Source organism: Neorhizobium sp. LjRoot104 (assembly GCF_964253725.1).
GTDB lineage: Bacteria > Pseudomonadota > Alphaproteobacteria > Rhizobiales > Rhizobiaceae > Neorhizobium.
The window spans coordinates 226,151-453,397 of sequence record NZ_CAXURS020000001.1 but is presented as its reverse complement, the minus strand read 5'-3'; the positions used below and the strand labels follow the sequence as shown (position 1 = coordinate 453,397).

At 62.3% G+C, this 227,247-nt stretch carries 205 protein-coding genes, 2 tRNA genes, 4 pseudogenes and 1 riboswitch (1 of these 212 running past the window's edge); of the genes and pseudogenes, 99 read left to right on the top strand and 112 right to left on the bottom strand.

The window, feature by feature from the left end:
* Positions 1–325: the beginning of an acyl-CoA dehydrogenase gene (locus ACSQ8R_RS02165; protein ID WP_436251870.1), read on the bottom strand. 1,469 nt of this gene lie to the left of the window's left edge; 325 of the gene's 1,794 nt are visible here — the first part of the coding sequence; the start codon lies at positions 323–325; its stop codon lies beyond the left edge, outside the window.
* 410 nt (positions 326–735) lie between these two features.
* Here ACSQ8R_RS02165 and ACSQ8R_RS02160 point away from each other — a divergent pair, with 410 nt between their 5' ends.
* On the top strand, positions 736–1,731 hold the full coding sequence (locus tag ACSQ8R_RS02160) for a transporter (protein WP_436251869.1): 996 nt from the start codon (positions 736–738) through the stop codon (positions 1,729–1,731).
* Positions 1,732–1,800: 69 nt separating this feature from the next.
* Here the strand turns inward: ACSQ8R_RS02160 and ACSQ8R_RS02155 are convergent, their stop codons facing one another.
* The 3 genes from ACSQ8R_RS02155 to ACSQ8R_RS02145 form a co-directional block, all read right to left on the bottom strand.
* Positions 1,801–2,253: a BA14K family protein gene (locus ACSQ8R_RS02155; RefSeq protein ID WP_436251868.1), complete on the bottom strand. Its 453-nt coding sequence runs from the start codon at positions 2,251–2,253 to the stop codon at positions 1,801–1,803.
* Between the two features lie 190 nt (positions 2,254–2,443).
* The gene (locus tag ACSQ8R_RS02150) at positions 2,444–2,866 is read right to left on the bottom strand and encodes a BA14K family protein (RefSeq protein ID WP_436251867.1); all 423 of its coding nucleotides are present in this window, start codon (positions 2,864–2,866) and stop codon (positions 2,444–2,446) included.
* A gap of 107 nt (positions 2,867–2,973) precedes the next feature.
* Positions 2,974–4,218: an aromatic ring-hydroxylating oxygenase subunit alpha gene (locus ACSQ8R_RS02145; protein ID WP_436251866.1), complete on the bottom strand. Its 1,245-nt coding sequence runs from the start codon at positions 4,216–4,218 to the stop codon at positions 2,974–2,976.
* Positions 4,219–4,319: 101 nt separating this feature from the next.
* A riboswitch (cobalamin riboswitch) is annotated at positions 4,320–4,550 on the bottom strand.
* A gap of 165 nt (positions 4,551–4,715) precedes the next feature.
* Here ACSQ8R_RS02145 and ACSQ8R_RS02140 point away from each other — a divergent pair.
* Genes ACSQ8R_RS02140 through ACSQ8R_RS02125 form a run of 4 tightly spaced genes read left to right on the top strand, consistent with a single transcriptional unit; the run spans position 4,716 to position 8,190 of the window.
* Complete coding sequence (locus ACSQ8R_RS02140) at positions 4,716–5,330, top strand: DUF6656 family protein (protein WP_436251865.1); 615 nt, start codon at positions 4,716–4,718, stop codon at positions 5,328–5,330.
* Positions 5,331–5,363: 33 nt separating this feature from the next.
* Positions 5,364–6,341: an L-threonylcarbamoyladenylate synthase gene (locus ACSQ8R_RS02135; protein ID WP_436251864.1), complete on the top strand. Its 978-nt coding sequence runs from the start codon at positions 5,364–5,366 to the stop codon at positions 6,339–6,341.
* A gap of 26 nt (positions 6,342–6,367) precedes the next feature.
* Positions 6,368–7,813, top strand: a complete 1,446-nt coding sequence (locus ACSQ8R_RS02130; protein WP_436251863.1) for an FAD-binding oxidoreductase — start codon at positions 6,368–6,370, stop codon at positions 7,811–7,813.
* A complete protein-coding gene (locus tag ACSQ8R_RS02125; RefSeq protein ID WP_436251862.1) occupies positions 7,810–8,190 on the top strand; it encodes a winged helix-turn-helix domain-containing protein in 381 nt (126 codons plus the stop codon). The genes ACSQ8R_RS02130 and ACSQ8R_RS02125 overlap by 4 nt, the downstream gene beginning before the upstream one ends.
* Positions 8,191–8,202: 12 nt before the next feature.
* On the opposite strand, the gene ACSQ8R_RS02120 is transcribed toward ACSQ8R_RS02125, so the two are convergent.
* Entirely contained in the window at positions 8,203–10,788 is a 2,586-nt protein-coding gene (locus ACSQ8R_RS02120) for a DUF1217 domain-containing protein (RefSeq protein WP_436251861.1), read from the bottom strand.
* Between the two features lie 304 nt (positions 10,789–11,092).
* On the opposite strand from ACSQ8R_RS02120, the gene ACSQ8R_RS02115 reads away from it, so the two are divergent.
* A complete protein-coding gene (locus ACSQ8R_RS02115; RefSeq protein WP_436251860.1) occupies positions 11,093–11,659 on the top strand; it encodes a DUF6101 family protein in 567 nt (188 codons plus the stop codon).
* Positions 11,660–11,739: 80 nt separating this feature from the next.
* On the opposite strand, the gene ubiA is transcribed toward ACSQ8R_RS02115, so the two are convergent.
* The 4 genes from ubiA to ACSQ8R_RS02095 all read right to left on the bottom strand — a co-directional run bounded on the left by ubiA (position 11,740) and on the right by ACSQ8R_RS02095 (position 17,457).
* Positions 11,740–12,690, bottom strand: coding sequence for a 4-hydroxybenzoate octaprenyltransferase (ubiA, locus tag ACSQ8R_RS02110; RefSeq protein ID WP_436251859.1), 951 nt, complete (start codon positions 12,688–12,690; stop codon positions 11,740–11,742).
* Between the two features lie 119 nt (positions 12,691–12,809).
* Positions 12,810–13,619, bottom strand: coding sequence for a MipA/OmpV family protein (locus tag ACSQ8R_RS02105; RefSeq protein WP_436251858.1), 810 nt, complete (start codon positions 13,617–13,619; stop codon positions 12,810–12,812).
* A 99-nt stretch (positions 13,620–13,718) separates the two neighbouring features.
* Positions 13,719–14,975: a class I SAM-dependent methyltransferase gene (locus ACSQ8R_RS02100; RefSeq protein ID WP_436251857.1), complete on the bottom strand. Its 1,257-nt coding sequence runs from the start codon at positions 14,973–14,975 to the stop codon at positions 13,719–13,721.
* Positions 14,976–15,144: 169 nt separating this feature from the next.
* A complete protein-coding gene (locus ACSQ8R_RS02095; protein ID WP_436251856.1) occupies positions 15,145–17,457 on the bottom strand; it encodes a Tex family protein in 2,313 nt (770 codons plus the stop codon).
* 226 nt (positions 17,458–17,683) lie between these two features.
* On the opposite strand from ACSQ8R_RS02095, the gene ACSQ8R_RS02090 reads away from it, so the two are divergent.
* The 5 genes from ACSQ8R_RS02090 (at position 17,684) to ACSQ8R_RS02070 (ending at position 24,267) form a co-directional block, all read left to right on the top strand.
* Positions 17,684–17,893, top strand: a complete 210-nt coding sequence (locus ACSQ8R_RS02090; RefSeq protein WP_436251855.1) for a hypothetical protein — start codon at positions 17,684–17,686, stop codon at positions 17,891–17,893.
* 145 nt (positions 17,894–18,038) lie between these two features.
* A complete protein-coding gene (purD, locus tag ACSQ8R_RS02085) occupies positions 18,039–19,310 on the top strand; it encodes a phosphoribosylamine--glycine ligase (protein ID WP_436251854.1) in 1,272 nt (423 codons plus the stop codon).
* Positions 19,311–19,410: 100 nt separating this feature from the next.
* The gene (locus ACSQ8R_RS02080; RefSeq protein WP_436251853.1) at positions 19,411–19,929 is read left to right on the top strand and encodes a plant virulence effector HPE1-like domain-containing protein; all 519 of its coding nucleotides are present in this window, start codon (positions 19,411–19,413) and stop codon (positions 19,927–19,929) included.
* A 278-nt stretch (positions 19,930–20,207) separates the two neighbouring features.
* On the top strand, positions 20,208–22,049 hold the full coding sequence (locus tag ACSQ8R_RS02075) for a methyl-accepting chemotaxis protein (RefSeq protein ID WP_436251852.1): 1,842 nt from the start codon (positions 20,208–20,210) through the stop codon (positions 22,047–22,049).
* Between the two features lie 379 nt (positions 22,050–22,428).
* Complete coding sequence (locus ACSQ8R_RS02070) at positions 22,429–24,267, top strand: methyl-accepting chemotaxis protein (protein WP_436251851.1); 1,839 nt, start codon at positions 22,429–22,431, stop codon at positions 24,265–24,267.
* A 70-nt stretch (positions 24,268–24,337) separates the two neighbouring features.
* Here the strand turns inward: ACSQ8R_RS02070 and ACSQ8R_RS02065 are convergent, their stop codons facing one another.
* The 6 genes from ACSQ8R_RS02065 to ACSQ8R_RS02040 all read right to left on the bottom strand — a co-directional run bounded on the left by ACSQ8R_RS02065 (position 24,338) and on the right by ACSQ8R_RS02040 (position 31,213).
* Positions 24,338–24,652, bottom strand: a complete 315-nt coding sequence (locus ACSQ8R_RS02065) for a DNA-binding protein (RefSeq protein ID WP_436251850.1) — start codon at positions 24,650–24,652, stop codon at positions 24,338–24,340.
* Between the two features lie 95 nt (positions 24,653–24,747).
* The gene (locus tag ACSQ8R_RS02060) at positions 24,748–24,972 is read right to left on the bottom strand and encodes a type II toxin-antitoxin system RelE/ParE family toxin (RefSeq protein WP_436251849.1); all 225 of its coding nucleotides are present in this window, start codon (positions 24,970–24,972) and stop codon (positions 24,748–24,750) included.
* A 50-nt stretch (positions 24,973–25,022) separates the two neighbouring features.
* Positions 25,023–27,236, bottom strand: coding sequence for a glycine--tRNA ligase subunit beta (gene glyS, locus ACSQ8R_RS02055; RefSeq protein WP_436251848.1), 2,214 nt, complete (start codon positions 27,234–27,236; stop codon positions 25,023–25,025).
* An 88-nt stretch (positions 27,237–27,324) separates the two neighbouring features.
* Entirely contained in the window at positions 27,325–29,253 is a 1,929-nt protein-coding gene (locus ACSQ8R_RS02050; protein ID WP_436255349.1) for a DUF2207 family protein, read from the bottom strand.
* Positions 29,254–29,298: 45 nt separating this feature from the next.
* Entirely contained in the window at positions 29,299–30,573 is a 1,275-nt protein-coding gene (locus ACSQ8R_RS02045) for a 3-phosphoshikimate 1-carboxyvinyltransferase (RefSeq protein WP_436255348.1), read from the bottom strand.
* Positions 30,574–30,661: 88 nt separating this feature from the next.
* Positions 30,662–31,213, bottom strand: coding sequence for a LemA family protein (locus tag ACSQ8R_RS02040; protein WP_436251847.1), 552 nt, complete (start codon positions 31,211–31,213; stop codon positions 30,662–30,664).
* 58 nt (positions 31,214–31,271) lie between these two features.
* Here ACSQ8R_RS02040 and ACSQ8R_RS02035 point away from each other — a divergent pair, with 58 nt between their 5' ends.
* A complete protein-coding gene (locus tag ACSQ8R_RS02035) occupies positions 31,272–31,610 on the top strand; it encodes a hypothetical protein (RefSeq protein ID WP_436251846.1) in 339 nt (112 codons plus the stop codon).
* 30 nt (positions 31,611–31,640) lie between these two features.
* Here ACSQ8R_RS02035 and ACSQ8R_RS02030 read toward each other — a convergent pair whose 3' ends face one another.
* Positions 31,641–32,594, bottom strand: coding sequence for a glycine--tRNA ligase subunit alpha (locus tag ACSQ8R_RS02030; RefSeq protein WP_436251845.1), 954 nt, complete (start codon positions 32,592–32,594; stop codon positions 31,641–31,643).
* A gap of 146 nt (positions 32,595–32,740) precedes the next feature.
* Between ACSQ8R_RS02030 and ACSQ8R_RS02025 the strand changes: the two genes are divergently transcribed.
* Together ACSQ8R_RS02025 and ACSQ8R_RS02020 are read left to right on the top strand one after the other, a co-directional pair.
* Positions 32,741–33,031, top strand: coding sequence for a hypothetical protein (locus ACSQ8R_RS02025; RefSeq protein ID WP_436251844.1), 291 nt, complete (start codon positions 32,741–32,743; stop codon positions 33,029–33,031).
* Positions 33,028–33,342 (top strand): type II toxin-antitoxin system RelE/ParE family toxin, encoded by a 315-nt coding sequence (locus tag ACSQ8R_RS02020; protein WP_436251843.1) that lies wholly within the window; start codon positions 33,028–33,030, stop codon positions 33,340–33,342. Before ACSQ8R_RS02025 ends, ACSQ8R_RS02020 begins: the two co-directional genes overlap by 4 nt.
* Before the next feature lie 6 nt (positions 33,343–33,348).
* Here ACSQ8R_RS02020 and ACSQ8R_RS02015 read toward each other — a convergent pair whose 3' ends face one another.
* Both ACSQ8R_RS02015 and ACSQ8R_RS02010 read right to left on the bottom strand, forming a co-directional pair.
* On the bottom strand, positions 33,349–33,540 hold the full coding sequence (locus ACSQ8R_RS02015) for a hypothetical protein (RefSeq protein ID WP_113130751.1): 192 nt from the start codon (positions 33,538–33,540) through the stop codon (positions 33,349–33,351).
* Between the two features lie 25 nt (positions 33,541–33,565).
* Positions 33,566–34,432 (bottom strand): S49 family peptidase, encoded by an 867-nt coding sequence (locus ACSQ8R_RS02010; protein ID WP_436251842.1) that lies wholly within the window; start codon positions 34,430–34,432, stop codon positions 33,566–33,568.
* Between the two features lie 166 nt (positions 34,433–34,598).
* Here ACSQ8R_RS02010 and ACSQ8R_RS02005 point away from each other — a divergent pair, with 166 nt between their 5' ends.
* Entirely contained in the window at positions 34,599–35,939 is a 1,341-nt protein-coding gene (locus ACSQ8R_RS02005; protein ID WP_436255347.1) for an Nramp family divalent metal transporter, read from the top strand.
* Positions 35,940–35,969: 30 nt separating this feature from the next.
* Here the strand turns inward: ACSQ8R_RS02005 and ACSQ8R_RS02000 are convergent, their stop codons facing one another.
* Together ACSQ8R_RS02000 and ACSQ8R_RS01995 are read right to left on the bottom strand one after the other, a co-directional pair.
* On the bottom strand, positions 35,970–36,785 hold the full coding sequence (locus tag ACSQ8R_RS02000; protein WP_436251841.1) for a tRNA1(Val) (adenine(37)-N6)-methyltransferase: 816 nt from the start codon (positions 36,783–36,785) through the stop codon (positions 35,970–35,972).
* Positions 36,786–37,183: 398 nt separating this feature from the next.
* A complete protein-coding gene (locus ACSQ8R_RS01995) occupies positions 37,184–37,405 on the bottom strand; it encodes a DUF2007 domain-containing protein (RefSeq protein WP_436251839.1) in 222 nt (73 codons plus the stop codon).
* A gap of 107 nt (positions 37,406–37,512) precedes the next feature.
* Between ACSQ8R_RS01995 and ACSQ8R_RS01990 the strand changes: the two genes are divergently transcribed.
* The 4 genes from ACSQ8R_RS01990 to moaB all read left to right on the top strand — a co-directional run bounded on the left by ACSQ8R_RS01990 (position 37,513) and on the right by moaB (position 42,009).
* Positions 37,513–38,529 carry a polyprenyl synthetase family protein gene (locus ACSQ8R_RS01990; RefSeq protein ID WP_436251838.1) on the top strand — a complete coding sequence of 339 codons (1,017 nt, stop codon included), beginning with the start codon at positions 37,513–37,515 and terminating at the stop codon, positions 38,527–38,529.
* A 164-nt stretch (positions 38,530–38,693) separates the two neighbouring features.
* Positions 38,694–40,529 carry a tetratricopeptide repeat protein gene (locus ACSQ8R_RS01985; RefSeq protein ID WP_436251837.1) on the top strand — a complete coding sequence of 612 codons (1,836 nt, stop codon included), beginning with the start codon at positions 38,694–38,696 and terminating at the stop codon, positions 40,527–40,529.
* A gap of 5 nt (positions 40,530–40,534) precedes the next feature.
* On the top strand, positions 40,535–41,464 hold the full coding sequence (locus ACSQ8R_RS01980; protein ID WP_436251836.1) for a 4-(cytidine 5'-diphospho)-2-C-methyl-D-erythritol kinase: 930 nt from the start codon (positions 40,535–40,537) through the stop codon (positions 41,462–41,464).
* A complete protein-coding gene (moaB, locus tag ACSQ8R_RS01975) occupies positions 41,461–42,009 on the top strand; it encodes a molybdenum cofactor biosynthesis protein B (protein WP_436251835.1) in 549 nt (182 codons plus the stop codon). Before ACSQ8R_RS01980 ends, moaB begins: the two co-directional genes overlap by 4 nt.
* Positions 42,010–42,013: 4 nt before the next feature.
* Here the strand turns inward: moaB and ACSQ8R_RS01970 are convergent, their stop codons facing one another.
* Positions 42,014–42,532 carry a glycosyl transferase gene (locus ACSQ8R_RS01970; RefSeq protein WP_436255346.1) on the bottom strand — a complete coding sequence of 173 codons (519 nt, stop codon included), beginning with the start codon at positions 42,530–42,532 and terminating at the stop codon, positions 42,014–42,016.
* Between the two features lie 133 nt (positions 42,533–42,665).
* Here ACSQ8R_RS01970 and ACSQ8R_RS01965 point away from each other — a divergent pair, with 133 nt between their 5' ends.
* Both ACSQ8R_RS01965 and ACSQ8R_RS01960 read left to right on the top strand, forming a co-directional pair.
* Complete coding sequence (locus ACSQ8R_RS01965; RefSeq protein ID WP_436251834.1) at positions 42,666–43,823, top strand: PA0069 family radical SAM protein; 1,158 nt, start codon at positions 42,666–42,668, stop codon at positions 43,821–43,823.
* A gap of 164 nt (positions 43,824–43,987) precedes the next feature.
* The gene (locus ACSQ8R_RS01960; RefSeq protein WP_436251833.1) at positions 43,988–44,656 is read left to right on the top strand and encodes a ribonuclease HII; all 669 of its coding nucleotides are present in this window, start codon (positions 43,988–43,990) and stop codon (positions 44,654–44,656) included.
* 16 nt (positions 44,657–44,672) lie between these two features.
* Here ACSQ8R_RS01960 and ACSQ8R_RS01955 read toward each other — a convergent pair whose 3' ends face one another.
* The 11 genes from ACSQ8R_RS01955 to ACSQ8R_RS01905 all read right to left on the bottom strand — a co-directional run bounded on the left by ACSQ8R_RS01955 (position 44,673) and on the right by ACSQ8R_RS01905 (position 55,222).
* Positions 44,673–45,422: a nucleotidyltransferase domain-containing protein gene (locus tag ACSQ8R_RS01955; RefSeq protein ID WP_436251832.1), complete on the bottom strand. Its 750-nt coding sequence runs from the start codon at positions 45,420–45,422 to the stop codon at positions 44,673–44,675.
* A gap of 72 nt (positions 45,423–45,494) precedes the next feature.
* Positions 45,495–45,980 (bottom strand): F0F1 ATP synthase subunit B, encoded by a 486-nt coding sequence (locus tag ACSQ8R_RS01950; protein WP_436251831.1) that lies wholly within the window; start codon positions 45,978–45,980, stop codon positions 45,495–45,497.
* A gap of 4 nt (positions 45,981–45,984) precedes the next feature.
* Entirely contained in the window at positions 45,985–46,593 is a 609-nt protein-coding gene (locus ACSQ8R_RS01945) for a F0F1 ATP synthase subunit B (protein WP_436255345.1), read from the bottom strand.
* An 81-nt stretch (positions 46,594–46,674) separates the two neighbouring features.
* Positions 46,675–46,902: a F0F1 ATP synthase subunit C gene (locus ACSQ8R_RS01940; RefSeq protein WP_037087706.1), complete on the bottom strand. Its 228-nt coding sequence runs from the start codon at positions 46,900–46,902 to the stop codon at positions 46,675–46,677.
* Positions 46,903–46,968: 66 nt separating this feature from the next.
* Complete coding sequence (locus ACSQ8R_RS01935) at positions 46,969–47,721, bottom strand: F0F1 ATP synthase subunit A (RefSeq protein WP_436251830.1); 753 nt, start codon at positions 47,719–47,721, stop codon at positions 46,969–46,971.
* Positions 47,722–47,783: 62 nt separating this feature from the next.
* On the bottom strand, positions 47,784–48,146 hold the full coding sequence (locus ACSQ8R_RS01930; protein ID WP_436251829.1) for an AtpZ/AtpI family protein: 363 nt from the start codon (positions 48,144–48,146) through the stop codon (positions 47,784–47,786).
* A gap of 267 nt (positions 48,147–48,413) precedes the next feature.
* Positions 48,414–49,568, bottom strand: a complete 1,155-nt coding sequence (locus tag ACSQ8R_RS01925) for a cell wall hydrolase (protein WP_436251828.1) — start codon at positions 49,566–49,568, stop codon at positions 48,414–48,416.
* A 167-nt stretch (positions 49,569–49,735) separates the two neighbouring features.
* On the bottom strand, positions 49,736–51,637 hold the full coding sequence (locus tag ACSQ8R_RS01920) for a potassium transporter Kup (RefSeq protein ID WP_436251827.1): 1,902 nt from the start codon (positions 51,635–51,637) through the stop codon (positions 49,736–49,738).
* A gap of 15 nt (positions 51,638–51,652) precedes the next feature.
* The gene (locus ACSQ8R_RS01915; RefSeq protein WP_436251826.1) at positions 51,653–52,624 is read right to left on the bottom strand and encodes a magnesium transporter CorA family protein; all 972 of its coding nucleotides are present in this window, start codon (positions 52,622–52,624) and stop codon (positions 51,653–51,655) included.
* 308 nt (positions 52,625–52,932) lie between these two features.
* Positions 52,933–54,114: an iron-sulfur cluster carrier protein ApbC gene (gene apbC / locus ACSQ8R_RS01910; protein WP_436251825.1), complete on the bottom strand. Its 1,182-nt coding sequence runs from the start codon at positions 54,112–54,114 to the stop codon at positions 52,933–52,935.
* Positions 54,115–54,490: 376 nt separating this feature from the next.
* Positions 54,491–55,222: a LuxR family transcriptional regulator gene (locus tag ACSQ8R_RS01905; RefSeq protein ID WP_436255344.1), complete on the bottom strand. Its 732-nt coding sequence runs from the start codon at positions 55,220–55,222 to the stop codon at positions 54,491–54,493.
* A 407-nt stretch (positions 55,223–55,629) separates the two neighbouring features.
* Between ACSQ8R_RS01905 and ACSQ8R_RS01900 the strand changes: the two genes are divergently transcribed.
* The 3 genes from ACSQ8R_RS01900 to ACSQ8R_RS01890 all read left to right on the top strand — a co-directional run bounded on the left by ACSQ8R_RS01900 (position 55,630) and on the right by ACSQ8R_RS01890 (position 58,486).
* The gene (locus ACSQ8R_RS01900) at positions 55,630–56,511 is read left to right on the top strand and encodes an SMP-30/gluconolactonase/LRE family protein (RefSeq protein ID WP_436251824.1); all 882 of its coding nucleotides are present in this window, start codon (positions 55,630–55,632) and stop codon (positions 56,509–56,511) included.
* 193 nt (positions 56,512–56,704) lie between these two features.
* Positions 56,705–57,322 (top strand): PRC-barrel domain-containing protein, encoded by a 618-nt coding sequence (locus ACSQ8R_RS01895; RefSeq protein ID WP_436251823.1) that lies wholly within the window; start codon positions 56,705–56,707, stop codon positions 57,320–57,322.
* A gap of 267 nt (positions 57,323–57,589) precedes the next feature.
* Positions 57,590–58,486: a thermonuclease family protein gene (locus ACSQ8R_RS01890; RefSeq protein ID WP_436251822.1), complete on the top strand. Its 897-nt coding sequence runs from the start codon at positions 57,590–57,592 to the stop codon at positions 58,484–58,486.
* Positions 58,487–58,498: 12 nt separating this feature from the next.
* Here the strand turns inward: ACSQ8R_RS01890 and ACSQ8R_RS01885 are convergent, their stop codons facing one another.
* Positions 58,499–59,854 carry a putative bifunctional diguanylate cyclase/phosphodiesterase gene (locus tag ACSQ8R_RS01885; RefSeq protein WP_436251821.1) on the bottom strand — a complete coding sequence of 452 codons (1,356 nt, stop codon included), beginning with the start codon at positions 59,852–59,854 and terminating at the stop codon, positions 58,499–58,501.
* 100 nt (positions 59,855–59,954) lie between these two features.
* Positions 59,955–61,628 carry a response regulator gene (locus tag ACSQ8R_RS01880; protein WP_436251820.1) on the bottom strand — a complete coding sequence of 558 codons (1,674 nt, stop codon included), beginning with the start codon at positions 61,626–61,628 and terminating at the stop codon, positions 59,955–59,957.
* Between the two features lie 359 nt (positions 61,629–61,987).
* Here ACSQ8R_RS01880 and mutL point away from each other — a divergent pair, with 359 nt between their 5' ends.
* Together mutL and ACSQ8R_RS01870 are read left to right on the top strand one after the other, a co-directional pair.
* The gene (gene mutL, locus ACSQ8R_RS01875; RefSeq protein ID WP_436251819.1) at positions 61,988–63,802 is read left to right on the top strand and encodes a DNA mismatch repair endonuclease MutL; all 1,815 of its coding nucleotides are present in this window, start codon (positions 61,988–61,990) and stop codon (positions 63,800–63,802) included.
* A gap of 66 nt (positions 63,803–63,868) precedes the next feature.
* Complete coding sequence (locus ACSQ8R_RS01870; RefSeq protein ID WP_038540327.1) at positions 63,869–64,102, top strand: DUF2093 domain-containing protein; 234 nt, start codon at positions 63,869–63,871, stop codon at positions 64,100–64,102.
* Here ACSQ8R_RS01870 and lpxK read toward each other — a convergent pair.
* The 6 genes from lpxK to ACSQ8R_RS01840 form a co-directional block, all read right to left on the bottom strand.
* Positions 64,099–65,145, bottom strand: coding sequence for a tetraacyldisaccharide 4'-kinase (gene lpxK / locus ACSQ8R_RS01865; protein ID WP_436251818.1), 1,047 nt, complete (start codon positions 65,143–65,145; stop codon positions 64,099–64,101). The genes ACSQ8R_RS01870 and lpxK overlap by 4 nt on opposite strands.
* A 93-nt stretch (positions 65,146–65,238) precedes the next feature.
* Entirely contained in the window at positions 65,239–65,967 is a 729-nt protein-coding gene (locus ACSQ8R_RS01860; protein ID WP_436251817.1) for an HAD family hydrolase, read from the bottom strand.
* Positions 65,964–67,283, bottom strand: a complete 1,320-nt coding sequence (gene waaA, locus ACSQ8R_RS01855; RefSeq protein ID WP_436251816.1) for a lipid IV(A) 3-deoxy-D-manno-octulosonic acid transferase — start codon at positions 67,281–67,283, stop codon at positions 65,964–65,966. Before waaA ends, ACSQ8R_RS01860 begins: the two co-directional genes overlap by 4 nt.
* Before the next feature lie 168 nt (positions 67,284–67,451).
* Complete coding sequence (locus ACSQ8R_RS01850; protein WP_436251815.1) at positions 67,452–67,694, bottom strand: DUF4170 domain-containing protein; 243 nt, start codon at positions 67,692–67,694, stop codon at positions 67,452–67,454.
* Positions 67,695–67,753: 59 nt separating this feature from the next.
* A complete protein-coding gene (locus ACSQ8R_RS01845) occupies positions 67,754–68,557 on the bottom strand; it encodes a 3'(2'),5'-bisphosphate nucleotidase CysQ (RefSeq protein ID WP_436251814.1) in 804 nt (267 codons plus the stop codon).
* A gap of 5 nt (positions 68,558–68,562) precedes the next feature.
* Positions 68,563–69,909, bottom strand: coding sequence for a TldD/PmbA family protein (locus ACSQ8R_RS01840; protein WP_436251813.1), 1,347 nt, complete (start codon positions 69,907–69,909; stop codon positions 68,563–68,565).
* Between the two features lie 104 nt (positions 69,910–70,013).
* Here ACSQ8R_RS01840 and ACSQ8R_RS01835 point away from each other — a divergent pair, with 104 nt between their 5' ends.
* The gene (locus ACSQ8R_RS01835) at positions 70,014–71,825 is read left to right on the top strand and encodes a monovalent cation:proton antiporter-2 (CPA2) family protein (RefSeq protein ID WP_436251812.1); all 1,812 of its coding nucleotides are present in this window, start codon (positions 70,014–70,016) and stop codon (positions 71,823–71,825) included.
* Here the strand turns inward: ACSQ8R_RS01835 and ACSQ8R_RS01830 are convergent.
* Genes ACSQ8R_RS01830 through ACSQ8R_RS01820 form a run of 3 tightly spaced genes read right to left on the bottom strand, consistent with a single transcriptional unit; the run spans position 71,822 to position 75,488 of the window.
* Positions 71,822–72,706 (bottom strand): patatin-like phospholipase family protein, encoded by an 885-nt coding sequence (locus tag ACSQ8R_RS01830; RefSeq protein WP_436251811.1) that lies wholly within the window; start codon positions 72,704–72,706, stop codon positions 71,822–71,824. The two genes, ACSQ8R_RS01835 and ACSQ8R_RS01830, sit on opposite strands and share 4 nt — an antisense overlap.
* A 10-nt stretch (positions 72,707–72,716) precedes the next feature.
* Positions 72,717–73,277 carry a 16S rRNA (guanine(966)-N(2))-methyltransferase RsmD gene (gene rsmD / locus ACSQ8R_RS01825; RefSeq protein WP_113129828.1) on the bottom strand — a complete coding sequence of 187 codons (561 nt, stop codon included), beginning with the start codon at positions 73,275–73,277 and terminating at the stop codon, positions 72,717–72,719.
* A 6-nt stretch (positions 73,278–73,283) separates the two neighbouring features.
* The gene (locus tag ACSQ8R_RS01820; RefSeq protein WP_436251810.1) at positions 73,284–75,488 is read right to left on the bottom strand and encodes a pseudouridine synthase; all 2,205 of its coding nucleotides are present in this window, start codon (positions 75,486–75,488) and stop codon (positions 73,284–73,286) included.
* Positions 75,489–75,635: 147 nt separating this feature from the next.
* Between ACSQ8R_RS01820 and ACSQ8R_RS01815 the strand changes: the two genes are divergently transcribed.
* Positions 75,636–76,091 carry a nucleoside deaminase gene (locus ACSQ8R_RS01815; protein WP_436251809.1) on the top strand — a complete coding sequence of 152 codons (456 nt, stop codon included), beginning with the start codon at positions 75,636–75,638 and terminating at the stop codon, positions 76,089–76,091.
* Between the two features lie 6 nt (positions 76,092–76,097).
* Here ACSQ8R_RS01815 and ACSQ8R_RS01810 read toward each other — a convergent pair whose 3' ends face one another.
* Positions 76,098–76,727: a hypothetical protein gene (locus tag ACSQ8R_RS01810; RefSeq protein ID WP_436251808.1), complete on the bottom strand. Its 630-nt coding sequence runs from the start codon at positions 76,725–76,727 to the stop codon at positions 76,098–76,100.
* Positions 76,728–76,861: 134 nt separating this feature from the next.
* The gene (ileS, locus tag ACSQ8R_RS01805; RefSeq protein ID WP_436251807.1) at positions 76,862–79,846 is read right to left on the bottom strand and encodes an isoleucine--tRNA ligase; all 2,985 of its coding nucleotides are present in this window, start codon (positions 79,844–79,846) and stop codon (positions 76,862–76,864) included.
* A 285-nt stretch (positions 79,847–80,131) separates the two neighbouring features.
* On the opposite strand from ileS, the gene ACSQ8R_RS01800 reads away from it, so the two are divergent.
* Positions 80,132–80,404, top strand: coding sequence for a type II toxin-antitoxin system Phd/YefM family antitoxin (locus ACSQ8R_RS01800; RefSeq protein ID WP_436251806.1), 273 nt, complete (start codon positions 80,132–80,134; stop codon positions 80,402–80,404).
* Positions 80,401–80,859 carry a type II toxin-antitoxin system VapC family toxin gene (locus ACSQ8R_RS01795; RefSeq protein WP_436251805.1) on the top strand — a complete coding sequence of 153 codons (459 nt, stop codon included), beginning with the start codon at positions 80,401–80,403 and terminating at the stop codon, positions 80,857–80,859. The genes ACSQ8R_RS01800 and ACSQ8R_RS01795 overlap by 4 nt, the downstream gene beginning before the upstream one ends.
* A 4-nt stretch (positions 80,860–80,863) precedes the next feature.
* Here the strand turns inward: ACSQ8R_RS01795 and ACSQ8R_RS01790 are convergent, their stop codons facing one another.
* Both ACSQ8R_RS01790 and ACSQ8R_RS01785 read right to left on the bottom strand, forming a co-directional pair.
* Complete coding sequence (locus ACSQ8R_RS01790; RefSeq protein ID WP_436251804.1) at positions 80,864–81,844, bottom strand: bifunctional riboflavin kinase/FAD synthetase; 981 nt, start codon at positions 81,842–81,844, stop codon at positions 80,864–80,866.
* A gap of 50 nt (positions 81,845–81,894) precedes the next feature.
* The gene (locus tag ACSQ8R_RS01785; protein ID WP_436251803.1) at positions 81,895–82,743 is read right to left on the bottom strand and encodes a TIGR01459 family HAD-type hydrolase; all 849 of its coding nucleotides are present in this window, start codon (positions 82,741–82,743) and stop codon (positions 81,895–81,897) included.
* Between the two features lie 575 nt (positions 82,744–83,318).
* Between ACSQ8R_RS01785 and groES the strand changes: the two genes are divergently transcribed.
* The 5 genes from groES to ACSQ8R_RS01760 all read left to right on the top strand — a co-directional run bounded on the left by groES (position 83,319) and on the right by ACSQ8R_RS01760 (position 89,084).
* The gene (gene groES, locus ACSQ8R_RS01780) at positions 83,319–83,615 is read left to right on the top strand and encodes a co-chaperone GroES (protein WP_007752582.1); all 297 of its coding nucleotides are present in this window, start codon (positions 83,319–83,321) and stop codon (positions 83,613–83,615) included.
* A 59-nt stretch (positions 83,616–83,674) separates the two neighbouring features.
* On the top strand, positions 83,675–85,318 hold the full coding sequence (groL, locus tag ACSQ8R_RS01775; RefSeq protein ID WP_436251802.1) for a chaperonin GroEL: 1,644 nt from the start codon (positions 83,675–83,677) through the stop codon (positions 85,316–85,318).
* A gap of 128 nt (positions 85,319–85,446) precedes the next feature.
* A complete protein-coding gene (locus ACSQ8R_RS01770) occupies positions 85,447–86,988 on the top strand; it encodes a cation:proton antiporter (RefSeq protein ID WP_436251801.1) in 1,542 nt (513 codons plus the stop codon).
* Positions 86,989–87,140: 152 nt separating this feature from the next.
* Positions 87,141–88,502, top strand: a complete 1,362-nt coding sequence (locus ACSQ8R_RS01765) for an HD-GYP domain-containing protein (RefSeq protein WP_436251800.1) — start codon at positions 87,141–87,143, stop codon at positions 88,500–88,502.
* A 132-nt stretch (positions 88,503–88,634) separates the two neighbouring features.
* Entirely contained in the window at positions 88,635–89,084 is a 450-nt protein-coding gene (locus ACSQ8R_RS01760) for a DoxX family protein (protein WP_436251799.1), read from the top strand.
* A gap of 65 nt (positions 89,085–89,149) precedes the next feature.
* On the opposite strand, the gene ACSQ8R_RS01755 is transcribed toward ACSQ8R_RS01760, so the two are convergent.
* The 4 genes from ACSQ8R_RS01755 to hisS all read right to left on the bottom strand — a co-directional run bounded on the left by ACSQ8R_RS01755 (position 89,150) and on the right by hisS (position 93,112).
* Positions 89,150–89,554, bottom strand: coding sequence for a GFA family protein (locus tag ACSQ8R_RS01755; RefSeq protein WP_436251798.1), 405 nt, complete (start codon positions 89,552–89,554; stop codon positions 89,150–89,152).
* A 22-nt stretch (positions 89,555–89,576) separates the two neighbouring features.
* Positions 89,577–90,275, bottom strand: a complete 699-nt coding sequence (gene hisG, locus ACSQ8R_RS01750; RefSeq protein ID WP_436251797.1) for an ATP phosphoribosyltransferase — start codon at positions 90,273–90,275, stop codon at positions 89,577–89,579.
* Positions 90,272–91,393 carry an ATP phosphoribosyltransferase regulatory subunit gene (locus ACSQ8R_RS01745; protein WP_436251796.1) on the bottom strand — a complete coding sequence of 374 codons (1,122 nt, stop codon included), beginning with the start codon at positions 91,391–91,393 and terminating at the stop codon, positions 90,272–90,274. Before ACSQ8R_RS01745 ends, hisG begins: the two co-directional genes overlap by 4 nt.
* 180 nt (positions 91,394–91,573) lie before the next feature.
* Positions 91,574–93,112 (bottom strand): histidine--tRNA ligase, encoded by a 1,539-nt coding sequence (gene hisS, locus ACSQ8R_RS01740; protein ID WP_436251795.1) that lies wholly within the window; start codon positions 93,110–93,112, stop codon positions 91,574–91,576.
* A gap of 143 nt (positions 93,113–93,255) precedes the next feature.
* On the opposite strand from hisS, the gene relB reads away from it, so the two are divergent.
* From relB to ACSQ8R_RS01725, 3 genes are all read left to right on the top strand, one after another.
* Positions 93,256–93,486 (top strand): type II toxin-antitoxin system RelB family antitoxin, encoded by a 231-nt coding sequence (gene relB, locus ACSQ8R_RS01735; RefSeq protein ID WP_052754031.1) that lies wholly within the window; start codon positions 93,256–93,258, stop codon positions 93,484–93,486.
* A gap of 104 nt (positions 93,487–93,590) precedes the next feature.
* Positions 93,591–94,343, top strand: a complete 753-nt coding sequence (locus tag ACSQ8R_RS01730; RefSeq protein WP_436251794.1) for a hypothetical protein — start codon at positions 93,591–93,593, stop codon at positions 94,341–94,343.
* A 165-nt stretch (positions 94,344–94,508) separates the two neighbouring features.
* Complete coding sequence (locus tag ACSQ8R_RS01725; RefSeq protein WP_436251793.1) at positions 94,509–95,207, top strand: HAD family hydrolase; 699 nt, start codon at positions 94,509–94,511, stop codon at positions 95,205–95,207.
* Between the two features lie 7 nt (positions 95,208–95,214).
* Here ACSQ8R_RS01725 and ACSQ8R_RS01720 read toward each other — a convergent pair whose 3' ends face one another.
* Entirely contained in the window at positions 95,215–97,071 is a 1,857-nt protein-coding gene (locus ACSQ8R_RS01720; RefSeq protein ID WP_436251792.1) for an FIST N-terminal domain-containing protein, read from the bottom strand.
* A 417-nt stretch (positions 97,072–97,488) separates the two neighbouring features.
* On the bottom strand, positions 97,489–98,118 hold the full coding sequence (locus ACSQ8R_RS01715; protein WP_436251791.1) for a DNA-3-methyladenine glycosylase I: 630 nt from the start codon (positions 98,116–98,118) through the stop codon (positions 97,489–97,491).
* Positions 98,119–98,366: 248 nt separating this feature from the next.
* On the opposite strand from ACSQ8R_RS01715, the gene ACSQ8R_RS01710 reads away from it, so the two are divergent.
* The 3 genes from ACSQ8R_RS01710 (at position 98,367) to ACSQ8R_RS01700 (ending at position 100,913) form a co-directional block, all read left to right on the top strand.
* Positions 98,367–99,155, top strand: coding sequence for a L,D-transpeptidase (locus tag ACSQ8R_RS01710; protein ID WP_436255343.1), 789 nt, complete (start codon positions 98,367–98,369; stop codon positions 99,153–99,155).
* A gap of 147 nt (positions 99,156–99,302) precedes the next feature.
* Positions 99,303–100,010, top strand: coding sequence for a L,D-transpeptidase (locus tag ACSQ8R_RS01705; RefSeq protein ID WP_436251790.1), 708 nt, complete (start codon positions 99,303–99,305; stop codon positions 100,008–100,010).
* Positions 100,011–100,277: 267 nt separating this feature from the next.
* Complete coding sequence (locus ACSQ8R_RS01700; protein WP_436251789.1) at positions 100,278–100,913, top strand: outer membrane protein; 636 nt, start codon at positions 100,278–100,280, stop codon at positions 100,911–100,913.
* A gap of 66 nt (positions 100,914–100,979) precedes the next feature.
* On the opposite strand, the gene glcF is transcribed toward ACSQ8R_RS01700, so the two are convergent.
* From glcF to ACSQ8R_RS01685, 3 genes are read right to left on the bottom strand one after another with little or no spacing between them, the layout of a single operon-like run.
* Positions 100,980–102,284, bottom strand: coding sequence for a glycolate oxidase subunit GlcF (gene glcF, locus ACSQ8R_RS01695; protein WP_436251788.1), 1,305 nt, complete (start codon positions 102,282–102,284; stop codon positions 100,980–100,982).
* 20 nt (positions 102,285–102,304) lie between these two features.
* Complete coding sequence (locus tag ACSQ8R_RS01690; RefSeq protein WP_436251787.1) at positions 102,305–103,501, bottom strand: FAD-binding protein; 1,197 nt, start codon at positions 103,499–103,501, stop codon at positions 102,305–102,307.
* A complete protein-coding gene (locus ACSQ8R_RS01685; protein ID WP_436251786.1) occupies positions 103,498–104,937 on the bottom strand; it encodes an FAD-linked oxidase C-terminal domain-containing protein in 1,440 nt (479 codons plus the stop codon). Before ACSQ8R_RS01685 ends, ACSQ8R_RS01690 begins: the two co-directional genes overlap by 4 nt.
* A 100-nt stretch (positions 104,938–105,037) precedes the next feature.
* On the opposite strand from ACSQ8R_RS01685, the gene ACSQ8R_RS01680 reads away from it, so the two are divergent.
* The 6 genes from ACSQ8R_RS01680 (at position 105,038) to ACSQ8R_RS01655 (ending at position 111,421) form a co-directional block, all read left to right on the top strand.
* Positions 105,038–105,811 (top strand): FadR/GntR family transcriptional regulator, encoded by a 774-nt coding sequence (locus tag ACSQ8R_RS01680; protein ID WP_436251785.1) that lies wholly within the window; start codon positions 105,038–105,040, stop codon positions 105,809–105,811.
* A gap of 213 nt (positions 105,812–106,024) precedes the next feature.
* Entirely contained in the window at positions 106,025–106,531 is a 507-nt protein-coding gene (locus ACSQ8R_RS01675; protein WP_436251784.1) for an NUDIX hydrolase, read from the top strand.
* Positions 106,532–106,672: 141 nt separating this feature from the next.
* Complete coding sequence (locus ACSQ8R_RS01670) at positions 106,673–108,178, top strand: inorganic phosphate transporter (protein WP_436251783.1); 1,506 nt, start codon at positions 106,673–106,675, stop codon at positions 108,176–108,178.
* Positions 108,179–108,191: 13 nt separating this feature from the next.
* On the top strand, positions 108,192–108,929 hold the full coding sequence (locus ACSQ8R_RS01665; RefSeq protein WP_436251782.1) for a 16S rRNA (uracil(1498)-N(3))-methyltransferase: 738 nt from the start codon (positions 108,192–108,194) through the stop codon (positions 108,927–108,929).
* A gap of 127 nt (positions 108,930–109,056) precedes the next feature.
* Positions 109,057–110,430, top strand: coding sequence for a glutamate--cysteine ligase (locus ACSQ8R_RS01660; protein ID WP_436251781.1), 1,374 nt, complete (start codon positions 109,057–109,059; stop codon positions 110,428–110,430).
* 88 nt (positions 110,431–110,518) lie between these two features.
* A complete protein-coding gene (locus ACSQ8R_RS01655; protein ID WP_436251780.1) occupies positions 110,519–111,421 on the top strand; it encodes a DUF937 domain-containing protein in 903 nt (300 codons plus the stop codon).
* 81 nt (positions 111,422–111,502) lie between these two features.
* Here the strand turns inward: ACSQ8R_RS01655 and ACSQ8R_RS01650 are convergent, their stop codons facing one another.
* On the bottom strand, positions 111,503–111,802 hold the full coding sequence (locus ACSQ8R_RS01650) for a DUF1127 domain-containing protein (protein WP_436251779.1): 300 nt from the start codon (positions 111,800–111,802) through the stop codon (positions 111,503–111,505).
* 195 nt (positions 111,803–111,997) lie between these two features.
* Between ACSQ8R_RS01650 and ACSQ8R_RS01645 the strand changes: the two genes are divergently transcribed.
* The 3 genes from ACSQ8R_RS01645 (at position 111,998) to ACSQ8R_RS01635 (ending at position 113,608) form a co-directional block, all read left to right on the top strand.
* A complete protein-coding gene (locus tag ACSQ8R_RS01645) occupies positions 111,998–112,948 on the top strand; it encodes a LysR substrate-binding domain-containing protein (RefSeq protein WP_436251778.1) in 951 nt (316 codons plus the stop codon).
* Positions 112,949–113,015: 67 nt separating this feature from the next.
* Positions 113,016–113,294, top strand: a complete 279-nt coding sequence (locus ACSQ8R_RS01640) for a CopG family ribbon-helix-helix protein (protein ID WP_436251777.1) — start codon at positions 113,016–113,018, stop codon at positions 113,292–113,294.
* A complete protein-coding gene (locus tag ACSQ8R_RS01635; RefSeq protein ID WP_436251776.1) occupies positions 113,294–113,608 on the top strand; it encodes a type II toxin-antitoxin system RelE/ParE family toxin in 315 nt (104 codons plus the stop codon). Before ACSQ8R_RS01640 ends, ACSQ8R_RS01635 begins: the two co-directional genes overlap by 1 nt.
* A 90-nt stretch (positions 113,609–113,698) precedes the next feature.
* Here ACSQ8R_RS01635 and ACSQ8R_RS01630 read toward each other — a convergent pair whose 3' ends face one another.
* From ACSQ8R_RS01630 to ACSQ8R_RS01615, 4 genes are all read right to left on the bottom strand, one after another.
* A complete protein-coding gene (locus tag ACSQ8R_RS01630) occupies positions 113,699–114,583 on the bottom strand; it encodes a dienelactone hydrolase family protein (protein ID WP_436251775.1) in 885 nt (294 codons plus the stop codon).
* Positions 114,584–114,756: 173 nt separating this feature from the next.
* Positions 114,757–115,176 (bottom strand): MAPEG family protein, encoded by a 420-nt coding sequence (locus ACSQ8R_RS01625; protein WP_436251774.1) that lies wholly within the window; start codon positions 115,174–115,176, stop codon positions 114,757–114,759.
* 227 nt (positions 115,177–115,403) lie between these two features.
* Positions 115,404–116,906: an IMP dehydrogenase gene (gene guaB, locus ACSQ8R_RS01620; protein WP_436251773.1), complete on the bottom strand. Its 1,503-nt coding sequence runs from the start codon at positions 116,904–116,906 to the stop codon at positions 115,404–115,406.
* 181 nt (positions 116,907–117,087) lie between these two features.
* Positions 117,088–118,077 (bottom strand): MBL fold metallo-hydrolase, encoded by a 990-nt coding sequence (locus ACSQ8R_RS01615; protein WP_436251772.1) that lies wholly within the window; start codon positions 118,075–118,077, stop codon positions 117,088–117,090.
* Positions 118,078–118,274: 197 nt separating this feature from the next.
* Here ACSQ8R_RS01615 and ACSQ8R_RS01610 point away from each other — a divergent pair, with 197 nt between their 5' ends.
* Positions 118,275–119,678: an MDR family MFS transporter gene (locus tag ACSQ8R_RS01610; protein ID WP_436251771.1), complete on the top strand. Its 1,404-nt coding sequence runs from the start codon at positions 118,275–118,277 to the stop codon at positions 119,676–119,678.
* On the opposite strand, the gene ACSQ8R_RS01605 is transcribed toward ACSQ8R_RS01610, so the two are convergent.
* A complete protein-coding gene (locus ACSQ8R_RS01605; RefSeq protein ID WP_436251770.1) occupies positions 119,679–120,440 on the bottom strand; it encodes an RlmE family RNA methyltransferase in 762 nt (253 codons plus the stop codon).
* Positions 120,437–122,029: a Ppx/GppA phosphatase family protein gene (locus tag ACSQ8R_RS01600; RefSeq protein WP_436251769.1), complete on the bottom strand. Its 1,593-nt coding sequence runs from the start codon at positions 122,027–122,029 to the stop codon at positions 120,437–120,439. Before ACSQ8R_RS01600 ends, ACSQ8R_RS01605 begins: the two co-directional genes overlap by 4 nt.
* Before the next feature lie 278 nt (positions 122,030–122,307).
* Between ACSQ8R_RS01600 and ACSQ8R_RS01595 the strand changes: the two genes are divergently transcribed.
* Both ACSQ8R_RS01595 and ACSQ8R_RS01590 read left to right on the top strand, forming a co-directional pair.
* A tRNA-Gln gene (locus tag ACSQ8R_RS01595) sits at positions 122,308–122,381 on the top strand.
* 171 nt (positions 122,382–122,552) lie between these two features.
* A pseudogene (locus ACSQ8R_RS01590) lies at positions 122,553–122,816 on the top strand (transposase); the annotation flags it as partial.
* 238 nt (positions 122,817–123,054) lie between these two features.
* Here the strand turns inward: ACSQ8R_RS01590 and ACSQ8R_RS01585 are convergent.
* Complete coding sequence (locus ACSQ8R_RS01585; RefSeq protein ID WP_436251768.1) at positions 123,055–124,107, bottom strand: IS110 family transposase; 1,053 nt, start codon at positions 124,105–124,107, stop codon at positions 123,055–123,057.
* A gap of 64 nt (positions 124,108–124,171) precedes the next feature.
* On the opposite strand from ACSQ8R_RS01585, the pseudogene ACSQ8R_RS01580 reads away from it, so the two are divergent.
* The 3 genes and pseudogenes from ACSQ8R_RS01580 to ACSQ8R_RS01570 form a co-directional block, all read left to right on the top strand.
* Positions 124,172–125,101, top strand: a pseudogene (locus ACSQ8R_RS01580) (IS3 family transposase); the annotation flags it as partial.
* 157 nt (positions 125,102–125,258) lie between these two features.
* Entirely contained in the window at positions 125,259–127,934 is a 2,676-nt protein-coding gene (locus ACSQ8R_RS01575) for a cation-translocating P-type ATPase (protein ID WP_436251767.1), read from the top strand.
* Positions 127,935–128,038: 104 nt separating this feature from the next.
* Positions 128,039–128,701 (top strand): CBS domain-containing protein, encoded by a 663-nt coding sequence (locus ACSQ8R_RS01570; RefSeq protein WP_436251766.1) that lies wholly within the window; start codon positions 128,039–128,041, stop codon positions 128,699–128,701.
* 171 nt (positions 128,702–128,872) lie between these two features.
* Here ACSQ8R_RS01570 and ACSQ8R_RS01565 read toward each other — a convergent pair whose 3' ends face one another.
* Positions 128,873–129,703, bottom strand: coding sequence for a universal stress protein (locus ACSQ8R_RS01565; RefSeq protein ID WP_436251765.1), 831 nt, complete (start codon positions 129,701–129,703; stop codon positions 128,873–128,875).
* A 174-nt stretch (positions 129,704–129,877) separates the two neighbouring features.
* On the opposite strand from ACSQ8R_RS01565, the gene ACSQ8R_RS01560 reads away from it, so the two are divergent.
* The 17 genes from ACSQ8R_RS01560 (at position 129,878) to ACSQ8R_RS01480 (ending at position 142,535) form a co-directional block, all read left to right on the top strand.
* On the top strand, positions 129,878–130,339 hold the full coding sequence (locus ACSQ8R_RS01560) for an NUDIX domain-containing protein (RefSeq protein WP_436251764.1): 462 nt from the start codon (positions 129,878–129,880) through the stop codon (positions 130,337–130,339).
* Between the two features lie 140 nt (positions 130,340–130,479).
* Positions 130,480–131,550 (top strand): HlyD family secretion protein, encoded by a 1,071-nt coding sequence (locus tag ACSQ8R_RS01555; protein WP_436251763.1) that lies wholly within the window; start codon positions 130,480–130,482, stop codon positions 131,548–131,550.
* 17 nt (positions 131,551–131,567) lie between these two features.
* Positions 131,568–134,312: a ribosome-associated ATPase/putative transporter RbbA gene (gene rbbA / locus ACSQ8R_RS01550; protein WP_436251762.1), complete on the top strand. Its 2,745-nt coding sequence runs from the start codon at positions 131,568–131,570 to the stop codon at positions 134,310–134,312.
* Between the two features lie 3 nt (positions 134,313–134,315).
* Positions 134,316–135,422 (top strand): ABC transporter permease, encoded by a 1,107-nt coding sequence (locus ACSQ8R_RS01545; RefSeq protein WP_436251761.1) that lies wholly within the window; start codon positions 134,316–134,318, stop codon positions 135,420–135,422.
* Between the two features lie 90 nt (positions 135,423–135,512).
* Positions 135,513–135,686: a hypothetical protein gene (locus tag ACSQ8R_RS01540; protein WP_436251760.1), complete on the top strand. Its 174-nt coding sequence runs from the start codon at positions 135,513–135,515 to the stop codon at positions 135,684–135,686.
* A 222-nt stretch (positions 135,687–135,908) separates the two neighbouring features.
* Entirely contained in the window at positions 135,909–136,163 is a 255-nt protein-coding gene (locus tag ACSQ8R_RS01535; protein WP_436251759.1) for a hypothetical protein, read from the top strand.
* 108 nt (positions 136,164–136,271) lie between these two features.
* Positions 136,272–136,412: a hypothetical protein gene (locus tag ACSQ8R_RS01530; protein WP_172716950.1), complete on the top strand. Its 141-nt coding sequence runs from the start codon at positions 136,272–136,274 to the stop codon at positions 136,410–136,412.
* 358 nt (positions 136,413–136,770) lie between these two features.
* Positions 136,771–136,953 carry a hypothetical protein gene (locus ACSQ8R_RS01525; RefSeq protein ID WP_046628384.1) on the top strand — a complete coding sequence of 61 codons (183 nt, stop codon included), beginning with the start codon at positions 136,771–136,773 and terminating at the stop codon, positions 136,951–136,953.
* Positions 136,954–137,040: 87 nt separating this feature from the next.
* Positions 137,041–137,286 (top strand): hypothetical protein, encoded by a 246-nt coding sequence (locus ACSQ8R_RS01520; RefSeq protein WP_436251758.1) that lies wholly within the window; start codon positions 137,041–137,043, stop codon positions 137,284–137,286.
* A gap of 165 nt (positions 137,287–137,451) precedes the next feature.
* Entirely contained in the window at positions 137,452–138,348 is an 897-nt protein-coding gene (locus tag ACSQ8R_RS01515; RefSeq protein WP_436251757.1) for a transglutaminase family protein, read from the top strand.
* Between the two features lie 75 nt (positions 138,349–138,423).
* A complete protein-coding gene (locus ACSQ8R_RS01510; RefSeq protein ID WP_436251756.1) occupies positions 138,424–139,239 on the top strand; it encodes a transglutaminase-like domain-containing protein in 816 nt (271 codons plus the stop codon).
* Positions 139,240–139,525: 286 nt separating this feature from the next.
* Positions 139,526–139,735: a cold-shock protein gene (locus ACSQ8R_RS01505; protein WP_436251755.1), complete on the top strand. Its 210-nt coding sequence runs from the start codon at positions 139,526–139,528 to the stop codon at positions 139,733–139,735.
* A 180-nt stretch (positions 139,736–139,915) separates the two neighbouring features.
* Positions 139,916–140,296, top strand: coding sequence for a DUF6481 family protein (locus tag ACSQ8R_RS01500; protein ID WP_436251754.1), 381 nt, complete (start codon positions 139,916–139,918; stop codon positions 140,294–140,296).
* A gap of 86 nt (positions 140,297–140,382) precedes the next feature.
* Positions 140,383–141,423: a fatty acid desaturase gene (locus tag ACSQ8R_RS01495; protein WP_436251753.1), complete on the top strand. Its 1,041-nt coding sequence runs from the start codon at positions 140,383–140,385 to the stop codon at positions 141,421–141,423.
* Between the two features lie 139 nt (positions 141,424–141,562).
* The gene (locus tag ACSQ8R_RS01490) at positions 141,563–141,853 is read left to right on the top strand and encodes a hypothetical protein (RefSeq protein WP_046603538.1); all 291 of its coding nucleotides are present in this window, start codon (positions 141,563–141,565) and stop codon (positions 141,851–141,853) included.
* Between the two features lie 198 nt (positions 141,854–142,051).
* Positions 142,052–142,195, top strand: a complete 144-nt coding sequence (locus ACSQ8R_RS01485; protein ID WP_436251752.1) for a hypothetical protein — start codon at positions 142,052–142,054, stop codon at positions 142,193–142,195.
* A gap of 76 nt (positions 142,196–142,271) precedes the next feature.
* Entirely contained in the window at positions 142,272–142,535 is a 264-nt protein-coding gene (locus ACSQ8R_RS01480; RefSeq protein WP_436251751.1) for a DUF1488 domain-containing protein, read from the top strand.
* Between the two features lie 124 nt (positions 142,536–142,659).
* Here the strand turns inward: ACSQ8R_RS01480 and ACSQ8R_RS01475 are convergent, their stop codons facing one another.
* Positions 142,660–143,184: a hypothetical protein gene (locus tag ACSQ8R_RS01475; protein ID WP_436251750.1), complete on the bottom strand. Its 525-nt coding sequence runs from the start codon at positions 143,182–143,184 to the stop codon at positions 142,660–142,662.
* 122 nt (positions 143,185–143,306) lie between these two features.
* Here ACSQ8R_RS01475 and adhP point away from each other — a divergent pair, with 122 nt between their 5' ends.
* Positions 143,307–144,335, top strand: coding sequence for an alcohol dehydrogenase AdhP (gene adhP / locus ACSQ8R_RS01470; RefSeq protein WP_436251749.1), 1,029 nt, complete (start codon positions 143,307–143,309; stop codon positions 144,333–144,335).
* 49 nt (positions 144,336–144,384) lie between these two features.
* On the opposite strand, the gene ACSQ8R_RS01465 is transcribed toward adhP, so the two are convergent.
* Both ACSQ8R_RS01465 and ACSQ8R_RS01460 read right to left on the bottom strand, forming a co-directional pair.
* The gene (locus ACSQ8R_RS01465) at positions 144,385–145,899 is read right to left on the bottom strand and encodes an AAA family ATPase (RefSeq protein WP_436251748.1); all 1,515 of its coding nucleotides are present in this window, start codon (positions 145,897–145,899) and stop codon (positions 144,385–144,387) included.
* Positions 145,900–145,970: 71 nt separating this feature from the next.
* The gene (locus ACSQ8R_RS01460) at positions 145,971–147,515 is read right to left on the bottom strand and encodes a pyruvate kinase (RefSeq protein WP_436251747.1); all 1,545 of its coding nucleotides are present in this window, start codon (positions 147,513–147,515) and stop codon (positions 145,971–145,973) included.
* A 138-nt stretch (positions 147,516–147,653) separates the two neighbouring features.
* Between ACSQ8R_RS01460 and ACSQ8R_RS01455 the strand changes: the two are divergent.
* The 5 genes and pseudogenes from ACSQ8R_RS01455 to msrA all read left to right on the top strand — a co-directional run.
* Positions 147,654–148,610 (top strand): annotated as a pseudogene (locus ACSQ8R_RS01455) (bifunctional enoyl-CoA hydratase/phosphate acetyltransferase); the annotation flags it as partial.
* On the top strand, positions 148,607–149,791 hold the full coding sequence (locus ACSQ8R_RS01450; RefSeq protein WP_436251746.1) for an acetate/propionate family kinase: 1,185 nt from the start codon (positions 148,607–148,609) through the stop codon (positions 149,789–149,791). The pseudogene ACSQ8R_RS01455 and the gene ACSQ8R_RS01450, both read left to right, overlap by 4 nt.
* Positions 149,792–149,855: 64 nt before the next feature.
* Complete coding sequence (locus ACSQ8R_RS01445) at positions 149,856–152,249, top strand: phosphoketolase family protein (protein WP_436251745.1); 2,394 nt, start codon at positions 149,856–149,858, stop codon at positions 152,247–152,249.
* Between the two features lie 162 nt (positions 152,250–152,411).
* Positions 152,412–152,906 carry a peptide-methionine (R)-S-oxide reductase MsrB gene (gene msrB / locus ACSQ8R_RS01440; RefSeq protein WP_436251744.1) on the top strand — a complete coding sequence of 165 codons (495 nt, stop codon included), beginning with the start codon at positions 152,412–152,414 and terminating at the stop codon, positions 152,904–152,906.
* Between the two features lie 38 nt (positions 152,907–152,944).
* Positions 152,945–153,673 carry a peptide-methionine (S)-S-oxide reductase MsrA gene (gene msrA / locus ACSQ8R_RS01435; protein ID WP_436251743.1) on the top strand — a complete coding sequence of 243 codons (729 nt, stop codon included), beginning with the start codon at positions 152,945–152,947 and terminating at the stop codon, positions 153,671–153,673.
* Positions 153,674–153,761: 88 nt separating this feature from the next.
* On the opposite strand, the gene ACSQ8R_RS01430 is transcribed toward msrA, so the two are convergent.
* The 13 genes from ACSQ8R_RS01430 to ACSQ8R_RS01370 all read right to left on the bottom strand — a co-directional run bounded on the left by ACSQ8R_RS01430 (position 153,762) and on the right by ACSQ8R_RS01370 (position 167,215).
* Entirely contained in the window at positions 153,762–155,222 is a 1,461-nt protein-coding gene (locus ACSQ8R_RS01430) for an MDR family MFS transporter (RefSeq protein ID WP_436251742.1), read from the bottom strand.
* A gap of 166 nt (positions 155,223–155,388) precedes the next feature.
* Positions 155,389–157,296, bottom strand: coding sequence for a sensor domain-containing diguanylate cyclase (locus ACSQ8R_RS01425; RefSeq protein WP_436251741.1), 1,908 nt, complete (start codon positions 157,294–157,296; stop codon positions 155,389–155,391).
* Between the two features lie 113 nt (positions 157,297–157,409).
* Complete coding sequence (locus tag ACSQ8R_RS01420) at positions 157,410–157,859, bottom strand: PTS sugar transporter subunit IIA (protein ID WP_436251740.1); 450 nt, start codon at positions 157,857–157,859, stop codon at positions 157,410–157,412.
* Positions 157,860–157,889: 30 nt separating this feature from the next.
* Positions 157,890–158,582 (bottom strand): response regulator transcription factor, encoded by a 693-nt coding sequence (locus ACSQ8R_RS01415; RefSeq protein WP_436251739.1) that lies wholly within the window; start codon positions 158,580–158,582, stop codon positions 157,890–157,892.
* On the bottom strand, positions 158,579–161,284 hold the full coding sequence (locus tag ACSQ8R_RS01410; RefSeq protein WP_436251738.1) for a DUF4118 domain-containing protein: 2,706 nt from the start codon (positions 161,282–161,284) through the stop codon (positions 158,579–158,581). The genes ACSQ8R_RS01415 and ACSQ8R_RS01410 overlap by 4 nt, the downstream gene beginning before the upstream one ends.
* A 64-nt stretch (positions 161,285–161,348) precedes the next feature.
* The gene (gene kdpC / locus ACSQ8R_RS01405) at positions 161,349–161,915 is read right to left on the bottom strand and encodes a potassium-transporting ATPase subunit KdpC (protein WP_436251737.1); all 567 of its coding nucleotides are present in this window, start codon (positions 161,913–161,915) and stop codon (positions 161,349–161,351) included.
* A 12-nt stretch (positions 161,916–161,927) separates the two neighbouring features.
* Positions 161,928–164,015, bottom strand: coding sequence for a potassium-transporting ATPase subunit KdpB (gene kdpB / locus ACSQ8R_RS01400; protein WP_436251736.1), 2,088 nt, complete (start codon positions 164,013–164,015; stop codon positions 161,928–161,930).
* A 56-nt stretch (positions 164,016–164,071) separates the two neighbouring features.
* Positions 164,072–164,224, bottom strand: a complete 153-nt coding sequence (locus tag ACSQ8R_RS01395; protein WP_007760770.1) for a hypothetical protein — start codon at positions 164,222–164,224, stop codon at positions 164,072–164,074.
* A 20-nt stretch (positions 164,225–164,244) separates the two neighbouring features.
* Positions 164,245–165,948, bottom strand: a complete 1,704-nt coding sequence (gene kdpA, locus ACSQ8R_RS01390) for a potassium-transporting ATPase subunit KdpA (protein ID WP_436251735.1) — start codon at positions 165,946–165,948, stop codon at positions 164,245–164,247.
* Positions 165,949–165,999: 51 nt separating this feature from the next.
* Complete coding sequence (locus ACSQ8R_RS01385) at positions 166,000–166,089, bottom strand: K(+)-transporting ATPase subunit F (RefSeq protein WP_111561755.1); 90 nt, start codon at positions 166,087–166,089, stop codon at positions 166,000–166,002.
* Positions 166,090–166,393: 304 nt separating this feature from the next.
* Complete coding sequence (locus tag ACSQ8R_RS01380; RefSeq protein WP_436251734.1) at positions 166,394–166,564, bottom strand: hypothetical protein; 171 nt, start codon at positions 166,562–166,564, stop codon at positions 166,394–166,396.
* A 10-nt stretch (positions 166,565–166,574) separates the two neighbouring features.
* Positions 166,575–166,865 carry a hypothetical protein gene (locus ACSQ8R_RS01375; RefSeq protein WP_436251733.1) on the bottom strand — a complete coding sequence of 97 codons (291 nt, stop codon included), beginning with the start codon at positions 166,863–166,865 and terminating at the stop codon, positions 166,575–166,577.
* An 11-nt stretch (positions 166,866–166,876) separates the two neighbouring features.
* Positions 166,877–167,215 carry a hypothetical protein gene (locus ACSQ8R_RS01370; RefSeq protein ID WP_436251732.1) on the bottom strand — a complete coding sequence of 113 codons (339 nt, stop codon included), beginning with the start codon at positions 167,213–167,215 and terminating at the stop codon, positions 166,877–166,879.
* A 74-nt stretch (positions 167,216–167,289) separates the two neighbouring features.
* Here ACSQ8R_RS01370 and ACSQ8R_RS01365 point away from each other — a divergent pair, with 74 nt between their 5' ends.
* Both ACSQ8R_RS01365 and ACSQ8R_RS01360 read left to right on the top strand, forming a co-directional pair.
* The gene (locus tag ACSQ8R_RS01365) at positions 167,290–168,537 is read left to right on the top strand and encodes an NAD(P)/FAD-dependent oxidoreductase (RefSeq protein ID WP_436251731.1); all 1,248 of its coding nucleotides are present in this window, start codon (positions 167,290–167,292) and stop codon (positions 168,535–168,537) included.
* 102 nt (positions 168,538–168,639) lie between these two features.
* Positions 168,640–169,938: an NAD(P)/FAD-dependent oxidoreductase gene (locus ACSQ8R_RS01360; RefSeq protein WP_436251730.1), complete on the top strand. Its 1,299-nt coding sequence runs from the start codon at positions 168,640–168,642 to the stop codon at positions 169,936–169,938.
* A 7-nt stretch (positions 169,939–169,945) separates the two neighbouring features.
* On the opposite strand, the gene ACSQ8R_RS01355 is transcribed toward ACSQ8R_RS01360, so the two are convergent.
* Positions 169,946–170,602: a TetR/AcrR family transcriptional regulator gene (locus ACSQ8R_RS01355; protein WP_436251729.1), complete on the bottom strand. Its 657-nt coding sequence runs from the start codon at positions 170,600–170,602 to the stop codon at positions 169,946–169,948.
* A 218-nt stretch (positions 170,603–170,820) separates the two neighbouring features.
* The gene (locus ACSQ8R_RS01350; RefSeq protein ID WP_436251728.1) at positions 170,821–171,351 is read right to left on the bottom strand and encodes a gluconokinase; all 531 of its coding nucleotides are present in this window, start codon (positions 171,349–171,351) and stop codon (positions 170,821–170,823) included.
* A 166-nt stretch (positions 171,352–171,517) separates the two neighbouring features.
* On the opposite strand from ACSQ8R_RS01350, the gene ACSQ8R_RS01345 reads away from it, so the two are divergent.
* Positions 171,518–172,756 (top strand): TadE/TadG family type IV pilus assembly protein, encoded by a 1,239-nt coding sequence (locus ACSQ8R_RS01345; RefSeq protein ID WP_436251727.1) that lies wholly within the window; start codon positions 171,518–171,520, stop codon positions 172,754–172,756.
* A 3-nt stretch (positions 172,757–172,759) separates the two neighbouring features.
* Here the strand turns inward: ACSQ8R_RS01345 and ACSQ8R_RS01340 are convergent, their stop codons facing one another.
* From ACSQ8R_RS01340 to ACSQ8R_RS01315, 6 genes are all read right to left on the bottom strand, one after another.
* Entirely contained in the window at positions 172,760–173,791 is a 1,032-nt protein-coding gene (locus ACSQ8R_RS01340) for an AbrB family transcriptional regulator (protein ID WP_436251726.1), read from the bottom strand.
* A gap of 170 nt (positions 173,792–173,961) precedes the next feature.
* Complete coding sequence (rirA, locus tag ACSQ8R_RS01335; RefSeq protein ID WP_436251725.1) at positions 173,962–174,447, bottom strand: iron-responsive transcriptional regulator RirA; 486 nt, start codon at positions 174,445–174,447, stop codon at positions 173,962–173,964.
* 413 nt (positions 174,448–174,860) lie between these two features.
* Positions 174,861–174,992: a hypothetical protein gene (locus ACSQ8R_RS01330; protein WP_436251724.1), complete on the bottom strand. Its 132-nt coding sequence runs from the start codon at positions 174,990–174,992 to the stop codon at positions 174,861–174,863.
* 73 nt (positions 174,993–175,065) lie between these two features.
* Complete coding sequence (locus tag ACSQ8R_RS01325) at positions 175,066–176,127, bottom strand: M48 family metallopeptidase (protein WP_436251723.1); 1,062 nt, start codon at positions 176,125–176,127, stop codon at positions 175,066–175,068.
* On the bottom strand, positions 176,117–177,211 hold the full coding sequence (locus ACSQ8R_RS01320; RefSeq protein WP_436251722.1) for a YjgN family protein: 1,095 nt from the start codon (positions 177,209–177,211) through the stop codon (positions 176,117–176,119). Before ACSQ8R_RS01320 ends, ACSQ8R_RS01325 begins: the two co-directional genes overlap by 11 nt.
* Positions 177,212–177,382: 171 nt before the next feature.
* Positions 177,383–178,879 (bottom strand): CoA-acylating methylmalonate-semialdehyde dehydrogenase, encoded by a 1,497-nt coding sequence (locus ACSQ8R_RS01315; protein WP_436251721.1) that lies wholly within the window; start codon positions 178,877–178,879, stop codon positions 177,383–177,385.
* A 112-nt stretch (positions 178,880–178,991) separates the two neighbouring features.
* On the opposite strand from ACSQ8R_RS01315, the gene ACSQ8R_RS01310 reads away from it, so the two are divergent.
* Together ACSQ8R_RS01310 and ACSQ8R_RS01305 are read left to right on the top strand one after the other, a co-directional pair.
* The gene (locus ACSQ8R_RS01310) at positions 178,992–179,345 is read left to right on the top strand and encodes a putative quinol monooxygenase (protein WP_436251720.1); all 354 of its coding nucleotides are present in this window, start codon (positions 178,992–178,994) and stop codon (positions 179,343–179,345) included.
* Positions 179,332–180,213, top strand: a complete 882-nt coding sequence (locus tag ACSQ8R_RS01305; RefSeq protein WP_436251719.1) for a LysR family transcriptional regulator — start codon at positions 179,332–179,334, stop codon at positions 180,211–180,213. The genes ACSQ8R_RS01310 and ACSQ8R_RS01305 overlap by 14 nt, the downstream gene beginning before the upstream one ends.
* An 80-nt stretch (positions 180,214–180,293) precedes the next feature.
* Here ACSQ8R_RS01305 and ACSQ8R_RS01300 read toward each other — a convergent pair whose 3' ends face one another.
* The 4 genes and pseudogenes from ACSQ8R_RS01300 to ACSQ8R_RS01285 form a co-directional block, all read right to left on the bottom strand.
* A complete protein-coding gene (locus ACSQ8R_RS01300) occupies positions 180,294–180,539 on the bottom strand; it encodes a helix-turn-helix domain-containing protein (RefSeq protein WP_436251718.1) in 246 nt (81 codons plus the stop codon).
* 312 nt (positions 180,540–180,851) lie between these two features.
* Positions 180,852–181,850, bottom strand: coding sequence for a TRAP transporter substrate-binding protein (locus ACSQ8R_RS01295; RefSeq protein WP_436251717.1), 999 nt, complete (start codon positions 181,848–181,850; stop codon positions 180,852–180,854).
* A gap of 31 nt (positions 181,851–181,881) precedes the next feature.
* Positions 181,882–183,648: a TRAP transporter large permease gene (locus ACSQ8R_RS01290; RefSeq protein WP_436255342.1), complete on the bottom strand. Its 1,767-nt coding sequence runs from the start codon at positions 183,646–183,648 to the stop codon at positions 181,882–181,884.
* An 89-nt stretch (positions 183,649–183,737) separates the two neighbouring features.
* Positions 183,738–183,896, bottom strand: a pseudogene (locus ACSQ8R_RS01285) (alkanesulfonate monooxygenase); the annotation flags it as partial.
* A 323-nt stretch (positions 183,897–184,219) separates the two neighbouring features.
* Between ACSQ8R_RS01285 and ACSQ8R_RS01280 the strand changes: the two are divergent.
* Both ACSQ8R_RS01280 and ACSQ8R_RS01275 read left to right on the top strand, forming a co-directional pair.
* Positions 184,220–186,370 (top strand): putative bifunctional diguanylate cyclase/phosphodiesterase, encoded by a 2,151-nt coding sequence (locus ACSQ8R_RS01280; protein WP_436251716.1) that lies wholly within the window; start codon positions 184,220–184,222, stop codon positions 186,368–186,370.
* A gap of 6 nt (positions 186,371–186,376) precedes the next feature.
* A complete protein-coding gene (locus tag ACSQ8R_RS01275; protein ID WP_436251715.1) occupies positions 186,377–188,287 on the top strand; it encodes a sensor histidine kinase in 1,911 nt (636 codons plus the stop codon).
* 6 nt (positions 188,288–188,293) lie between these two features.
* Here ACSQ8R_RS01275 and ACSQ8R_RS01270 read toward each other — a convergent pair whose 3' ends face one another.
* The 3 genes from ACSQ8R_RS01270 to ACSQ8R_RS01260 form a co-directional block, all read right to left on the bottom strand.
* Positions 188,294–189,070: a molybdopterin-binding protein gene (locus ACSQ8R_RS01270; protein WP_436251714.1), complete on the bottom strand. Its 777-nt coding sequence runs from the start codon at positions 189,068–189,070 to the stop codon at positions 188,294–188,296.
* Entirely contained in the window at positions 189,067–189,909 is an 843-nt protein-coding gene (locus ACSQ8R_RS01265) for a cytochrome b/b6 domain-containing protein (protein WP_436251713.1), read from the bottom strand. The genes ACSQ8R_RS01270 and ACSQ8R_RS01265 overlap by 4 nt, the downstream gene beginning before the upstream one ends.
* A gap of 95 nt (positions 189,910–190,004) precedes the next feature.
* Entirely contained in the window at positions 190,005–190,268 is a 264-nt protein-coding gene (locus tag ACSQ8R_RS01260; RefSeq protein WP_436251712.1) for a pentapeptide MXKDX repeat protein, read from the bottom strand.
* A 184-nt stretch (positions 190,269–190,452) separates the two neighbouring features.
* Between ACSQ8R_RS01260 and ACSQ8R_RS01255 the strand changes: the two genes are divergently transcribed.
* Together ACSQ8R_RS01255 and ACSQ8R_RS01250 are read left to right on the top strand one after the other, a co-directional pair.
* Entirely contained in the window at positions 190,453–191,001 is a 549-nt protein-coding gene (locus tag ACSQ8R_RS01255) for a sigma-70 family RNA polymerase sigma factor (RefSeq protein ID WP_436251711.1), read from the top strand.
* Positions 190,998–191,642: an NrsF family protein gene (locus ACSQ8R_RS01250; protein WP_436251710.1), complete on the top strand. Its 645-nt coding sequence runs from the start codon at positions 190,998–191,000 to the stop codon at positions 191,640–191,642. Before ACSQ8R_RS01255 ends, ACSQ8R_RS01250 begins: the two co-directional genes overlap by 4 nt.
* A gap of 1,101 nt (positions 191,643–192,743) precedes the next feature.
* On the opposite strand, the gene ACSQ8R_RS01245 is transcribed toward ACSQ8R_RS01250, so the two are convergent.
* Positions 192,744–192,820: transfer RNA gene (locus tag ACSQ8R_RS01245), tRNA-His, on the bottom strand.
* Between the two features lie 125 nt (positions 192,821–192,945).
* Positions 192,946–193,392 (bottom strand): phasin, encoded by a 447-nt coding sequence (locus tag ACSQ8R_RS01240; RefSeq protein ID WP_436251709.1) that lies wholly within the window; start codon positions 193,390–193,392, stop codon positions 192,946–192,948.
* 237 nt (positions 193,393–193,629) lie between these two features.
* On the opposite strand from ACSQ8R_RS01240, the gene ACSQ8R_RS01235 reads away from it, so the two are divergent.
* Positions 193,630–197,643, top strand: coding sequence for an ATP-binding protein (locus ACSQ8R_RS01235; RefSeq protein ID WP_436251708.1), 4,014 nt, complete (start codon positions 193,630–193,632; stop codon positions 197,641–197,643).
* A gap of 347 nt (positions 197,644–197,990) precedes the next feature.
* Here ACSQ8R_RS01235 and ACSQ8R_RS01230 read toward each other — a convergent pair whose 3' ends face one another.
* Entirely contained in the window at positions 197,991–199,943 is a 1,953-nt protein-coding gene (locus ACSQ8R_RS01230; protein WP_436251707.1) for an acetoacetate--CoA ligase, read from the bottom strand.
* A 193-nt stretch (positions 199,944–200,136) separates the two neighbouring features.
* On the opposite strand from ACSQ8R_RS01230, the gene ACSQ8R_RS01225 reads away from it, so the two are divergent.
* Entirely contained in the window at positions 200,137–201,996 is a 1,860-nt protein-coding gene (locus ACSQ8R_RS01225; protein ID WP_436251706.1) for an AsmA family protein, read from the top strand.
* 28 nt (positions 201,997–202,024) lie between these two features.
* Positions 202,025–202,273, top strand: a complete 249-nt coding sequence (locus tag ACSQ8R_RS01220) for a DUF6460 domain-containing protein (protein ID WP_436251705.1) — start codon at positions 202,025–202,027, stop codon at positions 202,271–202,273.
* 3 nt (positions 202,274–202,276) lie between these two features.
* Here the strand turns inward: ACSQ8R_RS01220 and ACSQ8R_RS01215 are convergent, their stop codons facing one another.
* From ACSQ8R_RS01215 to ACSQ8R_RS01195, 5 genes are all read right to left on the bottom strand, one after another.
* On the bottom strand, positions 202,277–203,095 hold the full coding sequence (locus ACSQ8R_RS01215) for an ABC transporter permease (RefSeq protein ID WP_436251704.1): 819 nt from the start codon (positions 203,093–203,095) through the stop codon (positions 202,277–202,279).
* A gap of 1 nt (position 203,096) precedes the next feature.
* Positions 203,097–204,014 (bottom strand): ABC transporter permease subunit, encoded by a 918-nt coding sequence (locus ACSQ8R_RS01210; RefSeq protein ID WP_436251703.1) that lies wholly within the window; start codon positions 204,012–204,014, stop codon positions 203,097–203,099.
* Between the two features lie 13 nt (positions 204,015–204,027).
* Positions 204,028–205,185 (bottom strand): ABC transporter ATP-binding protein, encoded by a 1,158-nt coding sequence (locus ACSQ8R_RS01205; RefSeq protein ID WP_436251702.1) that lies wholly within the window; start codon positions 205,183–205,185, stop codon positions 204,028–204,030.
* Between the two features lie 74 nt (positions 205,186–205,259).
* On the bottom strand, positions 205,260–206,357 hold the full coding sequence (locus tag ACSQ8R_RS01200) for a polyamine ABC transporter substrate-binding protein (RefSeq protein WP_436251701.1): 1,098 nt from the start codon (positions 206,355–206,357) through the stop codon (positions 205,260–205,262).
* Positions 206,358–206,479: 122 nt separating this feature from the next.
* Positions 206,480–207,898, bottom strand: coding sequence for a helix-turn-helix domain-containing protein (locus ACSQ8R_RS01195; RefSeq protein WP_436251700.1), 1,419 nt, complete (start codon positions 207,896–207,898; stop codon positions 206,480–206,482).
* 206 nt (positions 207,899–208,104) lie between these two features.
* Between ACSQ8R_RS01195 and aceA the strand changes: the two genes are divergently transcribed.
* On the top strand, positions 208,105–209,394 hold the full coding sequence (gene aceA, locus ACSQ8R_RS01190; protein WP_436251699.1) for an isocitrate lyase: 1,290 nt from the start codon (positions 208,105–208,107) through the stop codon (positions 209,392–209,394).
* 33 nt (positions 209,395–209,427) lie between these two features.
* A complete protein-coding gene (locus tag ACSQ8R_RS01185) occupies positions 209,428–209,667 on the top strand; it encodes an SMc00767 family acetate metabolism repressor (protein ID WP_038583760.1) in 240 nt (79 codons plus the stop codon).
* A 13-nt stretch (positions 209,668–209,680) separates the two neighbouring features.
* Here the strand turns inward: ACSQ8R_RS01185 and ACSQ8R_RS01180 are convergent, their stop codons facing one another.
* Entirely contained in the window at positions 209,681–210,544 is an 864-nt protein-coding gene (locus tag ACSQ8R_RS01180) for a LysR family transcriptional regulator (RefSeq protein ID WP_436251698.1), read from the bottom strand.
* Between the two features lie 90 nt (positions 210,545–210,634).
* Here ACSQ8R_RS01180 and ACSQ8R_RS01175 point away from each other — a divergent pair, with 90 nt between their 5' ends.
* The gene (locus ACSQ8R_RS01175) at positions 210,635–210,958 is read left to right on the top strand and encodes a hypothetical protein (protein ID WP_436251697.1); all 324 of its coding nucleotides are present in this window, start codon (positions 210,635–210,637) and stop codon (positions 210,956–210,958) included.
* Between the two features lie 12 nt (positions 210,959–210,970).
* On the opposite strand, the gene ACSQ8R_RS01170 is transcribed toward ACSQ8R_RS01175, so the two are convergent.
* Both ACSQ8R_RS01170 and ACSQ8R_RS01165 read right to left on the bottom strand, forming a co-directional pair.
* Positions 210,971–212,806, bottom strand: a complete 1,836-nt coding sequence (locus ACSQ8R_RS01170; protein ID WP_436251696.1) for a methyl-accepting chemotaxis protein — start codon at positions 212,804–212,806, stop codon at positions 210,971–210,973.
* A gap of 499 nt (positions 212,807–213,305) precedes the next feature.
* Positions 213,306–214,487, bottom strand: a complete 1,182-nt coding sequence (locus ACSQ8R_RS01165) for an NAD(P)/FAD-dependent oxidoreductase (RefSeq protein ID WP_436251695.1) — start codon at positions 214,485–214,487, stop codon at positions 213,306–213,308.
* Positions 214,488–214,613: 126 nt separating this feature from the next.
* Here ACSQ8R_RS01165 and ACSQ8R_RS01160 point away from each other — a divergent pair, with 126 nt between their 5' ends.
* From ACSQ8R_RS01160 to edd, 5 genes are all read left to right on the top strand, one after another.
* Complete coding sequence (locus tag ACSQ8R_RS01160) at positions 214,614–216,053, top strand: glutamine synthetase family protein (protein ID WP_436251694.1); 1,440 nt, start codon at positions 214,614–214,616, stop codon at positions 216,051–216,053.
* Positions 216,054–216,064: 11 nt separating this feature from the next.
* Positions 216,065–217,366, top strand: coding sequence for an NAD(P)/FAD-dependent oxidoreductase (locus tag ACSQ8R_RS01155; protein WP_436251693.1), 1,302 nt, complete (start codon positions 216,065–216,067; stop codon positions 217,364–217,366).
* 102 nt (positions 217,367–217,468) lie between these two features.
* Complete coding sequence (gene zwf / locus ACSQ8R_RS01150; RefSeq protein ID WP_436251692.1) at positions 217,469–218,941, top strand: glucose-6-phosphate dehydrogenase; 1,473 nt, start codon at positions 217,469–217,471, stop codon at positions 218,939–218,941.
* A 5-nt stretch (positions 218,942–218,946) separates the two neighbouring features.
* The gene (pgl, locus tag ACSQ8R_RS01145) at positions 218,947–219,645 is read left to right on the top strand and encodes a 6-phosphogluconolactonase (RefSeq protein ID WP_436251691.1); all 699 of its coding nucleotides are present in this window, start codon (positions 218,947–218,949) and stop codon (positions 219,643–219,645) included.
* Between the two features lie 97 nt (positions 219,646–219,742).
* A complete protein-coding gene (edd, locus tag ACSQ8R_RS01140) occupies positions 219,743–221,560 on the top strand; it encodes a phosphogluconate dehydratase (RefSeq protein ID WP_436251690.1) in 1,818 nt (605 codons plus the stop codon).
* A 73-nt stretch (positions 221,561–221,633) separates the two neighbouring features.
* On the opposite strand, the gene ACSQ8R_RS01135 is transcribed toward edd, so the two are convergent.
* The 5 genes from ACSQ8R_RS01135 to ACSQ8R_RS01115 form a co-directional block, all read right to left on the bottom strand.
* A complete protein-coding gene (locus ACSQ8R_RS01135; protein ID WP_046603271.1) occupies positions 221,634–221,990 on the bottom strand; it encodes a hypothetical protein in 357 nt (118 codons plus the stop codon).
* A gap of 178 nt (positions 221,991–222,168) precedes the next feature.
* Positions 222,169–223,257: an ABC transporter ATP-binding protein gene (locus ACSQ8R_RS01130; RefSeq protein ID WP_436251689.1), complete on the bottom strand. Its 1,089-nt coding sequence runs from the start codon at positions 223,255–223,257 to the stop codon at positions 222,169–222,171.
* 20 nt (positions 223,258–223,277) lie between these two features.
* Positions 223,278–224,933 (bottom strand): beta-galactosidase BglA, encoded by a 1,656-nt coding sequence (gene bglA, locus ACSQ8R_RS01125; protein WP_436251688.1) that lies wholly within the window; start codon positions 224,931–224,933, stop codon positions 223,278–223,280.
* A gap of 28 nt (positions 224,934–224,961) precedes the next feature.
* A complete protein-coding gene (locus ACSQ8R_RS01120) occupies positions 224,962–226,122 on the bottom strand; it encodes a carbohydrate ABC transporter permease (RefSeq protein ID WP_436251687.1) in 1,161 nt (386 codons plus the stop codon).
* A 1-nt stretch (position 226,123) separates the two neighbouring features.
* A complete protein-coding gene (locus tag ACSQ8R_RS01115; RefSeq protein ID WP_436251686.1) occupies positions 226,124–227,137 on the bottom strand; it encodes a carbohydrate ABC transporter permease in 1,014 nt (337 codons plus the stop codon).
* Between the last annotated feature and the right edge of the window lie 110 nt (positions 227,138–227,247).

Genomic DNA, 227,247 nt, shown 5'->3' with positions numbered 1-227,247 from the left:
CGACGTTCAGCATATGCGGCAGGTTCTGGCCGCCGAACGCTTCCGGCGCGGTCAGTCCGTTCCAGCCGCCTTCCCGCCAGTGCCGGTAGAGTTCAGGCCAGCCGTCAGGCGTCTTCACCTTGCCGTCCGTGAGACGGGCGCCCTGGGTGTCGCCGATCTCGCCGAGCGGCGCCATCTCGTTGCCGGCGAAACGTCCCGCCTCCTCGAGGATCGCCTCGACCAGATCGGCGCTCAGATCCCCGAACCTGCCGATCTCCAGGGCGTCCGCAAGACCGGCCACGTGGTTCAGGGTGAAGGCGATCTCCTCGACCGGTGCCTTGTACATGATGCTCCTCCTCCTCACGGGTTGCAGCCGCGACCGCGCTAGTCTAGCCGATTCTGTGCGGCCGGCATTCCTCCTATGCTTTTTACGTAAACGTAAACGGGATTGTCAACGTTCGTCGGTAGAGGGCGAACGGACGATACCTTCCGTCTCCGGCATTCGGCTAACCGGCAAGCACCGCATCCAGCCATGCCAAAGGGGCCGGATCGTTTCGGTCGGCGGCGGCGGCGACTTCGGATTGCTTGCGGTATTCGTCTTCTGGCAGCATATGAATTTCCAGCCGAGTTGAGCCACTGTCTGGCGCTGCAAGATGACGAGCCTAAGCTACTTTTTCTGCTTTGGAGAATCTTGTTGAAACGAGCGTTACAGAAGGGGTCTATGGAGTGATGCCTATGCTTCCGGATTCCTCGCCCATGTCGCTCATGAACCCCGCTGTCCCAGGCCTCGTCTGGGCCTATCGCTTTCATCCGGGATCGGCGCCCTGCACCCGGTTGCCCCTCGATGCGGCACGCAGCGATCTTGAGCCCGGAGACGGGTTCCTGTGGCTGCATCTCAATCTCGCCGACAGCCGGGTCAACGCCTTCCTGGAAAATTTCCCGGGCCTCACTCCACCGGCGATCGCAGCACTCATCACCCACGACACCCACGCTGCCGTGACGCTGGACGAGCAGCTCGTCTACGGCACGCTTGTCGATTTCCAGCGGGAATTCGACAGCGAGACACGCAATATCGGCTGGCTGCATTTCTTCGTCTCGGACAGGCTGATCATCACCACCCGGCTGCAGCCTCTGCGTTCGGTCGACCGGGTGCGGGCTGCGATCGAAAAGAACGCCTCGCGTTACAAGAAGCCGATCGACGTGTTCGAGACGCTGGTCGCCGAATTCCAGCGCACGCTGATCGCCCTGGTGATGGAACTGACCGAAGAGATGAACATCATCGAGGATTTCGTCTACGACAACACCCCACGCGACGAACGGCGCCGTCTCGCGCCGATCAGACGGACGGTGGTCAGGCTGCACCGGCATCTGAGAACCGTGCTGACGCTGCTCAGGCGCGCCGCGGCGACCGACGACGACGAGATGCCGCCCGGTTTCGACGACGCCGCCGCGCGGCTGATCGGAAGGCTGGAGGCGGCGGACCACGACGTCTACGCGCTACAGGAACGCGCCCGGCTGCTGCACGAGGAAATCGACTCGAAGCTCTCCTCCGAAACCAACCGGCACCTCTACATCCTGTCGCTAATGACCGCCTTCCTGCTGCCGCCGACCTTGGTCACCGGCTTTTTCGGGATGAACACCTCGTCGCTGCCTTTCGAAGGGGGTTCCGGCGGGACGGCCTATGCCTTCGGCCTGATCGGCGTTTCGGTGCTGGCCGCCTGGTGGCTGTTGAAGCGCACCGGAATTCTCTGACCGCTGAACAAATGAAAACCCGCCCGGCTATGATACCGGACGGGTTGGATAGTGCCTGTCAGGGCGCTCTTAGAAATAAGGCGAATAGCAGGTCTGGCGTGGGCCGTAATTCGGCTGGAACGAGTTCGAATAGGCGTCGTAGGACCGGTAGCGGTCAGCGCACCATTCGTAATGGCGCGGATTGATGTCGTCCCCTCCGCCATAGACCGGCGCCGGCTCGACATAACGCGGCTGGGCAGCGATGGCGCCGCCGATCAGGGCGCCGGCACCGAATGCCGCCAGCGGAAACCAGTAACCGTTGTGGCGGCGATAGCCCGGACGGTAGTCGCGATAACCGCGATGCCCACGATACCAGCCGCCGCCATGACGACGGTACTGCACGAGGGTGACCTCCGCATTGGCGTTCGTTTCGATCCCGGCGGCCGGAGCGGCCGGCAGCGGCATCGCCTGAGCCGGCATCAGAGAGCCGGCGAGAACGGCAACGGAGATGCCCGCAACCGCGATGTTCTTCAAAAGAGTCATGTTCAGTCCCCAGATCCCTTGTCCATGTTTCAATTTTCGACAGCCACTTGTTTTAATATGCAGCGGATTTGAAATTTGCCGAGACCTTAGGAAGTTCATCCTGAATGCGCAATTAACGGGCCCCGCGACGAAGCAAGCCCGGTTGCGGCTTGTCCGCGACCGGGCTTGGCTTCAGATGAACGATGCGTGCTTATCTGTAAGGCGAGATGCAGCGTGCCCGCACGCCGGCGCGCGGCACATAGGTGTCGTCCCAGGCGCGGTAGGTGCGATAACGGCTTTCACACCAGGCGACGTGCCGGTTCGAATACTGCGCGCGGGGGGCTTGAATAGCACCACCGATGATCGCGCCGGCACCGAAGGCCGCCAGCGGGAACCAGAAACCGTTGTGATAGCGATAGCCGGCGCGACGGTCACGGTAACCGCGATGACCCCTGTACCAGCCGTAGCGGTCACGCCGGAAGTCGCGACGGTACTGGACATTGGTGACATCGCCCGCGGCCGAAATGCCGGAGGGAGGAGCCGGCATCTGAATGGCCTGCGCTGGCACAAGCCCGGCAAACGTGGTCGCGACGGCAACTGCCACCGCTGTCAGGCGTAGACGAAATGCGTTCATGCGGGGTGTTTCCTCATCTGATTTTTAATCAGAAAACAACGCCGGACGAAGCAATCGGTTCCTGGAGGCAGGCCAGGCGCCGATCAACGCCGATCACGAGCTGGCGATCATGCGACGATCGAAAGCTTCGCCTGGTCGCCCTGCAGCCGGTTCACCATGAAGTTCGAATACCATTCGACGAACTGCATGACGCCACCCTCGTGGAGCACGGAATAGGGACCCGGCTCATAGGCGGGCGAGCGGATGCCGAAGGCGTTTTCCTCGACGATCTGGCGGTCCTGGTCGTTGGTCATGTTCCAGACATGCGTCAGCTCTTCGAGATTGTAGTCGACGCCCTCGACCGCATCCTTGTGAACAAGCCATTTGGTGGTGACCGCCGTTTCCTCCGGCCCGAGCGGGGTGACGCGGAACGAGATCGCGTGGTCGCCGAGAATGTGGTTCCAGCTGCTCGGATAGTGGAAGAGCAGCATGGTGCCGATCGAATTGATCGTCACGTCGTCCGAGAGCTTGCGCTGCACGGCGTTGCGGCCGCTCATCGTGTAGCTCTCGGCATCCTCGATCAGCGGCATGCGCGCGACGCGGAACTGGCCGGTTTCGTCCATGCGGAATTCGCTCGGCAACCCCGCCTCCTCGCAGCGCTGCCAATGGGCGGCGATGACAGGATCGTCCTTGGCACCCTGGACGCCGGTCGCGGTCGGCGATTCCGGATAGGTGCGGCAGAGTTCCGGATGGTTCGCGGCGCAGTGGTAGCACTCGCGGTTGTTTTCCCAGACGAGCTTCCAGTTGCCCTTCTCGATGATCGTCGACTGGTGCGCGACCTTGGCTTCCGACAGGCGATGCGGGGCCAGATAGGGTTCGATCGCGGCGCGGACCGGCGCGAAATCAGGCGCTTCGTTGGCAAGGCAGATGAAGATGTAGCCGGCGACGCTCTCGCAATGGACCTTCTTCATGCTGAACTGGGTCTTGTCGAAATCCTGGCCCATCTGGCGGCCGACCAGAAGCGAGCCGTCCAGCTCGTAGGTCCATTGATGGTAGGGACATACGAGCCGGACCGCCGAGCCATGCTCCTTGGTGCAGACGCGGCTGCCGCGATGGCGGCAGGTATTGTGCAGCGCGCGGATCTGGTTGTCGCGACCGCGCACGACGACCACCGGATAATCGCCGATCTGCAGGGTGAAATAGGCTCCGGCCTTCGGCAGCTCGCAATCATGTCCGACGAACAGCCAGTCGCGATACCAGATCATTTCCAGATCGAGCTTGAAATAGGCGGGATCGGTATAGAAGGGCTGCTCGAGGCTGAAGCCTTCACGACGGTTCTTGAGCTGCCGCAGGGCCTGATTGCGAATTTCCATATTACCTTCCTCGTCAATGTGGACAGCGGAAGGACATGGAAATGCCGGCCGGCCTGAAAGCCCGCGCAACACCCTGTCCCGAACGCCCGCCGCGTCCGGTCGTCATCTTTTGTCCCGAGGCTGGTTTCCGGGCTCAGGAGCTTGTCCCTGGGAGGGACCGGCTCGGCGCCTTCCCGGGCGGCCTTTGCGGCTCTTTCCCAGTGGCTCATGCCGTGCCTTGTTGCTCCACCACCGTTGCGGGGGCAGCGCCGGATCGGATTTTGAAAACCCCTGCCGGCTTCCCAATTCTCCGCCTTCCCTAGTCAGGCGGCACCTCAAGATCGAGGCGGATATAACCATCGAGCGAGCGTGTCGCATAGGCAACATTGCGACATCGGCAACCGCGTTGGCGACAGCGGCGAAACGGCCCAGAATGCAACACTCCAGCTCCGCGAAAGCGAAACCTGTCATTAAGGGATAAGCCATAAAATCCCGGCGTGAATGGGAGCGACGCCACCGTGCAGGCCAAGGGAAAGATCCGTTATTACAAAGCTCCTCCACCAACGCCTCCAGCGCCGGTGGTGGCAAAGACCGCGTCCCATTCCGAATTCCTCCGGACAGGGCGCATCGCCCGCTACAATCCGATCTGGCTGCCGGAAGAGCGTCGCTACCTCACCCACACCGAAGTCGCAGAGCGCACGGGCAAAAGGCTCGAGGCCGCCGGTGAAACGAGCCACAACCGGATCAACTCCTTCCACCGCTCGATCCAGTTCCCGAAGATCATCTTTCACCACACGCTCGATGAGCGGCCGCATCTCGGCTATTGCCACGTCACTGCGGCGAGAACGCTTCTTCCGCGCGGCGTCCCGGTGAGCTGGTCGTTCTATATCGCCAACTTCTTCTCCAAGATCGGCGAGGAGGAAACCTTCTTCGAGCATATCAGCCCGGCCTATTCACGTATGTACTTTGCCGTCGCGGTCGAACGCGAGGCAGGTCAGCCGCTGCAGATCAACCGCACGATCCGCAAGAACGGCCTGCTGTTCCAGACCAACGATCCGATGGAAGCCATCAAGAACGTCCTGATGCTCGGCACTTCCAACGAAATGCTTCGCGAGATCATCAAAAGGCTTTGAAGACGCCACGGGCCGCGTTATTGACGGGCGGACATGACGGCTCAAATCATCGACATCACCCGGGATCATGACGGCGCGCTCGCCCAAGCCTGCGCCGTGCTTGGCGACGGGCTTCCCGTCGCGATCCCGACCGAGACGGTCTACGGGCTTGCGGCGGATGCCACCAATCCCGCCGCCATCACGCGCATTTACGAGACCAAGGGCCGGCCGCGCTTCAATCCGCTGATCTGCCACATGTCGGATCTCGACATGGCCGAGCGTTACGCCGTCTTCGACCCGATCTCGCGCAGGCTTGCCGGAGCTTTCTGGCCAGGGCCTCTTACCCTGATCCTTCGCCTGAAGCCCGAAAGCGGCATCCACGCGCTGGCGACGGCCGGGCTCGATACGGTCGGCATCCGGCTCCCCAAGGGTTTCGCCTCCGAACTGATCCGCGCCTTCGGCAAGCCGCTCGCGGCTCCCAGCGCCAATACGTCCGGCAAGGTGAGCCCGACCAGCGCAGCCCACGTCGCCGACGATCTGGGCGACAAGCTGGCGTTGATCATCGACGGCGGCGCGGCCCCGGTCGGTGTGGAATCGACCATCGTTCGGGTCGAGAACGGAGTGATCCGGCTGCTGCGGCCAGGCGGGGTAGCCGCGGAAGAGATCGAGAAGGCGACCGGGCTTGCGGTGATCCGGCCGGAGGGACCGACGGCAATCATCGAGGCTCCCGGCATGCTGGCCTCTCATTATGCGCCGGGTGCAGCGGTCAGGCTCAACGCCGACCATGTCGAGGCGGGCGAGGCATTGATCCGGCTCGGTTCGGCCCCGGTCAGGGGAATGAAACTCGCCGCAGCGGTTTTTGACCTGAGCCCGTCCGGCGACCTTGCGCAGGCGGCGGCAAACCTGTTCGATTACCTGAAGCGCGCCGACGCCACCGGCGCCGTCAGTATCGCCGTCACGCCCATTCCCGACCATGGGCTCGGCGAGGCCATCAACGACCGGCTGGCAAGGGCGGCCGCCCCCCGGGAATAAGCCGGGGCTAATAGGAGGAGACGCTTATGGACATTTCAGGGCCGAAACCAGAGCTTCTCGACCGCTTCGCGGCGATCGTCGGCGAGAACCACGTCCTGCGCGATGCCCGCGATCTTGCGCCTCATCTCATCGAGGGCCGCGGGCTCTACAAAGGTTCGTCGCCCATGCTCCTGAAGCCGGGTTCGGTCGAGGAAGTGTCAGCGATCCTGAAGCTTGCAAGCGAAACCGGCACGCCGATAGTGCCGCAGACCGGCAATACCGGCCTCGTCGGGGGGCAGACCCCGCGCACCGCTGGCCACGACCTGATCGTCTCGCTCGAACGCATGAACCGCATCCGGGACGTCGATCCGGTCGCAAACGTGCTGGTCGCCGATGCCGGGGCGATCCTTGCGGACGTGCAGAAGGCGGCGGAAGCCGTCGACCGGCTGTTTCCGCTGTCGCTTGGCTCCGAAGGGTCCTGCCGCATCGGCGGCAACCTTTCCACCAATGCCGGCGGCACAGCCGTACTCGCCTACGGCAATACCCGCCAGCTCTGCCTCGGGCTCGAAGTGGTGCTGCCGACCGGCGAAATCTGGGACGGACTGCGCCGGCTCAAGAAGGACAATACCGGCTACGACCTGCGCGACCTGTTCATCGGCGCGGAAGGCACGCTCGGCATCATTACCGGCGCCGTGCTGAAACTCTTTCCGCAGCCGGTCGGGCACCAGGTGGCACTCGCGGGCCTCGCCTCGCCGGCGGATGCGCTGAAACTCTTCGAGCGGGCCTCGAACCTCTGCGGCACGGCGCTGACCGGTTTCGAGATGATGCCGCGCATCGGCATCGAATTCGTGACCCGGCATATCGAGGGCGTGCGCGATCCGCTCTCCGAGCCGCATCCGTGGTACGCGCTGATCGACATCTCGACCTCGGATTCCGCCGAGACGGCCGAGTCCATGGTGCAATCGCTGCTCGAACAGGGCTTTGAGGCCGGCCTCATCCGTGACGCCGTGATCGCCTCCTCCGTCGCCCAGCAGAAGGCGCTCTGGCACATGCGCGAAAGCATGTCGGACGCCCAGAAGCCGGAAGGCGGTTCGATCAAGCATGACGTCTCGGTGCCTGTGTCGAAAATCCCGAGCTTCATGGCAGAAGCCGAGCAGGCGGTGCTGGCAGCCATGCCGGGGGCCCGGGTATGCGCCTTCGGCCATCTCGGGGACGGCAACATCCATTACAACATCTCGCAGCCCATCAGTGCCGACATGGCCGCGGACAAGGCGGCCTTCATCGGCCGCTGGCGGGAAATCAACGCGATCGTCCACGGCATCGTTCTAGCCGCCGGCGGGTCGATTTCGGCCGAACATGGCATCGGCCAACTGAAGCGCGACGAGCTTGCCCATATCCGCTCGCCGATCGAGATGGACCTGATGCGGCGCATCAAGCAGGCTTTCGATCCGGCCGGCATCATGAACCCCGGCAAGGTGGTCGCTATTCCATGACCCGCTCGTCGAGGACCACGATCAGGATCGACCTCGACAACGGCGTGCGGCTCGGTCCAGGCAAGGCTCAACTCCTGGAACTGATCGCCGAACACGGCTCGATCCGGGCGGCGGGCGCCTCGATCGGCATGTCCTACCGGCGGGCATGGCTGCTCGGCGACGAAATCAACCGTATGTTCAAGGAGCCGTCGATCTTTACCCGCCACGGCGGGAAAAGCGGCGGGGGTGCGGGCCTGACCGAATTCGGGCAGGAACTGCTGTCGCGCTACCGGCGGATGGAAAAGGCAAGCCGCGACGCGATGCGCGCAGACCTCGACTGGCTGGAATCGAACGCCGATCCGCGCTTCGAGACGGTGGACAAAGACGACAACGCCTGACGGCGCCTGCCCCTAGCTCAGCCTGATCTGGGACAATGCCCACAGGGTATCCGAGCTGATGCCTGCCGAGCCGCCACCACTCAGAATGCTCGCCGGCGATGCCGTAACGGGGCTGTTTTCCAGATCGTACATGATCGTGAAGCGCTGCACCAATTTCCTCACCTTTTCCGGATCGGCGAGGTCTTCGAGGTTCAGCTTCTTCTCCACTATCTTGGCCTGCTGGTCGACATCCATGTTGCCGATTTCGGCGGGCAGGCTGAAGGTGACGCGGAAGAACTCCATCAGCGCCTCGTCGCCGAGGATCACGTAAGGGTCGGTGATGCTGTCGGACATGCGCTCGAAATACAGCGCCAACCGGACACCAGGATTTTCCTCGCCCTGCTGGGTTTCGAGCATCTGGCGGACGTAAAGATCCTGGGTCGCGACGACTTCGCCGCCGTTCTGGGCCTCGCCTGCCGAGCTGCGGTCGATCTCGCCCTTGGAATCGAAATTGAAGGTACCGACGATCTGCGCAAACCGCTTGTCCGTCTGGGTATTGACGAAGCTCTTGGGATCGGCGGGATCCGAGTTGAAAGCCTGCTTCAGGAAATCGTTGGTGACCGTGGAGGGGTCTATCCCCTTGGAGATCAGCAGGATGTCGAGCGTCTTGCGGTCGGCGAGCAGTTCGTCGCGGCTGCCGATCCGCTGCATCGCGTCGGTGTAGTACTTGGCCTCGGTCTGGGCTTTCGTCCTGGCAGCCTTGAGCTCATCGCCTTCCATGAACCGGCTTTTGCGCAGGATATAGTCCTTGGCAACGTTGGTGATCGCGGCGTTGGACTGAAGCAGCACCTGCCGAGTGACGGCCCCTTTGGTGTCGAAGTTGAAAAACTTGGCGAGCGAGAGGAAGCGTTCGTCCTTCAGCTTGTAAATATAGCTGTTCGGATCAGAAAGGTCGCTTTTCAGGGCATTCTTGATCGTCAGTTTCGAAACGGTCGCCGGGTCTAGCCCGACCGCTTCCAGCGCGAAAACCAAGGAGTCTTCGGCGTCCGAGCTCAGGAAATCGTCGAGCGTCTTCACGGCTGTGAGGTCGAGTTTGTAGAACTTGATGGTTTTGGCGAGATCGTCTTCCTGCTTGTCGTCCCAGCGGCTCATGTAATTGCTGCGGGTGGAGCTGGTCTGCAATTCATCCTGGGCCTGGCCGGCGGCGACGGTGCCGTCGGTATTGAAGTTGAAGGCCTTCGCCAGCTCCAGATATTCCGGATTGGTCGTCCCGAAGCGGTTCGCATAGCTGTCCGGGTCGGAGAGGTCGCTCGTCAGGATCTGCTCGATCGTCGATTTAACGACCGTGGCCTTGTCGAGATTGAAGGCGACCCGGATATATTTGAGAAGTCGCGGGTCGTCGATGAAGTCGCTGACATTGTCCGCCGTCTTGAGCTCCTGCTCGAAGAGCTCCTGGTTGAACATCGCCTCGGCATGGGTGACACGGGTCTGCTTGTTGAAGAAGCCGCCGACGATCTCCAGCAGCTTTTCCGGAGTGACCGCGCCGCCCGCCGGCACCGAGCCGTCCGCATTGAAGTTGAAATCCTCGGCAAGCGATTTCATCAGGCCGAGATAGGGCGCATCGGACGCCCCGGCGGCGATGAGCGTTGCAAGTTCGGCGCGCCGCTCGGCCGTCTGGGCGATCGGCACCAGCCGGCCATCCAGCTCGGTATAGCGTGTCTGTGACGTGGCAAGAGTGTCCTGGTCCGTCTGGATCGCCTCCACCGTCTTGGTCAGCTCCACCTGCATGGCGTCGATCTCGTCCTGGAGGGTCGGCGGACCGCCATTGTTCAACTCATCCTGCTTGGCGGCGATCTGGGTTTCGAGATCGGTCTTCTTCTGCTGGCCAAGCGTGATCGAGTCCTGCAGAGCGGGAATGCCGGTGCTGAGGCTCAGCCGCTCGGCAAGCTCGCTGTCCTCGGTTTTTGCCGCATTATACTGGTCGAGAGTGTTGCCGTAGGCGGTGTTGTAGAAGCTGGTCGGGTCGGCAGGGTCGCTGACCAGCACGCCACGGATGGCATTGTAGTTGTAGTATTTCGTATCGATGCCATAGGCGGTGAACATGTAGTCGCGAAGCCTCGGATTGGCCAGCAGCTGATCGACATTGGTGATATTGCCGGTCTCGCCCAGCATCACCTTGAAATAACGGGTGTCGGCCTCGAGTGTATCGTTCTGGGCGGCGATCGTCTGGTCATAGGTATCGAAGAGCTCTTCCATCTGCCCGTTGGACTGGGCAGCGGCGCCTTCTCCGTTGGAGACGCCGAAATTGAACGCTGCGGCGATATTCTGGTAGCGATCGTCGGTCAGGCGGTTCGCAAAGCTGTTGTCGTCGCTGAGATCGCTTTCCAGCACCTGCTTCATGAACGCCTTGGCGTAGATCATGTCGTCAAGTCCGTGCGCCTGCATCGCGTAGCTGTAGAGGCGATAGTTGTCGAGGAACTCGTCGACCGTTTTTATCTTGCCGATATTCTCCTGGTAGTACTTCGTATCGTTGACGACCATCGTCTGCCCGGCGATGGTTTTCAGGCTTTTCTGCATGTCGCGATTGACAAGATCGAAGGTGAGATAGGTCGATACCACGGAAAGGCCCCACGAGTCGGAATGATGCTGCCGCAATGATCGCAACCTAGCCTTGCCCGGGGCTTTTCTGGGCGTTCCGGCGTCACGCCGGGATTGTCCCAGGCCTGCACAGCAAGGCCGTGATTCACCTTCCGGAAACCCAAAAGCGTGCCCTTTCGCTAACCATTCAGGCAGGCAAGGCTTCTTTAACCGCTATTTTTAAGCAGTCTCGAACATGGCCCGCCCTATGCTTTGGCTATCAGAGGACAAAAGTCCCGTCGAGAAACCGGCAACGGCTCTCAGGTAAAACAAGGGTAGCATATCGATGACCAACACTGTTCTGAAGCCCGTCTGGGCAGGATCGACATTCAGGCTCGATCCGTCTCGTTTCCCGCAGCAGGTTACCTATGCGCTGCGCGAGACATCAGGAGATGTCTCCATCACCATCGACGAACGCGGCGCAGTGCTGCGTAAGATCCTCCCCGCAAGCGGCCTCCCGCTCTCCTTCGCCCTGCCCGCCCGCGCCTTCAAGGGTGTCGCGGCCCGCGCCATAGACCACGGCGACGGCGAAGTGACGGTCACGCTCGAACTGTATCACGACGACCCGGATCTGTGCATTCCGCTGCTCGTCGCCCACGACCTCTGCGACATCGCCGCCGACTGGCGGAGCTGGTCGGACGCCTACCGCATTCCGATGCTGATGGTGGAGGCCGACGGCATCGCCCGGCCGCTGGAAAACCATATCGGCGACGTGCGCACCAGCGGCGTCAGGCAGCGCCGCCGCCATTCCTATTTCGCGGCCCGCCGGCCGCGCTTCCTGGTCCGCCGTGCCACCGGCAGTCTCGGCGTGACGATGAAGATCGAAGGCAAGGAGATTATTGCGCGTCGGTAGGGCTTTGCTTGTCCCTTTGTCCACCACCCGCGCGATAAGGTGGGAGAGAGCCCGATCGTCAACCGGTCGGGCTTTTTCCATTAGAGGGCGAGCGACAGGAGGAGGCCCGCAAACAGGATCGCGCCGACGCGGTTGTTGGATTTGAAAAGTCTCAGGCACTGGTCGGCATTGTCGATATCGAGGACCAGAACCTGCCAGCCGAACATCAGCGCTGCGGCGAGAAGGCCGAGATAGGCAAGGAAACCGGCGCCGGCCGATGCGAAGGCGAGCAGCAGGAAAATGAGCGACAGGCCATAGAGGCCGATCAGCCAGGGCTTGGTATTGTCGCCGAACAGACGCGCGGTCGAGCGCACCCCGATCAACTCGTCATCCTCCTTGTCCTGGTGGGCGTAGATCGTGTCGTATCCGATCGTCCAGGCGATGGCCGCCAGGTAGAGCCAGAGTGCGGCAGGCGAGAGGCTGCCGAAGGTAGCGGCCCAGCCCATCAGCGCACCCCAGGAAAAGGCAAGCCCGAGGAAAAATTGCGGCCAGTCGGTGAACCGCTTGGCGAAGGGATAGATCGCCACCACCGCCAGCGACAGGATGCCGAGCACGATCGTAAAGGCGTTGAACTGGATGAGAACGAGCAGGCCGACCAGCGCCTGCACGGCGATAAAGACCTTCGCCTCGAAGCGGGATACGCGCCCGGACGGCAGCGGCCGCGAACGGGTGCGCGCCACTTCCATGTCGATATCGTGGTCGATCAGATCGTTATAGGTGCAGCCGGCGCCGCGCATGGCGACCGAGCCTAAGAAAAACAGCAGGAGATGGAAAAGCAGGAGGCCAAGGGAAAACACCCCCTCCCCCTTCGCCGCATTGGCCGCCAGCGCCGCCGACCAGAAGCAGGGCCACATCAGCAGCTGCCAGCCGATCGGCCGGTCCCACCGGGCGAGCTGCGCATAGGGCCAGGCCGGCCGCGGCAGGACGCGGTAGACCCAATTGTCGGAGGGAGCGTCGGCCACGCGGCCGCTGAAATCGTCGGCGTTCGTCATGGCCGGTTCTAGCGCCGGCCGAACGTTGCGGTCAAGCCGGCGCTTTGTCGCCTCCGGCGTGGAAGACCACGCCTTCCGTCGTGAGCACGCTCGCGCTTTAAGGCGTGGAAGACCACGCCTTAGGGTAGCGAGAAGCCGAATTTGTAGCTTGCCGAAACGCCGAACATCAGCTGGTTTTTCGAACCGCGCTCGCGCACCAGGCTGCTGTCTGCGACATCGCCGGTCAGCCGCTTGTATTCGGCGAACGAGGAGAGTTCGAGCTGTTCGGTCGCCTTCCAGGTCAGCGCCGCGCCGACGCCGACCGAATGCAGCCCGCCGCCGGGGTCGTAGGCGGAGAGGCCAGACGCCGCCGACTGGTCCGGCGTGACCTTGTAATAGGCGTCGTTGTATCCGTTGCTGGCCCAGGTCGCGCGCGGGCCGCCTGACAATCTCAGGTCCGGCTGGAGATCGGTGAAGGCATCCACCGAGACGTCGGCGACGACGCCGTCGTGGCTGCGGATGCCCTGGCGGATTTCGGCGCGGGCGCGGATCCAGTCGGTCGGATAGATATCGATGAAGCCGCCGAGTTCGCCGCCGAGCTTCACCTTCTTCAGGCCCTCGAGGTCATTGGAGGTATCGCCGTCGCGCGGCATGATCAGCTTGGCCGCCACGCCGGCGCGGATCGAGCCCTGGTCGATCAGCGCGAAGGAGATGCTGTCGTTGCGGGAGGAAAAGCGTGCCTGCTTGCTGTTCTGGCGGCCGAGCGAGATGATCGGCGAAAACTGCAGGCTGCGGCCGTTGTCGCCCTCGAATTTCGGCGCGACGAAACCGGCGCCGCCGAGCGTCAGGTACCAGTCGCCGGACCAGAAACCTTCCTGGGCGTTGGCGCTGCCGGAGGAAACAATCGAAAATGCGGAAATGAAAAGAGCAGCCCGGAGAGGCAAGAACATGACAACGGATCCCAAAACGCAAAACAGAACAGAGATCCCACAGGGGATTTCTGTTCTATTATCGCATTTCCGTTGCCAGCTTGTTAACCACGCGAAAGTTCACACCGCGACCTTGTCGAGCGGGATGCGGCTCTGTTCGAAGGCCCTCAGTTCCGCCTCGCGCTCGTAGATGTAGTCGCGGTTATCGGGCACGGCGGTGCGCTTCTTGACAATCTGCATCTGGAAGATGAAGAAGCTCTCGTGAGTGAAGGCCATTTCCGAGCCGGCCAGGTAGAATTCCCACATCCGCACGAACCGCTCGTCGTAAAGCGCTATCGCCTTGTCCTTGTTGGCGATGAAACGCTCGCGCCAATGGCGCAGCGTGTGGGCATAGTGCATGGGCAGGATCTCGATGTCGGAAACGAGGAGGCCCGCCTTCTCGATCGAGGGCATCACTTCCGAGATTGCCGGGATATAGCCGCCGGGGAAGATGTATTTCTCGATCCAGGGATTGTTGATGAGGGCCGGATAGGGCTGGCCGATCGAATGCAGCACCATGACGCCGTCATCGGCGAGCACGTCGTTGACCTTGTTAAAGAACTTCGGATAGTTCAGCCGGCCGACATGCTCGAACATGCCGACGGAGACGATGCGGTCGTAACGCTTGTCTGGCGGTAGATAATAGTAATCCTGCAGTTCGAAGCGGACACTGTTGGCAAGACCACGCTTGGCGGCGCGTTGGTTCGAAATCTTGAGCTGCGCGGTCGAGAGCGTGATGCCGGTTACGTCGACGCCGGAGGATTCCGACAGATACATGGCCATGCCGCCCCAGCCGGAGCCGATTTCCAGCGCCTTCTGGCCGGGTTCAGCCAGCAGCTTGGCGACGATATGGCGCTTCTTGGCGATCTGCGCCTCGTCGAGCGAAATGCCCGGCGGGTTGAAATAGGCGCAGGAATATTGCCAGTCCTCGTCGAGGAAGAGCGAGAACAGCTTTTCGTCGAGATCGTAGTGATGGGCGACGTTGCGCCGATTGTGGTTGATCGGAACCCGGTTGCGGAACTGGGATACCAGCACGCGGGCGATACCGCGCCAGATCATGCCGAAGGTAAGGCCTTCGCTGAGGGTATTGTCCTTGATCAGGGCTAGAAACTCGTAGATGTCACCGTCATCGATGACGAGACGGCCGTCCATGTAAAGCTCGCCGAGCTTCAAAGGAGGATCCGCCACCAGTTCGCGTTCGGCGGCCTCGTCGATAAACCGTATCGAAACGGATCGCCCACCACCGCCACCGTAACGTTGCTCGCCTCGTGAGCCGCGTACGATCAAAGTTCCTGTCTTGATGATTTTGCTGAGAAGATTGTGAAGGGACGAGGCCACGGACCCACCTCCAATAATACTAAGGATGCCTTACTAATCCAAAATCTAATCGTTTCCCTGCGACTTTCAAGCACATTGCAGCCATGAAAATGACATAAAAAAACGGGCCGTCAAACCCTTGGCTGACGACCCGCACGCTGTGATTGAGATTTTTCGGAAGATCGCGAATTTACTTGCGCTTTAAAGCTTCTGCGAGTGCTGCACCGAAAGCGCCCTGCGATACATTTTTTTCGGTTTTCATCATTTTTGGATTAACCGGCCGTGCGTCGCGATCAGCGCCGCGTGGAGCGGGTGCGGCCTCGCCGCCGTCCTTGCGCATGGTCAGCGCTATCCTCTTGCGCTTCACATCGACCTCGACAACACGGACCTTGACCACGTCGCCGGCCTTCACCACCTCATGCGGATCCTTGACGAAGCGGTCGGCGAGCTGGGAAACGTGGACTAGCCCGTCCTGGTGGACGCCGATATCGACGAAAGCGCCGAAGGCGGCGACGTTGGTGACGGTGCCTTCCAGCAGCATGCCCGGCTTCAGGTCGGTGATCTCGTCGATGCCTTCGGCGAAGGTGGCGGTCTTGAAGCTCGGGCGCGGGTCGCGGCCGGGCTTTTCCAGCTCGGCGATGATGTCCTTGACCGTCGGCAGGCCGAAGGTCTCGTCGATGAACCGCTTCGGATCGAGCGCCTTCAAGGCCGCGCTGTCACCCATCAGCGAGCGCAGGTCGCGGCCGCAGGCGGCGACGATCTTCTTGGCGACGCCATAGGCTTCCGGATGGACGGCGGAGGCATCGAGCGGCTCCTTGCCGTTCGGGATGCGCAGGAAGCCGGCCGCCTGTTCGAACGTGCGGTTGCCGAGGCGGGCGACCTTCAGCAGGTCCCGGCGGCTCGAGAACGCGCCGTTCTGGTCGCGATGGGCGACGATCGCTTCGGCGATCGAGCGGCTGAGACCGGAGACGCGGGAGAGCAGCGGCGCGGACGCCATGTTCAAATCGACGCCGACGGCGTTCACCGCGTCTTCGACCACCGCATCCAGCGAGCGGGAGAGTTTTCCCTGGTCGACATCGTGCTGGTACTGGCCGACGCCGATCGACTTCGGCTCGATCTTGACCAATTCCGCCAGCGGATCCTGCAGGCGGCGGGCGATCGAGACGGCGCCGCGCAGCGACACGTCGAGGCCGGGGAACTCCAAGGCTGCAGTCTCGGAAGCGGAATAGACCGAAGCGCCGGCTTCCGAGACGATGACCTTGGTGGGCTTGGCTCCCGAGGGGGACGCGGGAAGGTTCGCCAGCATGTCGGCCACCAGCTTTTCGGTCTCGCGGCTGCCGGTGCCGTTGCCGATGGCGATCAGTTCGATATTGTGTTTGCGGATCAGCGAGGCGAGCTCGGCCTGGGTTCCGCGGATGTCGTTCTTCGGCGGGAAAGGATAGACGGTCGTGGTTTCCAGCAGCTTGCCAGTGGCATCGACGATCGCGACCTTGACGCCGGTGCGGATGCCCGGATCGAGGCCCATCGTGGTGCGCGAGCCCGCTGGTGCGGCGAGCAGCAGATCCTTGAGGTTGCGGGCGAAGACATGGATCGCCTCCTCCTCGGCACGCTCGCGCAGTTCCCGCATCAGGTCGAGCGACAGCGATACAGAGAGTTTCACGCGCCAGGTCCAGCCGGCGGCTTCCATCAGCCAGCGGTCGGCCGCACCCCGGTCCCGGATATCGAAGGCAAGCGCGATGATCCGCTGGGCCGGCTTGACCGGCGAGGGATCGTCCTGGTCGACTTCGATCGTCAGCGTCAGGAATTCCTCGTTCCAGCCGCGCAGCATGGCGAGCGCGCGATGTCCGGGAGCCGTCGCCCAGCGTTCGGAGTGATCGAAATAGTCTGAGAATTTCGCGCCGGCCTCCTGCTTGCCGTCGACCACCCTGGCCTTCAGCGTTGCGCCATTGCGCATGTGCTGGCGCAGCCTGCCGAGCAGGTCGGCGTTTTCGGAGAACGCCTCGGCGACGATATCGCGGGCACCTTCGAGCGCTGACTTCACGTCGGCGACTTCGTCCCTGATATAAGCTTCGGCCAGTTTCGCCGGATCGGCGCTGCGGTCGGCCCAGATCGCTTCAGCCAAGGGCCCGAGGCCGCGCTCGCGGGCGATCTCGGCGCGGGTGCGGCGCTTCGGCTTGTAGGGAAGATAAAGATCTTCGAGCTCGGCCTTGGTCGTCGCCCTGCCGATCTTTGCGGCAAGCTCGTCGGTCATCTTGCCCTGCGAATTGATCGAATCGACGATGGTCGAGCGGCGCGCTTCGAGCTCGCGCAGATAGACCAGGCGTTCCGACAGGTTGCGCAGCTGCGTGTCGTCGAGGCCGCCGGTCACTTCCTTGCGGTAGCGGGCGATGAACGGCACGGTGGCGCCTTCGTCGATCAGCCCGATCGCGGCGGCGGCCTGTTCGGGACGGGCATTGATTTCCGCAGCAATCGCGGCGGCAAGGAAACGGAGATCGGCGGCCATGGGCGTCCTCGTTCAAATGGGAGGCGCGACCATAGTCGAAGTTTGTGGCAAGGCAACGTGGCGAATGCCGGTTCCACAATTTGCTTGGGGCCGACTGAACCGAAACGAGACACGGGGTGACGGGTCGCTAACCAAAGCCCTGTGGAAAAGAAAAGGCACTCTCTCACCTCCGTCGAGAGGGAATTAAAAGCACCGCGCCGCATGACGCGGCCGAACGGAGGGAATCATGCCCAAGAAAGCTGCCAGAACCCTGGCATTTGACACGGCGGTTGCCAGCGAAGAGCTTGAGGCCGCCATTTCCTATCTGGAGCAGAAACTGGACAGCGCGTCCTTGCGGAACGAACCGGTGCCATTCCTGGCGTACCGAAACAGGATGATCTTTCGCACCACGCTGGACATCCGGCACGGGACGAAAAACCGGCACGGCGAGTCCTGACCTCTTTCGAACGCCTTGCCTCCCATCGAAACGCCATGAAGGCGGCAAGATGGGAGGCCACCTGAGCCTTGGCCCTTGACCTTTGCCTCCCCTCCCCTTAACCGCCGCGCAAGGCCATGGTTTTCAGCACAGGCGAGGGCAGGACATGAAGGTTCTCTTGATCGGTTCGGGTGGACGCGAGCATGCGCTCGCCTGGAAACTCGCCCAGTCCCCGAAACTCAGCAAGCTTTATGCCGCACCCGGCAATCCCGGGATTGCCGATCATGCCGAACTCCTGCCACTCGATATCGACGACCATGCCGCCGTCGCGGCCTTCTGCCTCGAAAAGGCGATCGATCTCGTCGTCGTCGGGCCGGAAGCGCCGCTTGTCGCCGGTCTTGCGGACCGTCTCCGGGCCGAGAACATTGCAACCTTCGGCCCTTCGGCCGCCGCAGCCCAGCTCGAAGGCTCGAAGGGTTTCACCAAGGATCTTTGCGCCCGCTACGATATCCCGACCGGCGCCTATCGCCGCTTCACCGATGCGGCCGAGGCCAAGGCCTATGTGCGCGAACAGGGCGCACCGATCGTCGTGAAGGCGGACGGGCTTGCCGCCGGCAAGGGCGTCACCGTCGCCATGCAGCTCGACGAGGCGCTTGCCGCGATCGACGACTGTTTCGACGGCGCCTTCGGGTCGGCCGGCGCGGAAGTCGTGGTGGAGGCCTATCTGGACGGCGAGGAAGCGAGCTTCTTCTGTTTGTCCGACGGCAAGACGGCACTGGCGCTCGCGACCGCCCAGGACCACAAGCGGGTCGGCGACGGCGATACCGGCCCGAATACCGGCGGCATGGGCGCCTATTCGCCCGCTCCGGTGATGACGCCGGACATGGTCGCGCGCACCATGAAGGAGATCATCGAGCCGACGATCCGCGGCATGGCCGAAAGCGGGCATCCCTTTGCCGGCGTGTTCTTCGCGGGCCTGATGATCACCGCCAAGGGTCCGGAACTGATCGAATACAATGTCCGTTTCGGCGATCCCGAATGCCAGGTGCTGATGATGCGGCTGAAGAGCGACCTGCTCGACCTGCTCCATGCGGCAGCGACCGGGACGCTCGACCAGGTTTCCGCCAAGTGGAGCGACGAGGTGGCGCTGACCGTGGTCATGGCTTCCAAGGGTTATCCGGGGGCTTATGACAAGAACACGCCGATCGCCCATCTGCCGGAGAGCGCTCCCGGCGAAAAGATCTTCCACGCCGGAACCGCGCTCAAGGACGGCACGCTTGTCGCAACCGGCGGCCGCGTGCTGAACGTTACGGCGACCGCCGCAACCGTTGCGGATGCGCAGGCTCGCGCCTACGAGCTCGTGGACCAGGTGAAATGGGAAAACGGCTTCTGCCGCCGCGATATCGGCTGGCAGGCGGTGGCGCGAGAAAGGAACTGAGTGCCGGAAATGCCGGTTCATTCAAAATTTACCGATTATCCAGACGGGATGGAAACGAAGCGACGGTAATCATACGGGACCTCAAGAAGGATTCCCGGTCATGCGTCTCGTTCTGGCTACAGTTCTGGTATTTGCAAGCGGTTCCGCTTTCGCGTCGTCGATCACGGTGATCAACGGCACGCATCAGCCGGGCGTCAGTATCGTCACCAAGAACTGCGCAAGCTGCTCGGTCGCCGCGGCACCGAGTTCGAACGAGGCGGCCTACAAGGTTCCCGATCTGCCGGCAGGCACCCAGAAGACGGAAATCATCGAAATCAACGGTGAGAAGAAGCTGGCGCGTACCGAAGCCTGGCTCGGCGGCTCGCCGGTGATCCATGTCAGCAAGCTCCCCAAATGGATGGCCGAGGAAAAGGCCATAGCCGATCTTCACCCGACCTCCAACGGTTCGACCCAGACGCAGATCGCCACCGTGGAAGCATCGGGCGACGGCATCGACACCGAAGCCATGACCAGCGCGGTGAAAACGATCGGCGAGGCGCCGGTCGAAATGACGGAAGCTTCCCTCGCTCCGAAGCCGCTGGCACTTGATACGTTCGAGCTGCGCACCAGCCGGTTCTAGAATTAGAACATCATTATATTTACATAGCAAAAAGTGCTTGGATACCATCCTTTCACGGCATGCGCGTAAATTGCGCATCGTCAAACTAGGCCTGCCCAAAATATTCGCATTTACGGCTGTCAAGGCCGGGATAATTAAATTTTTATTCAAATATTCGAGATCACTCTCCCGTCATAGTGCGATGTAGCACGTGACCGGCGCAGGAAGCGCTCCCCCAAAAACCTCGTCCCGCTCCGGCTCCTCCGGGAGAATTCGGCTGCCTGAAAGTGAGTCGAAACATGAAGAATCTCAAGATCTCCCACCAGCTATTGGCCATGGTGGCAGTGCTCATGGTGGCCTTCGCCGCCGTCACCTACTATCAGGTCCGCGCTTCGATCGCCTCCATCTATGCCGAGCGGTACGAGATGCTGCGCACCCAGGTCGAATCCGGCATCTCCATCCTGCAGTCCTATTACGACCGGGAAAAATCGGGAGAGCTGAAGCACGAGGACGCGCAGAAACTTGCTTACGCGGCCGTGGCCGGGATCAAGTACGAGCCGGCCGGTTACATATTCGGCCTGAACTACGACACCGTGACGCAATTCCACTATAATCCCAAGCTGGTCGGCGTGAGCCAGAAGGGCCAGCCGGACAAGATGGGTAACCTGTTCCGCGAGGCACTGGTCGCAAACGGCCGCGCCGGCGGCGGCGTCACCACCTATTACTGGGAAAAGCCCGGCATGCCTGCCGACCAGGTTTTCCAGAAGGCTGCCTATTCCCGCGCCTTCGAACCCTGGCAGATCATCGTCGCGACGGGCGTCTACACCGACGACCTCGACGTCAAGATCAACAAGACGATCATGGAAGTGGTCGGCATCGGCTTCATCGCCTTCCTGCTTGCACTCGGTGTTGCCCTCATCGTCATCCGCAACATTACCAGGCCGCTCGCTGCCGTACACACCGCCTTGCAGGCCGTGGCTGACGAAGACGTCAAAACCCAGATCCCGCATACGGACATGTCGAACGAAGTGGGCTTGATGGCGAAGGCCACCCAGGCGCTGCAGGAGAAGATCCGCGAACGCCACGCGATGGCCGAACGCGAGGAAAAGCAGAAGACCGAGCTTGACCGCGAACGCCAGCAGAACGTCGATATGCAGCAGCAGGAAGCGGCGCTGCAGACCCGCGTGGTCTCCACCATCGGCGAAGCGCTCGAGGCGCTTGCCCAGGGCGACCTCACCGTCCGCTGCAGCGATCTCGGCGCTCGCTACGAGACGCTCCGCCACAACTTCAACGAGGCGCTCGCCCATCTCGAAGCGGCGATGAGCAAGGTCAACGCCAAGGGCATCGACATCGGCGGCTCCAAGGAAGAAATCCGCCGCGCCTCGAACGAACTGTCGCAGCGCACCGAACGCCAGGCCGCCAACCTCGAAGAGACGTCCGCAGCTCTCGACGAACTCACCGTCGCCGTTCGCCAGACGGCGGAAGGTGCCCATGAAGCGGCGCAGCGCGTCACCTCCGTCAGCGCCGAGGCCAACCGCTCCGACCAGATCGTCGCCCAGGCGATCGATGCGATGGGCGGTATCGAGCATTCCTCGGAAGAGATCTCCAAGATCATCGGCGTCATCGACGACATCGCCTTCCAGACCAACCTTCTCGCCCTCAACGCCGGCGTCGAAGCCGCCCGCGCCGGCGAATCCGGCAAGGGTTTTGCGGTCGTCGCCCAGGAAGTCCGCGAACTCGCCCAGCGCTCCGCCGCGGCCGCGAAAGAGATCAAGGACCAGATCTCGCGGTCTTCCGGACAGGTGCAGAACGGCGTGCGTCTCGTCGGCGAAGCAGGCGAAGCGCTGAAGCGGATTTCCGACCAGGTGAAGGCGGCGAGCGACATCGTCGGCAAGATCGCCCATTCGGCTTCCGAACAGGATACGACGCTGCGCTCGATCTCGTCTTCGCTCAACCAGCTCGATGCGGCCACCCAGCACAATGCGGCGATGGCGGAAGAGACCACCGCCTCGGCCGAGGCGCTGGCCGCCGACACGGACGAATTGCTGAACCTGATCAGCAGCTTCCGCATCAGCGCAGGCCACAATACCGGCTCGAGCAGCCTCAACCGTGTCGCACAAAAGATGCGCCGCGCCAGCTGACCAAATTAATCATGGGACGGCAAGCTGCCGGGTCGAAAGATCCGGCAGCTTGCTTATGGAATGGAGTACAATTTTCAATACCTGCGCCAACAACCACTTATACGCGAATATGACAATATTATTTCACACTATTTCAACTTGAATGCCAAACCTGCTTTATTTTAACCGAACCCCCGCAACACGGCGGGAAATCAGCCATAGAACTTTCATGCCACGGGATGTTCTGCTCAAAACTTTCTTTTGTTAATTTTTATTCAAATATTGCCGAATATCCTCCCTAGTGTGCAATGCAGCACATCTTCCTGCGCAATGTGCGCCTCCCTACCCAGAATCATTCCTCCCAGTCGCCCGAGACGGCTCAATCACTTATGGAACGAACATGAAAAACCTGAGGATTTCAAACCAGCTCGTGCTGCTGGTTCTGGCCCTGATCGCCGGCTTCGCCGTCGTGACCTATTTCGAACTGCAGGCCTCGACGCGGGCTATCTATGCCGAGCGGTATGGCATGCTGCGGACCCAGGTGGAGTCCGGCATCGGCATCCTCAAGAAGTTCCAGCAGCGTGAGGCGACCGGTGAGCTGACGCGCGCAGAGGCCCAGAAACAGGCCTTCGCAGCGGTCTCCGCCATGAGCTTCCAGCCCGATGGCTATCTTTTCGCCTATGACTACGACGTGAAGATGCTGATGCATCCCGACCAGAAGAAGATCGGCGAGAACGGCAGGGGCAAACCCGATTCAGCCGGCAAATTGTTCCGCGACGAGATGGTCTCGGTTGGCAGATCCGGCGGCGGAATTGTCGATTACATGAGCACGTCGAAGCCGGGGCTGCCTGATGGCGACTTCTCAAAGAGCTCCTATGCGAAGGCGTTCGAACCCTGGCAGATGGTCCTTGCGACAGGCGTCTACACCGATGACCTGCAGGCGCAGGTCCGCGGAATGATCCTGGACGCACTCGCGATCGGCGCCCTGGCGCTGATCATCGCCCTTGCCGCCGCCTATGTGGTGATCCGCGGCATCACCAAGCCTCTGACCGCCGTGCACGGCGCGCTGGAAGCCGTCGCCGACGAAAATGTCGCGATCACCATCCCGCATACGGACATGGCGAACGAAGTTGGCATGATGGCGAAGGCCACCCAGTCGCTGCAGGAAAAGATCCGCGAACGCCATGCGATGGCCGCGCGCCAGGAAGACCAGCGCCAGGAGCTCGACCGCGAGCGCCAGCAGAATGCCGACATGCAGCAGCACGAAGCCGCAAGCCAGACCCGCGTCGTTTCGACCATCGGCGAAGCACTGGAATCACTCGCCCAGGGCGACCTGACGATCCGCTGCGGCGATCTCGGCCCGCGTTACGAAACCCTGCGTCACAACTTCAACGATGCGCTGACGCATCTCGAAGCGGCGATGGCCAAGGTCAATGCCAAGGGCATCGATATCGGCGGCTCCAAGGAAGAAATCCGCCGCGCCTCGAACGAACTGTCGCAGCGCACCGAACGCCAGGCCGCCAATCTCGAAGAGACGTCGGCCGCCATCGACGAACTTGCCGTCACCGTCCGCCAGACGGCAGAAGGCGCCCATGATGCAGCCCAGCGCGTAAGCTCCGTCAGCAATGAAGCAAGCCGTTCCGACAAGATCGTCGCCCAGGCGATCGACGCGATGGGCGGTATCGAACACTCGTCGGAAGAGATCTCCAAGATCATCGGCGTGATCGACGACATCGCCTTCCAGACCAACCTGCTGGCGCTCAACGCCGGCGTCGAAGCCGCCCGCGCCGGCGAATCCGGCAAGGGTTTTGCGGTCGTCGCCCAGGAAGTTCGCGAACTCGCCCAGCGCTCCGCCGCGGCCGCCAAGGAGATCAAGGATCAGATCTCGCGGTCTTCCGGACAGGTGCAGAACGGCGTGCGCCTCGTCGGCGAGGCCGGCGAAGCGCTGAAGCGGATTTCCGACCAGGTGAAGGCGGCGAGCGACATCGTCGGCAAGATCGCCCATTCGGCTTCCGAACAGGATACGACGCTGCGCTCGATCTCGTCTTCGCTGAACCAGCTCGACGCGGCCACCCAGCACAATGCGGCGATGGCCGAGGAAACCACCGCCTCGGCCGAGGCACTTGCCGCCGACACGGACGAATTGCTGAACCTGATCAGCAGCTTCCGCATCAGCAACATGGGCAACGAGAGCCGCAATCTCAACCGCATGGCGCAGAAGATGCGCCGCGCCAGCTGACCAAAGTTAGTCGGGGGACGGGGAACCGCCGGGTCGAAAGATCCGGCGGTTTTTTTATTTCGGGTTTGGATCAGGCTGCGGCCACCGCCAGGTGAATGCCCGAGCTTTCCTGCAATTGCCGGATGACGTTGAACAGGTTATCGGCGCGAGGATTGCCCTTGGGGCCGAACATTCGCATCAGGCTCTTGGCCGGCATACCGACCTTCTCGGCCAAGGCCTCGAAACCGATCGTCGCGTTGATGAAATCACGCAGCACGCTCTTGCCGGTATCGAGATCGCCTTCCAGGAGAAGTTCGACGGCATCCGAAAGCAAAGCGGCGCGAAACGCCGGATCCTGATCCAGCCGGGCCTTGACCGTTTCCTTGAATTCGCGTGTCAGGGCCATCTAGCCTCCCTTCCTGGATCTGTAGTCCCGCCAATAGGCGTGCGCGGTCTCGATATCATTCTGCTGGCGCTGCTTGGTCCCGCCGGCCAGCAGGATCACCAATTGCTCGCCATCCCTACCGAATAGATCCGGTAGCCCGGCCCATAGTCGATCCGATATTCCAGCACTCCGGCGCCGACCGATTTCACGTTCGAGAGATTGCCTTGCCCGATGCGCGCCAGTGCAATCGTCACCTTCGAGGCCGCACGGGACTCGATTTTCGAAAACCACCGCCCGAAAGGGCTCGATCCATTCAGGTCAAGGTATTCGGTGATCTTCATTGGATGATGGTAACATATGTGCCACCATCATCCAATGGCGTCAGGGACGTTCAGCCCGAGATCTTCGAGAAATCCGCAACGGTTGCGGTCGCTTCGCGGATGGCCTTCAGGAGGGCCAGGCGGTTGGCGCGGATCGCGGTGTCCTCGTCATTGACCAGCACGTCCTCGAAGAATTTGTCGACGGGGACACGGAGTTTCGACAGGGCTTCCATGGCCGAGCGGAAGTCTTCCCTGGCGACCGCCTCGGACGCTTCCTTCGAGGCAACGACGACGGCCGCCCAGAGCGCCTTTTCGGCGTCAAGCTTCAGAAGCTGTTGCGACACGCCGTCGGCGACGACCGTACCCTTCTTTTCCTCGGCGGCGAGGAGCTGAACGGCACGCTTGGTGCCGGCGAGCAGGTTCTTGCCGTCTTCCGAGGTGATGAATGCCGTCAAAGCCTCGACGCGGCGGGCGACCAGCAGGAGGTCGTCGGCTCCAAACGTCAGCACGGCATCGATGATGTCGTGTCGCGCGCCCATATCGCGCAGGTAGACCTTCAGGCGGTCATGGAAGAAGGACAGGAGATCCGTGACGCAGACATCCTTTGACACGTCAGTAACAAATGGCTTGATGTCTTCGACTGGCAGCATCGCTACGCGCAAGACCGAATTCAGCGGGAGCCGCACCTTCCGCTCCAGCAAAATCCGCACGACACCCAGGGCCGCGCGGCGCAGCGCATACGGATCCTTCGAACCCGTCGGCTTCTCGTCGATCGCCCAGAAGCCGACGAGCGTATCGAGCTTGTCGGCAAGCGCGACCGTCAAGCCGACCTTGTCCTCGGGCAGACGATCCGACGGGCCGTTCGGCTTCCAGTGATCCTCGATGGCAGCGGCAACGGAGGCATCCTCGCCCTGCAGCGTCGCGTATTTGCGACCCATCAGGCCCTGCAGTTCCGGGAATTCGCCGACGGCTTCGGTGCGCAGGTCGGCCTTAGCCAATACCGCGGCACGATCGACGAGGGCCGGATCGGCACCAGTGACTTTTGCCAGTTCCTGAGCCAGCGCCCGAATACGCGCCACGCGCTCGCCCTGCGTGCCAAGCTTCGCATGGAACGTCACGTTCAGCGCATCGAGCTTGGCCATGCGCTGGTCGAGCGGCTTCTTGAGGTCGAGATCGAACTTCGCAGCGGAGTCCTTCAGCGTATCCAGATCCGGCATGTTACCCTGGTCGCGGGTCCAAAAGTGCTTGGCGTCGGAGAGGCGGGCGCGCACCACCTTGCCGTTGCCGTGCATGATCTCCTTGCCGCCATCCTTCGCCTCGATGTTCGAGATCAGGATGAAACGATTGGAGAGGCCCTCTCCACTCTGCGGCTTCGTGACGAAACACTTCTGGTTCGTCTTGATGGTCAGCCGGATGATTTCGGACGGGATTTCGAGATAGTCCTGCTCGAACTCACCCATCAGCACATGCGGCCATTCGACGAGGCCGGAGACTTCCTCCAGCAGGCCCTCGTCCTCGACCAGTTCGAGGCCGTTGGCGAAGGCGAGGTCGCGGGCGTCGTGCAGGATGACGTCCTTGCGGCGGTCGGCATCGAGCATGACCTTCGCCTTTTCGAGGCTGGTCACATAGTCGTCGAAGCGGCGCACAGTGATGGCGTCGGGTGCGTGAAAACGGTGGCCGTAGGTCACGTTGCCCGCCACCAGCCCGTCGATCTCGAACGGGATGACCTGGGTTTCTTCATGCTCGGGGCCGAAGACGCAGACGATCGACTGCAGCGGGCGCACCCAGCGCAGGCTTTCCGGGCCCTTGCCGTCGATACCGGCGAAACGGGCGCCCTTCGGCATCGAGGCGGCGCCCCAGCGCATCGATTTCGGCCAGGGGAAATTGCGGATGATGCCAGGCATGACATCGGCGATGATCTCTTCCGCCGGGCGGCCGGGCTTGGAAATCACGGCAACGTAGAAATCGCCCTTCTTCGGGTCGTTGACGACCTGCGCTTCCGAAATCGACGAAAGACCAGCACCGCGCAAAAAGCCGGCGATGGCGCCTTCGGGCGCGTCGGTGCGCGGACCCTTGCGCTCCTCGCGCTGGTCCGCCGAACGCGCCGTCAGGCCGCGGATATCGAGCACCAGGCGGCGCGGCGTCCAGTATTCGCGCGCACCCTCGTAGGTCAGGCCCGCTTCCACCAGCGCGTCGGTGACGAGCTTTTTCAGGTCTCCCGCCGCCTTGCGCTGCATGCGGGCGGGAATTTCCTCCGAGCGGAGTTCGAGAAGCAGATCGGGCATCGATAATCAACTTTTTGATGATTGTTCAACAGGGCGTGGCCTTAGCAAGCCCGCCGCCAAAAGTCACCAGCCGGATTGGCGAAAGTGTCTACCAGCCGCCTCCGCCACCGCCGCCTCCCCCGCCGCCGGACGAGCCGCCGGAAAAGCCGGAGGAGGATGAGGAGGATTTCGGGGCGGGGATGGTCGAGGCGATGGTGGAGGCCATCGAGGAGGAGAAGCCGCCGATGCGACCGCCGACGTTCGAGCCGTAATTGCCGCTGTACCAGCCGGGCGCATAGGCGCCGGCGGCAGCGCCTGCCGCAGCACTCGCGAGCCAGATCTCGAACGTATTGCTCCACGGCTTTTCGACGCCGAGCGCCACCGCATAGGGCAGCAGCTTTTCGAAATGCTGCGGCGACATGGTCGGAGCGCCAGCCGTGTTCATGCGGTCCTTTTCGGCAAGCGTCAGGTAGATACGCAGACCCTCGATGCCGTCCATCAGCTTGCGGCCGAGCGGCGTGGGCGCCCCCATCAGGAAAAAGAAGATGACGTTGGCGAGCACGATGCCACCGACCGAGACCATGATCGGCCAATGCTCGTCGCCGGTCATTTCCGACATGATCGCCACCAGCACCGCCGAGCCGATCGACAGGGCCACCAGGCCGACAAAGCCAAGAAGAACGACCGAGACGATCTTCGAAAACAGCGACGAGCCACGGCGCAAGCCCTTGCCGAAGGCGGCTGCAAGCACGCCGAAGACCACTGCGAAGAAAGCGGGAATGATCAGCATGGCGATCATGTCCGGCTCGAGATTGCCGAAGACCACCAGAGCCAGGATGGAGAGGACGCTCAAGACGACGCCGCCGATCACATAACCCTTGTTGCCATTGTAATATTTGCCGCGATGTTCCTTCTCGATCGCCTGGCGGAAGCTTGCGCCGATCGACTGGACGGAGGTGCCATGCGCCTCGTCGATCACCAGTGCCTGCCCCTTGGCACCGATGGAACCGAGGATCGAGGCCTGGCCGATCGGCACGTCCCGCGGCACCGCCTTTTCGGTGCGCCGGATGACGATTTTTTCTGCAAGGTCCTCCAGCGTGACGTAACCTTTGACCGCCAGATCGAGCGCGCTTGCGGCGAAAGCCGTCCAGCCGCCGCCGGAAAAGCCCTTGTTGTCGATGTAATTGACGAGAGCCGGCGACAGGCCGTCAGGCGCATCCCAGCGCGGCACGACGACGCCGCGGTCGGGATCGCGGCCGACGCGGGTCCAGAAAAGCGCGTAATAACCGACGACGAGGACGAGGCCGACGATCGAGATGATCGTCCCGATATTGTCGCGCCACCACCAGGCGCTTTCCTGATCTTTCGAAGGGGGAGCGACGACCCCTTTGGGGAAGCCGGCGACGATCGTCAGGCCCTCCCGCAGACCGAGCGGCCGAGTGGTCGTAAATACCGCCTGATTGCCGTTCGCCTGCATGCGGGCATTGCGGGCGGTGGAGCCGAGCGGACCGGTATAGGCGGCCGTCTGGGTGATCCGCGCGCCGCCCGGCAGGGTCACCCGCGCCGAGGCCTGGGCGATCCGAAACTCCCAGCCGTTGCCGGTGACGTTCCAGTAAAGCTCGTCGTGGTCGTCGAAATAGCGGAGCTGGCGGTCCGTCCTGTAGGTGAAGACGAATGTGTGCTCGCCATCCTGCAGGAACACGTCCTTGTCGCCGGAATAGATGCGGATGCCGCCGGTGACGCTTTCCGTGTGGAAGGGCTCAGGCTGGCCGTCGCGGGTGACGGAAACGACTTCGAAGCCGACGCGCACCGTGCGGCCGCCCGCATCCTGCATGGTGAGCGGAAAATCGCGAAACAGGCCGCGCTTGATCCTGTCGCCTTCCGCATTGGCGATGATCGTTTCGGTCACCGTCAGGTCGCCGTTTTCGGCGACCTGGATATCGGAATGATAGGAGCGGATATATTCCTCCGCCGCCGAGGGCAGCACCGAGGCCAGGCAGAAGAACAGCACCAGGCCGAAGCCGGAGAACCACCGCATCACGACATTTCTCCTCTTCGGCGCCGGCCGATCCAGGTTTTCCGTTTAAACTATGTCCGTGTATTCGACCCCGAGCGAGGCCAGCACGTCCCAGTAGCTGGGGAAGGTCTTGGCGACGCAATCCGGGTCGAGAATGGTGATGCCGCCGATCTTCAGCCCCGCCAGTGCAAAGCTCATGGCGATGCGGTGGTCGGCAAAGGTGTTGATCTCGGCGGATAAGGTCTGGCCGGCGAGCGAGGGATCGGAGGCGACGATCAGGTCGTCGCCCTCTTCCGTCGCAAGGCCTTCGCGGATGGCATTGAGGCCGAGCGAAAGCGCCCTCACCCGGTCGCATTCCTTGACGCGCAGGTTGGCGATGCCGGTGAAGCGCACCGGCGTTTCGTTGAAGGCGGCGAGCACGGCAATCGTCGGGATCGCGTCCTGCATCTGCGAACCGTCGATTTCAGCCGGCAGATGCGGGAATTTCGAGATGACATCGAAAGCCTTGGCATCCGGCTGGGTGAAGGCTTCGTTCGGCACGCCAAGATCGATGGCGCCGCCGGTCAGCACTTCGGCAGCCCAGAGATAGGTGGCGGCGGAGGCATCCGGCTCGATCACGAAATCCGCGGCCTTGTAGCCGGTCGGCTCGACCTTCCACGTCGCAGCGTCGATCTGCTCGACCCTGGCGCCGAAGGCCTGCATGGCGGCGAGCGTCAGATCGACATAACCGCGGGCGCCGATTTCGGCACCGGCGAGCGCCACCGTCAAGGGCGCGTTGGCGACCTGCTTGACGAGCGGCCCGGCCATCAGCAGCGCCGAAACATACTGGCTCGACAGGCCGGCATCGATCTCGACGCGGCCGGAGGCGAAATGGCCGTTGCCGCGCACGGTCACCGGCGGGCAGCCGGTCGGCGCCTCGGCATCGATGCCAAGCGATTTCAGGGCGGCGACAAGCGGGCCGATCGGCCGCTTGCGCATGTGCTCGTCGCCATCGACGACGACGGTGCCATCGACCGATGCAACGGCCGCGGTCAGAAAGCGGGTCGCGGTGCCAGCATTGCCGAGGAAGAGCGGTGCGGACGGGGGCAGAAGCTTGCCGCTGCCGGTGACAACGAAGGTCGTTTCGTCAGGCTGTTCGACCGTAACGCCCATGGCCCGCAGCGCTTCCGCCATATAGCGCGTGTCGTCGCTTCTCAGCGCGCCGGTCAGACGGCTGGTGCCCTCGGCAAGGCCCGCCAGAAGCAGGGCGCGGTTGGTGATCGATTTCGAGCCCGGCGGCACGGCGCGTCCGGAAAGCGGCTTGCCCGGCGGCAGGATGGTGAGTTTGGCTCTACCCATGATATTCGTCTCTTAACGCCAATGGAATGCCGCAACGAGGCGGCCGACCGCGCTCTTAAACCGTTGCGGCGTCAACGTCCAATGTCGGATTTCAGAACTTGACGGTCGGGACCGCCCGGTCGGCCGCGTTCTCGATCTCGAAATACTCGCGCTTCGAGAAGCCGAACTGGCCGGCGACAAGGTTGTTCGGGAAGCTCTCGACCTTGACGTTCAGGTCGCGGGCAGCACCGTTGTAATAGCGCCGCGACATCTGGATCTCGCCTTCGATGGTTTCGAGCGAGGCCTGCAGTTCGGAGAAGTTCTGGTTGGCCTTGAGGTCCGGATAGGCTTCGGCAAGCGCGATGATCTTGCCGAGCGCCTGGCCCAGCAGGCCTTCCGCCTGGGCGCGGCCGGCGACATCGCCCGCCGGCACCGCCTGCGCCTGGTTGCGCAGCTTGACGACTTCCTCGAACGTGCCCTTTTCGTGGGCGGCGTATCCCTTCACCGTCTCGATGAGGTTCGGGATCAGATCGGCGCGGCGCTTCAGCTGAACGTCGATGCCGGACCAGGCCTCCTCCGCCATCTGCCGGGCTTTGACGAGCCCGTTATAGATCATCACGACGTATAGTGCGACGAGAACGATTATGCCGATCAAAATGTACATCTGAGTCTCCCGACTTGGCCTTGCGATGCGACAGTAGAGGCTTGCACTAAAAAAGTGGTTGAAGTCATCGATTATTTTTCGCGGTGAATTTTTTGACTTACAGCAAAGTTCAGGCCGCGTGGATGTCCTAGATTCTCTTACAGAAAACGGGCGATTCCGACGATTCGGCCCACCTCAAAACAATCTGGATGGAATTGCCATGGCGTGCTTGGTGCGAACCGCCAATGTGCTGGCGTTTGCCGTGCTGTTTTTTCAGTACGCAGTGATGATGAAGCCCCCGGAGCCAGCCGGCACGCGCCGGTTTCTGCAGATCTATGCAGGGCAGCTTCCGACCGGGGCCTATCCGACCCTCAAACCCGTCTGGCAATTGGGCACGGAGTGGACGGGAGCCGTTTGAACGGCTCGCCGCACGCGATCGGACCTGGAATCAAGCGGCCCGACCGAAATTCACGCCACCGGCATCGGTCATCAGGAAGGCCTCGCCACAGGCTTTGGCGAGCGTGCGGACGCGCAGGATATAGCTCTGGCGTTCGGTGACCGAGATCACGCCACGCGCATCCAGCAGGTTGAAGATGTGGGACGCCTTGATGCACTGGTCATAGGCCGGGAAAACGCATTTGTGCAGCATCTGGTTGGCATTGGCGCCCGGAGCACCGGCAGCGAGCAGCGCCTGGCACTCCTTCTCGGCATCGATGAAATGCCGGTGCAGCATGGCGGTGTCGGCGAATTCGAAGTTATGGCGGGAATATTCCTGCTCGGCCTGCAGGAAGACGTCGCCATAGGAGATCTTTTCCTCGCCCTCGCGGCCGTTGAAATTGAGTTCGTAGATGCTGTCGACGCCCTGCAGATAGGTGGCGAGGCGTTCGAGGCCGTAGGTGAGCTCGCCTGCGACCGGCGAACATTCGATGCCGCAGACCTGCTGGAAGTAGGTGAACTGCGAGACTTCCATGCCGTCACACCAGCATTCCCAGCCGAGGCCCCAGGCGCCGAGCGTCGGGCTTTCCCAGTCGTCCTCGACGAAACGCACGTCGTGCAGAAGCGGATCGAGGCCGATCGCCTTCAAGGAACCCAGATAGAGCTCCTGCAGGTTCGGCGGGTTCGGCTTCAGGATGACCTGGAACTGATAATAGTGCTGCAGGCGGTTGGGGTTCTCGCCGTAACGGCCGTCGGACGGGCGGCGCGACGGCTGGACATAGGCGGCCTTCCACGGCTTCGGACCGAGCGCACGCAGGGTTGTGGCCGGATGAAAGGTGCCGGCACCGACTTCCATGTCGTAGGGCTGCAGGATGGCGCAGCCCTTGTCGGCCCAGTAATTCTGGAGCGCGAGGATCAGCCCCTGGAAGGAGCGGGTCGGAGACATGTGGTCGGGCAGCTCGGTCATGGCCATATCTGTATCGGTTCGAGGATGCGGACGAGTGCCACGCATCAGGGGCACGGGTCAAGGATTTATGCGTCTGCGGCGGTTGCAGGGTATGCGTGCCGGGCGCGATCCATGTTAGGGTGCTGCGGTTCTTCCGGAGAAAGACCATGAACGTCAAGAACAGCTTCACCTTGTCCGAACGCTATCTGCGCTATGCGGAACGTATGGTCGAAGACGGCCAGTTCCCTTCCATCGAGAAGGTCATCGAGGCCGGCATAGACAGCCTGATGCAGGCCGATCCGGCGCCAACCGGCGAGAGCGATCCGCTGCTTGCCATGAAGGACGAAATCCGCCGCCGGATGGAAACGCCGCGGGAGGAGTTTCTTCCGTGGGACGGCGAGGCCATGGCCGAAAGGATCAAGGCGAAGCTCGACGAGAAATACAAGAACCGCGGATGAGTTATAGGATTGTCAAACATCCGCTCGTCGAAAGCGATCTACTCGACATCACCGATTTCATTTCCTCCTATGCCGGCCTGGAGATCGGGAAATCCAAGGTCGACGAGATTACCGGCTTCATCTCCAAACTCACGGACTTTCCGAAAATCGGCTCGATCAGGGAAGATCTTGCTGACGGCCTTAGAGCTATTCCGGCAATGGAGAAGGCCGTCGTCTGTTTTACAGTCGATGACGAAACGCTGACGGTCACCATTCTCTGCGTGAGTTATGCCGGTTCGGACTGGAGCTCGCGGATCAAGGAACGAATTTAGCGGCGCTCATTCCTCATCCCGCTTCACCCGGTATTCCCCCGTCACTGGGTCCCGTTCCAGGGTGCCGATCGCACCCGTTTGGCGTTCCTTTTCCTCCCGGCGGCTGCGCGACGACAGTCTTTCGGCGTCCTTGATGAACTTCTTGTAGAGCATCCAGCCGCCGCCGATGACGATGATCAGAAATAAAAGCTGCGCCATTTCCCCTCGCGCTATCCTGACGGCCTCAAAGGCCGTAGCGGCTCCACATTGCCTTTTCTTCCAGGCTCGCCGCAAGTCCCGTGACCGCGCCTGCGGCGATTTCTCCGGCCCTGCCTTCACCGAATACCACGCCGGGTACGCGGCGACCGAAGAGCGTGCGGGCGCTGCCGATCAGTTCCAGCCTCGTATCCTTGCCGTAACGGCGCTTGAGGACCTCGCGCATGTCGCCGAGACTGTCGATCAGGCCGAGGTCGAGGCCACGCAACCCGCTCCAGAACAGGCCGGAAAAGATCGTCGCGTCATCAGCCAGCCGCTCGCCGCGGCGCATCTTGACCATGTCGATGAAGACCTTGTGGATCTCGAGCTGCAGGGCCTTCAGGTATTCGATATCGCCTTCCTTCTCCGGCTGGAAGGGATCGAGGATCACCTTGTTCTCGCCGGCGGTATAGACGCGGCGCTCGACGCCGATCTTGCGCAGCAGTTCCGGGAAACCGAAGCCGCCGGAAACGACGCCGATCGAGCCGACGATCGAGGTGGGGTCGGCAAAGATCTCGTCGCCAGCGAGCGCGATCATGTAGCCGCCCGAGGCCGCGACATCCTCGACGAAAACGAGCACTTTCTTGTTCTTTTCTTCCGCCAGCGACCGGATGCGCTGGAAGATCAGGCGCGACTGGACCGGCGAACCGCCCGGCGAATTGATCGAGATGGCGACGACCGGCGCGTCTTTTTTCGAGAAGGCCTTGTCAAGCATCGGCGCCACACCCGCCAGGTTGAGGCTCTGCTTGAACTGGCTGCCGCCAGCCATGATCGCTCCATGAAGCCGGACGACGGGGATGGTGAGGCCCTTCTTACGGAACCTTTTCGGCATCAACCTGTTCAAAAACCCGGCCATTTCTTTTCCTTCTGTCGCATTCAGCTCTGCCAAAGCATGTATGTGACGGATTTTCAAACGCAATGGCTGCGCCCCTTAAAGCAGGATTTTGATTTTCCAGTTGCGAATGACTTGCATTATCATTCCAATGAGGCATTATCCGCTCGCGAACGGAGATGGAATGAAGATGGACGTTTTGAGTTCAAAGCAGGACAGCGGCTGGCGGAACAAACGGGGGGAGGCATCGCTTTCCGACGTCCATCGAAGCATCAACATCTCGCGCTCCGGATCGCGGTGGCGACGGCTGGCGGCCTTTGCAGGCCCGGGTTACCTGGTCGCGGTCGGCTACATGGACCCCGGCAACTGGGCGACCTCGCTCGCCGGCGGCTCGAAATTCGGTTATGCCCTGCTTGCGGTGGCGCTCTTGTCCAACCTGATGGCGATCGTGCTGCAGTCGCTCTGCGCGCGTCTTGCGATCGCATCGGGCCGGGACCTGGCGCAGGCCTGTCGCGACGCGTTTCCGAAATGGGTCTCCATTCCGCTCTGGGCGCTTGCCGAAATCGCCATCATCGCCACCGATATCGCCGAGGTGATCGGCACCGCGATCGGCCTCAACCTGATCTTCGGCATTCCGCTCGAACTCGGCGTGCTGATCACCGCGCTCGACGTCTTCATCATTCTCTATCTGCAGAAGATGGGTTTCCGCTGGGTCGAAGCCTTCATCATCACCCTGCTCGGCGTCATCGCCTTGTGTTTCGCGATCCAGATCTTCCTCGCCGATCCGCAATGGGGCGGCGTCATCCGCGGTTTCTTCCCGACCACCGAGATCGTCACCAATCCGGAGATGCTCTATCTGGCGCTCGGCATTCTCGGCGCGACCGTCATGCCGCATAACCTCTACCTGCATTCCGGCATCGTGCAGACCCGCAACTACGGCCACACCCTGCCGGAGAAGAAGGAAGCGCTGACCTTTGCGACGATCGACTCCACCGTCGCGCTCTGCTTCGCGCTGTTGATCAACGCCTCGATCCTGATCCTCGCGGCAGCGGCCTTCAACAGCACCGGGCGAACCGAAGTCGCCGAGCTCGGGGAAGCCCATTCGCTGCTCGCGCCGCTTCTCGGGCTCGCCATTGCGCCGACCCTGTTCGGGATAGCACTTCTCTGCTGCGGCCTGAATTCGACGGTGACGGCGACGCTCGCGGGTCAGATCGTCATGGAAGGCTTCCTCAAGATGAAGCTGCAGCCATGGATCCGCCGGCTGATCACCCGGGCGATCGCCATCATACCGGCGGCGTTCGTGACCATCTGGTACGGCGACGCGGGGACGGCGGAACTGCTGATCCTCACGCAGGTCGTGCTCAGCCTGCAGCTTTCCTTCGCAGTCTTCCCGCTGGTCATGTTCACCGCCAGCAAGGCCAAGATGGGCGAGCTCGTAGCACCGATCTGGCTCTCGGCCATCGCCTGGCTGATCGCCGTCGTCATTGCCGGCCTGAACGTCAAGCTGCTCGTCGACTTCGTCGCCGGCTAGCTTTCTGACGCAATTCCGGACGGAAAACCGCTACGCACTTTTCCTGGAATTGCTTGGCGGATTTCGTTTCGGGCTGAGGCGGGAATAGGCGGCCCGGCCATTGTTGAGGTCGTCCACGAAGGGCGAGAACGCATGGCCGTCCGTGCCATGCACGAAAAGCGGCGCCCGGAATGTCAGCCGGGCGCGCGATCCCTTGACGGCGGTGACGAGAATGCGCGTGGCGCTTTCGTCCGGCCGGGGATGGAGGGCGGTGATTTCCAGCCCGCCGAAACGCTGGCCGCAGGCCCCGATGATCTCGGCGATCGATTGCGGCCGGGCGATCAGCGACAATTGCCCGCCGGGCCTCATGATCGCGCCGGCCGTGCGGATCCAGGCTTCGAACAGGTCGTCCGTCATCGCATGCGCCTCGGCCTTCAGGGCATCGGGCGTCTTGCGATCCGCCGCGTGGTTGAAGGGCGGGTTCATGATCACATGGTCGTGGATCTCGTCCACGAGGCCGGCGGCAACACGGGGTTTGCCGGTGAGCGTTACGTCGGCTTCGAGCACTTCGACGCGATTGGCGAGGAAGGCGTTTTCCGGAAGTGCCAGGGTCCTGCGGGCATAGTGGGCCATCAGCGGCGATTTTTCGATCAGCAGGACTTTTGCCTGTTGCAGGCGTGCGGCGACCGCAAGGCCAGCCGCACCGGCGCCCGAGCCAAGGTCAGCAACGCTAACCGGCCTGTCGGCGGCGACCAATGAGGCGAGCAGCATCGCATCGACGCCCGAACGATGCCCGCCGCCCTTCGGCTGCATGACGTGGAACCGGCCGCGATGGAACGCGTCGATGGTGTGGGTCGGGGTGGTCATGGCGCGAGGTATTTCTCGATGCTGGGGATAGGCCGAACACGTTGAGCGTCGGCGGTCGTCAGCCCCCCTCTGCCCTGCCGGGCATCTCCCCCTCGGGTGGGGAGATCACAAGTGGCGCGACCGGCGCTTTCCCCGAAACGACGTTCCGGAAGAGAGGTAGGATTGCGACATGCGGGGGCAACCGTCGCAATAAAATGCACAGGGGAAAACGGTAGATTGGGAGCGAGGAGCATGCCTCTGGCCGATCTCCCCACCTGAGGGGGAGATGCCCGGCAGGGCAGAGGGGGGCGATCCGCAAAGAGGCTCAAGGTTAGAACTCCAAAAACATTCAGCGCCGAGGCCCTTGAGCCACCCAAGGCCATGGCCTCAGAAAAACTCAGATCTGACCTCCCCAAGCATCAAGGCCGCAGCTCCGCTTCCAGCCCCGCGTCCTTCAAAATCCGCCGCGCCTCATCCGCCCGCTCGCTATCCACCATCAGCCGGCGCTGCAGCAGCCCGAGCGAACCCTCGAGCACGCTCATCGACTGGTCGGCTACCATGCAGTGGATGCCCGCATCCTTCATCAGGCTCTCAGCCAGCGACAGGGTCACGATGTCGTTGGTGCGGATGATCTCCAGCATGGCTTGTTTGTTACCCCATTATATCCGGCGGGATGCGATTTGCGCTTGCCGCACTATCAGCCTCTTTCTATTGTCGTTTGAAAGATTTCGATAGGGAGGCCTGATCATTGGGCGTCGTCATACCGCTTGAAGAAGGCAAAAACAAACTGGCATCCGTCAAACCGCTGGTGGATCTGACCAAGGCGGACATGGATCGGGTCAACCAGCTGATTCTGTCCAAGGCCGGCTCCGACGTGCAGATGATCCCGGAAGTCGCCAACCACCTGATCTCGTCCGGCGGCAAACGCCTGCGACCGATGCTGACGCTCGCCTCCGCGGCCCTGTTCGGCTACCAGGGCGAGGCCCATGTGAAGCTCGCGACCAGCGTCGAGTTCATGCACACGGCGACGCTTCTTCACGACGACGTGGTGGACGAAAGCGACCTGCGCCGCGGGCGGTCCACCGCCCGGATGATCTGGGGCAACCAGGCCAGTGTTCTGGTCGGCGATTTCCTGCTCGGCCAGGCTTTTCGCATGATGGTCGATGTCGGCTCGCTCGAAGCGCTCGACGTGCTGTCGGCCGCCGCCTCGGTGATCGCCGAAGGCGAGGTGCTGCAGGTTTCCGTCGCCAAGAACATGGAGACGACCGAGGACGACTATCTGTCGGTCATCCGCGCCAAGACGGCGGCGCTGTTTGCGGCCGCCGCCGAAGTCGGCCCGATCATCGCCAATGCCGACAAGGCCGGGCGCGGCGCGCTGAAATCCTACGGCATGAACCTCGGCCTTGCCTTCCAGCTCGTCGATGACGCGCTCGATTACGGCGGCAAGGCTGCCGATCTCGGCAAGAATGTCGGCGACGACTTTCGCGAGGGCAAGATCACGCTGCCCGTCATCCTCTCCTATCGCCGCGGCACCGAGGCCGAGCGCGCCTTCTGGCGCCAGGCGATCGAGAAGGGCGAAAGCAGCGACGAGAACCTCGAAAAGGCGCTCGGGCTGATCAACAAATACGGCGCCTTGAACGACACGATCGGCCGCGCGCTGCATTACGGCACGATTGCCCGCGATGCGCTGGCGCCGCTTCCAGCCTCGCCGCTCAAGGCCGCTCTTCTCGAAGTCATCGACTTCTCGATCCAGCGCGTCAACTGACGGCAAGCCGTCCGTTGACGAAGGTGTGACCGGCGCCGCCCTCGCGCGGCGCTGGGGATTTCCTTGCGGACGTGCTTCAAAAAAGCCATTCTATCGTGAATCAATAGGGCGGAATCGGCGGCGGTATTTCACCGGCCTGCCATGCTCTTACGAAAGGCATGTCTATGCGGCAGAAATCCAGCCTTCTTCTGCTCTCCAGCGCAGCACTTGCAACCGTCCTCCTGTTCGGAACGGTGGCCAGCGCGGCAACGGCGGAAGCGAAGCCAGCGGTGAAAGACACGGTGACGTTCGGTCCCGGCAACGTGAAGACGTTTTCCGGCGCCTTCCTGGCAGCGCGGACAGCCGACGTCGATCATGACTATGACACTGCGATCGCGCTCTACCGAAAGGCGCTGGCTTTCGATCCCGCCAACCTGGAAATCCGCGAACGGCTGATGATCTCGCTGCTGCTCAACGGCGATTTCGACCAGGGCCTCGCTGAAGCCAACGCGCTCAAAGACGATAACGCCGTCGAGCGGATCACCAAGATCGTCCGCGGCCTCGATGCCATGCGCGACAAGAAGTTCGATACCGCCAAGAAGGTTCTTGCCTATGAAGGCCCGAACGATCTCGACCGGCTGACCCACCAGCTTCTCTCCGCCTGGGCTGATGTCGGCGCCGGCAAGGGCAAGCAGGCGATGGCCAGCATCAACAACCTCAAGGGGCCGGCCTGGTACAAGGTGTTCACCGATTACCATCTCGGCGCCATGGCGCTGGTGACCGGCGATATCGGCACGGCACGGCAGCATCTCAACACCGCCGTCACCAACAAGGAAGCCGTCGCCACCGCGCCGGACACCTTTATGCGCGCGGTGATGGCGCTGGCACGTCTTGAGGCGGCTGCCGGCAACAAGCAGAAGGCGCTGGATGCGATCTCCGTCGGTGACGGCATGGTTTCCAACTATGCGCCGCTGAAGGCCCTGCGCCAGAGCATCGAGAAAGGCCAGAAGCCCGAACAGCAGGTGAGCAATGCCGCAGAAGGCGCTGCCGGCGTCCTGTTTTCGATCGGTGGCGCGCTGAACCGCCAGGGCGCCGAGGACATGGTCTCGCTTTACCTGCAGATTTCCCACGCGCTCGATCCCAAGAGCGCCGATACGCTGATCCTGCTCGGCGGCATCGCCGAAAAGCTCAAGCAGCCGGAGCGCGCCATCAAGTTCTATGCCAGCGTTCCGGCCGATTCGCCGATGCGCCGCATTTCCGAACTGCAGCTCGGCGTGACGCTTTCCGACACGGGCAAGGTGGACGAAGCCAAGCAGCACCTGAAGTCGCTGATCGATTCCGACCCGTCCGACATTCGCAGCTACATCGCCTATGGCAGCGTGCTTTCCGACGCCAAGGACTACAAGGCCATGGCGGAAACCTACGACAAGGCCGCCGAGGTCATCGGGCCGGTGCCGAAGCCCGGCGACTGGACCATCTTCTTCCAGCGCGGCATCGCCTATGAGCGGCTTAAGAACTGGGCGAAGGCCGAGCCGAACTTCCGCAAGGCGCTGGAGCTCAACCCGGAGCAGCCGCAGGTCTTGAACTATCTCGGCTATTCGTTAGTCGACATGAACAAGAACCTCGACGAAGGCCTCGACATGATCAAGCGGGCCGTCGATGCGCGGCCGGACGACGGTTATATCGTCGATTCGCTCGGCTGGGCCTATTACCGGATGGGCAAGTTCGATGACGCGGTGACCGAACTCGAACGTGCGGTGCAGCTACGCGCCGGCGATTCGACGATCAACGACCATCTCGGCGATTCCTACTGGCGCGTCGGGCGCAAGCTCGAGGCCGTCTACCAGTGGAATCGGGCGCTGATCTCGGAAGGCGAGGATATCAACCGCGAGCAGATCAAAGAAAAGATCGAGAAAGGCCTCGCGCCGCTCGATCCGAACGCGACGACCGCCGACCGCAGCCCGTCGGAACCCGTGGCACCTGCCCCGCCGGCGCCGGCCAATCCCGACAAGAAATCCTGACGCGCATGCTTCTGGACAATCCGTCATCCGACAACTGGCTCGCCGACAAGGCGGGCCTCTTCGAACTGGCGCCCGCCAAGATCAATCTCGCCCTGCACGTGACCGGCCAGCGGGGGGACGGCTATCATCGGCTCGAGAGCATCGTGACTTTTGCGGATATCGGCGACCGGCTGTGCTTCAGCGAGGCCGACGCCGACGATTTTTCCGTTTCCGGCCGGTTCGCTTCGCTGCTGCCGACCTCTGCCGAGGGCAAGCATGGTAATCTCGTGCTGAAAGCCCGCGACCTCCTGCGCCAGGCGCTGGAAGGAAGAGGCGTTTCAGTGCCGCCGGTTGCCATCCATCTCGAAAAGAACCTGCCGGTCGCAGCCGGTATCGGCGGCGGTTCGGCCGATGCTGCAGCAGCCCTGCGCGGCCTGATGCGCTTCTGGAATGCCAGCCTGCCGGACGGGGACCTGGCAACGCTCGGGCTTTCGCTCGGCGCCGATGTGCCGATGTGCCTCAAGGGCGAGGCGCTGATGGCCAAGGGGATAGGAGAGGAACTGACCACGCTTCCCGACCTGCCCTCGCTGTCGCTGGTGCTCGGAAATCCGCTGGTCGGGGTCTCTACGCCGGATATCTTCCTCCGTCTGACGCAGAAGGAAAACGCGGCGATCGGCCCGTTCGACGGCGACTGGATCGGCTTCCTGAAAACTCTCCGGAACGATCTTGAACCGCCGGCGCGCTCGCTGGTGCGAGAGATCGACCAGATCTCCAGCCTGATCGGCGCGGAGGGCACCATGCTGACGCGGATGTCCGGTTCAGGCGCCACCTGCTTCGGGATATTTCCTTCCTTCGAAGCGGCGGAAAAGGCGGTGGAAAACCTTAACGGCCAGAAGCCGGAATGGTATTTTCAGGCGGTGAGAACCGTTGGCCCCGCGACCGAGAAAACAAGATGAACCGGATCGACGACACCCGCTCCTTCATCCCCGTCGGCATCGCCGTGCTGACCGTCTCCGACACGCGCACGCTTGCCGACGACAAGTCCGGCGACACGCTGGTGGCGCGAATTGCCGAAGCCGGGCATGAACTGAAGGCGCGCGCGATCGTGCCCGACGACAAGGACCGCATTGCCGGCCAGGTGCGGGAATGGACGCTCGATCCGGATATCGACGTGGTGATCACCACGGGTGGCACCGGCTTTACCGGCCGGGACGTGACGCCTGAAGCGCTGGAACCGCTGTTCGAAAAGCGCATGGACGGCTTTTCGGAAGTGTTTCACCGGATTTCCTACGACAAGATCGGCACCTCGACGATCCAGTCGCGGGCGACCGGCGGGGTGGCGAACGCCACCTTCATCTTCGTGCTGCCGGGTTCGCCCGGCGCCTGCAAGGACGCCTGGGACGGCATCCTGAAAGCGCAGCTCGACTACCGCCACATGCCCTGCAATTTCATCGAGATCATGCCGCGGCTCGACGAGCACCTGAAGCGCGGCGGCAAATAGGCGTTTACCGGACGGCCGCCGCCACCCAGGCCGGGATCATCTCACTCGCCAGCTTCGACACCTTCTGGCCCCGCGCCAGCGCTTCGAGATCCATCCCCGACTTTGCAAGCGCGATCGCCTGCCGCTTCGGCAGCAACATGCCATATTCCAGCGGCGGCACGGTGCGGCCGATCCGTTTGAAGAACGGCCGCCGGTAATTGCGCGCGGGCGCGAACCGGGCCGGCAGCTTGTTGAGCGCGATGTATTCCATCACCTCGTCTATCCAGCCGGCCTGCAGCCGCGCACCGGGTTCGACCAGCAACAGCCATTCGCCGCGGGCGCTGCGCAGAATATCCTTGATGTCCCAGTGGCCATGAAAACGGCAGCCGGCCACATCCGCGACGCGGGAGGAACCGTCCCGCGAACCGTGATCGAGTACCACGACATCGCTTACAAGCCCCTCCACCGCGGCGGAAACGAGCACCGAGAGCGTCTGCGCCAGCTCGGATTCCTGGTCGCGGCATTCCATGATGACAGTCAGCATTCCTGACATGTAACGCATTGCCACAAGGAACGCCACAAATGCCCGCTCCAAATTTTGTTCTTGCAATGTTCTTATTTTAAGGCTAGGAATTTAATCATCAGGAACGGGGAATTTCCCCTTCAGGAGCTAACCCATGAACGAGCTGCATCAATTGCGGCAGGACGCTTTTGCGCCTGCCCATACGGCAGATATTGCCGATGCGTTGGTCAAGTCCTCCGGTCTTCGGGTGGAGGTCGACCGGCGTCGCGGACGCGGCGCAGGTCTCAATCCGAGCGGCCGTTTCGAGGAAGAGCGCCGCGAGGCGTTCGACGATGGCTGGCAGACGCTGGAGGAACTCGAACCGTTCAGGACCGAGGTGCAGGTGGAAAAGCCGCGCACCGCAATCACCCGCAACGAATCGCCCGACCTGTCCTTCGACCGCTCGATCAATCCCTATCGCGGCTGCGAACACGGCTGCATCTACTGCTTCGCCCGGCCGACCCACAGCTTCATGGGGCTTTCTCCGGGCCTTGATTTCGAATCAAAACTGTTCGCCAAGCCGGACGTGCCGAAACTGCTCGAACGGGAGCTGAGCCGCCCGGATTACAAGGTGCGGGCGATCGCGATCGGCACCAATACCGATCCCTATCAGCCGATCGAGCGGGAATGGCGGATCATGCGGCAGATCCTGGAAGTGTTGCAGAAGGCCAACCATCCGGTCGCGATCGTCACCAAGTCGGCGCTGATCACCCGCGACATCGACATTCTCGCCGACATGGCTTCGAAAGGGCTCGCAAAGGTCGGGATTTCCGTGACCACCCTCGACCGCAAGCTTGCCCGCACCATGGAGCCGCGCGCCTCGACCCCTCCCAAGCGCCTGACCGCCATCAAGGCGTTGACCGATGCCGGCATTCCGGTAGCGGTCATGGTGGCACCCGTCATTCCGGCGCTCAATGACCATGAGATCGAGCGTATTCTGGAAGCCGGCCATGCGGCGGGGGCGACGGAAGCGAGCTACGTGCTGCTGCGCCTGCCGCTGGAAGTGAGCCCCCTGTTCCGCGACTGGCTGCTGCAGCACTATCCGGACCGCTATCGGCATGTGATGTCGCTGGTGCGCTCGATGCGCGGCGGCAAGGACTACGACGCCGAGTTTGGCAAGCGGATGAAGGGCGCCGGGCCCTATGCCTGGCAGATCGGCCGCCGTTTCGAGATGGCGACCAAGCGGCTCGGCATGGTCCGGCGCGGACTGCCGCTGCGCGACGATATCTTCCTGCGCCCCGACGGCGGCGGCATCCAGCTCTCGCTGCTCTGACCGGTCCGCTCAGGCCCAATCAGGAATTCCAATTTCCGACGCGACCCGCCCTGTCCCCGCGTCGGGAAATACCCCGGTTCCACCGCCGCCCCTCGGTGGATAGCGACGCCGCAATCGCCCGCCGGGGGTTGCAGGAGGTCGGGACGACGTGCGAGGTTGCCGCCATGTTACCTCGCACGTCGCCCGATTCTCCGATGCTTTTCGAAGACGTACCGCTGGTTCCGGATTTCAGTCTGGAGCTTGTGGCGCGGCAGGCCGGCCACTGGCCGGTCGCGGGTACCGACGAAGCCGGACGCGGGCCGCTGGCAGGCCCGGTTGTCGCGGCGGCCGTCATTCTCGACCCGGATAACATCCCCGACGGCCTCAACGATTCCAAGCAGCTTACCCTTAATCAGCGGGAAGTTCTGTTCGAGGCGATCATGGCGACTGCGGAAGTATCGATCGCCGCGTCCGGTCCGCGCCATATCGACGAACGCAACATCCTGCGCGCCAGCCTCGATGCCATGCGCCGCGCGGTGGCCGGACTTGCGGTCACGCCGGCCTATGTGCTTGCCGACGGCCGCGACGTGCCGCAGGGTCTGTGCTGCCCCGGCAAGTCGGTCATCAAGGGCGACGCCCGCTCGGTCTCGATCGCCGCCGCCTCTATCATCGCCAAGGTTACCCGCGACCGGATGATGACCCGCGCCCATCTGGTCTTCCCGGCTTACGGCTTCGCCAACCACGTGGGATATGGGACAGCGCAACACCGCGCCGGCATCGAGGCGAACGGCCCCTGCTCGCTGCACCGGATGAGCTTTCGGCCGCTGCGCAAGGATGAACTGCCGGAGAGCTGAGCGGCACTCCTGCTTTTTACCTGCGCCATTCGGCGGGCGCTTCGGCACGATACCCATCGAACAGCAATCCGCCATGCGGGGCGAAGACTTGCTCCGCGCAATCCAGCAACGGTCTTGCCTCTCCTTCGCGAAACAGCACGTCGAAGGCGACAATGAATGCATCCCCCAGCCCCGGATCGAATGCAGTTACCTGCCGCGGCAGCCATTTGCCGGCACCGGACCATTGCCCGTTGCTGCGCAAGATGAAATCGCCGAGCGCCTGGTAAAGCGCCGCGCCGATCGCTATCCGCTCGAAAGCAGGCCGTTCGTCGGCAAGATCTGTCAGCATGCCCGATATGACATAACGCATGCGGTCGAGCGCCTCCCGATCCAGTCGCGGCGGGCCCTTAACGAAGAGAGCCTCGGCCTCGCGGCGAAGCGCATCCGCCCGCTGCGGGCGCGGGCCGATAGCAATTCCTTCCATTACCATGCGGATCAGCACGGGACGGCCCGCTTTTACATCCGTATCGAGGAACCAGCGCAAGGTCCCCTCGTCCTGGACCAGGGTTTCGAACGGCACGCCTTCGAAGATTTCCGATTCGCGATGGGCATGCGGCAAGGCCGAATGCAGAACAACGAGGTCGATATCGGAGGACGGGGTTCCGGTGCCCCGCATGATCGAGCCGGCCACGAAGGCAAAGTCCGCATCGGCAAAGCGCTCGGTCAGAAACTGCCCCGCCAAGGAAAGCGCCTGTTCCCTCGACAGATTCCCCGCAATCAAAGCCATTGGCGATCCTCCATCCCAAAACGAAAAAGGCCGGGGTTTCGCCCGGCCTTCGGAAGTCCTATGTGATTGAAATCAGTTCAATCGCGACTGCACCTTGCCGACGGCGTCCTTGAAGAGCGTGTCCTGGGTGGAGGCATCGGCCTTACGGGCGATGACGCTCTGGGCGGCGGCGATGGCGAGATCGACTGCGGCAGCGCGCACGGCACCGATCGCTTCGGCTTCAGCCTGTTTGATCTTCTGCTCGGAGAGCGCGTTGCGGCGAGCGACGAACTCCTCGGTCTTCTGGCGAGCTTCCTCGGTCAGGCTTGCTGCCTCACGTTCGGCGACAGCCACGATCTGCGCGGCCTCGGCTTCCGCTTCCTTGCGCTTGCGCTGGTATTCGGCGAGCAGTCCCTGCGCTTCCTCGCGCAGACGCTTGGCTTCGTCGAGTTCCTTGCTGATGTTTGCGGCGCGCTCGTCGAGCGACTTCGCCATCATGCCCGGCACTTTCAGGTAAACGATCAGGGCCAGGAAGATGACGAGTGCGACGAGTGCGAAAAATGTTGCATCCAATGTCATTGGATCAGGCCTCCGTCTTCGCGGCTGCAACTGCAGCCTTGATGTCGTCACCGCTTGCCTTGGCGCCGATCAGCTGATCGACGATGGCGGTGGCGGTCTCTTCGGCGATCTGGCCGACTTCTGCGAAGGCTTTTGCCTTGATTTCGCCGATGCGGATCTCGGCAGCGGCCAGCTTCTCGGTAAGTTCGGCCTCGATCGCGGTGCGATCGGCGGCAGCTTTGGTCTTGGCGGCCTCGCGAGCGGTTTCGGCGATCTTGTGGCCCTTGGAACGGGCAGCTGCCAGTTCCCTTTCATAGGTCTCGACGGCAGCGTCCGCTTCCGCCTTCAGGCGAGCGGCTTCGTCGAGGTCCTGGGCGATCCGGTCGTGGCGGTGTTCGAGAATGCCACCGACGCGCGGAACGATGACCTTCTTCATCAGCAGATAGAAGAGGCCGAAGCTGATGACCAGCCACAGAAGCTGCGAAGCGAAATGGGTGGAATCCAGGGGCGGGAACGCACCCTTGTGTTCGCCGCCGTGGGCAACGCCGGTTTCGGTATGCACCTCGCCAGCGGGCGCGGCAGGCGTATTTGGAGCGGCCGGCGCGGTCTGCGCATATGCCGAGGTCACGAACATCATCACCTCCAGGTGAATTCCAAATGCGAAAGACCACGGCCGCCCTGTTCAGGCGGCCGCGATCGAATTCCTGGTCTGATATCAGACCACGAACAGGAGAAGGAGAGCGACGAGCAGCGAGAAGATGCCCAGAGCTTCCGTAACGGCGAAGCCGAATACCAGACGGCCGAACTGGCTGTCAGCGGCAGACGGGTTGCGCAGTGCGCCCGACAAGTAGCTGCCGAAGATGTTGCCGAGGCCAAGAGCCGTACCGGCCATACCAAAGCAAGCCAGGCCTGCACCGATGAACTTTGCTGCTTCCGCTTCCATGAGAAACTCCTTCGAAATGGTTGTTGCGGCTGTAGACTGACGCCTATGACGCCAATGTCTTTATCCTTAGTGCCCGCCGGGATGGACCGCGTCGTTGAGGTACATGCAAGTCAGCACCGCAAAGACGTAGGCCTGGAGGAAGGCGACGAGGAATTCGAGACCGGTCAGGGCGACGGTCATGATGAGGGGCAGGATGGCACCACCGATGCCGAGTGCGCCAAGCGCTCCGAGCGAGCCGACGAAGCCCGCGAACACTTTCAGGGTGATATGGCCGGCCAGCATGTTGGCGAACAGACGAACGGAAAGCGAGATCGGACGCGAGAGGAACGAAATCACTTCGATCGCCACCACCAGCGGCAGAAGTGCCCCCGGGACGCCGCTCGGCACGAAGAGCTTGAGGAAATGCAGGCCGTGCTTGTAGAAACCGTAGAAGATCACCGTGCCGACCACGAGGATCGCCAGCGCAAATGTGACGATGATCTGGCTGGTGACGGTGAAGAAATAGGGGAACATGCCGAGCAGGTTTGCGGTCAGCACGAACATGAAGAGCGAAAAGACCAGCGGGAAGAACTTCATGCCATGGCTGCCGGCGCCTTCGCGCAGCATGTTGGCAATGAATTCATAGGACATTTCCGCAACCGACTGCGCGCGGCCCGGGACGACCGAGCGCTGCGAGGTCGAGAAATAGAGGAAACCTGCGGCGGAAGCCACGGTCGCAACCATGAACAGGGATGCATTGGTAAAGGAGAAGTCGATGCCGCCGATCTCGATCGGAACGATCTTGTTGATCTGGAACTGATGGATCGGATCGTTTGCCACCGTCTACCTCTTTCATTCGCCGCCTTGAGCGGCTCCCTTCAACTTCGCCGGAAGCGACCTTCTTAAAGGCCGCCTTCCTTTCCGTCCCCGTCGCTTCGCTTCTGCAGGACAGGCGGCTGAGCCACCTTTCCCACCGAGCGAAGCACGTTCAAGACACCGGCACAGAAGCCGAGGAGGAGAAGAACGATCATCCCCCACGGCGACGTGCCGACATAATAATCGAGCGCATAGCCCAGAATCGCACCCACTGCGATCGCGGAGATGAACTCGGAGGAAATCTTGAAGCCGAGGGCCATGCCCTTTCGGCTTTCTTCAGATTGCGCGTCCCGCCTCGCCTCTGCGTCGTCGTCAGCCTTCTTTTCCGCAAGTTTTGCGGAAAGACGCCGCCGGCGCTCTTCCAGACCATCGTCGCGGTGATCCGTCATGTGCGTCCTCCCCTATTTCTGCTCCCGGCACAACCGGTTTTATGCTTTCCAACCGCAGAAAACTGCAGTTAGCGGGGGATTTCGCGCCGTCCGGCCCGTTTTCAAGTCGCGCGCAACATAGTTTTGCCCGCCCCCATAGTCAAGGCGTCCAAGGTTCTTCAATTCAGGTAAATTAACCAAGGAAATTCAATTGGTTATGCGCAGCACAACCGGATCCGGGTAAAACTGTCGCGGGAATCGCCACCTGTTTCGGCGGCAAGGACCGGCTCAGCTCCAGCCGCCGCCATAGGTGCGGTAGAAGACGTGCAGGCCGATACGGCCGACCTTCTTCATCGTGCGCGCCCAGTCGGGACGAACATAGACGGCATGATAATGCGTGGAGGAACCGACTTCCGGGAGCCAGATCTTGCCGGCGGTCACCGCCATCGCCACTTCGCGGGCCATCTGCCAATGGTATTCGGAGCGGATGCGGTCCTTGATATTGTCGCAGGCAAACGAGAACTGGCAGCGATTGCGCCAATCCTCGTTCTGGTAGACGACGTCGCAGATCGTCTTCGGGTAGGCCGGATTGCGCACCCGGTTGAGGATGACCTGAGCGACGGCTGCCTGGCCACGGGCGGATTCGCCGCGCGACTCGAAATAGATGCCGGATGAGAGGCATTGCTGCTGCTTGGCCGAGAAGGAATCGGGCGGCAGCGGGGTCGCGGCCCAGGCATGGTCGTCGGCACTGATCGGCGGGATGAACCGACCGGGCTTCTTCTTTTCAGTCAGAATGGCGTCGAACGGCGACTGCTTGGCGAAATCGGGTTCCGGGGGCGCATAGGCCGCGGCCAGCACATCGGCATTCGGATTGTTGATGAGGCTGGCGATCATCGGCATGAGTTCTTCCTCCGCCCGCCTCGGCTCGTCCTTGCGGAAATAGAACGACGCCAGTTCTACCGGGGCGTCATTCTTGCCGGCCTTCAAGAAGGCCGTCATCGCATCCTTCTCCTCGATGGGCGAGGTGAGCGCGCTCGAACGCTGCAGCACGGAACCGGCTGAAAACGCCTTCGGCGGCAGCATGGGCTCGACCGTGACGATGCGGCCCTTCTTGGCGGCGCGGTTGACGCGGTCTTCATCGGGGCGCGGATCGGAGGATTTCTTCTCGTCGACAAGTGCGATCTTGCGGCCGTCGGGAAGTTCGAGACCGGCATTGCCGGAAACCGCGCTCTTGACGCCGGGAAATGCGAGCGAGGCCTGGTGGATCGAGCCGGCCGGCGAATCGGTCAGCACCATCCGCCATTGGTCGGTGCCGTCGAAGCCGGCCAGCAGATCGGCGAGATCGCCATGGGCGGGAGCGGAGGGGAAGACCAGCCAGCAGGCAAGGCCGAAGACGGCCGGGGAAGTCCATGCATTCAGTCCGGACGAAGACTTGCGACGCAAAACACTCTTCGAACGCAAAACCTTAAACTCCACAGGGCAACAGGAACCCGATGAAGATCAATCATTAACCTTGATGAGCGGTTAACGTCGGCTGCCGAAACGCCCGGCAGCCGGCCTGAATTAGCACATTCACATCAATGTCAGCGAGGGCGCACCATTAGCACGCCTCAGATGATGACATGCGAGCCGAGTTCGACGACACGATTGGCCGGCAGGTGGAAGTAGTCGGACGGGTCGGTCGCGGCGTTTGCCATCGCGATGAACAGCCGGTCCTGCCACATGGGCATGCCGGAGGCGGCATCCGGGACCAGCTTGCGGCGGCCGAGATAGAAAGAGGTCGACATGATGTCGAACTTGAAGCCGGTCTTGCGCAGATAGGCGAGCGCCTGCGAGACATTGTGCGACTGCATGAAGCCGAAGCGCAGTTCGATCAGCGTGAAACGCTCCGAGACCTTCTCGATCTTGAACCGTTCCTCGAGCGACACGCGCGGCTTGTTGACCGTGATGATGGTCAGCACGACGTTCTTTTCGTGCAGGACATGGTTATGCTTGATGTTGTGCAGCAGCGCGGCAGGCGCGGTTTCCGGATCGCTGGTCAGGAAGATCGCGACGCCCGGCACGGAGACCGGCGCATGATCGCTCTTCTTCTCGACCATCGGAATGAAGGTCTCGAGCGGCACGTCGATGCGGCGGGTCTTTTCGAACAGGATCGCGGTGCCGCGCTTCCAGGTCCACATGACGATGGTGAAGATGATCGCCATCGTGACCGGAACCCAGCCGCCGTCGTGGACCTTCAAGAGGTTGGCGCCGAGGAAGACCAGCTCCAGGGCAAGCAGGGGTGCGAGAACGGCAATTGCGAAGGCCTGCGGCCACTTCCATTTCACCCGCACGAATTCGAACGCCATCAACGTGGTGACGACCATGGCGCCGGTCACCGAGATACCATAGGCGGTGGCGAGCGAATCCGAGCTTTCAAAACCCAGGACCAGAGCGATGACGCCGACCAGAAGCAGGGTGTTGACCGACGGCAGGAAGATCTGCCCCGTATTGGTCTCCGAGGTGAACTGGATCTGCATGCGCGGCAGGTAACCGAGATGGATGCCCTGGCGGACCAGCGAGAAAGCGCCGGTGATCACCGCCTGGCTGGCGATGATGGTGGCGGCGGTCGCGAGGATAACCACCGGCAGCAGCGCCCATTGCGGGAACATCAGGTAGAACGGATCGGACATCGCTTCCGGATGCTTCAGCACCAGAGCGCCCTGCCCCAGATAGTTCAGCGTCAGCGCCGGGAAGACGAGCGTGAACCAGGCCCACTGGATCGGTCGGCGGCCGAAATGGCCAAGGTCCGCATAAAGCGCTTCGGCACCAGTGACCGTCAGGAAAACGGCGCCGAGCACCACGATGCCGACGAAGCTCTCGTTCAACATGAATTCGACAGCATAGAACGGATTGAAGGCCGCCAGAATGCTGTAATCGTCCGAGATATGGGCGATGCCGCCGGCACCAATGACGAGGAACCAGACGGCGGTGATCGGCCCGAAGAAGCGCGATACCAGGCCCGTTCCCTTCGACTGGATGGCGAAAAGGCCAATCAGGATGCCGACCGAGATCGGTAATACAGCACTGCTCAACGACGGCGCGACCAGCTTCAGGCCTTCGACCGCGGACAGGACCGAGAGCGCCGGGGTGATCATCGCATCGCCGAGGAAAAGTGCGGCGCCGATGAGGCCGAGCAGCATCAGCATTGCCCGGTGACCGTTGGCGGACTTGGTCAGAAGCGCAAGGAGCGAGAGCGTGCCGCCTTCGCCGTCGTTGTCGGCGCGCAGCAGGAAAAGCACGTATTTGAACGTAACGATGATCGTCAGCGTCCAGATCATCAGCGAAATGAGACCGATGATCTCCAGTTCCGTGACGCCGTCGTGGGCGATCGGCTTCAGAGCCTCGCGGAAAGCATAGAGCGGGCTCGTGCCGATGTCGCCGTAGACGACGCCGACGGAGCCGAGTGCAAGCGCAAAAAGGCCCTGGACCTTCGTTTTCTCGGCGTCGTGATGTTCAGCGGGGTGACCCATTGGGGGATGTCCGGCTTAAAGCCAGCCTTTCCAGCGAAAGAAGAAAAAGGGGATGATGGCGGACAGCAGCATCGCGAGGATCGCGAGAGGATATCCGATATGCCACTCGAGTTCCGGCATGAACTGAAAGTTCATGCCATAGATCGAGGCAACGAGTGTCGGAGGCAGGAACACGACCGACGCGATGGAGAATATCTTGATGATCGAATTCTGCTCGACATTGATCAGTCCGAGCGAGGCATCCAGCAGAAAGGCGATATTGCCGGCAATGTAAGAGGCATGTTCCGAAAGCGATTCGACATCCCGCGCAACGGTGCGGCAGAGGTTGTCGTCGCTCTTGTCCTGGCTGATCTGTGGCACGTTCATCAGAAAGGTTAACAGCCGGGCGAGCGAACCCAGGCTATCGCGCACCTTGCTGATCAGCCGGTGGTATTCGGCGATATCGGCCAGCTTGCGTTCCAGGAACTGCGGCGGGCGGCGCTTGCCGCGGTCGCGGAAGATTTCGGTCGACAGCGCATCGACGTGATCGACCGTCTGCTCAAGAATTTCGGCTGTGCGATCGGCGATGGTTTCCAGAAGTCTTGCCAGCAAAGTGGCGCCATCTCGCCCCGGCTCCGGCAGACGGTGCAAGCTGGCGATGAACAGCTGGAAGCTCTTCGGCTCGGCGTAGCGCACGGTGATCAGCCGGCTGCCGGACAGGATGAAGGCGACGTCGGTGAGTTGGGGATCCTTGCCATCGGCGCGCCAGACGAGCGACGCGGTCATGAACACTGAGTCCTTCTCCACGTAGAGACGGCTGGAAGGTTCGATGTCCTTCAGATCGTCGCGGGTCGGAACCTGAATTCCGACGAGACCCTCGACATAGGCATCCTCCTGCGGAGTCGGCTCGATCAGATCGATCCAGACGATGTCGTCCGGAAGCTGACGCAGCGCCTCGGCCGGCGCAAGCGTCTTCATTGAGCCAGTGGCGCTATAGGCATTGATCAATCGTGGTCTCCGGCCGAAGTTCGTCGGCCTTGAACGAGATGCGGGTTTGCCGATCCTGGCTCCGGGGCCGCCAGCCGGCCCCCGGCGGGACGGGCCTATAGAGACAGCCATAGTCAAAATCAAGAGGCGTATAAATCTCGCAGTGGGCGCCGCAACATGACTCCGGCGCCGAATATGTTCAAGGGGCCTTCGGCAACAAGACGATTCGCTACCCGCATCAAAGCCTTGGCGGGAGACGGCGGCGAAAGTGCCTCCTTATCCGCGGCAGGGAGGTATTCCAAAACGCCGGGGCATATTTATTCGAATTTTTATTCGAAAACGATTGCCGGCGCCTGTCGCGGGGTAAGGCCGCCGAGTTCGGCCCAGACCCTGGCGGCGATCTCCCGGTAGATCTTCGCCGAGGCTCCTTCCGGGTCGGAGGCGACGACCGGGGTGCCGGCATCGGAGCGTTCGCGGATGTCGATCGTCAGCGGAACCTCGCCGAGGAACGGCACGCCGATCCGATCCGCCTCGCTTCTGGCGCCGCCGTGGCCGAAGATGTCGTAACGCTTGCCGGTATCGGGGGCGAGGAAATAGCTCATGTTCTCGACGATGCCGAGCAATGGGACTTCGACCTTGCGGAACATAGCGATCCCCTTGCGGGCATCGAGAAGCGCCAGATCCTGCGGCGTCGAAACGATGACCGCGCCGGCAAGCGGCACCTGCTGCGCCATGGTGAGCTGCACGTCGCCGGTGCCCGGCGGCATATCGACGACGAGCACGTCGAGGTCACCCCAGGCGACTTCCCGCAGCATCTGCAGCAGCGCCGACTGGACCATCGGCCCGCGCCAGATCATCGCCGTCTCCTCATCGACGAGGAAGCCCATCGACATGGCCTTCAGGCCGTAATTCTCCATCGGCTTGATGATGCGGTTTTCGATCTGCTGCGGGCGGCCGCTGATCTTCAGGAGGCGAGGCACGGAAGGACCGTAGATGTCGGCATCGAGGATGCCGACCCGCAGGCCGTTCGCCTGAAGCCCGAGGGCGAGATTGACCGCCGTCGTCGACTTGCCGACGCCGCCCTTGCCGGATGCCACCGCGATGATGGCGCCGACACCCGGGACACCGGGCTTCTCCCGCTGCTGCGGCTGGGCCGGGTGCTGGCCCTGGGGCGGATGGCTATGGGGCGGATGGTTATGGGCGTGCCCGTGCGAATGCGAATGGGCAGCCGGAGCGGCGGGCGGCGGAGCGGAGCCAGCCTTGCGGTCCGCCGTCAGCGTCACCAGCGCACCCTTGACGCCTGGCATTGCCTTGACCGTGCGTTCCGCAGCCACCCGCAGGGGCTCCAATTCGTTCGCCCGCGCGGCCGGGACCGTAATCGAGAAATAGACCTTGTTGTCGGAGATGAAGACGTCCGAGACCATGCCGCGCGAGACGATATCGCCTTCGAGGTCCGGCCCGCGCACCTTCGCCAGAACCGCCAGAACTTCCTCTTTGGTCACGTCGGCCATGATTTCAAAACTCCCAAATGCCTGATGCGATACCGATCCCTCGAGACGGGAGGCCGCGTTCGCAGATATATAGGAGTTCGGCATTGCCGGGGGCAAGCGAGATAAACCGCCGTTCGATCGGCAGCCATGTGGCGCACTGATCGAACGGCAGCTTTTCTTGTTACGCCTCTTGGGGCGCTTGCAGTCCCCTCTGGACCTGCCCCTAGAGAAGCACGAAACATGCCAGACGGGAAGATACTTCCTATTGATGAGCCTTTTCAATTACTTCCGGCCGAAGGCCCTGCTGCGGCGCAGCATCGCCTGACAGAAGGCATATTTTGCGCCGGCCAATGCTTGAGCAGCGATGAAATTTTGTGCAGCGCAGCACTCGATTCAGTTACTTGATCAAACCTATCCTGAGCGCCTTGGCGACCGCCTGCGTGCGGTTGACGGTATCCAGCTTCTTGGCGGCACGATTCAGGTAATGGTTGACCGTATGTTCGGAGAGGCCGAGGATTTCCGCGATCTCCGCGCTGGTCTTGCCGGCGGCCGTCCAGTTGAGACAGTCGATTTCGCGCTCGGTCAACATGTCTGTGGTGCGCACATCAAGGTTGCGGATTTCCGCCAGGCGATCGAAGACGTGGATGGAGATGTACATCAACTCCATCATCTGCTGGTGGCTGAACAGCGGACCATCGCCTCCGAAAGAAACGGCACCGCGGCTGCCGGACATGTCATGAACCGGAAAATAAGCGCCACGGACGAGACCGAACTTTCCGAACATGCCCCGCACCGCCGGTCCTTGCCGCTCGGGCGGCACGGTGTCGAGATCGAAGGTGAACGGGATCGTCGAGACGCGCAGCCGTCGAAGTACGGGGCTGGTCTGCATCATGCCCTCGCGGTCGAAAAGAGACATCAATTCCGCAGGCCAGTTGGTGATTACCGTGTTGCCCGACAATTCGAGCGACGTGGCGTGAGGCAGGTTGAGGACCATGAAGGCGCGGCAGCCGTAGTGTTCCGCTATCCGCTTCATGAGCCGGAACACGTCGAACTGGGTCTTGAGATCGGCAATTTCTGCGACACTGCCGCCAAAGACACGAGGTTCTTCTGCTTTCTCGGTATTGGCCATCATCTGCTTCTCTGCCCGCCCGGTCGCGTCGAGCGATTCCTGGTATTTCCCATATATCCGCCCAATCCGGTCCTTTATATTCGCGTCGCCCTCCCACGCATGGAACGGAAAAAATCTCCGGATCTCCCGGATAATTCCCGCCGAACGCGCCTGCGTGGTGGAGGCTGCTATTTCAGATTTCAATTAGATGCTAAATTTATGACTATTATCAATTCCGAGTAAATGATGACGCCAATTATCAACTTCGCACAATGATGACATTCACTCGGATTTGCAAACCTTTGCATGCCTCCAGCCGTTTGTCAGGAGATAATTGTTGGGGATCAAATCACCTATGCCGGAGTTTGCCGACTCTCTCCCGTCGATGATACTAATCGATCACCTCGGTATGCAATTGGAGATTTCAAGTGGCGACCACACACGCTTTCGAAGGCCGTATCCTTTCTTCCTCCCTCTGCGAACTCGGAGAAGGCCCCTCCTTCGAACAGGAGACGGAAACGCTCTGGTGGTTCGACATTCTCGGCAAAGGATTGCACGAATTGCATCTGCCGACCGGGCGGGAGATCGTTCATGCCTTGCCGGTGATGGGCAGTGCGCTTGCCTCGATCGATGCCGCCCGACAGCTAATCGCGAGCGACAAGGGTATCTTCATCCGGGACCGCGCGACCGGCGCGCTATCCCCTTATCGCGAACTGGAGCCGGAAAAGCCGGGCAACCGTTCGAACGACGGAAGGGTACATCCGTCCGGCAGCCTCTGGATCGGAACGATGGGGCGGAAGGCCGAGGACGGCGCCGGCGCCATCTATCACGTCCGAGAGGGCGAGGTGACGAAGCTGTTCGACCGCATCAGCATTCCCAATTCGATCTGCTTCTCGCCCGACGGTGCGATCGGCTACTATACTGACACCCGCATCAACCGGCTGATGCGCATATCCCTCGACCCGGCGACAGGCTTGCCGAACGGAGAGGCGGAGATCCTGGTCGACGAGAACGGCAGGCCGGGCGGCATCGACGGGTCGATCTGCGCCAGCGACGGAACGATCTGGAACGCCCGCTGGGGCGAGAGTGCCATCGACCATTATTCGGCTGACGGTCAGCATCTGTCGCGCCACCTGCTGCCTGCGAAACGCACCACCTGCCCCGCCTTCATCGGCAAGGACCGGCTGGCCGTGACTTCGGCCCGGGAGGGGCTGGACGAAGCCGGTCGCACTGCCGATCCGCTCGCCGGTTCGCTGTTCGAAATCGCCGTTTCCATCCAATGCGACCCGGAGCCAGCCTATCGCCTATGAAAAACGCAAAAGGCGCACCAAACTAACAAAACACAAAAAAGTTCCGGCTAAAACGCCTAAAATTTCAGCAATCGAACCCGGAACCAATTGGTCCTCATAACATTTCCCTCTCGAACCAGCGCGGTCGGAGATCCCAATTACAGGGCGGCCGCGTGTTCACAGATAACGTTGAGCAGAGGAAGGTAGGTTCGTTATGAAGAAGACCCTTAGCACGATGGCAGCCGTTGTTCTTTTGGCGTCCACCGCCATTGCGCCGGCAATGGCCCAGACCCAGCCGGCGGCGCCGGCCTCCCCGGCTCCGGCAGCCCCCGCCGCTCCGATGGCTCCGGCTGCGAAACCGGCTGACAGCGCCGCGACGCCGGCTCCGAAGACCGGTTCCGACATGGCCGCCGCTTCCGGCAGCTATCTGACGGAGCAGGCCGAAAACCAGATCAGCGCCAACGACTATATCGGCAAGTCGGTCTACAACGCGGAAGACAAGAGCATCGGCGACGTCAACGACCTCATTCTTGAAGAGGACGGCGGCATCGTCGCAGCCGTGATCGGTGTCGGCGGCTTCCTCGGCATCGGCGAAAAAGAAGTCGCCCTTCCGATGGACAAGATCACCATGACGCGTGATGCGGAAAACAACAACGAAGTCCGTCTGACCACCACGGAAACGGCAGAAGCCCTTCAGGCCGCTCCGGAATTCAAGACGCTGGCAGACAAGCAGGCGGAAACCGACCGGACGACCACGTCCTCCACCGGCACTTCCATGCCTGCAGGCGGCGCCACTACCCCGTCGACGACACCGGCTGCCCCGAGCAAATAAGAGCGCTCGGTCAGTCAAGGGTCCGGAACGGGCGACACGTCGCCACCACACAATGGGGCGGTACCGCGGGTGCCGCCCTTTTTTTGCGACTATAACCAATACATCCCAATTGCAGAATGGCCAGCGCTCCATCCCGAAGGCGCTGCTTCGGATATTGACGGCATCGCGCTTCCGCGCTGTCGCAATGGGCGATCGAACGTCGCGAGGTATTTACATCCGGTTGCATCGCAATTAATAATCCACGCCTGCGCGAGCGAGGGGTTCGACATGCCATTCTTCGTGATTGCCGGTAAATTTCATTGCGTGAACTATTCTCCCGACGGGGACACAGTTCGATTTGCGCCGAATGACCTTTCGGACTTGGCGCTTCTCCAGGGCGTGCCGGCCAAGGTAAACGCTCGCGGGCATACGAGCGTGCGCGTCGAGGGGATCGATGCTCTGGAAACCCATTATGGCGGCCGCCACCAGCCTTTAGCGCTGGCGAATGAGGCCCGCAACACCCTGCTTGCCTTTCTCGGCATCAGCGACGTCGTCTGGGACACCCATCAATCAAGCGTGCTCTCGGCCACGGATGGGGTCGAGGGCCATATCCTTGCCCGCGCCACCGACAAGTTCGGACGCATCATCGCGTTTCTCTTCCCCGGCGCGCCCTCCAGCCCCAGCGGCTCCGACATATTCCTTCGGCCCGCCATGCTCGACGCAAGCCTGAACCGATTCATGCTGTCGCAAGGACTGGCTTTCCCAACCTATTACCAAACGCTTTTTGGCGAGTTGCGCACGGCGCTGACCCAGACAGTCCAGGAGGCCCGCACGGCAAACCGAGGGATATACGCCGTCGATCGCACCAACACCCTATCCACCATCGAGAACATCGGATCCCTGACGGAAACGCTGGTGTTGATGCCGAAGCTCTTTCGCCGCGCGTCGGACTACGTTGCCGAAGCGGGAACGATCCGAGGCTTCAAGGCGGCATTGGAGCTCAACGAGGAACCCGTTCTCGACCTCGTGGAGCTCAACTACTCGCATTTCGATACATTCGTCGAGGAGGTCGGCGACCAGATACGTTTGACGCGCAAGCCCGAGGACCTGGTATTCGATCCGATGCCGGAACGGCCGGGCGGGGAATTCAGGGCGATGGTCAACGAGATCGAGCCCGCCCTCTAGGAGAGGATCGCTTCAAGTCCGCTCAATGGTCATGAAGTCGCGGTAGTGTTCCTGGAGATAACGCATGGTGACAGCGCTGTCAGCCGGTTTGCCGTAATAATAGCCCTGCCCCATCGCGCAGCCGAGTTCTTCGAGCTTGTCCGCGTCGGCCTTTTCCTCGATGCCTTCCGCCACCACGGCCAGATTGAGGCCGTCGCACATGGCGATGATCGCTTTGACAATGTGTTCCGACGCCCGGTCCGTGGTGATGCGCGAGACGAAGGCACGGTCGATCTTCACCTTGTCGAAGGTGAAGTCGCGCAGGCGCCCCAGGCTAGACTGGCCCGTGCCGAAATCGTCGAGCGAGATGCGCACGCCCTGCTGACGGAGATCGGTAATGATGCGCTGCGCCGTGTCGGCCGAGGTCATCACCGCCGTTTCGGTAATTTCCAGCTCCAGCCGATGGGGATCGAGACCGACGCGTGCCAGGGTCGCGAGGATGGTCTCGGTCGTGCCCGGGTCCATCAGCTGCGCCGAGGAGAGGTTAAAGGAGAGGAAAAGCTCGCGCGGCCAGGAGAGTGCGGCCTCCGCAGCCTTGTGCAGTAACGTTTCAGAAAGCGCGTCAATAAAACCGCGCTCCTCGGCAAGGGGCACAAAAACCGCGGGCGAGACGAAGCCGAGATCGGCGTCGATCCAGCGCGCGAGCGCCTCGAAACCGACCACTCCGCCATCGCTGATGCGCACGATCGGCTGAAAGTGGACATCCACGGCATCGGCGATGATGGCGTTGCGAAGCGCCTGTTCCAGCTGTGTCGCCCGCTTCATCTCCTGGGCGATCTCGCGGGAATAGACGGTGATCTGTCCGCGGCCGCGGCGTTTCGAGCGGTAGAGCGCGGTTTCGGCGCTTTTCAGCAATTCCTCGAAATCCTCGCCGGCGAAAGGATAGATCGCGAAGCCGAAGGAGGCCGAAAGGCGAACGTTGCGGTCGCCGAGATCGTAGGGGGCGGACAGGACGTCCTTGATCATCTGGCCGATACGTTCGGCGCCGATGCGCTCGAAGACCAGGGGCAGGACGAAGGCAAATTCGTCGCCGTCATGGCGGGTGACCGTCGCGCCGTCCGGAATGCAGGCTTTCAGGCGATGGGCGACCTGGCAGAGGATTTCGTCGCCTGCCTCGGCGCCGAACAGATCGTTGATCGGCTTGAAACCGTCGAGATTGGCAATGCAGATGGTAAAGGGTGCAGGATCCTGGGCTCGCTCGGCGGCCAGCAGGCGCACCTTGTCACGCAGGCGGTATCGATTTCCAAGACCCGTCAGAGCGTCACTGTAGGCCATCGCCTGCAGTTCATTCTGGCTGACCTGCGGCAATGGGTTTCCCGCCGACTTCATGAATAATCCCGTTGCGCTTCACAGACCGGCGCAGGATGCGGGAAAAAGATTAAAAAATCATGGCCCTAGCTTAACTTACATGAACAATTTGATTAAACGGTTAAGCATAAGACTGCTTTGCGGAAATGCCGAGAAACGTCTGAAAGACGGATTCCAGCGCCTCGGGACTTATCGGCTTGAGGATCACCTCGTTCATGCCGGAGGCGAAACATTGGTCGCGGTCGTGGTCGAAGGCCTGGGGAAGCACGCCGATGATCGGAATGGAGTTTTCAATCGTCTCAAGGTTCCGGATGCGGACGCTTGCCTCGAAACCACTCAGTTTCGGCAGGGTGATGTCCATCAGGATCAGCCGCGGCGACCGCTCCTGCCAGAGACGGACCGCTTCTTCGCCATCGGCGGCGATGGCATAACGATAACCCAGCCCCTCGAGGATCTGCGAAAAAACGATCTGGTTCACGCTGTTGTCTTCGGCGACCAGGATGTCGATGGCCGCGTGTTCGCCGGCTTGCGAGCCAGGGTGCCAATCCTCTCTTGACCCGACTTCAGTCGTCACGGGCTGGCTGAACTGACGCGTGACCCCGGCGGCGAGCTCCCGCTTCACCCGGAAGCCATCGATCGCCAATGCAGCAATGCCCTGCCGCTGGACGATTTCGAGGCAATGCTTGTCGGCCAGCGTATCGACGACGACGAGATCGATTGTGATACCGGCTTCTTCCGCGAGCTGCAGGAAGAGCTCCAGTTCCTCGCCGTCTGAAACGGAGGAGGCGTCAAATCCCAGATCGACGAGAATTTCCAGTGCCTCGGCGCCCGTCCGCGGATCCGAGGAGGCGACAAGAACCTTGCGGCTGGGAAGATTGATGCTATCGGGCGCAATCGCTGCCTTCCCCGGTACGTCGCGCTCCTGCCGGGCCAGCGAAGTGGTGACCAAACCGCCCCGGCTCATGCGCGGCCTGACCTCATCGCCGTCTTCATCGGTTGCGACCAGGCCGGTAATGTCCTCCATGGCGGTGACCAGATAATAGCGGCCCGGTTTTCCGATGCGATATTTGTTGGCGATGATGACGACCTGCGAGCCGTCCGGCCGCGTCACCAGTTCGGACATCTGCTGTGGCTCGCCAAGATCGAGGACCCCGCGGTTGATGCGGTCGAGGCGCTGTTCCACCTGCGGCGGATGAACATCGGAACCCTTGTGACCGAGAATCGCTTCGGGCGGCAGATCGAGGAAGCGCGCGGCCATCTTGTTGACGGCGACGAAGGTCAGGCTGCTGTCCCTGACGGTAATCGGGAACGGCAGGTTGTCGAGCACCTCTTCGGTGATCTGCACCCGCTCCATGTCAGCCCGCCACTGCTCCTCGCGTTTCTTGTGATCCGAGATATCCCTGATGACGCAGACGCCGTAACCGGACGACAGGCGGCGCTTGGTGAAGCTCAGCCAGCGGTCGGTGCCGCGGCGTTCCTGCGACTCGGCCCGCTCCTTCCAGAGAGTGGCGATCTGTTCGGCAACCCAATCCTCACGGCTCAGCATCCGACGCGGTCCGGAGGCGTCGGTCAAGAACCGTCCGCCGCCATCGTAGACTGCCCCGAGGAAGTCCCGAAGGCGTGTACCGGGGGTCAGAAAGGTCTTGGGGACCGGCAGGAGGGTCAGCAATTGCTGGCTCGCAAAGACGATCAGGTCATTCTTGTCGTAGACAAATACACCGCCCGAAATGCCCTCGGAAATCACTTCGAGCATGACAGCTTGAATGTTTGCGTCCGCCGACGCCAAATCATTCATAGGATGGGACTCCCCGTATGCTTTTTCGGACCGGATAAAGGCCGGACCGTAATGCCGATATTCGCCTCTCGGCGTTATTCCTTCTAGTTTTCGTCTTGTCGGCGCGGGAACATGCTGGCTCCAAGTCCTCAACGGGTAATCAGGCTCGCATGACGGTGCCCAGCTGGCCGCCATCCCGATCACTCGCGGGAAGCTGGCGCTCCCCCGGGTTCATCCAAGTTTAATAGGGAGCAAATTATCGCCTTTATCTTAAAGCCGGATTAATGAACGGGCGTGCATCAACCCTGGGTCTTTTATCGATTTAGGACCAGGTGCCGATCCGGGCTTTCCTTCCAGCCGCGAATCCGGGAAAATGGCGCATGTCCGTCAAACAGTTGCCCGAGACCCTGATCAACCAGATCGCTGCCGGCGAGGTCATTGAAAGGCCCGCCAGCGCAGCGAAGGAACTGATCGAAAACGCCATCGATGCCGGCGCGACCCGCATCGAGATCGCCACCGCCGGCGGTGGCAAGAGCCTGATCCGCATTACCGACAACGGTTCCGGCATGGATGCGGCCGATCTCGATCTTGCGGTGCGGCGGCATTGCACGTCGAAGATCTCCGAGACGCTGGACGACATCCGCACGCTCGGCTTCCGCGGCGAGGCCCTCCCCTCGATCGGTTCGGTGGCGAAACTCACCATCACCAGCCGCCGCAACGGTCATCCGGAAGGATCGCAGGTGGCGGTAACCGGCGGCAAGATGTCCGGGGTGAAGCCGGCGCCTGCCAATACCGGCACCGTCGTCGAGGTGCGCGACATCTTCTTCGCGACGCCGGCGCGGCTGAAGTTTCTGAAGACCGAAAAGGCCGAGGCCGGGGCGATCACTGAAGTGGTCAAGCGCATGGCAATCGCCTTCCCGCATATCCGCTTCGTGCTGTCGGGCTCCGACCGCACGACGCTGGAATTCCCGGCGACCGGCGACGATCACCTTGCCCGCATGGCACAGATCCTCGGTGCCGATTTCCGCGACAATGCGATCGAGATCGACGCGATGCGGGAGGATGTCGGGCTTTCCGGCTTTGTCGGCGTGCCGACCTTCCATCGCGGCAACTCGGCGCATCAATATGCCTTCGTTAACGGCCGGCCGGTGCAGGACAAGCTGATCCTGTCGGCCCTGCGCGGCGCCTATGCGGAAAGCGTGCCCTCCGGCCGCTATCCGGTGGCGGTCCTGTCGATCAAGATCGATCCGGCGCTGGTGGACGTCAACGTGCATCCGGCCAAGTCCGACGTGCGCTTCCGTGATCCCGGCCTGGTGCGCGGCCTGATCGTCGGGGCGATCCGCGAGGCGCTGCACCGCGAGGGGGACCGTGCGGCGACGACCGGAACCTCGGGCATGATGCGCGCCTTCCGCCCCGGCTTCCAGCCGGCTCATGCCGCCCCGCGCACCCCTTGGGCAGCCGCCGCCTCGCCCTTCCGGCCGCTCTATCCGCAGCCCGCCAACGACTTTTCCGAACAGGTGCAATCCGGCTTCGACGTGCTGACCATGCCGGCGGCGCGTGCCGATACGGCAATCGCGGAGCCCGCGCCAAGGACAGCCGGTGAAGACGCACCGCGTTATCGCCTGGGTGCAGCACGCGCGCAGGTTCACGAGAACTATATCGTGGCGCAGACCGAGGACGGGCTGGTCATCGTCGACCAGCACGCCGCCCATGAACGGCTGGTGTTCGAGGCGATGCGCAAGGCGCTCGACAACAAGCGGCTGGCAAGCCAGGTCCTCTTGATCCCCGAGATCATCGACCTGCCGGAAGAGGATTGCGACCGGCTGATGGCGAACGCGGAGGAACTCGACCGGCTGGGGCTTTCGATCGAACGGTTCGGCCCCGGCGCTGTCGCCGTGCGCGAGACGCCTGCCATGCTCGGCGAAGTCGATGCCACCTCGATGGTGCGCGACCTGGCCGACGAGATCGCCGAATGGAATACCGCCGGCGGCCTGCGAGGCAAGCTGGAATATGTCGCCGCCACCATGGCCTGCCATGGCTCGGTGCGTTCCGGCCGACGGCTTAGACCGGAGGAGATGAACGCGCTTCTGCGGGAAATGGAGGCCACGCCCGGCTCCGGCACCTGCAACCACGGCCGGCCGACCTATATCGAACTCAAGCTTTCCGACATCGAGCGGCTCTTCGGCCGAAGCTGAAAAAGCTGGCAATCAAGGCATAATCGGGTTAGAGCAAGCGCCATGTTTTTCCGCAGGAGACGACAGATGAACCGGTTCGAGGGAAGCGGGTTCCGCGAAGCGAAGATCCGGTATCTCGACGGCGATTACCAGATCCTGACGGCCGGCTCCTATGTCATATGCGCCATGACGGGCGCGCAGATTCCGATCGACGAGTTGCGTTACTGGAGCGTCGCCCGGCAGGAGCCCTATGTCGATTGCGCCTCCTCATTGGAAGCCGACAAGCGCGCCGGCATGTTGCCGAACCAGAGCCGTGGCTAGACCTTCGCGGCGTTTCCTTCCCTGATACGCCGCTCCCGGAAATTGGCGATCGCCGTGTCGATGATCTTGCCCGGCGCCTGCGGATCGTCGAACGCCATATCGACCTCGACCACATTCACCTTTTTCGCCAGCTCCTCCATGCGCCCGTGATGTCCCTGCAGCCGCACCGCATCCTTGGCGGTGGTGACGAGCATCAGATTGTCCCTGGCGGCATCGTCGAGCAGATCCGATATCTCGTCCTCGGTGAAATAATGATGGTCGGGAAAGTCGCGCTTTTCCATGATCAACCCGCCGACCTCCCTGACGGTGCGATAGAATTTTTCCGGATCGGCAATGCCAGCGAAGGCGAACAGCGTCTTGCCGGCGATTTCGCGATTTTCGCGCGGCCTCAGCGCCGCAACATAGATCTGCTTGCCGGCGCGCGCGGCCTGCCGAACCAGCCGGTCGGCCGCCTCGCCGTTGCCGACCTTCAAGATCGCCGAGAGCTGGCGCATCTGTTCCGGGATCGGCGCCCTCACCGGCCCGCCGGGCACGAGATGGCCGTTGCCGATACCGCGCACGGTGTCGATGACGACCAGCGCGAAATCGAGCGCCAGTCGGGCGCTCTGGAAACCGTCGTCCATGATGATCAGGTCGGCGCCTTCCGCGACCAGTTTATGGGCGCCGTCGACGCGGGTGCGGGAAATCACGGTCAGCGTCTCGCGGCAGAGCAGCAGCGCCTCGTCGCCCACCGCCTCGGCCCGGTGGTGTTCGGGATCGACCACGGTCGTGACATCGAGCGAGCCGCCGTAACCGCGGCTCAGGAAACCCGGCTTCAGGCCCTTCGCCTTGGCGGCGCGGGCGAGTGTTATGGCGGTCGGCGTCTTGCCGGCCCCGCCGACGGTGAAATTGCCGATGCAGATCACCGGCACAGGAACGCTGGCTCGCCTGGCCTTCGCCATGCGGCGGCCGGCGATCCGGCCGTAGAGAAACGAAACGGGGGCAAGGCCCCAGGCACGCCAATCCGCTTTGGTCCACCAGAATGGCGGTGCTTCCGATACCATGCTCTACAGTCTCCGGCCGATCCGTTCTGAAACAGCCCGCGAAGAAAAGGGGAGTTTGCTGAAAAAGGCAAGTCTTTGAAGCTTTTGAGCGGCTTAGGCTCTGCGCTTTTCCGGCAGAAGGTCGATCAGTGCCGTAATGTCGTCGAGGCAGATATCCGCCGAGGCAGACAGCGTTTCGCGCGAACCGGTGCCGGTCAGGACCGCGACCTTCAGGCCGACGCCGGCGCTGGCGCCCATATGCATGTCGTGATTGTTGTCGCCGACCATGGCGACCTCGGCCGGATCAAGCCCGGTGGCGCGGCAGAAGCCGAGCACCATGCCAGGCTGCGGTTTGGCCCCATGACCGCTGTCGTAGCCGGCGATGAAATCCACGTGATCGATGATGCCGAAGCGGATGGCGGTCTGGCGGATTGCCTGTTCGTTGTCGCTCGAGGCGATGCCGAGCTTGAAGCCTCTCGCCTTGAGCGCGCCGAACAGCGCGGCAAGGTCGGTGACCGGCACGGAAAACTCCGCCGATCGAATGAAAAGTTCATCGAGCAGACGGGTGAGCTCGGCCACGCCAATCGGCGATCCGGCGGAGACGAAACCGGCGGCGATCTCCGCGGCATTGCCGGCGGCCAGCAGGCTGTCGGCGCGCGTGTGGCCGGAGACGGTATCCATGCCGGCGGAAAACAGGAGCTGCGGCTCGAGGTCGGCATCCCCGGCCGCTGCGATACGGGCCGCCTCGCGGTTTACCGGTCCCCAGCTTTCGTCATAGAGCAACAGCGTGCCGTCCTTGTCGAACAGGATGCCGGCGATGTTTGCGAGCTTTTCGGGGATCATCGTACGGCGGCGGCTTTCGGCTGCAGCCTTGCGCTCACCGTCAATGGATTGACATAGGGCTCCAGCGCCTTGATCGTCTTCGACAGCGCACCACGCATCTCGTCCATCGCGTCATGGCCGGAATCGATCATCTTCACCCGGGCGAGATCGTTGATCATCAGGTAGTGGACGGCCTTCGCCAGCATCTCGACATCCTTGACGATGCGGGCACCGCCCTTGCGCACCAGATGCTGGTAGGCGTCGCGGAAATTCTGGACATGCGGGCCGGAAAGCACCGCGCAGCCGAGCATGGCCGGTTCGAGCGGGTTCTGCCCGCCCTCGTTCGTCAGCGACCTGCCGACGAATGCGATCTCGGTCAAACGCAGGTAAAGTCCCATTTCGCCGATGGAGTCACCGAGGAAGACGTCGGTCTCCGGTGTCACCACATCATTGCGCGAGCGGCGGGCCACGGTGAGACCTGCTTCCTTCAGCATCTCCTCGACCGCGTCGGCGCGATCCGGATGGCGCGGCACGAGAATGGTCAGCTGGCCGTTCTTCGGTTTCAGTGCCTTGTGCACGGTCGCCGCCGCCTTTTCCTCGCCATCGAAGGTCGAGATTGCCGCCCAGGTCTGGCGGCTGCCGATTTGCCTGCGATAACCTGCAAGCACCGCCTCGTCGCAGGGCGGCGGATCGGTATCGCTCTTCAGGTTTCCGGATGCGATGACAGGCCAGGCGCCGAGATCGCGAAAGCGCTCGGCATCCAGATCCGACTGCGCGACCACCAGAGCCATCTTGCCGAAGATGGCTTCGGCGATCGAACTGCGGTTGCGCCAGCGATCGAAGGAACGGTCGGAAATGCGGGCATTGACGCGGATCTGCGGAATGCGGCGGCGGGCGAGTTCGGCGATCGTGGTCGGCCAGATCTCGGATTCCGCGGTGATACAGGCATCCGGCTTCCAGTAGGCGATGAAGCGCTTGATCGGGAATTTCAGGTCGAGCGGCACGTATTGGTGGATCACCTCGTCAGCCAGCCGCGAGCGGACGAGATTGGCGGAGGTGACAGTGCCCGTCGTCAGAAGGATGTGGATCTCGCGGCGCCGCAACTCGCGGATCATCGGCATGATGGCGATGGTTTCGCCGACGCTTGCCGCATGCACCCAGATCAGCGGGCCACGGGGCCGGGCAAGGCTTGCATAACCGAGCCGTTCCAGCTTGCGGGTCCGGTCTTCCTTGCCCTTCATGGCGCGATAGGCAAGGTAAGGCCCGACCAGCGGATAAAGGGAAACACCGGCCACCCGGTAACCAGCAAGAGCCAGGCGCGCAGAAATCTTGCTCACCGCGTCTGCCCCCGATGCGTGATGGCCGCCATCAATACGATAGACCCTCCGATTGCTCATCCGTAACCCAGTTTTTTGTGTTTTACAAATGCGTCAAAAAAGGGTCCCCGGGATCGATACCAGGCGAGGGACCAGCTTGCGAGTACATTATAAAACGCGAGGCTTATCTCAAGCCGACTTAGTATCAGGATCCAGCAGACGGTGCATATGGACGATGAAATACCGCATATGAGCGTTGTCGACCGTCTGCTGCGCCTTGCCCCGCCAGGCGGTCAGCGCGGTCGCATAGTCCGGATAGATGCCGACGATATCAAGCGCCGAAAGGTCCTTGAACTGAAGGCCTTCCAGGCTCTGCAGTTCGCCACCGAAGACCAGGTGCAGAAGTTGTTTCTTTTCGCCCGTTTCCGTCATGTCCGATATCCGTCCGTTCCAGCTCCCCCGGCTCTTCCTGCTGTATTCCCAATGAAAGGTCAACCCGGAGTGAGCCTCGCGAGCTGGGGCAAAAGGCTGCGGAGCGCATGTTCGGCGCCCGCGGCCAGCATTTCGTGGCTGACGCTCTCGCGGTTGTAGACTAGCCGGTTGCCGGCAAGATCGGTGAGGCGACCGCCTGCCCGCTCGAGGATGAGGTCGGCAGCGGCCAGATCCCAATCGTGGGAGGCGCGCTTGACGACCGTTCCGTCAATGCTGCCGTCGGCGATCATGGCAAGCCGGTAGGCAAGCGACGGCACATGCCGCACCCGGCGGACTTCGTCGCGGAAACCCGGCTCGAACTTCTTGACGAGGTTCTCGTCGGCCGCGATGACCAGTTCGCCGTTGCTGCGGCCGGCGGTGACCGAAATCGGCCGGCCGTTCTTCAGGGCCTGCCCATCCCTCACCGCGAAAAACTCCTCGTCGAGCGCCGGTGCGACCAGGACACCGGCAACCGGCTGGCCGCGATGCACGACGGCGACCGACACGCACCAGGTCTTCTCGCCGTTGATGAAGGCCCGGGTGCCATCGATCGGATCGACGACGAAGAGCGTTTCGCGGCCCAGCCGGGCGACATCGTCGTCGGTTTCCTCGGAGAGCCAGCCGTAATCCGGCCGGGCCGTCAGGAGCAGCGTCTGCAGCCGGTCGTTGGCGGCGAAATCCGCGGCGCTGACCGGCGACCTGCCCTCGTTCTTCCACCAGACCTCCGGCGAGCGACCGAAAAAGCCGTGGGCGATCTCGCCGGCCTGGCGCGCCGCGTCGAGAATGAGTTCGAGGTCCTGTCCCCAGTCTTCCGCAACCGTCATCGGGATCAGCGTCCCGCCAGCGTCATGCCCTCGATGGCGATGGTCGGAGAGGCGACGCCGAACTTGCGGTCGATCTCGTTGGCCGGCGTCAGGCGCATGAACATGTCCTTGAGATTGGAGGCGATCGTCACCTCCGAAACGGGATAGGCGAGTTCGCCGTTCTCGATCCAGAAGCCGGTCGCGCCGCGCGAATATTCGCCGGTGATCATGTTGACGCCCTGACCGATCAGTTCGGTGATGTAGAAACCGTTGCCGATCGACCTGATCAGGTCCTCGGGCGAAATGTCGCCGGGCTCCAGCGCCAGGTTGGTGGAGGCGGGCGATACCGCCGTGCCGCCGCGCACGCCGCGGCCGTTGGTGACGAGCCCGAGTTCGCGCGCCGTCGAGGTCGACAGGAACCAATGATTGAGGACGCCGTCCTCGATCATCACCATGCGTTCGCCGGACACGCCCTCGCCGTCGAACGGACGCGAGGAGGAGCCGCGCACGATCAGCGGATCGTCGGTGATGTTGAGGCCGGACTTCAGCACCTGCTGGCCCATCTTGTCGCGCAGGAAGCTGGTCTTGCGGGCGACGGACGCTCCATTGATGGCACCGGCAATGTGACCGACGAAACCGCGGGCGATGCGCGGATCGAAGACGACGGTGACGTTGCTGCCGGTATCGACCTGGCGCGGGTTGATGCGCTTGACGGCGCGCTCGCCGGCGCGGCGGCCGATCAGCTTCGGATCGTCGAGATCGGCGGCATAGAGGCGGCTGTCGAAATCGTAGTCGCGCTCCATCTTCGTGCCCTCGCCGGCGATGACGCTGACCGAGCGGCCGAAACGGCTGGCCATGTAGCTGCCGGAAAAACCGTGGGAGGTGACGAGCACGAGGCCACCCATGCCCGACGATGCGCCGGCGCCGGAGGAGTTGGTGACGCCCTGGACATCGAGCGCCGCCTGTTCCATTTCGAGCGACGCTTCGCGCAGCGCGTCGGTCGGTACATCGGTCGGGTCATAAAGTTCGAGGTCGGGATAGGATTTCGCCAGATCAGCCTCGTCCGCAAGGCAGGCGAACGGATCTTCGGGAGAGACCCTGGCCATGGCGACGGCGCGCTCGGCAAGCACCTTCATGTCGAAGCCCGGATTGGCCGAGACGCTGGCGACCTGCTTGCCGACAAAGACGCGAAGCGAGAAATCGTCGCTCTCGGAAGCTTCCGTGCCCTCGACCTTGCCGAGACGGACGCTGACGGAGCGGGAACGGGAACGAACCACGACCGCATCCGCCTGATCCGCTCCCGCGGCCTTGGCGAGATCAATCAATTGGCTGGCACGGGAAAGCAGTTCGGCGGAATCGATTTCAGAGGTCATGATTGCAAGCCTTTCATTCTCGTCCCATTTATTGTGCACTGTCAGAAGCATCAAGGGCGGCTCGCCGATTCTTGATGTCCCACCTTAGACTGAAAGTATCCCGCATGACCGCTTCCGGCTCGCTATTTTCGCAAATGCTCCTCCTGCTTGCCGGCGCGGTGATCGCCGCCCCGGTGTTCAGGAAGCTGGGGCTCGGCACGGTCCTCGGTTATCTCGCCGCAGGCGTGGTCATCGGGCCGATCATGCAGCAGATCGTCGAGACAGAGGAAGTGCTGCATTTCGCGGAGTTCGGCATCGTTTTCCTGCTGTTCATCATCGGGCTCGAACTGAAGCCTTCCCGTCTCTGGCAGATGCGCGGCGACGTGTTCGGCCTCGGCCCGGCGCAGGTGGTGATTTCGGGACTGGCGTTGAGCGGACTGGCAAATCTGACCAACATGGCAGACTGGCGCGGCAGCCTGATCGTCGGTTTCGGTCTTGCATTGTCCTCGACGGCGTTTGCGCTGCAGATCCTCAATGACGACGGCGACATGAACAGCCATTACGGCCAACGCTCGTTCTCAGTGCTGCTGTTCCAGGATCTCGCCATCGTGCCGCTGCTGGCGCTGATCACCATCCTGGCACCTGGGACGACGGAGACGGAAGCCTCGCCGCTTCTCGATTTTGCAATCGCGGTCGGAGCGGTCGGCGCGATGGTGATTGCCGGCCGCTATCTTCTGACGCCGATGTTCCAGATCATCGCCCGCACCGGTGCGCGGGAAGTGATGATCGCCGCAGCCCTGCTGGTGGTGCTGGGATCGGCGGCGGCGATGCAGGCGGTGGGACTGTCGATGGCGATGGGCGCCTTCCTGTCCGGCGTGATGCTGGCCGAATCCTCCTACCGGCACGAGCTGGAGGCGGATATCGAACCGTTCCGCGGCCTGCTTCTGGCGCTGTTCTTCATGGCGGTCGGCCTGTCGCTGGAAGTCCATGTCATCCTCGACAACCTCCTCTTCATCCTGCCCGCCGTGCCGATCTTCATGGCGCTCAAGGCGCTGATCGTCTACGGGCTCTCCCGGCTCTGGGGCTCGCCGCACAACGACGCGGTGCGCATCGCGTTCCTGCTACCGCAGGGCGGCGAATTCGGCTTCGTGCTGTTCACCACGGCGACCGCCAGCGGACTGTTCTCGTCGGCCACCGCCTCGCTGCTGATCGCCGGCGTGACGCTTTCGATGGCGCTCACCCCCTTGGGCGCGGCCCTTTCCAAGCGGCTCCTCAGCGGTGAGAGGCGCGAGGAACTGGAGGAAGATTTCGACGGTGCCGGCGCCGACGTGCTGATGATCGGGTTCTCGCGTTTTGGCCAGATCGCCGCGCAGATCCTGCTTGCCGGCGGCCGCGAAGTGACCGTCATCGACGATTCTGCCGATCGCATCCGTCAGGCGGCCTCCTTCGGGTTCCGCATCTATTTCGGCGATGGGACGCGGCGGGACGTGCTGATCGCGTCGGGCATCGAAAAGGCGAAGATCGTCGCCGTTACCACCCAGAAGCGCGAAACCACCGACCAGATCGTCGATCTCATCCGCTCGCAATTCCCGGACGTGCGCCTCTATGTACGCTCCTACGACCGCATTCATTCGCTGTCGCTGCGGGATCGGAACGTCGAATACGAGCTGCGCGAAACCCTGGAATCCGGCCTGCTGTTCGGCAGGAAGTCACTGGAAGCGCTGGGGATGAGCGAAAACGAGGCCGAGGAGATCGGCGACGACATCCGCCGGCGCGACGAGGAAAGGCTGCAGATCCAGGCCGTCCAGGGGCTCGGCGCCGGGCGCGAGATGCTGTTCAACAGCCCGGTCCGACCGGAGCCGCTGATCAAGCCGAAGCGGCCGATGGTCGTCGATGACGAGCTGAGCTCCGAGCCGGCGACGGCCGAGAATGGTTAGGAATTCGCTTCTGCCGCAGCATGCAGCGCGTCGATGGCGCGCTTCAGCTCGTCCTTGACATGTTCGGATTCGTCGAGGATTTCGCGGGCCTTCAGGAAGTCCAGCACCCGGAAACGGTTGACCGACGGCCGGAGAAAGATCTGCGGCGGATTGAGCTTCAGCTTCAGCGCGATGCTCGCCTGCATGGTGAGCTGGCTTGCGCCGAAAAGGCTGTCGATGCGATTGGGCGCATGGGTGCCGTCACCTTCGGGCGCGCCGACCACGTCGACGCCGATCACCACGTCGGCAACGTCCATCAGCTGCTCGTAAGGGACCGGATTGAAGACGCCGCCGTCGATCATCACCCGGCCATTGACCCGGACGGGCATGAACAGGCCGGGAATGGCGGCTGAGGCGGCTATCGCGGTGCGCAGCTCGCCCTGTTCGAGGATCACTTCCGCCTGGCCGTAATAATCGGTGGCGGAGATCTTCATGGGGATTTCGAGATCGTCGAAATCCTCCGGCACCTGCGGCGGCAGGAAGGCATCGAGGATGAGCTCGAGATTGAACTGGCCAAAGCGGAAGCCCCCGAGCTTGTCGCGCATGGTGGCCGGGCCGAGACCCCAGAGCTTGTTCAAGAGGGTGCCGCGGTGGCCGACCGTTTCCAGCGCGTATTGGCGGATCTCGCGGCCCGTCATGCCCGACGCCATGCCGGCGCCGATGATCGCGCCGATCGACGAGCCGGAAATCGCCACCGGCCGAATGCCGAGATCGTCGAGCGCCTCGATGACCTGGATATGCGAGAGGCCGCGCGCGCCACCGCCGCCGAGAGCCACAGCAAATGTCAGGCCGCCCTTGGCGCTGACGGCTTCGAGATCGGGAATTGCAAGCCTCGTATTCATTCCTCTGACCTCAGGCCGGCTGGTAGCGGAAAAAATCCATGCGGGTATCGCCGAACGTCCGGCTCTCCAAAAGTTTGAAGACAGCGTCGACGGCTGGATTTATGTCGGCCCGCTCCTCCAGAATGGCAAGGGCTCCGGGTGCCAGCCAGCCGCCCGCATGGGCCGAAAGCATGGCTCCCTCGCCGAGCCCCTGGCCATAGGGCGGATCGGCGAACAGGAAATGAAAAGGCTCGATGTTGTTGGCCGTGCCGAGCTTGGTCGCGTCGCGGCGGAGAATCCGCGCCCGGCCGTGCAGGCCGAGGCTGTCGATATTCTCCCACAGCAGTCCCCTGCCCTCGACGCCGTTCTCGACGAAGAGCGCGCTCTTGCAGCCGCGCGACAATGCCTCAAGCCCGACCGCGCCGGTGCCGGCGAAAAGGTCGATCACCCGGCCGCCGTCCAGCGCCTGCGGATAGACGTGGCCGATAATGTTGAACAGGCTTTCGCGCGTCCGGTCGATGGTCGGCCGGATGTCGTTCGTTTTGGGCGTGGCCAGAGACCGGCCGCGAAATTCACCACCGACAATCCGCACTGCGCGTCACCCTCTCGGCGTGCGCGGCTTGCCGCCGGCCGGGCGTCCGCCCGAAGCGGGCCGGCCACCAGGCTTGCCACCGCCACCGGCCGGTTTTCCGCGGCCGCCGGAAGGCTTTCCGCTAAAGCTCTTGCCACCGCCCGGCTTTCCACCGAAAGGCTTGCCGCCGGGTTTTCCACCACGGGGCTTGTCGCCAAAGGGCCGGTCGCCTGCAGGACGATCACCACGCGGCGGCCGATCCGAGAACGGCCGGTCGCTGCGCGGACGTTCCGAACGGTCCTCGCCGGCGGAGAACGACCGGGCGGGCCGCTCGCCATCTTCGCGCGGCTTGCGGTCACTGAACGAACGGTCGCCTCTGGGCTTGTCACCGAAAGGACGCTCGCCTCTCGGCTTATCGCCAAACGGACGGTCGCCACGCGGCGGACGATCTCCAAAGGCGCGCTCTCCGCGCGGACGCTCCGGGCGGCCTTCACCGGAGAAGGAGCGTGCGGGACGTTCACCATTCTCACGCGGCTTGCGGTCGCCGAATGGGCGATCACCTCTGGGCTTGTCACCGAAAGGACGATCGCCGCGGGGCGGACGATCTCCGAAGGAACGCTCGCCACGCGGTCGTTCCGAACGAGCGTCGCCCGAGAAGGATTTGGTGCGGGGCCGATCGCCGTCCTCGCGCGGCTTACGGTCGCCGCGAGGTTTATCACTGAACGAACGTTCGCCTCTGGGTTTGTCGCCGAAAGAACGCTCACCACGATCCGGGCGATCGCCAAAGGATTTCTTGCGGCCGAAATCGCCTTTTTCCTGCTTGTCGGGCCCGTCGGCGCGGATCCAGTCGCTGTCCTCTTCGGCGCGGTTGACGACGACCGGCCGGTCGTTCTGCGGTGCCGGCTTCTTGAAAAGCTGTTCGGCCTCGGCGCGGGCGGAAGACTTGCGTGTCTTGTTTTCGGTGGTCGGACGGGCGCCCGGCGCCATCCAGACATTGGCGGTGCGGCTGGTGCCCATCGGCGGGCGCTTCTTCGGCCGGTCGTCTTCTTCCTGGTCCCGGTTGCCGAACGGTTTTGCGCCGCGCGGCTTGTCGGCGAACTTGCGGTCGTCGCGCTTGGTATCGAGACGGCCGAGCGCCTTTTCACGACGGTCCTCCGGCTTGCCGGCGCGCGGGCGTTCTGTCCTCTCGGGCCTTGCCGCCCATTCCGCACGCTCGGCGCGGGCGGGCTTCTCATCCTCTTCGGAAGCCGCCTCGGTATAGATCGGCGCATCGAAATTCGCTTTCGATTCCTCGATCAGGCGCGGTCCAAGCTGGTCGCGCAGCATGCGGCCGCGCACCTCCACCACCTCGCCTTCCGGGAGGTCTCCGAGCTGGAAGGGGCCGTAGGAAATACGGATCAGGCGGTTGACCTCGAGGCCGAGCGCGCCGAGCACGTTCTTGATTTCGCGGTTCTTGCCTTCGCGAAGGCCCATGGTGATCCAGGAATTGTGGCCCTGGGTGCGGTCGAGCGTCGCGTCGATCGAACCATAGAGCACGCCTTCGACGGCGATACCGTCCTTCAGCTTGTCGAGATCCTCCTGCTTGACCTCCCCATGGGCGCGGACGCGGTAGCGACGCAGCCAGCCAGTGGTCGGCAGTTCGAGGACGCGCGACAGGCCGCCGTCGTTGGTGAGCAGCAGCAGGCCTTCGGTATTGATATCGAGGCGGCCGACGGACAGAACGCGCGGCAGGCCTTCGGGCAGGTTGTCGAAGACGGTCGCGCGGCCTTCCGGATCGGAATTGGTGGTCACCAGGCCGGCAGGCTTGTGATAGAGCCACAGGCGGGTGCGCTCGATACCGCGGATCGGCATGCCGTCCACTTCGATCTTGTCAGCGAGCGTCACGTTGACGACGGGCGTATCGAGAACCTTGCCGTTCAGGCTGACCCGGCCTTCCATGATCATCCGCTCGATATCGCGGCGCGAGGCGACGCCGACGCGGGCGAGGATCTTGGAGATACGCTCGGGCTTGCCCTCGGCCTCCATGGTTTCCGGTGCCGGCGGCAGCTTGCGGACGGGCTTCGCCGCCTTTTCAGCACCGCTCTTGGCCGCGGAATTTTTCCGGGGTGCAAGGCCTTCCTTGGCGGAAAAACCCGCCTTGCCGCCGGCGCCGGCCTTCGGAGCGGCTCTCGGTTTGGTTTCGCGAACGAAAGTCTTGCCTTCGCCGCGCTTCGGCTTGTCTTTGGAATTCATTTGTTGTTTGCCTGAAGCGTGATGTCTACGGAGCGATCCGGACATTCTTGTTCGTGTTGACTGAGATGGATTCGTGCCCGCAGCCGGGCGTCCAGTTGGATGCTTCCTACCAGTTCGCGCGATCCGGGTTAAGAGGAAATCGCCGAAATGCCTAATACCGATGGGTTCATGGACGCAGCGCTTGCGGAAGCCAAAGACGCGGCCGCCCGCGGCGAGGTTCCGATCGGCGCCGTCCTGGTCATCGACGGAGTTATCGTCGCCCGCTCCGGAAACCGGACCCGCGCCGAAAACGACGTTACCGCCCATGCCGAAATCGCCGTCATCCGGGATGCCTCGGCCGCCATCGCACAGGAGCGGCTGTCGGGTGCCGACCTTTACGTGACGCTCGAACCCTGCACCATGTGCGCGGCGGCGATCTCGTTTGCGCGCATCCGGCGGCTCTATTACGGCGCGGAGGACCCGAAAGGCGGCGCGGTCGATAACGGCGTGCGCTTCTTTGCCCAGCCGACCTGCCATCACGCGCCGGAAGTCTATTCCGGCCTCGGCGAAAGCGAGGCCGCGAGCCTGCTCACAGGCTTTTTCAGATCGAAAAGAGAGAGCTGAGCGGGCTTAGAAAAGCTTCCACCAGTCGCTGCCCTTCTTGGCTTCCGCGGCTTGCGCCTTCCGGCGCTTTTCCTTCTGGCTTTCGGGTTCGCCGACATCCGACAGGGCAGCCGCATCCGCCGAACGGAACTCCGCCGGCGGCTCGGCAAGCGAGCGGCGACGTCCGGTGACGCTGACTGTTTCAGCATCTGCCTTGGCCTTGCGGAAGGCTTCCCATTTCTCGGTCTCGGTCATCTGACCGGCCTGGCCGCTGCCAGCCAGCAGCGGTGAGCGATAGTTGGGGTCGTTCTCGTGGGCCGCCGCTTCGTCACGCAGGCGCTTGCGGGTTTCTTCCGGAGATTCAACCCAGTTGGGGTTGCTCTCTCGGTTCGCCAGCGATTGCTGGGGCGCCGGCAGCGTCTGGTCCTGGCCCTTGGCGACAACCAGCGAAGGACGCGGGTTGTATTTCAGGCCCGCCTTCGCTTCGGCGCTCTTGCCGCCCAGCGAGACGGACTGGCCGAGGTCGTCGGTCAGCTGCTCCATGGCCGTCTTGTCAGTGCCGTAGGTCGGACCACCGATGCAGCCCGAAAGGGTCAATGTCGAGGCGAGGATGCCGGCCACACCCATGCCGACACGAAACGCATATGTCGCTTTCATCAAAACCCTTCCAGCGGCGCCCGTCCTGACGCCTCAGACACACTCAAACGCCTGATGGCCGGAAAATCCGGCCAATTTCAGGCGGTTTTACCGGATGATTGCCCAAAGCGCAATCATCCGGTGGTTTTCAACGGTCAAAGCCGGCCGAGAGCGGCCAGCTCGCGCAATGCGGCAGCGTCGCGCGCCGATACATCCGGATAGGCCGGATCGGAGCCGACATCGGTCGTCACCCGCCACGAGCGGGCGCATTTGGTGCCTTCCGCGAGCTTCGGATCGACGGCAACGCCCTGCACTTCGGCCAAGCGGAAGGCAGTCTCCGGCCCTTCGCCCGAAACGATGGCGATACCCGAGGTGATGCAGGTCTCTTCGAAATCCTGGCCTTCCAGCGCCTTCATCAGCTCCGGGTCGTTGACATAAACGACAGGTGCCGCTTCCAGCGAAGAGCCGATCCGCTTGTCCTTGCGCTCGATCTCAAGTGCGCCTGTGACAACCGAGCGCACCTTGCGGATCTGCGCCCACTTCTCGGCCACGGCCTCGTTTTTCCACTCGGCGGGAACCGTCGGGAACTGTTCGAGATGTACCGAAACCGCGTTGGGGTTGCGCGACAGCCACGATTCTTCGGTGGTGAAGGGCAGCATCGGCGCAAGCCAGGTCACCGTGCATTCGAAGATCCTGCGGATGACGGCAAGAGCCGCGCGACGGCGCAGCGACGACGGCGCGTCGCAATAAAGCGCGTCCTTGCGGATGTCGAAATAGAAGGCCGACAGCTCGATATTGGAGAAATCGATCAGCGCCCGGGCGATCTTCTTGAACTCGAAGGCATCATAACCCTCGCGCACGAGCTTATCGAGCTCGGACAAGCGATGCAGCATCAGCTTTTCGAGTTCCGGCAGATCGGCATAGGCAATCTCCTCGCCCTCGTCATGGGCGAGCGTGCCGAGCATCCAGCGGATCGTGTTGCGCAGCTTGCGGTACGCATCGACATTGGTCTGGATGATTGTCTTGCCGAGGCGCTGGTCTTCCCAATAGTCGGTGGTCATGACCCAGAGGCGCAGGATGTCTGCGCCGGCATCCTTCATGACGTCCTGCGGCGCCACCACATTGCCGAGCGACTTCGACATCTTCTGGCCCTTCTCATCCATGGTGAAGCCATGGGTGACGACCGTGTCGTAGGGCGCCCGGCCGCGGGTGGCGGCGGATTCCAGAAGCGAGGAATGGAACCAGCCGCGATGCTGGTCCGAGCCTTCCAGATAGACATCCGCCGGCCATTTCAGGTCCGGGCGGTCTTCCAGCGTGAAGGTGTGCGTCGAGCCACTGTCGAACCAGACATCGAGGATGTCCATCACCTGGGTCCAGCCCTCATTGGCGCGGGAGCCGAGGAAGCGATCGCGCGCACCTTCGGCAAACCAGGCGTCGGCGCCTTCCAGATCGAAGGCTTCGAGGATGCGCTTGTTGACCGCTTCGTCCTGGAGGATCTCGCCCTCATCGTCGACGAAGACGCAGATCGGCACGCCCCAGGCACGCTGGCGCGAAAGCACCCAGTCCGGGCGCTGCTCGATCATGGCGCGCAGGCGGTTCTGGCCGGCCGATGGCACGAAACGTGTGTCGTCGATGGCATTCAGCGCCCGCGAGCGCAACGTCGTGCCGTCGGCGAGCGTCTTGTCCATATAGACGAACCACTGCGGCGTGTTGCGGAAGATGATCGGCTTCTTCGAACGCCAGGAATGCGGATACTGATGCTTGAGGCGGCCACGCGCAAACAGCGCGTTGCGTTCGATCAGCGCCTTGATGACGCGGTCGTTGGCATCGCCCTTCTTGCCGTTGTCGTCCATGACGCGGGCGCCCTCGAAACCGGGCGCGTCGGCCGTGTAGGCGCCGGCATCGTCGACCGGGAACGGGATCTTGGTGTCGATGCCGCGGGCTTCCAGATCACGGGCATGATGCGTCCAGGCCTCGAAGTCCTCGCGGCCGTGGCTGGGCGCGGTGTGAACGAAGCCGGTGCCGGCATCATCGGTGACGTGGTCGCCGGCGAGGAGCGGGACGGCGAAGTCATAGCCGCCGCCGAGGCCCGCGAGGGGATGGGCGCAGGTGATGGCGGCCATTTCGTCAACCGACAGGTCGCGCAGACGCTTGTACTGGAGCTTGGCCTTGGCAAAGCTTTCTTCAGCCAGCTTATCAGCGAAGATCAGCTTTTCACCGGGACGCGGGCCAAAGTCGTTAGCGGCCTCGGTCACTTCGTAAAGACCATACGAGATCTTCGGGGAATAGGAGATCGCGCGGTTGCCGGGGATCGTCCAGGGCGTCGTCGTCCAGATGACGACGAAAGCGTCCTGCAATTCCAAGGAGCGTTTTGTTACATCAGCGCTTTCATCGGCTCTTAGCGAAAGAGGTTGCCCACCCTCATTTGCGTCAAATGAAACCCAAGTCGGCGCCGATGCCGCCTTGACAGGGAACTTCACCCAGATCGTGTCGCTCTCATAGTCGTGGTACTCGACCTCAGCCTCAGCCAGCGCGGTGCGCTCGACCACCGACCACATGATCGGCTTGGAGCCGCGATAAAGCTGTCCGCTCGATGCGATCTTCAGGAGTTCGCCGGCGATGCGGCTTTCGGCGTGAAAATTCATCGTCAGGTACGGGTTGTCGAAATCGCCTACGATGCCGAGGCGCTTGAATTCTTCGGCCTGGATCTTGATCCAGCCGGCGGCGAACTCGCGGCATTCCTGGCGGAACTCGTTGACCGGGACCTCGTCCTTGTTCTTGCCCTTCTCGCGGTATTTTTCCTCGATCTTCCATTCGATCGGCAGGCCGTGGCAATCCCAGCCCGGAACATAGTTCGAGTCATAACCGCGCATCTGGAACGAGCGGGTGATGACGTCCTTCAGGATCTTGTTCAGCGCGTGGCCGATATGGATGTTGCCGTTGGCATAGGGCGGGCCGTCATGCAGCACGAATTTTTCACGGCCGGCGGCGGAGGCGCGGAGCTGTTTGTAAAGGTCCATCTGCTGCCAGCGGGCAACCAGTTCCGGCTCCTTCTGCGGCAGGCCGGCGCGCATCGGGAAATCGGTTTCGGGCAGATAGAGGGTCTTCGAATAGTCGAGCTTTTCGGCGGTATCGGTCATGGATTGAGCAATCGTCCTGGCGCCGCGACGGGGCGCATCTCGATGAAAATTGGCTGGCGGAAGGCGCTTGGAAAAACGCCGAAAACCCGGACCTTCCCGCTCGCTCTCAAGCCGCGCGGAAGGCCGGGCCGATAATTCGAATGATCGGAGCCAGCCGGAATTCCTTCATAACGCGGTTCTTTAAGGGTTTTTGCGGCGGAAAGGAAGGGGCAAAACCAAGATGTTGTTCTGGACTTTCGAACGCTCGAGGGCTATATCTGACTAGCTGACCAGTCGGAGATTTTCATGCCGGGCAAGCCTACCGTCCAGGATAATAGCTGGAAGCTGGAAGACGCCAAGGCTCGCTTCAGCGAGGTCGTGAGGCGCGCACATACCGACGGCCCCCAGCACGTGACGGTGCGGGGGCGCGACAGCGTCGTCGTGATCAGCACGGAAGAGCTGGAAAGGCTGACCAGAGCCAACCCTAAGAAACCTTTCGTGGAATTCATGGAAGGCCTAGGGCTGGACACGTTGGAGCTGGAACGGGAAGCGGATCGCGGCCGGGACATCGACCTGTGATCGGCTGGCTGCTGGATACCAATGTCATCGCCGCCCTGATCAATCCGAACGGCGCGCCTTCGGTCAAACGCTGGGCGGCCGGACAAGCTGAAGACCGTTTCTTCATCAGCATCCTGACCTTGGCCGAATATGACAAAGGTATCGAAAACCTGCCGCCGGAAGACGAAAACCGATACCGATATGCTGCAGCCCGTGATGCACTCGAAGACAGGTTCGGCGGACGAATTCTTTCCGTCAGCGATCCGATCGTCAGGCGGTGGGGCGCTATATCCGGAAGGGTGAAGCAGGTGACCAGCCATGCGCCGCCGGTGATCGATGCGCTCTTTGCCGCGACTGCGATCGAGCACAATCTTTATCTCGCCACCCGCAACGTGAAGGATACCCGCGCGTCAGGCGCGGCGATCTTCGATCCCTGGCAGGACGATCCCGAGCGCTTTCCGCTGAGCCGCCGCTAACCCCTCAAAACGCGATCTTGGCGTCCAGTTCTCCAAGCGGCCTGACACCGGACAGCAGCCCCCGCGCCTCCTCCTCGTCGCGTTTGATCTGCGCGACCAGCGGATCCAGCCCGTCGAATTTCAGTTCGTCGCGCAGGTGGCCGAAGAAGGAGACGGAACAGGTTTCGCCGTAAAGGCTGCCGGAGAAATCGAAGAGGTAGGTTTCCAGCAGGGCCAAGCCGTTCTCGGTCACCGTCGGGCGGCGGCCGTAGCTGGCGACGCCGTCGAAAAGCGTGCCGTCGGGGCGGCGGAAGCGGACGGCGTAGATGCCAGCCTTCAATTCGGCCTCCGGCGGCAGCTGCATGTTGGCGGTCGGAAAACCGAGTTGGCGCCCCAACTTTTCACCGCCGATCACCTCCGCCTCGACCGTGTAGCGATAACCGAGCAGGCCGGCCGCGGCGGAAACATCGCCTTCCGCCAGCAGGTCGCGGATGCGGCTGGACGAGATCACGTCGGCATTTTCGTCGCGGAAGGCATCGACCAGCTGCACGTTGAAACCGTGCTTGGCGCCCGATGCCATCAGGAAAGCGGGACCGCCTTCCCTGCCCTTGCCGAAATGAAAGTCGAAGCCGGTGACGACGGCGCTGGCGCAGAGCCAATCCACGAGGATGGACTGGATGAATTCTTCCGCCGAGCGGGTCGCAAAGTCCGGCGTGAAGGGGTATTCGATCACCGAGCGGAAACCCATGGCTTCGAGCAGCCGGGCCTTGAGCGGTGCCGGCGTCAGCCGGAACACCGGTTCTTCCGGGCGGAAAACAGTGCGCGGATGCGGCTCGAAGGTCAGCACCAGGGCCGGCACGCCGCGCTGTTCGGCAAGTGCCAGCGCCCGTTCCAGCACGCTGCGATGGCCGCGATGCACGCCGTCGAAATTGCCGATGGCGATGACGCCGCCCTTCAGTTCCTCGGGCAGCGGTTCCTTCTTCTCGTTGCGGTGGAAGACAGTCATGCAGCGGGTTCCGGTTCAGGCCAATTCAGGCCAATTCAGGCCCAGGGGGGCTATGCGAGGCGCGGCATCCAGTATTTCGGCGCGGCATTTTCCCGCTTCAGCCAGGCGTTGAGGATCGCCTCGTCGGTCTGGCCGTTGACGGTGTATTCCGCGACATGGATGCCCGCGCTGATATAAAGCAGGTCGAGGCCGTATGCGAGCGCGCCGCGCACATCGGTCGGCATGCCGTCGCCGATCGCCAGAACCCGGTTCATCGGGAAATCGCCGCGCACTTCGCGGGCGGCTTCGATCGCCGCCTCATAGATCGGCCGATGCGGCTTGCCGGCAACGCGGGTCTTGCCGCCGAACTCTTCGTAATAGGCCGCGACCGCGCCGGCGCAGGGGATGATCTTGTGGCCGCGCTCGACGACGAGATCCGGGTTGGCGCAGATGAAGGGCAGATCGCGCTTGGCAAACGCCATCAGCATGTCAGTATAATCTTCCGGTACTTCCTTCTCGTCGTCGAAAAAGCCGGTGCAGACGATGCATTCTGCCTCATCGGCGGAGACCACCTCGACGCCGAGCCCGTCGAACAGGTTGAGGTCGCGTTCGGGGCCGATCAGGAAGACCTTTTTCGGGCCGTCCACGATCAGGTGCTGGGTGACGTCGCCGGATGTGACGATCCGGTCATAGGTGCCGTCGGGCACGCCGAGCATGCGCATCTGCTCGATGACGCCGGGCGCCGTGCGCGGCGAATTGGTGATCAGCACGACGGTTGCGCCGGCTTCGCGGGCCGCGGCGAGAGCCTTGCAGGAGTGCTGAAAAGCCTCGACGCCGTTGTGAACGACACCCCAGACATCCGAAAGGACCACGTCGTAGTCACCGATCACTTCGCTCAGATTGCCGATGCGCTTTGCCATGTAACCTTCCCATCTCGCAAGTTCCGGGTCACATGACAAACCCGGGTAAGGATTACAAGAGATATTCGGGAGAAAAGCCGCGACCGTAGCGGCGACATCCGCAGGGGTCGCTTGTCCCACGCCCGCAGGCCGAACCGGGTGGCGGGGTCGAGGATGACAACCGCGGCCGTGACTGCCGACGGCGCTACACTTACTTCGGCAGGGTGCCTCGTCGAGGCATTGGCAGGCCTCTGCCGCCGTTAAACGCGCCAGCGCCTTTCTTCTACGCCTGCGCCTTTCTTCTAACAAAGTCCGGTGCAACATGCCGACCTGCCCGGAGAGGTGGCCGGACCCGAAGACCCTGATGTGCCTATGGCGACCGTCAGTCCGCCAGACGCAGGCGTTGCCCAGCATTCGTATCGTTAAGCGTATTTCCTATGAGGTTCCGAGCCGGCTTGAAAATTTTGCGGCCGTTCTTGACTCATCCGCCGGCCACCCTTATCTCCGCGTTGGCTGGCACTCTCCAACGGGGAGTGCTAACAGCACCGAGATACGGGTTACCACCCGTCCATGTCATTTGATCGAGGGATTAGACAATGGCAAGCACCAATTTCCGCCCCCTTCACGACCGCGTCGTTGTTCGTCGCGTCGAATCCGAAGCCAAGACCAAGGGCGGGATCATCATTCCTGACACCGCCAAGGAAAAGCCGCAGGAAGGCGAAATCGTCGCCGTCGGCACCGGCACCCGCGACGACAAGGGCAACATCACTGCTCTCGACGTCAAGGCCGGCGACCGCGTCCTGTTCGGCAAGTGGTCGGGCACCGAAGTCAAGCTCGATGGCGAAGACCTTCTGATCATGAAGGAATCCGACATCATGGGCATCATCGGCTGATTTCCGGCCGGTTGCTCTTCATTCGAAATCGCTGACACCCCTTTTCAGGAGTTATCAAAATGGCAGCCAAAGAAATCAAGTTCGGCCGCACCGCGCGCGAAAAGATGCTGCGCGGCGTCGACATTCTCGCTGACGCAGTCAAGGTAACGCTCGGTCCGAAGGGCCGCAACGTCATCATCGACAAGTCCTTCGGCGCTCCGCGCATCACCAAGGACGGCGTATCGGTCGCCAAGGAAATCGAACTGGACGACAAGTTCGAGAACATGGGCGCCCAGATGGTCCGCGAAGTTGCTTCGAAGACCAACGACATCGCCGGCGACGGCACCACGACTGCTACCGTTCTTGCCCAGGCGATCGTTCGCGAAGGCAACAAGGCAGTTGCAGCCGGCATGAACCCGATGGACCTGAAGCGCGGCATCGATCTCGCCGTTGCCGACGTCGTCAAGGATCTCCAGGCCAAGGCCAAGAAGATCTCGACTTCGGAAGAAGTAGCCCAGGTCGGCACGATCTCCGCAAACGGCGACAAGCAGGTCGGTCTCGACATTGCCGAAGCCATGCAGAAGGTCGGCAACGAAGGCGTCATCACGGTTGAAGAAGCCAAGACCGCCGAAACCGAACTCGAAGTCGTCGAAGGCATGCAGTTCGACCGCGGCTACCTGTCGCCCTACTTCGTCACCAACCCGGAAAAGATGGTCGCCGACCTCGACGACGCTTTCATTCTCCTCCACGAGAAGAAGCTCTCGAACCTGCAGGCGATGCTTCCTGTTCTCGAAGCCGTCGTCCAGACCGGCAAGCCGCTCCTGATCATCGCTGAAGACGTCGAAGGCGAAGCTCTTGCAACGCTCGTCGTCAACAAGCTGCGTGGCGGCCTCAAGATCGCTGCCGTCAAGGCTCCGGGCTTCGGCGACCGCCGCAAGGCCATGCTCGAAGACATCGCCATCCTGACGGGCGGCACTGTCATCTCCGAAGACCTCGGCATCAAGCTCGAAAATGTCACGCTCGACATGCTCGGCCGCACCAAGAAGGTCTCGATCTCCAAGGAAAACACCACGATCGTCGACGGCGCCGGCTCCAAGGCCGACATCGAAGGCCGCGTTGGTCAGATCAAGGCTCAGATCGAAGAAACCACCTCCGACTACGACCGCGAAAAGCTGCAGGAACGTCTTGCCAAGCTCGCTGGCGGCGTTGCCGTGATCCGCGTCGGCGGCTCGACGGAAGTCGAAGTCAAGGAAAAGAAGGACCGCATCGACGACGCCCTCAACGCGACGCGCGCTGCCGTTCAGGAAGGCATCGTACCGGGCGGTGGCGTGGCTCTGCTGCGTTCGTCCACCAAGATCGCTGCCAAGGGCGCCAACGACGACCAGGAAGCCGGCATCAACATCGTTCGCCGCGCTCTTCAGTCGCTGGTTCGCCAGATCGCTGAAAACGCAGGCGACGAAGCCTCGATCGTGGTCGGCAAGATCCTCGAAAAGAACGAAGACAACTACGGCTACAACGCCCAGACGTCTGAATATGGCGACATGATCACCATGGGCATCGTCGACCCGCTCAAGGTCGTTCGTACCGCCCTGCAGAACGCAGCTTCGGTTGCTTCGCTGCTGATCACCACCGAAGCCATGATCGCCGAACTTCCGAAGAAGGAATCGGCCGGCGGCGGCATGCCGGGCGGCATGGGCGGAATGGGCGGAATGGACATGATGTAAGACCTTGCGGTCTCACATCTGAGCCAACCGGTTCAGTTCAGGAAGGGCGGCCCTCGGGTCGCCCTTTTTGTTTGTCTGCCGGACGAGGCACGGCTGACAAAGATCCAGACCACAACTACAGTCTCGCCATGAGTTTCTTCGAAAGCCTGCTTGTCCTGCTGCTTGTCGCGATTGTGCTTCTGCAGATCTCGCGCCGGCTTTCCGTGCCCTATCCCTCCATGCTGGCGCTGGCGGGTGCCGCGGTCGCGCTGGTGCCGGGCATGCCCTATATCTCGCTCGACCCGCATACCGCCCTGGCGCTGTTCATCGCGCCGGCGCTGCTCGATGCCGCCTTTGATTTTCCGATCGGGATCGCCCGCCGGTTCTGGGTGCCGTTGCTCGTCTTCGCGATCGGCGGCGTCCTCGCGACCGCGGCTGCCGTCGCCTTTGCGGGGTGGGCGTTTGCCGGACTGCCGATCGCCGCCGCGCTGGTGCTCGGTGCGATCGTCGCTCCACCCGATGCGGCGGCTGCGACTGCCGTGCTGTCGTCGATGTCGATCCCGCGCACCACCGATACCGTCCTTCGCGGTGAAAGCCTGTTCAACGATGCGGCAGCGCTGCTGATCTTCGACGCCGCGCTTTCGGTGCAATCGGCCGGCAGTCTCGATACCGGCGTGGCGCTGCATCTCTCCGTTGCGGTCCCGGGCGGCATCCTGCTCGGCATCCTCGCCGCCGGGGCGGTCCGGCACCTGATGCGGTTTGTTGCAGGCACGCTCGGCGGAATCCTCCTGCAGTTCGTACAGACCTTCCTTCTCTGGATCGTCGCGGAGCGCCTCGGCCTGTCGGCCGTGCTCGCCATCGTCGCCTTCGCGATGACGCTTGCGAGAAGCAGCGAAGCGCGCTCCTCGGCGCGCATGCGGGTGCAGTCCTATGCGGTCTGGACCGCAGTCGTCTTCGTGCTCAACGTCATGGCCTTCCTGCTGATGGGCATGCAGGCTCGCGATATCGTCGGCGGAATGCCGGCGGACCATCTTTGGGACGCCGCGCAGTTTTCGCTGCTCACCATCGTGATTGTCGTCGTGGTCCGTTTCATCGTCTGTGTCGGCTACAATCGCCTCACCGCCTGGCACGAGCGCAGCCGCGGCAGGCCGGAACCCGCGACCACGACCCAGGCGCTGCTGGCCAGCTGGTGCGGCATGCGCGGCCTGGTGACGCTTGCTACCGCCTTTGCCCTGCCGTCGGACTTTCCGCAGCGCGACGTGGTGGTGCTGACCGCCTTTTCTGTGGTTCTTGCGACCCTCGTCGTCCAGGGACTGACGCTCACCCCGATCATCCGGTGGCTCGGCCTCGACCGGCGTGCCGAGGGGCACGGCGAACTCGCCGCCCTGCGCGGCAAGATCGCCCTCGCCGGCCTTTCGAGGCTCGACGGCGCGGGCGAGACGGAGGCGGAACTGCTGCGCTCCAAGTTCCGCATCGAGCAGATGGCCGCTTCCCGTATCGAGGACGCCGCCTCGCTCGAGACCTACCGGCGGCTCGCGTTGACGGCGATTGCCGCGCAACGGGAAGAGCTGGAAAGGCTTCGATCGGTGCACAAGGTCAATGTCGACGAATACAATCTGCTGCTTGAGGAGATCGACTGGCGCGAACTTTCGGTCCTGCCGGAAGATGCGCGCCGGATCGAAGAGAGTTGATCCCAAATTCCAACAAGCTGGCTTCCGACCTTCTGCATCCACGATCTTCACAATTGCGAGATTGCCGCGATTGACTAGAAATCCGCGGAAACCGAGAGGGAATTCCTTAGAAAGTTTCTGCGATTTTACGCGTGCCCAAGTCGAGGACAGTCATGTCAGCAGCAGCGACATCGCAACGCATCACGCGATCAGAACTCCTGAATGCGCTGAGCTATGCGCTCGACCTGACCGAGGGCCAGCCGGCGGGCCACGGCATACGCTGCGCCTGGATCGGCATGCATATCGGCCGCGAGATCGGCATACCGGCGGATGAACTGACCGATCTCTATTACACCCTGCTTCTCAAGGACATCGGCTGCAGCAGCAATGCTGCCCGCATCTGCAACCTGTTCCTCACCGACGACATCGAATTCAAGCGGGGTATCAAGACCGTCGACGAGAGCCTGCCGCAGGTGCTGCGCTTCGTGCTCTCCCACACGGGCATGAAGGCCGGGCTTGCCGAACGGTTCCGCGCCCTGATCACCACATTCAAGGAATCCGGGACGATCGCCCGCGAGCTCGTCGAGATCCGCTGCCAGCGCGGCGCCGATATCGTGCGGCGCATGCGCTTTTCAGAGGCGGTCGCAACCGGCATTCTCGACCTCGACGAACACTGGAACGGCAAGGGCCAGCCGGAGGGCCTGAGAGGCGAGGCCATTTCGCTTTACGCCCGCATCGCGCTGATCACCCAGGTGGCGGATGTCTTCCATACCAGTGCGGGAGCCGAAAGCGCCCGGCGCGAAGTCATCCGGCGAGCCGGGACATGGTTCGATCCGGTACTGGTCGATGCATTCAAGACGGTCTCCGCTGCATCCGGTTTCTGGACAGCGCTTACAGCGCCCGATCTTGCCGAACGACTGGCGGCGAATTTCGGTGACGATGGCGCATATCTGGTCGACGACGATTACCTCGACGACGTCGCGGCAGCCTTTGCCGATGTGGTCGACTCCAAGAGCCCGTTTACCGCCGGCCATAGCCGCCGCGTCGCGCTGTTCACCGACATGATCGCCGAGGAGCTGGGCATGCCGGAAGAGGAACGCCGGTACCTGAGGCGCGCCGCACTGCTGCACGATATCGGCAAGCTCGGTGTTTCCAACCAGATCCTCGACAAACCGGGCAAGCTGGACGAGGCGGAATTTGCCGTGATTCGCAGCCATCCCGGCCTTGGCGAGGATATTCTCTCAAAAATCTCCGCGTTCCGGGAGCTCGCGAGGCTTGCGGGTGCGCACCACGAAAGGCTCGACGGACGCGGATATCCGCGCGGCCTCACGGGTGAGGCAATCTGCCCGCTGACCCGCATCCTGACCGCCGCCGACATTTTCGACGCGCTGACCGCGGACCGACCCTACCGGGCCGCGATGCCGGTTTCCAAAGCGCTTGACATCATGGCGCAGGATATCGGCATGGCGATCGACCCCGTTTGCCATGCAGCACTATGCCGGGCTCTCGTTAAGGTCGAACAGGCGGCCGCGTAAACGATCGTCTCCTTTTATCGAACAAACCGTCAATCATCGTTCATCTTCCGAAGACAGATGAAATGAGGCACATAGGGTCCCAGAGAATTCAACCGTGTGTCCAATCAAGGGCACTGATCCGGAGACCAAATAATGTCCACCACCACGACCAATTCCCTGCTTCTCGTCGGCCGTATCCTTCTGGCCGGCATGTTCGTCATGTCCGGCTTCCAGAAGCTGGTCGATCCCTCCGGCACCGCCGGCATGATCACCGGTGCCGGCCTGCCCGCCGCCACGCTGCTCGCCTATGTCGCAGGCCTCTTCGAACTGATCACCGGCCTTGCCGTGCTGACCGGCTTCCAGACGCGTATCGCAGCGCTGCTGCTGGCTGCCTTCTCGGCTTTCACCGCATTCGTCTTCCATTCGGGCGCCATCAACGTCCCGGGCTTCCCTGAAGCCGCCAATGGCCTGCTGACGCTCTTTAACAGCCTGATGATGATGAAGAACCTGACGATTGCCGGTGGCTTCCTGACCCTGGCCGCAGTCGGCGCCGGTGCATTTTCCGTCGATGCCCGCCGCGGTTCTGTCGCAATCGCTGCCTAAGCTTTCGAAATTCCCTGCCCAAGACTGCCCGCCGGATGAGAAGTCCGGCGGGTTTTTTTATGATCTCAATCGGTCTGCACTGCCGGCAGTTCGGTCATTTCCGGCAGCCAGGAAACGGCTGAACGGCACCACATCTGGCGCTGCGGCTTCAACTCCGCCCGCTGATCTATGCTGCCCCAGCGGATGCCGCAGATCCTGGCCGCCTCACCTTCGCCGTTGACGAAAAGCGGCGAGCCGCATTCGGGGCAGAAATACTGCTGGCGGACACGGCCGCTCTCGGCCACCTTGCGGTAGAGCTTCGGCTGATGCCCGGTGAGCTTCAGATTGCTTTCCGGCACGACGGCGGTAACGCGAAAGGGCGAACCGCTGAGCGCCTGGCAATCGGTGCAATGGCAGATGCTGATCCGCTTCGGGTCGAGTTCGGCCTCATAGGTCACATGGCCGCAATGGCATCGACCGGTTACATGCATCGTCCTTCCTCCTCCTTAGAACTCAGAGCGCGGCGCGGACTGCCTCGACGATCCTGGCAACCCGAGGGTCTTCCTCGTGACCCGGTTTGCGCGCCCGCACGAGGCAGGCCTCCGACTTGAGGATCACCCCATCCGAAAGGATCTTCAGGTGGTTGGCCCTGAGCGTCGATCCTGTCGAGGTGATATCGACGATGATATCCGCCTGGCCGGCGGCCGGCGCGCCTTCCGTGGCGCCGAGGCTTTCGACGATACGGTAAAGCTGGATGCCGTGCTGGCTCGAAAAGAACTGCTGGGTGAGCCGCCAGTACTTTGTGGCGATGGCGAGCCGACGGCCATGGCGGGCGCGGAAATCCGCCGCCACGTCGCCGAGGTCGGCCATGGTTTCGACGTCGAGCCAGATTTCCGGCACGGCGACGACCACATCCGCCTGGCCGAAGCCGAGGCGGGCGCAGAATTCCACGCGCCCGTCGGCGCCGGCCATGCCTTCGCGCACCAGATCCTCGCCGGTGACGCCGAAATCGACGGCGCCGCTGGCAAGCTCGCGGGCGATCTCGGAGGCTGAGAGATAGGCGATCTCGACGCCTTCCATGCCTTCGATGCGACCGCGATAGGAACGGTCGTTGCCGACGGCGGAGATCGCAAGCCCGGCACGCTCGAAGACTGTTGCGGTATCTTCCTTGATACGGCCCTTGGAGGGCAGAGCAATGGTGATCGTGCTCATCTGGATGCCCTCGCGGTTTCGATCCGGTCGAGCCAGAGCGAGAAACCGACCGCCGGAATATGCTCCCTGGCGCCGAGCAGCGTCAGCAGCCGGTCGAAACGGCCGCCGCCGGCAAGCACCGCTGAGGACCCCGCCTCCGTCACCTCGAAGACGAGGCCGGTATAATAATCGAGCGGACGTCCGAAGGCGGCGCGATAGGTCATGGCGGACAGATCGGCACCTGCATTGGCGAGCGCCGCCAGCCGGGCATCGAAGCGGGAAACCGCTGCCCCCAGCTTCAGGCCGGCGGCATCGGCAAAGCCGGCCAATGCGGCAGGCGCTTCGCCGAGCGGCAGTTGCAGCGTCAGGAACTCGCGCAGCAGGAGCAGAGCGGTGCCATCGAGCCGGGTTTCGGCCAGTTCCAGCTTTTCCTTGAGCCTTCTCGCGATCTCGACCGGCGAACGGCTGGCATTGGTGGAATAACCTGTCTCCTGCATGGTGCGGTCGATACGGGCGACGAGATCCGCCTCGTTGTCGGAGGCGATCAGTCCGGCGATCCCGGGATCGAGGCCGGTGACGGGTTGCGGCCTTGCGAGCCGCTCCAGCAGGGCTTCGAGGTGTTCCATATCGCCGAACGCGTGGATCAGCCGCCGCTGCCAGCCGAACGGCAGGCCGAGCGCCTTGACGACCGCCTCGAACACCGCCTGGTCGCCGAGTGTCAGGCTGAGTTTTTTGCCGGGCAGCAGTGCCTTCAGTATGCCGGTCGCATCGCCGATGGCGCGGGCGTCGGAACTGGCGATGTCCTTGTCGCCGAGATCCTCGATGCCGGCCTGGTAGAATTCGTGGGAACCCTCACGGCGCTGGCGAAAAACCTCGCCGAGGTAGGAATAGCGCTTGGGCGTGCCGGTGGCCGTTTCGATATGGCGCAGGCAGACCGGAATGGTGAATTCCGGGCGCAGGCAGAGATTGGCGCCGGTCTCGCTCTCGGTCAGAAAGATGCGTCGGCGCAGATCCTCGCCGGCCATGTCGAGGAAGGGTTCGGCCGGCTGGATGACCGGCGTGTTGACCCGCTCGGTGCGGCGGGCGGCGAATTCGGCGAGCAGGTCGGCAGAGAAGTCGGGCATGTCGATCAGGGGCATGGGATCGCTCCAGAGACAAGTCCCCTCCCCAACCCCTCCCCACAAGGGGGAGGGACTAACCCGCGGCCCTCGTTGAGAACGATCAGAAACGTCGCCGAATATGTTGAGGATGCGTCGGGCAGTACGGTGCCGCCGAAAGCCCCTCCCCCTTGTGGGGAGGGGTTGGGGAGGGGTCTAAGCTTACGCATTGCCCGCCCTTTTCCGATCCTCCGCCTGGGCTGCCAGGATCACCTTCACCTTGGCGACCAGATCCGCCTCGGGAACGGTATCCTGCGCCACGCGCGCCTCACGCCAGCTGGCATTGTCCTCGATCTCGCCGGACAGCCGCTTGCCCTCGATCAGGTCCTTCAACTGAACGACGCCCTCTGCCCGCTCGTCGCCGCCCTGGATGATGGCGATCGGGCAGCCGCGGCGGTCGGCATATTTCAGCTGGTTGCCGAACTTCTTCCAGTTGCCCTGGTACATCTCGGCACGGATGCCCTCGTTGCGCAGTGCCTGGGTGAAGCGCTGGTAACGGCCCATGCTCTCGACATCGCCATCCATGACGGTGATCAGAACAGGAGCGATCACCTCGTCCTGACCGAGCTTGCCGAGGTTCTTCAGCGCCGCCATCAGGCGTGAGACGCCGATCGAGAAACCGGTCGCCGGGACCGGCTGGCCCATGAAGCGCGACACGAGGCCATCATAACGCCCGCCGCCGCCGACCGAGCCGAACACGACCTTTTCGCCCTTTTCGTTGGTGACGTCGAAGGTAAGTTCGGCTTCGAAGACCGGGCCGGTGTAATATTCGAGACCGCGGACGCACGACGGGTCAATTTTGATCCGGCCGTCGTTATAGCCGGCCTCGGTGATAAGTGATTCTATCAGCTTGAGTTCAGCAAAGCCTTCTGTGGCAGCAGAACTTGCATCTAGTCGAACAGTTATTTCGTCAATTTTGGGCTTTGAACCTAGCCCTAGTACAAAGGGCTGGTTGGTAACGACCGCGATCACAAACTCAATAGTTTCATCATCCAGCCCGACACCCTTGGTAAAGTCGCCGGACTCATCCTTACGGCCTGCGCCGAGCAGGAGGCGCACGCCCTCGGGGCCAAACTTGTCGAGCTTGTCGATGGCACGCAGCACATTCAACCGCTGGCCGGCCTTGTCCTCGCCACCAAGCCCGATCGCCTCCATGACGCCATCCAAAACCTTGCGGTTGTTCACCCGGATCACGTAGTCGCCGCGCTTGATGCCAAGCGCTTCCATCGTGTCGGCCATCATCATGCACATTTCGGCATCCGCCTGGACGCCCGGCGCGCCGACGGTATCGGCGTCGAACTGCATGAACTGGCGGAAACGGCCCGGGCCCGGCTTTTCGTTGCGGAAGACGTAGCCGGCGCGATAGGTGCGGAAGGGCAGCTGGATCTCGTTGAAATTCTCCGCGACATGGCGGGCGAGCGGCGCGGTGAGGTCGTAACGTAGGCTCATCCACTGGTCGTCGTCGTCCTGCAGCGAGAACACGCCCTCGTTGGGGCGGTCGCTGTCGGGCAGGAACTTGCCGAGCGCATCGGTATATTCGAACAGCGGCGTCTCGACCGGGTCGAAACCGTAGCGCTCATAGACCTCGCGGATCTTTGCAATCATTTCGTTGGTGGCATGGATATCGGCACTGGTGCGATCGACGAAGCCGCGCGGCAGGCGGGCCTTGAGTTTCTGGGGCTTTTTGCTCTTGTCGTTCATGATCGAAATTCCATTGCCGACGGCCGGAAGAGGCCGGATTTGTGTGCGGTTTCTTAGAGGATAGAGGCCTGGGCGGCAAGGGCGGCGGCTGGTGAACACGCAGGCGCGATGCTATATATTGCGACGATGAAAGGGCAACGGCCATGAACAAGCGCGTCACGATCGAAATGCCGGAAGAGATGCACAGGCTGATTGCCGAATATGCAGCGCAGGCCGGTGCGGAGCCGGACGCCTATGTGAAGGAAGTCCTGGAACAGCATCTGGAAGACCTGCACGACATCGCGCTCGCCGAAGCCGCCATGGAACGGATTCGCAACGGCGAACGGGTCTATACTTGGGAGGAGATGGAGCGCGAGCTTGGTCTGGAAGATTGAATTTCAGGCCGGCGCGATCAAGCAGCTCAAGAAGATGGGGCATAGCGAGGCCGCTCGTATCCGCGATCGAAATCGGCCATCGCAGTAAGGTCTATCGTTAATCCATGCTCACCGAAGCCATCCAATATGCCGCGACCGCATTGGTCACGCCAAAACAATTCCGTCCCTTCATTCGCTCCTCCGTCAGCCTGTGGTCGCGGGCCGGGCGGTGCGCGAAGGACTGGGCGGCCCATGAGGAAAGCTGCAAGGCGTTCATCCGCGAGACGATCGCCGGGATGAAGCAGCGGCGGACCGCAGTGGTGCTCGGCTCGGGCCTGCTGCGCGATGTGCCTATCGAGGATCTCTCGGCTAAATTCGATACGGTCGTGCTGGTCGACCTCGTGCATCTGGCGGGCGTGCGGATGCGGCTGAAGGCAAAGCGTTTCAGGAATGTCCGGTTGATCTCCCGCGATATCTCAGGTTTTGACGATGCGGTCGCCGGCAGGGTTGCGGAACCGCTCTCCTTCCTGCGGCAGGTGCCGTATCTCGATCTCGTGGTTTCGGCCAACGTCCTCTCGCAGATCGGGGTCGGATCGAAACGCCGGCTGGAGGCCGAAGGCAATCCTGCACGCAACGACATCCTGGAAAGGCTGGTCCGGGCGCATCTCGACGGCTTGGCGGCGCTGCCCTGCAAGACGGCGCTGATCACCGACACCGCCTACCGGGTGGCCGACCGAAGCGGCCATATGCTGGAAGAGGCCGACCTGCTCTGCGGCGTGCCGGCGCCAGCGGCAAGGCGGGCCTGGACTTGGCCGGTGGCGCCCTATGGCGAACTCAACAAGAATTATCAGGCTGTCCACGACGTCATCGCCCTGTGAGGTGACGCGCTCGATTCTGCACCAGGCCGCGGGGGACACACGCCGAGGTTACGGGCGTGGCCGGGGCGCTCGGCAAGTGACGCAGCTTGGCGATAGCGGTCGGAGCAGCCTTTCATCTTGCCCGGCACCTTCTTTTTCGCCATATCAGCGTATGGAGGCAGATCCATGCGCCCGATTACCGCCATCGGCTTCGATGCCGACGATACGCTCTGGCAGAACGAACAGTATTACCGGCTGACGGAGGAACACTTCGCCAAGCTGCTCGGCGGGTTCGCCGAAGGCACGCATATTGCCGAGCGGCTGTTGGAAGCTGAAAAGCGCAACCTGTCCCATTACGGTTTCGGCATCAAAGGGTTCACCCTGTCGATGATCGAGACGGCGATCGAGATCACCGACGGCAAGGTGCCGACCAGGATCATCGGCGAAATCCTCGATATCGGCCGCGACCTGCTGCGCCATCCGGTTGAAACCCTGCCGCATGTAGAAGAGACGCTGGAGGCCTTGAACGGCGAATATCTGCTGGTGCTAATCACCAAGGGCGACCTGTTCGACCAGGAGCGCAAGCTGGCGCAATCCGGCCTCGGCGATTTCTTCGATGCGGTCGAGATCGTCAGCGAGAAGAACGCCACCACCTATCGCCGAATCTTCTCGAAGGTCGCGGACGGCCCGGAACGGGCGATGATGGTCGGCAATTCGCTGAAATCCGACATCGTCCCGGCGATCGCGGCCGGAAGCTACGGCGTGTTCGTGCCGCATGCGCTGACCTGGGTCCTGGAAAATGTCGAAAAGCCGGCATCGGTCCCGCGTTTCCACGAGATCCCCCATCTGGGAGAACTGCCCGAACTACTGAGCCGATTACGCTAAGTTTCGGTCATGCATCGATACGCCGCAGCCGTTCCATGTCCGTCTCGACCTGCCCCATCATCGACTTCTGGCTCTGCGACATCCGCTCAACCTCCACCATGACCTCATTGATCTTGGAGAAGGAGGAAAAGAGCGCACTGAGCTGGCCGAATATTTCGCCGTAGCCTACCTCCGCGTGACCCAGCTTGTCTTCGGAAACGGCGATATGGTGGCCGAGAAGCTTCATCGACTCCTCCACCTGGGACAGCGATTCCCGGCTGGTGTCCAGGGTCTGCTTCGTGCTGGTAGCGAGGTTGCGGACCTCGTTGGCGACGATCGCGAAGGCCCTCCCGGCTTCGCCGGCACGCGCCGCCTCGATGGTGGCATTGAGCGAGAGCAGGTTGGTCTGCATCGTGATCTTGTCGATGACACTGACGATATCGTTCAGCCGTTGCATCATGACCGCGACCTTCCGGAATTCCTCCTCCAAAACCCCTTGCTGATCGACACGCGAAACGTCGCGGATACGCTGTTCCATGTCGCCCTGCATCGTTTCGACGTTGCGGCGCATGTCGTCGGTGCGGCCGACCACCTGGTCCAGCTGACCGGTCAGCATGGCCGAACGTTCGATGAAGTCGGTCAGCCTGCCGATCACCTTCTTGCGGATCTGGTTGATCAATTGCTGCCGATTCAGCCGGGTTTCGGTGAAATAGCGGCAGAAGCGCGCGTAGTGGATGGCGAACTGATCGACATAGGGATCATGGAACGACTGCCCCTCCTCGACCCTGAAGAAAACAACCGCCGTAAGCGTCTGATTGACGTTGATGCCGAGGAGTTCGCCGAAGGTGGAAAAACCCGCAACCGGAATGTCCCAGGCGCCGGCAAGCTGGTGCAACTCCCTGGTATTGCCGAGCCGACGCAGAATGCAGTCATTGAGGATGCCCGCCACCGGCCGGGGTTTGCCCCGAAAGAATGCCTCCATGTCACGGCGCGTCTGGCTGGCGAAATCGGTGGCCTTGACCAGATGCAGTTCATCACCGGGATTGACGTCGCAGTAGAAGTTCACGACACCCTTTTCGAGGTCGATCCCGGCTACGGAGCGCACGAAGAGTTCGCCATTCATGCGAACTGCAAAAGTATAACCTTCGAGTTTCTTGGACAATTCATGCCGCTTGCAGTTTATCAGTTTGCACAACGCATCGACGATCGGCACAATCTCGACGGTTGCTATATCGACCGCAGCCTTGACCTGCCGGGTCTCCGCCGACGCCTCGATGATGACCAGAGAACGTCCTGTGGGTTCGAAATTCTGACTCTTGAAGATACCGAACCGCGTGCCCCTGGCTATCTTGGCGAAGACGACGACGGCATGATTCTCAAGCGTGCGATTGTTGTCATAGATGAAGGTATTCTTGAAATCGAGCTTGCCGCCAGCCGATCCGCCGATGAAGAGGCAGGGGAAACGATCGCTTCGGTAGACGGCTTCCATGAAATAATTCTCGGAAGCCGACAGGCCGTCTATCAACGTCAATGCCAATGTGTCCTGCGACGAGACTTCGAACGGTACGCTGACCCGGGAAAGATTTCTGACGATCTCGCCTATTCGCGCGTCGTGCGACTTAGACGGCCGGCCGGCGCGGATATCCTCATTGGCAAGACCGACGGCATGAACGGATACAGTCTCCAACAAATCCGGGCTGAAGATCTGCACCACCAGATTGTTCCAGTTCCCCTCGGCCCCGCAATAGAGGGGCTCGCCACTCAACGCGGCCTGGCCACAAAGCTCACCCGAGGTGGTTGTGGCGATCAGAGGAATATCACCGCATCTGCTGCGAATGCCGGCAACGACCGTATTAAAATCCACATGGGGCGAGACATAGGCCATGACTAACCTTGCTTTTCGACCCGAAAAGAGAAAATCGCGCTCGCTGAGATTTCCCAGTCCGGCATCGCATCGAACGACCCGCATCGCCTCATAAGCGGGGGTAATTGTCTCACCGATTGGCTCAGGAGCCGTGTTCTCAATAACCGGCCCTGCAACCTCCGTGATCATCCCTTCAACAACGCCGTCGGAGTAAACCGGAATTTTTTTCTTGAATAATGCAATCATGACTCAGCTCAACCAAAACCGTTTCGCAGATTCTGGATATAACAAATTATAAATCGGTAAACGTCATCTTAAATTCGGGAAAACACCTTTATACTAAAGCTAAATCTATGATAAATGTCAAATTTAAACATCAATAGTAAATAAATCTCAGATTAATAATTAACTTTTGTCAATCTTATTCTGAAAAGATACCTATGGACGCCGGAATTCCTTCCTAAGGGACTCCACCTCTCGCCGGCAGAAACAGCCGTCGAGATGGTCGTTGACCATGCCCATGGCCTGCATGAAGGCGTAGACGGTGGTCGGTCCGACGAAGGTCCAGCCGCGTTTTTTCAAGATTTTCGACAACGCAACCGACACCGGCGTGGTGGGATTGGCCCGGAGTGTCGCAAGATCCATCACCGCCGGGCGCTCGTGCGGAGCCGGCTCGAAACTCCAGAAGAATTTGGCGAGCGAGCCGAACTCGCGCTTGAGTTCGATGGCACGTGCGGCATTGTTGATGGTCGAGACGATCTTGCCGCGATGGCGGATGATACCCGCGTCGGCGAGGCAGCGGGCAATATCCTCCTCGCCGAACCGAGCGACTTCAACGAAATCGAAACCGGCAAAGGCGGCGCGGAAATTCTCGCGCTTCCTCAGGATCGTCAGCCAGGACAGGCCGGACTGGAAACCTTCGAGGCAGATCTTTTCGAACAGGCGGATGTCGTCCGTCACCGGCCGGCCCCACTCCTCGTCATGATAGTGCCGGTAGTCTTCCAGGCCGCCATGCCAGGCACAACGCGCCTTGCCGTCCTCGCCGACGATGGTTCCCGCCTGGTCCATTCCCTCTCCCTTTGTCCTTGGGCTAAACCCGCTGGTTAACGGCCCTTGCGCCGGGTTTATCACTGGTCAACCATGTTTCAAAACCGGGCGGTAACCCTGCCAAAAGGTTTATAGGCCGGCCGGCTTTGAATGTTCCACCCGTTTACCATTCGCTTTCACCTCGCGGTCACCATGTTCGTCAACACCGACGCCAAATTATCCAAGTGTTTGATGGGCGTCCGGTCGGTGATTTGTAACGTGTGGATCCGATCATGAAGAAAACCCTTTTCCTGGCCTTCGGCCTTGCGACTGCCCTGTCGAATATCGCCCTTCCCGGCCCCGCCCTTGCCCAGGACCGCTATCGCGAACGTCCGCCTGTGGTCGTCAGCCCCGATCTTGCCGCCCCGTGGGTGATGCAGCTTGCCGGCCCGAACGGCCGCCCGGTCGTCTATCCGCGCCAGGCTGCCCAGCCGCGCCCGATCTACCAGCAGCGTGAAGCCTACCAAGAGCGCGAGCAGCAGCCGGTGGTTCGCCGCGGCATCTTCGATCGCTCCACCGTGCAGCCGGTGGCGATGCGGCCGCAGCCGATCCGCGGCCAGATCGAACCGCAGTTCCTACCCCAGACGGTCGCCTACGACACCAAGGAAAAGACCGGCACGATCGTCATCGACACCAACAATCGCTTCCTCTATCTGGTCACCGGCAACGGTCAGGCGCGGCGTTATGGCGTCGGCGTCGGCAAGCCTGGCTTCGAATGGGCCGGGGAACACCGTGTAACGCGCAAGGCCGAGTGGCCGGACTGGACGCCGCCTTCCGAAATGATCCAGCGCGAAGCCGCCAAGGGGCACTACCTGCCGGCGCGCATGGACGGCGGGCCGGAAAACCCGCTCGGCGCCCGCGCCATGTATCTCGGCTCGACCCTCTATCGCATCCACGGCACCAACGCCCCCTGGTCTATCGGCAGCGCCGTCTCTTCCGGCTGTATCCGCATGCGCAACGAAGATGTTACCGATCTCTACGAGCGGGTGAACATCGGCACCAAAGTCGTTGTCATGTAACGCCGGCAAATGCCAAAGGTGAGGCGGCGGAGACACAGTACCGCCGCCTTTTTGCCATCACATCTTCTTTATTGCATCTATCCCGGCTTGCTTTGATGTCCGAGTCGGTTAGCCTCCGCCGTTCAACAGAGCGGAGAGGATTTGGGAATGAGGACAGGGGGAATAAGGGCAGGCAAGACGCTCGCGATGGCCATGGGAATGGCTGGCGCGATCTTCCTTACCACCGGACAAGCAAGCGCCATCAGCCCGGCGGCAGCGTCTATCGAGCGCCCTGCAGACGACGTGACGCTTGTCGCGATGCCGCGGGAAGTGCCTGAACAATTCAAGCGCCGCATGGTACGCTTCTCGTCGACCGAGAAACCCGGCACGATCATCGTCGATACCAACAACAAGTTCCTCTACTATATCGAAGGCCCCAACCGGGCGACCCGCTACGGCATCGGCGTCGGGCGCGAAGGGTTCGGCTGGTCGGGCGTGGTCAATGTCGGCCGCAAGGCCGAGTGGCCCTCCTGGACGCCGCCGGCCGAGATGCGCGTTCGCGAACGTCGCGCCGGCCGCATCCTGCCGGCCGTGCAGGAAGGCGGCATCGACAATCCGCTCGGCGCCCGCGCCATGTATCTCTACAAGGGCGGCCGCGACACGATCTTCCGCATCCACGGCACCAACCAGCCCTGGACGATCGGCCTCAACATGTCGTCCGGCTGCATCCGCATGATGAACAAGGACGTCGAGCATCTTTATTCGCGCGCCGACATCGGCACCAAGGTGATCGTCATCGGCCCCGGCAACCGTCAGGGGAACGTCGATTTCAAGGATCGCGGCATCGATATTTTCGGCACAATTTTCGGCGGCTGAGATATCCCGCAAAGGTTCAAAAAGGGCGGTAAATGCTGCCCTTTTCAGGGGTTTAGACTTCGTTAACCATAAATGGCCTAGCTTCGTCGGCGACTGATGCACAAAAAGCACAGACCGCCGATGCATCCGCCGCTAAACATTGAGTCATCAAAAAAGCCAACGTTCCTCCCTGCAGGCTGATTCATGCGCAAAATTCTTTCCTTCGCTTTCGCTTCCACGCTTCTCACCGCTGGTCTTGCTTATATTGCCCCGGCCCAAGCGGCCGACATGACACCAGCAACCCCCGCCTATGTGGCTCCGGTTCATACCGGCGGATTTGAAATCTCCGGTTACGGCGGTTACCAGTTCGCGCCGCATTCCGATGTCGACGTCTCGGACGGACCTGATTTCGCAGCCGGCTGGGATACCAAGCCCTTCGCGATGCCGCCCTACTGGGGCGTCCGCGGCACCTACTGGTTCGATGGCGGCGCCCTGACGAACTGGGGTGTTTCGCTCGATTACACCCACGCCAAGGTCTATGCAGACGACGAAACCATGGTCAAGGCCGGTGGCTGGAGCGTCTTCGAATTCACCGACGGCCTGAACCTGCTGACGCTCAACGCGCTCTACAAGTTCCCGATCGAAGGCAGCAAGTGGACGCCTTACGTCGGCGCCGGTGTTGGTATCAACGTGCCGCATGTCGAAGTGACCCGCGCTTCCGGCCGTACCTTCGAATATCAGTTCGGTGGCGCGACGATCCAGGCCCAGGCCGGCGTGAAGTATCAGCTGACCGAAAAGTGGTCGATGTTCGCCGAATACAAGGGCAACTACTCGTTCGTGGATGTGGATATCGACAGCGGCGCCTCGCTGAAGACCAACATCCTGACGCACGCCCTCAACCTCGGCGTCTCCTACAAGTTCTAAGACCGGGTTCCAAAGCTCGATATCTTCGAAAAGCCGGCCTTCGCGCCGGCTTTTTTGCTGGGCATTTTATCTTGCCGGGACCTTTTCCGGCTTCGGGCCGCCATAGGCCCAGTCCAGAAGCTCCACCGTATGCAGGATCGGGATTGCGGTGCCGGAGGCGATCTGGGTGATGCAGCCGATATTGCCGGTGGCGATCACATCGGCCTTGGTGGCTTCGATATTCTTCACCTTGCGGGCTTTGAGCTGCGCCGAGATTTCCGGTTGCAGGATGTTGTAGGTGCCGGCCGAACCGCAGCAGAGATGCCCCTCGCCCGGATCGCGAACAGTAAAACCTGCAGCTTTCAGCAGGTTCTTCGGCGCCATGGTGATCTTCTGGCCGTGCTGCATCGAACAGGCGGAATGATAGGCGACATTGAGCCGCTTCGGCTCCAGCCGCGGCAAATCCAGGGTCGACAGATATTCGGTGATATCCTTGGCCAGGCTCGATACCCGCGCCGCCTTTTCAGCGTAGGCCGGATCGAGGCGGAGCATGTGGCCGTAGTCCTTGATCGTCGTGCCGCAGCCGGATGCGGTGATGATGATCGCATCGAGCCCGCCATTGTCGATCTCGCGCGTCCAGACGTCGACATTGCGGCGGGCGAAATCAAGCGCCTGCTCCTCGCGGCCCATGTGATGCACGAGCGCGCCGCAGCAGCCCTCACCCTCGGGCACCACGACTTCGATACCGAAGCGGGCGAGAAGCCGGAGCGTAGCGTCGTTGATGCCCGGGTCCAGTACCGGCTGGGCGCAACCCGACAGGATCGCGACACGGCCGCGCTTCTCGATCTCCGGAGCATGGGTGCCGGGCGCCGCCGAATGCGACGCCCCGGCGGCGGATTTCGGAGCAAGCTCCAGCATGGCGGCGAGCGGTTTCAACGCCGCGACGCGCTTGAAGAGCGGCGCGAAGGGGCGGCCCAATCTTGCGAAACCAAGCGCGGCGCGGAAACGGGCGGGATAGGGCAGCACGGCTGCGAGCAGGTTGCGGATCAGCCGGTCGATCAGCGGGCGGCGGTAGGTATTCTCGATATGGATGCGGGCATGGTCGACCAGGTGCATGTAGTCGACGCCGGAGGGACAGGTGGTGACGCAGGCAAGGCAGGAGAGACAGCGGTCGATATGGGTGACTACTTCCTCATCCGCCGGGCGGTCGTTTTCCAGCATGTCCTTGATGAGATAGATGCGGCCGCGCGGGCTGTCGAGCTCGTTACCGAGGGTGACGTAGGTGGGACAGGTGGCGGTGCAGAAACCGCAATGCACACAACGGCGGAGAATCTGCTCGGATTCTGCCACATGCGGATCGGCGAGCTGAGCGAGGGTGAAGTTGGTTTGCATTTATTGGGTATCCATCGCTTTCACCCCATCTTCCCCGGCCCAAAAATGCCGGCCGGGTCGAGTTTCTGTTTGACGCGCGCCGAGAGTGCCGCGAGCGCATCCGGCTGCGGCTCGAAGGCCTGCGTCCCCGCGCGCACGGCATCCGATGCCCGCAGCAGTGTCGCATGGCCACCGCCGAGAGCGCGAATATAGCGGCGGAGCAAATCCGCCTCCGGGTCAGCTTCCATCCGCATCCAGACCAATCCGCCCTGCCAGTCGTAGAAGGCATCGACGCCGGTTTCGAGCCGGAGGGCGGCGACGAGCTGGTGGCCCGCAGATGGGGCAACGGAGACCCGCCAGACCGGTTTCAACGTCCCGTCAGAATAGGGATAGACATCGCGGATCTGCCGCCAAAGCGTTTGGCTCTCCTCCAGACCCACCCGCGAGACAGGGCCGAATGCCTCCATCACGGCGGCCAGTTTTTCGGCCCGCACGGCAACCGAGGCGGCAAGGCCTTCGAGGCGCAGGACGGTCGCCTCCCCGCTCGGCAAAGCACCGCCGAGGAAACGGAACCGGACGGTCTGCGGCAGGTGGGCCGCGCCCGAAACTTCGACCGGCAGCGCCATCGCAGCCGCCATCGCCTTTGCGGCGGCGGCATCGTCGAGACCGGAGATGACGATGGTTTCCACCGCCTGCGGCACCGGCAGCACCCGGAAGGTCACTTCGGTCAGGAAGCCGAGCGTGCCGTGCGAGCCGGCCAGAAGCTTGACCAGATCGAGGCCGGTAACGTTCTTCATCACCCGTCCACCGGCGCGGATGACCTCGCCCCGGCCGTTGATGAACCGGATACCGAGCAGGCTGTCGCGGGCGGCCCCCGAAACGAAACGGCGGGGGCCGGAGACATTGGCGCCGAACACGCCGCCGATCGTCGGTTCGCCGAGCGTGCCCATGACGCCGCGGTGATCCATCGGCTCAAAGGCCATCATCTGGCGGTTGGCGGCAAGCGCCGCCTCGATCTCGGCGACCGGCGTGCCGGCTTTCACCGTCATCACCATTTCCGCCGGCTCGTAATCGACGATGCCGGAAAGGCCGGTCGAGCTCACCATCTCGGCCGGCTCGACGGAATTGCCGAAACCGGCGCGGGTGTTGCCGCCGCACAGCGCGAGCTTCTTTCCATCGCCAGCGGCATTGCGGATGATGTAGGCGGCGTCCGTTTCGGAATTCGGTATCAGCGTCATGCGGCAGGCCGTCCATCCAGCGGAAAGACCTTGGACGGGTTGAGTATCCAGCCTTCATCGAAGGCGTAGCGCACCGCCATCTGCTGGTTGAGGTCAGCCTCCGAATACTGGTGGCGCATCAGGTCGCGTTTCTCGATGCCGACGCCGTGCTCGCCGGTCAGGCAACCGCCGGCATCGACGCACAGCTTCAGGATCTCGTTGCCGGCCTCTTCGGCCTTGGCCGCATCCTCCGGATCGTTGGCGTTGAACAGGATCAGCGGATGCATGTTGCCGTCGCCGGCATGAAAGACGTTGGCGACCCGAAGCCCGAAACGATCGACGATTTCGGATGTCTTGTTGAGCACGTAAGAAAGCTTGCCGAGCGGCACCGTGCCGTCCATGCAGATGTAATCGGCGATGCGGCCGGTGGCGCCGAAGGCGGATTTGCGGCCCTTCCAGATCAGCGCCGCCTCCGTTGCCGACTGGCTTTCGCGCACCGTCTTGACGCCATGGCGTCCGGCGATCTCGACGATCGCCTTCAGCATCGCCTCCATCTCGGCCTCGGAACCCTCGACTTCGACGATCAGCAGCGCTTCCACATCCAGCGGATACCCCGCATGGGCAAATGCCTCGCAGATTTCGATCGCCGGCTTGTCCATGAACTCGATGGCGACCGGAATGATGCCGGAGCCGATGATATCGGCAACGCAGGCGCCTGCATGCTCGGACGTATCGAAGCCGAACAGGACCGGGCGGGCGCCTTCCGGCTTGGCGATCAGCCGAACCACGGCCTCGGTGACGATGCCGAGCTGGCCTTCCGAGCCGCAGACGAGGCCAAGCAGATCGTACCCCGCCGCATCCAGATGTTTGCCGCCGAGCTCGATCACCGTGCCATCGACCAGCACCATCTTCACGCCGAGAAGATTATTGGTGGTGACGCCGTATTTCAGGCAGTGGGCACCGCCGGAATTCATGCCGATATTGCCGCCGATCGTGCAGGCGAGCTGCGAGCTCGGGTCGGGCGCGTAGAAAAAGCCATCGATTCCGACCGCTTCCGAAATGTTGAGATTGGTGACCCCGGCCTGCACGGTGGCGGTGCGGTTGGCGTAGTCGACCTCCAGGATGCGCGACATCTTGGACAAGCCGAGCACGACCGCATCCTCCTGCGGGATGGCCCCGCCGGAGAGCGAGGTGCCGGCCCCGCGCGGCACGACGGGAATGCCGTAGCGATGGCAGTATTTCATCACCGCGGCCACCTGCGCGGTGGTCTTCGGCAGGGCGACCGCCAGCGGCAGGCGGCGGTAGGAGACGAACGCATCCGTCTCAAACGGCACAAGCTCGCGCGCCTCATGCACCAGGCATTCGGGCGGCAGCAGCTCGGTCAGGTCGGCAATGATCGCCGCCCGGCGCGACAGCACCGCATCCCGGGGCTTCAGAAAACTGATCGTATCGGCCACTGGCTCCTCCTAAAAGACAATCAACTGGTATACTTATTTTACCAGTGATACAAGAAGCCTGAACGCCCGACTGGCATCACCTGATTTGGAGACGGCAAAGTTGACGCATGAGCTTTTCGCGCCGGTGCCGCATGGTCGAACTGCGGACGAGGTCATCCTGCAGATCGAGGGCCTGATCCTCAACGGCGTGCTGCGCGACGGCGACCGCCTGCCCGGCGAACGCGAGCTGGCGCAGCGGTTCGACGTTTCCCGTCCGATCCTGAGAGAGGCGCTGAAAGAGCTGGAGGCACGCGGGCTGCTCACCAGCCAGCACGGCGGCGGCACTTATGTGGCCGATATCGTCGGCCAGATCTTCTCGCCGCCGCTGGTCGCGCTGATCCGCCGGCATCAGCGTGCGGTTCACGACTATCTTGAATACCGACGCCAGCTCGAAGGCATGACCGCGGAGCTGGCCGCCAGACGAGCGACCGCGACCGACCGGCAACTCATCGAACGGATCCTGGAGACGATGCGCCACGCTCATCGGGACGGGCGTTTCGAGGACGAGCTGACATCCGACGTCGAATTTCACAATGCCGTCGGCGATGCAGCGCATAATATCGTTCTGATGCACACGCTCAGAGCCTGCTACCGGCTGCTCAGCGACGGGATCTTCTATAACCGTCGTGTCATCTTCAATGTCGGCGGCGCCCATGATGCCGTGATGACGCAACACGAGTCGATCGGGCGGGCGATCCTGGACGGCGACCCCTCCGGGGCCAGGCGGGCTGCGGAAGATCATATCGACTTCATTTCCAAGGTCACCGACGAGGCCGAACGCACCGGCGAATGGAGCCGGATCGCACAACTCAGGATGATTCAGACCGGGCTTTGAGGCCGCACCTGCGGATGGCCGGACGTCATGCACAATTACAATTGAACACCTGTGCAAATTTCTATTGACGTGAGACTTAGTGGCCTCACAATGGTTATCGCTTCAGGGGTGGTTATCCACCGTGATTCTTCCCAAAAAAGTCGCAGGGGGTCGTTAATCCTCGCGCAAGCATTATATTAGTAAATTACCATTTGCTGGAGGACTAAACAGAAATTGGGTTTGATGGATCGGGTTACGAGCAATCTTCGGTTGATGCTGCAGCGGCCGCCGCGGCAGCAGTATGCTGCACTTTGCTACCGGATAAAAAAGAAGCCGGGACAACTTGAGGTTCTCGTTGCGACCAGCCGCGATACCGGCCGCTGGGTCGTGCCGAAGGGCTGGCCGATGACCGACAAGAAAGCTCACCAGGTCGCAGAGCGCGAAGCGTTCGAAGAGGTTGGCGTCAAGGGCAAGGTGGAAAAGGAACCACTCGGTTTCTACCACTACCGCAAGACCCTCGATAACGGCCTGAAGATCCCTGTGCGGGTCCAGGTCCACGCGCTCGAAGTGGACGAATGCCTGAAGAGCTATCCGGAAAAGGGCTCTCGGACACTGGACTGGGTTTCCTGTGAAGAGGCGGCGATGCGCGTCAACGAACCGGAACTGAAGATCCTCTTCCTGCAGTTCGCAGAAAGAATGCAGCCCCGCGTTCCACAGCTATCGATCAAGGCTGCAAGTTAGCGCTGCGAAGCACCTTCACACTTTCGCGATATTGCCTTCGCCTGCGCACGCTATTAAGCGGTAGGCCTTGATTTCTTCCGAGAGGCGGAGACGGCAGGCAGTTCCGTTCTCGCGCCTTACTTTTCACCCAAGGACGGAGATATGGGCCAAAGACGGCCGCGCCTGGCGAAGCCGACGCTCGACAAGGATCTGGAGAAATTCTCCTCTGTGGAGGAAGCCGCCCGACAGATGTCGCGCAGGCTTGCCGCGCCGGGCACGGCGCTGCTGTTCATTATCCTCGTCGCCATCTTTGCCGCATCCTATGTGACTGGAAGGCCCGGTGCCGTCGTCGTCATCGCGGCGTCCGGCCTTGCCGCCTACATGGCGATGAACATCGGCGCCAATGACGTCACCAACAATATCGGCGCTGCAGTCGGCGCCCGCGCCATGACCATGACCTTCGGTCTCGGGCTCGCGGCCATCTTCGAAGTGGCGGGGGCGGTGCTCGCCGGTCGGGGCGTCGCCAATACGGTCGCCAACGGCATCATGCAGGGCGGGATGATCACCAGCCCCGACATGCTGATATGGACGATGATGGCGGCACTCCTTTCGGCCGCGGTGCTGATCAATGTCGCGACCTGGCTCGGCGCACCGATTTCCACCACCCATTCGATCGTCGGCGGCGTCATGGGGGCCGGGATCGCGGCCGCCGGGCTCTCGGCCGTCAACTGGGGGACGATCGCCAGCATTACCGCAAGCTGGGTCTTTTCGCCGATTCTCGGCGCCGTCATCGCGGCCGCCTTCCTGTTGTTCGTCAAGGAAACCATCATCTACCGCGAGGACAAGATCGCCGCGGCCAAGAAATGGGTGCCGGTGCTGATCGGCCTGATGACCGGCGCCTTTGCAGGCTATCTTGCGCTGCTCGGGCTGGGGGAGCTGGTGGACGTCTCGGCACCGGTTGCGACGCTGATCGCTCTCCTGACCGGCCTCGCTGCCTGGCGCCTGCTGGTCCCGGTAATCGCCGGGCAGGCCGAGGGGCTCGAGAACCGAAATCAGTCGCTTCGCACGCTCTTCCGTATTCCGCTCATCCTTTCTGCGGCGCTGCTCTCGTTCGCACATGGCGCCAATGACGTTTCGAACGCCATCGGTCCGCTTGCGGCGATCGTTTCGGCGGCGCAACGGGGCATCTCGGCAGGCGTGCGCATCCCGCTCTGGGAACTGATCATCGGCGGCCTCGGCATTTCGCTCGGCTTGCTGCTCTATGGCCCGAAGCTGGTCCGGCTGGTCGGCGCCGAGATCACCAAGCTCAATCCGATGCGCGCCTATTGCGTCTCGCTATCGACGGCACTGACCGTGATCGTTGCCTCGTGGATCGGCCTGCCGGTCTCCTCGACCCATATTGCCGTCGGCGCGGTGTTCGGCGTCGGCTTCTTCCGCGAATGGTACACCCGCCATTCCCGCCGCCGTTTCGAATACATGCGGGTGCGTGCCGGCAAAGACCTCGATACGACGGAACCTTTCGAACGCAATGACGACGAGCTGAAACGGCGCTACCTGGTGCGGCGCTCGCATTTTCTCAGCATCATCGCGGCCTGGATGATCACTCTTCCGGCGGCCGCAGCCCTTGCGGCGCTGATCGCCACCGTTATGTTCGCGCTGTTCCTGTAGCTTCGAGGTTTCCATGCGCGCCAATTTCCGGATGCAGAGGCTGTTTATCGACGCGCCGCTCGGCGCCGGTGCCCGCCATGAGGTGTCCTCGGAGCAGTTCAACTACCTCGCCAACGTGCTGCGGATGGAGGAAGGCTCGGCAGTCCTGCTCTTCAACGGCCGGGACGGCGAATGGAAAGCCCGGATTACCTTCCCGACCCGCAAGAAGATCGTGCTGGAAGCGGTCGAGGAGACCCGGCCGCAGCCGCCGGCATCCGACCTGCATTATCTCTTCGCGCCGCTGAAGGTCGGCCGCCTCGACTACCTGGTGCAGAAGGCGGTCGAGATGGGTGCCGGGTTCATCCAGCCGGTCATGACCCAGCATGTGCAGGGCAAGATCACCAGCATGGACCGGCTGCAGGCGAACGTGGTGGAGGCCGCCGAACAGTGCGGCATTTTGTCGGTGCCGGAGGTCGCGCCGCCGAAGAAGCTCGGCGACCTGCTCGACACCTGGCCCCACGACCGGCGCATCATCTTCTGCGACGAAGGCGACGAGGGCCAGAATCCGCTACCGATCCTCTCGGCGATCAAAGAGAGCAAGCTGGCGCTGCTGGTCGGTCCGGAGGGCGGATTTTCGGAAGAGGAACGGGAAAGGTTGCGCTCGCTCTCCTTCGTCACCGCAATTCCGCTCGGACCCAGGATTCTCAGGGCGGACACGGCCGCGGTCGCGGCACTTGCGATCATCCAGGCAGCGGTCGGCGACTGGCGGTGACCCGCTTGACACAATCGCGTTGAAATTCTGATCCTATCTTGAAAGAAATTCACTTGCAGCGCACATCAATCCGGTCCAATCACCGGCAAGTTCGTCCAGTTCAGGCATTCCGAGCAAGGTAATTTTCATGGCCCGCGATACGACCGACCAGACACCGCTGACCTCGGTGTCCGAGCTTTCCGCCTACCTGGCGAAGGGACCGCGGCCGAAGCAAGATTTCCGCATCGGCACCGAGCATGAAAAATTCGCCTTTTTCCGGGCGGACAACAGCCCGGTTCCCTATTTCGGCGATGCCAGCATCTCCGCGCTGCTGAAAGGCATGGAAGCCAAGCTCGGCTGGGAGCCGATCATGGACGGGGAGAACATCATCGGGCTTGCCGAACATTCCGGCATGGGCGCGATCTCCATCGAGCCCGGCGGCCAGTTCGAGCTTTCCGGTGCGCCGGTCGAGACCATTCACCAGACCTGTCGGGAATCGAACCAGCATCTCGCCGTCCTGCGGGAGATTGCGGAGCCGATGGGCATCCGTTTCCTCGGCATCGGCGGCAGCCCGAAGTGGACGCTCGCGGAAACCCCGCGCATGCCGAAATCCCGCTACGACATCATGACGCGCTACATGCCGAAGGTCGGTTCCAAGGGCCTCGACATGATGTACCGCACCTGCACGATCCAGGTGAATCTCGACTTTTCCTCGGAAGCGGACATGGCCGCCAAGATGCGGGTGTCGATGAAGCTGCAGTCGATCGCAACCGCGCTGTTCGCCTCCTCGCCGTTCACCGAAGGCAGGCCGAACGGGCTCGTCTCCTGGCGCGGCGACATCTGGCGCGACACCGACAACCAGCGCTCCGGCGTGCTGCCCTTCGTCTTCAACGACGATTTCGGGTTCGCGGACTATGTGGAATGGGCGCTCGACGTACCGATGTATTTCATCGTCCGCGACGGTAAATATCACGACTGCACACACGTCACCTTCCGCCAGTTCATGAGCGGGGCGCTGAAGGGCGAGGTCAAGGACTGGGAGCCGACGATGGGCGACTGGACCAATCATCTTTCCACCCTCTTCCCCGACGTGCGCCTGAAGCGTTTCCTCGAAATGCGTGGCGCCGACGGCGGCCCGTGGCGGCGGATTTGCGCGCTGCCGGCTTTCTGGGTCGGCCTGCTCTATGACGACACGGCACTCGCCGATGCCGAAACGCTGACGGCCGACTGGACGGTCGAGGACGTCGTTGCGATGCGCGACGCGGTGCCGGCAAAGGGTCTGAATGCCGAGATCAAGGGCAAGCCCGTGCTCGACATCGCCCGCGAGGCGGTGGCGATCTCCAAGGCGGGTTTGAAGGCCCGCGCGCGGCTCAACGGCGAAGGCCAGGACGAAAGCATCTTCCTGCAACCGCTCGACGAAGTGCTGGCCAAGAAGACCACCATGGCCGACGACATGCTGTCTCTCTACCACGGCCGCTGGAACGGTTCGGTCGAACCGGTGTTCGAGGAATACCAATACTGAGCGAAAACGAGATCGGTTCTAAAAACCGGTTTCCGTTCAGCACTTTCCGGATATAGTGGTGCATCACCCGAACCGGAAAGGATTCTCCATGCTGCCACTGTTCGACATGATGCTCAGAGCTCAGAACGGCGCAGGCATGGAGGCGATCGCCAAGCAGTTCAACCTGGCTCAGGAACAGGCCACCCAGGCCATGGCGGCGCTGATGCCCGCCTTCTCCTCCGGCTTGAAGCGCACCAGCGCCAATCCTTATGACCTCACCTCGCTGATGAGCAGCATGGTGTCCGGCGCCTATGGCAAGTATTTCGAGGACCTGACCAAGGCTTTCACGCCGCAGGGCACGATGGACGGCAACGCGGTACTGGAAAAGCTGTTCGGCTCCAAGGAGGTTTCCCGCGCGATCGCCGCGCAGGCGGAGCAACTGACCGGGATCGGCCAGGAAGTCTTCAAGAAGATGATGCCGGCGATGGCCGATACGCTGATGGGCGGGCTTTTCAAGCAGATGAGCGGGCAGATGACCGGCGCCAACGAAGCCTTCGCCGCCTCGCCGATGGGCCAGATGCAGCAGCAGTGGCTTGAAAGCATGGGCCTGCAGCCGAAAGCGAAACCGCAGACCGCCGCCAACCCCTTCGACAACCCCTTCGCCCAGGCAATGCGTTCCATGTGGGGGCTCGAAAAGCCGGAGCAGCCGCAGCCTTCGAGCGGCAATCTGTTTGCCGACAATCCCTTCGCCAAGGCATTCCAGGACATGATGGGCGGCGCCTTCACGAGCCCCAGCCCGACAGCTCCCGCCTCCGAAAAACCCAAGGAAGTGCCGGGAGCCGAACCCAATCCCTATCGCGACGTGCTGAACAACATGTTCGACAGCGGCCTTGAAGTGCAGAAGAGCTACCAGAAGAACATGGAGGCGATCTTCGACACCTATCTGCGCAATGGCGCAGGCGGCAACGCCGAAGCGGAGGTTACGCCCCCCGCTCCAAAGCCTTCCAAATAAAAAAAGCCCGGCACGGATCGACCGGCCGGGCAAGCAGCAGGGCTATTGGCTATCACCCTGCGGGGAAAATGTCAGGCAAGATCAGCGATTGGCCGGCCTTGCAAAGCGATGCCGCGCACGCTCGCGAGCGGCGCGCGACAGAAGCAGCGACGGATCGTCCAGCACGCCGGACCGATCGAGCGCCATCACCACATCATGCCGTGTGATGCCGATATCGTTGAGCTGGCGGTCGTCGAGATCATGGAGGCGATTGCTCGCCAGACGGTTGCGAAAGGCACGCCACACGGATTTCGTTCGCAGCATCACGACAGCCAGACGGCCTTGCGTGCCGCGCTCCTCATGAACCAGATCGAGTTCAGTTCCGCAGTCGGTCGTGCGCATTGGTCTATCCTTTCGCAGGCACGAGAAAGGCCATCCCCTCCGCGGAGGTCCGACGGAAGGGCTGCCTGGATTGGGCGCTCAGGGAAGAAGCACCCTTCGATTTTGATTTGCGATCCCCTTATCGCGGAAAACCTATTGATCAGTCCAACGAATGTTTCTAATGATTAGCATCAACCTCACTGATGGATCATTCCCATGTCCGCACCGCTCGATATCGATCAGTTGCATACTTTCATTTCCATCGTGGACACCGGCAGCTTCACCAAGGCGGCCGACCGCGTGTTCAAGACCCAATCCGCCGTGTCGATGCAGATGCGTCGCCTCGAGGAACGGATCGGCAAGCAGCTCTTCGCCAAGGACGGCCGCGGCAACCGGCTGACGGCGGAGGGCGAGAAGCTGCTCAACTATGCGCGGCGCATCATCCGCCTCAACAATGAGGCGATCGCCGCCTTTGACGACAACCGTCTCGAGGGCACGCTGCGCATTGGCACGCCGGACGATTATGCCGACCGCTACATGCCGGAGATCATCGGCCGTTTTGCCAAGACCCATCCGAATGTCGAACTCTATATCGTCTGCGAACCGTCGGTCAGCCTTGCGGAGAAGATGGCGCGCGGCGAGCTGGATATCGCACTCGTCACCCATAACCCGCGCCAGCGGATTTCCGACGTGGTGCGCACGGAGCCGCTGTGCTGGGTCGGCTCGGCCAACCATCCGCTGAAGGACGACGCGCCGGTGCCGCTCGCCGTCGGCCGCCGCGACTGCCTGTGGCGGCAGCTCGCCTGCTCGGCGCTCGATGCGGACGGACGCGAATACCAGGTCCTGTTCACCAGCTGGTCCTCGACCGTCGTCGCCGCTGCGGTGCTTGCCGGCATGGCCGTCTCGGTGCTGCCGGAATCGGCGCTGCGCACCGGCATGAAGGTGCTGTCGTCCGCCGACGGTTTCCCACCGCTACCGCCGGTGCAGATCGGCCTGATGAAGCGGCCGGGACTTTCGCCGTCGCTGATGAACGCCATCACCGACCACATCACCGCCTGCCTCGACAACATCTCGCCGGCCGTGATGCCGGACGATCTCGACGGCGAGGTCAAAGCATTCCAGCGGATGCCGCGGGCCCGGGCGGCACAGGTGATGCCGGGTTGGTGACTGCCTCTCATGATCGGCTATCGACCGCATGGGTTGCACTGTGATACGGTGTCTTACAGGAGTTCACATGCTGACGCAGGACAAGTCGCAGATATCACTTCGTCTTCCCACCGATCTCGTCAACGAGTTCGACCGTATCGCGGCAACTCTCGATCGCGATCGAACGTGGGTCATGCTTCGCGCCCTTACCCAGTATCTTGAACGGGAAGGCGCCGAACTGCTTCAGGACGCAGAAGGATTTGCCGAACTGGACGACGGCAAGGGCGTCGATCTCGATGATCTGCTGAACAAAGCCTCATCGATTGTCGATGCCGCCGAGGCCAAGCGCTCCAAACGAGCCGGTTAATGCCACGGGCTGTGGTTCGGCTTTCGCCGGTTGCCGAGCGGTGGTTTCTTATTTACATAGCCGCGCTTGCCGAAGAGAACCCGGGCGCTGCACGCAAAATGCTCGCTCGGCTGGCGGAACTGAAAGAGAATCTCGCCCGATTTCCAGAAATGACAGAACGGGGCTTGATCCCGGGCTCTCGTCGGATCGTCATGCGACCGCTCATCCTGACAGCGCGCGTCCGCAAGGGTGTGGTGGAGATTGCAGCCATCCGACACGAACGACAGAAAGATGCACAGGCGCCTTCCGGCCTCGATAACGGCGACGAAAGCTAGTCATCCAAGAAGCCGGGGCAAAATCCCGGCTTCTTCGTTTCCATGGCCTTGAGCGACTACACCGCCGGCCGGCACCCTCGTGCCGATCGGTCAGGCTAGGTTCTTCTTGAAGAACGCCACCGAGCGGCTCCAGGCGAGATCGGCGGCGGCCTTGTCGTAACGGGCCGACGAGGTATCGTTGTTGAAGGCATGGTTGGCGCCGTCGTAGACGAAGATCTCGAAGGTCTTGCCGCCTTTCTCCAGCGCCGCCCTGAAGGCCGGGATGCCGGCATTGATGCGCTCGTCGAGACCGCCGTAGTGCAGCATCAGCGGCGCCTTGATGGCGGGCACGTCCTCGGGCTTCGGCTGGGCGCCGTAATAGGCGACGCCTGCGTTGAGGCTGGGTGACTTCACAGCAAGATTGTTGACCGCGCCGCCGCCCCAGCAGAAGCCGATCGCACCGACCTTGCCGTTCGCGCCGCTGGTACCGGCGAGATAGGCGCGGCTTGCTTCGCCATTGGCCGAAACATCATCGGGCTTCAGCGAAGAGAACATCTGCCGTGCCTGCTCTTCATCCGCCGGCGTACCTCCCTGGGGCGCCAGGAAATCGACGGCGAGCGCGTTGAAGCCTTCGAGCGCCATACGGCGGGCGACGTCCTTGATATGGGCGTTGAGCCCACGGTTCTCGTGGATGACGAGGACGCCGCCGCGCGTGCCGGAGGCGTTCTTGGGTTTTACGAGGTAGCCCTTCATCGTCACGCCGGCCGCACCCGGATAGGTGACGTCCTCCGTGGTCAGCCGATCGTCATTGGCGGGTATGATGTCCGCCATGGCGGAACTCGCGCCGATCAGCGGCGCGATTGCAGCTGCAGCGGCACCGGAGCCGGCAAGCTGGGTCAACTTTTCCATGAAGCGGCGACGGTCCAGCGTCAGGTGGGTGTATTCGTCGTAGGCGTCGATCATCGCCTGGGTGATCTTCGGGGTTTCGTTGTCCATGGCTATTCCTCCCTAGAATATGACGGAGAAATCTATACCGAGGAACTGCCACTTGCAGATGAAACACTGAGTGATCCAAGTGCCGGATATTACACTTGTTCGTGAGGTCCGCCCGATCGGCGAGCCCGCCAGGATTGTGGGCGAGGCTCCCGAAGGCATCGCCGCTGGCCAGGCTAATTCAGAACCAGCCAGATCGCGAGCCAGGCCCACATTGCCATCAATGCAAAGAAGCCGAGAATGAAGATCGGGCGGCGGTAGCGGAGCCGGTTGCTGGTCAGGTGCACGTAGGAATGCGCATAGCGGGAGAGCACGAATATCCAGGCGAGCGCAACAGAGCCCCAATTGTCAGCGGTCGATACATAGAGCGCGAGGCAAACGGCATGGAAGAGGACCGGTAGCTCAAACTGGTTCTTGAGGTTGTTGTGGACAATAAGGCTTTCGCGCGGCTCCTCTCGGTTTTCACGGAACTGGCCGGCCTCGGCCCTGCCGGACTTCACAGCCATGTACCGTTTCTTCGACAGGAACCAGTAGAGAAAGAAGACCAGCGCGGCATGCGCTATCATCGGCCAGAGCGTCGCGTTACTGGAAAGCATCGGTTCTCCTCACTCGTCAGAGAACCCCCATAACACGGGTTCTCCGATGCGCAATGGCGGAGCCCCTGCCGAAAGGCACCTCTTCCGAAGTTGCGGCGCCCTCCGAGCGGCGCCACGCAATTTCATCCCTGCCCGCAGCCCGGCGACCTCGCGATGAGGCCAGGTCGCAGGGCATCCGCCGACTATTCCGAGACTTGAGGAGACGAAGCCCCCTCCCGCCGCGACTATTAGAGGCCGCCACCGGGATAGTTCGGGCTCTCGCGGGTGATTGTCACATCATGCGCATGGCTTTCGCGCAGGCCGGCGCCGGAGATGCGAACGAAGGTGGCGCGCTCCTGGAATTCCTTGAGATTGGCGCCGCCGACATAACCCATGGCCGCCTTCAGGCCGCCGCCGAGCTGGTGCAGCACACCGGAGACCGGACCCTTGTAAGGGACCTGGCCCTCGATGCCTTCGGGAACCAGCTTCAGCGTATCGCGCACTTCCGCCTGGAAATAGCGGTCGGCCGAGCCGCGGGCCATGGCGCCCACCGAGCCCATGCCACGATAGGCTTTGAAAGAGCGGCCCTGGTAGAGATAGACTTCGCCCGGGCTTTCATCCGTGCCGGCCAGCAGCGAGCCGATCATCACGGCGGATGCGCCGGCGGCGATCGCCTTGGCCAGATCGCCCGAGAACTTGATGCCGCCATCGGCGATGACGGGAATGTTCTGCGCCCGTGCCGCTTCGACGGCCGACATGATCGCTGCAAGCTGCGGCACGCCGACGCCGGCAACGATGCGGGTGGTGCAGATCGAGCCCGGGCCGATACCGACCTTGACCGCATCCGCACCGGCATCGATCAGCGCTCTGGTGCCGTCGGAGGTCGCGACATTGCCGGCCATGACGCGCACGTGGTTGGAAATGCGCTTGACGCGGGTAACGGCATCAAGCACGCGCTGCGAATGGCCGTGAGCAGTATCGACAACGAGAAGATCGACGCCGGCCTCGATCAGGCGTTCGGCGCGCTCGAAACCGTCGTCGCCGACGCTGATCGCGGCGGCGGCACGCAGGCGCCCCTGGGCATCCTTCGAAGCGTTGGGATTGAGCTGCGACTTCTCGATATCCTTGACGGTGATCAGGCCGACGCAGCGACCTTCGCCATCCACCACCAGCAGCTTCTCGATGCGGTGTTTGTGCAGAAGGCGCTTGGCTTCCGTCTGATCGACGCTGCTTTCCTTGACCGTGATCAGGTTCTCGCGGGTCATCAGTTCGTAGATCTTCTGACCCGGGTCGGAAGCAAAACGGACATCGCGGTTGGTGAGAATGCCGACAAGGCGGCCCGGAACGTGACCGCCGCCGTTCTCGACCACCGGAATGCCGGAAATGCTGTAGGATTTCATCAGCGACAGAGCCTCGGCCAGCGTCGCATCCGGACCGATCGTTACCGGGTTGACCACCATGCCGCTTTCGAACTTCTTGACCTGACGGACCTGCTCGGCCTGTTCGACCGGCGTCAGGTTGCGGTGGATGACGCCGATGCCGCCTGCCTGCGCCATGGCGATGGCAAGCCGGCTTTCCGTCACCGTGTCCATGGCCGAGGAGATGATCGGCAGGTTGAGTTCAATATCCTGGGCGATAGTCGTGGCGATATTCGTCTGGCCCGGCATCACTTCGGAATGGCCGGGCTGCAGGAGCACGTCGTCGAAGGTCAGCGCATCTGCGCCGGTTGCGGTTTCAATGATGCGTGCCATGGCCAAATTCCTTCGATCTAGAAAATGCGGGATACGCTCAGGAACGACTTTGATAGCGTCCCGACGCTCCGGCAACAATTGCTTGGAAGTTGGCGAGGGCTGGTAACACGTTCATGACAAGAAGGGAATAGCAAAAACCCGGGAGGCGCTTATCCCGGGTTTTCATCGCTTTTCGGCACAATCAGATGTCGAACTGGTAACTCTTCGGCACGAAACGGTAGCCGGTGCCCTGCTTTTCGACGAAACCGACCGCCGGGAAGGGCATGTGATAACCGAGGAAGGCGACCTTGTCGGTGGCGATCATATCGAAGACCTTCTTGCGGGTCGCCGCTCCCTGGGCCTTGTCCATGTCGAAACGCACTTCCCAATCCGGCTGCTGCAGCGACAGGACATAGTGATTGGCCGTATCGGCGGTCAAAACCAGACGCTTGCCCTGCGACTCGATGTTGAAGATCAGCATTCCGGGCGTATGGCCTGGCGCGAGCATTGCTGTGATGCCGGAAACGACTTCGCCGCCCTCCTTGAGGAAGGCCATCCTGTCGGCAAGCGGCTTCACATTGGCAAGCACGGCTTTCTGGTTGCCTTCGGCAGGCGTGCCTGCCCGGGCGGCATCGGTCCAGAAGTCGTATTCCACCTGGCCCGTGACATAACGCGCCTTCGGGAAGGTCGGCTTGCCGTCCTCCATGATGCCGCCGATATGGTCGCCATGCATGTGGGTGATGACGACGATCGAGATATCCTCCGGCATATAGCCTGCAGCCGCGAGCCCTTCGACAAGGCGTCCGCCGCCCTGGGCGCGCGCGGCCTTGCCGAGACCGGTATCGAAAAGGATGACGTCGCTGCCGGTATCGACCAGCGTCGGCGCGAAGCTGTTGACGAACTGGTCGGTCGGCAGAAAATTCTGGTCGAGCAGCGTCGCAAGCTTTTCGGGCGCTTGGTTGAGTCCGAAGGTTTCGCCGGGAGCGCCGGAAGGGCGGGCCCCGTCCTTCACCACCAGGACCTGAAAACCGCCAAGCCTGAACTTATGAATATCCGGCGAGACGACTCTATCGATTGCCAACGCCTTCTTCTCCTGGGCAAAAGCCTGAGCATTGATGATTGCCGGAGCGGCGAGAACGCCCAAACCGGCCGTGCCGATGAGGGTGCGCCGTCCGATACCTGATTTCGTCATGATTGAACTGCCTCCTGAAATTACCGCGGGACCCGTGAGCAGGCGTCCGGTACGCAGGGAACATAACGACGGCTCGGGATGAGAAAATCCGTTCTCACGCAGACGTGACCCAAAATCTGAAATGGTGAGATTCAGCAATTGGCAGACGGAGCCAAGAGGTCTATGGACGGGCCAATTCCCGCCATTGCAGGCCCCCCATGAACCGCATCGTTCCCCTCATTCTCGCCGTTGCCCTCTTCATGGAGCAGATGGACTCAACCGTCATTGCGACAGCCCTTCCGGCGATCGCCGCGGACCTGAATGTAGGGCCGATCACGCTCAAACTGGCGCTGACCTCCTATATGGTGGCGCTCGCCATGTTCATCCCGATCAGCGGCTGGATGGCGGACCGTTTCGGCGCCAAGAAGATCTTTCGCGTTGCGATCTTCGTCTTCGTCGTCGGCTCGATCTGCTGCGCGTTCTCCTCGGATCTCCTCCAGTTCGTGCTGTCACGCTTCCTGCAGGGCATGGGCGGGGCGATGATGACGCCGGTCGCGCGCCTGGTTCTCCTGCGCACCACGAAGCGCAGCGAACTCGTCTCGGCCATGGCGCTGCTCACCATTCCGGCGCTGGTCGGGCCCCTCACCGGCCCGCCGATCGGCGGTTTCATCACCACCTATTTCACCTGGCACTGGATCTTCCTGATCAACGTGCCGGTCGGCCTGCTCGGCATCTATCTCGCGACCATCTTCCTGCCGGAAATCGAGACAACCAACCCGCCTTCGATCGACTGGTGGGGCTTCTTCCTGACCTCGGTCACCGCGGCCGGAACAGTCTTCGGGCTTTCGGTCGTCGGCCTTCCGGCGCTGCCGCCGGTCATCGGCATCGCGGCGACGGCATTGGGCCTCGCCGCCGGCGTCGCCTACGTCGTCCACGCCCGCAGCCATCCCGCGCCAATCCTCAACCTCACGCTCTTCAAGGACGACGCGTTCCGGGCGGCGAGCAGCAGCGGTACGCTGTTCCGCATCTCGACCGGCGCCATTCCATTCCTGATGCCGCTGATGCTGCAGCTCGGTTTCGGCCTCAACCCTTTCCAGTCCGGCCTCATCACGTTCGCGGGCGCACTCGGCGCGCTGATCGTGAAGTTCGCCGCTCGCCGAGTCTTCGCGATGACCGGCTTCAAGATGACGCTGATCGTCTCGGGCGTGCTCGGTGCGGCGACCACCGCGGCAAACGGCTTTTTCACGCCGGAAACCTCCCACGCGCTGATCGTCGCCTTCCTGCTGATGTCGGGCGTCTGCCGTTCCTTCCTATTCACCGGCACGAACGCGCTCAGCTATTCCGAGATCAGCGACGAACAGGCGAGCCAGGCGACCTCGATCGCCTCGGTCTTGCAGCAGATCAGCATGGCGCTCGGCGTCGCCTTTGCCGCCTTCATCCTCGAAGCCTCTGCGGCGGTCACCGGCACGCACCTGCAGCTCTTTGACTTCCACCTGGCTTTCTTCCTGGTGGCCGCCCTTTCGCTTCTGGCGGTCATACCCCTGCTGAGGCTGGATCCGATGACGGGTGCTGCCGTTTCCGGCCACCGGGGCGGCAAGATCCAGCCGGAAGCCGGCGAGTAGTCAGCCCCTGTCTTCCGAGACCGCCTCGGCAGTTTCCGCCGGTTCAGCCGCCTCGGGCGCGCGGCCCTTAAAATGCTTGGCGAGCAGGAACATCTCGACCGATTCCTGGCGCGATGCGCCCGGCTTCACGTGGATGACCTGCTTGAAATTCTGCTTCAGCATGTTGAGCAGGTCGCGTTCCGTGCCGCCCTGGAAGGTCTTGGCCAGGAAATGGCCGCCCTCGCCCAGCACTTCGACGGCGAAATGCGCCGCCACTTCGCACAGATGCATGGTGCGCAGGTGGTCGGTCTTCTGATGGCCGGTGGTCGGAGCCGCCATGTCCGAGATGACCAGGTCCGGCGTGCCGCCGATCGCTTCCATCAACAGGCGCGGCGCCTCGGGATCGAGGAAGTCGAGCTGCAGGATCCTGACGCCGGCGAGCGGCGCCATTTCCAGGAAATCGATTGCCGCGACGCGGATATCATCGTCGGTCGAACCGGTGACATTCGCGGCGATCTGCGACCAGCTTCCCGGCGCGGCGCCCAGATCGATGATCCGGCGGGCGCCTTTCAGGATCTGATGTTTCTCGTCGATCTCCAGAAGCTTGAAGGCGGCTCGGGCGCGATATCCTTCCAGCTTGGCGCGCTGGACATAGGGATCGTTGATATGGCGCTCGAGCCAGCGCCGCGACGACGCCTTGAGCTTGCCCTTCTTGACCTTCTGGCCGAGCTTGCGGCCGGTGCGATTGCCGCTGCCGGGAGATTTGGAGGGTGGTTTCGTCATCGTCTTGCTCCCGCCTCATCCTGCCCGCCGGCACCCTGACTGCCGGCCTGATTGCCGCCTGGGCGGCGCGGCCGCACCCGGCGCCACACGCCGTCGTCGGCCATCATGTCCGTCAACAGGCCCTCGCGCAGGCCCCGGTCGGCAACCCGCATGCGCTGGCTCGGCCAGCGGCGGCGGATCGCTTCCAGAATGGCGCAGCCGGCGAGCACCAGATCGGCCCGGTCGGGACCGATGCAGGGGTTGGCGGCACGGCCGGCAAAATCCCAGGAAAGCAGTTTTGCCTGCATGGCGGAGACTTCCGCATCCGACAGCCACAGGCCGTCGACCTTGCGGCGATCGTAGCGCGGCAGGTCGAGATGCACGCCGGCAAGCGTGGTCACCGTTCCCGACGTCCCGATCAGATGAAAATCCTCGGCGCCCTGACGGCGGAAGGCGGCAAGCGGCGGACAATCGAAACCGGCCAGCATGCCCTCGACTTCCGTCACCATGGCGCTGAAGACATCCGGCGTCACGTCGCGCCCGCCATGCCGTTCCGACAGCGTCACGACGCCGACCGGAAGCGAGGTCCAATGGGTGATATGGTTGGCAAGCCGGCTCGAGCGGCTGTCATCGATACGGATGACGGCGATTTCCGACGAACCGCCGCCGATATCGAAGAGAACGACGGAGCGGGCCTCGCGGCCGACCAGCGACGAGCAGCCCGAAACCGCAAGCCGTGCCTCGGTCTCGCGGTCGATGATTTCCAGTTCCAGCCCGGTCTCTGCGATCACCCGAGCCAGAAACTCCTCGCCGTTATCGGCCGCCCGGCAGGCTTCGGTTGCGATCAGCCGCATACGGCGGATCGGCCGGTTGGCAAGCTTGGCGGCGCAAACGCGCAAGGCTTCGACGGCGCGGTCCATGGCATCCTGCGACAGCCGGCGGCTGGTGCCGAGCCCCTCGCCGAGACGGACGATCCGCGAAAACGCATCGACGACCCGGAACTGGCCCGGCCTTGTCGGCTGCGCGATCAGCAGGCGGCAGTTGTTGGTGCCGAGGTCGAGCGCGGCATAGAGATCGTTGACGTAGGAGAATTTTTCGCCGCGCTGCTCCGCAGCCTGGCTTTCAGCGCCGGCCCGGCCGCGGATATCCTTGGAAGGAACCGGGCCCGAACCGGCAGGCGCTGGCGCCTTCGCCACGCCGGGCGCCGCCTTGGCAGCCGTCAGCGGCCGGCCCTGAAGGCCGCGACCGCCCCTGTTCTTCTTGCGCCGATTGCGCGACGACGGTTTGGCCGAATGCGGCGGCTGCCCGCCCTCGGGGCGCGCCGGAACCTGCTGTGCCGCGGGTGCGACGTTCGAGCCCTGTGCCGGCTGCTGGGCGCCTGCGGATTTCGCACGACGCCGCTTGCGCTTGCGCGCCGACGGGTTGGGTTCCTGATTATGGGGACGTCCGGCAGGGGCGGCCGAATCGACCGCTTCCGAATTGGTTACAGGCGCCGCGTCACGACGTTTGCCGTTCCGCTTCGCCTTCCGACGCCTCGAGGATTTACCCTCTCCGCGCGGTACCGCCGACGCCCCGCCTTCCGGCGGCTTTGCGCCGCTATCGGGGTCCATCACTGTTAAATCCATCTCGCCGCGCAAGGCCTCTTGAAGGTATGCCGCTGGCGTCTGATTGTTTCGTTGGCGCGAAGATAACAGGCGGTGGCGATTTCGCCAACGGCTTTTTGCCGACCACGTCATCCCCCTGTCATCAGCCGACTTTCGAGCTTTTCCGGGCCCATGACGAGAAAGCCTACGAAGCGTCGATTTTTTTCGAAATCGGTATTTGCAATCCGCCAGCTTTTGTTTATAAGCGCCGCACACCGGCCGGACCATTTCCCGGCGGCCCCTGCTGGGGAATAGTTCAACGGTAGAACGACGGACTCTGACTCCGTTAATCTTGGTTCGAATCCAGGTTCCCCAGCCAATTCTCTCTAAATCCCCTTAATTCCTTGATTTTCCAGTCGTGCCGGATAGTGTTTTGGCATCATTGGCGACCTGATGCCCAGAACTGGTGCCCAAAGGTGATGCCCAGTGACCTGCCACGGGTAATTTCCTCCAGAATGGATTAGAGTCCGGCCCATAAAAGGACGGACGAATGAAGAAGCAGCGATTTACGGAAGAGCAGATTATTGCGGTGTTGAAGGAGCAGGAGGCAGGAGCGAAAGCGGCCGATCTCTGCCGCAAGCACGGAATTTCAGAAGCGACGTTTTATAATTGGAAAGCCAAATACGGCGGCATGGAGGTCTCCGAGGCGAAGCGGCTGAAGGCGCTTGAGGACGAGAACGCGAGGCTGAAGAAGCTGCTGGCCGAACAGATGCTGGATGCAGCCGCACTGCGCGAGCTTCTTGCAAAAAATGTATGGTCCGCCTCGTCCGTGCAAGAGTTCGCGACATCGCAAATGACGATTCCAGTTGCATAAATGTATCCGGCCTCTCGCGAGTGGACTGCGGTTGCAGCCAGGCCATGATGAGATCCGCACACGCCGTTCCCAATAAATGGTCCAGGCACGAAGCCCGCTTTTTTGCACAGGGCTTACGGCATGTTGATCCACTGTTTCGTCATCACTATTCCCGAGCCTTGCAATCGAGCTTGGATCCTCAGGTGAAGGCAGGGTCTCTGCGTTCGTAGAGCGCTCCAGGCCTGGTCAGGACGACCCAGACGATCCGGGCCATTTTAGCGGCAAGTGCGACGACAGCTTTGTTGGGGTGCATCCGAGCCTGAAGGCCATCCAGCCAGTTCCCCAATCGATCTCGTGTTCGGTCGAGGTGCCGAAAGCAGGATCGTGCTCCATGTACGAGGAGCTTGCGCACATAGCGGTTCCCCCGCTTGCTGATGCCGAGAAGCTTCTGCTTTCCTCCGGTCGAGTATTCCCGTGGCACAAGGCCAAGCCACGCTGCCAGATCGCGAGCTTTCTGGAATTGCCGGCCGTTTCCAATGGCAGCCAGGAGCGCAGTTGCCCCCAACGCTCCGATCCCAGGGATCGTCATGAGCCGTCTTGCGGCATCCTCTCGACTGGCTACAGCTTCGATCTCGCGTGTGACGTCGCCGATGCGTCGTTCCAACTGGCCTAGATCGGTGAACAAATCTGCAAGCAGCTTACGCATCGCCGACGAAAGGTCGTTTGACCGGTCCTCGATAACTTGCGGCAGGTCGAGCTTGAACAGGCCCGCGCCTTGCCGCAGGGCGATCCCGTATTCGAGGCAGAATGCTCGCATTTGATTGATCAGGCGTGTCCTTGTGCCGATCATCTGATCCCGCACCCGGTGCAAAGCCTGAAGATCGGCTTGTTCTTCGCTTTTGAGTGCTGCAAACCGCATCGTTGGTCGGGTCGCCGCCTCAGCGATCGCCTCCGCATCGATGATATCGGACTTGTTCGATTTGACGTAGGGCTTCACAAACTGTGCGGGGATCAAGCGTACCCTATGCCCGAGAGCCTGTATCTTCCTGGCGATCCACTGAGATCCCGCGCACGATTCCATCCCCACGATCGCCGGCGCCGCTCGTTCGAAGAACTGCAGCAGTGTGTCGCGTCGGAACCGAACCTTCTGGACGGGCACGCCATCGCTTCTGAGACCGACGACGTGGAATATGTTCTTGCCGATATCAATTCCGTAGACAGCCGCTGGGCGCGGCACATTGCGCTGTGGCATTGCAACCTCCTTCAGTTTGAAAGCCTCATGATGCGGCAGGAGGACGAGGCGGACCATCCCATTAATGGTAGGGCCTGCCGCCAAGCGTGACGCCGTCACGCATCTGAAGGCCGTGATGGGTCTTTCGGAACGGCGGGCCTGCCAGATCATATCTGCTGACCGCAAGATGATCCGCTACCGGTCGTGCCGACCGCCGGAGGTGGCGCTGCGAGCAAAGCTGCGCGACTTGGCCAATGAACGACGGCGCTTCGGTTATAGAAGGTTGTTCATCCTGCTCCGGCGGGACGGAGAGCGGTCTGGCGTCAATCGCATCTACCGGCTCTATCGCGAGGGAGGTCTTTCCGTCCGCAAGCGGAAAGCCAGGCGGCGTGCCGTCGGCACGCGTGCGCCGATCCTGGTCGAGGCGAAGGCCAATGCCCGCTGGTCGCTGGACTTCGTGCATGACCAGTTTGCCTGCGGCAGACGCTTTCGCGTGCTCAACATTGTCGATGATGTGACGCGCGAATGCCTGGCAGCGATCCCGGACACGTCTATCTCTGGTCGGCGGGTCGCCCGAGAACTGACGACGCTGATCGAACGACGCGGCAAGCCAGGAATGATTGTCTCCGACAACGGCACCGAACTCACGTCGAATGCCATCCTCGCCTGGTCGAAAGATCACAAGGTCGAATGGCACTACATCGCGCCAGGAAAGCCGATGCAGAATGGCTATGTCGAGAGTTTCAACGGGCGCATGCGCGACGAGCTGCTCAACGAAAGCCTGTTCTTCGGCCTCGATCATGCCCGCAGCGCCATTGCTGAATGGGCGGACGACTACAACCATTTCCGGCCGCACTCCTCGCTCGGATACCAAACCCCGGCAGATTTTGCCGGGACCATCGCCGCAACCGGCTCCAACGCTACGCAAGATGAAGGCTACGCGTTTCCGCCGGTTGCTCACACCGCGCCACTTGGCGTATTCAAAACCGCCGGGGCTCTAGTCGCCGCTGGATGAAAGTTCCATGGCAGGTCAGCGATCATCCGCGTAGCGACCAGCACACGTTCTCCCGTTGACGGATATCAATTACCGGCAAACCCTGGCGGTTATCCTCCTCGATCGAGCGCCTCTCCGTCTTGCCGATGAGGGCGGTGCAGTTTGATCTGGAGCGCCGATGCCTGCAAACTCAGTCTTGGTCCAATCCGAACCCGAGCACAACGATACGTTCCCTTACGGGCTAAGCGCCGCCGAAGCGGCGGAGCGTCTGGCGCGATTCGGGCCGAACCGCCTTCCCGAGCCCAGGACCCCCTCCCTGCTCCTGGTCTTCCTCGCGCAATTCCGCAGCCCGCTCATCTATATCCTGCTGATCGCGGCTGCGGTCTCGCTTCTCTTCAGCGAGGCCGAGGATGCCGTGTTCATCGGCATCGTGCTGGTGCTGAACGGCGTGATCGGCGGCATCCAGGAATATTCCGCCGGCCGTGCCGCGGCAGCCTTGCGCAGCCTTGAACAGCCGGTTGCGACCGTCGTCCGCGATGGGACGGCGCAGGAGATCGAGGCGTGCCTGCTGGTTCCGGGCGATCTCGTCCGGATCGAGGCCGGCGGCCGCATCCCGGCCGATATCGAGCTTTTCGAAGCCAATGACCTGCTCTGCGACGAGTCACTTCTGACGGGCGAGTCCGCGCCGGCGCGCAAGACCGTCACCGCCATAGGGGCGCCGAACGAAAAAAGGAAATCCGGCCTTGCGTTTGCAGGCAGCCTCGTCACGCGCGGCCGCGGCACCGGCCTGGTTGTTGCGACCGGCCTTTCGACCGAAATCGGCAGGATCGCCGCCGAGATCGACAGGGTCTCGATCAGCCCGCCGCCGCTGATGATCCGGTTGAAGCATTTTTCGAACATGATCGCCTGGAGCGTCGGAATCGCCTCCGCCTTGCTCATCGCCATCGGCCTGTTTCGCGGGCTTGCCTGGAGCGACCTGTTCATGATGTCGGTCGGGCTTGCGGTCAGCGCCATTCCGGAAGGCCTGCCGATCGCCATCTCGATCGCGCTGGCGATCAGCATGCGCCGCATGGCCCGGCGCAATGTCATCGTTCGCCGCATGCCGGCCGTCGAGTCCCTCGGATCCTGCACGATGATCGCCACCGACAAGACGGGGACGCTCACCCTCAACGAGCTGACGGTCACCGATATCCGCCTGCCCGACGGCAGCGAACTTGTGCTCGATGCCGGCATGGATCTCGATACCTGCGAGATCCGCGGGTCGAACCTCAGCCCGGCGGAGGCGCGTGACCGTGCCGAGAGACTGCTGAAGGCGGCCGTCCTGCCCAATGAGGGCGCACTCACCCGCCATGCGGACGGCTGGAAAGGCGTCGGCGATACGGTTGACATCGCTCTCCTGGCTGCGGCCCGCAAGGGCGGCCTCGAGCAGGAGGCGATGAAGGACAACTACCCGCTGCTCGCGCGCATCCCCTATGAGCCGGACCTCAAATATGCCGCCTCGTTCCACCGCCGGGGCGAGCGGGTACGCATCTTCGTCAAGGGATCGGCGGAAACCCTGATCGACATGGCGGACCGGATGGATGGCGGCAACGGCATCGTGCCGATCGATCGCGAGATGCTTCTCCGGCAAAAGCAGGAGATGGCCGAGCGCGGGCTCAGGGTGCTCGCGTTTGCGGAAGGGGAAATCCGCGGCGGTTCGGACGAGACCTTCGGTTATCATCACCTGGTCGATCTGATGTTTCTCGGCCTTGCCGGCATGCAGGATCCGATCCGCCCGGAAGTTCCGCAGGCGATCCGGGATTGCTACGCCGCCGGTGTAACGGTGGTGATGGTAACCGGCGACGATCCGAAGACAGCCGCCGCCATCGCCGCGGAGGCCGGGCTGCGGTTCACGCCCGATCAGATCACCACCGGCGCCGAGGTCGGAAAGGCGCAGGAGGCCGGGCAGGAAACACTCGACGCACTGACCGGGCGGGCGCGCATCTATGCCCGGGTCGCCCCGGCGCAGAAGCTCGCGATCGTGCTGTCGCTCGCCCGCAACGGTCATTTCGTGGCCGTCACCGGCGACGGCATCAACGACGCTCCCGCCCTGAAACACGCCCATGTGGGCGTGGCAATGGGCTGCAAGGGAACTGAGGTCGCCAAGGAAAGCGCCGATATCGTCGTCACCGACGACAATTTCGCGTCGATCGTCAGCGGCATCCGCGAAGGCCGCACCGCCTATTCGAATATCCGCAAGGTGATCCTGATGCTCGCCGCGACCGGTGCGGCCGAAATGCTGCTCTTCCTGCTGGCAATTCCGCTCGGGCTGCCCATGCCGCTGCTTCCGGTGCAGTTGCTCTGGCTCAATCTCGTCACCAACGGCATCCAGGACGTCGCGCTTGCCGGCGAGAAGCCGGAGGGGGACGAACTGGCGCGGCCGCCGCGCCGTCCGAAGGAGCCGATCTTCGACCGGCTGATGATACGACGGATCGTCCAGTCGATGCTGGTCATCGGCGGGGGCGGTTTCGCGATCTTCTCCTATCTGCTGTATCAGGGCTACGAGATTTCGCAGGCGCGCAACATGCTGCTGCTGCTTTTCGTGCTCTTCGAGAACATCCAGACCTTCACCAGCCGCTCGGAGCGCCGATCGATCTTCTCGTTGAACTTCTTCGGCAACCCGCTGCTGATCCTCACCGTCATCGCCGCCCAGGCCATCCATATTTCGGCGATGTATATCCCCTGGTTTCGCGAAACCCTCGATCTCGCCCCGATCTCGTTCGCCGAATGGGCTTTGATGCTGCTTGCAGCCTCCTCGATCCTGGTGGTCACCGAACTGGACAAATGGCGCGTCCGCAGAACGGGCCCGGCCTGATCGCCCTTCGCACCCTTCGCGATTGCGCCAGGTCAAGGCCCGAGTGGATACGATGGGAGAAGCTCGAAGGCAGAGAAGGATGATCGCCACCAGAGGAGCACAGGATGCTTGCCAGAGATTTGATGACCACCCGGCTGGTTCACGTCAGCCCCGGAACCAGCCTCCGGCACGCGATCCGGATGATGATCGACAACGACATCAGCGGCCTGCCGGTGATCGACGATCATTGGACATTGTGCGGGATGCTCACCGAAGGAGACATTCTGAAGCGCCACGAATTCAACCTCTCGCCGAAGGCTGCTCCGGACAACAGCGACCCGGCATTCTTCGAAAACTACGTCAAGACGCACGGGTTGAAGGCAGAGGACTGCATGAGCCGCAAGGTCGTCAGCGTGGCGCCTGGCGCCAGTGTTGCCGAGATCGTCGCGCTGATGCGCCTCCATGCCATCAAGCGCGTTCCGGTCCTCGACAACGGCAGGCTCGTCGGGATCGTCAGCCGCCGCGATGTCCTCAAGATCGCCATCGCCACCCCTGACGTGATCGCCCGCGGCGACGATGCGCTGCAGCTCGCCGTCGCGACGCGGCTCCTGGCGGAACTGGGTCTTGGCAAGGACAAGGTCGAGGTCAGGGTGCGCGACTCGGTCGTGGAGGTCATCGGCGAGTTTGCCTCCGATGCGGAGCAAGAAGCGATACGTATCCTGGCCGCCAGCATAGCCGACGTCGGGGGCGTCGTTATCCGCACGCCGACGGCGCAACCGGCGCGATAAGCGGCAGGCAATGCCAAGTGATCCGCCCTTCGGGTTCACCCCCGCGGGGCGGATCTTTGCGTCCGGGGGGGGCAGGTATCCCCCTTCCCTGTCGCTGCTTATCTATAGACGCAAAACCTGCCTCCCGCCGACTGCGTGAGACAGGCAAGATTTGCCGGATGTTTCCATGCTTTACCGGGCGATCAGGACGGGGAACCTGCTTTCTCGCACCATCGAGGCCGTCACCCCGCCAAAGATCCGCTCTCGCAGCCGCGAATGTCCGTAGGCGCCCATCACGATGAGGTCGGCGTCGATCTCCAGCGCATGCCTTTCGAGCACGTCTTCCACCGGCCGGCCGCCGCTTGCCAGCTGTTCGACGACGACCTTTACGCCGTGGCGGGCGAGATAGGCGGCAACGTCGGCTCCGGGTTCGCCGCCGCTGACCCAGTAGGAGCTGTCGGGATCCACGAGCACGACATGCACCTCTTCGGCCCAGGTCATCATCTCAAGAGCCTCGCGTGCGGCCTGAGCGGCCTCGGCACGGGAATTCCAGGCGAGCAGCATCCGCCTCGGCTTCAGCGTCGTCTTGCGGTCCTTCGGCACCAGCAGGAGAGGACGCCGCGCTTCGAACACGCCGCCATCGATGATCTTGCTGGCAAGGGCGGGGTCACTGCGTATGCCGTCTCCGATCACAAGCACATCGGCATAAAGCGCGCGACGGTGAATTTCCTCGCTGATGAAAACGCCTTCCGCATAGATGACGTCGACATCGAACGAGAGGCCGTTCGTCCCGCAGGCGCCGGCTGCCTGTTTCTCGATGCCGTTGAGCAGTCTCAGATCTTCGTCTCGCTGGTCGAGCCATATCGTGCCGGCCGGAAAATCTCCCATGTTTGCCGGAACGGCGAGGCCGATGACCACCACGGAAAGATGCGCTTCGAGTTCGGCCGCGATCTCCATGGCACGGGCGAGATCAGCGGTAGGTTCCGTATTGCCGATCATTGCGAGCACTGTCTTGAACGACATTGTCTTTCTCCTCTGCATAAGGCCTTGATCGGCCCTGTGGAGGAAAGCCTAGAACCGGCACCCGCCCGAGCCATGATCTTCGTCAATCGGACCGGATAATTTGAAACGGGTGCGCGCCGCCCGTCGATTGGCTAGGATCGAAAGCGGCGCCCGCCGCCATGAGGAAAGCTCGTCATGCCGAAACGCAGCGCAGGTCTATTGATATTCCGGCGAACGGCCGGATATCGGCAAGTGTTTCTGGTTCATCCCGGCGGGCCGTTCTGGGCAGCCAAGGACGAGGGGGCGTGGTCGATTCCCAAGGGCCTTGTCGATGAAGGCGAGGACGAACTGGCGGCTGCGAAACGGGAGGTTTTCGAGGAGGTGGGAGCGCGAATAGATGGCCCCTTCGAATGGCTCGGGGAATATCGCCAGCCCGGCGGCAAGCGCGTCCTCGCCTGGTCGGTAGAAGCCGATATCAACACGGCAATCGTTGTCAGCAACATGTTCCAGATCGAGTGGCCGCCGAAATCGGGACTGATGAAGGAGTTCCCGGAAGTCGACCGGGCCGGATGGTTCGGCCTCGACGAGGCGGAACGCAAGATATTGAAGGGTCAGCAGCCCATTCTCGTCGATTTCGCGGCCCGCGGGCGGCCATAGCGAGAAGCGCGCAAATCCGGCTTTTGCCTCGCCGATGTGCCGAGCCGCTGGTAAAAACCTTCCGCGCTTGACTTAGATCACCACAACGCCCGTGATGGGCGGATACGAAACTGCCGACATCAGCGTTCATGGAGCCTCCTTTGAACCGTATCGCAAAAGCCGCCATCATTGTCGCAGTCGTAGGTGCCGCCGGTTATTTCGGCTGGCGGTATCAGCAGGACCTTCGGGCCGCGCAAGCCATGCAGGGAATTGCCAGCGGCAACGGCCGCATCGAAGCCGTCGAGATCGACATCGCGGCGAGGACCGCGGGGCGACTTTCCGACATTCTGGTGAAGGAAGGCGACTTCGTCAAAGCCGGCGCGGTCGTCGCCCGCATGGATATCGAACAGCTCGCCGCCCAGAAGCGGGAAGCGGAAGCCCAGCTTGCCAGGGCGAGGATCGCCATCGAAACCGCGAAAAGCCTGGTCGTCCAGCGCCGGGCGGAAAAGGAAGCCGCGGCCGCAACCGTTTCCCAGAACGAGGTCCAGCTGCAATCGGCGCGCAAGCGGCTTGCGCGCAGCGAGCAGATGAGCCGCAGCGGGTCGGTTTCCGACCAATTGCTGGACGACGACCGGGCCCGGGTCGAGGGAAGCGTGGCAACCGTCTCCGCCGCCAAGGCCAACCTTGCGGCGACGGATGCGGCAATCGGCGCGGCGCAGTCTCAGGTCATCGACGCCGAGGCCTCGGTCGAGGCGATGCAGGCGACCGTCGCTCGCATCGACGCCGATCTGCGCGATTCCGAGCTCAAGGCTCCGCGTGACGGACGGGTGCAATATCTCGTGGCGCAGCCCGGTGAAGTGGTCGCCGCCGGCGGCCGCGTGCTCAACATCCTCGATGTCGGCGACGTCTACATGACCTTCTTCCTGGCCACGGAAGAGGCCGGGCGCACCCCGATCGGCGGCGAGGCCCGCATCGTCCTCGATGCCGCCCCTCAATATGTCGTTCCGGCCCGGATTTCGTTCGTCTCCGATGTGGCACAATTTACGCCGAAGACGGTGGAGACCGAGGAGGAACGCCAGAAGCTGATGTTCCGCCTGCGGGCACGGGTCTCTCCTGAGCTGCTTCAGAAATATATCGCCCAGGTCAAGACCGGCTTGCCGGGCCGGACCTATGTGAAGCTCGATCCCGCCGCCGAGTGGCCCGCGGCCCTGTCACAGCCGCTCACGCCATGAGCCCGGAACAGCAGGCGATGGCTATCCCGGCGGAACCGGCCTATGTGGCGAGGCTGAAGGACGTCAGCCATTCCTACGGCGGCACGCGTGCCATCGACGGCATAAGTCTCGACGTGCCGGCAGGCCGGATGATCGGCCTGATAGGCCCCGACGGAGTGGGAAAGTCCTCGCTGCTTTCGCTGATCGCCGGCGCCCGGCAGATCCAGACCGGAGAGATCGAGGTGCTTGGCGGCGATATGCGCGACGCCCGTCACCGGGACCGCACCTACCCGGCCATCGCCTACATGCCGCAGGGGCTCGGCAAGAACCTCTATCCGACGCTGTCGGTGTTCGAGAATGCCGACTTCTTCGCCCGCCTGTTCGGCCAGGGCCGCGAGGAACGGGAATACCGCATCGCCAACCTTCTGAAGCGCACCGGCCTGTCGGGCTTCGAGGACCGGCCGGCGGGCAAGCTTTCGGGCGGCATGAAACAGAAGCTCGGCCTCTGCTGCGCGCTCATCCACGATCCCGACCTTCTTATCCTCGACGAGCCGACCACCGGCGTCGATCCGCTGTCGCGGCGGCAGTTCTGGAGCCTTGTCGAGGATATCCGGAGGGAGCGGCCGCAGATGAGCGTGATCGTGGCGACCGCCTACATGGAGGAAGCGGCCCGCTTCGAGTGGCTGGCGGCCATGGATGCCGGCAGGGTGCTGGCGACCGGCACGCCGCGGCAGATCCTAACCCGTACCGGCGCGCACACTCTCGACGAAGCCTTCATCCAGCTCATGCCCGAAGAGAAACGCGCCGCCCACCACGCGGTCGCGATCCAGCCTGCGGACTTCACGGAGGCTGACTTCGCCATCGAGGCCGAAGGCCTGACCATGCGCTTCGGGGACTTCACGGCGGTGGACAATGTCAGCTTCCGCATCCGCCGTGGCGAGATCTTCGGCTTTCTCGGCTCGAACGGCTGCGGCAAATCGACGACGATGAAGATGCTGACCGGCCTTCTGCCCGCAAGCGAGGGGACGGCGAAACTTTTCGGCAAGCCGGTCGATCCGAAGGACATGGATGTTCGGCGGCGTGTCGGCTACATGAGCCAGGCCTTCTCGCTCTATGGCGAGCTGACGGTCCGTCAGAACCTCGACCTGCATGCGCGCCTGTTCCAGCTGCCGGCTGACACGATCCCGGCGCGGATCGGGGAAATGGGGCGGCGTTTCGAGCTTGCCGAGGTGATGGACACGCTGCCCGATGCCCTGCCGCTCGGCGTCCGCCAGCGGCTTTCGCTGGCGGTGGCGCTGATCCATTCGCCGGAGGTGCTGATCCTCGACGAGCCGACCTCGGGCGTCGATCCCATCGCCCGCGACCAGCTCTGGGCGGCATTGATCGAACTCTCGCGGAAGGACCGCGTCACCATATTCATCTCCACCCATTTCATGAACGAGGCGGAACGCTGCGACCGCATCTCGCTGATGCATGCCGGCAAGGTGCTGGTGAGCGATACGCCCGATGCGATCCGCAAAAACCGATATGCCACGACGCTGGAAGAGGCCTTCATCGCCTATCTCGAAGATGCGATCGGGGACCCGGTTGCTTCCTCCGCGCCGGCGTTGCCGACGGCCGAAGGCGAGCGCAAATTCACCGGCCCGCACCGGCATCGCGCCTTCGACCTGCGCCGCGTCTGGAGCTACAGCCTTCGCGAAACCCTGGAGATCCGCCGCGACCCCATCCGCGCCACGCTCGCGCTGATCGGCAGCGTCATCCTGATGTTCGTGATCGGTTACGGTATCAACATGGACGTCAAGGACCTCACCTTTGCGGTCCTCGACCGGGACGACACGGTCGCCAGCCGCGACTATATCGCGGACATCGCCGGTTCCCGCTACTTCATCGAGCAGCCACCGCTTGCAGACTATGCCGATCTCGACCGCCGCATGCGTGACGGCTCCCTGAAACTGGCGATCGAGATCCCGGCCGGTTTCGCCGAACATGTCGCCCGCGGCCATGACGTGGAAATCGGCGCGTGGATCGACGGCGCGATGCCGCAACGGGCGGAAACGACGCGCGGTTATGTGCAGGGCATGCATGCCCACTGGCTGGCCCAGAAGGCGCGCGAGTTCTACGGCGATGCAGCCAGGGGACAATTCTCCATCGAGACCCGCTTCCGATACAATCCCGGCATCGAAAGCCTGGTGGCCATGGTGCCGGCGGTCATTCCGCTGCTGCTTCTCCTGATCCCCGCCATGCTGGCCGCGCTCTCGGTGGTGCGGGAGAAGGAACTCGGCTCGATCGTCAACTTCTACGTGACGCCGGTGACGAGGCTCGAATTCCTGCTCGGCAAGCAGTTTCCCTACCTGGTGCTCGGCATGATGAACGCCGTGCTCCTGTGGCTGTTTGCGATCCTGGTTTTCCAGGTGCCATTCACCGGCAGTCTGCTCGCCTTCGCCACCGCGGCACTTCTCTATGTCGGGTTCGCGACCGCCTTCGGCCTGCTCGTCTCGACTTTCATGTCGAGCCAGATCGCCGCGATCTTCGGGACGACGCTGATGACGATCATACCGGCGGTGCAGTTCGCCGGCATGATCGACCCGGTCTCGTCGCTGCAGGGCGCAGGGGCCGTGATTGGCCGGATCTATCCAACCACCTATTTCAACATCATCTCCCGCGGAACCTTTTCGAAGGGCCTCGGCTTCGACAGCCTGCTTGAAGCCTTCCTGCCGCTCATCGTCGCCGCGCCGTTGCTGATCGCGGCAAGCACCTTCTTTCTCAAGAAACAGGCAAGGTGACGGATGCGGTTCGCTAACGTCTTCCATCTCGGCATCAAGGAACTGCGCGGGCTGATGCGCGACCCGATATTGCTCGGACTGATCGTCTATTCCTTTACGATCGCCGTCTATACGGAGGCAAAGGCTGTTCCCGAGACATTGAACAATGCGCCGATCGCAATCGTAGACGAGGACAGTTCACCGCTCTCGCGCCGGATCGCCGACTCTTTCCTGAAGCCCTATTTCAAGCAGCCGGCGATGATCACCGCGGGTGAGATGGACGCTCGCATGGATTCCGGCACCGACACGTTCGCGCTCGATATTCCGCCGAACTTCCAGAGCGACCTGATCGCGGGCAAGACACCGGTGGTCCAGCTCAACGTCGATGCGACCCGCATGACACAGGCGTTTTCCGGATCCGGGTACGTGCAGAACATCGTCTCGACCGAGGTCTCGGAGTTCTCCGCCCAGGACAACCAGGCGCCGACGGTGGATCTGGCACTGCGCGCCCGGTTCAATCCCGAACTCAACCAGATGTGGTTCGCATCGGTGATGAACGTCATCAACAACGTCACCATGCTGGCGATCATCCTGACCGGTACCGCCCTCATCCGCGAACGCGAGCACGGTACGGTGGAACATCTTCTGGTCATGCCGCTGACGCCGTTCGAGATCATGGCCGCAAAAGTGTGGTCGATGGGGCTGGTAGTGTTCGTCGCCACACTGCTTTCGCTGGTCTTCGTGGTGCAGGGATTGCTGGAGGTGCCGATCGAGGGCTCGGTCGTGCTGTTCATGGCGGGTGCGGCGCTCCATCTTCTGGCGGCAACCGCCATGGGGATCGCGCTTGCGACGTTTGCCGGCTCGATGCCGCAGTTCGGCCTGCTGTTGATGCTGGTGCTTTTGCCGCTGCAGATCCTCTCGGGCGCGACCACGCCCCGCGAAAGCATGCCGGAGGTGATCCAGACGATCATGCTCGCCGCGCCGAACACGCATTTTATCCTGCTCGCCCAGGCGATCCTCTATCGCGGCGCCGGTTTTTCGGTCGTGTGGCCGCAATTCGCCTGGCTTTGCATCATCGCCACGGTGTTCTTTGCGCTCTCGCTGCGCGGCTTCCGCAGGTCACTGAGATAAAGGCGCCTCCCTCCCGAAGGCCATCATGTCTTCTGCCGTCGAAGAAACGGGAGTAGGATCGTCCGGTTCGACCAACCAGGGAGATCGACAATGGAAACGAGAAAAGAGACGCCGTCACCCGGAACGTCCGCCAAAGATGCCGCCAAGGAGCAGGACGATTACCTGGAAGAGTCGCTCGAAGAGACTTTTCCGGCAAGCGATCCCATCGCCCCGGGCCATCCCCAGAAACCGGAGAAAGGGCCGGTCGCTCCCAAGCGCAAGTAACCCGATTTCCGCGCCGACGGCGCGATCGAGGGGCCCAGATATGGACGGACACGTCCGTCGGCAATCCCCGCCGGTCAACTATGTCTTGAGCAAGGCATTTCTCACAACCCCGCACATTGCGTTTGGCGCAAGTCCGGCGCATGATGCTTACTTCAGCAGCTATATAAAGGGCGCTGCTGCTTCAGGATTTTCACGCCCTGGCCCCAATGAAAGGAGGACGTTATGTCTTCCGAATTCTCTCAGTCCACCTCCCGCAACCTGGTCCGCGTCAGCGGCCCCGGATACCGGGAAAATATCGAACTCCATCAATTCGGCGAGCGTCTGCACACACGCGGCATGCTCGTCACGGGCCGGGTCGGCGCAACGGGGGCAGCCATCATGCTTGCCCGTTTTGGCGATCACCCCGAGAAGAGCTTTGGGGCCGCGATATCGGCTTCGTTGAGCAAACACAGAGATACCGTACTACCGCAGCTTTGATGCGTCGGCCGGCAAAGGCAGTGTTTCGCAAATCCGTCATTTCACGCTTTGCATGCCTGTCGGCAGAACATCACTCTCCACCATCCATCGCCGCCCCAGGAGGACAAAATGGCTAAAGGCCAGGTACGAAGTAATCGCGAAACGCGCAAACCGAAAAAAGACAAGGCCGCCGCAGCCACGGCCGCGCCTGCAGGCGCGCAGGTCAAGCTCGCCGGCAGCGGCCTCACCTTGGGCAAGAAGCCGAAATAATAGCCCAGGCCGGAGGCGCCGCGTCACGACGCCTCCGGCCTGATCCTGATCCTTGCGGAGATCGTATTGCCTGGCGTCCGTCACAAGGCATGCGGGGATCGTGAAGACATCGCGCGCCTCTTTTTGTCGGGGCCAGGGCTCGCGTCGGCTCCCTCGGGCGGCAAGTCTTGAAAGTGACGCATTGTATCGCCATATATGATTCACGTTTTCAGCCTTTTCGGCTACCTGATCCTCCCGGTCCTGCCGGTTGCTTGGCGACACCCTTGATTTTGCGAACGTCGAACTCCGCCCTGTCGGCAGGAGAACTCTTGCGTTGGCCGTTGTTACGTCCCGCAGTCTACCCTTTAAGGTTACATCAATGATCGATACCGTCCGCAATGCAGCCCAGAATCTGTTTCGCAAACCCGATGCAGAAGAAGGCTCGAATGCTGCCAAGCTGCAGGAATTCCGCCAGAGACAGGCGCTGAGAAGCCGCGAGATCAAGCTCGCCCAGAAGCAGGAACGCCTCCAGCGGCGCGCGTCGCAATTGCAGCCGGCCTGAACCCGGCCTGACAAGGGGAGCCGTTCCGGCGAGGATGCTCGTTCGGACCATTCCCACGCACATCTCCTCCACCACAAGGACACCATCATGGCCGCCTTCAACTACAACGCCGGCGCGGGGCTCTACCCGTGCAAGAACTGGAAGCGAACGAGCAGGCTTGGCTACAAGAGGTTCGAAACCGTGGCCGAGGCTCTGCGTTTCGCAATCGAGGTGATGCCTGCATCCCTGTTGCGCGGATCCATTCTCGAGGTCGAGGAAGCCCGTTTCGACAGCACCCAGATACAGAGGCTCTACGACGCCGGCGATTATCCGCTGCAGCGGCTCAATCAGTGAGACAGCGGCGGTCCGATGCCGTGTTCGGGTTACCGTATTTTACCCGCCGCGGCCGGTTTTTCCTGTCGCCTTGGCATGGCGCCTGCTATAGCGGTGATCCATGCAGGGTGCGATAAGGCGCTCCGCGCCAGCGCATGCCGCCCCTAATGCTTTTGCGGTGATTGGATGACGATATTTTCCGTCCGGCATGTCACCTCCTATCGGTATACGAGACCGGTGGAGTTCGGCGAACACAGGCTGATGTTCAGGCCGCGGGACAGTTTTGACCAGACTTTGCTGAGTACCCAGCTGAACGTTTTTCCCAAACCGGACTATGTCCGGTGGATTCACGATGTCTTCGGCAACTGCGTGGCGCTCGTCGGGATATCCAAAGCCTCATCCGAGCTGAGGTTCGAAACGATCATCCGCCTCGACCATACGCCTCAGGTGGCGATGGATTTCCAGATCGACGATGAAGCCCTCACCTACCCCTTCGCGTACGATCCCGAAGAAGCCTTTGATCTGGAGCGGACGATCCAGCGCCACTATCCCGATCCCGAGGACCGGGTCGGCAAATGGGCGCGGCAATTCATCAAGGTCGGCCACCCCACCGAGACCGGCCACCTGCTGATGACCATGTGTTTTGCGCTCCACGAAGGTTTCATCTACGCCCGGCGCTCGGAACACGGGACGCAACCACCGCTCGAAACCCTGCAGCTGCGTCGCGGCACCTGCCGTGATTTCGCGCTGCTGATGATGGAGGCGGTGCGGTCGCTCGGATTAGCGGCACGTTTCGTCACCGGCTACATCTACGTGCCCGACCGCGACGGCTCGACGACGCTCGGCGGCGGATCTACCCATGCCTGGTGCCAGGTCTATCTGCCCGGCGCCGGCTGGGTGGAATTTGATCCCACCAATGGCATCGTCGGCAACCGCGACCTGATCCGCGTCGGTGTCGCTCGCGACCCGCGGCAGGCAGTCCCGCTTTCGGGAAGTTACGATGGCGACGAGACCGATTTCGACGGCATGTCCGTGCAGGTCAACGTCACGACCGATGACCACAGCGTGAAACTGCATGGGTGACAGGAACAGCCCGGTTGTTCGAGCGTTGCAGCTGAAGCGCCATTCCGGCGAGAGTTTTTCCATAGGGAACCGATCATGAAGATACGCGCGGGGTTTCGCCTTGGCTATGAATGCCAGCACGATACGGCCATGCTGCTAGTCCTCAACATACATCCCTCGCGTCGCGCGGACCTGCTGAGTGACCAGGTCCTGAGTTTCGATCGGCCGATCGAGGCCTGGAGTTACCTCGACAGCTTCGGAAACTCATGCAGCCGGATCGTCGCGCCGCCGGGGCTGACGACGATCTCGACGGAATTCGAGATCTATGACGACGGCACGCCCGACCCCGTGCCGGAAAACGCCTTCCAGCACGACATCAAGGATCTGCCGGACGATGTGCTGGTCTTCCTGCTCGGCAGCCGCTACTGCGACACCGACCGCCTGGCGGATTTCGCCTGGAAGACATTTTCCGCAACACCTCTCGGCTGGCCGCGGGTACAGGCGATCCTCGATTTTACCCATAACCACATCACCTTCAACTACCAGAACGCGGATCCGCTGCGGACAGCTTTCGGAGGATTTACCGACCGTACGGGCGTGTGCCGCGACTTCGCGCATCTCGCCATCACGCTTTGCCGCTGCATGAACATCCCCGCCCGGTACTGCACCGGCTATCTCGGCGATATCGGCGTCCCGGTCGATGTCAACCCGATGGATTTCAGCGCCTGGTTCCAGGTCTATCTCGGCGGTCGCTGGAATACGGTCGATGCCCGCCACAACACACCCCGCATCGGGCGCATCCTGATGGCCACCGGGCGGGATGCGACGGACGTGGCGCTTTCGACCGCCTTCGGCCCCGCGATCCTATCCTCTTTCGAAGTGACGACCGAAGAAATGCCGGCATCGGCCTAGATTTTCAAATCGCCGGCGCGCTCAACCTGCGAGACCTTGATGCAGATACCGCTGATATTCTTTCGCCATATAGAAAGCCTATCCTCGGTTGTGTAATTCGCGATTTTCAAAACAAAAAGTTGACACTTCGGTCCCCGTACGGTAGGGAGAAAACCTCGATACTTTGTTTGCCGATATTTGTTTTTGCTGCGCATCGCGCTTCTTGACGAACTTTCCCTCTCAAAAGTCGAAACACCCGCCGTGCGTCGCCCGGTGGATTATCAATGTTGCTATGAAAGGGTTCGTTATGGCCACCGGCACAGTTAAATGGTTCAACGCCACCAAGGGCTTCGGCTTCATCCAGCCTGACGACGGCAGCGCCGACGTCTTCGTTCACATCTCTGCCGTCGAACGCGCTGGCATGGGCTCGATCGTTGAAGGCCAGAAGCTTGGCTTTGAACTCGAGCGTGACCGCAAGTCGGGCAAGATGTCCGCAGGCCAGCTCCAGGCTGCCTAAAACTTTAGCCTCCCATGACCACGGACGTACTGGCATGGCGGCAAGAGATATGTGAAGGCCAGGCGTATGTCTGGCCTTTTTCCGTTGAGGAATCTGGCTGACGCGAATATCTGCATAACCTCCCGGTAGGCGCGATATTCGTTTCGACCGCAACATTTCAGATCTGACAAGGAAGATACATTGAGACACCCGAGCGACAACAGCTTTGCCGAGCGCCGCAAAACCGCAGCGGATGCTAAACGCGAGCTTTTGGCAAAGTTTGCGACCGCCCCCAAACCGACAGATCCCGCAATGCAGGAACGCCGCGCCGAGCGCGAGGCTATCGCGGCCGCGAGGGAAGCCCGCCGCGCCGAGCGCGAGGCCCAGAAGGCTGCCGAGAACGAGCGCCTGCTCCAGGAAGCGGCCGCACGGGCCGCCGCTGCGGAAGCCCATGAAAAGGCCGAGGCCGAAGCCCGGCAAGCGGAAACCAACGACCGGATTGCCCGGGTGATCGCCGATGAAGCCGCCCGCAAGGCGGAGCGCGATCGTCGTTACGCTGCACGCAAGGCCCGCCAGGGCTGATATTTGAGGCATGTGCCTGAGGACGTGCAGGCACATCCCGCTTCGGGCGAGCCGCATGCCGAGGCCAAAAAGGTGGATCGATTTCCATGAACGCCACAGCCCATGCGATTGCGCCCGCTGCCGAAGACGATATCGGCGCCTGGCTCAAGATTCTTTCGAAATACCGGCAGCCGCGTTTTGGACGCAGCGCCTTCGAGCTGCTTGTCACAGTACTGCCGTTCGCCGCCTTCTGGGCCGGCGCCTATGTTTCCGTTTTCCTGGGCTACCCGATCGGTCTGATCCTCGTCCTTCCGGCCGCGGCCTTTCTGTTGCGGCTGTTCATGATCCAGCACGATTGCGGCCACGGCTCGTTCTTCGCCCGCCGGCGTCTCGACAATTGGACCGGGCGAGTGCTCGGAGTGCTGACCCTGACGCCCTATGATTACTGGCGCCGGGCGCATGCCGCCCATCACGCCTCGGCCGGCAACCTGGACGAGCGCGGCATCGGGGACATCACCACGCTGACGATCAACGAATATCGGGGCCTGCCCTGGTCGCGCCGGCTTGCCTACCGGCTTTATCGCCACCCGCTGGTGATGTTCGGCATCGGACCCGCCTGGCTTTTCCTCTTCAAGCAGCGCCTGCCGTTCGGAATGATGAAATCGGGCTCCATGCCCTGGATTTCGACGATGGCGACCAATCTTGCGGTCGCCATTCTGGCGGCCCTGATGATATGGGCGATCGGGCTCGTGCCCTTCCTGCTGGTCCATCTGCCGATCGTGCTGATCGCGGGGGCCGCCGGTGTGTGGCTCTTCTACGTCCAGCATCAGTTCGAGGAAACCCATTGGTCGAAGACCGAGGAATGGCAGTTTCCGGAGGCCGCTCTTCACGGCGCATCCCATTACGACCTGCCGCTGGCGCTGCGTTGGCTGACCGGCAATATCGGCATCCACCACGTCCATCACCTGTCGAGCCGTATCCCCTATTACCGGCTACCCGAAGTGCTGCGCGATCACCCCGAGCTTGCCGGCATCGGCCGCATAACGCTTTGGCAGAGCATCCAATGCGTCAAACTCGTGCTGTGGGACGAAAAGAGCCGAAAGCTCCTGTCGTTCCGCGATGCCGCCAGGGCAGCAAAGATTTCTTAACCGATGCAATCTGCGAGGCTGATACCAGCGCCTGCGCAGCCAATGCACTAAGACTACCTCCGTACCGATCAAGGACCGAACATTGAACACGACCGAGAACACCAAGACGACCGCCACCCCGACGCCTGCGGCGCATGCGTTGACCGTCGAGCTGACGCCGACCCAGATCAGGGGCCTGAAGCTCGCCAAGGATGGTGACCTGTTTCCGCAGGAAGCCAAGAAGTGGACACATCTGAATGCGGTCGTGACCTATGCGCGGAACGACCGGTTCAAGGAACGGCCGCAGAAGATCAAGTTCCTGACGACCACGACCTTGAATGAGCTGCGGGAATACGGCCTTCTGCGTATCCTCAACGAGGACGTCCCGGCGGAAGAATCCGCGCATGGGATCACCATGGCCGGCAAAATGTGGCTTCTGAAGAACAAATAGCCGACAGCGCCACACCGCCCCAATAGGCAGGCAGCCGGATCACATGAAATACGGCTGCGCCGGATCTCTCAACTCTTGGAGAGCGGAGAGACCTCCCCTTGTATTTGTCCGCGCTCGCCCCATATTGGGGCAGGTAGCAGATTCAGAACGGGCGCTGCGATCAAGGGCGCGAGCCCTGGCCCCAACGAGGAGGACGACATGTCTTCCATCAGGCGAATCCAACCTTTTTCCCAGACAGGCCCGCAATTGCATCGGGCAGGCTACGGTGGTCTGTTCCGCATGGTCGTGCCTGGGATATCCATGGCATTCATTCTCTACATCCTGCTTCGCGATCTGTTCTGACACGGCAACACGCATCATCAGAAACCCGGAATGCCGTTTCCAAGAGAAATGCCTTCCATCTCGAACTGAAAACATCATGACCCTGATATTCCCGAACAGAAGCCGCAGTTTCGACGAAGCGCGCAAGGTCGTTCGTTTCCTGGGTTATGACGGCATGTTCGAGGTCAGGTTTTTCGTGGAAGCCAAAGCACTCGCCAATAACGCTGCGACAGGCATGTCGGAGGACGATTACCTCCGGGCTTTCGATGCGGCCAGATCCAGCATTCAGGATGCAGCAATGAAGGCGTATCGTCCCAATCGGGGCACCACCTATACGCTGACGGCGGCCGACCTCGTTTGATCCGGGTTGGCCCGAATGCGGCTGATGCGAGACCGATATCGCTTCCGGATGCAGAGACGGACGTGCAGTAGCGTGCCGAAATCATTTCCGAGCGGAACCCTGGCGTCCTTCGCCGCAAACGCTGTCAGTGAACGGTGCTCAGATCATAGACCAATCCATCGTCCCAGGGACCTGCGTCCCGGAGTGTATCAAGGCTATGGCCGCCCTGAGACGCTGAGGACCAGAAATGGACCTTTTCGCACCCATCCAGTTTTGCGCGCAGCTTGGCGTATTCGAAAAGACGTTTCGCAACGCCCTGGTCATCGACGAGGCCAATGGATGCAAAAACCGGTATTTCGAGCTGGCGCCCGTAAACCGGATGTTCGCGGGCAAAGACATGGCAAAGGCCGCGGACATATCCTTGCGCATCCGTAACGGCCAGCCAATCGCGACGCAATGAGGCCGAGGCCGTCAGCCGTTTCCACGTCTGGAGGTCCAGGCCCGACAGGACCAGCTGGACAACCGCAAAAGCGCGATAGACATCCGCCGCGTTCAGGACTCCCACGTCGTAATTCATCTCCATATCCTCCCTCCGCCAGAAGGCCCGTGAAGTCACGCAGGGCCGGCCACCTAAGCTCTCGAGTTTTAGCGTCGTCAGCGCCGCCGACATTGACGCGCATCAACGGGCGCGCGCCACGGCCATCTGCTTCCGCTTGCGCTGGGTCAATGAACCGACCCCGGGGGCCGGATAACTCTTCGCGCACTTGTGCTTTCCACAACAAGGAGACGAAGATGACCCGAACGATGAAAGCCGCCGTCGTGCGCCAATTCGGCAAGCCGCTCGCGATCGAATGCGTCCCGGTGCCCATTCCAGGACCCGGCGAAATCCTTGTCAGGGTCATGGCCTGCGGCGTGTGCCACACCGACCTTCACGCCGCCGACGGCGACTGGCCCGTCAAGCCGAGCCCACCGTTCATTCCCGGGCATGAAGCCGCCGGCATCGTTGCCGAGCTTGGACCTGGGGTGACGGGATTGAAGGAAGGCGATGCCGTCGGCGTCGCGTGGCTGCACGATGCCTGCCTTCGCTGCGAATATTGCGAAACCGGGTGGGAGACGCTTTGCGAGCACCAGCACAATACGGGCTACAGCTGCAATGGCGGCTTTGCGGAATATGTCATCGCCTCCGCTGCCTTTGCCGCAAGGCTGCCCCAGGACGTCGATTTCGCGGCGATCTCGCCGATCCTCTGCGCCGGCGTGACCACCTACAAGGGGCTCAAGGAGACCGAGGCGAAGCCCGGCGAATGGGTGGCGATTTCCGGGATCGGCGGGCTCGGCCATGTGGCGATCCAATATGCCAAGGCGATGGGGCTGCATGTGGTGGCACTGGACGTCAGCCCGGAGAAGCTGGCGCTTGCCCGAAATCTCGGCGCCGATCTCGCCGTGGACGCCCGCTCGCTGACTGCGGTGGAGGAGACGCTGAAAGCAACCGGCGGAGGCGCGCATGGGGTGCTGGTCACCGCCGTCTCGCCTCCAGCTTTCTCGCAGGCGCTCCGGATGGTCCGGCGCAAGGGAACCGTCAGCCTGGTCGGCCTGCCGCCCGGCGAATTCCCGACGCCGATTTTCGACGTGGTGTTGAAACGCATCACCGTGCGCGGTTCGATCGTCGGGACAAGGCGTGATCTCGACGAAGCCATCGCCTTCGCCACGGAAGGCAAGGTCAAGGCGGAAATCCACAAGGCTCCGCTCGAAGACATCAACGATATCTTTGCGCAGCTGAAGGACGGCAAGGTCGACGGGCGCATGGTGCTGGATTTCTCGTAGGCTTCCCGATCTCCCTTCCGCGTCGGGCGACATACGTCCGACGCGGCAGTCAATTCCGCAGGATCGCGGCGGTGATCGCTTCAGGCGTTTTTGATGCGTCGACAAGCCGCCAGGCTATACCGGTGGGTTTGCGGGCCAGTTGGCCCGACAGCACGTCCGTCGTCGCGTCTGAAGGGCCTACCGCCCGCTCCCGAACCCGCTGCCAGAGCACTTCCGGGTCTGCCTCGAGCCAGATGCCCTGAAAGCCTGCCCCGGCCTTCGCAGCGGCACCCTCCATGAGGAGCCGGTTGGCCGGATCGTCGAAAACCGCGTCAGCAACCACGGATCCGCCCTCGGCAAGGATCAACTCCGCATGCCTCGCCATCTCGCGATAGACCTTTTTCGATACTTCGGGTTGATAGGCGGAAACCGGGAGCCTCGTCTCGGCCGAGACACCATGCAGGGCTTTGCGGATTCGGTCGCTTTCGACGATCCTGGCACCCGGAGGCGCGCCGACCTTGGCGGCCAGGCGATCCGCGACCGTCGTCTTGCCGGAACCGCTGAGGCCGCCGATCGCGATGAGGCGCGGCGGCGTTTCCGCCAGCAGAGCCTGGGCGAGATTGAAATAGGACCTCGCCTCATCCGCCAGCCCGGCGGCATCCTGCCCCGGCTCTTCAGCCTGCGTCGCCGTCACATGCGCGCGAACCGCCGCCCTGATCGCCATCAGGAACGGCAGGAGGCAGAACCCGTCCTCGTCATCGGTTTCATCCAAATAACGGTTCATCACCAGATTGGCGAGGTCGGGAAAACCGCGGTGCCACAGATCCATCAGCAGGAAAGCGAGATCGTAAAGGACATCGACGGTGGCGATCCCGAGATTGAATTCGATGCAGTCGAACAGGCATGGCTCGCCGCCCAGCAGGCAGATATTGCGCAGATGAAGATCGCCGTGGCAGCGGCGGACCTTGCCCGCCAGCGCCCGCCGATCGAGAAGCTCACCATGCCGCATCAGCCGGGACCGAAAGCTCCCGCCAAGCCTGGCCAGTTCCGCCGGGCCGAAGACATGGCTGGTGGCAAATCCGGCATCGTTGATATCGAGAACGGCTTCGATATTGGCCGCCCCACCTCCCTTTGAGACGACCGGTGCCCGGCGATGATAATATGCGATCATCCGGGCGGTCTGCGTCATCAATTCCGGCGTCAGCCGGCCCGCAACCGCGATGCGGTCGAAGAGCTGGTTCTGCCCGAACCGGCTCATCTCGACGACGGCATCGACGAGCGGTCCTTCGCCGTCGAACTCCAGTGTCCCGGCGTCGGAGCGGGTGATACGCCGCACGCCGATATAGAGGCCGGGCGCGGTCTCGCTGTTCAGCGCAACCTCCTTGCGGCAGGCATGCTCGCGGATCGTGGCCGTCGAGAAATCGAGATAGGGCAGCTTCAGCGCCTTCTTCAGCTTGTAGACCCGGTCGCCGACGAGGAAAATCATGGAGATATGCGTCTCCATCCGCTCGACGGGGCCTGTGAGCCCGTAGGATGCCGGGTCGGCCAAAAAGGCAATGATGCCGCCTTGATCGTCATATGCCATATCCGGCCTCCTGCTCCGCCGCCTCTATCGACCAAGAGGCCATTCAACGGCCTCCTGGACCTTGATATCGGTCAACGGGCTGGCACGACACCGGTTGCGTCTTGCGCGGCGCCCGGCCAGGACTTCAGCGCCCGGAGCGTGGGCGTCTTCTTGAGGATATGGCCGTCCATCCGCGCGAGCAGGCTGTCAAGCAGGGTCACGGCCTCGCCGACGGCCGGCCCCTTGTTCAGCATGACGCATTCCGCCCGAGCCGCCATGGCCGCATCGGTCATCTCGCCGCGCGACGGCAGGCCGTCCTTGACCAGGTCTTCGAGAACCTGCGTCGCCCAGACTGTCGGCACTGCCGCCGCTTCGCAGATCCACAGCAGCTCCTCCTGCATTTCCGCGACCCGTTCGAAACCGATCTCGGCAGCCAGATCGCCGCGGGCGATCATCACGCCGAACGGCCGGTTGCGGCAGCGCGCCCGCGCGATCAGCGCCGGCAGGTTGGTGACGGCCTGCGGCTGTTCGATCTTGGCGATCAGGCCGAGCGGGTGTTCGCGCGGCGGGAAGGTGGCAAGCGCCTCTTCGAGAAGATCGATATCGTCCGGCCGGCTGACGAAGGAATAACCGAGAATGTCCGCATTGGCGATGATCGTGGCGAGATCGGAATGGTCCTTCGCCGTCAGCGGGGAAAGGCCAAGCGTGGTATCGGGAAGGTTCAGGCCCTTCTCCGGTTTCAGCTTGGCGCCGCCGGTCTTGGTGTGGGTGACGCGGACGACCGCTTCACCTTCGGACACGCTTTCGATCACGCCTTCCAGCTTGCCGTCGTCGTAGCGAATGCGATCGCCGACGGAGACGCGGGTGACTATTTCAGGCAGTGAAACAGCGGAACAGAAGGGCACGCCGTCGGTCAGATAGGGTTCGCCCGAGGCAACGAGGCGCAGGTGATCGCCGGCCTGCAATTTCGCCTTCTTGTCGCCGGCGGTCTTCTCGGTGCGGATCTTCGGCCCGGCTATGTCCATCAGCACCGTCAGCCGCCGGCCAAGCGTTTCGCCGGCTGCCCGCACATGCCCCGCCATCGCCGCCCAGGCCTTGTCGTCGTCGTGGGCGCAGTTGATGCGGGCGATGTCCATGCCGCGTCTTGCAAGATCGAGAATGAAGTCCGGCTGGTCCGCTGCCTCGCCCGGCAAGGTCACCATGATGCGGCCGCGACGATGGGCCGCCGGTGATCCGAACAATTCGTCGGTCGCTTTCGTGAGCCGACCCTCGCCCCGGAAGAATTGCTCCTCCGACGGCGGCTCGAAGGGCGGAACGCTTCCCTGGACGCCCGCAAGCGAGGCGAGAACCGCGTCGATCGTCGGCAGGACGCGGCTTTCGAGCCGCCCGAGCGAGGACAGCCCACGCCACATCAGCCGGCGCTGCAGCGGCCTCAGGTCGTGGCGCCTCAACGAAAGATAGTGGCAGAGGTTGGCAAGCGCCGCCCGATGCTCGTCGGCCAGCACGCCGCCGCCGGTCAGGACGCGAAGGCCTGGCTCCGCCTGCGCGGCGATATCCCGCCGCAGGGCCAGTAACTCCTGGAAAAGATCGCTCGGTTCGTTTTCGTTCGGTGTGGGCTGTCCGGCTGTCTGCGCCATCGCTCGTTCTCCATGGGGCCGTTTCCATCAGCCTGTCTCGCGAAGACGAATCCTTGATGACGGTTTGCGAGGCATTGCGCTGGGTCAAGGCGGTGCCGACCGCCGCGGTTCAAAAGCGAAGCCACCCGGCACGACGAGGAAAGGCATTTCGTGGAGATGACGCTCAGACATCACGGCCGCTACGAGGCCATCATCCGCCAGGCGATCTCGCTGCCGCCGATGCGAACGGCAGTGGTCCATCCGTGCTCGACGGAAACCCTGCGGTCCGCCGTCGAACTGAAGGAACAAGGCCTTCTCGATCCGGTCCTGGTCGGCCCGGAACACAAGATCAGGGCGATAGCGGATGCCGCCGAACTGTCGCTTGCCGGCATCGACGTCGAGCCCGTCGAGCATAGCCATGCTGCGGCCGACCGCGGGGTCGAACTCGCCTCCACCGGCAAGGTCGCTGCCCTGATGAAAGGCAGCCTGCACAGCGACGAGCTGCTTTCGGCGGTCGTCGCGCCGGCGTCGAAACTGAAGACCGGGCGGCGCATGAGCCATGCCTACGTCATGGACATTCCCGCCTACGACAAGTTGCTGATCGTCACCGATGCCGCGATCAACATCCAGCCGGACCTCGATCAGAAGCGCGACATCTGCCAGAACGCCGTCGATCTCATGCATCTTCTCGGCGTCGCAAAGCCGCTCGTGGCCGTGCTTGCCGCCGTCGAGACGGTCAACAGCCGGATGCCTTCGACGCTGGATGCGGCGGCCCTGACCGTCATGGCGGCGCGCGGACAGATCGAAGGCGCGATCGTCGACGGGCCGCTCGCCTTCGACAATGCGATCAGCATCGAGGCCGCGCAAGCGAAGTGCATCGCCTCTCCGGTTGCCGGCCGGGCGGATATCCTGCTGGTTCCCGATCTCGAAGCCGGCAACATGCTCGCCAAGCAGCTCATTTATTTCGCCGGCGCGGACGCCGCGGGACTGGTCCTCGGCGCCCGGGTTCCTATCATACTGACAAGCCGCGCAGACCCGGCCAAGGTTCGAACGGCATCCGCCGCTCTTGCGAGGCTGACTGCCGCGAAACGACTTGAAGCAGGGATGCCTCTATGACGGACAACCTTCTCCTGACGTTCAATGCCGGGTCGTCCACCGTGAAGATCGGCATATTCACGGTGGACGGCGGCAGACCGGAGCGGATCGGCAAGGCCGTCGTCGATTTCGGAACCTATCCGCTGACGCTGCATCTGAAGGAAGGCCCGGAACAGTTCGAGCTGCCGTTGAAGGGCGAGGCCGGCGACGATCTCGCCGAATTGATGGACGAAGTGTTCCGGGAACTGGGCACGCATTTCGATCTCGATGCCGTCACTTCCGCCGGCCACCGGATCGTCCATGGCGGCGACGTCTTCGACGGCCCGGTGGAACTGACGGCCGAGACGCTCGCCAAGGTCCAGGCCTTGACCGACCTGGCGCCGCTGCATCAACCGCAGGCTCTACGAATGATCAGGGCCGTCAAGCACCTGCGTCCGGCGCTTTTCCAGACCGGCTCCTTCGACACCACCTTCCATGCCACACAGTCCGATCTCGTGCGGCGTCTCGCCATTCCCCGCGCCTACCATAACCAGGGCATCAAACGGTACGGTTTCCACGGGCTTTCCTACCGGTACGTGGCCGGGGCACTTGCCGGGAAGGCGCCTGATATCGCCGACGGTAAAATCGTCATCGCCCATCTCGGCAGCGGCGCCAGCCTCTGCGCCGTCGAGAACGGAAGGAGCCGCGATTCCAGCATGGGTTTTTCGACGCTCGACGGCATTCCGATGGCGACGAGGCCGGGCTGGCTCGACCCAGGCGTGCTGCTGCATCTCCTTGGCCCGCTCGGGAAGTCGGTGGGCGAACTGGAGGACATGCTCTATCACAAGTGCGGCCTCCTCGGTGTCTCGGGCGTCAGCGGCGATACCCGCGAACTCATTGAGAACGACGGCGGGCACGCGCGGGAGGCGATCGACCTCTTCACGCTTAGGATCGCCGGCGAGGTCGGGAGGCTTGCATCGACGCTGGGCGGCCTCGATGCGCTGGTCTTCACCGCCGGCATCGGAGAGAACCAGCCGCTGATACGAGAGCGCATCGCGGAACGCCTGCTCTGGCTCGGCGTCGAACTGGACGCGGCCGCCAACGACAGCAACGCGCTGAAGATCAGCACGCCCGCAAGCCGCGTCGCGGTTTATGTCATTCCGACCGACGAGGAGCGGATGATCGCGGAGGAATGCCTCGCCGTACTCAATGCGCAGCCTTGATCCATGTCATGAGCCCGGGTGGAAGCCCGCGGTAGATGTGGCCGACCCATCGAAGGAGAATGAGATGCAGCTCAACACCATCGCGCCGGAAAACCATGAGACGACGACGGCGGAACTGGCGCTCATCGACCGCTACTGGCGGGCGGCGAACTATCTGTCCGTCGGGCAGATCTATCTTCTCGACAATCCGCTCTTGAAGGAGCCGCTGAAGCCGGAACACATCAAGCCGCGGCTGCTCGGCCACTGGGGCACGACGCCCGGCCTCAACTTCATCTACGCGCATCTCAACCGGATCATCCGCAACCGCGATCTCAGCATGATCTATGTCTGCGGTCCCGGCCATGGCGGGCCGGGCATGGTCGCCAGCACCTATCTCGAGGGCACCTACAGCGAGATCTATCCGGAGATCGGCGAGGACACGGCCGGCATGCGGAAACTGTTTCGGCAGTTCTCGTTCCCGGGCGGCATTCCCAGCCACGCGGCGCCGGAAACGCCCGGCTCCGTCCATGAAGGCGGCGAACTCGGCTATGCACTGGTGCATGCCTATGGTGCGGCCTTCGACAATCCGGACCTGGTCGTCGCCTGCGTCGTCGGCGACGGAGAGGCCGAGACCGGACCGCTTGCCGCGAGCTGGCATTCGAACAAGTTCCTGAACCCTGCCCGCGACGGCGCCGTGCTGCCGATCCTGCATCTCAACGGCTACAAGATCGCCAACCCGACGCTGCTCGGCCGCATGGCGGACGAGGATATCGACCATCTTTTCCGCGGTTACGGCTATGAGCCTTTCTTCGTCGAGGGCCACGAGCCGGAGAAGATGCACCGGCAGATGGCCGCCACGCTCGACGAGGTCTTCGATCGCATCCGCGCGATCCAGAGCGAAGCGCGCCAAGGAAAGACCGCCGATACCTGCCCGCGCTGGCCGATGATCGTGCTGCGCAGCCCGAAAGGCTGGACCGGACCAAAAGAGGTCGATGGCAAGAAGGTGGAGGATTTCTGGCGCGCCCATCAGGTTCCGGTCTCCGGCTGCCGCGAGAACGAGGGCCACCGGAAGATCCTTGAGGACTGGATGCGGAGCTACGATCCGGAAGACCTCTTCGACGGCAATGGCCGGCTGAAGGAGGAGTTGCGGGCGCTCTCGCCCGGCGGCGAGCGCCGCATGGGTGCCAATCCACATGCCAATGGCGGGCTCATTCGCAAGGAGCTGATCGTGCCCAGCATCCGCGACTACGCGGTGCCCGTCGGGACGCGGGGCGCCGACATGGTGCAGACGACGGAGATACTCGGCAGATATCTGCGCGACGTGCTGAAGCTGAACGACATCAATTCCAACTTCAGGATCTTCGGGCCGGACGAGACCGAGTCGAACAGGCTCGGCAATGTCTTCGAGGTCACCGACCGGGTCTGGATGGAAAAGATCGAGCCTTATGACGTGCATCTGTCGCGCGACGGGCGGGTGATGGAAGTGCTTTCCGAACATCTCTGCCAGGGCTGGCTGGAGGGTTATCTGCTCACCGGCCGGCACGGTTTCTTCTCTTGCTACGAAGCCTTCATCCACATCGTCGATTCGATGTTCAACCAGCATGCCAAGTGGTTGAAGGTCTCCCGCGAACTGCCGTGGCGCAAGCCGGTCTCCTCGCTCAACTACCTGCTGACCTCGCATGTCTGGCGGCAGGACCATAATGGCTTTTCCCACCAGGATCCCGGCTTCGTCGATCTCGTCGCCAACAAGAAGGCGGATATCGTGCGCATCTACCTGCCGCCGGATGCCAATACGCTCTTATGGATCGGCGACCACTGCCTGAAGACCTGGGACCGCGTCAACGTCATCGTCGCCGGCAAGCAGCCCGAGCCGCAATGGCTGACGATGGACGAGGCGATCCGGCACTGCGAAGCCGGCATCGGCATCTGGGACTGGGCGGGCAACGAGAGCGGTCCGGTCGAGCCCGACGTGGTGATGGCCTGCGCGGGCGACGTGCCGACGCTCGAGACGCTCGCGGCCGTCTCCCTGCTGCGCGAGGCGATCCCCGATTTGAGGATCCGTGTCGTCAACGTCATCGATCTGCTTGCCCTGCAGTCTCAGGACCAGCATCCGCACGGCCTGCCCGACGAGGAATTCGACCGGCTGTTCACCACCGACCGGCCGGTGATCTTCGCCTATCACGGCTATCCCTACCTCATCCACCGGCTGACCTACAAACGCACCAACCACCGGAACATCCATGTGCGTGGCTTCATCGAGGAAGGCACGACGACGACACCCTTCGACATGACGGTGCTGAACGGACTCGACCGCTTCCATCTCGCCATAGAGGCGATCGAGCGCGTGCCGGGACTGAAGGAGAAGGCGGCCGGCGTGATCGACATGCTGAAGGGCAAACTTGGCGAACACACCCGTTATGTCCGCGAACATGGCGAGGACATGCCGGAAATCCGCAACTGGAAATGGCCGGTGCGCTGACGCCGCAATCATGAAGGCCCTGCCTCCGGGTTCAGGGCCTTCATGGCATTCAGACTTGAAGCCGGGATCACGTTTCGGTGTTTCGCAGCGATGTGTGTAACCCATCGCCCGCCTCTTCCGTAATCATGCAGGAAAGCAGATTATGGACCGGGAGGCCCCATCATGATCAACAGACGCATATTCCTGGCAGGCAGCACCCTGGCGCTCGCCGCAATCCCTTTCGCAACAAGCATCCGGCCGGCGCTTGCGGCCGCCGGAAAAACTTTCCCCGTGACCCATACCGCGGATGAGTGGCGCAAGCTTCTGACGCCGGAACAGTACAATATCCTGCGCGAGGAAGGCACCGAATATCCCGGCAGCAGCCCGCTTCTCAACGAGCACCGCAAGGGCACGTTCGCCTGCGTCGGCTGTGACCAGCCGCTTTTCTCCTCGGAGACGAAATTCGAAAGCGGCACCGGCTGGCCGAGCTTCTGGGCGCCGCTCGACAAAGCGGTCGGTACGGTGCGCGACACGACGCTCGGCATGGTCCGCGTCGCCGTCAACTGCGCCCGCTGCGGCGGCCATCTCGGCCATGTCTTCGACGACGGACCGAAGCCGACCGGCCTGCGCTACTGCATGAACGGCGCCGTCATGAAATTCAGTCCGGCATCGGCCTGATCCCCTACCCTTCATTCACTTCGGTTGAGGAGACCGCCATGGAAAACAGAACGAAGACACCCTACACCCTCACCGCCTTTGCCGGCGCAGCGCTGGTTTTTGCGGGCCTGACGGTCGGCGCGACCACCACCGCCACGGCCGAGGAGGGTATCGCCATCCCTCCGCCCGCCATCGACCAGGCGGCGAGCACGACTGCTACCGAAACCGCCATCTTCGCCGGCGGCTGTTTCTGGGGCGTCCAGGGCGTGTTCCAGCATGTCGAAGGCGTCAAGAACGCCGTTTCCGGTTATGCCGGCGGCGCCAAGGAAACCGCCGTTTACGAGACGGTCGGTTACGGCAAGACCGGCCACGCGGAAGCGGTTCGCGTCACCTTCGATCCGAAGAAGATCACCTACGGGCATCTGCTGCAGATCTATTTCTCCGTCGCCCACGATCCGACCCAGCTCAACCGCCAGGGTCCGGACACAGGCCCGCAGTACCGCTCGACCGTCTTCCCGACCAGCGAGGAACAGGCCCGCGTCGCCAAGGCCTATATCGACCAGCTCAACAAGGCCAAGGTCTACCACAAGGCGATCGCCACCACGATAGAGCCGGGCAAGGCCTTCTATCCGGCGGAAGCCTACCATCAGGACTTCCTGACGCAGAATCCGACCTATCCCTATATCGTCTATAACGACCTGCCGAAGATCGAGAACCTGAAGAAGCTGTTCCCGAGCGACTACCGCGACAAACCGGTCCTGGTCGCGCAGGCCGGCATCGGCAACTGAAACTCAAGCTGCAAATTCGGCAGCCGGGACATACGTCACCGCCAAACGATATCGCCGCCGACCGGCGATATCGGCCGTTTTGAAAGCCTCAGCTTTCCTGCACCGCCTCGGTGCGCTTCGTCCCGCCCGGCACGCAGAGGCAGGCGACGATGATCAGGGCGGTGATCAGGAACATCGCGATGAAGGTCATGTGCAGCGCATGCTGGAGCGCAGAGCGGATAGGCGAGTCGGCGGCAAGTCCGCCGCCGACACCCTGCAGCAGATCGCGCAACTGATCGGATGTGATCGGCCCCGTGACGGAATTGGCAAGCCCGTAGGTCAAGACGGCGCCGAGGAGTGCCGCACCGAGCGTGCTGCCGAGATTGCGGGAAAAGACGTTGGAAGCCGTCGCGCTGCCGCGTTCGGACCAGCCGACATTGTCCTGGATGATCACCAGGCCGGAAATATTGAGCAGGCCCATGCCGAAGCCCATCAGCAGCGAGCCGGTGCCTGCCTGGACGGGCGAGCTTTCGGGCGTCAGCAGCACCAGGAGAAACGCCCCCACCGGAACGAAGAGGCTGCCGGCGATCATCAGCGGCCGCAGCCCGAAGCGCGGGAACATACGCGAAGCGAACGTCCCGCCGCTCGGCCAGCCGACCAGCAGCATGGTCAGCGTGAAACCGGCCACCAGCGGAGACCGGTTGAGCACCGTCTGCACGTACATGGGCAGGAAGGTCGTCAGCCCCATGATCGCCATGCTGGACAGAAAGACCGCCGTATTGGCGAACGCGATCGGCCTCTTCAGCCACAGTTCGAGGGAAACCATAGGTGCCTCGGCGCGCCGTTCCTGCCAGATGAACAGCACGAAGCTGACGAGGAAGATCGCCAGCGAAACGAACATGTAGTCCGTGGTGCCTTCGGTTTCGGTTAGCGCGATCATCAGCGCGGAGATGGCCACCGCAAAGAGGCCCGCACCGAGGAAATCGATGGATGCCGTGCGGCTCTGCTTTTCTTCGTGCAGATAGACGATGAAGCCGACCGCCGACATGATACCGATCGGCACGTTGATCCAGAACACCCAGGCCCAGGGCAGGCTGTGGACGATGACGCTGCCGAGTAAGGGCCCGACGACGGCCGAAAGCGCCCAGACGCTGGCGAGATACCCTTGCACCTTGCCACGCTCCGCCCCGGGATACAGATCGCCGACGACCGTCATGATGACCGGCTGGATCGCACCGGCACCGATGCCCTGCAACAGCCGGAAGGCGATCATCGACGGCATCGACCAGGCAAAACCTGCGAGAACGGTGGCGATCAGGAAGACCGCCGTACCGAACAGGATGATCGGTTTGCGGCCGTAGATATCGGAAAGCTTGCCGAACACCACGGTCATCGCCGTCTGGGCGAGCAGGAAGGACGAGAAGACCCAGCTATAGAGGTTCAGCTGCCCGAGCTGGGCGGCGATCTGCGGCATGGCCGTCGAAACGATCGTCGCCTCGATTGCGATCATCGCCATGCTTGCCATGACGGCCGCGATGACGAGCGCCCGGTTGGAGCTTGGATTGGTCATGGGTTCACCTGGGAACGCCGCAGGGCGAACACGATAGGGATGGATGGTCGGCGGTCAAACGGCCGTCGGTGGGGGATGTTTCTTAGTATCCCCCTGCCGGCGGGCGTCAAGCGCGAAATCTGGCATTTATCAAAAGGTAACGAGCCCGTGACCGTGGCGACGCAGTTCAGACCGACTTGATACCCGGTCGGCCGGTTGTCATGGCCGCCTCTTGCTCGGCGGCCGCCACCCGATTGCGGCCGCTGTCCTTCGCCCGGTAGAGCGCATGGTCGGCGCGCTCGAACAGCTCCGCGGTGGTCACCCTGTCGCCCCTTGCGGGATGGAAGGTGGCCGTGCCGATGCTGATCGTCGCATATCCCCAGGGAAGGTTCTTCTCATGCGGCAATCGAAGATCGGCGACGCGCTGGCGGATGTTTTCCGCCGCCTTCAATGCGCCGGCACCGTTCGTATCCGGCAGGAGGACGGCGAATTCCTCGCCGCCATAACGGGCCGGAAGATCCTTCGAGCGGCGGATCGAGCCGCGCACTACATTGGCAACCGCACGCAGACAGTCATCGCCGGCGGCGTGGCCATACGTATCGTTGAAGAACTTGAAGCGGTCGGCATCGATCATCAGAATGGAGAGCGGCGTGAGCTGCTGGGCGGCCTGCAGCATCATGTCCTCGAAATGGATGTTGAAGGAACGGCGGTTGGCGAGCTGGGTAAGTTCGTCGGTATTGGCAAGCGCATCCAGCTCTTCCTGGAGGTTCTTCTGGCGCGTGACGTCGCGTGTGACGGCAACGATGCGGATATCGGTGCCGTCGGTGCCGCCCGGCAGCCTGTTCAGCGTGGTTTCGAGCCAGATCTGCCTGCCGTCCGCCCGCTTGCGGCGCACGATCATGTTTTCCCTGGTCGATCCTTCCCGCAGTCGGTCCATGACCTGGCTGACGACGTCGATATCGTCCTCATGCAGGTTCTCGAGAATATGTGTGCCCAGCATCGCCTCGGCATCGACGCCCAGGATTTCCCGGACGGATGGCGAGAGATATTCCCTGATCCCATGACCGTTGAACCGCTGGATCAGGTCGCCGGAGCCTTCCGCAAGCAGCCGGAATTCGGCTTCGCGCGCCACCAGCAACGCTTCGCTCGCCCGCCGCAGCATGATCTGGCGCCGCCAGCGCCAAACCAGGGAACCGGTAATCGCCACCAGGACGAAGCAGGACATCCAGCGGATCCGCGCCCCCTTCATCCAGGTCGCCAGAGCTTCGGACTGAGACACGGCGGCAAGCCCGACCATTCCGCTGTGCTCGCTCTGATAAAAGCCGCCGATGCGTTTCGTATCGTCTATCGACGAAACGAAGTGATAGGAGCCGGAATGTCGTTGGCGAAGGTGGGTCGTGAAGAGATCGTCGGAGGATATGCTCGACCCGAGCGGTGTCTGGAGGAATGGCGCGCGCGCCAGGACGACGCCGTCACGGCGGACCAGCAGGAACGAGCCCTCGCTGACGAGGCTGAAACCTTGAAAGAAATCGGTCAGTTCGGTGAGGATAAAGGCCGCGAGCACAACCCCACCGAAACTTCCGTCCGGATTGCTGATCCTTTGCGTGACGGGCAATATCCACTCACCGGACAGCTTGTTCTTCACCGGCCTGCCCAAAACGGGATCCAGCGTGTCGGAGGACTGGTGGAATACGAAATATTCCCTGTCTGAAAAATTCGTAGCGCCGGCGTCGATGCGCGACGATGTTGCGATCATTTTTCCATCGGCATCGATGACGGCGAGAGCGCCGAGCCAAGGGGTCGTATCCACCTGGCGCCTCATCACCTGGGTGAGTCTTGCCGGCATGCCCGGTCCGCCGCGTTCCTGCTCGATCTGGGTGATCAGGGCAGCCAGCGGGAACTTTGCCATGTCGACCGTATCATCGGCATGCTGCACCAGCGCCTTGGCCGTCTGCGTCAGGTCCGCTTCGATGCGGGCGACCTGGGATCTCCAGCTGGAATACTCTCCCCAGACGATCAGTCCCACAAAGCCGAAAGTGGCAAATGCGACGGCAACAAGCGTCCTGGCAGGCAGGTATTTGATTACACCAGTCATCTCTCTCTCCCAAACCGACGCAACGGGACGGCTCAGGAGTTGCGATCCGCCAGTCAGGGACGTTAGTGAAAAGTTGTTTACGTTCGCCTAAACTGAGGTACCTGTATTTTTAATCATGCATTTACGGGGCAGAGCCGCAGATAGACATCCTGCGATGTCGTGGCACGACGTATGGCTGCAGCAGTCTCCTCCTCGCGCACGCACCGCGCGATACAGGCAAGGACGTTCAGGTGATCCGGACGGGCTTCCGGAGCGAGGAGCAGGAATACGAGATCGACCGGTTCGTCGTCCACCGCGTCGAAATCGACCGGATCCGCAAGCCGGGCGAACAGGCAGAAATGCCGGTCGAGACCGCCGATGCCCGCATGCGGGATGGCAATTCCGGCGCCGATGCCGGTCGATCCCAGGTTTTCCCGGTTGGTCAGCACCCGAGCGATATCGCCCGCATCCAGCGCCAGCCGCTCAGCGGCGAGCATGGAAAGCTGCTTGATCAGGATCGCCTTGGACGGCGGTGCCAGATCGAGCACGATGTTCTCCGGCAGGAGGTAGTCACGCAATTTCATGGGTCATTTCCATTGATCGGGTCGTGGCGCCTACTGGCCTTCCTGCAGCCGATAACCGACACCGGTCTCGGTCAGGATGTATTGCGGCTGGTCCGGCGCCTTTTCGATCTTCTGGCGAAGCTGGCGCACGTAGACGCGCAGATACTGCACGTCGGTCAGGCCGCCCCAGACATGTTCGAGCAGGAAACGGTGGGTCAGAACCTTGCCGGCATGCTGTACGAGGATACGGAGGATCTCGTATTCCTTCGGCGACAGCTTGACCTCCTTGTCGGCCACCTTGACGATGCGCTTGACGAGATCGACCGATAGCTCGCCTGTCTGAAAGACGGGCTTTTCCCCCTGGGTCTGCAGGCGGTGGCGCAGCGCCACCCGGATGCGGGCAACGAGTTCGTTCATGCCGAAGGGTTTTGTCACATAGTCGTCGGCGCCGAGTTCGAGCGCCTTGACGATGCCCGCCTCGTCGGTGCGGCTCGACAGGATGACGATCGGCAGGTCCAGCCCCTCGCCGCGCCATCTGGCGAGCAGGTCGTGACCGGCCATATCCGGCAGGCCGAGATCGAGGATGATCAGGTCCGGCTTCTCTGTCCTGACGAGGTCGATCGCGACCTTGGCATTCATCGCTTCGCTGACCGCATAGTCCTGGGTGGAGAGGCCGACGCGCAAAAGCTTGCGGATCGGAGGCTCGTCATCGACGATCAGGACGCGCACAGCGGTATTGGTCATTCCTGTTCTCCCAGAATGGGCATCTCGGGCGGCACCGGCATGCGGATCGTAAAGATGGCACCGGGACGATCGGAGCGGTTGGCAGCCCGGATCGTGCCGCCCATGGCCTCGATGAAGCCACGGCATATGGAAAGGCCCAACCCGGTGCCGGCCCGTACATGATCGCCTTTCCGCACGCGATAGAAGCTGTCGAAGATACGCTCCAGATCGTCGCGGGGGATGCCCGGCCCTTCATCCATCACCGAGATAAGAATTGAATCGCCATCCTGCCAGCCGCGGATATCGATGACGGTCTCGTCGGGGGCGTACTTGGCCGCGTTGTCGATGAGGTTGAACAGGACCTGTTCGAACAGGACCGGATCGACCTTGAGCATCGGCATGTCCGCCGGAATGTTGACGCTGAGCCTGTGCCGGGAGGCGATCTTCGCTGCCCGGCTGAGGGCGGTTCCGACGATATCGCCGGCAAAATGGAAGGCATAGTTCGGCTCCATGGCGCCGGAGCCAATGCGGGTCATGTCGAGCAGGTTGGAAATGAAGCGGTTGAGCCGTTCCGACTCGTCCACCACGCTGGTCAAAAGCTCGGCGCGCGCCTCTTCCGGAATGTCGGCGCCAAAGTCCTTGAGCGTGCCGGCGGAACCCATGATCGCGGCGAGCGGCGTCTTCAGGTCGTGCGAGATGGATGTGAGCAGCGCGGTGCGCAGGCGGTCGGTCTCGGCGGCGAGCTTGGCCTTGTCGACGTCCGAGACGAGCTGGACACGCTCGATCGCCAGCGCCGCCTGATCGGCCAGCGCGTCGAACAGCCGCTGTTGTTCGGGGGTCAGCAGCGGTCCCTGCTTGTCGTTGTCGAGGCCGATGACGCCGACTGCCTCGCGGCCGGTGCGCATCGGCAGGTAGAGGCGTTTCGCGCCCGGCAGCGTATCGGCGGCGCGGCCGGCAGGCCGGTTGTGCTCCCAGGCCCATTTGGCGGCGGCGATATCGGCATCCACCAGCGTGTCGTCCGGGGGATAACCGGCCTTGACGGCGATCGAGCCGTTTTCCGGCAAAAGGATGACCACCCTCACCTTCAGCATCGAGGCGATCTGGAAGGCGGTCGCCCAGAGCACATCGTCCAGCGTGCCGGTGCCGGCGAGTTTTTTGGAGAAGAGGTAGAGGTCTTCGGTGGTGCGGGCTCTCTGACGGGCGGCAGCCGCCTGGCGCTGGACGGCGGCGGTGAGGTTCGACGCGACGAGCGCAACGCCCAGAAAGAAGATCAGCGCGATGAGGCTTTCCGGATCGCGGACCGTGAACGTGTAGCGCGGCTCCAGGAAGAAGAAGTTGAAGGACAGGGCCCCGAGCAGCGAAGCGTAGAGGCCAGGCCCCAGCCCGCCGCGCACCGCCGCCGCCAGCACTGCCATCAGGAATACGAGGGCGAGGTTGCGGACGTCGAGCGTCTGGTCCAGTGCCGCGCCCGCGACGATGGCGAGAGCGACGAAAATCGTGCTTTTGGCATAGGGCTTGAAGCGGAATGCCTTGGGCAATTGCGCAGCCTTCACGCCGCGCTGCGGTTCGCCCTCCTTCACGTTCCCGGAGATGACGTGGACGCTGATATCGCCCGCATAACGGATCAGATCGTAGGTGACCGACCCCTGCAGGATCTGCCGCCAGCGCGGCTTGGCCGGGCGCCCGACGACGATATGCGTGAAGTTGTTGGCGTTGGCATAGGCGATGATCTCGCGCGACGGCTGCAGTGCCGGCAGCGTCACGGTCTCGGCGCCGAGCTGTTCGGCAAGCCGCATATTGGCCGCCAGCCGGTCCTTGTCCTGCTCGGGCAGAGTGACCGATTGCGGCGTTTCGAGATGAAGCGCGGCCCATGGCGCCCTCAGGCGATCGGCCTGACGGCGGGCGTATCGCACCAGGCTCGCGCCGTTCCTGCCGTGGTCGAGGCAGACGAGCACCCGGTCGCCGGCCGCCCAAGGACCGGAGATCGCATGCGCCTGCATGTGATTGAGGAGCTGTTCATCGACCCGCTGGGCGGTGCGCCGCAGCGCCAGTTCGCGCAGTGCCGTCAGGTTGCCCGGGGAAAAGTAGTTCTCGATGGCGCGCCGCGCCGTCTGCGGCACATAGACCTTGCCATCGTTCAGCCGCTTGATGAGGTCGTCCGGGGTGATGTCGATGATCTCGACGTCATCGGCCCGGTCGATGATGCTGTCCGGCACCGTCTCGCGCACCCGGACGCGGGTGATCTGTGCCACCACATCGTTGAGGCTCTCGACATGCTGGATGTTGAGCGTCGAGTAGACGTCGATACCGTGGGAGAGGATTTCCTGCACATCCATATAACGCTTCGGATGGCGGCTGCCGACTGCATTGGTATGAGCCAGCTCATCGACCAGGACCAATGCCGGGCGGCGCGCGAGAATGGCGTCGAGGTCCATTTCGTCGAGCTGCTGCCCGCGATAATCTGTCAGCTTGCGGGCCACGACCTCGAAGCCCTCGACCAGAGCCTCGGTCTCCTTGCGGCCGTGGGTCTCGACGACGCCGATCACTACATCCAGGCCGTCGGCCTTGCGGGCGCGGCCGGACATCAGCATCTCGTAGGTCTTGCCGACGCCGGGGGCAGCGCCGAGGAAAATCTTCAGCCGCCCGCGCGCCTCACGCTCGGCATGCTCCAGAAGCGCATCCGGCGAAGGCCTGTTTTCACTCTCGCGGCTGTCGTCGACCATTGGCTACCTGTCTCCCATGCGGGAAGCGGCGGCGGCCGATGCTGGCAGCCGCCGCCATTTCAATTCAAGAACGGGCGCCGTCAAGCGCCATATTGAGCGCCAGGACATTGACCACAGGTTCGCCGAGGAAACCGAGCTCCGGACCTTCGACATGGGCCTCGACGAGCGCGCGGACCGTCGCCTCGTCCATATTGCGAGCCTTGGCGACGCGCGGCACCTGGAAGAGTGCGGCTTCCGGCGAGACATGCGGGTCGAGGCCGCTGCCGGATGCGGTGACCAGGTCGATCGGTACCTCCGCATTCGGGTTGGTCGCCTTGGCTGCCTCATAGTCCGTCTTTACCCGATCGATCAGCTTGGCGCTGGTGGGGCCGAGGTTGGAGCCGGAGGACGAGGCTGCGTTGTAACCGTCGCCGGCGGCCGACGGGCGACCGTGGAAATACCGGTCGCCGGTGAAAGCCTGGCCGATCAGGGTCGAGCCGACAACCGTTCCGTCCTTTTCGATCAGGCTGCCGTTCGCCTGGGTCGGGAAGACTGCCTGGGCGATGCCGGTCATGGCGAAGGGGTAGATGAGGCCGGTAATGGCCGTGGTGGCGACGATCAAAACGATCGCGGGACGAAGTTGCTTGAACATTGTCATTTCTCCTTAAGCGAGACCGATCGCGGTGATGATCATGTCGATCGCCTTGATGCCGATGAAGGGAACGAGGATGCCGCCGAGACCGTAGACGAGCAGGTTGCGCGAGAGCAGCGCGCCGGCACCGATAGCGCGGTATTTGACGCCCTTCAGCGAAAGCGGGATCAGCGCGATGATGATCAGCGCGTTGAAGATGATCGCCGACAGGATGGCGCTTTGCGGCGTGGCCAGCCCCATGATGTTGAGAACGCCGAGCTGCGGGTAGAAGGTCAGGAACATCGCCGGGATGATCGCGAAATACTTGGCGATGTCGTTGGCGATCGAGAAGGTGGTCAGAGCGCCGCGGGTCATGAGGAGCTGCTTGCCGATCTCGACGATCTCGATGAGCTTGGTCGGATCGCTGTCGAGATCGACCATGTTGCCGGCCTCGCGTGCGGCGACCGTGCCGGTGTTCATGGCGACGCCGACATCGGCCTGGGCGAGCGCCGGGGCGTCGTTGGTGCCGTCGCCGCACATGGCGACGAGCTTGCCCTTGGCCTGTTCCTCGCGGATCAGCGTCAGCTTGTTCTCCGGCGTCGCCTGGGCGAGGAAGTCGTCGACGCCGGCTTCGGCGGCGATGGCGGCGGCCGTCATCGGGTTGTCGCCGGTGATCATCACGGTGCGGATGCCCATGCGGCGCAGTTCCGCAAACCGCTCCCGGATGCCGCCCTTGACGATGTCCTTCAACTGGACGACGCCGAGCAGCTTGCCGTCGCGGGCGACCGCAAGCGGCGTGGCGCCGGCCTTGGCGATTTCGTCGGCGATCGCCTGAAGTTCACGCACGATGTCGGATTGCGGGCTGGCGGCGATCGCCGCATTGCCGGAGACCGACATTGCGCCCGAGCCGACATAGGCAAGCACCGCGTCGACCGCGCCCTTGCGGATCTGCGAACCTTCGAGATCGACACCGCTCATGCGGGTCTGGGCGGTGAAGGGGACGAAGGTCGCCTTCAAGCTTGCCATATCGCGGCCGCGGATCGCGTATTTCTCCTTGGCAAGCACGACGATGGAACGGCCCTCCGGCGTTTCGTCGGCAAGCGAGGCGAGCTGGGCGGCATCGGCGAGATCCTGTTCGGAGACGCCGCGGACCGGGCGGAACGAGGTGGCCTGGCGGTTGCCGAGCGTGATCGTGCCGGTCTTGTCGAGCAGCAGCGTATCGACGTCGCCGGCGGCTTCCACGGCGCGGCCGGACATGGCGAGCACGTTGAAGCGGACGAGGCGGTCCATGCCCGCAATGCCGATCGCCGAGAGCAGCGCGCCGATCGTGGTCGGGATCAGCGTCACGAACAGCGCGACAAGGATGATGATCGGGATCGAGCCGCCGGCATAAATCGCGAAGCTCGGGATCGTTACGGTGGCGAGCACGAAGATCAGCGTCATGCCGGCAAGCAGGATGTTGAGCGCGATTTCGTTCGGCGTCTTCTGGCGCTCAGCGCCTTCGACGAGCGAGATCATCCGGTCGAGGAAGGTCGAGCCGGCAGCGGCGGTGATGCGCACGCGGATCCAGTCGGAAAGCACCTGGGTGCCGCCCGTGACCGCCGAGCGGTCGCCGCCGGATTCGCGGATGACCGGGGCGGACTCGCCGGTGATCGCCGCTTCGTTGACCGAGGCGACGCCCTCGATGACTTCGCCATCGGAGGGAATGATGTCACCCGGTTCGACGAGCACGACGTCGCCCACTTTCAGGCTGGTGCCGGCGACCATCTTGTACTGGGTGCGGTCGCTGCCCGACAGAAGCTTGGCCTGGGTTTCGGTACGAGCCTTGCGCAGCGAATCCGCCTGCGCCTTACCGCGGCCTTCAGCGACCGCTTCGGCGAAGTTGGCGAACAGCACGGTGAACCAGAGCCAGAGGTTGATCTGGAAGGAGAAGCCGAGATTGCCGTTGCCGGCCGCGAGGTCGCGCAGGAAGAGGACGGTCGTTAGGGCCGAGACCGTGGCCACGACGAACATGACCGGGTTGCGGGCAAGGGTCCGCGGGTTGAGCTTCTTGAAAGCATCGCCCACGGCCGGAATGAGGATGCGAGTATCCATGATGCTCGCGGATTTTGCCTGGCTCATAAGAGACTCCAGCTTTGAAATGAGTTGCCTTGTCAAACGAGGCGACGAAGGTTCGATCAGCCGCGCAAGACTTCGATCACGAGCACAACGGCAAGAATGACCGCCGTCATGATAAAAATTGCATAGGATCCGTAGGGGTTCTGCTCACCCTTGCCTCGCTTTTGCGAGGCAAGGGTGGCCTGTCTGCGGAGGGCTTTGCGGATGCTCATGGCATTGCTCCCTCAGTACCTCAGAAGGTCTGGCCGGCGATCATGACCAGGTGTTCGACGACCGGGCCGAGTGCCAAAGCCGGCATGAAGGTGAGGCCGCCGACGATCAGGATCGTGCCGACCAGCAGGCCGACGAAGAGCGGGCCGTCGGTCGGGAAGGTCCCTGCCGAGGCCGGAACCGTCTTCTTGGCGACCAGCGAACCTGCAATCGCAAGTGCGGGGACGATGACCAGGAAGCGGCCCATCAGCATGCCGATGCCGAGCGTCACGTTGTACCAGGGCGTGTTGCCCGTCAGACCGCCGAAAGCCGAGCCGTTGTTGGCCGCAGCCGACGTATAGGCGTAGAGGATTTCGGAGAACCCGTGCGGGCCGGCGGTGCCGACCGAGGCGACGGCAGACGGCATGACCGAGGCGATCGCCGTGAAGATCAGCATGGCGAGCGGCAAGCAGAGGATGGCGAGCACGGCCATCTTCATTTCCTTCGCCTCGATCTTCTTGCCGAGATATTCCGGCGTGCGGCCGACCATCAGACCTGCCACGAAGACCGCGACGACGATGAAGAGCAGGATGCCGTAGAAACCCGCACCGACGCCGCCGACGATGACTTCGCCAAGCTGCATGTTGATGAGCGGGACCAGGCCGCCGAGCGCGGTGAACGAACCGTGCATGGCGTTGACCGCGCCGCAGGAAGCCGCCGTGGTGATGACCGCGAAGAGCGAGGACATGGCGATGCCGAAGCGGACTTCCTTGCCTTCCATGTTGCCGCCCGTGAGGCCCAGGGAATGCATCAGCGGATTGCCGGCGGCTTCCGCCCAGTAGGCGACGATTACGCCGGCGACGAACAGCACGCCCATCGTGGCAAGGATCGCCCAACCCTGGCGCTGGTTGCCGACCATGCGGCCGAAAACGTTGGTCAGGGCAGCGCCGATCGCGAAGATCGACACCATCTGGACGAGGTTGGATATCGCATCCGGGTTTTCGAACGGATGGGCGGAGTTGGCGTTGAAGAAACCGCCGCCGTTGGTGCCAAGCATCTTGATGGCAAGCTGCGAGGCGACCGGCCCCAGGGCAATGGTCTGCTTGGCGCCTTCCAGCGTCGTCGCCTCGACATAAGGCCCAAGCGTCTGCGGCACGCCAAGATAAACGTAGACCAGCGTCAGCACGATGCAGATCGGCAGCAGGATATAGAGCGTGGCACGGGTCATATCGACCCAGAAATTACCGATCGCCTTGCCGGAAGCGCGCGAAAATGCGCGAATGAAGGCAACCGCAATCGCGATGCCCGTCGCGGCCGACAGGAAGTTCTGGACGTTGAGGCCAACCATCTGGGCCAGGTAGGACATGGTGCTTTCGCCGCCATAGTTCTGCCAGTTGGTATTGGTTGTGAAGCTGACCGCCGTGTTGAAGGCGAGTTCCGGGGGAACCGCCGCCATTCCGGCAGGATTGTAGGGCAGCACGTCCTGCAGGCGCAGGATCGCGTAGAGAACGACGATACCGAGCAAGTTGAACATCAGCATGGCGAAAGCATAGGAGGTCCAATGCTGGTCCTCGCGTTCGCTGGTGCCGGCCACGGCATAAAGCCCCCGTTCGATCGGAACGAGGACGGGTGACAGAAGAGTGCGCTCGCCTGAAAAGACACGCGTCATGTAACCGCCGAGCGGTTTGACGAGCGCGATGATGATTCCGCAATAAAGCAGGATCTGAAGCCATCCGTTGAGGGTCATTTGGGGTTAACTTTCAATACCCGGCAGCTTGACTAGAAGCGCCAGTTCTCTTCAAAAGCGTTCGGGGCGAATGAGAGCGTAGGTGAGGTAGACGGTGAGAAACACGGTCACGGCACCGCTCAGGACATAATCGAAGATCATCGGAGCTTCTCCCTTCAAAGCCTGTCGCAGGCGCGGGTATAGGCAAGGCAGAGACCGATGAAGACGACTGCGGTGCCGAGTAGAATGACGTCCATCATGGATCTGGACTCCTGTTGTTGAGGCGAGGCCGGACAAGGCAAAGGGTGCCATCCTGATGAGACGGCACCTTGATGCTTTCCGGCTTGGAGATGATCTTTGCGATCTCTCTGACCCTAATATGCGGCGCGACCGCATAGGGGTTCGAGACGGAGCACAGAGGAAAGAAATAAAAATCCTATAGGAATTTCGTTCTCTCCGGCGGCGGCTATCCCCAGGAGGCCGCCGCAAAGGTTATGGCATAGGCGAAAACGAGCACGACCAGCATGACCGCAAGCATGCCGAGGATGATGCTCGACGCATGCAGATGGTCCGGATTCCCGAAATTACGGGAGCGCGGATAGACATGTCCGCGTATGTGGTAGGCGACCCTGGACATCGCGTTATCCTCACGCCCGTCCGACGATCTTCATACGGGATGTGATCGCGTCGGCGCGCGTGGCCGGGGTCTCGAAAACCGGTCCGAGGCTCAAGGTCACCTCTTCCGGCACGCAGCAGACGGCACCGGGTATATGATCGCTTTCAAACATGGCGAAATGCACCGCCGACGCCCGGTCGGTGAACAGTCCGCCGACGCGACCCTCGCGGTCGGAGACGATCCAACGGCCGCCGGCATCGCGGCCGACCATGAAACGCACGCCGCGCGCGTGAGGTTGGCTTTTCAACATTGCCTTGTTCATCGCGTTTCCCCTCAGGCCACCATCATGGAAACAAAACCCGCGGCGCAGAGGCCGAAACCGATGACCCCCAGAAGCCTCAGGAAGACCCCGAGATTCGCATCGACCCGGCGATCTGGCTGCAACAGTCGATGCTGCCGGGCCTTGGCTTCAGCAAGATGCAGGACGTAAACGCTCCCCAAACGACCAAACATTTCAGTCACTCCTTGTTGGGATTGGCCCGCGGCGTTGTCGCGCGGGCCGGCATCGAAACCGATGCACGATCCAGAAGGTAGCGACGGCCCCATAGGCTTTCGATTGGAGGCGCCATGCGAAGAAATAGGGAATCCATATGAGCAATGGCGATTTTTCATTTGCGCCGCAGCATTCCGGGCGGCATGTTCGAAATCCTCGAACTATAAAAGACTTGGGAAATGGAATTCAGATCATGACAGCAGATGCGATCGTGCTGGGAGCCGGTATTGTCGGCGTTTCGACGGCATTGCAGCTCGCCCGGCGCGGCAAATCGGTGGTTCTCGTCGACCGCAAGGACCCCGGCATGGAGACCTCCTATGGCAATGCCGGCCTGATCCAGCGCGAGGGCGTCGTGCCCTACGGCTTTCCCCAGCAGTTCGGCCTGATCCTGCGCTACGCGCTCAACAACCGCATCGACGCGCATTATCACTGGAAGGCCATCCCATCCGTCACCTCGTTCCTGGCGAAATACTGGTGGCACTCGAACCTGACCCGCCACCAGCTGATCGCGCGCGCCTACGCGCCTTTGATCGAGCACTCGATCGCGACCCATAACGAGCTGATCGAGGAGGCCGGAGCCCAGGATCTGATCGCCAAGAACGGCTGGACGGAAGTGTTCCGCACCCGCGGCAAGCATGACGGCGAGATCGGCGAGGCCGAGCGGCTCCGCAAGGAATACGGCGTCGCGTTCAAGGAGCTTTCGCCTGCCGATATCGCCGAGCAGGAGCCCAATCTCTCCAATGATTTCGTCGGCGGACTGCGCTGGGAAGATCCGTGGTCGGTCAAGGACCCGCTGGCCCTGACCCGCGCCTATGTGACACTGTTCGAAAAGCTCGGCGGTCGTGTGCTCAAAGGCGATGCCAAGAGCCTGTCGCAGACCAAGACCGGCTGGCGGATCGTCGCCGGCGACGGCACGGTGGAAGCCAAGGACGTCGTCGTGGCGCTCGGGCCCTGGTCCGATACGGTCACAAAACCGCTCGGCTACAATTTCCTGGTCGGCGTCAAGCGTGGCTACCACATGCATTATGCCGCCAAGGGCAATGCCAAGCTCAACGGCTGGACCATGGATGCTGAGCGCGGCTATTTCCTGGCGCCCATGAACCAGGGGATCCGCCTGACGACCGGCGCGGAATTCGCCCGCCGCGATGCGCCCAAGACGCCGGTACAGCTGGAGCGCGCCGAAGCAGTCGCCCGCAGCATCTTCCCGCTCGCGGAGCGGCTCGACCAAGAGCCGTGGATGGGCGCCCGCCCCTGCACGCCGGACATGATGCCCGTGATCGGCAAGGCGCCGCGGCATGACGGCCTGTGGTTCGCCTTTGGGCATGCGCATCACGGGCTGACGCTCGGACCGGTGACCGGACAGGTGATTGCCGAAGCCATCGCCGGGGAGAAGACATTGATAGACATCTCCGCCTACAGGCCAGAGCGTTTCAACGCCTAGTTCTGTTCGCTTTGGTGGGCTGGTCTGCAAGCAGCAGGGATTGTCGGGGAGCCTTGCGCGTGACCGGCGTGGGGTACGACGCCTATATCAGGATCGTGTGAGATGGCCTTCAGGACGACCGACAATCCCCGCCATGCGAATTCCTGGTACGCGGCTTCCGCCAAGGACAAGCGTGCCCGCCCTGCCCTCATTGGCGACACGGAAGCGGATGTCTGCGTTGTCGGCGCCGGCTTCACCGGGATTTCCGCGGCGCTCGAACTTGCCGAGCGCGGATATTCCGTCGTGGTGCTGGAGGCGCAGCGCATCGGTTTCGGCGCATCGGGCCGCAATGGCGGCCAGATCGTCAACGGCTACAGCCGAGATCTCGAAACCATCGCCGGCCGTTATGGCCACGAGAAGGCGGCTAGGCTCGGGGCGATGTCGCTCGAAGGCGGCGAGATCATCCGCGGCCGGGTAGAAAAATACGGGATCGACTGCGATCTGGTGCATGGCGGTTTCTTCGCGGCCTTCACCGACAAGCAGATCCGCGACATGGAGCATCACAAGACCGACTGGGAAAAATACGGCCATGGCGGGCTGGAGATGGTCCCCAGGGCAGATGTCGGCAAATACGTGAAGACCGATCGGTATGCCGGCGGCATGATCGACAGGCTCGGCGGCCACATCCACCCCCTCAATCTCGTGCTCGGAGAAGCCGCGGCGTTCGAAAGCCTTGGCGGACGCATCTTCGAAGCCTCGCGCGTGACCGGCCTCGACACGGGCGAAAAACCGGTGGTGCGGACCGAAAAGGGCTCGGTCAACGCCTCGTATGTGCTCGTATGCGGCAATGCTTATCTCTCCCCGCAGTTTCCGGAGATCAGCGGCCGGATGATGCCGGTTTCCAGCCAGGTGATGGCGACGGAACCGCTCGACGCCGCGCTGATCGAGAGCCTGCTGCCGGCCAATTACTGCGTCGAGGACGCCAATTACATCCTCGACTATTACAGGCGTACCGCCGACAACCGGCTGCTCTACGGCGGCGGCATCGGTTACGGCGGCCACGACCCGAGCGACCTCACGGGCGTCATCCGCCCCAATATGCTGAAGACGTTTCCACAGTTGAAGGACGTGAAGATCGACTATGCCTGGAGCGGCAATTTCGCGCTTACCCTCACCCGCATCCCGCATGTGGGAAAACTGTCGGACAAGGTCTATTTCTCGCACGGCGACAGCGGCCACGGCGTGACCACCACGCATCTGCTCGGCAAGATCCTCGGCGAGGCGGTCTCCGGCCATGCGGAACGCTTCGACATCTGGTCGTCGCTCCCCAACCTGCCTTTCCCGGGCGGCCGGACCTTTCGGGTACCACTCACGGTGCTCGGCGCCTGGTGGTATGGAGTGCGTGACCGGCTGGGCGTGTAGCCCAAGATCAGAGCGACGCCGGGAAGCTGCCGGTGAGGTAATAGGTCGCCTGCGCCCGGACAATGGACTTGAACTGCGCCACAGTTCCGGCCGCTTCGTCTTCCGGAACCATGAGAGCCAGCCGCAGGGTGGCGCCCGCCATGTGGAACATCACCAGGAGCGTCTGCGCATAACTTTCCCGCAGACGCTCTTCGACGAAATGTTCCGTGGCCTTGTAAAATACGTCGGCCTGAAAGCGGGTCTCCGCGATGTCGAGGTCCGCAAGCGCCTTGTCCGCCTGGATGGCGTTCAGGAGGTCCTGGGTCGCCGGCCTTTCCCGCATGTTATGGTAGTACATATCGAAGAGCGCTTCCGACGCGTGCAAGGCGTCTTCGGCCGTGGCGATCTTTTCGATCTGCTCCACCACCAAGGAACGAACCTCGTCGACGTAGCGCTCGTAGAGCGTTGCGATGATGGCGGACTTATTCGGGAAATACTGATAGACCGATGCGATAGGCCCGCCGGAGAGGGCGGCTATCTCCTTCATGGTCACTGCGTCGATGCCCTTCTGGCCGATCAGTTCCATGGATACTTTCAGGATTTCATCGATGCGCTCGCGGCTTCGCTCCTGTTTCGGCACCCGGCGAAGGGCACCCCGCCCCGGTCCTTGCGTCGAATCTGGCATCCGCAAACCGTCTCCTCAAACACCTGCCAACCGCTGCCTTTCGTTGCCGATGAAGTCACGGTAACTCGGGGCAGAATTGCTTGAACACAAACTGTTTGTTTATACGATGCCCGAAGAGCATCGGATCACGAAGGCCGGTAATTTTTAGAATACTTTACACGCCGATGCACAAGACAGAACATCGGAGAAAACCAGAGCTTAAATCTAATTATCTATGCTCAACCGAGCGCGGTAATACCACCGAAAGCCTTATCGGCAATGATATCGACACTTGCATCGATGTCGACAGTTACCACCCCGACCTCATGCTCCGGGCTTTCCAGGGTGGCGAGCTGGCTCTGAAGCAGTGACGTGGGCATGAAATGGCCGGTGCGCGCACCCATCCGTTGCTCAAGCACCTTGGGGTCGCCGGTGAGGAAGACAAAATAGAGCGTGCCGCCGCTCACCCGCCGCAACCGGTCCCGATAGGCTTGCTTCAAGGCCGAGCAGGAAACCACCACGCTTTCGCCCCGTCCTCTCGCCTTCGCCAGTTCGCTGCCGACGAGATCGAGCCATGGCCAGCGGTCGTCGTCGGCCAGCGGAATGCCCATCGCCATCTTGGCGACGTTCGCCTCCGGATGCAGCCGGTCACCCTCCACGAACGCGCAGCCGATCCGCGCGGCGAGATGTTCGCCCACCGATGTCTTCCCCGATCCGCTGACGCCCATGACGACGATTGCAAGGGGAGACGAGAGTTCGATTGCGGGCATAATTAACTTCCATTGATAAGGCGTTCATGGGTGGAAAGGCCAAATATAGAAACTGAGTTAACCTCATGTTTTCCAATTCTCTTACGGGACCCTTAGTCGGACTGCGATAAAAGGACCCACCTTCTACCGAATTACGTCCTCCAAATCCAACTTGAGATCCACGATCATGCGGCGACTCATCAATATTATTGTGCCTCGCATTTATCATATCCTGCGTGATAGGGGCGGCAATTTTGCGATAGCGACTGCTCTCGCGCTGCCGGTCCTCGTGACGACCGCCGGCGGTGCGATCGACTTTGCCCAGGCCTCGTTGGAACGCGGCCGGCTGCAGGGCGCGCTCGACGCGGCCTTGCTCAGTGCCGTCGCGAAACCGGATATCACCAGCCAGCGCCGGGAAGCGCTGCGGTTTCTGACCGATACGGTTCCGGAAGACACGGATCTCGACGCCGCGCTTGTCGTCGCCGAGAATACCGACGGCAGCCTGACGGGTACCTATGCCCAGGGCGTCCCCACCAATTTCCTCGGCTTGCTCGGCATCCACGCCATCGACGTCAAGGTCCAATCCACCGCCATCGCGAACAGGAACCCGAAACCTTCAGGCGCATGCATCTACGTGCTCGGCAATGCGTCTCAGGCGGTGCTGATCAATTCGGGCGCCAACGTGCATTCGGAGAAATGCGGCGTGGAGGTCAGTTCGACCCAGAACCCGGCCTTCATCATGAATAGCGGGGCGACGATCGACACGCCGAGCTTCTGCGTTGCCGGCACCCAGTATATCAAGAATGGCGGGACGCTCAGCAACCTGAAACCGGGCTGCAAGGTTTCCGGAGACCCCTATGCCGACAGCATTGCCGAGCCGGTTGTCTCCTCGACCTGCACGACCAGCGGCACAAAGGACGGAGCGGTGCAGGAAATGGCGCCAGGCGTCCATTGCGGCACCACCTTCAACGGATCGCCGAAGATCACGTTCAAGCCCGGCCTCCATATCATCAAGGGTCGGATGATCATCAATTCCGGCTCGACGGTCATCGCGGAGGGCGTGACCTTCTATTTCCCCGATACCGACAGCGAAATCCGCGCCAATGGCGGCTTGAGCTTCACGGCATCGGCGCCGACCAAGGGCACCTACAAGGGTATCCTGATGTTCGAAAAGACCAGCGATGCCGCCAACAATGGCCGCAAGCGGCAATACATTTTCAACGGTTCCAATGGCGAGACGCTCGAGGGAGTGATCCATCTTCCCAATCGCGACGTCACGTATAACTCGACCACGAACCAGACGAACCTGATTACCCTCGTGGTCAATACGATGATCATGAACTCCGCGAACTGGGAGATCGAACCCTATGCGGGAGCCGCCGGTGGAACCGGTTCCGAGGTTACATCGGTGCGCCTCGTCAACTGACCCTCAACGCTGCCGGGCGTCCTTGCCGAGCACGGTCGGCATCAGCACCGACAGGAACATCAGCCGCAACACGTGATGGGCGCCGACATAGGTGGGGTCGGCATGCAGCATGACTGCCATCGCCGACATGGTTTCGAGCCCACCCGGCGCAAAGGCGATCAGTGCTGCATCGAGCGGCACACCGGTCAGGTAGGAGACCCCGCCGGCGATTGCCGCCGCCAGCATGATGACGACCACGGTCACCACGCCGCCGGCGATAAAAGCGGTGCGCAATTCGCCGATCGACACGCCGCAGAAGCGCGTGCCGATGACCGAACCGAGGATGACGTAGGTCGGAACCAGCAGCCAGTCCGGAACTCCGCCGCTGATGAAGCCCGTCACATGCGTGGCGATCGACACAACGACGCCGCCAAGCAGCAACGCCGCCGGAAAATTCCAGCGCATGAACAACAGGCCGAACAGCGCCGACACCGCAAGCATGACCAGGAGAACAGGCGCGCTCATCGCCAGCGGCGCCAGAACGGGATCGGTGCCGACAAGATCGAAAACCTCGACGATCAACGGGACCGTGATCGTCAGCGCCAGCACGCGCACGCTCTGGCCGACGCTGACTGCGCGCAGGTCGCAGCGGGTTTCGGCGGCGAGACTGAGCACATAGCTCAGATGGCCGGGGGACGAGGCAAGCAGCGCGGTGATCCGGTCATAATGGAAGAACCGCTGCAGCACCCACGAACTCGCATAGAGCAGGATGACGACCGCCACGAGCACCATGACGAAACTCAGCGGCCAGGTGCGCGCCGCGACGACCACCTCCGGCGTGACAGTCGCCCCCATCGACACCCCGACGACGATGAAACAGACGCTGCGGACCTGCGCCGGCACCGCCAGGTTCAGTCCGGCAAGCCCCGCAATGGTGATGGCGATCGCCGGGCCGATCAGATAAGGGGCTGGAAAAGCAACGAGAATTGCGATCAACGCACCGGCGGTGCCGATCAGCGCGGTCAGCGCGAAAGCGCGCAATTCCGAAGGAGACATGGCTTAGACCCTGAAGGCGCCACAGGAAGGAAAACTGACAAAAGCCAGAAAACGCCTGGTCCCCTTCTATGGCAAATGCGCGCGAGGTCAAGCTCTTCTGCGGCATGCGGGGAATAGCAAAAGGCGCCAGCCTCAGCGGTGGCGCCTTCAGGAAGCATTAGCGGGCAGGATCAAGCAGCCGGCGCGACGGCCTTCGGTGTAACGACCTTCGGCAAGTGCAGCATGTCGATACCCAGCAGGAAGTTGATCTGCGGACGCGCCTTGACGAGGTCGTCGATCGTGTATTCGGCGAGCACGTCGAAGAATGCATTGAGTGCCTTGCGAAGCGCGGCGTTCAGGCCGCAGCTGTCAACCAGCGGGCATTCCGCGACCCCTTCTTCGAAGCACTCCGCCATCGCGAAGCTATCCTCAGTCACCTTGATGACATCGAAAAGGGTGATCCGGTCAGCAGCGCGGCCAAGCCTTACGCCACCGTTGCGACCGCGTACTGTCTCCACCAGACCGGCCTTGTTGAGCGGCTGGAGGATCTTGAAGAGGAAGAGTTCGGAAACGCCGTATGCTCTTGCGATCTCGGGGATGCGGCTGAGGTGGCCATCGTTGGCCGCACAATACATCAGCATCCGTACTGCGTAATTCGTCTGTTTGGTCAAGCGCATGCTGGTCTCCCGAGACTCGTACCCGCCCTATATAATGGCTCCGCTAGTTTTGAACAATTCCAAAATAAGAAAATTGTCATCAAGTTTCCGAGCCGCGTCAGATTGCCTTCATCGGCACGGAATTCAAGCGGCGAATTGCCCCTCCCACAACCGAGAACCGGAAGACCGAGGTTCAGGCTGGAGCAGCGACCCTTGCTCCGCGGTCCGCCGAGCGGCGACTTCAGTCCCTGTCGAACGGTTTGTGCAAAGATAGCCGACGATATCGCGCGGGTTTGGCATCGGCCGAAACAGAGAGACGGCGGAGCGCGACTTCGGCCGATCGAACGGGAACCGCCGAGTATGGGTCGATTTCCCGAAGCCTCAGAACGCTATTGCGGATCGGCGGCGGTTTACAGGAAAAGTTCCGGCACGCATTAACCGGTCATCGTGATCGCCACCCAGGCCGGGACGGCGACCATCATCATTGCAGCCAGCAGACTAAGGCCGATTTTCGCCAAATACGCGCGGCGGGCGCGCTTCGCATCCCACTCGTACACCATGGACATACATCCCCACTCCTACTCCGCATGCTAAATTAGAATAACCTGCGGATACGTCAATGGTGGCTATGGATCACGGCTACCTTGCCTGAAGCCTACCTTCCAGCTCGGCGGCGTAGTTGCGGATGTCCTGCTGGCGCTGCGGGGTGCCGGGATGGCTCGAGAGAATGCTTGCGTCCTTATGATCTCCAAGCTTGTCTTCGAGGACCGCGAAGAAGCGGGCAAGTGCGGCCGGGTCGTAACCGGCCGCCCGCATCAACTCGACGGACCGGCGGTCTGCCTCCGCTTCCGCTGCACGGGAATAGGACAGCGCCACCAATGCGGCGCCCTGGGTGAGGATGTCCTCGACGCCCGAGCCGACATCGCCCGCAATCAGCATGACCAGCGCCGCAACGCCTGCGGCGCGGTAGAGTTGCCGCAAGCTGTGCTCGCCCTCGACGTGGGCGATCTCGTGGCCGAGCACGCCGAGGATCATCTCCCGGTCGCCATTGGCGAGCTTTACCAGATCATCGGTGAGGATCAGGCTGCCATCCGGCAGTGCGAAGGCGTTGGGGCCGATCAGGCCATCCCGGAAGTAAAGATCATAGGCGCCCTGCCCGCCTTTCGAATGCGTGGCGAGTTTCGAGAAGCCCTCGGAGATCGCCTGTCGCTCGCCTTCCGGCAGTTCGGAGGGCTTGAGGATCGTTCGATCGAGGGAGGCGAGCGTGCCGGAGCCGATCAATTCCGGCACGAAGGGCGGCGTCACCAGGACCGCGACTTCCACCAGAACGGGAACGGCGAAGCGGTAGATCGTGGTGGCCAGGAGGATGACGGCGAGCGTCATCAGGATCAGCCTCGGATGGAACTGTTCCAGCCGATGGATCAAGCCGCTGCGCGGGCCGCGCTTGCCGCGCAGATAGGTGTCGACCCCGTCGTTGTCGCGCGTCTCGAACACGGATCCGTCCGGAAAGCTCACCCGCCGCGGGATCGAGCCGACCCGCGGGCTGATCTCGGTCCGCTCCGGCACGGCCGACGCAAGGACCCGCCCCTCTTCAACCGCCACGAGGAGGACGCCGTCCTCGCGCAGGACAGCCGGGATCGCGCGGCTGGAATTGGCCGGATGCCATTCACCCGTCGCGATCGCCATGTCTTCAGAAGCCAAAGTCGAAGCCTTCCATGTCCATATATTCAGCGCTGATCGCAGCACCGCTCGCCTCGATGGAGGAGAGAATTTCACCCGGATCGCCATTGATGCTGATGCCGGTGTGTTCGTTTACATACCGCGCCATCCGGACAGCCGCCCAGGGGCGCATCAGTCCGAGCGTCAGGACGGTGACGATCACGTTGCTGATTGCGATCCAGGCATAACGCAGCCGGGAGATGTCGCTGACCAGTTGATGGCGCCCGTCAAGCTCCGCCGCCGACCATGCGACGTTGCGCACACCCGCCCGATAGAACAGACCCGCGAGACCGTAGAGGATGAAATAGATGAACACCCCGGCATAGAGACCGGCGACGCTCAGCATGGTCATCTGCGTGTCCGTCAAGTCGGCGCTTTCCCGCATGAAGGTCGCGGCACCGATAATCACGACGAAGGCAATGAAACCGAAGACGAGGCTGCCCAGGAACACGATCAATGCCGGCAGGAGCCAGACGCGATAGAGCCGGCCGAGCCGAGGGTCGCTGGAAAACGGCCGGTCGCCATAACGCAGGTTGTTGAAGATGTATCGCCAGGTCCATCGGCTCGCGAGCGGCGCCAGGATGCCGAAGGAAATGAATGCGACGAAGCTGCCGAGTAGGATAGCAACGAAGGCGCCGCCTGCGGTGCCGACGAAATCGAAGCGCACGTTGCGGTAGCTCGTCACCCGGGCGTTGAAGCGCAGGCTGCGCTTGATGAGCCAGGGAAGCGCGACCAGGATCACGATCGGGGTGACGATGCCGATCGGCGGAAAGATCGCCGTGCCGATGTTGATTGCGATCAGAAAGCCGAAGACGATCAGCCGGCCGATGAATATCTGCTTGCCGGTTGCGTGATATTCGAAGGCGCGGTCGAGGATGACCGTGTTGCCGTAGAAATATCGCATGCGCCGCACCTTCGCCCAGGCCGAGTAGATGCCGAGGGTGACGATCGTCAGCAGAACGTTGACGATCCATATGCCGAAATATTCGCTGGCGCTGCCGGTGAAGGATGCGCGCTCAAAAACCTGTCCCGTCGCCGCCCGAGGCGCCGTCTCTGCTACCGCCATGATGTCATGCCCCCTTGCCGAATACCGAAGACGGACGCCTGCCCGATTCTTCGCGTCATTGTAAGGGCGGGGCATGTCATTTCAATCATCGCTCTACATCGCGAAGCTCTCGACCATAAAAAAACGGGCCCCCGAAGAGGCCCGCCCTGATGCTTTGAACTGATGTTCCGATTACTTCATCGTCGGCATGACGAATTCGGCACCGTCCTTGATGCCGGACGGCCAGCGGGCGGTGATCGTCTTGGTCTTGGTCCAGAACTTGATCGAATCCGTGCCATGCTGGTTGAGATCGCCGAAGCTCGAAGCCTTCCAGCCGCCGAAGGAGTGGTAGGCGAGCGGAACCGGGATCGGCACGTTGATGCCGATCATGCCGATATTGATACGGCTGGCGAAATCGCGGGCGGCATCGCCGTCGCGGGTGTAGATCGCAACGCCGTTGCCGTATTCGTGCTTCATCGGCAGATCGAGCGCTTCCTCGTAATTATGAGCGCGCACGACCGAGAGGACCGGGCCGAAGATTTCCTGCTTGTAGATGTCCATGTCGGGCGTGACGTGGTCGAACAGCGTGCCGCCGACGAAATAGCCGTTCTCGTAGCCCTGCAGCTTGAAGCCGCGGCCATCGACCAGCAGCTTGGCGCCTTCCTCGACGCCACGGTCGATCAGGCCGTTGATACGGGCATGCGCTTCCTTGGTGACGACCGGGCCCATATCGGCCTTCTCGTCCGTATAGGGGCCGATGCGCAGGGACTCGATCTTCGGGATCAGCTTTTCGACGAGACGGTTGGCGGTTTCCTCGCCAACCGGAACGGCGACCGAAACCGCCATGCAGCGCTCGCCGGCCGAACCGTAGCCGGCACCCATCAGCGCGTTGACGGCCTGATCGAGGTCCGCATCCGGCATGATGATCATGTGGTTCTTGGCGCCGCCGAAGCACTGGGCACGCTTGCCGTTCATCGCCGCCGTGCCATAGACGTAGCGGGCGATCGGGGTCGAGCCGACGAAGGAGACGGCGCCGATATCCGGATCAGTGAGGATCGCATCGACGGCTGCCTTGTCGCCGTTGACGACGTTGAGGATGCCGGCAGGCAGGCCCGCCTCGATCATCAGTTCGGCAAGCCGGATCGGCAGGGACGGATCGCGCTCGGACGGCTTCAGGATGAAGGCATTGCCGCAGGCGATTGCCGGCGCGAACATCCACATCGGGATCATGCCCGGGAAGTTGAACGGCGTGATGCCGGCTCCGATGCCGACCGGCTGGCGAATCGAATACATGTCGATCTGCGGGCCGGCGCCTTCGGTGAATTCGCTCTTGGACAGATGCGGGATGCCGATCACGAATTCGCAGACTTCCAGGCCGCGGATGACATCGCCCTTGGAATCCTCGACCGTCTTGCCGTGTTCCTTCGACAGCATCTCAGCCAGCTCGTCCATGTTCTGGTTGAGCAGATCGACGAACTTCATGAACACGCGGGCGCGGCGCTGCGGGTTGGTGGCAGCCCATTTCGGCTGCGCCTGCTTTGCGTTTTCGACCGCAGCACGGATTTCCGAAACGCTGGCGAGCGAAACCTTCGCCTGGACTTCGCCGGTTGCCGGATTGAAGACATCAGCCGTGCGGCCGCTGGTGCCGGCGACATGCTTGCCGCCAATGAAATGCCCGATCTCACGCATGGGTATGCTCCTCCATTTTGTTAGGTGGCCGAAGTCTACACTTCAATTTGCACAAAGCAATGGAATGAAATAAGCATCCGTTGTGCAAAAATTAAAGCAAGCGCGAGAGAAGATGATGCGTGAGCAGGTCGTCAGAATTGCGGAGCTGGAAATCGATCCGGCCCAGATCGAACCCTATCGAGCACTGCTTTCCGAAGAGATCGAGGCGTCCATCGACAATGAACCGGGCGTGCTGATGCTGCAGGCCGTCTCGGAAAAAGAGCGGCCCGAGCAGATCCGCATTCTGGAGATCTATGCGAGCAGAGAAGCCTATGAAGCCCATCTGCGGACCCCGCATTTCCTGAAATACAAGGACGGCACGGCGGATATGGTGAAGTCTCTCAGGCTGATCGACGTCGAGCCCATCATGATGCGGGCGAAACGCGCTGCAGGCACGGAAAAGACGAACGGCAATGAACTGGGATGATGTGCGTATGTTCCTGGCCGTCGCACGGACAGGCCAGATTCTCGCCGCCTCCCGGCGGCTCGGGATCAATCACGCGACGCTCGGGCGGCGGGTGACGGCGCTGGAGGAGGATCTGCGCACCCGCCTCCTCATCCGCCGGACCAATGGCTGCGAGCTGACCGCCGAGGGCGAAGTGTTCTTCCGGGCCGCCGAGCGGATGGAGACGGAGATGCTGGCCGCGCAGGCGAGCACCGGCCGCATCGACGCGGCGATTGCCGGGACGGTGAGGATCGGAGCGCCCGATGGGTTTGGCGTCTCCTTCCTCGCCTCGCGGCTCGGGCGGCTGACGCGCCGACATCCGGAACTCAAGCTGCAGCTGGTGCCGGTGCCGCGATCCTTCTCGCTCTCCCAGCGCGAGGCGGACATCGCGATCACCATCGAGCGGCCGGAACAGGGCCGGCTCGTCTCCTCGAAACTGACCGATTACACGCTGGGGCTCTATGCCTCGCAGACCTATCTCGATCAGGCCGGAACGCCGCGGACGGTCGAGGCGCTGAAAAGCCATCCGCGCATCGGCTATGTCGAAGACCTGATCTTCTCGCCATCCCTGAATTTCACCGGCGAGGTGATGCGGGACTGGGATGCGAGCTTCGAGATTTCGAGCGCCATCGGCCAGACCGAGGCAGTGCGTTCCGGCGCCGGCATCGGCATTCTGCACGACTACGTGGCGCGGCAATATCCGGAACTGGTGCGCGTGCTGCCCGAGACCATCATTCGGCGATCCTACTGGACCACCTATCATGAAACGACGCGCGATCTGATGCGGCTGAGGACGGTGGTGGAGTTCCTGAAGGAACTGGTCGATGGGGAAAGCCACATCTTTGTGTGACGGATCGAACGGGTCTTCACGGCGAAGAGATCGAAGCCCCAAACAGGGTCCGGCCGCCGAAGCGGCCGGAAAACCTTGTGTCAGGAAGGCAGGAAGGTCGTGACCGGAACCTTGAGTGCCGCAGCGATGCGCTTCAGCTTGGCAGGATCGGCATCGGTGCCGTTTTCGATGCGAACGATCTCGTCGTTGACGAGGCCGGTCGTGATGGCAAGTTCTTCGATGCTGTAGCCGACAGTGCGGCGCGTTTCGGCGACGACCGAGGCAATGTGCTGCAGAGAGAGTTTCGCTCCATTGGCGGATGCGAAATTATTGATCGAGATTGTCATTATATGCTCCTTCTAGAATGGCCTGCCGAAAACCGGTCAGGTGAAGGGGGACGAACGCCCGAGACGCAGGTGTATAAAAAATTAGGCACCGGCTGCCGCAAACATAGGCATGCTAACGACCGAGACAAGGGCAAATAGTGCAGTGCACAAGAATGTGTTCGCTTTCAGGTCGAAAGAAGGCGGCGTCAAATTAGTTAGCTCACCCAAAAGAGCTAAAAGCAGGGGTTTTTTATCAAAATTGAGCTGAAAAAACAAAAGCGGCACCGCGTTTGCAGTGCCGCATTAATTTTCTTTAACTTTTCAGAAACGATATCAGGCCGACTGGATCGACTTGATCCGATCGATCCCGCCGACGATGGCGGCGAAATCCTGCCAGACGCCTTGCGCGCCCTTCTGCCACTCCTCCAGGGCTTCGGGCTTCAGCAGTTTACCGCCATTCTTGAGCGAAACGGCGACGGATGCCGCCTCGTCATCGACGATGAGCTGGTTGAAATAGGCCGCCCCCTCCTTCGATGCCTCCTGGAAGACCGCCTTCTGCTCGGGGTTCAACTGGTTCCAGAAGCTGGCGGAATAATAGATGACGCCGGAAGCCCAGATATGGCCGGTTTCGGTCATGTAGGGCACGACTTCATAGAGCTTGAAGCCGGCATAGGCGGATTTGGTGAGGTCCATGGCGTCGGCAACGCCAGTCGCCAGCGCATTGTAGGTCTCGGTGATCGGAATGCCGACCGGGGCGGTACCGAAGGCGCTCCACAGCTTGGTGTGCAGCGGGCTCTGGATGACGCGGATCTTCTTGCCCTTCAGCTGTTCCGGACGGGTGACCGGCTCCTTGGTGAGCAGGTGGCGGGCGCCGTAGTTGATGAAATCGCCGATGACAAAATTCTGGGCGGCGAGCTTCTGCTTGAGATCGGCGCCGACATTGCCTTCAACCGTCTTGCGGACATGGGCTGCGTCACGGAACAGGAACGGCAGGTCGAGGACCTGCAGTTCCGGCACCCAGCCGGACAGCGAGGAGACAGTCGAAAGGCTTGCCTGCACGGACCCGAGGCGGGCGCCTTCGGCCACTTCCTTCTCGCCGCCGAGCGCGCCGTTCTTGACGACGTTGAACTTGAACTGGCCCGGCAGCCTGGCTTCCACCAGCTCGCCGATCTTTACCCAGATCTTCGATTCCGGCTTGTCGTCACCAAGCAGCGAGGCGGTGGTGATCGTCGTGGTGCGGGCGGCGGCGTTGCGTACGAAGACCGGAGCGGCGAGCGCTACGCCGGTTGCTGCGGCAGTCTTCAGAAGGGTTCGGCGGTTGATGTTGTCCATGTCTCAAGGTCCCCGGAAATTGTGAGATGAGCTAGAAGATGATCGCCCAGGCGCAAAGGATCGCCAGGGAAACAAGCAGTGCGAGCAGATAAGGCACGACCGCCCTGAACAGCGCGCTCGCGGGAATGCGGGTCACGCCGCTGACCACGAAGACCAGCATGCCGAGCGGCGGGGTCAGGCCGTGGATCATCAGGTTGACGACGATGATGACGCCGAAATGGATCGGATCGATGCCGACGGCGACGGCGGCCGGCAGCAGGATCGGGCCGAACAGCAGGATCGCCGCGCCAATATCGAGGACCAGTCCGACGACCAGAAGGATGACGTTGGAGAGAATGATGACCGAAAGCGCGCTCCCGCCGAGCATTGTCACGAAATCCGAGACGAGGCCGGAGACGTTGTCGACCGCAAGCAGGAAGGCGAAAGGTCCGGCGGTGCCGATCAGCAAACCGATCGCAGCGGACTCCGTCGCCGCCTGCCGGAACGAAGCAAGCAGGGAACCGGCTCCGACCCTGCCCCAGACGGCGAGGATGATCGTGTAGAGCGCAGCGAGAGCCGCGGCCTCGGTCGTGGTGACGATGCCGATGCGGATGCCGACCACGACAATGATGCCGAGGCCGAAGGCGGGGATGGCGGAAATGGCCGCCTGCCATCGCTCACGCCCCGAAGCGCGCGGCAAGGCCACCTGCCCGCGGACCGACAGGTGGATGGCGAAGGCCAGGCAGATTGCCATCAAGCCGCCGGCGAAGAAACCGCCCACGAGCAACGAACCGACCGACAGATTGGTGGCAGTCGCCAGGATCAGGAAGGCGATTGACGGCGGGATGACGTTGTCGAGCACCGAGGTGGCGGCGATGATCGCGCCTGCCTGGGCCGGCGGATAACCGTGTTTCACGAGTTCCGGCTGGAAGGTCGAGGCGCCGAAGGCGGCGTTGGCGACCGACGAACCGGAGGCCCCGGAAAACAGCACGCTGGTCAAGAGCGTCGTCTGCGCCAGCCCCGCCCGGCGGTGGCCGACCATGGAAGCTGCGAACCGGACGAGCTGTCTGGCGACGCCTGACGACGTCAGCAGCCCCCCGGCCAGCAGGAAGAAGGGAATGGCGAGCAACAGGAATTTCGACATGCCCGTCACCGTCGAGGAAACGATCGCCGGTTCCGGCAGGCTGCTGCCGAAGGCTATCGCCACATAGGCGGCGGCCAGGAAGGCATGAGCCAAGGGTGCCGCCAGCACGAGGCCGAGCGCGGCTGCCAACCCCAGGAACAGGCTCGGCGGCAATTCGCTGTCGATGAAGATTTCCGGGATGCCTAAATAGAGCGCGGTACCGAGGCCGAGCGATGTCAGCACCGGCAGCGCCCTGCCCCCGGCTACTCTTTCCAGGAGGAGCACAGTGAGGATCAGCACGCCGCCGACGCCCAGGAAACCGAAACGGATCCACTCCGGAACTCCCAATGTCGGCGAAATGCCCCCGAGCATGGCCATGATTTCGGAACCGCCGAAGAGCAGGATCATGGCCGCCAGCACGGTGAACACGTCGGCCAGAACCTGGGTCGCCGGCAGCAGCCGGGCGGGAAGCAGACGCACGAAGGCGTCGAGCCGCATGGCCAGCGCACTGTTGAAGCTGAGGGGCGCGCCGATCGAGATCAGCGCCACATGCAGCCAGATGCCGAAATCTTCGGCGCCGACAAAGCCCGTATTGAAGAAATAGCGCAGGCAGACACTGACCAGCACGACCGTCAGCAAGGCGGCGAGGATGAGCGCTGCAATGAAGCCGAGTGCGGTCTCGATCCCCTTCAGCAGCCGTGCCGCAAGGCTATCGCCCCGGACTGCCGTCTGCTCGAGAAAATCGGGTGGGCTGGCTTCCACAGGCTCTTACCTTTGCCGGAGAATCAGGCGGTCTGGACCGTCGAAAGATCACGATCGAAGAGTATCGACCAGGTGAAATGACGCGCTGCCGACACCTCGCGTGAGATATCGAGACGCGGCACTCCCTTTTCGCCGAAGCGACACGCTTCCTCAAGCCGCGGCAGGCGCGAAAGGGTAAAAGTTTTCGACGCCCGGCTCTGCCCGATCGCTGGTCGCGGGGGTTTGAGAGGTTCCGCCTTCTACCGCCGGCCGCCGTTCACACCCCCAACGGGCCGCAATCCACAGTTACGACCAAAATCTCGCTCCCGGCGCATCTTTTTGCGAGACATGCTTGGTTTTGAATGGATAATGGATTCGCGGAAATGCAGGGGGATCCCTTGCGCGGCAATCGGGGGATGTGTCCGTGGGCGATACCGAACAAGACAGGAAATCTCAGGATCTCTTCGAATTTCAACCGGAGGCCGCCGCCCGAACAGGGACTTCGCCCGACCAATTCCACGAGGAGATGACCGATTTCACCATCTTGAGCGTCGATGACGACGAGATGTTTCAGAACTCCCTCAGACTGTCGCTTTCGGGCTTTACCTATCGCGGCGTCGCCCCGCGGATCCTGATCGCCGGTTCCGCCAACGAAGCGGCCAAGCTTCTGCTCGAAACGCCTTCGATCGCGGTCCTCCTGCTCGATGTCGTGATGGAAACGGACGATGCAGGGCTCAGACTGGTTCGCACGATCCGCGAAGTTCTCGGCAACTCGCAGCTGCGTATCGTGCTGCTCACGGGGCAACCCGGAATGGCGCCGATGCAGTCGTCGCTCGAGACCTATGATATCGCCGATTATTGGCTGAAGACCGACCTCACCAATGAGAGGCTTCATAGCATTCTCACCGCAAACCTGAGGACCTTCGAGCAGATCGACGTGCTGAACCGCGCGCGCCGGGGTCTCCAGAGCATTGTCGAGGCGAGCAACAGCCTGGCGAGATCCTCGGGATTTGAGGATTTCTCCAGACGGATGATCCACGAACTGGCGGCGCTTCTCGGCGTCGGCGAGGACGGAATCGTCTGCGTTCGCGGGCGTGACCGCGAACAGCCGCCGAAGATCATCGGGTCGGCGGGGCGGTTCGCCTCCGTCCTCAACCAGACCCTCGATACCATCAATGACGAATCCATCCGCGACCTGATCCAGCGCGCGCTGGATGGGCAGGCGACTATCGAGACGGCGACGGCGCAGGTTCTGTTTTTCCCGGGCCAGGCGGTCGCACCTGCTGCGGCGGCCTACATCGCGACAAACAGGCGGATCGACGATACGGAGCGGGAACTGCTGCGGGTCTTCGCGACCAATATCGGTACAGGCCTGATCAACGTGGCGCTGACCAGCCAGCTCGACCGCATCGCCTACGAAGACGGCCTGCTCGAGATTGCCAATGGCAATGCGCTGAAGCGCGGCGTACAGGCCGCACTCGATGTTCCCCCGCCCCGCAGGCGAAAAGTCCTGTTCATCGAACTCAACCAGTATGCCAGAAGCTGCGTTTCTCTTGGTGTCGAACAGGGCGATCGCCTGCTGCGCGCCTTCGTGAAGCGCCTGGCAGCAGCCTTTCCGCCGCCCTGCATGATCGCCCGCCTGCACGAAGACATCTTTGCCGTGCTCGGGCCGGAGTATCTGGTGCGGATCGAATATGTAAACCGCCTCGAAGCGGGAGCCCACTCCTCCGAAGCCCTGTTTTTCGGCGCGGAGGCGGCCTCTCTCGATCTCAATCATTTCACCTCGGCTCAAACCGTCATCGCGACCGGGCTTCTGCTCCTGAAGAGGGCCGGACTGAAGGGGACAAGCGGGCAACTCGTCGAATACGATCCCAATGTCGAAGAGGAAACGCGCCGCCGCTTCGCTCTTTCGCAGCAGCTTTACAAGGCGGTTCTCAACCGGGAAATCAGTGTCGCGTTCCAGCCACAGATCGACCTGACCGACAATCGGATCGTCGGCGCAGAGATCCTGGCGCGCTGGACCCGTCCGGACGGATCGATCATCTTACCAGCGGATTTCATTCCCCTGGCAGAGGCGAACGGGCTGATCGTGCCCCTGGGCCAGCAGATCCTCGAACAGGCCTGCGGCGCTCTCCGCTCCATCGACGAGGCGGGGTTTCCAACGGTCACCCTCGCCGTCAATGTCTCGCCGGTGCAGCTCGGCCGACAGGAATTTATCGACGAACTGATCGCGACTACGCGCCGCTATGGCCTGTCGCCGGACCGGCTGGAGCTCGAAATCACCGAGACGGTCGCCATGGAAGAGCACCAGAACGCAAACGATGTGCTCTCCATTCTCAGGAGAGAAGGTTATGCGATCGCGATCGATGATTTCGGCACCGGCTATTCTTCGTTGACCAAGCTGCGATCGTTCGAGGCCGCCACGCTCAAGATCGACAGGTCCTTCATTGCCGGACTTGGAGGCGCCAGCCAGAACGGGATTATCGTCGAGATGATCATTCGGCTGGGCGAGCGCATGAACATGCGTGTGCTCGCCGAGGGTGTCGAGACCGAGCAGCAGGCGGAATGGCTGCGGTCGAGAGGATGCACTCTGGCGCAAGGCTATCTCTACGCCCCGCCGGAATCCTTCGGGCAATTTCTCGCAAGGCTGCGAAGATCGCAGGCCGAGACTGCGTAACAGCCGATGATCCCAACGCCTGCAACCCGTTTCTTTCTGACTCTCCGTGCCGCCTGGCGCCATCGCAGGCGGCTTGCCATCTTTGTCGTCCCCTGGGTCATCGGACTTGGCCTCGGCGTTCCATTACTCTGGCATCAGATCGGCGTGAATGCCCGGGAACCTCAGATCCGCAACAGGGAGGAGACCCTGTCGCAAGCCTATGACATTCTCGGCCGGGGCCTGGACCGGCTCGGTCGCGACGCCCTGTTCCTTGCGGACCTGCAATCGCGCTTCAGCGAGACGGCAAATCCGCTCGCTCCTTTAAGCGTCGAGATATTCCAGAGTTTCGCCGCCAGCTCGCCGGATTACGATCAGGTACGGTGGCTGGATACGGATGGCAACGAACGACTGCGCGTCAACCATCGCAGCGGCGGCGAACCCGTCGTCGTTGCCGAGGACCAGTTGCAGAACAAGGCGGATCGGCCCTACTTTCGCGACACGGCCACGCTACCGCTGCATGGTCTTTATTTCTCCAGTCTCGATCTCAATATCGAAAACGGCGTGGTCGAGATACCGCATCTGCCGACATTGCGTGTTGCCAGCCCTGTTTTCCGCAATGGGATCAAGCAGGGCATCATCGTCATCAACTATCGCAGCACCCGATTGCTCGAACGCCTGAAGCGGCTCGACACGAGCGTCGATCTCTATGTGATGAACCAGGCGGGATACTGGATCCAGGGACCCGACGCGAACGCCAACTGGGCGTGGCAGCTCGGGGTAGCAACGCCCGACGCGGATCGAACGGAGAGGCTGCGGGAGGTGAGCAAGGGAGGCAGGGGGGGATTCCACAACAGCGAAGGAGATTGGAGCTACCGTCGCTTCGACCCTGGCGCGGGCTTGCTGACAACTGGCGAGGTCGGGGAAATGCGTGCCCCGGATGCCAGCCTCTATCTGCTTGCCCGGGACGCGGCTGGTGCCGTCAATAGCCAGGAAACACGGGGAAAACTCATTCTCGGCATGGTGGCGGCCATCCTGGCCGTGGTGGCGCTCGCGGTAACGGGCCGCCTGGCCAACGGCATGGAGGCCGAGTCGGAATGGGCTCGGCAAATGGAGGAAACCAACCGAACGCTGCGCGAGACCAACGAAAAACTGAGCGTAGCGCAACGGGAACTCGCACGGGCCGAACGGCTGTCGTCATTGGGCCTGATGGTTGCCGGGGTCGCCCATGAGATGAACACGCCGCTTGGAAGTGCCGCACTTGTGCTCAGCAAGGCGGCGAAGGATCTCAGGCTTTTCAAGGAAAGGCTCGCAGCAGGGCTGCGCCGCTCCGATCTCGACCGTTATGTCGAAGACAGCGATGCCAGCCTCGATCTGGTGCGCGACGCGATCCACCGGTGCACTGCACTGGTTCAACGCTTCAAACAGGTTGCAGTCGACCGCGCGACGCTGGAGCGGCGGGATATCGATCTCGCCGCATTCATTCCCGATGCCGATCCGCGCCTGCGCAAATGGGACGCCAGCGCCGGTATCAGCCTGACGCTGAACGTGCCTGGCGACCTGGCGATCACGACCTATCCGGGACCGTTTGCGCAGGTCTTGTCGAACCTCCTCAACAATTCGCTGCTGCACGCCTTCGACGCGGGCAAACCCGGCATGATCACCGTCGATGTCCGGAGACTGGCGGATCAGGTCCTCATCGAATTCACCGACGATGGTCGCGGGATAAACGAAACGGACATTCAGAAGATATTCGAACCCTTCTTTTCCACGGCCCGTCATAGCGGCGGTACCGGTCTTGGGCTGCATATCGTCCACCAGATCGTCACCGAGGTTCTCGGCGGATCGATCTCCGTCGAAAGCCCGCCAGCAGGTAAGGTCCGCGGCACCCGATTCATCATCAGGCTTCCGAGAATTGCTCCGGCACAGGCGGGAACCTGAGCCTCTTCAGATCCCGGCGTACCATTCGTAGCCGCGATCCTCCCAGAAGCCACCGCTGCCGCCATAGAGACGGCCGAGATCGGCCACGGCCTCGATGCGGGTCAGGTATTTCGCCTGCTTGTAGCCGAGCTGCCGCTCGACACGCAGCCTGAGCGGTGCGCCATGCGCGACTTCGAGGTCGCTACCGTTCATCGTGTGGGCGAGGATGGTCTGCGGATGGAAGGCATCCACCAGATCGACGCTCTCGTAGTACCAGCCGGTGCCGTCCAACGTCTTTTCGTATTCGTCGGCGCAATGAAAGACGATGTAGCGGGCCTCCGGCTTGAGGCCGGCGGTCTTGAGCAGAGCGCCGAGCGGCACGCCGGTCCATTTGCCGATCGCGCTCCAGCCCTCGACGCAGTCGTGCCGGGTGATCTGGGTGCGGGCCGGCAGGGCCTTCAGTTCGGCAAGCGACAGCCGCATCGGCTTGTCGACGAGACCGCCGATTTCCAACGTCCACGTCGAGAACTGCCGGTTCATCCAGTCGAGATATTGCGGATTGTCCGGCATGCTGGTGCCATTGGCGCGGAAGACCGGGGAGAGATCCGCCTCCGTGAACTCGCGCGCCAGCGCGTCGTCGCCGAGCAGGAAGCGCTGGGTCTTCATCGAAAAACCCTCGGCGATCTTGAGGACGGATTTCGTCCGGTCGCTTTCGACGAGCGCGTCGCAGCCGCTCAAACCGAGCGCCGAAGCGGCCATGGTCGTGCCGATCAGAAAGCGGCGGCGGGTGAGGATGCTGCTCATTGCTTGTCCTCCTGTTCGATGGCGTACCAGCCGGTGATCATCGAACGCAGATTGTTGAAGAGGCCCGACAGGATCACCATCGCGACATGGACCACCACGAAGGCAGTGAGCGAAAAGGCAGTCAGGAAATGGAGGGTGCGGGCCGACTGGCGACCGCCGAACACGTCGAGCAGCCAGGGCGCCACGGCGTTGAAGCCGGGCGACATGGTGAGCCCTGTCAGGATCATCAGCGGCAGCAGCAGGAAGATCACCGCAACATAGGTAAGTTTCTGCAGCGTGTTGTAGTGCCGCGCCTCCGGCCCTTTCGGGAACCGCAGCCGGGCGTGGTTGACGATCTCGTGGCCGATATGGGCGGGTGTCAGCTCATTTCCGGTCGGCAGAAGATCGCGGCGGAAGTGACGGCTCAGCAGCCCATAGGCGAGATAGATGAAGCCGTTGATGACGAACAGCCAAGCAAAGAAGAAGTGCCAGCGCCGGCCGCTTGCGAGGTCCTGATAGCTCGGGAGCGTCAACCAGTCGGGGAAACCTCGCGCGGTCGCCTGGCCATCGACGTCGGACACGCCGAGAAACCCGGTCGTGTTGAAGGTGAGCGGGCCGATATGCGTCAGGCCCTTCGCCCTGTCGCCATCCTCGACCGCCTCCGTGGAAATGAAAGAGGGATCGTTATCCGCACCATATTGGCCCCAGTAGAGCGCCGGATGGGCATTGAAGATCTGCAGGCCGCTGAAAAGCAGCACGGTCATGCAGAATACATTCACCCAGTGCGACAGGCGCACCAGCAGGCTGTGGCGGTATATGACCGTCCGGCCGGTCGCAGCGCCGGCATCGATCGTGGCCATGGTATTTCCTCCGAGTACAGGACGTGGACTTCGGCAGAGAGACGCGGCCGCCGGACATAAAGTTTCAGCGGCCGCGGTCGGATCATTTCATGGCGTCACTTCATCGCGTCGCAGGCCTTCATCATTTCCGACTTCTTCATCGAGTCCTTCTCCATGCCGGCCTTGTGCATGCAGTCGGTCTTGGTGCTGCCCGTCGCCATCGAATCCTTCTTCATAGAGTCCGGCTTCATGGTGTCGGTTTTCATCGAGTCCTTCTTCATCGTATCGGTGCCGGTGCTGCTCTGGGCATGAGCGGCACCGGCAAGCGACAGGCCGACGACGAGAGTGCAGGCTGCGAAGGTGGAAAGAAGCTTGGTCATGAGATATCCTCCTGGGATCAACCGATGTGTCCGCCGGCTGTCTGCCGAGGCTCACAGCCATCAATTCGACCCGCGCAGAAAGTCGTTACAGCGTCACGGTTATGTGATAGGCCGGAAGCATCCCGATTATTTTCCATTCCGGATGTAACCGTTTATGTGCTTCTCCGAATAATCATTGAACAGCATGACGAGCCCCCATTCGGAAGAAGCCCTGAAGGCCCTGATGCTTCTGTCTCTTGACGGGGACGAGGCCGCCTATCGGCGTTTGCTCAACGCGGTGCGCGTCCTGCTTGTCGGATATTACGGCCGCCGAATGGCTGCCGCGACGAAAGCGGACATGGAAGACCTCGTCCAGGAGACATTGCTGGCGCTGCATTCCCGCCGGGAAACCTACGATCGCGAGCGGCCGTTCACCGCATGGTTCTTCTCGATCGCCCGCTACAAGCTGATCGACCACCATCGCGGCCGCGGTAGCCGGATGATGGCGGAAACGGAGCTCGGCGAGGATTTCGAGAGCGACTACAACGAGGAAGGCCTGACGGCGCGGATGGATGTCGAGCGCCTTCTGAACGGCCTGCCGGCGAAACAGCGGGAATTGATACGCTGGGTGAAGATCGAGGGCCAGTCGGTGGCGGACACGGCAAGCCGGACCGGCCAATCGGAATCGGCCGTCAAGGTCAGCATTCACAGGGGGCTTAAGGCACTGGCGGAGAAATTGCGAGGCGGAAAGTGAGAACGACGGACGACATCATCGACAGCCTGGTTGGGGAACTGAAGCCGGTGCCGCGCCATGCGCTGGCGCGCCGGTTCGCGACTGGCGTCCTGCCGGGGCTCGCTGTGTCGCTGGTGCTGATGCTGGCAATCCTCGGCTTGCGCTTCGACGTGGCCGAAGCTCTGATGTTGCCGGTGTTCTGGATCAAGTCCGCCTATAACGCCCTGCTGGCGATCGCCGCATTCCTCGCCGCCTATCGCCTGGCGCGGCCCGATGGCTCCAAGGGGCGGTTCTTCCAGTTCGCGGCGGCGATCGTCGCGATCATGGCCGTGGTTGGGGCGAGCCAGCTGATGATGTCGCCGGTAGAGACCTATCGCACCTTGATCATTGGATCGTCCGCACTGCATTGCCCGCTATTGATATTCCTCCTGGCGCTTCCGGTGTTTGCCGGGAATATCTGGGTGCTTCGCCACGGCGCGCCGACCGATCTGAGGCTCACCGGCTTCATCGCGGGCATCGCGGCGGGCGCTGCCAGTGCATGGGTCTATTCCTGGTTCTGCACGGAGAACGGCATGCCCTTCGTGCTTATCTGGTATTCGCTCGGCATCCTCACGACCGGGGGCCTCGGCTCGGTGCTGGGACCGCGCCTGCTGCGCTGGTAAGGCACTATTGCCGCAAGAGAACACTCCCCACCTTCAGTAGCTAAAGAGGCTGCCGGCTGACCGCCTCAGGGCTTGAGTTTGACTATCATTCGTTCAGCATCAACTTAAAGGCGAATACCATGGCTATGGAGTGAAACAACCTTGCTACATTGGACCCAGCAAAGGATCTGGCCTGTGATTTCGGCCGTTGGGACGATTATTGCCGTGTTCGGGAACGCGTCTGGCGTATTGGATCTAGGGGCTTGGGCAAACTGGCTTCTAAGCCATTGGTATCATTACAACCAAATAGTCTGGGCCGTGGCTCTTGGCTGGACAGGCATAGTGATCACACCGCTCCTGGCTTCATTCCTAGCGTCACTCGTGTTCTTCTCGACACTTATGCTGTCAACCTACGCTCGAACTACGAAGGAGATAGTCGATTCGGAATTTGTCGCCTGCGACCTCGATATCTGGTATCGCTATTATCCAATCTTGGCTTTGCTAATGCTCTTCCCGCCGTTTGGAATATGGTATTATCTGAATAACGGCAGAAAACGGAAGTTTTCACATCGCATAAAATGGAAAAAAAGAAGCGGCTTTACCGCCATGTGCTTAACCGCACTCGTCGTAGCTTGCATTTTTTTACCTAACCTAGACGAGATTCGCGCAATCACTCCCATGTCGAGTGGGTTTGGCGGCTTAGTGCGAGTTACCATATATGGCTACGCATTTGTGTTTGGAGCCATGCTCCGCTTCGTTTCGTCAACTATGCTCGCGCGCCGGCTCTGGACCATTGTTTTCGGCGTCGTACTGCTGATTGCTCTAAGTTACGTGTCAACGTTTGGTATTTCGCTGAAGCCACCAGTTGCTTAACCTCACATTGAGGGACGGCTTCCATGCTGGCGGCACTGTTCCCTAAGGCATTAGCTTTGCGTGGATCAAGTCCAGCGGACCGGAAATGGGCATTACCCCTTCATCGTACGATCAGCTTGGGGGGCACCGCGCATATAACGCTGCTTGCCGCAGCTCTGATCCAGACGCCAGAGGGAAAAAATTCATCTTAGACGGAAGGGACGTCAACAAAAGCAAATGCGATGCATTTTGCATCGCAAGAAATTTGAATGGTACGGTTGGGGGGTCTCGAACCTCCGACCTCAGGTGCCACAAACCTGCGCTCTAACCAACTGAGCTACAACCGCACAAGCGCCCTTGGGCGCCGTTGGGGGGTCACATACGGTGATCGGACTTTTTTTGCAAGTCCTTTCCCGCAAATAGAAGAGGCCGGAGCGTGCTCCGGCCTTCTCCTTCAAATCAAGCTTAGGAATTAGGCAGCCTTGAAGGTCGTCATGACCTTTTCAGCAGCTTCCTTGCCCGGCTTCGTCACGTCTTCGACGATCTTGCGGGCGGTGTCCTGCATGGACTTGGCCTGCTCAACCGTGATTTCAGCCTGCTTGCGGATGAAGCCAGTCTGCAGCTCGATCAGTTCGGCAAAGGACTTCACGCCGAGCAGCGATTCCATATGGGTCAGCGAGACCTCAGCATTGGTTCGCAGCGCGTCGATCGCCTTGAGGCCGAGTTCGACAGAGCCTGCCTGGGCCGACTGCATTGTGGATTCAACCGTCTTGGTGGCTTCCTCGGCGGCGGATTTCATCTTAGCATACGCTTCGCGAGACTGGGTGGCACCCTTTTCGGCGAAGTCGCGGAAGCCTTCGGTCATCTTGGACGGATCGAAAGCGGAGAAGGAAAAGATATCGTCGGTCTTGTATGCCATCGTTTCAGGTCCTCGTTGGCGATTTCTTCGGCAGAACCGAAGATGTCATGCCTCTTATATAGACCATCTCGTTGTGCATTGCAATATCATTGTGCGCTGCACAATAAAATCATTCCCGGAATTAACCCTATCGGAGGTTTGGACAGCGCCGCTCTCGACCCGAAGGCAGGGGAAGGTTATTAACAATCCGTTAAACTACGTAGAAATCCGGTCACAAACGCCCTGTAGGTTTTGCCTATGTCCGCAGTCCAATACCCGTTCATCGACATTGCCGTGCATGAGCGCGTCCGCGATCGTTTCGCGGCAGGCGAGGCGATCGTGCTGTTTTCTCCGGACATGCAAAGCCCGCTCTGGGCGAACGGGCGCGGCGCCGATCTCTTCGGTTTCGGCTCCATCTACGATTTCCTCGACCAGGGTCCCAACCGCGTCGATATCGCCTTCCGCCAGATCGAAGCGGCTGCGCGCCAGCTCGACGAAGTCGGCGACATCCGCCACCTGACGATCCGGGTCGCCTCCGGTTTCCAGCGCATTCCGGTGCAGGCGATCTGCGAGCTTGTCCAGGTTCAGGGCGAAACCGCCGTGCTGTTCAGCGCGCCGGTGGAACGGGGCAGGCTCGCGCCTTCAGCCTCCGCGGCCCGGATGATCGAAGGCTTCGACGATCCCGATACGCATATGGCGGTGATCGACGAAAACGGTGAGGTGCTCGCCGCTTCGGCCGAGTTCCCCACGCTCGGCGTTTCCACGCAGACCGCCAAGATGATGGCGACCATGGCGGGCGCCGATCCGAGCCGCCTCGTAAAGCGCCCTATCCCGACCTCCAAGGGCTACCTGCCGGCTGCAATCGGCAAGCTCTCCGATGAACCTGCCCTGCATCTCATGTTCACGGTCGAGACGGAGCAGGGGCGCGCCGCCGTCGCCAACGGCTACGAACCGCGCGATGAGGCCCCGACGACCGCCGAGAGCGGCGAGGAAACCATGGAAGCCGCTGCGAGCGAGGATACCGAGGACTTCACGGTGGAGGCCGTCCCGGTCGACAGTTTTGCCGAGGTGATCGCCGCTGTATCCGAAATCGAGGATACGGAAGAGCCGGAAGAAGAAATTTCGCTTGAAGCCGGTGGGGATGCCGCGCCGGCTCAGTCCGCTGCCTTCGAGGAGCCGACGGAAGAGGCCGCGCCTGAAAATGCCGTGTCGGCCGCAGACGTCGAGGCCCCTTCCTCCGCTAATGCGATAGAGGCGGCCAAGGAGCTGGTTTCCGAAGCCGCGATAGAGGCAACACCCGCGGCCCAGCCGGAGACAGTGGAGATGGCGCCTGCGATCGAGCCTGCAGCGGTCGAAATCGACGCGCCGGAACCGGCCGGTTTCGTTTTCCGCCGTGACGGACGCGCGACCCGCTTCGTCTGGAAGATCGACGCCGAAGGACGGTTCCGAGAAGTTTCGAGCGAATTTGCCGATGCGGTCGGTCCACACGCCGCCGATATCAACGGCATGGCCTTTACCGATCTCGCCGCCCTCTTCCATCTCGACCCCGAGGGCAAGATCACCGAGCTGCTCAACAAGCGCGATACCTGGTCCGGCAAGACGATCTGGTGGCCGATCGAGGGCACGTCGCTGATCGTACCGGTCGATCTCGCCGCGCTGCCGACCTACACCCGCACCCGGGAGTTCGACGGTTTTCGCGGCTTCGGAATCGTGCGCATCGGCGATGCGGCGGAGGATCCGAACGCCGTCGGCCTGACGCTCACCCGCGCCGTGCCGGAGGATGTCGTCGAACCGGAAGCGGAGATGATTTCGGAAGGCCACGAGATGCCCGTCGATGCGCCGGGACCGGCAGCAGAAGACAATCTGTCCGTTTGGCAGGACGAAATTGCCGATACGCCGGCGGAAATCGCCGGGATAGAGGAACACGCCGTTGAAATCGGCACCGTCGAAGATACGGTCGTTGAGGTTCCCGCAAGCGACGAAACGATTGCAGATGCCGTTGCAACGGACGAACCGGCAACATCCGAAGAGCCGGAAGTTGCTGAAGATGCCGAGCAGCTCGCTGTCGCCGAAGACATTTCCGCGGACGCCGCACCTTTCGAAGACATGCCATCCGAAGAACCGTCGTCCCAGCCGCTCGCGCAGGACGAGCCGAAACCTTCCATGTCCGGCCGTCAGATTCCTTCGCTGCTCGACTGGCCGGCCGGAGAACGCCCGGCGCTTCGCGTCGTCGAAAATGCCGGCCGCCGCCATTCGGACAAGGTCATCCAGCTCGAGGAGCGCCGCTCCAACCGCCGCGACGGGCTGACCCCCGTCGAACAGGCGGCTTTCCGCGAAATCGCCCGCCAGCTCGACAATTTCGTCGGCCGCCGCAACGCAGAAAAGGCGCCCGAGACCTCGGCCGAAACGGCAACGCCTGTAATCGAACGGAATGAGCCGACCGTGACCGAGCCGATCGAGGCCGGGCATGAGACGGCGAGCGAGAATTTTGACATCGTCGTTTCGGAAGACACGCGCGAGGCTCCGATGGAAGTTGTGTCGGAGACGGAAACCCCTCCCGAAGAGGATGCCGTTTCCGAGTCGGAACAGATTTCGGAGGAAGAGGCGATCGCATTCGCTGAAGATGCGAACGAGGCTTTTTCCGACGCGCCGATCGAGCCCGCCCAGGACAAGGAAGCCGCTGCGGGGGTTTTGGCCGACCCGCATCCGGAGCTTTCCGACCGCGAGCTGTTGAGCCAGATGATCCCGGTTCGCGAGCGTATCGGTCTTTCCGCGGAGATCGTCGATCAGATGCCGGTGGCGCTTCTCGTCCATAGCGGCGACCTCCTGATCTACGGCAATCCCGAATTCCTGCGGCTCACCGGCTATGCCTCGATCGGCGAACTGGCGGAAGTCGGCGGCCTCGATGCGCTGCTGCAGCGCCAGGATCTCGAAGGCAAGACAGCGGAAGCCGGCGGCATGGTCGTGGTGCGCGCCGACGATGTGCTGGTGCCGGTGACCGCGCGCCTGCAGTCCGTGCGCTGGGACAATTCGACTGTTCTCATGCTGGCGCTGATGCCGGTCGTGGCCGAGTCTCAGGGCTCCACCGGGGATGGCGAAGCGGCGGAGGTCATTCCGCTGCGGGCGCCCCGCGCCGCCGACCAGCTCGCCAAGCTGCAGGTCGAGGTAACCGAACTGCGTGCCATCCTGGAAACGGCCACCGATGGCGTGGTGATCATCGGCGCGGATGGCGACATCCGCTCCCTGAACCGGGCGGCGAGTGCGCTCTTCAACTATGACAACGAAGAGATCAACGGCAAGCCTTTCGTCACGCTGTTCGCCCACGAGAGCCAGCGGGCGATCCTCGATTATCTCGCCGGACTTGCCGGCCATGGCGTGGCGAGCGTTCTGAACGACGGCCGCGAAGTGATCGGCCGCGAAGCTTCCGGCGGCTTTCTGCCGCTGTTCATGACGATCGGCAAACTGACCTCCTCGAACGGCTATTGTGCCGTCATCCGCGACATCACCCAGTGGAAGCGTACCGAAGACGAGCTGCGCACCGCCAAGCGCGCGGCCGAAACGGCGAACGCCCACAAGAGCGAGTTCCTCGCCCATGTGAGCCACGAAATCCGCACGCCGCTCAACGCGATCATCGGCTTTGCCGACATGATGGCGAGCGAACGTTTCGGCCAGATCGGTCATGCGCGCTATGTGGAATATGCCAATGACATCAGCCGCTCCGGCAGGCATGTGCTCGATATCGTCAACGACCTCCTCGACATTTCCAAGATCGAGGCCGGCGAGATGGAACTCGATTTCGTCGCCGTCGGCCTGAACGAGGCGGTGTCGGAGGCGGTCTCGCTGGTGCAGCCGCAGGCAAACGGCCAGCGGGTGATCATCCGCACGGCCCTGTCGCATGCCGTGCCCCAGGTGGTCGCCGATCCCCGCTCGATCAAGCAGATCGTGTTGAACATCCTGTCGAACGCCATCCGTTTCACGCCTTCAGGCGGTCAGATCGTCGTGTCCACCGCTTACGAGACCAACGGAAACGTTGTCCTTCGCGTCCGCGATACCGGCATCGGCATGACCCGCTCGGAGCTGGAGCTTGCCATGAAGCCGTTCCGCCAGGTTGCGAGCGCCTCCCGCAAGCGCGGCGACGGCACCGGCCTCGGCCTGCCGCTGACCAAGGCGATGGTCGACGCAAACCGCGCCGCCTTCGCGATCACGTCCGCACCGAACGAAGGCACGCTGGTGGAAATCACCTTCCCTTCGCCGCGGGTGCTGGCGAACTGATCCCGGAAAGCCGGTTTCGGCATCCTCACCGGTTGGCCGGTGATAGCTTCAAGGTCTCAACGTCGCCATGGTTGTGACGACGCGTTGCGCATTCTTAGGTTGTATACGGTGTTAAAAGAAAGGCAGCCGAAGCTGCCTTTGAAGTTTAATGCTGTCCAACGAGGGTCGGTGGAGACGTCATGTCTATGAAAGCTCGCGGCTAGGCGTATTTCATACACGAGACGAAACCATGTTGCTCCACTTTTGATCAAAGCGGCTTAATAGCCCGTTAACAGCGTCCCATTTCCGGAATTTATGCTGGAGATGTGCCGCCGCGATACATCTCGCCTCCTCGGAATGCCAGCCGTTCAGCTTTTCAACTCGACAAGACCGTCGAACAGGTCGAGCGCTTCCGGATTGGCGAGCGCCTCCTTGTTCTTGACGGCACGGCCATGCACGACGTCGCGAACCGCCAGTTCGACGATCTTGCCGGACTTGGTGCGCGGGATATCGGCGACCTGGATGACCTTTGCCGGCACGTGGCGCGGCGAAGCGCCGGTGCGGATGCGGGCCTTGATCGCCTTGGTAAGATCTTCGGTCAGCGTCAAGCCGCCGGTGAGGCGCACGAACAGGATGACGCGGACGTCGTCGTCCCAGTCCTGGCCGATGCAGATGGCTTCCGCGACCTCCTCCATCTGCTCCACCTGATTGTAGATCTCGGCGGTACCGATCCGCACGCCGCCCGGATTGAGGGTGGCGTCGGAACGGCCATGGATGACGATGCCGTCATGCTCTGTCCATTCCGCGAAGTCACCGTGGCACCAGACATTGTCGAAACGCTCGAAATATGCGGCGCGGTATTTCTGCCCTTCGGGATCGTTCCAGAACATGATCGGCATGGACGGAAACGCCTTCGAGCAGACGAGCTCGCCCTTTTCACCGCGTACCGGCTTGCCGTCGTCGTTCCAGACATCGACGGCCAAGCCCAGGCCGGGGCCCTGGATCTCACCGCGCCAGACCGCCTTCAGCGGGTTGCCGAGCACGAAACAGGAGACGATGTCCGTACCGCCGGAGATCGAAGCGAGATGCACGTCGCTCTTGATGCCCTCGTAGACGAAGGAGAAGCCCTCCGGCGACAGCGGAGAGCCGGTCGAGGTCATCAGCCGCAGCGCCGAGAGATCGTGGCTCTCCTTCGGCACGATGCCGCCCTTGCGGACAGCGTCGATGTATTTCGCCGAGGTGCCGAATACCGCAAACTGCTCGGCTTGCGCATAGTCGAACAGGACATTGCCGTCCGGCGCGAAGGGCGACCCGTCGAACAGGCAGAGCGTGGCGCCGACGGCGAGGCCCGAGATCAGCCAATTCCACATCATCCAGCCGCAGGTGGTGAAATAGAACAGCTTTTCGCCAGGCTGGAGGCTGCAATGGAAGCGATGTTCCTTGAGGTGCTGCAGCAGCGTGCCGCCGGCCGAATGGACGATGCATTTCGGTACGCCGGTCGTGCCGGACGAGAAGAGGATATAAAGCGGATGGGAGAACGGCAGCGCTTCGAACTCGATCGCCCTCGCCTCGTAAGGTGCCGTGAAATCGGCAAGCGTACGGCCATCGGCAAGCGACGCGGCAAGCCCCGGGGCATCGCCCGCATAGGGTACCACCAGAACCGGCGTGTTCAGCACCTCCGAGACTGTCTTCACCTTGGCGGAGACATCCTGGAGCTTGCCGTTGTACCAATAACCGTCGCAGGTGATGAACAGTTTCGGGGCGATCTGGCCGAAACGATCGAGCACGCCCTGCTCGCCGAAATCAGGGGAGCAGGAGGACCAGATCGCGCCGATCGAGGCCGCGGCCAGCATGCAGGCGACCGTCTCCGGCATGTTCGGCATCATCGCAGCGACGCGGTCGCCCTTCTGGATACCCAGCGCCGTGAAGGCCTGCTGCAGGCGTGAGACCTCGGCGCGGAGCTTATCCCAGGACCAGCGATAGCTCACCTTGTCCTCGCCGCGGAAGATCAGCGCGTCACCGGCTCCCGTTCCGGCGAGCAGGTTTTCAGCGAAATTCAGCGTCGCATCGGGGAAAAAGCGGGCGGCGAGCATATCGTCGCCGTTGATCAGCGCGTGTTTGCCGCGCTCGCCCTTGACGCCGCAGAAATCCCAGACCGCCGACCAGAATTCGCCGCGCTCGACGATCGACCAGGCGTAGAACGCATCGTAGTCGGGAAAGCTTTTGCCAGAGCGCTCCCCGCACCAGCCGATGAAATGATAAAGCGGGGTTTTCTGCTGCGCTTCCTTCGAAGGACTCCACAGCGGCTGCTCGTTGCCCATTCCCATTCCTCCACCCCCGGGAGAACCCTGCCCGTCATCGGAAACCAGGGTCCCGTCCTATCTCCATCCGCGCCCGGCTCGCAGGGCCGGACGTGTCGGCCTGTATAGCATGTTGCACCGCGTGATAAAGAGGACAGCCGGCAGGTTGCATGGATTTGCGCGGGGCTGGCATTTCCTATATGCGCGTGGGATCATGCTCACCAATCCGATCGGAAATCTGCGGAAGAACCTGGGCCGCCCGCTGGGCCGGCGGTCGCGCCGCGTTCTGGTCGGCGCTATCGTCGTCCTCTGCCTGTTCGCGCTTTTCCAGCTTATCGCACCGTTCCTCATTTCATCGGCCGTCGTGCGCGAAAGCATGGAGCGGGCGGTCGCCGAATGGACCGGCCATGACGTGGAGATCGAGGGAACCCCCGATATCCGCTTCTGGCCCGAGCCTCGGATCACGCTCAGAGACATCACCATCCGCAAGCAGGCGGAAGACGGCGAGCGCGTGCTCGGCCGGGTCTCGCGGCTTTCGGCCTCCTTCGATCTGACGCGGGCCCTGGTCGGCCGACCTGAGTTCAAGGACTTTCGGCTCACGGATCCGGAAATCTACGTCATCAGGGAGACCGACGGCAGGCTTGACTGGACGAATGACGGGCTGCTCAGCCGCGCAGTGCGCGACGCGCGGCCTGACGGCAGCGGCCAGGCGCTGACGGCGGATAACGACGCGCGCATGGGCGATGTCCGTATCGCCAACGGAACACTCGAAATCTCGGACGTCGCCAGCGGCCGCGTCACACGGTTCCAGTCGATCAACGGCACGCTCGACTGGCCGTGGCTTTCCCGCGGCCTGGAGCTGAAGGCGGATGCCGCGCTCAACGGCCGGGCGCTGACGCTGGACATAAGTTCGACGCAGCCGCTGCTGCTGCTGTCGGGCAAAAGCGGCGATATCTCGGGCACGATGGCGTCCACCCTCTTTCATGGCCAGTTCCGAGGCGTCGCCGACCTTGCGGCGAATGCCTTTCTGTCCGGCGATGCCGAACTGACGGTTCCCGACCTTGCGGCGGCGATGAGTTGGGCCGGCCTGAAATTTTCCGGCACGGAACGCGTGAAAAGCTTCTCCTTGACGACCCACATCGTTACCAACGACAACGTCCTGCGCTTCGATAACCTCTCCCTCAGCCTCAATGACGCCAAGGCGACCGGCATACTCGATCTGCTGCTGCCCGCCGGCAAACCGCCGAGGCTTACCGGGACGCTCGCCTTCGACCAGATGGATTTTTCCGCGGCACTTGCCGCCATTGCGCCACGCGCCATGGGAGACGCCAGCCGGAGCGATGGCCGGCTCGACGAACTGGAACTCGACCTGCGACTTTCCGCCCAGCAGGCGACGCTTGGACCGCTCCAGCTTTCGGAGGCCGCCGTGAGCGTGATGAACACCGGCGAGCAATCCCGTATCGACATTGCCGACAGCGATTTCGAGACGGGCCGGCTGACCGGCCGGCTCGCTACCGTGAAAGGTGGCGTGGCCGGGGCAGTCGCGCTGCGCCTTGCCGTCCAGGACGCCGATTTCGGCAATATCGTCAAGGAACTCGGCCTCGCCGGGCCACTTCCGGCGGCACGCGGATCGTTGGACCTGGCGCTCGACGTCGACCGACCGCTGGAGCCGGAGGCCTGGCGCAATGCCAGGGGTACCTTGCGCTTCCGTGCGGACCGCGGTTCGCTTTCAGGCGTCAATATTGCCGGCGTGCGGCAGCTCGCGGCGCAAAGACCCTACTTTCCCCTGAGCGATGCCGGCACCGGCAGCCTGGAATTCGACCATATCGACATATCCGCCGATCTTGCGGACGGATCGGCGGATATTCGCGAGGGAAAGATAACCACCGCCGCAGAGACGCTGACGCTTTCGGGCGTCATTCCCTATATCAACAACAGCCTCGCGCTCTCGGCAACCGTCGAACCGATCCCGCAGGGTGCCAATGCCGCGCCGCTGACGGTCTTTATCGGCGGTTCCTGGCCCGACCCCGTCATCTGGCCTGTTTCGCAAACTCCGGCGAAACCCCTACAATGAGCCGAATCAACCGGATGGGGGTAATCTGGTGGCGCGATTCCTGATCAACCTTTGCAAGGCGCTGCTCGCCTGCCTCATCATGGGCGCGGTCCTGAGCTTCTTCGGCATAACCATACCGGCGCTGCTGGCGCTCCTGCACCTGACGCCGGACGATATCCGGGTCGGGCTCGAAAACGCCTATGTCTGGTCAGTGCCGCGCATCGTGCTCGGGGCCGTCATCGTGCTGCCGGCCTGGCTGCTCATCTACATCTTCCTGCCGCCGCGCGGAGGCGAATGAGCCTCAACTCGTACCACGGGCTGCGACGTGCTCGTCGCGGATACGCCGCAGTTCAGCCTGCTTGGTGGTGATCGAGGTGATGATGACGCCGATGGTGACAAGCCCGATCAGAATGGTGCAGATCGCGTTGATTTCGGGCGTGACGCCCAGGCGAACCTGGCTGTAGATCTTGATCGGCAGCGTGGTGGCGCCGGGGCCTGTGGTGAAGCTCGCGATCACCAGATCGTCCAGCGACAGCGTGAAGGCCAGCATCCAGCCGGCGATGACGGCGGGAAAGATCAGCGGCAGGGTGATCTTGAAGAAGGTCCTGACCGGCGGGCAGCCGAGGTCGAGTGCCGCCTCCTCCAGGCTCCGGTCGAAGGTCAGCAGCCGCGACTGCACGACGATCGCCACATAGCACATCGTGAAGGTCGTATGCGCGATGATGACGGTCCAGAAGCCGCGATCGACGCCGACTGCGACGAACAACAGCAGCATCGACAGGCCGGTGATCACTTCCGGCATGACGAGCGGTGCATAGATCATCCCGGAAAACAGCATTCGGCCGGGAAAACGCGTGAAGCGCACGAGGGAGAGGGCTGCGAGCGTACCGAGCACGGTACCGATCGTGGCGCTGATGACGCCGACGCGTGCCGTTATCCAGGCGGCGTCCATGAGACCCTGGTTCGACCACATCGTGCGATACCATTGCAGCGAAAAGCCGCCCCAGACCGTGACGAGCTTGGAGGCATTGAACGAATAGATCACCAGGATGATGATCGGGATGTAGAGGAAGGCGAAACCGAGCGTCAGGACGGTGGCGTCGAAGCGGGATGATCTCATCTCAAGCCACCTTCTTCTGCTGGTTCTGGAAGATCATGATCGGCACGACCAGCAGGATCAGCAGGATGACCGCCACGGCCGATGCCAGCGGCCAGTCGCGGTTGCCGAAAAATTCCGTCCACAACGTCTTGCCGATCATCAGCGTGTCGGCACCGCCGAGCAGGTCGGGGATGACGAACTCGCCGGTGATCGGGATGAAGCAGATCATCGAACCGGCGATCACGCCCGGCAGCGACAGCGGGAAGGTGATCTTCCAGAACGCCTTCCAGGGGGGGCAGCCAAGATCGCTGGCGGCCTCCAGCAGCGTATTGTCCATCTTTTCCAGGGCCGAATAGAGCGGCAGGACCATGAACGGAAGGTAGGAGTAGACGATGCCGATGAAGACGGCATAGTCGGTGCGGAAGACCTGCACCTGATCGTCGGCGCCGAAGAGCCCGATCGACTGGAACAGCAGCGTCAGCAGGCCGTCGGGCTTCAGGATGCCGATCCAGGCGTAGACGCGGATCAGGAAGGACGTCCAGAACGGCAGGATGACCAGCATGACCAGCGTCGGCCGCAGGGTCGTCGGGGCGCGGGCCATGGCAAGCGCCATGGGATAACCGATCGCCAGCAGCAGGAAGGTGGAGATCACCGCGATGCGCAGCGAAGAGAGATAGGCTTCGATGTAGAGCGGGTCGTCGGTCAGGAAGAGATAGTTGTCGAGGTCCAGTTCGGAGACGAAATCGCCCAAGGCGCCGAACCCTTCAAAGAGCGGCGTATAGGGCGGCATGGCAATCGCCGTCTCGGACAGCGAGATCTTGAAGATGATCAGGAAGGGAGCGACGAAGAACAGCAGCAGCCAGAGGTAAGGCACCGCGACCACCAGCCAGCGGGCCGGGCTGGGTCTGTTGGCGGGGTGGGTTTCGGAAACGCTTGCCATCTCCTTGCCCCCCTCAACGCGTCAACACGAGGCCGGCGTCGAGCGGCCAGGTGAGCCAGACCATGTCGCCGAAGGTGATCGGCCTGTCGACGAGGCGGGAAACGTTGGCTTGCGCCGCGCGCACCACCCGGCCATCCGCGAGCCTCACCAGGAAAACCGAAAAGTCGCCCAGATAGCCGATGTCCCAGACCTCGCCGTAGACCGCATTGGCCGAAGTGTCGACCGGCTGGTCGAGCGAGATGCGGACCTTTTCCGGACGCACGGCAAAGGCGACCTTGTCACCTGCGACCGCCTGGCATTCCTGCTCGACCGATACCGCGATGCCGTCGCAATCGATCCTGACCATGCCCGGCGCGCCGAGTGCGCTGCCGGTCGAAGCGACCGTGCCTTCGAGAATATTGATGTCGCCGATGAAATCCGCGACGTAGCGGCTGTTCGGCGCCTCGTAGATCTCGGCCGGCGTCGCCACCTGCATGATCAGGCCCCTGTCCATGACCGCGATACGATCGGACACGGTCATCGCCTCTTCCTGGTCGTGGGTGACGATCAGGAATGTCAGGCCGAGCTTGGTCTGGAGGTCCATCAACTCGAACTGCGTCTCTTCGCGCAGCTTCTTGTCGAGCGCGCCGAGCGGTTCGTCGAGCAGCAGCACCTTGGGGCGCTTGGCCAGAGAACGGGCGAGTGCGACGCGCTGGCGCTGGCCACCGGACAGCTGGTTCGGCTTGCGTTTGGCGAACTGCTCCAGCTTGACGAGCTTCAGCATTTCCTCGACACGGGTAGCGATCTCGCCCTTCGGAAGATTGTCCTGCTCCAACCCGAAGGCGATGTTCTTTTCCACCGTCATATGGGGGAAGAGCGCGTAGGACTGGAACATCATGTTGGTCGGCCGGCGGTAGGGCGGCACGCCGGAAATATCCTTGCCCTGCAGCAGGATGCGGCCTTCCGTCGGCTCCTCGAAACCGGCGAGCATGCGCATCAGCGTCGTCTTGCCGCAACCGGACGGCCCGAGCAGCGAAAAGAATTCCCGCTCGTAGATATCGAGCGTCAGGTTATCGACGGCGGTGAAGGTGCCGAACCGTTTGGTGATGTTTTCGAAACGAATGAACGGAACCGCCGACGGGTCGGTCCAGGGAGAAAATTTACGCTTAACCGGCCCAAGAGATTTCGCCATGCCCTTACCCCGTTTCGCCCGATAGCTGCCCCAAAAGTATTCGGGGCAGACGTTTCCGCCTGCCCCGCCCTTGATCAGCTACCGGTCTTGATCTGCGTCCAGACCCGGTTCAGGACCCGCTGCTCGCGCGGTCCGTATGGCGAAATGGTGAAGAGTTTCTTGACCACGTCCTCCGGCGGATAGACGGAAGGATTTTCCAGGACTTCCTTGTCGATGAACTTCTGCGAAGCCAGGTTGCCGTTGGCGTATTGGACGAAGTTCGAGGCCTTGGCGATGACTTCCGGCTTCATCAGGTAGTTGATGAAGGCATGCGCTTCGTCGACATGCTTCGCGTCCGCGGGGATCGCGAGGTTGTCGAACCACATATACGTGCCTTCCTTGGGAATGATGAATTCGATGTTGACGCCGTTCTTGGCTTCCTCGGCGCGGGTCTTGGCCTGCAGCACGTCGCCCGACCAGCCGATCGTGATGCAGCTGTCGCCATTGGCAAGTTCATCGATATAGGCAGACGAATTGAAGGTCTTCACCGACTTGCGAATTTTCGCGTAGACGGCGCCGCCGGCTTCCAGGTCCTTGGTGTCCTTGCTGTCAGGGTTTTTGCCGAGATAGTTGAGCGCGATCGCGAAGGTCTCGTCGGATGCGTCGAGGATGTTGATGCCGCAGGATTTCAGCTTGGCGGCGTTTTCCGGCTTGAAGAGAACATTCCAGCTGTCGATCGGCACGTCGCCGAGCGCCGCCTTCACCTTGTCGACGTTATAACCGATGCCGGTCGTACCCCACATGTAGTTGACGGCATATTGATTGCCGGGATCGTATTTCGCCAGACGCTCGGAAACCACCGGCCACACGTTGGAGAGATTCGGAAGCTTCGACTTGTCGAGCTTCTGGAAAACCTTGGCCTGGATCTGGCGGGCGAGGAACGGGCCGGTCGGCACGACGACGTCATAACCGGAACCGCCGGCCAGAAGCTTGGTCTCCAGCATCTCGTTGCTGTCGAACACGTCGTAGATGACCTTGATGCCCGTCTCCTTGGTGAAATCCGCCAGGATCGTCTCATCGATATAGTCCGACCAGTTGTAGACGCGGACTTCGCGCTCCTGGGCCAGGGCAGCCGTCGCGGCGAAGGCCGTCGCGGCAACTGCGGCGGCAAGGCTGAGCAAATGACTTTTCATGATCTCTCCTGTTCCAGTTTTTTCTGCGCAATCATCAAACCACGCCTAATTCCCTTATATTTTCCGTGAGAGTAAAAAGTAATCTTACACCCTACAAGGGGGAATGTGCGCCGCCGCAAAACTCATTGGAAATCGAAGGCGCTGAGACCGGTCACCATCTCGTCTAGACCGAGCGGTCTAGTCACCGGCGGCTCGGCGCGGGAGAGGCAACCCTGCCTTTCGCAGAGCCGGCAGGCGGTGCCGGCAAGCACGGTTCCCGCCGCCCCCGGCAGCATCTCGCCATAAACGATGTCTCCCGCGCTCGACAGATCGCAGCCGAGAAGGACCGCGGTGCGACGGACCCGCTCGCCGAAACCCGCCTGGGGGCCTTCGAGCGTCCTCGACAACGTCAGGAACGTCCCGCCATCCGGCATCTCGACGCGATCGACGAGAACCTGGCCTGGCTGGAGGAAGGCCGCATGGATCCCGAGCTTCGGACAGAGCCCGCCGAAACGGGCCTGGGGAAAGCCTTGCGCGCCGGCGCGGCGGATGGCGTTGCCGGCGTGGTCGAGCTCCATCAGGAAAAACGGAATACCGGGCGCGCCGGGGCGGGTGAGCGAGGTCAGGCGGTTGGCGGCCTGTTCGAAGGACACGTCGAAGCGGGAGCGCAGCACGTCGAGATCGTAGCGGGCGCGCTGGGCCGCCAAAAGGAAAGCGCCATAGGGCATCATCAGCGCATGGGCGGCATAACGGGCAAGCTCGAAACGACCGATGCGCCGCGCCTCGTTGGTGGAGAGGTTGAGGTCATCGAGTTCGGCGGCGATCTCCTGGCCCAGCGCCAGCAGCGCCACTTCCATGGCGAGCTCGCGGGTCCGGTCGAAGGGCGACAGCCGTTCCGACAGAAACAGCCGCATGGAATGACGGTCGTAACGCCGGCGCAGGTTCGGCATTGCGTGGACGGGCAGCGTGCGCACCACGATGCCATGCTCGTTCTTCGCCCACGCCTTCAAGGCGCCCGGCAGTTCGTCGCCGGTCCCGAGCCGGGCCGCGAAGGTTTCGGCGGCATCCTCGATGCGCGCGAAAAAGTTGGGGCGGCGCTCCAGCGTCTCGCGCACCTCGTCGATCGGCAGGCGCGTGCCGGCAATCGAGGTCTCGTGCCCCTCACGGGCCAGGAGGTCGGCGAGATCGGAAAGCCGGGCCGCCTGTTCGCGATAGGCGCGATAGAGCTTCATCAACCCGAGCGCCGCATTGGGAGCAGCCTCCGCCACCTCGATGATTTCCTGGTCACCGGGGATTTCACCCGCCAGCAGCGGATCGGCGAACACTTCTCGCAGCCGCCCCGCAAGACCACCGCCCTCGCCTTGCAGCGCATCGAGATCGACCTTGTAGACGGAGGCGAGCTTCAAGAGGAGCTGGACGGTGAGCGGCCGCTGGTTACGCTCGATGAGGTTGAGGTAGGAAGGCGAAATGCCGAGCGCTTCGGCCATGGCCGTCTGGGTGAGTCCAAGCCCCAATCGCACCCGCCGCACACGCGGACCGGCAAAAATCTTTCGTTCCGCCATTTGTCACCGTTTTTACAAAATCGACAGGCCCGCCGCTTTTACTATTGTGACATATTCACAGAAGCCTTTGTGAAAGACAAGACATAATAACCCCTTTACCGCTGCGTGTTGCGTATCTTTTCTGGCAGTGCAGCATTCTATTCTGTAAATTCGGTCACATCAAAACCGCTCCCGGGCGGCTGGCAGACTTACACTGGAGGAAAGCAATGACAGATTTTTACACGCTGGTTCCCGGCGCACCAAAGGGCCGGTTCGAAGGTATTGAACGCCCCTATTCCGCCGAGGACGTGAAGCGGTTGCGCGGCTCGGCCGAGATCCGTTATTCGCTCGCCGAAATGGGCGCCAATCGGCTGTGGTCGCTGCTGGGCAAAGAGGATTTCGTCAACGCGCTTGGCGCGATGACCGGCAACCAGGCCATGCAGCAGGTCCGGGCCGGGCTGAAGGCGATCTATCTGTCCGGCTGGCAGGTTGCTGCCGACGCCAACACGGCATCCGCGATGTATCCGGATCAGTCGCTCTATCCGGCCAATGCGGCGCCGGAACTGGCGCGGCGCATCAACCGCACACTGCAGCGGGCCGACCAGATCGAGACCGCCGAAGGCAAGGGCCTTTCCGTCGACACCTGGTTCGCGCCGATCGTCGCAGACGCGGAAGCCGGGTTCGGCGGGCCGCTCAACGCCTTCGAGATCATGAAGGCCTTCATCGAGGCGGGTGCCGCGGGCGTCCATTACGAGGACCAGCTCGCATCGGAAAAGAAGTGCGGCCATCTCGGCGGCAAGGTGCTGATCCCGACCGCGGCGCATATCCGCAACCTGACCGCCGCGCGGCTTGCCGCCGACGTCATGGGCACTCCGACGCTGGTCATCGCCCGCACCGATGCGGAAGCGGCAAAACTGCTCACCTCGGATATCGACGAGCGCGACCGGCCCTTCGTCGACTACGATGCCGGGCGCACGGTTGAGGGCTTCTATCAGGTGAAGAACGGGCTCGAACCCTGCATCGCCCGCGCCGTCGCCTATGCACCCTATTGCGACCTCATCTGGTGCGAGACATCGAAGCCGGATCTCGAACAGGCCCGCCGGTTCGCCGAAGGGGTCCACAAGGTCCATCCGGGCAAGATGCTCGCCTATAACTGCTCGCCGTCGTTCAACTGGAAAAAGAACCTCGACGACGCGACGATCGCCAAGTTCCAGCGGGAGCTGGGCGCGATGGGCTACAAGTTCCAGTTCATCACGCTCGCCGGCTTCCACCAGCTGAATTTCGGCATGTTCGAACTCGCCCGCGGCTACAAGGACCGCCAGATGGCCGCCTATTCGGAGCTGCAGGAAGCGGAATTCGCGGCCGAAATCAACGGCTACACCGCCACCAAGCACCAGCGCGAGGTCGGCACCGGCTATTTCGACGCTGTCTCGGTCGCCATCACCGGCGGACTTTCGTCCACCACCGCGATGAAGGAATCCACCGAGCACGACCAGTTCAGGCCGGCTGCGGAATAGCCCCAAGAACTCATCACCAGGAGGAGAACCGACATGAACATCCAGACCCACGTCAAGGAACGCGCCGAAGAACAGTCGACCGCGATGACACCCGACCAGCAGGCGGCAATCCGTACGCTTGCCAACGACCTGCATCGCCTCAACCATGCAATCATGAAGGCGGTCGAGGCCGGGGTCTCGGTGGAACTCGTCCGCTCCGCCCGCCACCATGGCGGCGACGGCCACTGGGGCGACCTGATGATCCCGGTCATCGTCACCAATCGGGTGCAGTGACCGGAAGACACGTCTAGGGCTGGCGGCCCGCGAAGAGCGGGCCGTGAGCCCGGACGAACTTCACCATCCGATCGACCACCGCGCGGATGTCCCGGCGGTGGCGATCGTCATTGTTCATGACGATCCACTGGGCGTGCCGGAGACTTTCGATCTCACCGCCGACCCGCTCCAGCCGCATGTCCTGGTCGCCCACGAAACAGGGCAGGACAGCGGTTCCGGCCCCGCCCAGCGCCAAGTCGCGCAGCGAGCGCGGACGGTTGACGGTGACCGCCACCTGCGCCGCCCGCTCCTGATGCGGCCAACGCAGATAGGCGGAAATCGCGTCCTCCTCCGAGACAGCAAGCCAGCGGTCGGCAACCGAGGGGTGGGCTTTGCGGGCACGATAGGCCGCATAGGCGACCTCGCCGAGCCTGGTCGCAGCAAGGTTCGGCTCCTCCGGCTCGAAGGCGCGGATGCCGATGTCGCTTTCCCGGTGCATCAGGCTCGCCCGCCGTTCGGCGACATAGAAATCGAGGCGGAAATCATCGCGCTCCGTGCGGATAAGCGAGAGATTGCGGGTGAACATCCAGGCAAGCCAGGTGCCACAGGCGACCCGCACCAGCGTCGAACCGGCCCCCTCCCGTTTCCAGCTCTCGATGCGCCGGGCGGCGCCTTCCATCTCCAGGATCTGGGCAAACAAGGCAGACCCATCGGCGGTCAGCTGATAACCGGTACGGCTGCGTAAAAACAACGGACGCCCGACGGCCTCTTCCAGATCGAGCATCCGCCGGCCGATCGTCGCGGGGCTCAATCCGGTCGTGCCGGCAGCACCGGATAGCCCGCCGAGGCGGGCGACCTGCATGAAAAGTTCATAGGCGTCCCAATTGACATTTTTCATGGGTGAAAGACATAGCGGGAATCTGGCGGTACAAGAAGCAGTTTTGGAGGTTTAATAGAGGAGACGATTTCCACAAACGGAGGAATTCCGATGTATGAGAACATCGTCGCAGCCGCCTTTTCGTACTTCTTCCGAACAAATCCCGTTCGTCGCGATATCGCAGCGGAGAACGATTTCTACGAACGTTACGCCCAACCCTATCCGCGCTGGTTCGTCAGCCTGCAGCGGTTGATGGACAAACGTAAAACGACAACGGGCGGCATCGCTGCCGCCCAAGGGATCGGGCCCGGTCTATCCGGTGGAGCAGGCGAAGGCCAAGGCTCCGACTGCTCCTGTCTCAGGCAACAATACCGGACGGTGCCTAAGCAGTGTGGCACCCGATTTCCCGGGGTGCCGGGCTCACCATCACTTTGACATCGCCGGATATTATGCCGCGCGAGAATAACCCGAGCGGCTATTCGCATCGATGCGGAACTGCTCCACCAGTTCAAGCAGGGCCTCCGCTTCGCTTGCAAGGCGCCGGCTCGCTTCCGTCGTCTCGCCGACCATCGCGCCATTCTGCTGGGTCATCTGGTCCATGCGGTTGACGGAATTGTTGATGTCCTGCAGCGCCGCCGATTGATCCTGGCTGGCTGTCGCGATCATTTCCACATGCTGGCTGACGCCGGTGATCTGCTGGCTGATCGATGCCAGCACTTCGCCCGCCTGCTGCACAAGGCCGGCACCGGAGCTCACTTCCTGGCTCGACTGGGTAATCAGGTCCTTGATCTCCTTGGCGGCGCCGGCAGAACGCTGCGCCAGTTCGCGAACTTCCTGCGCGACGACCGCAAACCCCTTGCCGGCCTCACCGGCCCGGGCTGCCTCGATGCCGGCGTTGAGCGCCAGAAGGTTGGTCTGGAAGGCGATGTCGTCGATGACCTCGATGATCAGCTCGATCTTGCCGGAAGCCTCCTCGATACGTCCCATGGCGGCAACCGCGTTGCTCACCACCGTACCGGAGCTGTCGGCACTCTTCTTGGTGATCGCGACCGCCCGGTCGGCCTCGCGGGCTCGCTCGGCCGAGGAACGAACCGTTGCGGTGATCTCATCGACCGCGGCGGCCGTCTCCTCGAGAGAAGCCGCCTGGGTTTCGGTGCGCCGCGAAAGTTCGGTCGAGGAATGGCTGAGGTCGGCACTGCTTTTCTGGATGGAAAGCGTGCTTTCGCGGATGTGGGAAAGCGTGTCGCGCAGCCGGACGATGGAGCCGTTGAAGTCGGTGCGGAGCTGTTCCAGCCGGCCCGAGTACTGTGTCTCGATTGTGCTCGACAGGTCGCCCTGAGCCAGGCGGGCCAAAGCCGTACCCAATTCGCTGACGGCAGTGTCGATCTGACGGTCGACAAGCTGTTTTTCGGCGTCGTTGCGGCGGCGCTCGGCCTCCGCTTCGGCGCGATCCTCGGCGCTGCGGCTTTCCATCCGCTGTTTCTCGCGCGCCGCTTCCCGGAAGACTTCCAGGGCGCGAGCGATGTTGCCGAACTCGTTGCGGCGTTCGGCATAGGGTATTTCGGTAGCGTCATTGCCCTGGGCAAGCCTATGCACGACGCCGGTCAGCACGCCGAGCGGCCGGAGCAAGACTCGAAGCGCGAACAGGCTTGCGATGCCGACAACGAGAAGAGCGCCAAGCGACGTGCCGATGAGGATATAGCCCAAGGTGGCGATATGGGCGAAATAGACTTCCATCGGAATGCCGATGAAAAGCAGGCCGGTGACGCCGTTCGAGGCGTTGGTGATGGGGAAATACCCCGTCATGAAATCCTTGCCGAACAGGACAGCAGGCCCGAAATAAGCTTCCCCGCGCGCCAGGAACGGCTGCGCCGGGTGTTCCGCGGCAAGCTTGGTGCCGACCGCCCGTTCGCCCTTTTCCGTCTTCACATTGGTCGATATCCGGACATAGTCACTGCCCTTCTTTTCGAACAAGGTCGCGACGCCGCCGATGGCGGCTGCCGTGCGATCGACCATGTCGTGATCTTTCACCGCGCTCTCGGCCTGGCTGACACGGATGACCGTGCCGTCACGGATCTCGGTTTTGGCGCCATCCAATTCCAGATCGTAGAGCAGGCTCATGGTGCGTATTGCCTTGCGAGCATCGTTCCTGGCCGTATCCATGATATCGCCGCGCAGGTAGGTATAGGTGAGGCCACCTACCGCTATCACCGCAACGAAGATCATGAAGAGGCAAAGGAGAACGATCCGCGACACCACGGATGACGGCAGGATTTTGATCATGACGGCCAGCTTCCCCGCAAAACTATGAACTGACCCAGTATCAGCGGCGGAAGTGAAAATTTGCTAAATTTGAATCTAGTGAATTAAAGGGGGCCATCGATGTGCGGAGCTGACGCAAACCTGAGATCGGGAATGCGCGGAACAATAGGCCAGCGCTCCGCGAGCGTGGCTTGAGACCGCCGCCGTTCAGGCGCACGGTGAGATCGAAGAGCGGGTGCTCTTAGAAAAACAACGTCGGAAGCGCGAGGAGGGCTGCCGTTGCTCCGATGGCGATCGCGAGAAAACGGAGGCAAATGAGCTTCTGGTTATCCTGAACCTTGGCGATTGCTATTGCGCGGGCACGGCTGGGTCTCTGCATGGAAACGGGCACTCCAAGGCGGTTGCTCTGGCGCTCCAGCCGCCACCGGCAGGAAGCGCATGCCCGCCTTAAACCACAGGATTTGGCTGGCATTAAGGCAGGATGGCGTGCCCATATTAACAAGTGCTGAATCAACCCATACTACAATGCTTCCCCACAAACATGGCCCGAAGCCCAGGCCCATTGGAAATTATAACCGCCGAGCCAACCGGTCACGTCAACGCATTCGCCGATGAAATAAAGCCCGGGCACCGACTTTGCCCGCATGGTCTTCGAATCCAGCTCGGAGGTGTCGATGCCGCCGAGTGTCACCTCGGCCGTGCGGTAACCTTCCGAGCCGGCGGGCCGGATGACCCAGGTCTGGATGGAGGCAGCCAGGCCCTCGATAGCCTTGTCGGGAAGATCGGCGAGATGCCCCGTCAGGCCGCGGTTTTCGACGAAGAACTGAGCAAGCCGTTTGGGCAACACCTCCGCCAGCACTGTCTGCGCCGCATGGCGACCGTTGGCCTTGCGGGCGGCCTTCAGGATCGCTGCGATATCCAGGTCGGGCTCGATGGAGAGCGTCACGTCGTCGCCTTCCCGCCAGTAGGACGAGATCTGCAGGACCGACGGGCCGCTCAAGCCTCTATGCGTAAAGAGCAGCGCCTCGCGAAAAGTGGTCCTGCCGTGGCGGACTTCGGCCGGCACCGCGATGCCGGAGAGCGGTGAGAGCTTTTCGAGCAGGTTCGGATCGAGCGTCAGCGGCACGAGCGCCGGCCGCGTCTCGACGATCTTCAGGCCGAATTGTTTGGCAATGTCGTAGGCGAGGCCGGTGGCGCCCATCTTGGGGATCGACTTACCGCCGGTCGCGACAACCAGGGATCCGGCCTCCACCGGTCCATCTGAAGTGCCGATGCGGAAACCCTCGGGCGTCTTTTCGATCGAGGCAATCTGTTTTTGCAGTTCGAGCGTAACGTTCGCCGCCTTCATCTCCGACAGCAGCATGCGGATGATGTCCTTGGCGCTGTCGTCGCAGAAGAGCTGGCCGAGCGTCTTTTCGTGCCAGGCGATGCCGTGGCGTTCGACCATGTCGACAAAATCGCGCGGGGTGTAGCGGGCGAGCGCCGACTTGGCGAAATGCGGATTGGCGGAGAGATAGTTTTTCGCCGTTGCATGGATATTGGTGAAATTGCAGCGGCCGCCGCCGGAAATGCGGATCTTCTCGCCCGGCGCCTTGGCGTGGTCGAGGACGAGCACCGAACGGCCGCGCCCGCCGGCCCGGATGGCGCACATCATGCCCGCCCCGCCGGCGCCCAGAACCACCACGTCGAATTTCCGCGTCACCGCATTCTCCTTGTTTCGATATCTGCTGTTTTCGATCGGCAACTCAAAGTCAATGGCGTCTCCCTCTCGCCATTCGCCAATCCGTGGTTATGATGGAACATCCGATCAACCCCACCCCGATGTGTCATGCCGCGCAAAAAAACCGCCCCCGCCCTCGCAACCGGCACCGTGGCGAAGGCCGCAACTGCCCAGCCGACGCTCACCTCGCTCAGAGGGGTGGCGGACTGGCGGGAGGCCGCCGCCTGGCTTCGGGCACGCGGGATCGAAGACATCGAGTGCATCACGCCCGATCTGGCCGGCGTGCCGCGCGGCAAGATGATGCCGTCCTCGAAGTTCACCTCGAACACCTCGCTGGCGCTGCCTTCCGCCCTCTACCGGCACACGATTTCCGGCGAATACCCGGAAGAGACCGGCACGTTCCGCTATGAGCCGCGCGACAGCGACCTGAAGCTGGTGCCGGATCTTTCGACCCTGGCGGTGGTGCCCTGGGAGACCGACCCGACCGCGCAGGTGATCTGCGACATCGTCGATACCGAGGGCAAGGCGGTCCCCTATACGCCGCGCAACGTGCTGAAGAACATCCTCAAGCTCTATGAGGAGCGGGGCTGGAAGCCGGTCGTGGCGCCGGAAATCGAATTCTACCTCGTCGCCAAGAACGACGATCCGGACTATCCGCTTCACCCGCCGAAAGGCCGATCGGGCCGGTCCATCCTCGGCGGCCAGGGCTATTCGATCGCCGGCATCAACGAATTCGACGAGCTGATCGACGACATCTACCATTTCTCGGAAAAGCAGGGCCTCGAGATCGATACGTTGATCCACGAGGAGGGGCCGGCGCAGCTCGAGATCAACCTGCGCCATGGCGACCCGATCGAACTCGCCGACCAGGTTTTCATGTTCAAGCGCACGATTCGCGAAGCAGCCCTGAAGCATGGCATCTACGCCACGTTCATGGCCAAGCCGATGCAGGGCCAGGCGGGTTCGGCGATGCACATCCATCAGTCGGTCGTCGATATCAAGACCGGCAAGAACGTCTTCTCGAATCCGGACGGCTCCGCCTCGAAGGAATTTTTTTACTTCATCGGCGGCATGCAGACCTATGTGCCGAAGACGCTCGCGATGATGGCGCCCTATGTGAACTCCTACCGCCGCCTGACGCCGGACATGTCCGCGCCGGTCAACAATGCCTGGGGTTATGACAACCGGACGACCGCCTTCCGTGTACCGGTTTCGGATGCAAATGCCCGCCGCGTCGAAAACCGCCTGCCGAGCTCGGACGCCAATCCCTATCTCGCGCTCGCGGCCTCGCTCGGCTGCGGCCTGCTCGGCATCATGAACGCCATCGAGCCGGGCCCGCCGACCGAGGATACCGCTAACGAAGGATCGATCGAACTGCCGCGCGGCCTGCTCGAAGCCGTGTCGCTGCTCGAATCCGATCCGGCGCTCGCTGGCGTCTTCAGCCCGGAGTTCATCGGCCTCTATGCCGGCGTCAAGCGCGGCGAGTTCGAGACCTTCATGCAGGTGATCAGCCCCTGGGAGCGGGAATTCCTGCTTCTCAACGTGTGAGGGTTGGCCTCTTGGATACGTGGCAGAGCCCGATCGCGCCGGGGATTTCCTGGTATCAGGCAACCGTCGGTGAGCGGCCGGCCTATCCGGCGCTCGACGGGTCGAAGATGGTCGATGTGGCGGTCATCGGCGGCGGTTATACCGGGCTGCAGGCGGCCTACAATCTGGCAAAGGCCGGCATTTCGGTCGCTCTGATCGAGGCCAGCCGGTTCGGCGACGGGGCGTCCGGCCGGAATGGCGGACAGATGGGCACCGGGCAGCGCTGGTGGCCGGAAGATCTCGAAAAGGAAGTCGGCTACGAGCGCTCCAAGGCGCTGTTCGACATGGCCGAGGATGCCAAGCGGTACCTCCTCGACTTTGCCGAGGCCCACGGCATCGACATGGACTACATGCGGGGGCAGATCAATGTCTCCCACAAACGGGGCCACGAGAGGGAATACCAGGCGACCGCCGAGATCGCGGCGGAGCGCTACGGCTATCCGCATCTCTCGTTCATGGACGGCCGGGAGACCGCCGAGCGGCTCGGCACGAAAGACTATTATTGCGGCGTGCGCGATACCGGCACCGGCCATATCCATCCGCTGAAGCTGCTGGTCGGGCTTGCCCGCGTGGCGCAGGCGGCCGGCGCGGCGATTTTCGAGATGACGCCGGCTACGGCGATCGAGAAGACCAGGAACGGTCCGGGCGGGAAGATCCTGGTCAAGACGCCCAAAGGCACCCTGACCGCCGACCGGGTTCTGATCGCCACCAATGCCTATATCGGCAATCTCGAACCGGTTACATCAGCGCATATCATGCCGATCGGCTCCTTCATCGCCGCGACCGCGCCGATCGACGATTTTCCCGGTGTCCTCCCCGGTGGCGAGGCCGTTGCTGATTCGCGGTTCGTGGTGCGCTATTTCCGCAAGAGCCGGGACAACCGGCTGCTGTTCGGCGGCCGCGAGGTCTATACCTCAAGCAACCCGGCAGACACGGCAAACGCCATCCGCAGGCAGATCGTCGAGACCTATCCGGCGCTGAAAGACGTTGAAATCACTCATGCCTGGGGTGGAAATGTCGGCATTACCATGCCGCGCCAGCCTTTCGTGCGCGACGTCATGCCCGGGGTCACGTCGATCGGCGGTTATTCCGGCCACGGAGTGATGCTGTCAAACTATTGTGGCAAACTTTATGCTGATATGGTCGGCGGCAAGGCGACGGATCTCGACCACCTCGCCGCACTCAAAATTCCCGCCTTCCCGGGCGGGCCCCGCATGCGGACCCCACTGCTTTTCCTTGCCCTCACGTGGTTTGCGCTGCGCGACAGGCTCTGACAAAGCAAGGTCCGTAACACACTTGAAAAGCCAATTCGGGCTAGCGTTTTTAAATCGATTAGAATAAGTATGCACCCAACCATGCAGGACGAAAGAACAGCGATGAGCAGCCAGATCATCCCAGTTGAACCCTTTGATTGTGTCGTCTTCGGCGGTACCGGCGACCTTGCGGAACGCAAGCTCCTCCCGGCCCTCTACCACCGGCAGATCGAGGGCCAGTTCACCGAGCCAACCCGCATCATCGGCGCCTCGCGCAGCGCGCTTTCGCATGAGGATTATCGCAAGTTCGCCCAGGATGCCCTGAAGGAGCATCTGAAAAAGGGCGAATACGACGAGGCGGAAGTCCAGAAATTCCTCCAGCGGATCTATTACATCTCGGTCGATGCCAAGGCCGAAGGGGGTTGGGCGGAACTCAAGAAGCTGCTCGACGACGGCAAGGAGCGCATCCGCGTCTTCTACCTCGCCGTCGCCCCGGGTATTTTCGGCCCCATCTCCGAAAAGATCCGCGACCACAAGCTGATCACCAAATCGACCCGCATCGTCGTCGAAAAGCCGATCGGCCGCGACCTCGCCTCGGCGCTGCAGCTCAACGACATGATCGGCAAGGCCTTCCACGAAGACCAGATCTTCCGCATCGACCACTATCTCGGCAAGGAGACGGTGCAGAACCTGATGGCGCTGCGCTTTGCCAACGCGCTCTATGAGCCGCTGTGGAACGCCGACCATATCGACCACGTGCAGATCACGGTCGCCGAAGCGGTGGGCCTCGAAGGCCGCGCCGGTTACTACGATACGGCCGGCGCACTGCGCGACATGGTGCAGAACCACATCCTGCAGCTCCTTTGCCTCGTCGCGATGGAAGTGCCCTCCTCCATGAATTCGGAATCGGTGCGTGACGAAAAGCTCAAGGTGCTGCGCGCCCTGAAGCCGATCACCGAGGCCAATGTCGAGCAGATGACGGTGCGCGGCCAGTACCGCGCCGGCGCATCCGCGGGCGGCCCCGTCAAGGGCTATCTCGACGAACTCGAAGGCGGTGTTTCCAATACCGAGACCTTCGTCGCCATCAAGGCGGAGATCGGCAACTGGCGCTGGGCCGGCGTTCCCTTCTACATCCGCACCGGCAAGCGGCTCGCAGCCCGCATGTCCGAGATCGTCATTACCTTCAAGCCGATCCCGCACAATATCTTCGATGCCGCGGCCGGCCGCATTTCGGCCAACCAGCTGATCATCCGCCTGCAGCCGGATGAAGGCGTCAAGCAGTCGCTGATGATCAAGGACCCAGGCCCGGGCGGCATGCGGCTGCGCAACGTCTCGCTCGACATGAGCTTCGCGGAAGCCTTCTCGGTGCGCAACCCGGACGCTTATGAGCGCCTGCTCACCGATACGATCCGCTCCAACCAGACGCTGTTCATGCGTCGCGACGAAGTGGAAGCCGCATGGCACTGGGTCGATCCGATCCTGAAAGGCTGGGAAGCGGCCGGCCAGCAGGTGCAGGGTTATACCGCCGGCACCTGGGGTCCGAGCCAGGCGATCGCTCTCATCGAGCGCGACGGCCGGACATGGCATGAAGGTTGAGGGTCATGACCGCAAGCATGCATGAATTTGCCGATGCCGCCGCCCTCGCCGCCAGTCTGGCGGACGAGGTCGCGGCACACCTTGAAGCGGCGATCCGCGACCGGGGCACCGCCTCGATCGCGGTCTCGGGCGGCTCCACCCCGAAGAAGTTCTTCGAGGCACTGGCGACCCGTGACATAGACTGGGGCAAGGTAACCGTGACGCTGGTCGACGAACGGTTCGTGCCGGCTGACAGCCCGCGTTCCAACCATCTCCTGGTGTCGACGCATCTTCTGAAGGACAAGGCGTCCGTCGCCAGGTTCATACCTCTCTACTACGAGGCGCCGTCGATCGATGAAGCAGCCGTCATCGCGACCGAAAAGACAGCCGGCATCGGCAATCCGTTCGACGTGGCGGTCCTCGGCATGGGCGGAGACGGCCATACGGCGTCATTCTTCCCGCATGGGAACAATCTTGCCCGAGCGCTCGACCTTTCCGGCCCCCGCGGCGTTCTGACCATGCAGGCGGAAGGGGCCGGCGAAGAGCGGCTGACCTTCTCGTTTGCCAGCCTTGCGGATGCTCGTTTCCTGGCGCTGCATATCGAGGGCCAGAGCAAGAAGGACGTGCTCGAAGCGGCAAAGGCCGGTTCCGACGAGACGGACATGCCGATCCGCGCCGTGCTTAACCGAGCCTCGTCGCCGCTGCAGATTTTCTGGGCGCCTTAAAGCGCCGACTTTTCAACACGAGCAATCCCGGTGGCTTAGGGCCTTTCCGAAGGTCCTGCCCCTCCCGAGCCGGGGTTGCGCACAAGAGGACAAGACCATGGCCGCTCATTCCAGCATCGAGGCAATCACCGCCCGTATCGTCGAACGCTCGAAGCCGCACCGCGAAGCCTATCTCGACCGCCTGCGGCGGGCGGCCTCGCGGGGGCCGCACAGATCGACGCTCTCCTGCGGTAATCTCGCCCACGGCTTTGCGGTCTGTTCCCCCGCCGAGAAGGAGGCGCTCGCCGGAGACGTCGTCCCGAACCTCGGCATCATCACCGCCTATAACGACATGCTCTCGGCCCACCAGCCCTACGAGACCTTTCCGCCGATCATCCGCGAGGCCGCACGGGAAGCCGGCGGCATCGCCCAGGTCGCCGGTGGCGTGCCGGCCATGTGCGACGGCGTCACCCAGGGCCAGCCGGGCATGGAACTGTCGCTCTTCTCGCGCGACGCGATCGCCATGGCGGCCGGTATCGGCCTGTCGCACAACATGTTCGATGCAGCCGTCTTCCTCGGCATCTGCGACAAGATCGTCCCGGGGCTCGTCATCGCGGCGCTGAGCTTCGGCCATCTGCCATCGGTCTTCATCCCCGCCGGCCCGATGACAACGGGCCTGCCGAACGACGAGAAGTCGCGCATCCGCCAGCTTTATGCGGAAGGCAAGGTCGGCCGCGCCGAACTGCTCGAAGCGGAATCGAAGTCCTATCACGGCCCCGGCACCTGCACCTTCTACGGCACCGCCAATTCCAACCAGATGCTGATGGAGATCATGGGGTTTCACATGCCCGGCGCCTCCTTCGTCAATCCGGGCACGCCGCTGCGTGAAGCACTGACCCGCGAAGCCGCCAAGCGGGCGCTCGCCATCACCGCCCTCGGCAACGAGTTCACGCCGGCCGGCGAGATGATCGACGAGCGCTCGATCGTCAACGGCGTCGTCGGCCTGCATGCGACCGGCGGCTCGACCAACCATACGCTGCACCTCGTCGCAATGGCGCGCGCCGCCGGCATCCTGCTCACCTGGCAGGATATTTCCGAACTTTCCGATATCGTGCCGCTGCTTGCCCGCGTCTATCCGAACGGGCTTGCCGACGTGAACCACTTCCATGCCGCCGGCGGGATGGGTTTCCTGATCAAGCAGCTCCTGAAAACCGGCATGGTGCATGACGACGTGCGCACTGTCTTCGGCCATGGGCTGGAAGCCTATACGGTCGAGGCAAAGCTGGATGCCAATGGTCAGGTCACCCGCGAGGCGATCCCCGACCAGAGTGGCGATCCCAAGGTTCTCGCGCCGATCGAGACGCCGTTCCAATCGAATGGCGGCCTGAAGATGCTCAAGGGAAACCTCGGCAAGGCGGTCATCAAAATTTCAGCCGTCAAGCCGGAACGTCACATCATCGAGGCGCCGGCCATCGTCTTCCACGACCAGCAGGCACTGCAGGACGCGTTCAAGCGCGGCGAACTCAACAGGGATTTCGTCGCGGTCGTGCGCTTCCAGGGACCGAAGGCGAACGGCATGCCGGAGCTGCACCGCCTCACCCCGCCGCTCGGCGTTCTCCAGGACCGCGGCTTCAAGGTGGCGCTGGTCACTGACGGACGCATGTCCGGCGCCTCCGGCAAGGTGCCGGCGGCGATCCACATCACCCCGGAAGCCTCGGACGGCGGGCCGATCGCCAGGATCAAGGACGGCGACATCATTCGCCTCGACGCGGTCGCCGGCACGCTGGAAGTGCTGGTGGACGCTGCGGAATTTGGAGCCCGCGTGGCCGTCGTCGTCGATCTTTCCGAGAACGAGTTCGGCATGGGGCGCGAACTCTTCGCCCCCTTCCGCCGCCATGTCGGCACCGCGGACATGGGCGCCAGCGTGTTTGCGTAAACGGGCTGGTTGCCGGCAGAAACGAAAACAGCGGCCGTGGAGCCGCCGTTTCCATTTCAGGTCATGAACCGGGTTACCAGGAGCGGATATCCAGCGTCCGGTCGCGATGGTTCGGATGGGTCGAGAATATGAAGATGCGGTCCAGTTCCTTCTGCTTGAGCAGCGAGAGGAAGCGCACTTCGATCGTGTTGTTGGCGTTGGTGCGCATCAACAGGCAGCCGACCTTGGAAATGCGCGCGTCGGGAATATCGAGATAAAACTGCTTCGGCAGATTATACTGCGTCAGGATGCCGAGAATGGCGCCGCTCATCGAGATACGGATGACGTCGCAGCGACGCTGCGCCATGTTCATCACGCCGTTTTCCGTATATTCGATACGCGCGGCATTCATCGTGTCTTCCATTTTGAACCGGGCTTCCCGGTCGTACATGAAAGACTCTTCCTTGTTCAAAAAGTGATTTTTGTTGCTTGGAGTCGCGCTCACGACTTCCCTCCATTGCTTTACAGAGTGAAGCCTAGCCGGTGAAATTTAACAGAGGGTTTTGAAGTCCCAAATCAGAACAACTCCAATTGCATATCGCAAAATCACAGTAAACAGATCGTTACCCCTAGATACGATAGGCTTTACCTTCTGCGTCGAAAAGGTGCAGTTTCTTGGGCTCTGCTGAAAAGCGCATTTTATCGCCTTTCCTCACCTGCAGAATGCCGGGAATCTTGGCGATGATCGGCTCTTGATCAGCCAGCCCCTCGATATAGAGCAGCGTCACCTCGCCGAGCGCCTCGATGATCCCGATCTGGCCTTCGAACAGGTAGTCCTCGCCTGAGGCAATCGACAAATCTTCCGGCCGCACCCCGAAACTGGCAGTCCTGCCCTTTTCCGAAGCCGCTGTCGGCACCGGCATATGCACCGATTTTCCGCCCTTCAGCGCAACCGTGGTCATCTCGCCGGTTTCCGCAACCGTGGCCGGGATGATGTTCATCGCAGGCGAGCCGATGAAGCGGGCGACAAAGAGGTTCTGCGGCCGCTCGTAGAGTTCGAGCGGCGCACCGACCTGTTCGATACGGCCCGCCGAAAGCACTACGATACGGTCGGCGAGCGTCATCGCCTCCACCTGGTCGTGGGTCACATAGACCATCGTCGTGTCCGGCATCGAATCCTTCAGCCTGGCGATTTCGATGCGGGTGGCGACTCGCAGTGCTGCGTCAAGGTTGGAAAGCGGTTCATCGAACAGGAAGACTTTCGGATCGCGGCAGATGGCGCGGCCGATGGCGACGCGCTGGCGCTGGCCGCCGGACAGCGCCTTCGGCAGACGATCGAGATAGGGGGTGAGCTGGAGGATATCGGCCGCCGCACGCACCCGGCGGTCGATTTCGTCACGGCTTTCCTTGGCAATCCGCATGCCGAAGGCCATGTTGTCGTAGACCGTCATATGCGGGTAAAGCGCGTAGGACTGGAAGACCATGGCGATGCCGCGCCGCGAGGGCGGCACCTCGTTGACCAGCTGGCCGTCGATATACATCTCGCCGCCGGTGATGCTTTCGAGGCCGGAGATCATCCGCAGCAGCGTGGACTTGCCGCAGCCGGACGGCCCGACAAACACCACGAATTCGCCCTGGCTGATTTCCAGGTCGATGCCGTGCAGCACCTTCACCTGGCCGTAGGCCTTGCGGATATCCTTCAGAACGACACCAGCCATGTTTTCCTCCCCTTCTCTCGTTATGCGTGATGGGCGAAGAACGCCCCCCAGGCCGGTAGTTCGACACGCCTGCCTTCAAGCCCGCTTTCGAAACCGTGGCCGGTCAGTACTTCCCAATCGCCGGCCGGCAGGTCGGCTGCCGTTTCCGACGCGCTCATGTTGAACAGGCAAAGCACCGTCTCGTTGCCGTATTGCCGCTTGTAGCCGAGCACGGTGCCGTCCTCGGCCAGGAACTCGATATCGCCCTTGGCAAAGGCCGGGTGTTGCTTGCGGAAGGCGAGGAAGCGACGGTACTGCTCCAGAACCGAGGCAGGATCGCCGTACTGAGCGCCGACTGCCCGAAGCTGGTGCTCGACCGGGATCGGCAGCCAGGTTTTCTCCGCCGTTGAAAAGCCAGCCTGCAGCGCCTGGCTGTCCCAGACCATCGGGGTGCGGCAGCCGTCGCGGCCCTTGAATTCCGGCCAGAACTGGATGCCATAGGGATCCTGCAGGTCGGCATAGGCGATGTCGGCCTCGGTCAATCCGAGTTCCTCGCCCTGATAGATGCAGACCGACCCGCGCTGGCTCATCAGGATGGCCGACGCCATCTTGGCGTAACCGTCGCGGTCGAGAACGTCGTGGCCCCAGCGGCTGACATGGCGGACCACGTCGTGGTTCGAGAAGGCCCAGCAGGCCCATCCGTCCGGTGCGGCGATAGAGAACGCTTTCTGCACCTCGGAGACCCGCGCCGGCGTCAGCGGATCGGGCGCCAGGAATTCGAACGCGTAGCACATCTGCATCTTGTCGTTGCCGGATGTGTATTCGCCGACGATTTCGAGGCCACGCTGGCTGTCGCCCACTTCGCCGACGGCGGCGATCGCCGGGAACTCGTCGAGCACGGCGCGGAAGCGCCTCAGGAATTCCAGGTTCTCCGGCCGGTTCTTGTCGTAGACATGCTCCTGGAAATTATAGGGGTTCACGGCCGGCGCGGTCGAGGCGTTGCGGCGCGAGGGATCAAGCGCCGGGTTGTCGCGCAGTTCCTTGTCGTGGAAATAGAAGTTGATCGTGTCGAGGCGGAAACCGTCGACGCCGCGCTTCAGCCAGAAGCGGGTCATGTCGAGCAGCGCATCCTGGACTTCCGCATTGTGCAGGTTGAGGTCCGGCTGCGAGGTCAGGAAGTTGTGCATGTAGTACTGCATGCGCGTCGGATCCCAGTGCCAGGCCGACCCGCCGAAGATCGACAGCCAGTTGTTGGGCGGCGTGCCGTCCGGCTTGGCATCAGCCCAGACATACCAGTCGGCCTTGGGATTGAAGCGGCTCGACCGGCTCTCGATGAACCAGGCATGCTGGTCGGAACTGTGCGACATGACGAGGTCGATCATCACCTTGATGCCGAGCCGGTGCGCCTCGGAAATCAGCCCGTCGAAGTCCGACAGCGAGCCGAACATCGGATCGACATCCGTGTAGTTCGAAACGTCGTAGCCGAAATCCCGCATCGGCGACGGAAAGAATGGCGAGATCCAGATGGCGTCCGCGCCGAGGGCCGCGACATGCGGCAGACGGGCGGTGATCCCCTTCAGATCGCCAATGCCGTCGCCGTTGGAGTCCTGGAAGGAGCGCGGGTAAATCTGATAAATGACCGCCCCACGCCACCAGTCCTTGTCCGGTGCTGCGGGAGCTTCTGCGGAAATGCTCATTCAATATCCTATTGTCGTTCGATGTTGGTCAGCCGCCCTTGACGGAGCCGGCGAGCAGGCCGCGAACCAAATACCGTTGCAGGGCGAAAAAGACGATAATCGGGACGACGATTGTTATGAAGGCCGAAGCCGTGAGGATTTCCCACTTTCCGCCCATGGAGCCTAGAAGTGCGTTCAAAGCGCCGGTGAGGACCAGCTGATCCTTGCCGGTTCCGAGGAAGACCATGGCGACGAGAAGGTCGTTCCATGTCCAGAGGAACTGGAAGATAGAGAAGGATGCGAGCGCAGGGAATGACAGCGGAAGGATGATCTTGACGAAGATCTCGAAATCGCTGGCGCCGTCGACGCGGGCGGATTCGATGATTTCCCGCGGCAGCCCGGCTATGTAATTGCGCAGAAGATAGATCGCGAGCGGCATGCCGAAGGCGGAATGGGCGAGCCAGATGCCCGCATAACTGCGCGACGGCACGCCGAAGAAATTGCCGATCTCATTGTACATCTTCAGAAGCGGAATGAGCGACATCTGCAAGGGCACGACGATCAGCCCGACGACCATGGCGATGATCAGGGCGCGGCCGGGAAACTCCATCCACGACAGGGCATAGGCTGCAAAGGCGGCGATCAGGATGGGAATGATCGTTGCCGGAACCGCGACCGTCAGCGAGTTGACGAAGGACTGGCCGATCCCCTGGGAGGTCAGTACCGTGCGGTAGTTTTCGGTGGTGAAGGATGGCGGCGTCGCGACGGAGAGATAAACGCGCTTGCCACGCCCGCTCTCGAACGGCGCATTCTTGGAATAGGTATAACTGCCGTCTTCGTTGATGGTCAGCGTCTCGCCGTCGCCGATATCGGCGGCCTGTCCCACTGTAAATTCTGTTGGAGCGGCGACGCGGGTACCGAAGGCGCGCACCGTCCCGCCCTTCCCTCCTTCGAAGACCGAACCCGAAATGACGTAGTTCGCGCCGTCCTGCTTGGCGGTCGAAGGCTCGCCGAGGCGGGCGGCGCTTGTCTCGGCGGCGCCCGTAAAGGCCGTCCACCAACCCGATGCGCTGATCTGGCCCGCGTCGCGAAAGGAGGTGACGAGGATGCCGAGCGTCGGGATGAGCCAGATGATGCAGATGACGAGGACGGAGAGATGGACGACGAGGCGCGGAAGGCCGATGCGGCGGAGGCTTGCAACTGCGCTCATCTCAATGGCCTCCCATTTCCTTGTTCGCCTGGCGAATGTTCCAGATCATGATCGGGGTGACGGCTGCCATGATGACCAGCGCGATGACCGCACTTCGGCCGCTGTCGCCCCCCCCGCGGAACATCCAGTCGAACATCAGGTTTGCGAGAACCATGGTGTTCCACTGGCCGTTGGTCATGGTCAGCACGATATCGAAGACCTTGAGCACGAGAATGGTGATCGTCGTCCAGACGACGGCGATGGTGCCCCAGATCTGCGGCACCATGATCTTCCAGAAGATCTGCCAGCCATTGGCGCCGTCGATCACCGCCGCCTCGATCGTCTCCTCGGGAATGCCGCGAAGGGCCGCCGACAGGATGACCATGGCAAAGCCCGTCTGGATCCAGACGAGGATCGCCATGAGGAAAAAGTTGTTCCAGAAGGGCAGCGAGATCCACACCTGCGGCGCCCCGCCAATGGCCTGCACGATGGCGTTGAGGAGGCCGATCTGCGTTTCGCTGCCGCCGCGATACTCGTAGATGAACTTCCAGATCACCGAAGCGCCGACGAAGGAAATCGCCATCGGCATGAAGATCAGGCTTTTGGCGAGATTGCCCCACCAGATGCGGTCGGTCAGCACGGCGATGACGAGGCCGAAGAAGGTGCAGGCCGCCGGAACCACCGCGAGCCAGAGGATGTTGTTGAAGATGGACTGCCGGAACTGCGCGTCCTGGATGGCCCAGCGATAGTTCGCAAGGCCGACGAAATCGCCGCCCGACCGGTCGTAGAAGGACAGAATGAAGGTCGCGACCACCGGGTAGACGAGATAGACGACCAGCAGGATCAGCGCCGGGCCGAGAAACAGCCAGGGGCGCACCATGGCGCGGCGGTTGAGATTGACGGAGGCGGCGCGGACATTGTCCACCGGCACGGGAAAGACGACTTGAAGGATCCTGTCCGAGAGCCAGTAATACAAGGCACAGACGAAAACGCCGGCGATCACGACGCCGACGGCTGAAACGATCTGCGATATCATCCCTCTCCCCTTTCATTGCTTAACTGATCCGTCAGCATGTCGATCAAGACCCCTCCCCAACCCCTCCTCACAAGGGGGAGGGACTTAACCTGCCGCACCGCCGCTGGATT

Excerpts from the sequence above, each read along its gene's own strand:
- ACSQ8R_RS02160 (WP_436251869.1), top strand. The coding sequence starts at position 736 with ATGTCGCTCATGAACCCCGCTGTCCCAGGCCTCGTCTGGGCCTATCGC.
- ACSQ8R_RS02155 (WP_436251868.1), bottom strand. The coding sequence starts at position 2,253 with ATGACTCTTTTGAAGAACATCGCGGTTGCGGGCATCTCCGTTGCCGTT.
- ACSQ8R_RS02150 (WP_436251867.1), bottom strand. The coding sequence starts at position 2,866 with ATGAACGCATTTCGTCTACGCCTGACAGCGGTGGCAGTTGCCGTCGCG.
- ACSQ8R_RS02145 (WP_436251866.1), bottom strand. The coding sequence starts at position 4,218 with ATGGAAATTCGCAATCAGGCCCTGCGGCAGCTCAAGAACCGTCGTGAA.
- ACSQ8R_RS02135 (WP_436251864.1), top strand. The coding sequence starts at position 5,364 with ATGACGGCTCAAATCATCGACATCACCCGGGATCATGACGGCGCGCTC.
- ACSQ8R_RS02130 (WP_436251863.1), top strand. The coding sequence starts at position 6,368 with ATGGACATTTCAGGGCCGAAACCAGAGCTTCTCGACCGCTTCGCGGCG.
- ACSQ8R_RS02125 (WP_436251862.1), top strand. The coding sequence starts at position 7,810 with ATGACCCGCTCGTCGAGGACCACGATCAGGATCGACCTCGACAACGGC.
- ACSQ8R_RS02115 (WP_436251860.1), top strand. The coding sequence starts at position 11,093 with ATGACCAACACTGTTCTGAAGCCCGTCTGGGCAGGATCGACATTCAGG.
- ubiA (WP_436251859.1), bottom strand. The coding sequence starts at position 12,690 with ATGACGAACGCCGACGATTTCAGCGGCCGCGTGGCCGACGCTCCCTCC.
- ACSQ8R_RS02105 (WP_436251858.1), bottom strand. The coding sequence starts at position 13,619 with ATGTTCTTGCCTCTCCGGGCTGCTCTTTTCATTTCCGCATTTTCGATT.
- ACSQ8R_RS02095 (WP_436251856.1), bottom strand. The coding sequence starts at position 17,457 with ATGGCCGCCGATCTCCGTTTCCTTGCCGCCGCGATTGCTGCGGAAATC.
- ACSQ8R_RS02090 (WP_436251855.1), top strand. The coding sequence starts at position 17,684 with ATGCCCAAGAAAGCTGCCAGAACCCTGGCATTTGACACGGCGGTTGCC.
- purD (WP_436251854.1), top strand. The coding sequence starts at position 18,039 with ATGAAGGTTCTCTTGATCGGTTCGGGTGGACGCGAGCATGCGCTCGCC.
- ACSQ8R_RS02080 (WP_436251853.1), top strand. The coding sequence starts at position 19,411 with ATGCGTCTCGTTCTGGCTACAGTTCTGGTATTTGCAAGCGGTTCCGCT.
- ACSQ8R_RS02075 (WP_436251852.1), top strand. The coding sequence starts at position 20,208 with ATGAAGAATCTCAAGATCTCCCACCAGCTATTGGCCATGGTGGCAGTG.
- ACSQ8R_RS02070 (WP_436251851.1), top strand. The coding sequence starts at position 22,429 with ATGAAAAACCTGAGGATTTCAAACCAGCTCGTGCTGCTGGTTCTGGCC.
- ACSQ8R_RS02065 (WP_436251850.1), bottom strand. The coding sequence starts at position 24,652 with ATGGCCCTGACACGCGAATTCAAGGAAACGGTCAAGGCCCGGCTGGAT.
- ACSQ8R_RS02060 (WP_436251849.1), bottom strand. The coding sequence starts at position 24,972 with ATGAAGATCACCGAATACCTTGACCTGAATGGATCGAGCCCTTTCGGG.
- glyS (WP_436251848.1), bottom strand. The coding sequence starts at position 27,236 with ATGCCCGATCTGCTTCTCGAACTCCGCTCGGAGGAAATTCCCGCCCGC.
- ACSQ8R_RS02050 (WP_436255349.1), bottom strand. The coding sequence starts at position 29,253 with ATGCGGTGGTTCTCCGGCTTCGGCCTGGTGCTGTTCTTCTGCCTGGCC.
- ACSQ8R_RS02040 (WP_436251847.1), bottom strand. The coding sequence starts at position 31,213 with ATGTACATTTTGATCGGCATAATCGTTCTCGTCGCACTATACGTCGTG.
- ACSQ8R_RS02030 (WP_436251845.1), bottom strand. The coding sequence starts at position 32,594 with ATGACCGAGCTGCCCGACCACATGTCTCCGACCCGCTCCTTCCAGGGG.
- ACSQ8R_RS02025 (WP_436251844.1), top strand. The coding sequence starts at position 32,741 with ATGAACGTCAAGAACAGCTTCACCTTGTCCGAACGCTATCTGCGCTAT.
- ACSQ8R_RS02020 (WP_436251843.1), top strand. The coding sequence starts at position 33,028 with ATGAGTTATAGGATTGTCAAACATCCGCTCGTCGAAAGCGATCTACTC.
- ACSQ8R_RS02015 (WP_113130751.1), bottom strand. The coding sequence starts at position 33,540 with ATGGCGCAGCTTTTATTTCTGATCATCGTCATCGGCGGCGGCTGGATG.
- ACSQ8R_RS02010 (WP_436251842.1), bottom strand. The coding sequence starts at position 34,432 with ATGGCCGGGTTTTTGAACAGGTTGATGCCGAAAAGGTTCCGTAAGAAG.
- ACSQ8R_RS02005 (WP_436255347.1), top strand. The coding sequence starts at position 34,599 with ATGGACGTTTTGAGTTCAAAGCAGGACAGCGGCTGGCGGAACAAACGG.
- ACSQ8R_RS02000 (WP_436251841.1), bottom strand. The coding sequence starts at position 36,785 with ATGACCACCCCGACCCACACCATCGACGCGTTCCATCGCGGCCGGTTC.
- ACSQ8R_RS01995 (WP_436251839.1), bottom strand. The coding sequence starts at position 37,405 with ATGCTGGAGATCATCCGCACCAACGACATCGTGACCCTGTCGCTGGCT.
- ACSQ8R_RS01985 (WP_436251837.1), top strand. The coding sequence starts at position 38,694 with ATGCGGCAGAAATCCAGCCTTCTTCTGCTCTCCAGCGCAGCACTTGCA.
- ACSQ8R_RS01980 (WP_436251836.1), top strand. The coding sequence starts at position 40,535 with ATGCTTCTGGACAATCCGTCATCCGACAACTGGCTCGCCGACAAGGCG.
- moaB (WP_436251835.1), top strand. The coding sequence starts at position 41,461 with ATGAACCGGATCGACGACACCCGCTCCTTCATCCCCGTCGGCATCGCC.
- ACSQ8R_RS01970 (WP_436255346.1), bottom strand. The coding sequence starts at position 42,532 with ATGCTGACTGTCATCATGGAATGCCGCGACCAGGAATCCGAGCTGGCG.
- ACSQ8R_RS01965 (WP_436251834.1), top strand. The coding sequence starts at position 42,666 with ATGAACGAGCTGCATCAATTGCGGCAGGACGCTTTTGCGCCTGCCCAT.
- ACSQ8R_RS01960 (WP_436251833.1), top strand. The coding sequence starts at position 43,988 with ATGTTACCTCGCACGTCGCCCGATTCTCCGATGCTTTTCGAAGACGTA.
- ACSQ8R_RS01955 (WP_436251832.1), bottom strand. The coding sequence starts at position 45,422 with ATGGCTTTGATTGCGGGGAATCTGTCGAGGGAACAGGCGCTTTCCTTG.
- ACSQ8R_RS01950 (WP_436251831.1), bottom strand. The coding sequence starts at position 45,980 with ATGACATTGGATGCAACATTTTTCGCACTCGTCGCACTCGTCATCTTC.
- ACSQ8R_RS01945 (WP_436255345.1), bottom strand. The coding sequence starts at position 46,593 with ATGTTCGTGACCTCGGCATATGCGCAGACCGCGCCGGCCGCTCCAAAT.
- ACSQ8R_RS01940 (WP_037087706.1), bottom strand. The coding sequence starts at position 46,902 with ATGGAAGCGGAAGCAGCAAAGTTCATCGGTGCAGGCCTGGCTTGCTTT.
- ACSQ8R_RS01930 (WP_436251829.1), bottom strand. The coding sequence starts at position 48,146 with ATGACGGATCACCGCGACGATGGTCTGGAAGAGCGCCGGCGGCGTCTT.
- ACSQ8R_RS01920 (WP_436251827.1), bottom strand. The coding sequence starts at position 51,637 with ATGGGTCACCCCGCTGAACATCACGACGCCGAGAAAACGAAGGTCCAG.
- apbC (WP_436251825.1), bottom strand. The coding sequence starts at position 54,114 with ATGGCCGACGTGACCAAAGAGGAAGTTCTGGCGGTTCTGGCGAAGGTG.
- ACSQ8R_RS01905 (WP_436255344.1), bottom strand. The coding sequence starts at position 55,222 with ATGGCCAATACCGAGAAAGCAGAAGAACCTCGTGTCTTTGGCGGCAGT.
- ACSQ8R_RS01895 (WP_436251823.1), top strand. The coding sequence starts at position 56,705 with ATGAAGAAGACCCTTAGCACGATGGCAGCCGTTGTTCTTTTGGCGTCC.
- ACSQ8R_RS01890 (WP_436251822.1), top strand. The coding sequence starts at position 57,590 with ATGCCATTCTTCGTGATTGCCGGTAAATTTCATTGCGTGAACTATTCT.
- ACSQ8R_RS01885 (WP_436251821.1), bottom strand. The coding sequence starts at position 59,854 with ATGAAGTCGGCGGGAAACCCATTGCCGCAGGTCAGCCAGAATGAACTG.
- ACSQ8R_RS01880 (WP_436251820.1), bottom strand. The coding sequence starts at position 61,628 with ATGAATGATTTGGCGTCGGCGGACGCAAACATTCAAGCTGTCATGCTC.
- mutL (WP_436251819.1), top strand. The coding sequence starts at position 61,988 with ATGTCCGTCAAACAGTTGCCCGAGACCCTGATCAACCAGATCGCTGCC.
- ACSQ8R_RS01870 (WP_038540327.1), top strand. The coding sequence starts at position 63,869 with ATGAACCGGTTCGAGGGAAGCGGGTTCCGCGAAGCGAAGATCCGGTAT.
- lpxK (WP_436251818.1), bottom strand. The coding sequence starts at position 65,145 with ATGGTATCGGAAGCACCGCCATTCTGGTGGACCAAAGCGGATTGGCGT.
- ACSQ8R_RS01860 (WP_436251817.1), bottom strand. The coding sequence starts at position 65,967 with ATGATCCCCGAAAAGCTCGCAAACATCGCCGGCATCCTGTTCGACAAG.
- ACSQ8R_RS01850 (WP_436251815.1), bottom strand. The coding sequence starts at position 67,694 with ATGACGGAAACGGGCGAAAAGAAACAACTTCTGCACCTGGTCTTCGGT.
- ACSQ8R_RS01845 (WP_436251814.1), bottom strand. The coding sequence starts at position 68,557 with ATGACGGTTGCGGAAGACTGGGGACAGGACCTCGAACTCATTCTCGAC.
- ACSQ8R_RS01840 (WP_436251813.1), bottom strand. The coding sequence starts at position 69,909 with ATGACCTCTGAAATCGATTCCGCCGAACTGCTTTCCCGTGCCAGCCAA.
- ACSQ8R_RS01835 (WP_436251812.1), top strand. The coding sequence starts at position 70,014 with ATGACCGCTTCCGGCTCGCTATTTTCGCAAATGCTCCTCCTGCTTGCC.
- ACSQ8R_RS01830 (WP_436251811.1), bottom strand. The coding sequence starts at position 72,706 with ATGAATACGAGGCTTGCAATTCCCGATCTCGAAGCCGTCAGCGCCAAG.
- ACSQ8R_RS01820 (WP_436251810.1), bottom strand. The coding sequence starts at position 75,488 with ATGAATTCCAAAGACAAGCCGAAGCGCGGCGAAGGCAAGACTTTCGTT.
- ACSQ8R_RS01815 (WP_436251809.1), top strand. The coding sequence starts at position 75,636 with ATGCCTAATACCGATGGGTTCATGGACGCAGCGCTTGCGGAAGCCAAA.
- ACSQ8R_RS01810 (WP_436251808.1), bottom strand. The coding sequence starts at position 76,727 with ATGAAAGCGACATATGCGTTTCGTGTCGGCATGGGTGTGGCCGGCATC.
- ileS (WP_436251807.1), bottom strand. The coding sequence starts at position 79,846 with ATGACCGATACCGCCGAAAAGCTCGACTATTCGAAGACCCTCTATCTG.
- ACSQ8R_RS01800 (WP_436251806.1), top strand. The coding sequence starts at position 80,132 with ATGCCGGGCAAGCCTACCGTCCAGGATAATAGCTGGAAGCTGGAAGAC.
- ACSQ8R_RS01790 (WP_436251804.1), bottom strand. The coding sequence starts at position 81,844 with ATGACTGTCTTCCACCGCAACGAGAAGAAGGAACCGCTGCCCGAGGAA.
- ACSQ8R_RS01785 (WP_436251803.1), bottom strand. The coding sequence starts at position 82,743 with ATGGCAAAGCGCATCGGCAATCTGAGCGAAGTGATCGGTGACTACGAC.
- groES (WP_007752582.1), top strand. The coding sequence starts at position 83,319 with ATGGCAAGCACCAATTTCCGCCCCCTTCACGACCGCGTCGTTGTTCGT.
- groL (WP_436251802.1), top strand. The coding sequence starts at position 83,675 with ATGGCAGCCAAAGAAATCAAGTTCGGCCGCACCGCGCGCGAAAAGATG.
- ACSQ8R_RS01770 (WP_436251801.1), top strand. The coding sequence starts at position 85,447 with ATGAGTTTCTTCGAAAGCCTGCTTGTCCTGCTGCTTGTCGCGATTGTG.
- ACSQ8R_RS01765 (WP_436251800.1), top strand. The coding sequence starts at position 87,141 with ATGTCAGCAGCAGCGACATCGCAACGCATCACGCGATCAGAACTCCTG.
- ACSQ8R_RS01760 (WP_436251799.1), top strand. The coding sequence starts at position 88,635 with ATGTCCACCACCACGACCAATTCCCTGCTTCTCGTCGGCCGTATCCTT.
- ACSQ8R_RS01755 (WP_436251798.1), bottom strand. The coding sequence starts at position 89,554 with ATGCATGTAACCGGTCGATGCCATTGCGGCCATGTGACCTATGAGGCC.
- hisG (WP_436251797.1), bottom strand. The coding sequence starts at position 90,275 with ATGAGCACGATCACCATTGCTCTGCCCTCCAAGGGCCGTATCAAGGAA.
- ACSQ8R_RS01745 (WP_436251796.1), bottom strand. The coding sequence starts at position 91,393 with ATGCCCCTGATCGACATGCCCGACTTCTCTGCCGACCTGCTCGCCGAA.
- hisS (WP_436251795.1), bottom strand. The coding sequence starts at position 93,112 with ATGAACGACAAGAGCAAAAAGCCCCAGAAACTCAAGGCCCGCCTGCCG.
- relB (WP_052754031.1), top strand. The coding sequence starts at position 93,256 with ATGAACAAGCGCGTCACGATCGAAATGCCGGAAGAGATGCACAGGCTG.
- ACSQ8R_RS01730 (WP_436251794.1), top strand. The coding sequence starts at position 93,591 with ATGCTCACCGAAGCCATCCAATATGCCGCGACCGCATTGGTCACGCCA.
- ACSQ8R_RS01725 (WP_436251793.1), top strand. The coding sequence starts at position 94,509 with ATGCGCCCGATTACCGCCATCGGCTTCGATGCCGACGATACGCTCTGG.
- ACSQ8R_RS01720 (WP_436251792.1), bottom strand. The coding sequence starts at position 97,071 with ATGGCCTATGTCTCGCCCCATGTGGATTTTAATACGGTCGTTGCCGGC.
- ACSQ8R_RS01715 (WP_436251791.1), bottom strand. The coding sequence starts at position 98,118 with ATGGACCAGGCGGGAACCATCGTCGGCGAGGACGGCAAGGCGCGTTGT.
- ACSQ8R_RS01705 (WP_436251790.1), top strand. The coding sequence starts at position 99,303 with ATGAGGACAGGGGGAATAAGGGCAGGCAAGACGCTCGCGATGGCCATG.
- ACSQ8R_RS01700 (WP_436251789.1), top strand. The coding sequence starts at position 100,278 with ATGACACCAGCAACCCCCGCCTATGTGGCTCCGGTTCATACCGGCGGA.
- glcF (WP_436251788.1), bottom strand. The coding sequence starts at position 102,284 with ATGCAAACCAACTTCACCCTCGCTCAGCTCGCCGATCCGCATGTGGCA.
- ACSQ8R_RS01690 (WP_436251787.1), bottom strand. The coding sequence starts at position 103,501 with ATGACGCTGATACCGAATTCCGAAACGGACGCCGCCTACATCATCCGC.
- ACSQ8R_RS01670 (WP_436251783.1), top strand. The coding sequence starts at position 106,673 with ATGGGCCAAAGACGGCCGCGCCTGGCGAAGCCGACGCTCGACAAGGAT.
- ACSQ8R_RS01665 (WP_436251782.1), top strand. The coding sequence starts at position 108,192 with ATGCGCGCCAATTTCCGGATGCAGAGGCTGTTTATCGACGCGCCGCTC.
- ACSQ8R_RS01660 (WP_436251781.1), top strand. The coding sequence starts at position 109,057 with ATGGCCCGCGATACGACCGACCAGACACCGCTGACCTCGGTGTCCGAG.
- ACSQ8R_RS01655 (WP_436251780.1), top strand. The coding sequence starts at position 110,519 with ATGCTGCCACTGTTCGACATGATGCTCAGAGCTCAGAACGGCGCAGGC.
- ACSQ8R_RS01650 (WP_436251779.1), bottom strand. The coding sequence starts at position 111,802 with ATGCGCACGACCGACTGCGGAACTGAACTCGATCTGGTTCATGAGGAG.
- ACSQ8R_RS01645 (WP_436251778.1), top strand. The coding sequence starts at position 111,998 with ATGTCCGCACCGCTCGATATCGATCAGTTGCATACTTTCATTTCCATC.
- ACSQ8R_RS01640 (WP_436251777.1), top strand. The coding sequence starts at position 113,016 with ATGCTGACGCAGGACAAGTCGCAGATATCACTTCGTCTTCCCACCGAT.
- ACSQ8R_RS01635 (WP_436251776.1), top strand. The coding sequence starts at position 113,294 with ATGCCACGGGCTGTGGTTCGGCTTTCGCCGGTTGCCGAGCGGTGGTTT.
- ACSQ8R_RS01630 (WP_436251775.1), bottom strand. The coding sequence starts at position 114,583 with ATGGACAACGAAACCCCGAAGATCACCCAGGCGATGATCGACGCCTAC.
- ACSQ8R_RS01625 (WP_436251774.1), bottom strand. The coding sequence starts at position 115,176 with ATGCTTTCCAGTAACGCGACGCTCTGGCCGATGATAGCGCATGCCGCG.
- guaB (WP_436251773.1), bottom strand. The coding sequence starts at position 116,906 with ATGGCACGCATCATTGAAACCGCAACCGGCGCAGATGCGCTGACCTTC.
- ACSQ8R_RS01615 (WP_436251772.1), bottom strand. The coding sequence starts at position 118,077 with ATGACGAAATCAGGTATCGGACGGCGCACCCTCATCGGCACGGCCGGT.
- ACSQ8R_RS01610 (WP_436251771.1), top strand. The coding sequence starts at position 118,275 with ATGAACCGCATCGTTCCCCTCATTCTCGCCGTTGCCCTCTTCATGGAG.
- ACSQ8R_RS01605 (WP_436251770.1), bottom strand. The coding sequence starts at position 120,440 with ATGACGAAACCACCCTCCAAATCTCCCGGCAGCGGCAATCGCACCGGC.
- ACSQ8R_RS01600 (WP_436251769.1), bottom strand. The coding sequence starts at position 122,029 with ATGGACCCCGATAGCGGCGCAAAGCCGCCGGAAGGCGGGGCGTCGGCG.
- ACSQ8R_RS01585 (WP_436251768.1), bottom strand. The coding sequence starts at position 124,107 with ATGCCACAGCGCAATGTGCCGCGCCCAGCGGCTGTCTACGGAATTGAT.
- ACSQ8R_RS01575 (WP_436251767.1), top strand. The coding sequence starts at position 125,259 with ATGCCTGCAAACTCAGTCTTGGTCCAATCCGAACCCGAGCACAACGAT.
- ACSQ8R_RS01570 (WP_436251766.1), top strand. The coding sequence starts at position 128,039 with ATGCTTGCCAGAGATTTGATGACCACCCGGCTGGTTCACGTCAGCCCC.
- ACSQ8R_RS01565 (WP_436251765.1), bottom strand. The coding sequence starts at position 129,703 with ATGTCGTTCAAGACAGTGCTCGCAATGATCGGCAATACGGAACCTACC.
- ACSQ8R_RS01560 (WP_436251764.1), top strand. The coding sequence starts at position 129,878 with ATGCCGAAACGCAGCGCAGGTCTATTGATATTCCGGCGAACGGCCGGA.
- rbbA (WP_436251762.1), top strand. The coding sequence starts at position 131,568 with ATGGCTATCCCGGCGGAACCGGCCTATGTGGCGAGGCTGAAGGACGTC.
- ACSQ8R_RS01545 (WP_436251761.1), top strand. The coding sequence starts at position 134,316 with ATGCGGTTCGCTAACGTCTTCCATCTCGGCATCAAGGAACTGCGCGGG.
- ACSQ8R_RS01540 (WP_436251760.1), top strand. The coding sequence starts at position 135,513 with ATGGAAACGAGAAAAGAGACGCCGTCACCCGGAACGTCCGCCAAAGAT.
- ACSQ8R_RS01535 (WP_436251759.1), top strand. The coding sequence starts at position 135,909 with ATGTCTTCCGAATTCTCTCAGTCCACCTCCCGCAACCTGGTCCGCGTC.
- ACSQ8R_RS01530 (WP_172716950.1), top strand. The coding sequence starts at position 136,272 with ATGGCTAAAGGCCAGGTACGAAGTAATCGCGAAACGCGCAAACCGAAA.
- ACSQ8R_RS01525 (WP_046628384.1), top strand. The coding sequence starts at position 136,771 with ATGATCGATACCGTCCGCAATGCAGCCCAGAATCTGTTTCGCAAACCC.
- ACSQ8R_RS01520 (WP_436251758.1), top strand. The coding sequence starts at position 137,041 with ATGGCCGCCTTCAACTACAACGCCGGCGCGGGGCTCTACCCGTGCAAG.
- ACSQ8R_RS01515 (WP_436251757.1), top strand. The coding sequence starts at position 137,452 with ATGACGATATTTTCCGTCCGGCATGTCACCTCCTATCGGTATACGAGA.
- ACSQ8R_RS01510 (WP_436251756.1), top strand. The coding sequence starts at position 138,424 with ATGAAGATACGCGCGGGGTTTCGCCTTGGCTATGAATGCCAGCACGAT.
- ACSQ8R_RS01505 (WP_436251755.1), top strand. The coding sequence starts at position 139,526 with ATGGCCACCGGCACAGTTAAATGGTTCAACGCCACCAAGGGCTTCGGC.
- ACSQ8R_RS01495 (WP_436251753.1), top strand. The coding sequence starts at position 140,383 with ATGAACGCCACAGCCCATGCGATTGCGCCCGCTGCCGAAGACGATATC.
- ACSQ8R_RS01485 (WP_436251752.1), top strand. The coding sequence starts at position 142,052 with ATGTCTTCCATCAGGCGAATCCAACCTTTTTCCCAGACAGGCCCGCAA.
- ACSQ8R_RS01480 (WP_436251751.1), top strand. The coding sequence starts at position 142,272 with ATGACCCTGATATTCCCGAACAGAAGCCGCAGTTTCGACGAAGCGCGC.
- ACSQ8R_RS01475 (WP_436251750.1), bottom strand. The coding sequence starts at position 143,184 with ATGTCGGCGGCGCTGACGACGCTAAAACTCGAGAGCTTAGGTGGCCGG.
- adhP (WP_436251749.1), top strand. The coding sequence starts at position 143,307 with ATGACCCGAACGATGAAAGCCGCCGTCGTGCGCCAATTCGGCAAGCCG.
- ACSQ8R_RS01465 (WP_436251748.1), bottom strand. The coding sequence starts at position 145,899 with ATGGCATATGACGATCAAGGCGGCATCATTGCCTTTTTGGCCGACCCG.
- ACSQ8R_RS01460 (WP_436251747.1), bottom strand. The coding sequence starts at position 147,515 with ATGGCGCAGACAGCCGGACAGCCCACACCGAACGAAAACGAACCGAGC.
- ACSQ8R_RS01450 (WP_436251746.1), top strand. The coding sequence starts at position 148,607 with ATGACGGACAACCTTCTCCTGACGTTCAATGCCGGGTCGTCCACCGTG.
- ACSQ8R_RS01445 (WP_436251745.1), top strand. The coding sequence starts at position 149,856 with ATGCAGCTCAACACCATCGCGCCGGAAAACCATGAGACGACGACGGCG.
- msrB (WP_436251744.1), top strand. The coding sequence starts at position 152,412 with ATGATCAACAGACGCATATTCCTGGCAGGCAGCACCCTGGCGCTCGCC.
- msrA (WP_436251743.1), top strand. The coding sequence starts at position 152,945 with ATGGAAAACAGAACGAAGACACCCTACACCCTCACCGCCTTTGCCGGC.
- ACSQ8R_RS01430 (WP_436251742.1), bottom strand. The coding sequence starts at position 155,222 with ATGACCAATCCAAGCTCCAACCGGGCGCTCGTCATCGCGGCCGTCATG.
- ACSQ8R_RS01425 (WP_436251741.1), bottom strand. The coding sequence starts at position 157,296 with ATGACTGGTGTAATCAAATACCTGCCTGCCAGGACGCTTGTTGCCGTC.
- ACSQ8R_RS01420 (WP_436251740.1), bottom strand. The coding sequence starts at position 157,859 with ATGAAATTGCGTGACTACCTCCTGCCGGAGAACATCGTGCTCGATCTG.
- ACSQ8R_RS01415 (WP_436251739.1), bottom strand. The coding sequence starts at position 158,582 with ATGACCAATACCGCTGTGCGCGTCCTGATCGTCGATGACGAGCCTCCG.
- ACSQ8R_RS01410 (WP_436251738.1), bottom strand. The coding sequence starts at position 161,284 with ATGGTCGACGACAGCCGCGAGAGTGAAAACAGGCCTTCGCCGGATGCG.
- kdpC (WP_436251737.1), bottom strand. The coding sequence starts at position 161,915 with ATGTTCAAGCAACTTCGTCCCGCGATCGTTTTGATCGTCGCCACCACG.
- kdpB (WP_436251736.1), bottom strand. The coding sequence starts at position 164,015 with ATGAGCCAGGCAAAATCCGCGAGCATCATGGATACTCGCATCCTCATT.
- ACSQ8R_RS01395 (WP_007760770.1), bottom strand. The coding sequence starts at position 164,224 with ATGAGCATCCGCAAAGCCCTCCGCAGACAGGCCACCCTTGCCTCGCAA.
- kdpA (WP_436251735.1), bottom strand. The coding sequence starts at position 165,948 with ATGACCCTCAACGGATGGCTTCAGATCCTGCTTTATTGCGGAATCATC.
- ACSQ8R_RS01385 (WP_111561755.1), bottom strand. The coding sequence starts at position 166,089 with ATGATCTTCGATTATGTCCTGAGCGGTGCCGTGACCGTGTTTCTCACC.
- ACSQ8R_RS01380 (WP_436251734.1), bottom strand. The coding sequence starts at position 166,564 with ATGTCCAGGGTCGCCTACCACATACGCGGACATGTCTATCCGCGCTCC.
- ACSQ8R_RS01375 (WP_436251733.1), bottom strand. The coding sequence starts at position 166,865 with ATGAACAAGGCAATGTTGAAAAGCCAACCTCACGCGCGCGGCGTGCGT.
- ACSQ8R_RS01370 (WP_436251732.1), bottom strand. The coding sequence starts at position 167,215 with ATGAAAAATCGCCATTGCTCATATGGATTCCCTATTTCTTCGCATGGC.
- ACSQ8R_RS01365 (WP_436251731.1), top strand. The coding sequence starts at position 167,290 with ATGACAGCAGATGCGATCGTGCTGGGAGCCGGTATTGTCGGCGTTTCG.
- ACSQ8R_RS01360 (WP_436251730.1), top strand. The coding sequence starts at position 168,640 with ATGGCCTTCAGGACGACCGACAATCCCCGCCATGCGAATTCCTGGTAC.
- ACSQ8R_RS01355 (WP_436251729.1), bottom strand. The coding sequence starts at position 170,602 with ATGCCAGATTCGACGCAAGGACCGGGGCGGGGTGCCCTTCGCCGGGTG.
- ACSQ8R_RS01350 (WP_436251728.1), bottom strand. The coding sequence starts at position 171,351 with ATGCCCGCAATCGAACTCTCGTCTCCCCTTGCAATCGTCGTCATGGGC.
- ACSQ8R_RS01345 (WP_436251727.1), top strand. The coding sequence starts at position 171,518 with ATGCGGCGACTCATCAATATTATTGTGCCTCGCATTTATCATATCCTG.
- ACSQ8R_RS01340 (WP_436251726.1), bottom strand. The coding sequence starts at position 173,791 with ATGTCTCCTTCGGAATTGCGCGCTTTCGCGCTGACCGCGCTGATCGGC.
- rirA (WP_436251725.1), bottom strand. The coding sequence starts at position 174,447 with ATGCGCTTGACCAAACAGACGAATTACGCAGTACGGATGCTGATGTAT.
- ACSQ8R_RS01330 (WP_436251724.1), bottom strand. The coding sequence starts at position 174,992 with ATGTCCATGGTGTACGAGTGGGATGCGAAGCGCGCCCGCCGCGCGTAT.
- ACSQ8R_RS01320 (WP_436251722.1), bottom strand. The coding sequence starts at position 177,211 with ATGGCGGTAGCAGAGACGGCGCCTCGGGCGGCGACGGGACAGGTTTTT.
- ACSQ8R_RS01315 (WP_436251721.1), bottom strand. The coding sequence starts at position 178,879 with ATGCGTGAGATCGGGCATTTCATTGGCGGCAAGCATGTCGCCGGCACC.
- ACSQ8R_RS01310 (WP_436251720.1), top strand. The coding sequence starts at position 178,992 with ATGATGCGTGAGCAGGTCGTCAGAATTGCGGAGCTGGAAATCGATCCG.
- ACSQ8R_RS01305 (WP_436251719.1), top strand. The coding sequence starts at position 179,332 with ATGAACTGGGATGATGTGCGTATGTTCCTGGCCGTCGCACGGACAGGC.
- ACSQ8R_RS01300 (WP_436251718.1), bottom strand. The coding sequence starts at position 180,539 with ATGACAATCTCGATCAATAATTTCGCATCCGCCAATGGAGCGAAACTC.
- ACSQ8R_RS01295 (WP_436251717.1), bottom strand. The coding sequence starts at position 181,850 with ATGGACAACATCAACCGCCGAACCCTTCTGAAGACTGCCGCAGCAACC.
- ACSQ8R_RS01280 (WP_436251716.1), top strand. The coding sequence starts at position 184,220 with ATGACCGATTTCACCATCTTGAGCGTCGATGACGACGAGATGTTTCAG.
- ACSQ8R_RS01275 (WP_436251715.1), top strand. The coding sequence starts at position 186,377 with ATGATCCCAACGCCTGCAACCCGTTTCTTTCTGACTCTCCGTGCCGCC.
- ACSQ8R_RS01270 (WP_436251714.1), bottom strand. The coding sequence starts at position 189,070 with ATGAGCAGCATCCTCACCCGCCGCCGCTTTCTGATCGGCACGACCATG.
- ACSQ8R_RS01265 (WP_436251713.1), bottom strand. The coding sequence starts at position 189,909 with ATGGCCACGATCGATGCCGGCGCTGCGACCGGCCGGACGGTCATATAC.
- ACSQ8R_RS01260 (WP_436251712.1), bottom strand. The coding sequence starts at position 190,268 with ATGACCAAGCTTCTTTCCACCTTCGCAGCCTGCACTCTCGTCGTCGGC.
- ACSQ8R_RS01255 (WP_436251711.1), top strand. The coding sequence starts at position 190,453 with ATGACGAGCCCCCATTCGGAAGAAGCCCTGAAGGCCCTGATGCTTCTG.
- ACSQ8R_RS01240 (WP_436251709.1), bottom strand. The coding sequence starts at position 193,392 with ATGGCATACAAGACCGACGATATCTTTTCCTTCTCCGCTTTCGATCCG.
- ACSQ8R_RS01235 (WP_436251708.1), top strand. The coding sequence starts at position 193,630 with ATGTCCGCAGTCCAATACCCGTTCATCGACATTGCCGTGCATGAGCGC.
- ACSQ8R_RS01230 (WP_436251707.1), bottom strand. The coding sequence starts at position 199,943 with ATGGGCAACGAGCAGCCGCTGTGGAGTCCTTCGAAGGAAGCGCAGCAG.
- ACSQ8R_RS01225 (WP_436251706.1), top strand. The coding sequence starts at position 200,137 with ATGCTCACCAATCCGATCGGAAATCTGCGGAAGAACCTGGGCCGCCCG.
- ACSQ8R_RS01215 (WP_436251704.1), bottom strand. The coding sequence starts at position 203,095 with ATGAGATCATCCCGCTTCGACGCCACCGTCCTGACGCTCGGTTTCGCC.
- ACSQ8R_RS01210 (WP_436251703.1), bottom strand. The coding sequence starts at position 204,014 with ATGGCAAGCGTTTCCGAAACCCACCCCGCCAACAGACCCAGCCCGGCC.
- ACSQ8R_RS01205 (WP_436251702.1), bottom strand. The coding sequence starts at position 205,185 with ATGGCGAAATCTCTTGGGCCGGTTAAGCGTAAATTTTCTCCCTGGACC.
- ACSQ8R_RS01200 (WP_436251701.1), bottom strand. The coding sequence starts at position 206,357 with ATGAAAAGTCATTTGCTCAGCCTTGCCGCCGCAGTTGCCGCGACGGCC.
- ACSQ8R_RS01195 (WP_436251700.1), bottom strand. The coding sequence starts at position 207,898 with ATGGCGGAACGAAAGATTTTTGCCGGTCCGCGTGTGCGGCGGGTGCGA.
- aceA (WP_436251699.1), top strand. The coding sequence starts at position 208,105 with ATGACAGATTTTTACACGCTGGTTCCCGGCGCACCAAAGGGCCGGTTC.
- ACSQ8R_RS01185 (WP_038583760.1), top strand. The coding sequence starts at position 209,428 with ATGAACATCCAGACCCACGTCAAGGAACGCGCCGAAGAACAGTCGACC.
- ACSQ8R_RS01180 (WP_436251698.1), bottom strand. The coding sequence starts at position 210,544 with ATGAAAAATGTCAATTGGGACGCCTATGAACTTTTCATGCAGGTCGCC.
- ACSQ8R_RS01175 (WP_436251697.1), top strand. The coding sequence starts at position 210,635 with ATGTATGAGAACATCGTCGCAGCCGCCTTTTCGTACTTCTTCCGAACA.
- ACSQ8R_RS01170 (WP_436251696.1), bottom strand. The coding sequence starts at position 212,806 with ATGATCAAAATCCTGCCGTCATCCGTGGTGTCGCGGATCGTTCTCCTT.
- ACSQ8R_RS01160 (WP_436251694.1), top strand. The coding sequence starts at position 214,614 with ATGCCGCGCAAAAAAACCGCCCCCGCCCTCGCAACCGGCACCGTGGCG.
- zwf (WP_436251692.1), top strand. The coding sequence starts at position 217,469 with ATGAGCAGCCAGATCATCCCAGTTGAACCCTTTGATTGTGTCGTCTTC.
- pgl (WP_436251691.1), top strand. The coding sequence starts at position 218,947 with ATGACCGCAAGCATGCATGAATTTGCCGATGCCGCCGCCCTCGCCGCC.
- edd (WP_436251690.1), top strand. The coding sequence starts at position 219,743 with ATGGCCGCTCATTCCAGCATCGAGGCAATCACCGCCCGTATCGTCGAA.
- ACSQ8R_RS01135 (WP_046603271.1), bottom strand. The coding sequence starts at position 221,990 with ATGTACGACCGGGAAGCCCGGTTCAAAATGGAAGACACGATGAATGCC.
- ACSQ8R_RS01130 (WP_436251689.1), bottom strand. The coding sequence starts at position 223,257 with ATGGCTGGTGTCGTTCTGAAGGATATCCGCAAGGCCTACGGCCAGGTG.
- bglA (WP_436251688.1), bottom strand. The coding sequence starts at position 224,933 with ATGAGCATTTCCGCAGAAGCTCCCGCAGCACCGGACAAGGACTGGTGG.
- ACSQ8R_RS01120 (WP_436251687.1), bottom strand. The coding sequence starts at position 226,122 with ATGAGCGCAGTTGCAAGCCTCCGCCGCATCGGCCTTCCGCGCCTCGTC.
- ACSQ8R_RS01115 (WP_436251686.1), bottom strand. The coding sequence starts at position 227,137 with ATGATATCGCAGATCGTTTCAGCCGTCGGCGTCGTGATCGCCGGCGTT.